The sequence below is a fragment of the Actinokineospora cianjurensis genome (assembly GCF_003663795.1).
Lineage (GTDB): Bacteria > Actinomycetota > Actinomycetes > Mycobacteriales > Pseudonocardiaceae > Actinokineospora > Actinokineospora terrae.
This window is the reverse complement of sequence record NZ_RCDD01000002.1, coordinates 57216-287901: the sequence shown is the minus strand read 5'-3', so window position 1 is coordinate 287901 and position 230686 is coordinate 57216. Positions and strand designations below refer to the sequence as shown.

Sequence of the window (230686 nt, the reverse complement as noted above, 5' to 3'; positions counted from 1 at the left end):
AGCAGACGCACCAGGTCCTGTTCCACCCAGGCGGCCGCTACCTCTACACCGCCTCCGGCGGCGCCCTCAAGGTCTTCGACTTCAACGGAGCGTCCACCCCCAGCTTCTCCCACGTCGTACCGGGTCTCCCGCCGGTCGGCCGGATGGCGATCGACACCGCTGGCCGGACGCTGGCGCTGGAGGTCGCGCAGGGACCGGTGTACCTGCTGGACGTGGCCGATCCCGGCACACCGGCGGTGGTGGCCGTCGTACCCTCGGCCGACTGGCTGGAGCCGCACTTCAGCCCCGTTGAGCCGATCCTGGTACTCGTCGAGAGATCGGACATCGTCGACGGCGGCGCGGGCCCGCCGGTCATCAACCACATCGTCCGCGTCCTCGACGTGCGGGACCCCGCTCACCCGGTCGAACGGTCCCACTTCAGTGTCGGGGAGGACGTCGTCGGGTTCGACCGCGCGGGCAACCTCGTCACGCAGGACTCCGGTGCGGGAGTCCACCTGTGGGACCTCACCGACGCTGTCCACCCGTCACAGCGATTCGTGGCCGCTGGCCCCTCGCTCGACAAGTACGCCGCGCTCTCGCCCTCCGCACCGATCGTCGCCTCGATCGAGGACGGCTACGCGAGGCTCGCGGTCGGCACGGGCGGTTCCACCCGCCTCTGGGACACCACCGATCCCCTCCACCCGCGCGCGGGTGGCCGCATACCCGGTCTGGTCGCGCTGGCACTGGCCCCCGACAACCGGTCCCTCGCCCTGGCCAACCGCGAAACCGTCCAGGTCTGGGACATCAGCGACCTCGACAACCCCCGCCAACACGCGATCCACCCCGCCTCGAACCTCAACCTCGGCAGCGCGACCTTCGCCCCGGACAGCAAGTCCCTCACCATCCTCCCCGACACCGGCCCCGGCCTCCTGTGGCCGACCGACACCCCCACAGCAGCAGGCTGGGTCTGCCAACGCGCCCTACGCCCCATCACCCCGGCCGAGTGGACCCACTACTTCCCCGACACCGACTACACCGCCCCCTGCGCGGTCCCGTAGTCGCCTCCTACAACCACCCGGGCGACGAGTCCGGCCCCGGTGGACGCGAACACCCACAGGGGCCGGAAGCCGTGCCGCGAGGGCTAGGCCAGGCAGGTCGCGGTGGCGTAGCCGTTGGCGCCGCCGCCTTGGTCCCAGTACTTGACCACGCCGTTGAGCACCGTGCCCGGGACGCACGACCGGACGCCGGTCGACTGCCGGGCGCGGGGGTAGCTGCTCGGGACGCCGTTGATGTACCAGGTGACGGTGCCCAGTTCGTCGTCCCAGCTCTGGATGTCGGAGTTGCAGAGGAAGGTGGCACCTGGGTAGACCCAGCACGTCGCCGTCGCGCCGGAGGCGGCGCTCGCGGTGGGGGCGGTGAAGAGGGTGACCGCGGCGGCGGCGGTGACGAGCGCCAGCGCGCGGGCTAACGGGGTGCGGCTCATTCTGACCATCCTGTGAGGTGCGAGTGTGCCGGGGAGTCCCGAACGCTACCGACGCCACGAGCCCCGGCCATCAGCTGATCGGGCGATCTGATCACCCCACCTCTCGGCCATCCATCCGAGGCCGAGTGCCGTGGGTGACCACGTGCGGGCCGCCGACAACGCACGGTTGACGACCGCGTCCACATCCCGTTCGCCCAAGGCATCGCCCCCTGAACACGCGACATCGCGAGCGCCCGCGACCACTCGCCCGCCCGCGTCGCCGAGGCGACCTCGTCAACTGTCCTCGACGACTTCCTCGGAGAAGTTCGGGCCAGGTGTCCATCCGGCGGGGTCCCGTGCGTAGTGGTGTCGTCCGGCGATACTGCCGGGCGGGACATGACGGTCGGATGAGGAGTGCCCTGGTGAAGTACATGCTGCTGATCAACGCGGGTTCGGTCGACGTGAGCGGTGGGGCCGCGGAGTGCACGGTCGAGGACTGGGTGGTCTACGACAAGGCGGTCAAGGACGCCGGGATCTTCGTGTCGGGGGAGTCGCTGGCCGACCTGGTCACCGCGACCGCCGTGCGGGTCGCCGCGGACGGGACGCGGGTGGTGACCGACGGGCCGTTCGCCGAGACGCGGGAGGTGCTGGGCGGGTTCTACGTCATCGACGTGCCCGACCTGGACGTGGCGTTGGACTGGGCCGCGCGCTGCCCCGGGGCGCTCGGCAGCGGTTCGGTGGTGGTCCGGCCGATCGCCGAGTTCTGAGGTGGCCGACGAACGGGCCACCGTGGCGGCCGTGTTCCGCGAGGAGCACGGCCGCCTGCTCGCCGCGCTCGCCCGCCGGTTCGGTGACCTGGACCTGGCCGAGGAAGCCGCGTCCGACGCCGTCGAGGCCGCGCTCGCGCACTGGCCCGCGCACGGGGTGCCGCCCAACCCGGGCGCGTGGCTGATGACCACGGCCAGGCGCAAGGCGGTCGACCGGCTGCGGCGCGACCAGACCCGCACCGCCCGGCTCGCGCGGTTGCGGGTCGAGGCCGAGCGCGCCGAGCCGCCCGCGCCCGAGGGCGGGCTGCCCGACGACCGGCTCCAGCTGTTCTTCACCTGCGCGCACCCGGCGCTGGCCGAGCAGGACCGGGGCGCGTTGACGCTGCGCTGCCTGGCCGGGCTGACGACGCCCGAGGTGGCGCGCGCGTACCTGGTGCCGGTGGAGACGATGGCGAAGCGGATCACCCGGGCCAAGCGCAAGATCCGCGATGCCCGCATCCCGTTCCGGGTGCCCGACGCGGACGAGCTGCCCGCGCGGCTGCCCGGGGTCCTGCAGGTGCTGTACTCGATCTTCACCGAGGGCTACGCCGCCAGCTCCGGCCCGCACCTGCAACGCCTCGACCTCGCCGAGGAGGCCATCCGGCTGATCACCGTGCTGGCCCGCCTGCTCCCCGACCGGGAGGTCATCGGTCTGCGCGCGCTGATGCTGCTGGTCCACGCCAGGCGAGCCGCCCGGACCACCCCCGATGGCGTGCCGGTGCTGCTCGAACACCAAGACCGCGGCACCTGGGACCGCACCATGATCGAGGAAGGACTCGCGCTGCTGCCCCAGGCCCTGGCAGGCCCACCAGGCCGCTACGGCGTCCAAGCCGCCATCGCCGCCCTGCACGACGAGGCGGCCGACATCACCACCACCGACTGGCCCCAGGTGGTCGCCCTCTACGACGTCCTCCACGTCCTCGTCCCGTCCCCGGTCATCGCCATGAACCGCGCCGCCGCCATAGCCATGCGCGACGGCCCCGCCGCGGGCCTCACCCTCCTCGACGACCTCGCCGACGACCCGCGCCTACGCCACCACCACCCCTACCTGGCCGCCCGAGCCGACCTCCTGGCCCGCCTCGGCCGCACCCCTGAGGCCATCGCCGCCTACCGGCTCGCTCTCGACCACGCGGCCACCGAGCCCGACCGCGCGCTGTTCCGAGCGCGCCTGGATTCCCTCGAGGACTGACATGCCCACCACCCCCGACAGCACGGTCCTGTCCTGGACCGCCGCCGAACGCCTCAGCCTCGCCGACCTGCTCGACGACCTGTCCGACGCCGAGTGGCGAGCCCCGTCGCTGTGCGCGGGCTGGACCGTGCACGACCTGGCCGCCCACCTCACCCTGTCCACGCGAACCACGCTTCCCCTGTTCCTCGGGGGAATCATCCGCGCCAGGGGCGACTTCGACCGGATGGAGGCCGACACCGCCCGCGCCCGCGCCGCCCGCTTCACCCCGGCGGAGCTCGTCGCCCAACTCCGCGAGACCGCCCACTCGCCGCGCCGCGCACCCCTGTCCGCGCTCCACGACCCCCTCGTGGACGCCTTGGTCCACGGCCAGGACATCGCCCGCCCCTTGGACCGCGCCCGCCCGATGGCAGGCCCCCAGACCGAGGCCGCCCTGACCCACGTCCTCGCCAGCCCCTTCTACGGCGTTCGGCGCCGCCTCAACGGCGCCACCCTCACCGCCACCGACCGGGACTGGACCTCGGCCACCACCGCCGACCACCCCGCCCGGATCCACGGCCCCATCGCCGACCTCCTCCTGGTCGCCACCGGCCGTCCCGCTGGCCTGCCCGCCCTCTCCGGCCCGGGGCTGACGCGCCTGCGTGGGCTGTCGGGCAGCTAGCGGGTGCAGGCGCCGACCTGGCGAACGGATTCGACCTGGCGCCACCCCGACGGCCTATTCGGCACCACTGTCCGCGATCACCCGCGGAAGATCTCATCCTTTTTGATGAACATCGACTTGCGATCGAGAAATGGGTGAGGGCTCTGACATAGTTGAATGAGGTATCGAACAGAGTTCTCGGAGGTTTCATGCGCAGCGAGGCAGTCGAGCGGGTCGAGCTCATCTTCCGGCTCTTCGACGCGAACGGCAGCGGCCAACTCGACTCCGGGGACTTCGACCTCATGGCGCGGCGGGTGGTCGCGGCGGCGAGCGGGTCGGCGGAGGCCGACAAGGAGCGGATGGCGGGTGCATTCCGGAAGTACTGGGAAACGTTGGAGGCGGAGCTGGACGCCGACCGCGACGGGCTGGTCTCGCTCGAGGAGTTCTCCGCGTGCACGCTGTCGCCGGAGCGGTTCGACGCGACGGTGGCGGAGTTCGCCGAGGCGTTGGGGGCCTTGGGCGACCCGGACCGGGACGGTCTGATCGAGCGGCCGGTGTTCGCCGAGCTGATGTCGGCCATCGGGTTCCGCGGCGAGAACATCCACGCGCTGTTCGACGCGTTCGGACCGTCGGAGGCCGATCAGGTCCGGGTGGCCACCTGGGTCGAGGGCATCAAGGACTACTACCAGCCGGAGAAGGCGGGCATCGCGGGCGACCGGCTGGTCTCGCCGTCCGCCTGACCAGCCCCCGGCCCGCCGTCCGATGCTGATCGATGCGAGTCGATGTGGGGGAGTGTCGATGTGGGGAGTGTCGATGTGGGGAGTGCGGTGAAATCGGTTGTCGGACTCGCCGTGGGCCGGGGTACCGGTCTGGAGTTGGCGCGGGTGTTCGAGCGGACGCTCGACACACTGGGAGAGGTGTGGGGAACCCGGTTCTCCGTGGTCCGTTCGCCCCGGATCTACCATTCCTATTTCTCGCTCAAGGAATTGAGTCCTGAGCAGATTCGGGAGTTGACCGAGGGCGACGCCGCCCATTACGAGCAGTTCTGCCGGACCCAGGCGGCTGCCGGGATCCAGGCGGTTTTCCGGACCGCCATCAACGCCCAGTCGCTGTACCTGGTCCGGCAGCGGCTGCGGGCCGTGAAAGTCGACGTCATCGAGTCGACCGGTGCGGCGCTGCTGCTGGTGCGGGACGAGGCGCAGGGGTTCTACACGGGGGAGAACACGCACTCACCCGGCGCGGTGTCCCGCACGACGCAGTTCAGCCGGGAGATCACCGACGAGGTCATCGCCTTCGCCGTCGAGCGGGCGCGGCGGCAGTGGCCGGACACCGGGGCCGACCAGATCGTCATGGCCTACAAGTTCCACCTGCTCGACGGCGCCCTCGGCGAGTGGGTGGCCGAGAGCGCGGCCCGCCTCGGCGTGGACATCGTCCTCGCGCAGCCGGACACGGTCAACCGCAACCTGATCGAACACGGCCTCTCCCCGCGGATGATGATCATCGGCGGCAACGAGTGGGCCGATGTCATGCACCCGTTCCTGCTCGACCGCTTCGGCCGTGAACGGCAGGAGAACCGCTTCACCGAGAACGCGCACCTCGACCCCGGCGCGCGCGGATTGCTCGAATACCAGACCGTCCACGGCTCAGCCGACGACATCGAGGGCCGCGACATCGTCAACCCCGTGGCCACAGTGCGCGCGACAGCGGCGATCGCGGAACGGCACGGCGGCTGCGCGGGCGCGATCGAGGCCATGGAGTACGCGATCACCGCCACCGTGGCGCACGGAGTGTCCACGCCGGACCTCGGCGGTGCCGACTCGACCACGTCGATGCTGGACGCGCTGCTCAAGTGCGTCGAGTCCGCCCGATGAGCACGGCGCTGGTGGTGATCGACGTGCAGAACGACTTCTGCACCGGTCCGGCGGTCGCGGCGAAGTTCAACGGCGACACCGCGGCGGTGGAGTCGGCTGCGGCGGGCGCGGCGCGGGCCGTCGACGCGGCGCGGGCCCATGGCGTCGAGGTCGTCTTCGTCCGGTTCGAGGGCGATGCCGCGTACCAGGGCCCGAGCTGGCGGCAGCGCGACGCCGCCCTGGGCAAGCAGCCCAAGTGCCGCACCGGTTCGTGGGGCGCGGAGTTCCACAACCTCACCCCCGCCCCAGACGAACGCGTCTTCACCAAGCGGGCCTGCTTCGACGCGTTCCTCACCCCGGGGTTCGCGGCCTACACCGACCCGTTCGACCACCTCGTCTTCGCCGGCCTCTACACCGACGTCTGCGTCGACTCCACCGCGCGAACGGCGTTCCAGAAGGGCTTCCACATCACAGTCCTGGCGGACTGCGTCACCGCCCTGCGCCTTCCGAACGACACGATCCTGGGATTCATGGCCGCCCTGTACGGCGCGCGTATCACCACCCTGACCGAGGAGGAGGAGCTGTGGCAGGCGTCGAACACGGTGTCGGCCTGACCGCCCTGATGGTCGCGGCGGGCCGCGCCATCGAGACCCGCCGCCCCGACTCCCTCGCCCGCGACGAGTACGCCGAGCGCTTCGTCCGCGCCGCCCGCGCGTCAGCGGAGTGGCCGACCAGCATCGACGACGTCCCCGACGGCGACGCGAACCCGCTGTGGGGCCGCCTGTGCCGCTACTTCGGTTTGCGCACCAGGGTTTTCGACGACTTCCTGCTCGAGTCCACCCGCGCGGGCAGCCGCCAGGTCGTGCTGCTGGGCGCCGGCCTGGACTCCCGCGCCCTGCGCCTGGACTGGCCCCAGGGCTGCGTCGTGTACGAGGTCGACCGCGCGGAAGTGCTCGCCTTCAAGGACACCGTCCTCGCCAAGGCCCCCGCCACCCGCCGATCCGTCTCCACCGACCTGCGCGGCGACTGGGCCTCCGCCCTGCTGGCCAGCGGCTACTCGCCCACCGCCCCGAGCACCTGGCTGGCCGAGGGCATCCTGCTCTACCTCCCGGCGGCCGCAGAACGACACCTGATGTCCACAGTGGACTCGCTCACCGCGCCGGGCAGCGACCTCGCCTACGAGATCAAGCTGGGCCTCGGTTCACCGCAAGCCCGCGCCAACCCGGTCTACACCGCCACCCGCGACCACACCGGCATCGACCTGCTCGCCCTCTTCAACCCCGACCCCCGCCCCGACTCCGCCGCTCACCTCCACACCCGCGGCTGGTCCACCACCACCCACACCCCCTTCGACTTCACCCTCCACCACGGCCGCGGCCCCCACCCCGAACCCAACGACGCCCTAGCGGGCAACCGCTGGGTGTTCGCGACCAAACCCAGCACCACCTGACTCCCGACAGGTCTCGACTCACCTGTCGGCTCGGCGTCGGCCACCACCATGGTGCGATCGAGGGGCCCAGGGGCTGAGCGGGTCGTCGGCCTTCCGCCACGGGGGTGGCGCCCGAACCCGCGCGCCCGGAGCAGACGAGCAGGTCCGCCCACGCTCGGACGCACGCGTGGGCGGACCTGCTCGTGTCTCAGGCGACGGCGGAGAAGTGTGCCGGACGGGTGGCAGTCACGGATGACTCCGAACCGGACGGGGCCGTTCTCGGGTTCACGGGTGCTGGGCGCGAACGGTTCCCCGGTCGGGGCTCATCGTCGTGGTCGCCGACGGCGCGGTGCGGGGCCAGGTCCAGGCGCACCGCAGGACGAAGGCGAGAACGACCAGTTCCAGCGCGAAGCCGAGGCCGTAGAAGAACGTCCAGGACTCGCCCGCCAGGTTGAACGCCGCGAAGGGGATCTGTACCGAGGCCACGATGAGGTTCGTGCGGCGGTTCGCCTTGGCAGGCAGCGCCATCGACAGCACGACCATGAGGATCGGGATGGCCATGAGGGCCAGCGCGGTGGTCGAGAAGGTCTGGGAGATGTCGAACTCGAAGATCTTGCCAGCGAGGATCTCCGGGATGACGCCGGGGGTGTAGAAGTTGAGGATGTCCACGTAGACGTACAGGAACATGAAGCTCGTCCACGCGGCGGCGAGCTTGGCCCGCACCGGGATCCGCGGGTCGTCCAGAGTGGTGGGATGGGGTGTGCTCATCATGGGCTCCGTAGTCGTGGTGCGGATCGGTGGGTCAACGATCGCCGAGCCCGGCCGCGGGCACATCGACGTCGAGGTCGGACCGGCCTCGACCGTGGGGAGGACGGGCGTCTCGTTCTTTCGGTCGGTACCAGGCGCCCCGGCGGTCCCTAGGCTGGGTGCGTGATGACCAACGCCCTGAGGTCGCTGTGGGCCGAACCCCGCGCCACGAGCGCTCCCGAACGGGTGTCGCGCGACTGGGTGCTGGTCGGGGTGCTGGTGGTGGCGGCGCTGCTCGAGGGAGTCCTCCGGGACGACGTCGCCTGGCGGCCGTTCGCGACGATCGTGGCGGTCGGGATCGCGCCGGTCATGCTGTGGCGGCGCACCCACCCGTTGGCCTGTGTCGCGGTGGGTTTCGGCACCGCGTTGGCGCTGGGACTGGCGGACCTGCTGGGCGGGGTCCCGAGCCTGGGCCTCGACACGATGGTCTACGTCCTGGTGCTCGTCTACGCGCTGGTCCGCTGGGGCTCCGGGCGCGAGATCGTCTTCGGGCTGGCGGTGGTGGCGGTCGCCGCGGGGATCGGCATGGTCCCCGACCACGTCGGGCCCGCCGAGGTCTACGGCGGGTTCGCCGTCCTGGCCGCGGCGGCGGCGTGCGGGGCGGCGTCGCGCTACCGCGCCGAGAGCAGGCGCCGGGCGTCGGACCAGGTCCGCGGTCAGGAGCGGGTCGGCCTCGCGCGCGAGCTGCACGACATCGTCGCCCACCACGTCTCGGCGATCGCCGTGCAGGCGCAGGCGGGCCAGGCGATGGCCGGGCAGCGACCCGAGGCGGCGCTCGAGGCGCTGGCGGCCATCGAGGGGGAGGCGTCGCGGACGCTCGCGGAGATGCGGGCGATGGTCCGGGTGCTGCGCGACGGGGCACCCGCGGCGTTCGGCCCCCAGCCCGGCGTCGCCGACCTGGTGTCGCTCGCTCGCCGCGCCCCGGCCCCGGTCGTCGACGTAGAGTTGCCGGACGACCTGGACGAACTCCCACCCCAGGTCGACGCGGCGGTCTACCGGCTGGCGCAAGAGGCGCTGACCAACGCCCTGCGGCACGCCCGCGACGCCTCGCTGGTGCGGATCCGGGTCGTGGCGGCCGAGGGAAGGCTGCGACTGCGCGTGACCGACGACGGACAGATCACCCCAGGGCGGTCGGTGAACCACGGCTTCGGGCTGCTGGGGATGACCGAGCGCGTGCAGATGCTCGGCGGCACGCTGCGGGCCGGTCCCGCTCCCGGGGGCGGGTGGGCGGTCGACGCCGAACTGCCCGTGAAGGTGCGCCGATGACGGTCCGCGTGCTGGTGGCCGACGACCAGGACCTGGTGCGCACCGGCCTGTCGATGATCCTCGACGCGCGGCCCGACATCGAGGTCGTCGGCCAGGCCGCCGACGGCCACGCCGCCGTCGAGCTGGCGCACCGGCTCCGCCCCGACGTGTGCCTGGTCGACATCCAGATGCCCGGGCTCGACGGCATCGAGGTGACCAGGCTCCTCGCCGGTCGGGGCGTCCCCGACCCGATCGCGGTGGTGGTGATCACGACGTTCGACCTCGACGAGTACGTCCACGGCGCGCTGCGCGCGGGCGCCCGGGGCTTCCTCCTCAAGGACGCCGGTCAGGACCTGCTCGTCCAGGCCGTCCACGCCGCCGCCGCGGGCGACGCCCTCATCGCACCGAACATCACCCGCCGACTGCTCGCCACCCTCGCCGCCAGGGACCCGTCGACCCGACGGACCCAACCGATCGAGCCGCTCACCGAACGCGAGGAGCAGGTGCTGGCCCTGGTCGCCGGTGGCCGCACCAACGCCGAGATCGCCGCGGAGCTGTTCATCGGCCTGACCACCGCCAAGACCCACGTCGCCAGCCTGCTGACCAAGATCGGCGCCAGGAACCGGGTCGAGATCGCGATGTGGGCGTACGACACCGGCCGAGCAGGAACCTGACCCAACCCCGACGCCTGCCCGCACGTACTCCTCCCCAGTGCGCCCGGGGGTACCCCAGTGCGGTTGTCAGGAGGTCTAGGTGAGTGTCCACTATGGCCTCCATCACCGTCGCGATACCTCGACCCAGCCCGGACTCCCCGCGACCAGCACCACCGCGAGACAGAGGAATCGGCACCGTCGCGGTTGTCCGCGCCTGCACCGGCCTCTGCGGAGAAGCTCTATAGGTGGAGCAGGTGTAGTGGTCGAGCCAGGAGCCAAGACTGCCAACGGTGCTGGCGACCTGGTGCACCGCGGCGGACCACCCGCGGCGATGCTCCACAGTGGACGATCAGCGCTGGTCCGACCGGCGCCTGGGGCGCTCCGCGGTGGTCTCCGCGCTGGGGTTCACCAGGTTGAGCAGCATCATCGAGTCGTGGTCGACCGTGCCTACGGGGGCCTGGTAGATGACCAGGCGCTGGTGGTCGTTGGTGATGTCGAGGACCTCGTAGGTCAGGGCCATCCGGCCGACGTTGGGGTGGTTGAGCAGTTTGCGGCCGGTGGACAGGCTGCGGACGTCGTGCTGCTGCCAGAGGGCGCGGAACTCCTGGCTCTGCTCGCTGAGCTCGTCGACGAGGGTCTGCAGCGCGGGGGCGCCCGGCAGCAGGCCCTCCATCGCGTGCAGGTGCGCCACGGCGTTGTGGGCGATCGAGCCCCAGTCCTCGAACAGGGTCGGCGCCGTCGGGTGCAGGAAGATGTAGCGGACCGTGTTGCGGCGCGCGGGCGGCCACTCGTCCAGGCCCGCCAGCAGCGCCAGCCCGGCCGGGTTGGCGGCGAGCATGTCGTTCCACCGGTTCAGCACGTACGCCGGGGACGGGGTCACGGTGTCGAGCAGCCTGCGGACGGCGGGCCGCACGGCGCGCGGGGCGGGCGGCGTGGCCTGGGCGCGGTTGCCCGTGTGCGCGGCCAGCCGGAACAGGTGGTCGCGTTCCTCGCCCTCCAGCAGCAGGGTCGTGGCCAGCGACTCCAGCACCGCGATGCTCGGGTTGCGCTCGCGCCCCTGCTCCAGCCGCGTGTAGTAGTCCACGCTGACCCCGGCGGACGCGGCGACCTCCTCGCGCCGCAGGCCCTGCGTGCGGCGGACGGTGTGCCCGTTGGTCAACCCGATGTCGGCGGGCCGGACCTTCGCCCGGCGCGACCGCAGGAAGGTGCTGAGGTCCGTCTGCTGCGCCATGGACCCATGCTGCCACGGGCGCCCGGCCGCTGCCTGGGTGTGCGGCACCCAGGCAGCGCACTCCTAGTGACGGCGCACCCGGGTAGCCGACTCCCAGGGTGGATCGCGTCCTGCCGCCGCGCCGCGCGGGCCAGCAGGGTTGGCGGCATGAGCGAGACAGCACAACCCCCAGAGGCCGGGCGGACCAGGATCCTCGGAGGGGACCCGGTCGGCCTGTTCGGCCTCGGTTGCATGGGCATGAGCGAGTTCTACGGCGCGCACGACGACGCGCGGTCGACCGAGGTGCTGCACGCCGCCATCGACGCGGGCGTGACCCTGCTCGACACCGCCGACATGTACGGCGGCGGGCACAACGAGCGGCTCGTCGGCGCGGTCCTGCGCACCCGCAGCGCGTTCGTGGCCACCAAGTTCGGCATCCGCCGCGACGGTGAGCGCCGGTGGAACGACTCCAGCCCCGGCTACCTGCGCACCGCCTGCGACGCCAGCCTGGGCAGGCTCGGCGTCGACACCATCGACCTGTACTACGCGCACCGCCTCGACGGCACCACGCCGGTGGAGGACACCGTGGGCGCGCTCGCCGAGCTCGTCCAGGCGGGCAAGGTGCGCCACATCGGCTTGTCCGAGGTCGACGCCGCCACGCTGCGCCGCGCGCACGCCGTGCACCCCATCGCCGCGGTGCAGAGCGAGTTGTCGCTGTGGACCCGGGACGTGGTGACCGACGGTGTCCTCGCCGCCGCCCGTGAGCTGGGCACCGCGCTGGTCGCGTACTCCCCGCTGGGCCGCGGTTTCCTCACCGGCGCACTGCGCGACCGCGACGGCCTCGCCGAGGACGACTTCCGCTTCACCAACCCGCGCTTCACCGAGACCAACCTGGCCGCGAACCTGCCGTTGCTGGGCGCGATCGACCAGGTCGTCGAGCGCCACGGCGCGAGCCACGCGCAGATCGCCCTCGCCTGGGTGCTGGCGCAGGGCGTGGACGTCATCCCGATCCCGGGCACCCGCCGCCTCGACCACCTGCGGGAGAACCTGGCCGCCGCCGCGATCACCCTCACAGACGCCGAGGTGGCCGCGCTCGACGCCGCCTTCGCCCCCGACAAGGTGCACGGGCAGCGCTACCCGGCCGCCACCTTGCCGGTCACCGGCCCGGCAAGCACCGAGCAGGCCCGGGCATGAGCGAGCGCGAGCAGGTCGGCCGGGAGGTCATGCTGGGCCTGGGCATCGACCCGGACGCGGTGATCGCGTCGGTGGCCCCGCTCGACGACCGCTTCGGCACCACGATCGTCGAGTACGCCTTCGGCGACATCGTCAGCAGGCCCGGCCTCGACCTGCGCACCCGCCAGCTCGTCACCCTGGCGCTGCTGGCCGCGCAGGGCGGCTGCGGGCCGCAGCTGGACACGCACATCCCCGCCACGCTGCGGGCGGGCGCCACCCGCGCGGAGATCGTCGCGCTGTTCGTCCACCTCACCCCGTACGTCGGGATCCCCCGCTCGCTCAACGCGCTGTACCAGGCGAAGGAGCTGTTCGCGGCGGCCGACTCCCAGGAGGCAACACCATGACCGCCCAACCCGACACGACCCGCCCGCCCGCCGCGGTCGAGGACACCGACCCCCGCTCCTGGCCCGCGGTCTGGGTCCTGGGCCTCGGCACGTTCCTGTTCGTCACCACCGAACTGCTCCCCGTCGGCCTGCTGCCGTCCATCGGCGCGGGCGTGGGTGTGCCCGTCGGCATCGCCGGGCTCGTCGTGTCCGTCTACGGCGGTATCGCGGCGCTGACCGCGGCGCCGCTGACCTCGTGGGTGCGGCGGATGGACCGGCGCACGCTGCTGGTGTCGCTGCTGGGGCTGCTGGTCCTGGGCAACGTCATCTCCGCGGTCGCGCCGAACTACCTGGTGCTGATGCTCGGCCGGGTCGTGATCGCCTTCGCGCACGGCGTGTTCTGGTCCACCACACCGGCGGTCGGCACCCGCCTGGTCGAGCCGAGGAACGCGGTGCGCGCCCTGTCCGTGGTGCTGGGCGGGATCTCGGTCGCCTCGGTGGTCGGGGTGCCGTTGGGCACGGCCATCGGTCAGGCGACGAACTGGCGGGTCGCGTTCCTGGCGGCCGCCGGGGCCGGGTTGCTCGTCCTGGTGGCGGTGCTGGTCCTGCTGCCGTCCATGCAGGCCCGCAACAGCGGCGGTCTGGCCGCGATCCCGCAACTGCTGCGCAACGGCCCGTTCCTGGTGGCCATCGCGGTGGCGGCACTTACCATGATCGGCCACTACCTCGCCTACACCTACGTCACGCCCTACCTCGAGGACGTGGTGGGCATCTCGCCCGGCATGGTCAGCGTGCTGCTGCTGGTGTTCGGCGCGGCGGGCATCGCGGGCAACTTCCTCGGCGGTGGCGCCATCGCGAAGGGGCTGCGCCGGGCCCTGGTGAGCTCGGTGGCCCTGCTGGCCGCGTCGCTGCTGGTGATCTCGCTGACCGGTGGCTCCTCGACCATCGCGGCGGTCGTGCTGCTGGTGACCTGGGGCCTGTCGTACGCGGCGCTGCCGGTGTGCCTGCAGACCTGGGTGCTGCGGTCGGCGCCGGAGGCCACCGACGCGGCGTCCTCGGTCTACGTCGCGGTGTTCAACGCCTCGATCGCCCTCGGCGCGCTCGGCGGCGGTATCGCCGTGGAGTCCGCCGGAGTCGGTTCCGTCACGGCGGTCGGCGCGGTTCTCGTCGCCGCCGCGCTGATTGTCCTGCTGGTCTCCCGGAAAGCCCGGCACAACGAAGGCTGAGCCGAGGCGGCAACTGGCAGCATCCTGACGCACTTCACAACTCGTGTCACGAAGTACGTGTTACGTTCGAACTCGTAGGGGATGCGTTGGCGCGTCCCACGGGGAATTGTTCCAGCGTCGGACGGATCTGTTCCGGCGCGGGTATCGAAATCATCGACGAAAACGCACGTGATACCTGAGGGGGTATTTGTCATGTCCAGCGCGAGCAGCGGGATCGACTTAGCCAGCCGTGAGGACCAGGTCGGCGCCACGGTGGTCTGCCTGGTGGGGGACCGGTTCGCCGGGATGCGGGCGGTGCCGGGGGTGCACACCCTGAGCCAGCTCGTCGCCGACCTGCGCCGCGGCGAGCCGGTGCCGGAGGCGATCGTGGTCGGCCAGGGCGTCGGCGAGTACGAGCTCGACTACCTGCACAGCGTGCTCGCCAAGCGGGGCAACGCCAACGAGACCGTGGTGCTCGGCATCGACGGCGCGCCGGTGGCCAGGTCGCTGGTGCACAAGCACCGCGAGCAGAACGTGCTGCTCTCGGACCTGCGCCCGGTCGCGGCCGGGCACTGGGTGGCCGGGTTGGTGGTGCACGGGGAGAACGAGCTGCTGCTCGACCACCAGACCGGCCAGCACGTGCAGGGCATGGTCGTCACCGAGGCGATGCGGCAGATGTTCATCGCCGTGTTCGAGGCCGAGCACGGCGTGCGCCACCCCGAGCGGCACTACTACGTGGTGTGGAACTCGATCGACCTGACCTTCGAGTCGTTCCTGTTCCCGCTGCCCGCGCGGCTCACCTGCGAGATCGTCGAGTCCGCTGTGCAGGACCCGGAGCGGATGACATTCCGGGTGCGGATGGAACTGGCCCAGTCCGGCGCGGTGGCCGCGCACGCCGATATCCGTTTCGCCGCTTTCGAAGATCGCCGGATCAAGCGCTCGGAACTGCGCCGCGCGACGAGCGCGGTCGAATCACTGGTCGGTCGCACCACCGCGAAGGAGTGCTGAACCGATGAGAGTCGCCGCCTTCTTCGACATAGACGAAACGCTGATCACCGGCAAGAGCATGTTCGACTTCCTGCGATTCCACCTCGCCGACGACCGCAGCCCCCGGCTCGGTCAGGCCGAGCGGTTCGCCGCGTTCGAGCAGGCCGCGGCCGGGGGCGGGCTGCCCCGCGCCGAGGCCAACCGCGAGTACTACCGGATCTACCGCGGCGTGCCCGCCGACCTGGTGGACCTGCAGGGCCGGGAGTGGTTCGAGCAGCGCCGCCGCACACCGGGGTTCATCAACCCCCGGGTGGTCGGCGCGCTGGTCCGGCACCGGCTCGCGGGCCACCGGGTGGTGCTGGTGAGCGGGTCGTTCCCGGCCTGCCTGCGGCCGCTCGCCGACGCGCTCGGCGCGCACCACCTGCTGTGCACCCGGCCCGAGGTCGGCGCGGACGGCCTGCTCACCGGTGCGGTCGACCGGTCGGTGATCGGCGCGGTCAAGGCGGTCGCGATGCGCGAGGTGGCCGAGCGGTTCGACCTCTCGCTGCCGCTGAGCTTCGGCTACGGCGACCACGTCAGCGACCTGCCGCTGCTGCGCGAGGTCGGCCACCCGGTCGTGGTGGGTGCCGACCCGGAACTGGGCAGGCACGCCGAGAGCAACCGGTGGTTGCGGCTCGCGGGGGTGGCGGCGTGAGCCAGGACTGCTTCTGCGGGTGCGCGCTGGCGGAGGCGACCGACGGCCCCGCCGTGCACCAGACGCCCATGCCCACCTCGGGCATCGGCATCCTCGGCTGCGGCGCCTACCTGCCCGAGGAGGAGGTCGGCAACGACGTCGTCGCCGCCGAGGTCGGCGTGGAGACGTCGTGGATCGAGCGCAAGACCGGTATCCTGGCCCGGCGCCGGGCCGCGTCGTGGCAGGCGGCCTCGGACCTGGCGGTGCCCGCCGCCGAGGAGGCGCTCGAGCGGGCCGGGCTGGCCGCCACCGACCTGTCGGTGATCATCATCGCCACGTCCACACCGGACTCGCCGCAACCGGCCACGGCGTGCGTGGTGCAGGACAAGCTGGGCGCGGTCAACGCGGCCGCGTTCGACGTCAACGCCGTGTGCAGCGGTTTCGTGTACGCCCTGGAGACCGCGCGCAGGCTCGTCGCCGACGGCGGGCACGCGCTCGTGGTCGGGGTGGACGTGTACTCGCGGATCCTCGACCCCACCGACCGGCGCACCGCCGTGCTCTTCGGCGACGGCGCGGGCGCGGTGGTGGTCGGCCCGACCCGGCCCGGCCGCGGCATCGTCGCCTCGTCGCTGTCGAGCTACGGGCAGCACGCGGGCCTGATCGAGGTGGCCGGTGGCGGAAGCCGCGTCCCGCCGACCAAGGAGTCGCTGGCCGCGGGGGCGCACTACTTCACGATGAACGGCCGCGCCGTGCGCGAGTTCGTCGACCGCGAGGTCCCCGGCGCGGTGCGCGGGTTCCTCGCCAGCACCGGGTACGCCGACGACACCGTCGCGCACTTCGTCCCGCACCAGGCCAACGGCCACATGCTGGCCGACCTGGAGCGCACCCTGGCCTTCCCGACCGCCCGCACCCACGTCACCTTCGAGCGCTACGGCAACACCGGCGCCGCCTCGGTGCCCATCACGCTGGCCGCCGCCCAGCACGAGATCGCCGAGGGCGACCTGGTCCTGCTCACCGCCTTCGGCGGCGGCATGGCCATGGGCATGTCCCTCATCCGCTGGTGAACCCCCTCCGACGAAAGGAAAGTCCCATGGCCGCGACCACGCTGTTGGTCACCGAGGTCACCACCGCCGCCGACGCGCTCGACGCCGCCGCGAAGCAGTGGGCCGAGATCCGCCCCGAGGGCCACCTGTTCCGCTCGCTGGAGGGCTCGACGCTGCTGCGGCTCACCCCGCTCTCCGGGGTCGAGGCGCTGGCGGGCGAGACCGAGCTGTTCGAGCGCGAGTTCGCCGAGCTGGCCCCGTACGTCGCCGGTGACTTCCGCCGCCAGGTGTTGACCTTCGTCGAGGCCGCCAAGTCCACCGCGGACGCGGTGCCGCTGACCAGGTACGTGCAGCTGCGGCACATCGAGGTGCCGCCCGGCGTGTTCGCCGACTACCGGAAGTGGCGGGAGGGCACCATCTTCGACGTGGTGCGCCGCGCCGAGGAGGTCGAGGTGTTCCTGGCATACCACTCGCTGCTGAGCACCGAGCCCGGCGTCATGTTCGTCTCCGGCTTCGACACCACCCCCGAGCGGTACGGGGCCGTGTTCACCAGCGCCGAGTACCAGGAGATCGTCCGGCAGGCCGGGTCGGCCTACATCGCCGGTGGCGAGCGCGGGCTGTTCACCACCATCTACGAGCGTGTCACGGGCTGATGGTCGCCTTAACACCCACCACCCAGGGGCCGCTGTACCCGCCCAGCGAGATCATGAACGCCGACGGCGACTTCGTCGTGGTGGGACGGGTCAACCGGCCAGCACCCGACGGCGGCGTGGTCGCCCCGTGGGAGTCGGCCATCGTCAGCGCGAAGAGCCCGGTGCCCGAGTTCGGCGGGCACCTGCCGCACGACGTCCTGCGCGAGATCACCCCGGCCGACGACGACATGGTGCTGTACACGCTGCCCACCCCGCTGCCGTGCAACAACTACGACATGACCTTCGCGCCGGACCAGCCACCCGCGGCCCGGGTCCTGCCCAGCTACCCGCTGCACCAGGTGCCCATCCCGGACCTGCGCGCCGAGGACGGCCGCAAGGTCACCGAACCGATCACCCTCGGCCGCTGGCTGCGGGCCAAGGGCGAGGTGTCGGTGCGGGTCTGCCCGGACGGCCACCACGCCGACTTCGACTTCGAGTTCGCCGACCTCATCCCGAACAGCCTCTACACGGTGATGTCGCTGCGCGAACTCGACCTCGACCCGGTCGCCGGGCCGACCAGGCCGGGACCGCTCGGCATCCCCAACGTGTTCGTCACCGACCGCTGCGGCGCGGCCCGGTACTCGGCCACCCTGCCCGACCCGTTCCCGACCACCGACCGCCCGGGCCGCAACCGGATCATCAACGTCATCGTGCTGTGGATGAGCTACCAGCGCAGCTACGGCGGCGCCATCGGCCAGTACGGCCTGGGCGGCGACATCCACGCCCAGCTCAAGCTGACCGTCCCGTCCTTCCACGAGTACGCCACCACCCAGGAGCCCTGATGCCCATCCTGTCCGTCACCACCTGGCCGACCCCGGACGACAAGATCCGCGAACTCGTGGAAGCCCTCACCACCACCATGCACCGCGTCACCGGCGCCCCCCTGGACAAGATCACCGTCCACGTCCAGGAAATCGCCCCCGACCGCTGGGCCGAGGGCGGCGTCCTGGGCACCAACCCCGACTTCGCCACCCTCAGCCGCCGCCAGTAGAAGACTGTGGCCCCCGCCCCTTGTCCGGGGGGCGGGGGCCACTCCACTGTGCTCCCGCCCGCTGCCGACCAGCCGCGGCGTGAGCCCACCACGGGCAGGCGCTGGTGTTGTGCGACGCCACTGGTCAGACCGAGCAGTACAGGATGCCCTCGATGGCGGTCTTGTCCACACGGAACACACCATCCTGATCCGCCACCGCCTTGAGCGTCTCCCACGCCTCGACCTGTGTCGTACCGATCGTGGCGAACAGGTCCCCACCGCCGCCACCGCGCGGGGTGCTGCTCCCACTGGTCCGCCGCCAACACGCGCTCGGCAGCCGGTGGATCTTCTCGAAGATGTACTTCTCGAACGCGACCAGTGCGTCCGGCGTGGCCACGTTGGTGGCGAGGAAGAGTTCGACCCTCTCCCCGTCCTCGAAGAACCAGCGGTACCACTTGGTGGAGCAGCCTGTCCTCGGTCCACAGCTTGTGGTCGCTGATCCGGAACGCGTGCATGACCGACTTCACCAGCAGGTAGCCCGCGAGGTACCCGTCACTCGCGCCTGTGTCGAGCGGTTGCGCCAGCAGGTTCTCCTTGCGCCTGCGGACGTCGTCGCCGGTGCGGTGCCCGGCGAGCTCGGTCCACGGCATCCTCCGGTCCTGGGCGCCCAGGAACCGCGCGGCCCACTTCAACGGCGGCGGGTGGAACGGTCGGCTGGCGGGCGGCGAGACGTCGAACTCGGCGAACAGCGCCAACCCTTCGGCCAACGGGCGCAACAGTTCCATGGCCACCAGTGACCGCGACAGGTCGTCGGTGGCGCGCGCTTCCCACTTCGCCACCTCGACCGGGTCGGTGGCCTCGACGGCCAGCATCAGTTCGACCCGGGCGCGCATGTTGAGCAGGACGAGCGCCGTGTAGACGGGGGCGAGAAACACCAGTGGTGGGTCGACTCGTGCAGGAACGGTGGCAGGAACTCGATGGGCGGGACGTTGTCGTCGTCCAACAGCCTCGGCAACCGCTCGATGGAGAGCACGACGTGGTTGGCGGGCGCCTCGGTGAAGTCGCGCACCTCAGACCGTCCCGGCACCCGGGTCATCGGCGGGCAGCACTGGGGGAGTGAACGCCCGCAGTTGCCGCAGCACAGCGGCCTCCGGCGCCTCCTCGGCGGACGTGGTGATCTTGATGGTCTGGCGTTCCCAGCCGGACCCGTCGCGTTCGATCTCGACCTCCACGCTGGTACCCGACCGGCGTTTGAGCAGCCACGCCCCGAGCACCGTGACGTTCGCCGAGCCGAGGGTGACGATGATCGCCCAGGTCGCCGTGCTGGCCACCCGAGCGCGGTTGCTCCTGCTCGGCGGCGATGTCGGGGCACAGCCAGGCCCCGTCCGACGATACTGGCGGGCGCGGGCACCGGACGCGCTTTCAGGAACCCTTGTCGAACCGGTCGTTGATCAGTGGCGCGGTCTCGCCGTCCAGTCCGCCCGAGGGGTATCCCAGCGCGGTTGTCAGCAGGTCCAGGTGAGTGTCCACTGTGGCCTCCATCAACGTCGCGATGGCGTTGGTGGTGAACCGGGTCCGGCGCCACCCGATCAGCGCCGCGCACGCACCCGCGAGCGCCGCCGGGTACCACCACACCCCCAGCACCAGGTAAAGCAGCCCCCACCCGGTAAGGGTCACGGCGGCGCGGAATTGGGTCTCGACGAGCTGAACCGGTGCGCGCACCTGTTCCGGGAGCAGCAGCCACAACCGCGGCCACAGCAGTCCTAGCCGAACGCCGTGGTACTGCGCCGCGATCCGGACCTCCAGCAGCCGGAACCGGTCGCTGATCCACGTGGCCCGCTGCGGCAGGTACGCCGGAACCGGCTCCACGCCTGCCCGGCGGGCGGTGCGCGTGGCGGCGCGGACGCGGAGTGCGACAACCGGTCGCGCCAGCACCGCCGCGGGCCCGGACCACCGCGACGTCCACACGGTCTCGATCAACCGGCCCGTGCCCTGGGCGACGAAGGCGGCGGCAGCGGCACCGAGCACCAACCCGACTGCCGCCAACGCGACCGGCACCCGGGGGAACGCCGTGGTCAACTCGGTCACCACCCGCGCGAGGTCCCAGGCGTCGCGGTGCCCGAGCCGGACCGCGCACACGACCGCGGCCACGAACAGCGCGCCGGGCAACAGCAGCGCGCTCACCCACCGCTCGGCCAGTTTGCCGCCCAGCGCGGACAGGAACGGGTTCACCGGGGACGCATCGGTTCGTCGTCGAACAACGCGCACACCGGCGGGCGGCCCTCGTCGTCGCGGCGGTCCTGGCGGGAGCACAGCCGACGGGGGCAGCGGTAGTCGCCGCGACCGGTCATCGGGGGCCGCCCGCTGTGCGGATCCGGGTAGCCGCGCGTCACCCCGGCGTCCCCGGGACCCCGGATCGGCGTTGGCTGGCCACCGGCGTCCACGAGGCCGAACTTCACGCAGGCGTCGAGAGCCCGCCCGTGCTCGCGCACCCGGGCCACCGTGCGTTCGAGTCGGTCGGTCCACCGGCCCGCCGCGGCCTGGGCCCGCAGGTCGGGCAGCCGGGCGCACCACAGCACGAGGGCCGCGGCCTCGTCGAGCCCCTCGAAGTCTCCCAAAGCCACCCTCCGCTCACGTCATCGCTCGTACGGTAACGAGTGCGGTGCCCCGACCGACAGCGTGGTGAGAGGGAGGTCGTCATCTCCAGCGGTGTCGTCGAGCGGGTCGACCGGTGGCAGACCGCGGGCGACCGGGACGCGGTCCTGGGCGCGGGTGCTCTCGTCGACGCCGCCCGGCTCGTCCTGCCGACGGCCGCGGCCGAGCCGCCGCCCCTGGTGGTGCTCGAACTGACCTGGTTGCACTGGTCGCGGTACCAAGCCCTCCCGGAGCCCGACGACCGGGCCGAACTGGAGATCTGCCTGGCCCTCGCGGGCGCCGTGGTCGCGGACGCGCCGGAGCGGCTCCCGGCCCCGGTCCGCGAGTGGTACGCCACGACCGGCACGGCACGGCTGGTGGACTCGGTCAGCGGGTACTACGCCGCGGTCCTGTGCGAGGTGGCGCTGGCCGCCAGGGACGTCGACCTGGTCGACCACGCCGTCCAGGTGGCCCGAGCAGGCGGCGTCGACCGGGTCGAGCACGCCAACAACGTCGCCCTGCTGCTGTGGGAGAGGTTCACCCTCGCCGCGGACCCGGCAGACCTCGACCAGATCATCGACGTCGCCGAGGCAACCCTGCGCGGGGGTGGCGACCACCCCCTGCACCGGCAGATCCACCTCAACCTGGGCCGCGCCCACACCTCCCGCGCCGAACTCTCCGACGACCCGCGTCCCGGTCTCGCCACCGCCCTACCGCACCTGCGTGCCGCCCTGGCCTCGGTCGCCCCCGGAGCCGTCGAACGAGCCGACTACCTGTGCGCCCTCGCCTACGCGCTCCTCGCCGGTGTCACGCTCGGCTCCACCGACGCCGACCTCGACGAGTGCGAGCGGTCCGCCAGGGAGGCGTTGGACGCGGCACCGGACGAGGTGACCGTCCTGCGCTCGACGCTCATCCTCTGCGACCTCCTGCACTGGCGATCGGTGCTGCACGACGACATGGCGGACACCGACGAGGCGATCCGGCTGGCCAGGGCCGCGCTGCCCGTGGTCGAGCACGACCCGCACGCCGCCGAGCTCGTGCGCGGGGCGCTGGCGATCGCGCTGACCTCACGGGCTTCCCGCTCGGGCGGCGACCGGGCGGATGCCGACCTGCTCGCCGAGATCCGCGAGCTGGGCGTCGAGGAGGACCTGTGGGACGACGTCGCGGCCGACGAGTGGCGGGTGCTGGTCCGGACCCGGGCCGAGGCGGTGCGCCGGGCGCGGGAGGTGCCGCGGGACACGGTCCGGCTCGGCGTCGCGCTGTACGAACTGGCCGTCGCGTCGGGAGATCTCGAGCCGCTGACCGAGGCCGCGCGGGTGCTCCGCTCGGCTGCGGCCGGGGACGACCCGTCGGCGGCACGCGAACACCTCGCCCGGGTCTGCGTCACCGCGTACGAGGTCGATGAGTCCGACGCCAGGCTCGACGACGCAATAGCCGCTGTGCGCGCCGCGGTCCCGGTCTTGCACGACGATCAGATCCGACTCCAGTTCCTCTGGAGGCTGGGACTGCTGCTCGGGCAGCGCTTCACGAGGACCGCGAAACCCGGCGACGTCGACGAACAGGTGGCGGTGCTGCGTGCGGCCGTCCCGTTGGCCGGTGCTCCGGGGCCGAGGGCCATGGCCCTGTCCGGTCTGGCGGAGGCGCTGCGCGCCAAGGCGATCGAGACGCAGACCGCGGACAGCGTCAACGACTGTGTCGAAGCGGCCGTTCAGGCGGTGGAGGCCACACCGCCGGGCGACGAGTTCTTGGCGCCCCGGCAGGGCATCGCCGGGCGGGCCTTGTCCGACCGCTTCGGGATCAGCGCGGATCCGGCGGACGCGGCCCGGGCCACCCGGATGCTGCGCGCGGCCGCGAGCGGCGTCCCGGAGGGGCACCCGCACCGCCACGCGGTGCTGGTGGACCTCGCCACAGCGCTGTTCGACGAGAGCCAGGCGGCGGGCACCGGGGCGCCGGACGAGTCGATCGAGCTCTGCCGAGCGGTGCTCTCGGCGGGTGCGGACGGCGACTGGCGGGCCGCGCTGGTGCTGGCGGACGTCCTCGTCCACCGGTTCGGGCGGAGCGGGGTCGAGCGCGACCTCGACGACGCCGTCACCGCGTTGCGGGCCGCGGCCGCCCTGTTCGGTGCCGACGAGCGCGTCGCCGTGGTCGCCAAGACGGTCCGCGTGCTCGCCCGCTACGAGTCCCTGGACCGGGTGACCGAGGCCGTGGACCTTGGACAGTCCACTGTGGACTTGGTATTGCCGGAGCACCGCAGGCGGCCGGAGCTCGCCGCCGCCATCGCCTTCGCGCTGGCCAAGCGGCACGACCTGACCGGCGACCGCGCCGACCTGGACTCCGCCATCGACCAGGCGCGGTGGGCGGTCGACCGGTGCCCGCCGCACCTGCCCAGCAGGACCAAGCACATCCGCCTGCTGACCATGCTGCTGCGCTCCAGGTCGACGGCGACCGGTGACCTGTCCGATGTGGACGAGATCATCACGGTGGCGCGGTCGGCGACCGTCGCCCCCGGGCACCCGGTGGCCGCGGCCCTCGGTTCGGCCCTGGCGGCCCGCACCCCGTCGCGCGCCGACGCCTACCTGGCCGAGGCGATCGACCTGCTCACCGCGGGTGTCGAGCGCGTACCGGCCGGGCACCCGGACCGGTACGCGCTCGTGCTCGACCTGGCCTCCGCGCTCTCGCGTGGCGTCCTCGAGACCGGTGACCTGGATCGGCTCACCCGCGGCGTCGGCGTGGTGACCCGGGCGTTCGGCGAACTGCCCGCGGTCGACGGCACGGCCCTGGCCGTGCTCGGCAGCCTCCTGTTCACGTGGTACCAGCGCACGAGCGACCTGGGGGGCCTCTCCGACGGGCTGACCGCCCTGCGCGCCGCCACGGGACACGACCTGCCCGAGGCCGCCGGGGCGCTGGTCCGCGCCACCCTCGCGTCGGCGCTGCTGGCCCGCCACCAGCGCCTCGGCGACAGCGCGGACCTGACCGAGGCCGTGACCCACGCACGCTCGGCCGTCCACACCGCGCGGGAGCCCGACAGCCTGGCCATCCTCGCCAACTGCCTGACCACCACCAGCCAGCGCCACGGCGATCCCGACTCCCTGGAGGAGGCCATGCGGTGCGCGAGGCTGGCCCTGGTACTCCCCGCGAAGGTGCCGATGGCTCGGAGCACGCACCTGGAGTCGCTGGCGATGGCGCTGATGGTCAGGTTCACCCGCACCGCCTCGCGCCACGACCTGAACGAGGCCGTCGAGACCTTCCGCGCGGCCGCGGCGGTGATCCCCGACGGTTTCGTGGCGAGGTCGGCCCTCGTCATGGCCCTCTCCAGCGCCCTGACCGTGCGCGCTGACCTGCACGGCGCGTCGGCCGACGTCGACGAGGCCATCGCCACCGCCCGGCTGGCCGTCGAGTCGGCCGCCACCGGCACGGTGCAGCGGAGATCGGCGCTGGAGAACCTCAGCAACGCGCTGCTGTTCCGCCGCGACCGGGCGCGCCCCGGTGAGATCGCCGAGGCGGTCGACGTGGCGGAGCGGGGGCTGGCGGAGTGCCCGGTGGACCACCCGGACCGCTTCCGGCACCTGGCCAACCTCGCGCGAGCGACCCGCGCGCGGGCCGAACACCACACCGGGACCGGGGTGGTCGACTTCGACCGGGCCATCGCGTTGCACCACGAGACCGCCGGTGCCATGGGCGATGACCACCCCCTCGCGCCGGTGTTCTGGCTCGACCTCGCGAACGCCCTGCAGGGTCGCTACGCCCGGTCCGGTGATGACCAGGACGCCGTGGCGGCGGCGTCCTGGGCCGCCCGAGCAGCCGAGGCGCTGCCGCCGGAGAGCCCCGACAGCGCCGCCGCATACCTGCTGCTGGGCAACGTCCTGCGGATCAGGAGCAGGCGCCACGGCACCGCGCGGGACTTCGCCACCGCCGTCGACGCCCTGCGCTCAGCCGCCGAGACCCGATCCGGGACGGTCGCCATCCGCTTGGCGGCCGCCTGGTCCTGGGCGATGTTGGCGGCCGACCGGGAGGACTGGGACACGGCGCTGGAGGGCTTCACCACGGCGGTGGCCCTGCTGTCGCGGGTGGTGTCGCCCGGCGTCGACCACCGCGGTGGCGAGCGCAGGCTCACCAGGTGGGACGGTCTTGTCGCGGGCGCGGCGGCGGTCGCGCTGTGGGCGGGAGACCCGGGGCGGGCGGTGGAACTGCTCGAACAGGGCCGCTCGGTGCTCTGGTCGCGCGAACTGCGCACCCGCGACGAGTTCACCGACCTGCGGGACCGGGACCCCGGGCTGCACTCCCGCCTGCGTGAGGTGGCGACCGCGCTGGCCATGGCGGAGGCGGATCCCGCGACGCCGGTGCCGGGCATCCCGAACGTGGCCGACGGCCGCATCCGGCTCGCCGAGGAGTGGGACCGCTTGGTGGCCGAGGCCCGTGCGCTGCCCGGGATGGCGGGGTTCCTGCACACCCCGTCCCTGGCGGAGATCCGCGCGGGCCTGCCTGCGGGACCGGTCGTGCTGATCACCCTCGACGCGACCCGCTGCGACGCGCTCATCGTGTCGCGCGACCACGACGTCGACCACGTGCCCTTGCCCGACCTGACCCGCTCGGAGGCGAAGGCGCAGACCAGGGCGTACCTCGCGGCGCTCGAGTCCCGGTCCCCTGGCGCGGTGCAGACCGTGCACGCGACCCTGGAGTGGTTGTGGGACAGGGTGGCCGAGCCGGTACTGGCACGTCTCGGTGCCGACGGCAACGGTCCACTGCCCCGGGTGTGGTGGTGCCCGACCGGCCCCCTCGCCATGCTGCCGCTGCACGCCGCCGGCTACCACGACCCCGACGACACCCCAGCGGGCCGAACCGTGCTGGACCGCGTCGTCTCCTCCTACACCCCGACCCTGCGGGCACTGGCCAGAGCCGTGAGCGCTCCGTCCCATGTGGACGACCCGCGGCTCCTGGTGGTCAGCATGCCGGAAAGCCCGCCCGGGGTCCCCACCCTCAGCCCACTACCCGGAGCGCGTGCGGAAGCCGAGTTCCTCACCAGAACCCTGCCCCACACCTACCGCACCGCCGCGACCGCCACCCGATCCGCGGTCCTGGCCGACCTGCGCACCCACCCCCACGCCCACTTCGCCTGCCACGGCGGCCACAACCCCGAACACCCCTCCACCGCCGCCCTCTACCTCCACGACGGCCCCCTCACCGTCCTGGACATCGCCGCCCAGGACCTGACCCACGCCCAACTGGCCTACCTCTCCGCCTGCCACACCGCCACCGCCGCCACCACCCTCCCCGACGAATCCATCCACCTAGCCGCCGCCCTCCAACTAGCCGGCTACCGCCACGTCGTCGCCACCCTCTGGACCATCCCCGACACCACAGCCACCCACCTCGCGACGACCGTGTACTCAGCCCTGACCACCAACAACACCCTCGACCTGACCGACACCGCCCGCACCCTCCACCACGCCACCCGCACCCTGAGGGACGCCACACCCCTGGACCCGGCCCACTGGGTCCCGTTCATCCACATAGGACCGTAGCCGCTCGGCCGCCGGGGCAGTACTTTGCGTGAGTCGGCCCAGAGGGCGAAGGCGGCGGCCAGGAACTCGGCACGTTCGGGTGAGACCGGCACTGTCCGCGACGCTTCGAGCGTGGCCGTGGTGCGTGCGCACCACCGTGCTGTCGCGGCGCACCCCGTAGGAGATCGTCGGGGCCAAGGGGTTCGCCAGCAGCGTCACCACCCCGTCGACAGACCCGAGGACCGCCTCACCCCGCCCGTCCGGCGCGACACCGTGAAGGACGCGACCGTGCGATCCGACAACTCGCCGATCGCGTTTCATCAAGAGTTCGGTGACGGGACTCTCCTGGTCGAGCTGGGCACCGTGGCCCGCCACCGCTTGGCCCCGGTACGCAGGTCGTAGGCGGTCGCCGAGTCCCCGGGACCATCCTCGTCCTGGCCGATCACCAGCAGATCGGCCACGACGCCCGCGTCACTAAACAGCACGCGCGGCACGCTCCACCACGGCGTGCCCGTGGCCGGGTCGAGCACCGACCAGGTCTGCGGCAGGGCAGAGATCTTTCACCACGAGCACCTCGCCGATCAGGTGCCCGTCGGCGGCGTCGAGGAAGCCGTGCCGGTGTCGCTCCCGCGCTCGCTGCTGTAGTCCGCGACCACACCGTCGGAGATCTCCACATAGAACGGCGCACGCACCCCGGCAGGCATCACCGTCCAGACCGCCTTCCCCGCCGCCGGACCGTGCCCCCATCGAGCACAACGATCAGATCACCATCCACCACGAACCGGCTCGGCTCGGCCTGGATGCGCCAGCGCTCCTTCGGTTCGCCCACCGACACCGGAGCCAGGGTCCGCCAACCTGCCTACCGGTTCCACAGTTCGGTACGGGCAAGATTCGACGAAGCCTCACCGGTCGACGGAGACGCGGTGCCCGCTGCCGCAGGTGCGGTCGCTGGGACGCCCCCGCCGGGATTGGGCGACGTTGTGCACGCAGCAAGGCAGCAGAGAAACGCGGCGAGTGCAGCAAATCGAATCACGGCCGTGCGACGTGACCGACTTCAACCCCGTTCCGAGCGCCGGACAGTTCCCCCCGACTGGCCGAGCACCCAGGCGCCCAGACGTTGCGGCCCTTGCGGAGCGGGGCCGCAGGTGTGCTAGATCCGTGGTCATACCTGCTTCGAGATGGAGAGAGGTCGCTGGCTTTGTCCGTTGTCGCTGCGCATGACGCCACGTTGGAGCCCTTGCTCGTCGGGGAGATCTCCGGCACGTTCCACGTCCCGGCTTACCAGCGCGGGTACCGGTGGGGCGCGGTCGAGGTGCGTAGACTCCTCGACGACATCTGGGAGAGCAAGGACGAGCCCTACTACCTGCAGCCCGTGGTCGTGAAACTCCGCGGCGACGAGTGGGAGCTGGTCGACGGGCAGCAGCGGCTCACCACGCTGTTTCTCGCGTCACCGTCCAAGACCTGCTCGACAGTCACGCGCAGCGCGCAGTGCCGACGTTCGCCGAGTACATCCCGGTGGTCGCCGAGGCCACTACTGCGGGCGCGCGGTTGGTGTACTCGACCTACTGGAAGAAGGTGGAGCAGCAGTGGGGTGACCGCCGACTGGATGAGGTGTCGGTGACAGATGTAGCCCGGTTGGTGCTGTGGGTGCAGGACAACGCTGTGCGACGGCGCAACTCCCATGGCGGGAAGGGCACGGCTGAGACCACAGTGGTCGCACTGCGATGCCTATACCGGGTCGCGGTGGCCGACGAGCAGGTCAGCGACGAGCGCATTCGGCGGCGAAGGTCGTCAAGCCGCGACGGGTGCCCTCGCCCAGCACGCGTCGGCGCATGAGCAGTTGGCCGAGCTCGACGAGATCGCCACGACCACGGGCAACGACCCGGAGTTGGGCGGGTTGATCGTGCGGATCGAGACCGAGACCGCCTGCCACACTGGCGGCCTACTAGCGATACGACCGAGGGACTTGACGTGCAGCAGTGTCGCGGGATTAGGGCGGCACCGAGCGTTGGCAGCCGGTGTCCCCGACCCGCTTGGTCGCCGTGGGCGACCAAGCCACGCAGCGACACGCCCCACACGACAGCCAGCTGTTGCGCTACCGCGACGGTGAACCGATCTCACACCGACGGCTGGACTACCTCTACGGGCGCGTCCGCAAGCACCACCTCTGGGCGGACAGCACCGGCGTCAGCGCGCACTAGCTGCGCCACAGCGTCATGACCTGGGTCGAACGCATCTTCGGCCCCGCTGTCGCCAATGCCTACGCGGCCCACACCGACGGCCAATCCGGCAAGGACACCTCCGTTAGCACCTACTCCAAAGCCAGCCTTCCGGAGATCGCCGCAGCCCTCGCGGCACTCACTGGCGAACCACACCCAGTCGCAACCGGGTAGCCCGTCCGTTGCCTGCGAAGTATCTGCTGCTGTTCATGTGAGGGACAGTCCCGCTCACGCGGGGAGGACACCGCCTACAACCCCAACGACAGTTGCGACGAGGGAACAGCCCCGCTCGCGCGGGGAGGACGTCGGCATCGACCTCGCGCCGGTGGACCTCGCGGGAACAGCCCGCTCGCGCGGGGAGGACACAGCCTCGACTCGGATCAGGGGACCGAGTTGGGGAACAGCCCCGCTCGCGGGGAGGACTTCAGCACGAGCCGGTCAACGCGCGGATTCGACGGAACAGCCCCGCTCGCGCGGGGAGGACTGGCGGAGATGCTGCGCGTCAGCACGCAGACGGGGAACAGCCCCGCTCGCGCGGGGAGGACACGGGGGCGGCGGCGCGCGAGCTCGTCGACGAGGGAACAGCCCCGCTCGCGCGGGGAGGACGCACTGCGGATGTCGCCCGAGCAGGCGGAGCAGGGAACAGCCCCGCTTGCGCGGGGAGGACCACACCCCAAGTCGGGGGCCGGGTGCCGCGTAGGGAACAGCCCCGCTCGCGCGGGGAGGACTCGGCGTGAAGCTCGGAAATGATGGCTCCGTCGGGAACAGCCCCGCTCGCGCGGGGAGGACTGAGTTGAGCCAGGCGAGGGCGTCGTTGGCGGGGGAACAGCCCCGCTCGCGCGGGGAGGACCCGGACGTGCAGGCCAGGACGAAGTCGGGCGAGGGAACAGCCCCGCTCGCGCGGGGAGGACAGCCCCCCGACCAGGTTGTGGCGCTTGCGCCGGGGAACAGCCCCGCTCGCGCGGGGAGGACGTGGTGCCGGTTCAGATCCAGCACATCAAGCAGGGAACAGCCCCGCTCGCGCGGGGAGGACGCACGGGTACACGCTATGAGGCACCTGCACCCGGAACAGCCCCGCTCGCGCGGGGAGGACACCGGCGGACTCACCGTGCCGTTCACCGCGCCGGGAACAGCCCCGCTCGCGCGGGGAGGACGTGGTGCCGGTTCAGATCCAGCACATCAAGCAGGGAACAGCCCCGCTCGCGCGGGGAGGACGCACGGGTACACGCTATGAGGCACCTGCACCCGGAACAGCCCCGCTCGCGCGGGGAGGACACCGGCGGACTCACCGTGCCGTTCACCGCGCCGGGAACAGCCCCGCTCGCGCGGGGAGGACGCCGTCCCATGCCCTGACCGGGTGGTTGAGCAGGGAACAGCCCCGCTCGCGCGGGGAGGACCACGGCGACCACGACCGGGTGGCGATGCTGTCGGGAACAGCCCCGCTCGCGCGGGGAGGACATCACCGTCGACCAGCGCAACGGCCTGTACCAGGGAACAGCCCCGCTCGCGCGGGGAGGACTTGAACGCCTGCCCGAGGTCGCGGGTGAGGTCGGGAACAGCCCCGCTCGCGCGGGGAGGACCATCGTGATGTCGGAAGTACAGCTCGACCGTGGGGAACAGCCCCGCTCGCGCGGGGAGGACGGCCTGACGAAGTTCGTCGGCGGCGTCGCGTCGGGAACAGCCCCGCTCGCGCGGGGAGGACATGATCATGGGCGACCTGCCGGTCGCTCGACAGGGAACAGCCCCGCTCGCGCGGGGAGGACTTGGTGGTGCGGTTGGTCGACGCCGATGGGGCGGGAACAGCCCCGCTCGCGCGGGGAGGACCCGCAGGATGCTGCCCGGTTCCCGGGACGGGTGGGAACAGCCCCGCTCGCGCGGGGAGGACCGGGCCTGCTTGCTCAAGGTGTTGCCCGGCTGGGGAACAGCCCCGCTCGCGCGGGGAGGACGCCGAGGGCGGGATGGCCGCGGTGATCGCCATGGGAACAGCCCCGCTCGCGCGGGGAGGACCCAGGCGAGGTCGACCTCACCGGGCTCTTCGGGGGAACAGCCCCGCTCGCGCGGGGAGGACAACTCGTCGCGGGCGGTGAACCGGATCGCGCGGGGAACAGCCCCGCTCGCGCGGGGAGGACACCTTGCGGTGGAACGCAAGACCGTCATCGACGGGAACAGCCCCGCTCGCGCGGGGAGGACTCGACCAGCCGCAGCACGGCCGGGCACGCCGGGGAACAGCCCCGCTCGCGCGGGGAGGACACCCACCGCCCGGACAACCCGTTCATGCCGGGGGGAACAGCCCCGCTCGCGCGGGGAGGACGAACTGGGTGCACCGGGCGGACTTGATCCGGCGGGAACAGCCCCGCTCGCGCGGGGAGGACCAGCTGGCCGAGCTCGACGGGGTCCTCGTCGAGGGAACAGCCCCGCTCGCGCGGGGAGGACTCCATCGCCAACGCCACCGACACCACCGCGCAGGGAACAGCCCCGCTCGCGCGGGGAGGACCACCCCGGGCCGAGCCGCGAGGTCGTGGACGAGGGAACAGCCCCGCTCGCGCGGGGAGGACTGGTCGAGCATCCACTGCGCGGTGGCGTGCTCGGGAACAGCCCCGCTCGCGCGGGGAGGACGACACCGACGTCGCGGCTGACGCCATCAAGGAGGGAACAGCCCCGCTCGCGCGGGGAGGACACTTCTTGACGTGCGGTTTTAGAGCCAGGGAGACGCTTCTAGCATCACTTTCGCTCAGGAGGTGCGCTCCGGTAGTCCTGTGGTCACTCTGCGTCTCCGTCGTGATATTGGTGTGGACGATTGCCATCGTCTTCACGGCGCCCATTGTCAGCGTTGCCCATAACGCCTGCGTCTGCCTGCTGTGCTCCAGCCCTTGTTCCCGCTTGATTGGTGTTCTTGTCCTTCGACGGAGGGGCGGAGCATCAAGGTGACTCCTTCGAAGTCGACGGGGATCCATTCCGCGGCGTGGACGGCGAAGGTCAGACCTTGTTCGTTGTCGGCGTGGTGCACCATGATTGCTCGTCCGGTGTTGACCATCTCGGTCACCCGCTGCCACATGAGTCCGCGTACTCGAGTGCTGATGCGACCGACGAAGACGCCGGGTGAGATTTCCAGGAGCCAGCGGGTGAGGTGGCCGCGTAGGCCGACCGGGCAGGCGGCGACGACGATGACGGTCACAGGTCGTCCTCGTCGTAGGCGACGCCGGAGGCGACGTTGCGGCCGTTGTTGTCCCAGAGCATCACGATGTCGGGGTCGTCGAACGCCTCCGGGCCGTATTCGATCGTGTCGTCTTCCTTGGCGGTGAGGAGGGCTTTGATGTCGCGGACGCAGGTTTCGAGGAACTTGCCGTCCTTCATGCGGTCGCGGACGGCTCGGCGTGTTTCCGAGCCGATGTCGCCGACTTCGCGGGCTGTGATGTCGAAGGCGATGGGGATGGTGATCTCGGTTTTGTAGAGGTCGGCGATGTCGAACACGAACGAGCGGGTGTGGCCGGTGTGGACGAACCCGAGGCCGGGGGCGCAGCCCAGCGCCACCGTGACGGCGTGCACGACGCCGTAGAGGCTGGTGTTGGCGGCGGAGAGAGCTTGGTTGATCGGCGTGCCGGAGTCGAAGTCGGCGGCGTCGTAGTCGCGGCGCTCCCACTGCACGCCGGTTCGTTTCGCGTGGGCGCGGTAGATGGCGCGGACTCGTGCACCCTCCCGGCCGCGCAGTTGTTGCATGGTCAGGCCCGAGGTGTCCTCGTCGGGGAAGCGGATCGCGTACATCGCGCGGGCGACGCGCAGCCGCTCGGAGCGGTTGGAGACCAGTTCGGCTTGTCGTTCCAGCAGGCGCGAAGAGCGGGTCAGGGTGCGTCCGTGGGCGTAGTACCGAACACCGTGCTCGCCGACCCACACCGCGGTCGATCCGCTCTCGGCCAGCAGCACCATGGCTTGCTGGCTGACGTTCGTGCCTGGGCCGAGCAGCAGCGCGCCCAGCGTGGCCGCAGGGATGTGGACGGTCCCGCGGGCGTCCCTGGCGGTGATGGCGTTCGCGTCGCGGTGCACGACGCAGTGTTCGAGGTAGAGGAACGTCAGCCGGTCCTGGGCTCTGCTGAGTTGGGAGATGGGGACCGGTCGAGCACCGGGTATCTCCTTCACCGGGCAGGGGCCAGTGTGAGCAGGCCGCAGCCGTAGCCCTTGGCCGGGCCGATGCCACTGACCAGCGCCGCGCGCAGCGCCGCCGGGTCGGTGACTTCCAGTCGTCCCTCGAAGGCGGCGGTGGCCAGGGTGACGGTGTTGCCCGCGCGGGGGAACCGCCAGGTGCGACGGTCGCGCACAGCGAGGTCGGGTTCCTTGTCGAACCCGTCGCAGATGGTGGCGCCGTGACCGGCGACCCGGTCGAGCAGCCATTGGGTTTGCTGGGCGGCCGTGACGTGGGCGTAGCGCTGCGATCGGGTGTCGGTGGGCTTCCTGCGTTGGCTGCGGGCGGGGTTGGCGGTGAGCCGGAAGGCGTAGCGGGCACCGGCCCTGAGACGGTCGAGCAGGGGGGTGTAGTCGCGGGTGTCCCATCCGTGGGTGGTGGGCCACCCCGCCTGCTCGACGAGGTGGGTCAGGTCAGGTGCGCTGGGGCTGACCAGGTAGAGCACGGTGCGGTGCTCGTCCTGGTCGAGCCGCCACAGCACTCGACCCGCCGCGGTGGGGGAGCGGTGCGCGTCCGGGAATGCGGCGAGTACGGCGGCGTGCAGCCGGTGGGGTGAGCCGAGCAGGTTGCGGGCCTGGCGGCGGGCGGGATTGATCTCGAAGCGGGTCAGGAACGCGGTCATAGTGGGTGTCCCAGCAGAGCCATGGGGTTGTGGTCGGAAGGCCGAGCGCTCTGACCGGACCACGAGGGGTTCGGGACCGTGACCCGGGTGTGGGTCACCGACCGCCACCCGTAGGAGCGGTGGCGCGGGTCGAAGCTGATCGGCTGGTCTCGCACCAGGTCCGCGCCGGGGGTGTCCGGGGCGCAGTCGGCGACGAGGTGCAGGTCCACCGTCGGAGTTCTCGTGGTGTCCATGGTGCGCTGGGAGGCCATCCACGGCGTCGCTGCCAGGACCGTGGCGGCGTCGCCGGGGTGCAGGCCGTGTTCGAGTTTGCCCACCGGGGGACAGGAGCGCCTGCCCAGCGCCAAGGGGTACGCGGGCCTGCGGACTGCGTCGCGCAGGCCCGCGAGCAGGTTGTCCTCACCTTCGACCGCGACCAGGAACACCGCGTCGGAGAGGTAGAACCGGTAGGACAGCGGCATCGCCTCGGCACCCGTCCGCGACCTCGCGGTCTGGAAGTCGCGTTCGATCCTGCCCGGCTGCTCGATCCGCACCCCGACGCGCAGGTCCACCAGGTCCTCGATCGGGTCGACCCGGCGTCGCCCCTGGGCGGCGGCGAGCAGACCGATCACCCCGCTCTTGCTCGGCACCCGGCCGGTCTCACGGCGGGCGAAGCGGCTGCTGGTGCCCCAGGACTGCAACGGACCGGCCAGCCGCAACAGCAGCGCCGTCACGGCTGCCCCACGCGCTGCTCGACCAGTTCGGCGACCGCGCGCACGGTCGCGTCGAGACTGGAGCGCGTGCCCAGTTCGTGCAGCGGCTCCATCCGCTCGCCCACCCCGAACGCCCAGCACGCGACCGGGGTCTCATCGAACGCGGCGTGCAGGTCGGCGGCCTGCTTGGCCAGGCGGGCGACGGAGGCAGCGACCCGACCGCCCTTCTCCCCGTCCACGACGGCTTCCTCGAACGCGCCCGCGAGGTTGATCGGCTGGGTCTCGCGGGCCACGACCAGCACCGCGTCGGGCAGGGTCCGGTTGGCGAAGGTGTTCTGCTTTCCGGTGGGCATGCTCGCCACGAACGCCCGCACGAACGCGGCCACCGCCCGCGTGGTGGCCGCGGTGTCGCCGAGGTTGCCGTGCAGCTGGTCGACGTCGACGTTGGCGTAGCGGTAGAGGGTGGAGGAGTTGAACTCCACCGTGCCGATCATCCCGGCACCCGCGTCCTCCTCCTCGTCGGCGTTCTTGTGGTCGTCCACGGCCGTGAAGTAGTCATACTCGTTGGCCACCGCGTGCACGCTGATGGCGTGCGCGACCTGGGCGGCGGCCTCGACGTTGAGGGAAGCGTCGTCCGCGACCATCCGGCCGAACAGCGAGACGTCCACCGAGTGGTCCTGGTCCGCGCGCGCCTTGGCCAGCTTCTTGTCGATCGCGACCTTGCCGCCGCCCGCGGCGCGCGCGGCCTCCACGGCCAGCGCCGCCAGGTTCTCGACCTGGCGGTGGCTCAGGAAGAACAGGTAACCGGCCTCGTCGGGTTCGTCCTTCTTCTTCGCCGCGACGGTCTTGATACCGGCGGCGGTGAGCACGTCCTTGGCCAGGGCGGGCGCCGAACCTGCCAGGGACCCGTCCTGACGGGTGATCTCCTCGGTCAGCAGTTCGACCACGCGCTTGGTGCGCACGCCGAGCTCGGCACGGTCGAGCAGGGTGCCGAAGGCGTCGCGGGTGGCGCGTTTCCACGCCTGGCTGGAGACCCGCGCCCGGCGGACCCCGCCGTAGACGGCGCTCTTGGGGCTGCCTGTTTCGTCGCGGTTGAGGTTACTCGGCGGGACGGTCTGGATGACGTGGATGTCGATGATCGTGCGCGGCACTGTGCCGTTCCTCCGATGTGGTCAGGCTTGTTCGATTACGGGGGTTGCGGCGGTTGCCGGTCCGGTGGCGAAGTGGAACGCGCGCCCCCAGGCGAGGATGACCCTTGTGCGCGGGTCACCGCCTCGTTGCCAGTTCGACAGGTCTTGGGCCAACCAGCCGTAGTCCAGCGGGGTCCCGGCGCCGCGCAGCAACTGCACGACGCCGCGCAGGTGGTGGACGAGTTCGTCGAGGGAGTCCGCGGTGCTGAGCATCGCGAACCGGCGGGTGACGGGATTGTCCGGTCGGCTGTCGGTGGGGACCAGGCGCCGGATCGCCGTGCCGAGTCGAATCCCGGGCCGGTGCATCCGTTGCGCCTGGGATTGCTGGTGCAGGGCGAACATCGTCAGGCAGTGGTGGGCGGCGATCTCGTCGCGGGTGGGCTCGTCGTCACGGCTACCGCAGGCGAACACGGGGTGCAACGTGTGTTCGAGGATGTCGACGACGCTGCCGGGCGATTTGCCCGCGCCGCGGCGCAGCCGAGCCAGCGCCGCCACACCGGCCGAGACCTTGCGCAGGTACGCGTCCTGCAGGGAACCCGCCCGGTCGGCGACGATGCCGCGCAGGGGGCCGGAGTCCTGAATGGACTTCTCGGGTGTCGGGGTGGTCATGGCCTCTCTCGTCGTCATGCGGTCGGGCAGGTGGGACATCGGGAGGGCCTTGCGCAGCGCGGAGTCGAACCACTCATCGGCGTGCACGGCGCTGACCGGACGGCCCGTGCGCACTCGACCCGCCCAGCTCACCTTTGGTGCCTGCGCGACAAGCTCCAGACCGAGACGGCGGACCGCGCGATCCGCCGTCTCGTGCCAATGCTGCTGGCAGGTGGTCGGATCAGACGCGGGCCCCAGTTCACGGACCCACGCGCGAAACAGCGGGTCCAACTCGTCGTAGGCGGACTCAATCGCCCGGCTGCGCGGTCCGGCATGCTCCCCACCGCCCGCTTCGACCAGGTTCGCGGCCAGTGCTCCCAACGCTTTGGCGGCATCCTCCGCCGCGGCCACACAGGACACGACCACTTCGGTGAGGTCGGCCGCGCCTTGGGCCAGCAACACCGCCGCCAGCGACATCCGGTCCTCGACGATCTCGTCCACGACGGAGTTCTGACTGCCGTAGACCACACCTGTGCTGTGCAGGCCGACGGTGAAGTCCGCCGGCAGCGCGTCTTCCCACCGCAGGTGACCCACCCAGCGGATCACCTGCGGGGAGAGCCTGGCTGCGGGTTCGGCACCACTGGTGGACACAGCGGCGGTCGGGAGCATGGCCTGCAGGCCGCGCCAGATCGCCCGAGAAGGGTCGTGCTCGAGTGGCATGTAGACCGGGGTGCTCGACTTGAGCTTCGTCTGCTGGGCCTTGCTGCGCCGCCACGCGGTGTGGGGCTCGACAGCGAACAGGTTCTGCGGGGTGAGCTTGTCACCGTTGCAGACCAGCACACCGGTGACCTCGTCCGCGGCGACCGCGAGGCGGATGCGCCGACTCTGCCAGGTGAACAGCTCCAGCGGCCCCGCAGGGGCACGTCCACCCGGCACTTCCTCGGCTGCCCCCGGTGCGACCCGCTCCCACACCGGCAGGTCGTCGCGCGCACCGTCCGCGGGCTCGAAGTCAGCGGCGATCAGGTTCAACAGCAGCGTCTCCCGCAGGTTGTGGCCCTCGACGAGCATCCCACCGAGGTGCCCGGACCACCCCTGCCCGATGGGATAACCCTTGCCACCCGTGACGCGGTCGTCGCCGACCGCACCGGACTTGATGCCGGAGATGTCGAACGCCTGGCAGTGCACCACCCAGCGGGCCGCTTCCGCCAAGGACAACCGCAGCGGGGCACCGACCCGGGTGCTGAAGAACGGGCGACCGTTGGGCACGTCGGCGATGAGCTTGCTCAGCTCCGACACCTCGCCCTTGCTCGTGCGCAGACCGGCGACCTGGAAGAACGGGGTGACCGGGTGCAGCAGGTCGAACCGGTCCCGGTGCCGGTCGAGGTAGGTCTCGACCGTGCCGACCGGAAACCCGTCCGCCCACAACCGCTCCCACGCGTCGACATCGGCAGGGCCGTCCACGGCGCGGTGCAGGATCGCCAACAGCAGGCGCGTCAGGGCGAACACCTGAGTGGGGACGTCGCCGAGCAGACAAGCGATCTCCCGTGCACGACGGAAAGTGTCCAGCAACGACAGCTCGATCACCCGGCCGTCGTTCATCCTGACCATGACCCAGGGCTGGTCGACGAGATCGAAGGACGGGTCAGGCTCGCTCATGCAGCAGTCCTCTGCACTGTTCGGGGGACGGGGACTTGCGGAGATGGCTCGACGGGGTGTCGATCACCCGGCGGCGGACCGCGCCGCGCTGAGGCTTCGTCGACGCGAGTTGCCGAGCCCTGACGAAACTCGAGGATGTCACCTGTGCCGAGAAGTTGTCAACACGGCGTGGCGTTTAAGCGATGATTTCAGGCAAGTTTGCGCTTGCGACGCACGCACGGCACCATCCCCGCCGTGTGTCCCTGGACGGGGGCGCACGTCCCGCCAATGCGGGCTGACCCAACGGCATGGCGCTTGAGCGCTTGCTCCCCGCCCGTGCGGGGCTGCCGTCGGTCACGGGAGGGGCGCGGCTCGTTCGACAGGGCCGCCCTCTCCTGGTGCGTCGAGTGCGACAGCGGCGACCAGTTGATCATTGGAACTCGGACAGTCCGGGTTCCTCGTATCGACGGGGCGCACCCGTCACCCATCGGGAGCGCAGCGGTCTCCCGAAGCGGCATGATCGTCGATTCTTCTGTCATTGGTCCGGCTCGTGCAGCAGTCCTCTGCGCGGGTCGTAGGTGAGGCGGTAGCCGTGCAGGACGGCCTGGCGGTTGCGGTCGAGCACCAGAACTAGCTGCCCGGTGAGCAGAGGGGTGAGGTCGAAACTGGTGATCCGGGTTCGCTCCAACTCGGCGATGACGGCGTCGACGACCCCGCCGTGGCTCAAGGCCATCGGCAGGCGCAGCGAACACGCGGAGATGACCTTCGCCTGTGCCCACGAGACCGTGTCGTACAACGGAATCTGCTGACCACCGCCGTCGATCCAGTCCGGCAGCAGCAACCCGCCGTCCGCATCGCGCTGCACGACGAGGACCTCCAACGATTCCTCACCGTCACGCACCTGCGCGGTGCCCCGTGCTTCGTCCCTGGCGTCGCCCGCGCTCGCGACCAGCCATCCCACCAGGGTGCCGGGGTTGACCGCCCGGCCAAGCAGGAAATGACCAGCGGAGTCGGTTCGCTGCCGCGCCGATGCCTCCGCTGCCGCCGCGGCGGTGTGCATCGCGGGCTGCCAGGAGGCCGGTCCCAGGGCGGCGGAACCATAGGCGGCCTGTACGAGCGGGGCGATGTCATCGGGGAGCATGATCGTGTCCCGGTCGATCAGGAGGGCGGCGGACCGCAGCAGCATGTGGTCGCCGTAGACACGGCGCGACCCCGAGACCGGGACCACCGGCGCCGCACCCCAGTCCTCGACACCGACCACGGCGCACCGCGGGGTCCGCACCCTCGTGGGGCGGGCGCGGTCGTGCCGCTGCAACCTGCCCAACCGTTGCAGGACAAGGTCGACGGGCGCGAGGTCGGTGACCATGAGGTCGAAGTCGATGTCCAGGGACTGCTCCACGACCTGAGAGGCCACCACGATGTGCGATGCCGGACGATCGGCGCCGGGTGGACCGAACCGCCGGACCAGCGACCGGTCGATCGCCGCCCGGTCACAGGCCAGGAACCGCGAATGCGCGATGGTCACCGCGTCCGCGCCGAACTCCTCCGCCAGCCGTCGCGCCGTGTCCTGCACGCGGGTGACCGTGTTGCGCACCACCACAGCGCAGCCGCCGTCGGCAAGACAGGTCTTGAGGTATCGGACGAGGGTGTCGAGATCATCGGCCAAGCGGTCCACTCTGACCACCGTCGGCTCGCCAACCGACTCGATCACCGTCGAACCAGACAACGATGTGACGGCCGGATAGCCGGGGTGTCCCTCGTCGACGGTCGGCGTGACGCCTCTGCCCTCGGCGTAGGCGCGCACCAACTCCACCCGGCGGGCGTCGGGCAACGTCGCCGACAACAGCACCACGGGCACGCCATAGGCCCCGAGCCAGTGCAGAACTCGATGCAGATAACGCGACATGTACACGTCGTAGGCGTGCACCTCGTCGATGATGACGACCTTGCCCGCGAGCGCGAGGTGGCGCAGCATCAGGTGCCTGCTCCGCAACCCGGCGAACAGGACCTGGTCGATGGTGCCGACCACGAAAGAGGCCAACCCGGACTTCTTGCGTCCGCTCAGCCACTGGTGCGCGATCGCGGCACCGTCGTCTCCGACCTCCCCGACGCCGGAGTACCGGCCGCGGTGGACCAGTCCGGAGTACTCGTCGTTGAGGTGCGCCTTGCCGTGCGCGAGCGTGACCGACACGGTTCCTTGCCCCGGCAACCGGTCGAGCCAGTGGCGCACCCGCGTGAACATCGCATCGCTGGTGGCCTGGGTGGGCAACGCGACGAAACACCCGTCCGCCCCGCTGCGGTGGGCCAACACCTCGGCCGCCAGCAACGCGGCCTCCGTCTTGCCCGACCCCATCGGCGCCTCGATCACCACGATCCAGGGCTCGGCCTGCCTGATGGCCTCGCTCACCGCGGCGCGCTGCACCGGCCTCATCGACGGCTTGCCGAACCGGGCGCGGAACACCGCGTCGAGATCCCCGGCCACAGCGGGTGGACGCCAACCACGCGGCAGCGCCAACCGATCCCACCCCTCCGCCACCCGCGCCGCGGTGACCTCGTCGTTCGGCGCACCGGGAAGGCGGTGCACCGGCCACAGCGGGAACAAGTCCGGATTCGACGCGATCCAGTCGGCGACGATCACCACACCGGTCAGCAGCACCTGCGTCGGAAGACTGAGATCCAGCGCGGCATAGTCATCGAACCGGGAAATCCGTTCAGCGGCACGGGAAAGCAACGCGTTGCGGGCATCGACCCAGACGTCCCCGCCCGCCAGGTCGGTCCGCTTGTCCACCACGAGAAGCTTGTCGACCTCGGGGGTGGCGCCGTGGTGACTGCCGACGATCGACCCGAGCTGGTCCGACACCCGACGCCCGAATCCACGCGACCTCAACCACGCGCGTACAGCCACGTGCCCGACCAGGGCATGGCTGACCGCGCCACGCGCGGGATCGGAACGCAGACGGAGGTCCACGACCAACCCGGCCGGTCGCATCCGATCGGTCAACTCGGGAGCCTGCACGGCGAACGCGGGACTCGCCTTGCCCACGTCATGCACCCCCGCCAACCACTGCGCGAGCCCCACAACGCGATCCACCCCGCCACCCACCTCGCGCCCCACCCGCGCGATCACCAGCGGCGACAACCACTCCCGAACCAACAGGCTGGCTATCCCCGCGGTGTCATCCAAGTGCTGCCACAGAGGCAACCACTCCCCACTGGACTCCCCCCGATCAAACCCCGACTTGGCCCACACCGTCGCCCAACCGGCCACGCCCCCCACCGATGTTCACCCCACAGCCGTCGACACACTTCCCCCTCACATCACAAGCGACGTCGCCCACGTTTCACGCCGCACCAGAATACGCCCGAACGGCCTAGTCCTTACCTGCCGCAGGACGCTCTGGTCCGATCTCCGCCAGAGACCTTCGGGCACGGCACGATCTGACCATCAACCGGCAGTCGCAAGTCGCGATCATGCCGACCAGGATCCGGGGAACCGCGACCGGTCCGTCGATCCGCGGAGGTGCCTCGTGCACGCTGCTGTACTCCGACTTCGCGTCACTGTCCTCGGTGCGGAGTCTGCAGACCCCCTACTCTGAGAACCGGGTGATCGACAATGACCCGTTCTACATCGCAGCCGACTAGCCGGCCGCTTCATGGGGCGCATCGGCGGGTCGTCCGGTGGTGGTCATCGTGACCTGCCGGACCGTGGTGATCGACCGCGTCTCGCTGGTCGACGGAACCGTCGTGATCAAATTGGCCGCATTCGGCCACGACCAGGTCGCCCACTGGCTGGGGCGCTGGCGGTCGGCCAATGCCGCCGGGATCGCTCCGGCGCGGTCCGTGCGTTGTCCTTCGACGAAGCCATGCACCAGGCCCATCTCGCCATCCAACCCCTGCTGCTGCTCATACTCGCCCTCTACGCCGCCGACCCGACCTCGCCGCCGCTGGACACCGGGCCATGCGGAACTTCTGACAGTTGGCAAGTGGCGGACACCCATGGCGAACAGGAACGGATCGCGACCCCACCTAGGGCGTGTTCCGAACCCACGGCCTCGCCAGGAGCCGACCCCGCCGCCCCTCGTCGACGCACTCAACCGCACACAAGCCGAACGCGACGCCGCCCACACAGAGCTGGACGCCCTCCCGACCGGCCGGCCGCGAGATCAGTCCGGCAGGGTCGACGCCATGATCAACTACCTCGATACCATCGGCCGCCAGGTCAACGACGCCAGCCTCGCCAAGCTGCAACAGCTCGACACCGCCCTTGACCTGGAACTGCTCTACAACGCAGAAGACCGGATGCTCAACGTCAGCATCCGGTCCGGTAGGGGTAGTAAGCGTGTCCGAGGAGCGAGGGACACGCTACTCACCCGCAAGCGGTGGCCGCCGCATAGCTGACTAGCTGCAGTCTAGCGGTCATAGCCACACAGGGCGGCCAACGCCTAGCGTGCTGCAGGGTACTGACCAGCGCCGCTGGCACCATGGAACGATGCTAGAGGAAACCGTGGACAGCGTCATGGGACTATCACTGAGGCAACGTGGCGCGGTGACGGGATGTGCCCGGGGTTGGTTGCGGCGTCGCGGTCACGTGTCGGTGGTGTCGGTGCGCCATCCCCGCACGGTCAGAGTGATCACACGGCAGTGGTGGGCCATCCTCGAAGACAGCCACCTGACTACTGGACTCCAGGATCTGGATACCGCAGTCGTAGAGCTCATCGGCGCAGCGACATCCTCAGACATGGCTGACCTGGGTCGCCGCGTCTTTGGCGCATTGGATCAAGTGGCAGAGGTCTGTCGCCTGGTCGCGACAACGTTCGAGGTGGTGGGGTGGTTTGCCCCGCCCGAACACTTAGCGGGTACGGCGGCGACCGTCGATCGACTAGAAGAGACGATGTATGGATTCGTGCGCGATGTTGTGGATGTGGTGGCGGAGGGGCTGCCGGAACAGCGTTGGCGCGAAGTCCTGAGTTACACAGCGACACGGGACGCTCTGATCGATGAATTGCGGTCGGCGGCCGCCAATATGCCTCAGGAACAGGAACTGCTGCTGGAGACGGCGTTAGGGCTGCCTGGTTCGGTGAGCGATGCCGGTGACGGTCTGACTTCAGCGGCCAGGGTATCTGCTGCTTGGACGCGACAATCCGACGTTCTTGACGGTCGTCTGCGAGTGATGCTGCCGCACCTGCTGGCTTACTCGATGCCACTAACGTTTGAGGTCCGGCTGCACCTGACCGGGCTGCTACTGCGGGAACACCCGTTCCGGGCTCACGTCGCCGCAGTCGCGGCTCGTGATCTGGTCTTGGCTGCATTGGCCGCCGACGCCGACCGCTGTCTAGACGTGATCACCGAGTCTGTTGAACGGCAGAGCGAAATGCACTTCACCCATACTCGGGTCATCAAGGCTATCGCTGCGGTGAATGCGGCTCAATACCTCGAAGACGCCGCTGATCCAGCGGCCAATGTCTACCTAGCGATGATGGAGGGCGATGTTCGACGGGCGGCAGTGACAGTGTTGGCTCTGCTTGGGGAAGAGGTTCCCGAGAAAGCGACGCTACATCCGCTGCGTATCCGGCTAGCTGCCCATCGCGGCAGCATGGCGTGCGCGGTGCTCGTATCGTGCATCGATACCCATCTACGCAATGCTGTCGCCCACTCCCGCATGGAGTGGGATGCCGAGCACCAGTGCATGGTGCTTGATGGCAGGGCGGTCACACCACAAGACTTGATTTATATGACCTTGCAGGCACATAGCACTTGCACTGGGCTGCACGCCGGGATATCGGTAGCGCTCAATCAGGCGGGCAACCCGCACCACTACCGACCGCCACTTAACGACCACTCGGTGTGGGATGGCCGCCTGCTTGAGATCCTTGGCTCGCATGGTATCGAGGCGACCCGCGCGCGCCGGCATGGCCGCACTATCTACATCGACGTACCCCACCTGACCGCTGCCACTCTGCGTGATTACCTCGTCGGAGTATATGAAGCCGACTGGGTTGTGCCGCACATCGACGACTGGGTACTCACCTCACCTGACCGGTTTGATCTGCTGCTCGACGCCACCACTCTCGCCACCGCCCGCAGCCTGGCTGAGTCCGAACACGACGCAAGCCCGTCAGGACATGTGTATGCCATCGAGCCGGTTCTGTACGCGGGCGCCCTGTTCAATCACGGGCTCGCACCTGACAGGATCGTCAGGTCGGTGATCGGGCTGGCTTCGTCCCAGGCGATCGGCGAGCGAGATCGACTGCTGCCGCGGGGGTCTGCCGAGCCTGCGGCCCTAGCCGAGCTTTCTGCGGCGTTACGACACCTTGCCCGTGGCGCCATGGCTGCCGCCTCGCTGCTGCCGGAGCAGGTCCGGGTTTACCTGGATAGCTTCGCCGCCACGCTCTCAGTGTGCCGCGAACGGCTATCTGCCATTCGTGCCGAGCACGAAGTCAGGGAGGCATCGATCCAACTCGACTGGGCTTGGCGATCAAATACTCCGATCGAGAATCCGTGGTTACGGGAATCGTCACAACCGCAATAGTTGGCCAGGCTTGTCAGCGCGTGGCCGATGGTGGTGTGGACATCAGGCGGGGATGCGTTCGTGGACGGCGATAAGGCGGTTGAGGATGGGGGTTGGGCCGGTGGTGTTGTGGAGTAGATGGGTCGTGATGGCGTCGTAGGCGCGGAGGGTGGCGGGGTGCTCGGTGTAGAGACTTGAGGTGTGTAGGGGTAGGTGTAGGACCTTTCCGCAGACGTGGGTGTGCAGGAGGGTGAACGGGCCGGTGGACAGGTCTGTGGTTAGTCGGAGGCTGATGTGCGGGCGGCGGCCTGTAGCGGCGAGGTGGCGGAGCCGGTCGGGGTTGGCGGCTAGGGCGTGGAGGGCAGGGGTGCCCAGGATGATGGTGATCTTGGGTGGGTTGGGGCGGGTGAGGATGGTCTGGGTGGGGACCAGAGGTGACGCGGTGAGGTGGGCGTGGTGGTGTTCGGGGGTGTGGAGGATGTCGGGGAGTGCGGTGGGGGCGTAGTAGGTGATGGCGATGGAGTCGTGTTCTAGGTCGGTCTGGGTGGTGGCGTAGAGGTCGGTGTTGAGGTGGTTTTGCCAGTGGTGAGGGACGCGGTGATGGGTGGCGAGGGCTAGGAGCTGGTCGCGGTCGGCTTTGGATGTGTGGCCGCAGGTGACGAGTAGGTGGACCAGGTCGGGAAGTGGGACGCGGCGTTGGCCGCCGGTGAGGCGGGAGAGTTTGGAGCGGTCCCAGCCGAGGGTGGCGGCGAGGGTGGTGTTGGTGTGGTTGGCGGCTTGCATGATTCGGTGGATTTCACGGCCGAGGATCCAGGTGCGGAGTGTGTTGGCGGGGCTGGGGCCGCGGGGGTTGGTGGGCATGGGGTGGCCTTTGTGGATGGGCGATGGGGCGACGTGGGGTGAGTAGTTGGTCCAGGCGTAGGACGAGGGTGGCGAGGATCTGTTCTACGGCGTCGAGGCGTTCGCCGAGGGTGTTGTCGGGGTCGGTTAGGGGTTCGATGGTGGGGAGTGGGCCGCCGGTGAGGACGGTGGCTAGGTAGATCGGTGGCAGTTCGAGGGCGATGGAGAGGGCTTCTAGGGTTCTGGCGCTGCGGCGGCGTTGGATGGTGTTGTGTTGGATCTCGCGGACGATGGCTTTGGAGACGCAGGCTCGTTTGGCGAGTTCGGCTTGGGTGATGCGCAGGTCACGAAGGCGTTTGGTGATGACCGCGCCTACGGCCTGCCAGTTCCGGTTCACGAGGCGACCGCATGGGGGCGGGGCAACATGTCCTGTAGTTCCGCTGTGATGACGGCGAGGGCTGCGGCGGTGTTGTGTCGGTAAGTGATGGTCAGGGCGTGGGAGGTGGTGGCGCTGGCCATGACGATGCAGTCGGTGGTGTGGGTGACGGTGAGGGACGTACTCGCGCTGGTGAATGCCGCGGTACTGGGTGTTCGGCAGACGGTGGCGAGGCGGGCTATGTCCGTGGGGATGAGAGTGAGGCTGTAGGTGGGGATGGCGGCGGGGTGGATTCGCGCGGTGTGTCGGTCCGGGGCGAGGTCGATGATCGTGGTCGCCTGGGTGCCGTCGAGGAGTTCGCCTTTGAGGCACCAGCGGTGGGCGAAGTGGTCGTAGACCGGCCCGTGCCGCACGATCAACGTCTCGCGTCCGCGCGGGGGCATGGCTAGTCCACGATCACGCAGGCGCGGAGTTCGCGGGCGAGGTCGTGGGCCAGGGTCCACGGGATGAGCGGATCGCCGTAGGGCACCAGGACTAGACCGTCTTCGACCACGCCGCGTTTGCCTGGTCGGTATCGAGGCCCACGGACACCCGCGATCTCGTGGACGTGGGAGCGGAACAGGACGTGACTGCGCCGCAACGCCGGACACAGCCGGGTGGACACGTCTACGCAGGGGCGGCAGATGGGCGGTTCGGTGGCGAACATGTCTTCCGGCCATCCGGACCAGTCGTCGCGGTGGTCGGGGAGTAGCCACAGCACGCCGTCGTCCGTGCGGTCGGCAAGCCCGCCACACACCTGGCACAGCAGGCGACGCATCGCGCGGCGCTGGCGTAGCGGGTGGACCTGCCCGAACAACGGGCGGCCGACCTGCGGGGCCAAGTTGGCCCGAGCCCACAGGACGCCCTGGCTGTCGCGGTCGCCAATGGTCTCGTCTACGTAGGCGATGCCGCGGCCGGAGCGATGACGGGTCACCTTGGACAGAGGTGTGTGCTCGGTGCTCCACTTGGTGACGTGCGGGACGACAAGGTCAGGCATCGAAGCTCCCGAGTTCGTGGAGCGCAAGCCCGCCGTGGAGCAGTAGGGCATGCACCGCCTGGTGGGAGGGGTCCGGCAGGTGGCCGTTCGCACGGTGGACGCGGTCTGCGACGGCGACCAGGAGTGCGGCCGGTTGCGTGGCGAGGGTGGGAGCGAGGGCCAGGATCCGAGAGAGGCCCGGGTGGTGCGTGCCCTTCTCGTAGGCGCGCAAGGTCTGCTCGGGTATCCGTGAGATCTCGGAAAGCTCGCGGAAAGTGGCCCCAGCCGCAGTTCGATACTCCGTTAGAGTGAGTGCAAACGCGAGGCGATAGTCGCGTAGCGCGTTGTTGTGGTGTCGCATCAGGACCTGTTCGGGGGTTGTCAACGGGAACTGATGTGAAGGTATGAACCGGCCGACTTGGTTGCTGCACCCCGATGGCATGATCTTTATGCGCGCCACGCATATAACGGATGTGCCCGGTCTAGAGTGGCGTTGAGTTCACCGCAGTGGGTTGGGAGAGTCGATGTCTGGCCGGTACTGCATGAGGTGCGGCGGCAGGCTGGCGCGGGACACCCGCGTGAGCATGTGCGCGCCTTGTCGGCAGGTCAGCGGCATCGGGACCGACCACGCGCCGGACCTGGGCATGGAGTTCTGGACCACTGACCAGATGCGCGACGCGTTCGCGACGCGGGACATGGGCGTGGTGGTGCGCACCTACCGCTACCACCCGGCGCATGGCCACAAGGCGTTGCCGCAGGAGACGGTGAGTCGGTGGCTTGGCACGGTGACTCAATCGCAGCTCAGTCGCATTGAGTCTGGGCGTAACAAAGTGGACACCTTGGAGAAGTTGGTTCACTACGCTCGGGCGCTCAAGATGCCGTCGGATCTTCTGTGGTTCTCGTTGCCCGAAGAACCCGATGCGATTCCCCTTCCGCGCGCGGATGAGGTGCTGGCGCTGCCAGGTGGGCCGTTGGTCCCGGCCGCGAGTATCAACACTGGTTCGGCGATCGCGGATTCGTTGTTGAAGACGTTGGACCACTACGCCAGCACGGACAATCTTGCGGGGCCGCATTCTCTGATTCAGGTTGCGCCACAGCAGTTGAGGTTCATCGAGGAGCTGTTGCGTAAGGCGCGTGGCAAGGATCGCGTGCAGTTGCTGCGGGTGGGTGCCCGGTACGCGGAGTTCGCGGGGTGGATCTATCAGGACACCGGGACGCTGGCCACGGCGATGCAGGTGTCAGGCGAGGCGTTGGACTTCGCGCAGGAGGCCGAGGACGACGAGTTGGCCTCTTACATCCTCATGCGGCGGAGCAACATCGCGACGGACGCGGGCAGGCATGACCTGGCGTTGAAGTTGGCCAACGCGGCATTGTCGCAGTCCAACCGGCTGTCTGCGCGGTTGCGGGCGCTAGCGCTGCGGCAGCAGGCGCACGTGTACGCGCAGAAGGGCGACGCCGCGGCGTGCGCGCGGGTGTTGGAGGCGGCGTTTCGGCTGGCTGAGCGGCCGGGTGACTCGGAGATGGATCTAGGGCACTACTGCACGCCGGAGTACCTGGAGATGGAAGCGGCCCAGTGCTGGGTGGAGTTGGGGCGTCCGCACGAGGCGATCGACTCGCTCCGGCAGGGGTTGGCTGGGTGGCAGGCGGAGTTTCGGCGTGACCTGGGGCTGTGTCTGGCGCGGTTGGCGATGGCGCACGCGGTCGAGGCCCAGGCCGACCACGCTGTGCAGGTGGCGCGCAGCTCGACCGGGATCGCGATGGAGACACGTTCGCACCGGATCGTGACGCAGTTGCGGCGGATTCCGGCGGCGTTGGAGTCGGCTGGCGCGGACGAAGAGGCGTACCAAGTTCGGCGGCTGGTAAAGTCGTTGGGGTCTTAGAGTCTGCGATTGAGGGTGCGCATGATTACCGCGGCAACGTCCACCGAAGAGGCGCAGCGGGACGCGCGGGTGGCGATTCTCGCGGTGGGGAGTTTCGAGCAGCATGGCGGGCATTTGCCGCTGGCCACGGACACGGTTGTAGCCGAGGTGATAGCGGCGCGACTCGCTGAAGCCTACGACCTGTTCAGGTTGCCGCCAATCACGATGTCCTGTTCTCATGAGCACACGGGATTCGCTGGAACTGTGAGCATCAGGGCCAGCACGTTGATCGCGGTCATCGACGACGTGCGGGCGTCACTCGCCGGACTGGGGATCACTCGGCTGGTGCTGGTGAACGGGCATGGCGGCAACTACGTGCTGTCGAACATCGCCCAGGAGGCGAACGTGGGCGGTCCGTCGGTGGCGCTGTTCCCCGGCAAGCACGATGTCTCCGCTGCTCGGACGGCTGCGAGGATGGAGAGCAGCGCGGAGAAGGACATGCACGGCGGCGAGTGGGAGACGTCGATCCTGCTTCACGCCCACCCCGAGCTGGTGCGCGAGGGCTACGCCGATGCGGACCACGACGCCCCGGTTCGTCCGCACCTGCACCTGACCGGCATGGCGGGCTACACGAAGTCCGGGATCATCGGCTACCCGTCCCGGGCGACAGCCGCAAAGGGTGCCCTGGTGCTCGACTCGTTGACGGAGTCTTTTCGTGAACTCTTGGATGCGTTGAACGATTGAATGCGCGTCGCGCATAGGTCGTATGCGCGATAAGGGAGACCTCGCGCGCATACACATAATGCGCGACATAAGTCCTGCTGTGGTTGGTGGCGCCGTTTACTCGGTTCTACGGGCTGGCGAATACGCCGGTTCGAAACCGAGTAGATGGGCCTTGAACCATGGGACGCTGGGAAGATCTTCAGTGCCGACTCTTCCACCTGGGTTACCTGGGTGAGGAGTTGGAGTATTTCGCGGGCACCAGTCGCGGTGCCTGGCTGTACCGGCAGATCGCGCAGGAAACGGCCCGGGTTGCCGAGATCGCCCGGGCGAATGCGGGCGAGGTTGAGCAGGCGTCGACCTACTACGCGGACAGTGGCCTATGAAGGCCGGGCGCAAGTAGGTGGCGTACTGGCCGTCTCTGGCTTATCCGGCCATCGTGGGCCGCGCCGTGCTGTCGTGGGCTCGGGATGCCCGGGGCTGGGTGCTGCATGTGGCACCGCGCTTGCTGTGGCGCGGGTCGGTGCGGGGCTTGCGGCGGTTGGTCGTGCGCGGGGTGCCGTGGTTGCTGCGGGTGCTGTGGCTCGCGGTGGTCGGCGGCCTGTGGTTGGCCGGGTGCGTGGGGCGCTACCTGCTGGCCTATCGGGAGTACGGGCCGCTGGTGCGGGAGTTGGAGGTTGAAGGGGCTCGTGCGCACCGGGTCAAGCGGGCTCGGGATGCCTGGCGGCGCGCCGCTTACCGCCGGTTGTGGCTGGTCACGGGCTTGATCGCTGGGCTGACAGGTGGCGTGGCCGTGCTGGCGAGGCAGTACGGGACGTGGGCGTCCTGGTCGGCCGGACTGGTGGTGGTCACCGTGCTGGCGCTGGTCGGACGCACGCGGGTGCCAGCGCGGGCAGGCGCTGAGGCTGGGCCGGAACGGGGACCGTTGGAGCCGTTCCCGATCGCGGACGCCCACACCAGAGGCCAGGCGGCGGACTGTGTTGCGCGGGCGGTGGCGGCTGAGGGGATCGAGCTGCGTGGGGTGGAGAGCACCAGGCGGACACCGTGGGGCTGGGAAGCGGCGGTGGTGCTCAAGCGCGGGACTCCGGCTGGTCTGGTGGCCAAGGTGGCGGAGTTGGAAACCACGCTGGACCTGCCGTCGGGTGGGGTTCTAGCCGCGCCGGATCGAGGGCGTCGGGCGCGGGTGGTGTTGCGGTTGGCGGAGCGGGACCCGTTCGCTGGCGTGCCCGTTGCGCCGGATCATGCGCCCGGGTCGTTGTCGATCAAGGACGCGCACGTGGTCGGGTCGCGGATGAGTGGCGATGACCTGCGGTTGTCGCTCTACGGCGTGCACGCGGTGGTGATCGGTGGGCCGGGTGCGGGCAAGTCGCAGACTCTGCGGACGCTGGCCGACGCTGTGTCGGCCTGTGCGGATGCGGTGGTGTGGGACTTGGACCCGGCGGGGAACGGGCTGGAGGTGCTTGGGGGCGGGGTCGCACGCACCGAGCGGGACCAGGCCGGGATAGAGCGGGCGTTGTCCGACGCGGTGGCGATGGCGCAGGTCCGGCCGAAGCTGCTCACGCGGTTGGGCATGGGTGACGCGTGGGACGCCTCTCCGGAGCGTCCGGCGGTGGTGGTGTTCTGCGACGAGTACCCGCGCTTGTCGGATCAGGCGAAAGCACTGGCCATCGACCTGATCCGGATCGGCCGCAAGGCGCGGGTGACGTTGGTGTTGGCGGCGAGTGAGGCCACGTCGGACGCGCTCGGGGCCGCGGTGGCGGAGATCGCGGCGCTGAAGATCATGCACGCGTGCCGTCACGCGGATGTGCGGCTGGTGCTCGGGGCGAACATGATCGCGGAGGGGTGGCGGCCGGACCGGCTCAACCCCGCGACCGGTGAGGCTCCCGAGGATGCCGGGGTCTGCTACGTCCACGCTGCCGGGGCACGAGACCCGATCCTGAACAAGATCCGGCCTGTCCCGGCCGCGCGGGCTCGGCTGAACGGCTCGCACCGTGCTGCTCGGGGGTTGCCGCGCGTCGACGTGGACAGCCTGCCTGTGCCGTTGGTCGAGGTGGACACAGTGGACCGTGCGGCTGTGGTGGATGTGTTGACCGCGTTCGGCACAGATGATCGCTTGTGGACCGACACGCTGTTGTCTCGGCTGGGGACGCTGGATGAGCGGTACCGGGTGTGGACTGCTGAGGATCTGGCGGCGGTGTTGGTGCCGTTGGAGGTGCGGCCAGGTCAGGTGAAGATCGGGAGCCGCAACCGCAACGGGTACCGCCGCACCGCGCTGCGGGACGCGTGGGAGCAGTACAGGGGCGGCCGGTGAGGTCTACCCGGGTAGAGGCAGGTAGACCCCGCCATGGTGGCGCTGACCTGGGCGGTAGGCAGGTAGAGCCCCGAATGCTGACTGTGTCCCGATACGGGCTCACGGTGCGTCGTCCGGGTGAACCTCCTGTGCTCAACGGGAGGGCCTACCGGATTCTGCTTGCGATTCTCGTCGACTACACCAGCATGGGAGATCCGGAGAGGGGGGCCAGCATGAGTGCTAGCCCGTGGTCACGGTTCGACGAGCTGTTCGGGGTCGAGGTCGACGCCGGACCTGTGGACGACGGTGTTGGGGACTTGGCCTTCTATGGCCGGTGCTCCACCGAAGACAACCAGGACCCCGATACCTCCCACGGCTGGCAACGCGGCAACGCCGAGAAGTTCGTCGGACCGCTCGGTGGGCGGCTGGTGGCGGGCTTCTTCGACATCGGCCAGTCCCGATCGGTGCCCTGGGAGCGCAGGGACGAGGCATCGCGATTGCTGGCGGCGTTGAAGGACCCGCGCCGCACCTGGACCGGTGTGGTGGTTGGTGAGGGCACCCGGTGCTGGTTCGGCAACCAGTTCTCGCTGATCGCACCTCGGTTCGAGGCGTACGGGGTGGACCTGTGGGTGCCGGAGCTTGGGGGCAAGTATGACTCGCGGAACCCGTCGCACAAGATGCTGATGAGCGTGTTGGGCGGGATGAGCGAGTCCGAGCGGCAGCACGTCCAGGCGCGGGTCCGAGCGGCGATGGACGCGCAGGTGGTCAACGAGGGCCGCCACCAAGGCGGCCGGGCGCCCTACGGGTATCGGGTGGTGGACGCGGGTCCTCACCCGAACCCGAGGAAGGCAGCCGAGGGGTTCCGGCTGCGGGTGCTGGCGCTGGATGAGTCGGCGGCTGAGGTGGTGGAACGGATCTTCGCCGACTACCTCAACGGCAAGGGCGACCGGGCCATCGCCAACGCCCTCAACCGGGAAGCCATCCCGTGCCCGTCGGCAGCGCGGCCAGAGCAGAACCGGCACCGGATCGCCGATGGCTGGCAGGCGACAACGGTCCGGTCGATTCTGGAGAATCCGCGCTACACCGGTTATGCGTTCTTCGGTCGGTGGACTCGGCGGGAGATGCTGCTCGACCCCGACGATGTGGGTGCTGGGCATGTGGTGCGGTTCAAGCGCGCGGACGCGGACAAGGTGGTGCGCTCTCGGGAGCAGGCGCACCCGGTGATCGTGCCCGTGGAGGTGTTTACCGAGGTGCAGTTGCGCAGGCGCGGCAAGGGCGCAGGCGGACTACGGGCCACCGCTAGGAATGAACGCGCCGAACGCCCGACGAAGCGGACCTACCTGTTCCGGGGGCATCTTCGCTGTGCGGTGTGCACGCGGAAGATGGAAGGCAGCCCGCGCAAGCACGGCATGTACTACCGCTGCCCGGCCCGCACCCTGGCGCCCGGCTCACCGGCGTTGGCCAGTCATCCGCCCACGGTGTACCTGCGTGAGGAGCCGTTGCAGAAGATCGTCAACGAGTGGCTGATGGAAGTCCTGCACCCCGCGCGGGTCGACGCCACCGTACAAGCCCTCCTGGAAGCGCAAGGCACGGCAACCGGTGCGGCCGATCACGAGGCCGCGCGGAAGCGGCTCAGGGACGCCGAGGGGCGGTTGCGGCGCTACCAGGAGGCCATCGGCGCCGGGATCGACCCCGCCGCGCTGGTCGACGCGATGAACCAGGCTCAAGCCGAGAAGTTCGCCGCACAGGCGGAGCTAGGGGAAGCACCAGAGCCGGGCACGGTCAGCGCGGCGGAGATCTACGCCATGATCGACTCACTCGGCGACGTCCAAGCCATGGTGGACAACGCCGACCCGGCCAACCTGGCCGCCCTGTACGACGCGATGGGCCTGGAGATCAGGTACTTCAACGACGAAGCGGCCGTCGAGATGACGGCCGCTCTGCGGGTGAATAGTGTGCGTGTCCGAGGGGGGACTTGAACCCCCACGCCCGTTAAGGGCACTAGCACCTCAAGCTAGCGCGTCTGCCATTCCGCCACCCGGACTCGCGGGGGCTGGCCCCGCGTGGTGTGGGCATACCTTATCCGATGCTGTGGGATGGTCCCAAACCGGGGCTGTCACCGGTGGCGGGGAGTGGTAGGAAGGCGGGGTGAGTGAGCAGAAGAGCGCGTTGGCCGAGTCCCATGACACGTTGGTGGCTGAGGAGGAGGCGGTCGCGCTTACCAGTGAGTTGATTCGGATCGATACGACCAACACCGGGGATCCGGCGACCGTGGTGGGGGAGCGGGCGGCGGCGGAGTACGTGGCCGAGAAGCTCGCTGAGGTGGGGTACGAGACCACCTACGTGGAGTCGGGGGGCAAGGGGCGGGGCAACGTCATCGCGCGGTTGGCGGGGGCGGATCCGTCGCGGGGGGCGTTGTTGGTGCACGGGCACTTGGACGTGGTGCCCGCTGATCCGGCGGAGTGGTCGGTGCACCCGTTCTCGGGGGCGGTGCAGGACGACTACGTGTGGGGTCGTGGCGCGGTCGACATGAAGGACATGCTGGGGATGACCCTGGCGACCGCGCGGCGGTTCAAGCGGGACGGGATCGTGCCGCCGCGGGACCTGATCTTCGCGTTCCTGGCCGACGAGGAGGCCGGGGGCGAGTACGGGGCGCAGTGGCTGGTGGAGAACCGGGCCGACCTGTTCGAGGGGGCGACCGAGGCCATCAGCGAGGTGGGCGGGTTCTCGATCACCGTCAAGGACGGGGTCCGGGCGTACATGATCGAGACCGCCGAGAAGGGCATCGCCTGGCTGCGGCTGCGGGCCAGGGGGCGGGCCGGGCACGGGTCGATGGTGCACGAGGACAACGCCGTCACCAAGCTCACCCAGGCCGTCGCCCGGTTGGGGACGCACAAGTTCCCGGTCGTGCTGACCGACTCGGTGAAGGAGTTCTTCGCCGCGGTCACCGAGCTCACCGGCATGGAGTTCGACGAGGCCGACCTGGACGGGTCGGTGGCCAAGCTCGGCGCCGTCGCGCGCATGGTCGGCGCCACGCTGCGGGACACGGCCAACCCGACCATGCTCAACGCCGGGTACAAGGCCAACGTGATCCCGTCGGTCGCCGAGGCCGTGGTCGACTGCAGGGTGCTGCCGGGGCGGCGGGAGGCGTTCGAGCGGGAACTCGACGAGATCCTCGGCCCGGACATCGAGCGCGAGTACGTCACCAACCTGCCCTCGGTCGAGACCACCTTCGACGGCGCCCTGGTCGACGCCATGACCGCGTCCATCATCGCCGAGGACCCGGGCGCGGTGACGCTGCCGTACATGCTCTCCGGCGGCACCGATGCCAAGTCCTTCCAGTCACTGGGCATCCGCTGCTTCGGCTTCGCACCGTTGCGCCTGCCCGCGGACCTGGACTTCTCGGCGCTGTTCCACGGGGTGGACGAGCGGGTGCCGGTGGACGCGCTGAAGTTCGGCACCCGGGTGCTGGACCGGTTCCTGCGCAGCAGTTGACCCGTGGCCGCGGCGGGTGGCGGTCAGAAGGTCGGGGTGGTGTGCCTGCCCTCCGCCGCCCACCAGGCGCGGAAGTGCGCGTTGCGGGCGCCGTGGTCGTGGTACAGGGTGATGACCTCGGCGGTGATCTCCTCGATGTGCGCGCCCACCAGGGTGTCGGGGCGGTAGACGACCCGCAGGCGCTGGCGGAGGGGGTTGTCGGTCAGCGGGCGCAGGGTGATGCTGCCCGCGACGTCGCGGCCGGTGATGAGGGCGGGGGCGAGGGCGGCCCTGGTGGCCACCAGGTCGTGGGCGGTGGGGGCGAAGAGGACCTCGTGCTGCTGGTCCATGCTCACCCCGAAGCGGTGGCTGGTCTGGCTGAGGTACACCGGCCACTGGCTCATCTGCGGCGGTTCGTCGACCCACGGGTACTCGGCGAGGGTGTCCAGGCGCAGGGTGTGCTCGGCGGCCAGGGGGTGGGTGGGGGAGAGCATGACCAGGACCGGTTCGTCGCGGACGACGACCTGGGCGCGGACGCTGTCGTCGAGGCGGTGGCTGAAGCCGGGCCACTCGTAGACGACCGCCAGGTCCAGCGCGCCGTTGGTGACCATCTCGATGCTGGCGCGCGGGTCGGTCTCCTCGGTGAGCCGCACGCCGGGCACCCACGCCCGGCCCACCAGCCAGCGGCTCAGCGCCAGGTGCACGAACCCGGCGTTGCCGCCCACCCTGGTCGGCGGCGCGGTGCGGTGCCTGGCCTGGGACTCGGCCCGGCTGCGGATGCCCTGCAGGCCGCGCAGCACGGCGCGGGCCTCGGTGAGCACGTTGTGGCCGAACGGGGTGGGGCTCGAGCCCCCCTCGGCGCGGAAGAACAGCTGTCCGCCCAGGCTGTGCTCTATCCGCTGCAACTGGCTGGTCAGCCCGGGTTGGGACAGCCCGAGGACCTTCGAGGCGCGGTTGAGGCTGCCGGACTCGGCGATGGCCACGATCACGCGCAGGTGGCGGATCTCGACCTCCATGTGTTGTCTCCGTCCGCAGGGCAGGGACGCCACCCGCCGAGGTCCGGTCGGCACGGCGCACCCCTGGCAGGAACGGCCGCCTCCGCCAGCGCGCACCCCGCCGCAGGCGCGGGGCGGCGGATTCACCGCTCACCGAAGAAATAGCGGTCGGTCGGACCGCCGGTCCACTATAGGGCCGGTCGCCGCACAATGGTCTATCCCACTTTTACATAGCCGCCTGCTATAGCGGCAGCGGGTCGGTGGCGCGGTATTGCGGTGGCGTGAATGTCAGCCTTGGGTCTGTTTGCACGAAACTTCCCAATAGCTGATCGATCTGGCCGAGCACGTCGAGGTCGAGCGCCACCCCGGCGGCGCCCGCGTTCTCCCGCACCTGCTCCGGCCGCGACGCCCCCACCACCACGGTGGCCACCAGCGGGTTCTGCAGCACCCACGCCAGCGCGAGCTGCGCCATGGTCAGCCCGCACGCGGCGGCGATCCCGCGCAGCGGCTCGATCCGGGTGAGCAGGTCGTGGTGCAGCAGCGGCCAGACCAGCGCGCGCGACAGTTCCCCGCCCGCGGCACGGGAACCGGCCGGGAACACCCCGTCGGCGTAGCGGCCCGCGAGCACGCCCTGGGCCAGCGACACCGCCGCCAACTGCCCGATCCCCAGCCGTTCGCAGGCCGGGATCACCTGCGATTCCGGGACCCGCCACAGCATCGAGTACTGCGGCTGGTTGCCCACCAGCGGGACCCGGTGCCGCTCGGCCAACCCGGCCGCTTCCTGGATCTGGGCCGCGGTCCACTCAGAGGTCGCGACGTAGTGCACCTTCCCCTGCCGCACCAGGTCCGACAGCGCGACGAACGTCTCCTCCAGCGGGGTCTGGTAGTCGAAACGCAGCAGGTGGAACAGGTCGACGTGGTCGGTGTCGAGCCTGCGCAACGACCCGTGCAGGGACGCGAAGAGGCTCTTGCGGCTCAACCCGCCCGGTGCCTGGCCGTTCTCCCGCGGCCAGTGGACCCCCGTGCTGATCACCACGTCGTCGCGTGGCGTTCCCACCAGCCCGCGAGCCAGCGACTCCTCCGCGGCGCCACGCCCCCAGGCCGCGGCCGTGTTGAACAGCGTCACCCCCTCCCGCACCGCGGTGCGCACGCACTCCTGCGCGACGTCGCGGGTGTCGTGGGTGAGCCAGTTGCCGAACCCGATCTCGCTCACCACCAGGCCGCTGGCCCCCAGGTTCCGGTACCGCACGGCGTCATCGCCCCCCGTTCGGCGCGGCGGAACGCACCGATGGCAACCCCGCCACCGTCTCGCGCAGCCATCCGTCGGGGTCCGCCGCCTTGCGCGCGTACGCGTCGCCCGCGTCGGCGTGCGGCAGGATCAGCAACGCCTCCTCGGCCATCGCCGCGACCACCGCCTCGGCCACCTCGTCCGGTTCGATCAACGGACCCATGGCCACCACCGCGTTCGCCGCCGGGTGGTTCGCGCGCACACCGTCGACCAGGAATGGCGTGCGCACACCGAGTGGGCACAACGCGCTGACCCGGATCCCGCGCGTGCGGTAGGTCACCGCCAGCCACTCCGCCAGCGCCACCGCCGCGTGCTTGGTGACCGAGTAGGGCGCGTCACCCGGCAGGGTCAGCAAACCCGCGCTGGATGCCGTGATCACCAGGTAGCCGTCGCGGGCGGCCAGCATCGTCGGCAACGCGGCCTGCGCGGCGTAGACGTGCTGCAGGACGTTGAGGTCGAACGAACGCCGCCAGTGCTCGTCGGAGGCGTGCACGCCGGTGCCGAACGCCACACCCGCGTTGCTGCAGAACACATCCAGCCGTCCGTACTCGGTCAGCGCCACCTCGACCAGTGCGCGCAGGTCGGAGCGCGACGCGGCGTCGGCGCGTCTGGCGACCGCCCGCCCACCCGCGGCGGTGATCGCCGCGGCCACGGCGTTCGCGGCCCGGCCGTCGACGTCGGACACCACGATCCCGCGCGCGCCCGCCGCGGCGAACCGGGCGGCCATCGCCGCGCCCATCCCGTGGCCCGCACCGGTGAGCACGGCCACCCGGCCGGTCAACTCCATGGTTGTCCCCCCTCGCGCCGCACCTGCGGCGATGTCGGGTCCGCCGGGCGCGAAAGCCGCCGCGGAATGCGTTCCGATCGATCGACGCTAACACGGTCCCGAGGGCCGGGTCGGGCCGCTGAAATCTCGCTCAAGCGGCACTCAAACCCATTCTTGGAATCTGGCGGCCCCGGCCGGGCGCGGGCATTGTCGGCCGAGGAGCCGAGGGAGCGTTCACATTTCCCGAATTGGCAACGGGTCGGGTCGTGCCCGACCGGAGAATCAGGAGGAACGATGTCCCAGGCGCAGGTCGGTGCCCGGTGGCGCGTGCTGGGCCGCGGCCCGCTCGGCCTGCCCGACCCCAGGCTGGCCGCCGCGGTGAGCCGTGGCGGTGGGCTGGGGGTCCTCGAACTCGGTGCCGACGCGGCCGCCGTCCTGGCCCGCGCGGGGGCGCTGACCGACCGGGTCGGCGCCTGGGTGGGCGCCGACTGCCCGTTGACCCCGGCCGACCTGGCCGCGCACGGCGTGGAACTGGCCCTGCTCGGGCCGGACGCGCCGATCCGCGGGACCGCCGCACACCTGCCGTGCCTGGTCGAGGTCACCGGGGTCGAGCAGGCCCGGGCCGCCCTCGACGCGGGCGCGCTGGGGGTCGTCGCCGTCGGCAGCGAGGCAGCGGGGGCGGTCGGCGAGCTGTCCTCGTTCGTGCTGCTGCAACGGCTCCTGCGGCTCGGCGCCCCGGTCTGGGTGCGCGGCGGCATCGGCCCGCACACCGCGCTCGGCGCCGTCGCCGCGGGCGCGGCCGGTGTCGTGCTCGACAGCCAACTCGGCCTGTTCCCCGAGTCCGACCTGCCCGCCGCGCTGCGGTCCCGGCTGGCCGCCGCCGACGGCACCGACACCGGGCCCCACGCGGGGCGGCGACTCCTGCGCGGCACGGACCTGCCGCTCGGCGAGGACGCGCACCTGGCCGCGACGGTGGCACGGCGCTACCCGTCCGCGACAGCGCTGGTCCGGGCCATGGTCGACGCCGAGGCGGGTGCCGATCCCCGACCCCAGGGCGCGCCGGTGCGCCGCACCCTCGGCGTGCGGCACGCCATCGCCCAGGGCCCGATGACCCGGGTCAGCGACCAGCCGGGTTTCGCGCTGGCCGTGGCCGAGCAGGGTGCCATGCCGTACGTGGCGGTGGCCCTCGCGGACGGCCCCCGCACCGAGGACATGCTGCGCCGCACCGCCGACCTGCTCGGTGACCGCCCGTGGGGCGCGGGCATCCTCGGCTTCGTCCCCGACGACCTGCGCGCCGCGCAACTGGCGGCGATCCGCGCCGTGCGCCCCCGCAGCGTCCTCATCGCGGGCGGGACCCCGGCGCAGGCCGCCGCCCTGGAGGCCGAGGGCGTGGCGACCTACCTGCACGTGCCGTCGCCGACCCTGCTCGCCCAGTACCTCGACCAGGGTGCCCGCCGGTTCGTCTTCGAGGGCGCCGAGTGCGGCGGCCACATCGGTCCGCGCACCAGCTTCTCCCTGTGGGAGGCCCAGTTGGGCGTGCTCGCCGAGCGGCCCGACGTCGACGGCGTGCAGGTCCTGTTCGCCGGCGGCGTGCACGACGAGGTGTCCGCGGCGGCCGTCGCGGCGATGGCGGCACCGCAAGCCGGGCGCGGCGTCGGGGTCGGGGTGGTGATGGGCACGGCGTACCTGTTCACCGAGGAGGCCGTGCGGCACGGTGCGATCACCGACCGGTACCAGCGCGAGGTCATGTCCGCCGTGCGCACCGTCACCGTCCGCACCGCGCCCGGCCACGAGACCCGGTGCCTGCCCACGCCGTTCGTCACCCAGTTCGAGGCCGCCGCCGAGGACCTCACCGCGCGCGGCGTCGTGGCCCGCGACCGCTGGCGGGCGTTGGAGGCGCTCAACGTCGGCAGGCTGCGGGTGGCCAGCAAGGGGCTGCGCCGCGAGGGCCCCGACCTGGTGGCCGTCGACGAGGACGGTCAGTTCGCCGACGGCATGTACATGGTCGGCCAGGCCGCCGTGCTGCGCGGCGAGCGCACCGACATCGCGACCCTGCACCACGCGGTCACCGACGGCGCCGCGGCGTTGTCGCGCGGCCGCCGCCCGGCTGGCACCGCGCCCCGGGTCCGGCCCGCACCGGTCGACGTGGCGATCGTGGGCATGGCCTGCGTGTTCCCCGGCTCCGCCGACCTCGACGGGTTCTGGTCCGGCATCCTGCGCGGCCGCGACGAGGTCACCGAGGTGCCCCCGGGGCGTTGGGACCCGTCGGTGTTCTTCCGCGCGGGCGGTGGCGGAGCGGGCACCACACCGTCGAAGTGGGGCGGGTTCCTGCCCGAGGTCGGGTTCGACCCGGTGTCCTTCGGCATCCCGCCCGCGTCGATGGGCAGCATCGACCCGGCGCAGTTGCTCTCGCTGGAGGTGGCCAGGCGGGCGCTGGCCGACGCGGGCTACCTCGACCGGGGGTTCGACCGCGAGCGGACCGGGGTGATCTTCGGCGCCGAGGCGGGCGGTGACCTGGCGAACGCGACCGTCGTGCGCTCGCTGCTGCCGTCGTGGCTCGGTGAGGTGCCCGAGGAGTTGCTGGACCTGTTGCCGAGCCTGACCGAGGACTCGTTCCCCGGCACCCTCACCAACGTCATCTCCGGTCGGGTCGCCAACCGGCTCGACCTCGGCGGCGCCAACTTCACCGTCGACGCCGCCTGCGCGTCGTCGCTGGCCGCGCTGGACCTGGCCTGCCGCGACCTCGCGCACGGCGGCGCCGACATGGTGTTGTGCGGCGCGGTCGACCTGCACAACGGCATCAACGACTACCTGATGTTCGCCTCGGCGGGCGCGCTCTCGCCGACCGGCCGGTGCAGGCCCTTCGCCCGCGACGGCGACGGGATCGCCCTCGGCGAGGGGGTGGCCTGCGTGGCCCTCAAACGCCTCGCCGACGCCGAACGCGACGGTGACCGGGTGTACGCGGTGGTGCGCGGCGTCGGCGCCTCCAGCGACGGCCGGTCGCTCGGCCTCACCGCCCCCCGCCCCGAGGGCCAGCGGCGCGCGCTCGAGCGCGCCTACGCGGCCGCCGGGATCTCCCCGTCCGCCGTGGGGATGGTCGAGGCGCACGGCACCGGGACGGTCGTCGGCGACAGCACCGAACTGGCCAGCCTCACCGAGTTCTTCACCGCGGCGGGCGCCCGAGCGGGCAGTTGCGCGCTCGGGTCGGTCAAGAGCCAGGTCGGGCACACCAAGTGCGCCGCCGGTCTCGCGGGGGTGATCAAGGCCGCGTTGTCGCTGTGGCACGGCGTCCTGCCGCCCACGCTGCACCTGTCCGAGCCGATCGCCGCGTGGGGCCCGGGGAGCCCCTTCACCTTCGGCACCACCGCGCGGCCGTGGCTCACGCCCCGCGGCGAGCGGGTGGCCGGGGTCAGCGCGTTCGGGTTCGGCGGCACGAACTTCCACGCCGTGCTGACCACCGGCCCCGGCGCGCCCCTGGGACGGCACACGCTGCGCGACTGGGACGCCGAGCTGTTCCTGCTGCGCTCCACCGACGCGGTCCGGGACCTGCTCGCGGCCGCCCACGGCGGGGACACGCTGGTCGCCCTCGCTGCCGACGTCTCGGGTTGGCCCGACGCGGGTCCTGTCCGGCACGCCGTCGTCGCGCGCGATCACGACGAACTCGCCGACGCGCTGCGCGCGGCCCTCGACGGCACGGCACACCGGGCGCTGTTCACCGCCGATCCGGACGTGGACCCCGGCAAGATCGCGTTCCTCGTCCCCGGCCAGGGCAGCCAGCGCACCGGCATGCTCGCCGACCTGTTCGTCACCTTCCCCGACCTGCGCTCTGGCCTGGACTCCGCGGTCGCCGCCGCGGTGTTCCCACCCGCCGCGTTCCACCCCGACACGGTGGTGGCCGACGATGCGGCGTTGCGCGACACCCGGGTGGCGCAACCGGCCCTGGGCATGGCGGCCGTCGCCGTGGCGGACCTGCTCGACCGCGTCGGCGTGCGGCCGGACCTGTTGGGCGGCCACAGCTACGGCGAACTGCCCGCACTGGCACTGGCCGGGGCGTTCGACCGCGTGACGCTGGCGCGGCTCAGCGCCTGCCGGGCCGACGCGATCATGACCGCGGCCGGGGATGATCCCGGCGCGATGGCGGCGGTGCGCGCGGACGCCGACCGGGTCGCGGGTCTGCTCGGCGACACCGACGTGGTCGTCGCCAACCACAACGCGCCCGAGCAGGTCGTGCTCTCCGGGCCGACCGACCAGGTGCTCGCCGCGGTGGACCGGCTGCGCGCCGCCGGGGTGTCGGCCAAGCGCGTCCCGGTCGCCTGCGCCTTCCACAGCGCCGTCGTCGCACCCGCGGCCCAACTGTTCGCCACCGCACTGGCGGCGGAGGACATCCGGCCACCCCGGCTCCCGGTGTACGCCAACCGGACCGCCACCGCCTACACGTCCACATCGGACGTCCGGGCGGAACTGGCCGCCCAGGTCGCCGCCCCGGTCCGCTTCGTCGACCAGATCCGCGCCATGTACGCCGCGGGTGCCAGGACCTTCGTCGAGATCGGCCCCGGATCGGTCCTCACCGGCCTCGTCGACGCGATCCTCGGCCCCGACCCCGCGGGCGCCGGTGGGCGGTCGCACACCGCTGTGGCGTGCGACCCCGGGGCGCCAGGGGTGCGCGGCGTGCTCACCGCCCTCGCGCGACTGGCCGTCGTCGGGGTGCCGGTCGACACCGACTGGCTGGTGCGCGGGCGGGCCGGGACCCGGTCGGCTGCCGCGCCGTGGACGGTCGACGGGCAGTTGGTCCGGCTGGCCGACGGCACCATCCCCCGCGGGGCGCTGGTCCCCGCCAGACGAATCACGAGGTCCTCCATGTCACCGCACCCGTCGGGCCCGCCGCAGACCGCGCGCGACGAGGTCGTCTCCGCGTTCCTGCGGACCAACCGCGAGATCGTCGCCGCCCAGCGCGACGTGCTGCTCGGCTACCTCGGGCACGCCGCAGCGGCGCCCGTCCCGGTCGTCGCCCCCGCCGCCCCCGAGCCGGTCGTGGTGCTGATGCCGGTGGTCGACGAACCGGAACCCCCGGCCGAGGTGCCGGTCGACCAGCCGACCGACGTGCTGGCCGCCGTGGTCGAGGTGATCAGCACCCGCACCGGCTACCCGCCGGAGATGATCGACGGCGACCTCGACCTGGAGGCCGACCTGTCCATCGACTCCATCAAGCGCACCGAGATCGCCGGGACCCTGATCGCGCGGCTCGGGGTCAGCGCCGAGGGCACCGTCCACGACGAACTGCACCGCAGGCGCAGCGCCCGGGGCATGGCCGACTGGTTGCGGGAACGCCTGGGCGTCGGCACCGGTCCCGAGCCGGTCCCGACCGGCGGTGTCGCGGGCACGCGGCCGCGGCGGTTCCTGGCGCGGACCGTCCCCGCGGCACCGGTCGGCGGGGTCCCGGACCTCACCGGCAGGCTGGTCCGCGTGGCGCACGACCCGGCGGGCACCGCGCACGCGGACGCCGTGCTGGCCATGGTGACCGGCCACGGCGCCGACGGTGCCGGAGCGGGCGAACCCGCCGACACCCTGGTCCTGCTCACCCCGCTCACCCCCGCCGAGGAACCGGTCGCGCCCCAGGTGTTCTCCGCCGTGCGCGACGCGGTGGCCACCGGGGTGAGCACCGTCCTGGTCGTGTCCCCGCACGAGGACGGCCAGGCACCCGCGCACGCGGCCGGGCTGCGCGGCCTGGTCCGCGCGGTGTGCCAGGAACACCCGGAGCGGCTGGTCCGGCTGGTCGAGATCGCGCCGGACACCACACCCGCCGCGCTCGCGGACGCCCTCGCCGTCGAACTGTCCGATGACGCCGAACTGCCCGTCGTCCGGTACGCCCGCGGTGACCGGCTCGGCTTCGACGTCGTGCCCGCGGAACTGACCGGGGGCGGCGCGCTCGGCTTCGACCGGGACTCTGTCGTCCTGGTCATCGGCGGCGCCAGGGGGATCACCGCCTGGTGCAGCGCGGCGCTGGCCGCCGCCTCGGGGTGCCACCTGGAACTCGCGGGTCGCACACCGTGGCCCCCGGAGTCGGCGCCGCCGCCGGAGTTCGCGAACCTGGACGAGACAGGGCTCAGGGCCGCGCTCGCCGCCGACGGCCGGTCACTCGCCGACGTCGACCGCACAGCCCGGCTCCTGCTGGCACAGCGGGAGATCTCCTCGACCGTCGCCCAGGTCCGCGCGGCGGGCGGCCGGGTGGAGTACCGGCAGGTCGACGTGCGCGACGGCGCGGCGGTGCGCAGCCTGGTCAAGGATGTCCACACCAGGCACGGCAGGCTCGACGGCGTCGTCCACGCCGCCGGGGTCCTCGACGACCGGCTCATGCTCGAGAAGGACGACGCCTCGTTCCAGCGCGTGTTCGCCACCAAGGTCGACGGGGCGCGGGCCCTGCTCGACGGGCTGGCCGGGGCCGGGATCCGACCGGCGGTCACCGTGTTGTTCGGCAGCGTGGCAGGCGTGTTCGGCAACCGCGGCCAGGTCGACTACGCCGCCGCCAACGACGCGCTGGAGACCCTCGGCACCGCGTTCGCCACCGACACCGGGTGCCGGGTCCTGACCGTCCACTGGGGACCGTGGGCGCCGGTCGGCGAGCACGGCGGCATGGTGTCGGGCGAACTGGCCCGCGACCTCGACCGGCGCGGCATCGGCCTGATCGACCCGGACGCGGCCACCGACTGCCTGCTGCGCGAACTCGCCGACGGCGGCTCCCGCGCGGTCGTGTACACGGCGTGGGTGTGACCGGGATGCCTGTCACCGAGGCAGAACGCGAGCCGGTCGCGGTCGTCGGGATGGCGGTGATGCTGCCCGGCGCCCCCGACCTCGACACCTACTGGCACAACCTGCGCACCGGGTACGACGCCATCACCGACGTCCCGGCCGATCGCCGCGACCCCCACTTCCACGCGGGCGTGCCCGACCCCACCGCGACACCGCCGCCGGACCGGACCTACTGCCACCGCGGCGGGTTCCTCGCCCCGTTCACCATCGACGCCGCCGGGCTGGGCATCGTGCCCAACGCGGTCGACACCGTGGAACCCGACCAGTTGCTGTCGCTGCGGGTCGCGGCCGCGGCGGTGGCCGACGCGGGCGGCGCGCGAGCACTGGGCGACCGCAACCGCGTCGGGGTCATCCTGGGCCGTGGCGGCTACATCGGGCCGCGCATGGTCGGTCTCGAGCACCGCGTCCGCACCGTCCGCACGGTACTGCGGGTGCTCGCCGAACTCAGCCCCGGCCTTGGTGCGGCGGAACTCGAGGTGGTGCGCGCGGCGCTGCTGGAGCCGCTCGGACCGGTGCGGCCGGAGTCCATGATCAACCTGGTGCCCAACCTGGCCGCGTCCCGCATCGCCAACCGGCTCGACCTGCGCGGCCCCGCCTACACCGTCGACGCCGCGTGCGCGTCCTCGCTGCTGGCCGTGGACCAGGCGGTGGGGGAGTTGGCCGCGAACCGCTGCGACGCGGTCCTCGCGGGCGGGGTCTACCACGGCCACGACGACACCTTCTGGGCCGTGTTCAGCCAACTGCGGGCGCTGTCGCCGTCCCAGCGGATCCGGCCGCTGTCGGCCACCGCCGACGGACTGCTGATCGGCGAGGGCGCCGGTGTCGTCGTCCTGCGCAGGCTCGCCGACGCCCAACGCGACGGCAACCGCGTCTACGCCGTCATCCGCGGCGTCGGCTCGGCCAGCGACGGCCGCACCCAGAGCCTGTTCAACCCCGACACCGCGGGCCAGCGGACCGCGCTGCTGCGGGCCTGGTCCGCCGCGGGCCTGGACCCCGCGGCGCCGGACGCGGTCGGCATGGTCGAGGCGCACAGCACCGGCACCCCCGTCGGCGACGTGGCCGAACTGACCGCGCTCGCCGAGGTGTTCGGCGCACCCCCTGGCGCTTCCGCCGTGATCGGCTCGGTCAAGTCGATGATCGGCCACACCATGCCCGCGGCGGGCATCGCGGGCCTGGTGAAGGCGGTTCTCGCGATCCACCACGGCGTCCTGCTCCCCACCCTGCACTGCGCCGACCCCAACCCCCTGCTGGAGCGCACCCGCTTCCACACCATCGACACCGCGAAACCCTGGGAGGGCGTCGAGCCCCGCCGCGCGGCGGTCAACGCCTTCGGCTTCGGCGGCATCAACGCCCACGTCGTGCTCGAGCAGCACGTCCCACCCCGTCGAGCGGCCCCGGCCCGGGTGGCCGGGGCCGTGCGGGTGGACACCTCGGAGCCGGTGCTGCGGCTCGCCGCCGACGATCCGACCGGGCTCACCCGGCTCCTCGACGCGGTCGAGCGCGGCGAACGGGTCGCGCCGACCGGGGGCCGCTTCCGGCTGGGGCTCGTCGGGCCGACCGAGCGGCGGCTCTCGTTGGCCAGGCGGTTGCTGACCCGCGCGGGCCGACCGGGGTGGAGTTGGGGAACCGGCGACGTCTGGTTCACCGGGACACCGCTGCTGCGGGAGCCGGGCGCCAAGACCGCGTTCGTGTACCCGGGGCTGGAGGCCGGGTTCGCGCCGAAGGTCGACGACATCGCGGCGCTGCTCGGCGAGACGGCCCCGTCGACCGACACCGGGACCGTCGCCCGGCACGTCGCCGCGGTGGCTGACGTCGGGATGCTGCTGCACCGCGCGCTGACCGCGCTGGGGGTGCGACCGGACGGCGTCGCCGGGCACAGCATCGGCGAGTGGACCGCGGCCGTCGCCGCCGACACCCGAGCCGGTGCGCGGCCGGTGATCGGCCTGGACGGCTTCCCCATGCCCGAGGTGGACTACCTCGCGCTGGGGTGCTCGGTCGACGACGCCACCGCCGGGATCGCCGACGAGCCGAACGTCGTCGTCTCGCACGACAACGCACCCCGCCAGACCGTGCTGTGCGGGCCCCGGGCCGCGATCGGCCGACTCGCCACCAGGTTCCGCGCCGCCGGGGTCATCGCCCGTCCGCTGCCGTTCGCGACCGGGTTCCACACCCCGATGATGCGGCCCTACCTGGCGCCGTACCTGACCGCCATCGCCGAGGCGGGGACCCGCCCCGGCGCGCTGCCGGTGTGGTCGGCCACCACGGTCGACCGCTACCCGGACGACCCCGCCGCGCTGCTCGCGCTGGCCGAGGACTTCCTGGTGCGCCCGGTCCGCTTCCGGGAACTCGTCGAGCGGATGTACGCCGAGGGCTACCGGGTGTTCGTCCACATGGGAGCGGGTCAGCTCGGGTCCTTCGTCGCCGACACCCTGGGCGATCGGCCGCACCTGGTGGTCAACGCCGCGTCGGCAACCCGCCCCGGCATCGCCCAGCTGCGCAGGCTGACCACGGCGTTGTGGGTCCACGGCGCGCAACCGGACGAGTCCGTTGTGGACGTCGCGCCCGCTCGGGCCCCGGTCCGCGTCCCGGTTCGGGTGAGCGCGCCGGTGCTGACGGTGGCGGAGTCCGCGCGGGGTCTGCTCGACCGGCGTGCCGTTCCGGCAGCGCCCGGGGGAGTCGCCGCCGAACTGGCGGCTCTGGTCGCCGAGACCGAGGACACCGTGCGCGCGGTGGTCGCCGCCACGACCGCGCCGCCCGCCGTTGACGCGGTCACCGACACCGGCGCACGGGCCGAGACTGGTCCTGACGCGCGAGTGGGCCGGACGCGGGTGTCGGTCCGGGACATGCCGTACCTGCGCGGCCACCGGTTCTTCCGGCAGCGCCCCGACTGGCCGGACGAGAGCGACTACCGGCCGGTGGTGCCCGCGACGACGTTGGTCGAGTGGGCGCGGCAGGCGGCCGAGCGGGAGTGGCCCGCGGAGGTCGTGATCGCGGTGCGCGACATCAGGTTCACCCGGTGGCTGGTCGCCGCCCCCGCGCGGGACGTGGAGATCCGGTTGGAGCGGGCGGTCGCCGGGGGGTCGATCTCGGTGCGCATCGGCGAGTTCGCCACGATGTCGGTCGAGGTGGCCGCGAGCTACCCGCGCGCCACCGGGTCACCGCTGGAGCCGGGGCCCGTTGTGGGGCAGGTGCTGACCCCGTCGACGATCTACGGCGGTAGGCAGATGTTCCACGGTCCGCGCTTCCAGGGTTTGACGGGGGTCGCCTCGCACGGCGGTGGGCTCGCCAGCGGTCGTGTCACCGTCCTCCCGGCACCGGGAGCCGTCCTGGACAACGTCGGCCAACTGCTGGGGTGCTGGTTGCAGACCCGCGCCGACCGCCGGGTGCTCGCGTTCCCGGTGCGCGTCGCGGCGATCACCTTCCACGGCCCGCCCCCGCCGGTGGGCGCCGAGGTGGACTGCGTGGTGCGACCGCGCGTCCCCGACGACACCGCCGTCGAGATGGACGCCGAGGTCCGCCACGGCGACCGGGTGTGGGCGCGGATCACCGGCTGGCACGACATCCGGCTCGACTGCGACCACGCCGACCACGCCGTGTACGCCTTCCCCAGGGACAACGCGTTGTCGCGGCCGCTCGCCGACGGCTGGTGGTCGGCCGAGGACCGGTGGACGACGGTCGCCTCCCGCGACGTCTTCGCCGGTGTGTACCTGAACGCGCCGGAACGCGCCGAGTACGCGGAGGTACCGCCACGGGAACGGCGGACCTGGCTGCTCGGGCGGATCGCGGCCAAGGACGCGGTGCGCGACCGGCTGCCCGACCGGCTCTTCCCCGCCCAGATCCGGGTGACCGGGGACGGCGACCGACTTCTGGTTCGCGGCCACCACACCCCGTCGTTGCCGCCGCTGCGGGTCGAGCTCGCGCGCGGCGCGGCAGCGGTGTCCGCCCGAGTGGAGAGGACCACTGGAGATGCCTGACACGACCACCGCACCGGAAAGCGTCTTCGACGAGGTCGTCGACCTCATCGGCGCCCTGGTCGGCGACGACCTGGACCTGCTCGGTGTCGAGGTGCGCCGCGACACCGCCTTCCACGAGGACCTCGGCCTGGAGAGCGTCGACCTGGTGACCCTCGGCGGGCTGCTTGCCGACCGGTACGGCCCGCGGGTCAACCTCGCCGAGCACCTCGCCGAGTTCGAGCTCGACGACGTGATCGGCCTGACCGTCGGCCGGATCGCCGACTACGTCGCCGCCGCCCTCGGGGAGCGGTGACGTGCCGGAACTGAAGGTCAACGGCCTGCGCACCAACTACCAGCTGCTGCCCGGCGCGGTCGGCCCGGACCCGTGGCGGGCCAACGAGACGGTCGTGTTCATCCACGGCATGGGCACCGACAGCCTCGCCAGCTTCTACCTGACCCTGGCACCGCCGGTCGCCGCCGCCGGCATCGATGTGATCAGCTACGACCTGCGCGGCCACGGCCGGTCCGAGCGCCCGGTGAGCGGCTACGCACTGGCCGACTTCGTCGCGGACCTGGACGAACTGCTGTGCGCGCTGACCGTCACCCACCCGGTGCACCTTGTCGGCAACAGCTTCGGCGGCACCATCGCCTACGCGTACGCCGCCGCCCACCCCTACCGCGTCCGCAGCGTCGTGGCCATCGAGTCCGAACCCCCGACCGAGATCTGGGCGGCGAAGATGGCGGGCATCCTCGCCGCCACCACCCGGATGCTGGGTGTCGAGGAGAACTACGAGTGGATCGAGGCCACCTTCGGTGCCCACCACCGCCGCCTCGCCCGCCTCGCCGCCGCCCGCTTCACCGCCACCACCATGGCGGACGAGGTCGCCACCGGCCCGATGATGACCGCCCCCGAGGTGGCCGCCATCACCTGCCCGGTCCTGTCCATCCTCGGCCGCCACGGCTACCAGGCCGACGACCTGGACGCGGTCACGGCGTCGTTGCCGGGTGGGGAGGCGTTCGTGTTCGAGGACCAGGGGCACTCGGTGCTGGTGGAGCGGCACCGGGCGGTGCGGGGGCTGCTGGTCGAGTGGGTTCGGCGGCATGGGGGTGGGTGACGGTGGCGGGGCGTGTTCGAGGTCGAACGCCGGGGGCGAACGGTGGGGGGTGTCGAGGACGGGTGGGTGGGACGGGATGAGCGGGGTGGGTGGGTGGGACGGGGTGAGCGGGGTGGGTGGGCTGTGGCGATGAGGACGGGTGGTCGGGTGCGATGAGCAGGGTGTTGTTCGTGGTGCCGCCGTTGGCGGGGCATGTGCACCCGTTGGTGGGGGTCGCCGCCGTGGCGGGGGAGCGGGGGCACGAGGTGGCCTGGGTCGGGCCGTGCCCGGTGGTGCGGGACCTGGTGGGGGGCAGGGTGTACCCAGCCGGGTCCACCGTGTGGCGCAGGCCGGGTGGGTTGCGGGCGTTCGCGGCGTTGCGGTTCCTGTGGGCGGGTTTCCTGGTGCCGTTGGCGGACGCGATGGTGCCGGGGGTTCGGGCGGCGGTGGCGGACTTCGACCCGGATGTGGTGGTCGTCGACCAGCAGGCGTTCGCGGGGGCGTTGGTGGCGCAGGAAGTGGGGCTGCCGTGGGTGACGTCGGCGAGCACGTCGGCGGAGTTGGCCGATCCGTTGGCGGGGATGCCGCGGGTGGCGGCGTGGGTGCGGGAGCAGCAGCGCGGGTTGCGGGTGCGCCACGGCGTCGAGGGAGATGACGACCTGCGGTTCTCGCCCTACTCGGTGGTGGTGTTCAGCACCGTGGAGTTGGCGGGTGAGCCGGTGGTCGCGGTGGCGGACCCGCGGTACGTGGGACCGTCGTTGGCGGCGCGGCGCCCGGTGGAGTTCCCGTGGGCGCGGTTGCGGCCGGACACACCGGTCGTGCTGGTCACGTTGGGCACCACCAACTCCGAGGAGGGCGGGCGGTTCCTCGCCGAGTGCGCGCTGGCCCTCGGGGACCTCCCCGCGGTGCAGGGGGTGGTCGTCGATCCCGGGGGATGCCTGGCGGCCTCGGGAGATGTCGTGGTGGTGGCCTCCGCGCCCGTGCTCGACCTGCTCCCGCTGACCGCCGCGGTGATCTGCCACGGCGGGCACAACACGGTGTGCGAGACCCTGGCCCACGGCGTCCCCCTCGTGGTCGCCCCGATCCGCGACGACCAACCCGCCCTGGCCGACCAGGTGGTCGCCGCGGGCGCGGGCATCCGCCTGCGCTTCGACCACGCCCGCGCCGAGGACATCACCGCCGCCCTGCGCACCGTCCTCACCGACCCGACCTTCACCGAGGGCGCGACCCGAGTGCGAACCTCCTTCCACCGGGCGGGTGGCGCCCACGCCGTCGTCTCCCGCCTGGAAGACCTGATCGACCCACCCCGCTAGCCCGCACCACGCCCACGTGCTCGACCAGCGGGCGGCGCCCGCCACCGGTGCCGCTCGCCCGCCCGCGCCGAGGACCTCACCGCCACCCCAGCGCTCGCCCACCCCAACTTCGCCGAGGACGCGGCCCCGAGCACGCGGGTGGCGCACGACTGGCGAGCGTCCACGAGGGCGCGACCCGGACCGCCGAGCGAGCCGCCGGGTGATCCACCTAGGTGGACACGGCTCTGCGGGGGTGGGGTTCGGTGGCGTGCCAGCCGAGGGTGGGGCGGGGTCTGGCGACGAGTGCGCGGACCGCGCGCAGGTACAGCGGGGCGACGCGGTAGCGCGGTGGGGTGCCTTGGCGGATTCGGGGGGCGGGTTCGGCCAGGCGCAGGGTGGTGAGGCGCCAGAGGAAGGACTCGGCGCGGGGCAGGGAGAGGGTCCGGGTCGTCCACTCGGCCGTGAGGATGTCCGGGCGGTCGTCGCGGTGGGCCAGGCCCACCAAGGCGGCCCACTGCACCGGATCCAGTCCGGCCGCGGCGCGGGAGACGCTCTGCGCGAGGTCGAGTCCGCCCGCCGCCATGGGCAGGTCCGTGCCCAACCGGGCGGCCAGGCGGCCGAGGGACCAGTGGGGGCGCAGCCGGACCAGTTCCGACAGGATCGCCGCGACCAGGGGCAGTCCCGCGCAGCGCGCCATCAGCGCGTCCGCCGCCCGGGGTTCGCGATCCACCCGGGTCTGGCCGACGCGCGCGGCGAGCAGCGCCACCAGGTCCTCCGTCGCCAGCCCCGGCAGCGACACCGCCGCGACCGGGGTCGTGAGCCGCTCCGCGCAACCGAGCAGCGTCGCGCTCCCCGTCGAGACGGGGGACAACGCCGCCAGGTCCGTCGCGCTGGTCACGTTGTCCAGCACCACCAGCAGCCGCGCGGCACCGGTGTGCCGGTGCCACAACCGCGCCCGTTCGGCCAGCCCGTCCGGCACCGCCGCACCCGGGCGCACCGCACGCAGGAAACCGGCCAACGCCTCGGCGGTGTCCACCTGCGCCAGGTCGGCCAGCACCCGCCCGTCGGGGTACGCGGCCCGGGTCTCGTCGGCCAGCCGGGCGCAGAACGTGGTGGTGCCCGCGCCGGGTGCCCCGACGACGGCGAGCACGGCGGGTGTCGCGCGGGGCCGCCGCGTGAGCTCGACCCGCGCGAACTCCGCCTGCGGGCCGTACCCGACGACGGTGCCGACCGGCAGGACCTGCTCCGGCCGCTGGTGCCCCCGCAACCGCCGCACGGCCGCCACCGGTGCCCGCCCGGCGGTGGGGTCGTCGCTCAGCGCCCGTTCGAACGCCGACCGCAGGGCCAGCCCGGGTTCCAGCCCGGACTCCGTGGCCAGCCTGGCGCGCACGTCGTGGAACAGGTCCGTGGCCCGCGCGCGCTGCCCCGCGACCGCGAAACCCAGCAGCAGCGACGCGTAGAGCTGCTCGTGCCGGGGGTCCTCGCGCACGACGCGGTCGACCTGCGCGAGCACCGCGTCCGGGCGACCGAGGTCGAGCTGCACCCGCAGGTACCGCTCCAGCACCCCCACCCGCACCAGGTCCAGGCGGGCCTTCGCCAAGCGCAGCACCGTGCCGAGCGACACGTCCGAGAGGACCTCGCCGCGGCACAGGTCCACCGCGGCGCCCAGCACCTCGGCTGCGGTGGCCGGGTCTCCGGCGCGCAGGTGCGCCTCGGCGGTGTCGCGAAGGCGCAGCAGGTGCGCGGTGTCGAGGTAGTCGGCCGCGCCGAGGTCGAGCCGGTAGCCGACCTTGGGGGTGTGCGCGCACACCCCCGCGGCGCCGAGCAGCTTGCGCAGCTGCGAGACGTAGGTCTGCACGATCCGGGCGCGCTTGGTCGACGGCGGCTCCGACCACAGCTCCTCGGCGATCGTCTCGTGCCGCACCACCGCGTCCGGGGTGGCCGCCAGCAGCGCGAGCAGGGCGCGCAGCTTGGGCTGCGACGGGGTGACCGGGGTGCCGTGCAGGTGGGCGCGCAGCGCGCCGACGATCTCGATCCGGATGGTCATGGTGTTCCCCGTTCAGGCCGACCGGCGGAAGTTGCGGGCGGCGACGGCACTCCCGACGAGCGCGGCGACCCCGGCGAGCAGGACCGCGCACGGCAGCGCCCACCCGGGTGACCTGCCCAGCGCGAGCGCGCGGGTGGCGTCGATGGCGTAGGTGAGCGGGTTGGCGGCGGCCACCGCCCGCACCCACAGCGGCATGTGCTCCAGCGGCATGTAGGCGCTGCTGGTGAACATCAGCGGGTACACGGCGATGAACGACACCGCCTGCATGAGCTCGATGTCGCGGCCCCACGTGGCGATGGCGACGAACACCCAGCTCAACCCCCAGCCCACCACCAGGGTCAGCGCGACGGCCGCGGTCAACCCGACCACGCCGCCGTCCGGGTCGAACCCCAGCACCAGCACCGCGGCCACCACGATCGCGACCAGTTGCACCGCCAACCGCGCGGTGTCGGCGAGGGTCCGCGCCACCAGCACCGACACCGGGCTGATCGGCAGGGTCCGCAACCGCCCCACCACCCCGGTGTAGGTCTCGGCGAGCAACCCGGCACCCGCCCCCATCGCCGTGATCATGGCAATGTTCACCAGCGTGGCGGGCATCAGGTAGTTGACGTACCCGTCGTAGCCGACCATCCCGGGCAGCGCGCCGACGCCCGCGAACACCTGGCTGAACAGCACCAGCAGCACCACCGGCTGCAGCAGTCCGAGGCAGACGAGCCGGTAGTCGCCGAACGCGGCCCGCAACGACCGGGTGGTCAACACCCAGACCTGGGTGCGCAGCGGGCTCCCCGACCACCGGGCCCGCTCCTCATCCGAGGCGCGGTGACTCATCGCGCCACTCCCGCCATCGGTGGGTGGTTCGGGGGGAGGGTCATCGGGGGGTCCAGCCGGTGTCGTGCAGGGCGAGGTAGACCTCGTCGAGGGTGGGTTCGGTGACTGTGAGGTCCACTATGGACAGTCCGTGGCGGTCGATGGCGCGCACCAGGTCGACCACCAGCGCCGCGTTCGGCAGCGGCGCGGTCACGGTGCGCGCGTCGGCGGTCAGCGTGGGGGGCAGGCCGATCCGGTGGAACTGCCCGACGGCCCAGTGGGCGGACCAGGTGTCCGGGAAGGTGATGGTGGCGGTGCGGGCGCCGACCTGGGCCTTGAGGTCGCGCGGGGTGCCGTCGGCCACGACGGTGCCGCCCGCCAGGACGACCACCCGGTCGGCGAGGTGGTCGGCCTCCGCCAGGTACTGGGTGGTCAGCACGACGGTGGTCCCGGTGCTCGCCAGGTACCGGATGGTGTCCCACAGGCCGGTGCGGCTGACCGGGTCCAGGCCGGTGGTCGGTTCGTCGAGGAAGAGCACCTGGGGTGCCCCGACCAGGCAGGCGGCCAGGTCGAGCCTGCGCCGCATGCCGCCGGAGTAGGTCATCGCGGGGCGGTCCGCGGCGTCGGTGAGGCCGAAGGCGGCGAGCAGTTCCTCGGCCCTGGCCCGAGCCGCGCGCGCCGGGGCGCCGAGCAGCCGGGCGACCAGCATGAGGTTGCCGCGCGCGGACAGCGTCTCGTCGACGGACGCGGACTGGCCGGTGAGCGCGATCCGCCTGCGCACCTCGTGCCCGTCGGCGCGCACGTCGAACCCGCACACCGCCGCGGTCCCGGTGGTCGGCCTGGTGCGGGTGGCGAGGATGTCGACCAGCGTCGTCTTCCCCGCCCCGTTGTGCCCGAGCACCGCCACCACCGTCCCCGCGGCCACCCGCAGGTTCACCCCGGCCAGCGCGGTCACCGGCCCGTAGCTCTTCCCGAGGTCCACGACCTCGACGCGCGCCGACCCCGGCGGCGCGCCTGGGCCGGACGGCGAGCGGTCCGGCGCGGTCGGGCGTGGTGTCGGCACGGGTCCTCCTTCGCGGTGGGCCGGGGTCACGGGACGGGGTAGTCCCATCCGCTGGTGATGTCGGCCTCCACGACCGAGCCCACGCCCACCGAGCCCGCCCTCACCGCGTCTGGCCCGACCGGGTCCACCCCCGGCATGGTCACTCGCGTACCGGCCGACCCGGTACCCGCCACCTCGACACCGGCCGGGACGTCGAGGTGGCAGGCGAGGGCGGCCGGGCTGGGGTGGTCGAACACGAGGGTGGGCGGCAGCGCCCGACCGGTGGCCGCGCCGAGTCGGTTGCGCAGTTCCACCGCGGCCAGCGAGTCGAAACCGAGTTCCCGGAACGGGCGGGTCGGGTCGACCGCGCCCGCGTCGCGGTGCCCGAGCACCGTGGCGACCTCCCGGCACACCAGGGCGAGCACCCCGTGCGGCGCCGATGGGGGCTCGACGACGGGACCGGGGTCGGTGCCGCGCCGCAACGGGACCAGCACCGGCGCCGGATCGCCGAGCGCCAGGTCGAACAACGCCAGCGCGTCCACAGTGGACAGCGGCAGTACGCCGGAGCGGGCGATCCTGGCCAGGTCGGCGGCGCCGAGGTCGGCGGTCATCGCGCCGCGCCGCTCCCACACGCCCCACGCGAGGGCCGTCGCGGGCAGACCCAACGCCGCGCGGTGTCGGGCCAGGGCGTCGAGGTACGCGTTCGCCGCGGCGTAGTTGCCCTGACCCGCCGCGCCCAGCACCCCGGCCGCGGAGGAGAACAGCACGAACCGGTCCAGGTCGCCGGTCAGTTCGTGCAGGTTCCACGCCCCGGTCACCTTGGGCCGCAGCACCCGCTCGACCTGCTCGTCGGTGAGGGAGTCGACCACGCCGTCGGCGCGCACCCCGGCCGCGTGCACCACACCGACGAGCGGGTGCGCGGTGTCGATGTCGTCGAGCACGGTGGCCAGCGCGGCCCGGTCGGCGACGTCGCACGCGCGCACCAGCACCGATTCGGCGCCGTCCGCGCGGAGTTCGCCGACCAGCGGGTCGTCCTCGCGGGCGTGCCTGCCGAGCAACACCAGGTGCCGCACCCCGTGTGCGCGGACGAGGTGCCGCGCCAGGACCCGGCCCAACGCCCCCAGCCCGCCGGTGATCAGCCACGTGCCCGGTCTGGACCCGGGCAGCGACACGACGAGCCTGCCCGTGTGCGCGCCCGCCCGCATGCGGCGCAGCGGTTCGGCGATCTCGCGGATGTCCCACACCCGCGGCGGCAGCGGGTCGAGCAGCGCGGCGTCGGCGAGCATCTCGGCGATCCGGTCGGGCCCGGCCGAGTCGAGCAGGTCGAACGCCCGGTAGGTGACGCCGCGCTCGGCCGCCACCCTCTCGGGGTCGCGCACGTCCAGTTTGCCGAGGTCGATGAGCCTGCCGCCGGGTGCGAGCAGGTCGAGCGAGGCGTCGAGCAGGGGACCGGTCAGCGAGTTGAACACCAGGTCGGCGCCGCGGAAGCGGTCGGCGAACCCGGTGTCGCGCGACGAGGCGACCGCGTCGACGCCGAGGGACCGCACGAACCCGTGCTTGTCCGGTGCCGCCGTGGCCAGCACGCGGGCGCCCGCGCGCAGCGCCAACCGCACCGCGGCCGAACCCACACCGCCCGCCGCCGCGTGCACGACGACGGTCTCCCCGGCGCGCAACCCACCGAGGTCGAACAGGCCGTGCCGGGCGGTCAGGTACGCGACCGGGACCGACGCGGCGGTGGCGAACGACCAGCCGCGGGGCATCGGCGCCAGGAGTCGCCGGTCGGTCACCGCGTGCCCGCCGAACGCGCCGGGGACCAGGCCGAAGACCCGGTCGCCCGGCGCGTACCCGGACACGCCCTGCCCGATCCGGCTGACCACCCCGGCCGCCTCGGCGCCCAGCAACCCCGGTCCCGGGTACTCGCCCAGGGCGAGCAACACGTCGCGGAAGTTGATCCCGGCCGCGCGGACCAGGACCTCCACCTGGCCGGGGCCCGGCGCGGGACGCTCGACCGGCCTGGGCGCGACGTCGTCGACCGACCCGAGCACGCCGGGCGCCAGTCGCCACGGTCCGTCCGGCAGGGTGAACCCGCCCGCCGTGTGCGGTCGCGTCGTCGGTACCAGGACCGTGTCCCCACTCGACCTCGACTCACCGACAGCGGCGGCCGCCACCACCGGGACGTCGAGCGGGCCGTCGCGCTGCACGAGGGCGAAGCGGCCGGGGTGCTCGGCCCGCGCGGAGCGGACCAACCCGGCCACCGCGGCACCGGCCAGGTCGTCCCGCCCGGTGACCACGACGAGGGTGCTGGACCGCCATCGCGGGTCCGCGAGCCACGAGCGGATCGACTCCAGTGCCCGGAGCACGGCCGTGGTCGCGGTGGACCCGTGGCAGCCGACGAGCACGAGGTCCGGCACCGGGTCGCCCGCGTCGACGGCGCGCGCCAAGGCGGCCAGGTCCTGGTGCGTCGGGCCACCGACCCAGGCGGAGCCGCCCAGTGCCGCGACCCGGCCCGGTGCCGTCAGCGGCACCGCGGGTGTCCATCCGGGACGGAACAGGCCCGCGACCCCGTTGTCCACCGGGCGAAGGCCGAGTGACCCGATGACCAGCACGGTTCGCCCCCCGCTGTCAGCCGCCTCGACGGCGACCGCGGCGTCCGAGCGCGGCGTGATCCGGACCCGGAGTGCCCGCGCGCCGGGGAGTGGACACCGGACGTCGGCGAAGGTGTGCGGCAGGCCCCCGTGCAGATCGCTGTCGCCCAGTACGTGCAGCGCCGCGTCGAGCAGGGCCGGGTGCACGCAGAAGTCCGTGTCCGTCCTGTGGACGGGGGTCTCGTCCGCGGAGGTCTCGGCGTAGAGGCACCCATCGGCTCCGCGCCACGCGCGCCGAAGAGCGCGGAAAGCCGGTCCGTGGTGGTAACCGCGGTCCTCCAGCGCCCGGTAGAGCTCGCCGAGGTCGATCGACCTGCCGCGCGGTGGCCACGCGGTGGCCCACGGCGACTCACCCGGCTCCTCCTCGTCGGCACGGAGCACGCCGGTGGCCCGGAGACTCCACTGTGAACTGTCGTCCTGGGACTCGACCCGCAGTTCGCGCGCGCCGCCGACCGGCCGCCCAGCGGTGAGCCGGACCTGGTCGCCCACCGCGATGGGCCTGTGCAGCACCAGTTCCGCGACGACCGGGTGACCGGTGTGCCTGCCAACGCGCAGCGCGCACTCCACCAGCGCCGCCGCGGGCAGGATCGCGATCCCCGCGACCCGGTGCTCCGCCAGCCACGGGTGGGCGTCGAGGGCGGCGGTGAACTCCGCGCCGTCGCCGGTCACCAAGGGATGAGTCCCGGTGCTCAGCGGCGCGTGGTCGGGCAGCCAGTACCGGGTCCGGCGGCCCGGCGGGATCGAGGGCTCCGCGGGCCAGGACGCGTCGCCCTGCTCCAGCAGCACGTGCGCGTTGGTGCCGCTGATGCCGAACGCCGACACCCCGGCCCGGCGCGGGCGGCCGCGATCCGGCCACGGCACGTTCTCCCGCAACACCTCCACGCGGCCCGCCGACCAGTCGACCCCGTCGCACACCGCACTGACGTGCAGCGTGCGCGGCAGGACGCCGTGCGCCATCGCGGCGACCACCTTGATCACCCCGGCCGCGCCCGCCGCGGCGCCGGAGTGGCCGATGTTCGACTTGACCGACCCCAGCCACAACGGCGCGGTCCGGTCCCGCCCGTAGGCCGACACCACGGCCCGGCCCTCGATCCGGTCGCCGACCGGGGTCCCGGTGCCGTGCGCCTCCACCAGGTCGACCTCGTCCGGGGTGAGCCCGGCGGCGGCGAGGGCACGGCCGATCACCCGTTCCTGCGCGGGACCACTGGGCGTGCGCAGGCCCTCGGTGGCGCCGTCGGAGTTCACCGCGCTGCCGCGCACGACCGCGAGCACCCGTTCGCCGCGCGCGCGGGCGTCGGTCAACCGCCGCAGCACCAGCACCCCGGCGCCCTCCGCCCACACCGTGCCGTCCGCGCGGCTGTCGAACGCCTTGCAGCGGCCGTCCGGGGCCAGGCCGCGCAACTGGGCGAAGTCGACGATCGCGCCGGGCGTGCACATGGCGCTCACCCCGCACGCCAGCGCCAACTCCGACTCCCCGGTCCGCAGTGACTGGCAGGCCAGGTGCAGGGCCACCAGTGACGACGAACAGGCGGTGTCGACGGTGATGGCCGGACCGGCGAGGTCGAGCACGTGCGCGACGCGCCCGGACAGCACGCTGGCGGCGCCGCCGGTGATGCGCCTGCCGCTCACCGCGGGCGGGCTCAGGTGCAGCGGCATCCCGTAGTCCTGGTAGGCGACTCCCGCGAACACCCCGGTCTCGCTGCCGGACAACGACATCGCGTCGATACCGGCGTGCGCCAGCGCCGACCGGGTCACCTCCAGCAACAGCCGCTGCTGCGGCTCCATCGCCAGTGCCTCGCGGGGGTTGATGCCGAACAGGTCCGCGTCGAACAGCGGCAGGTCGTGGAGGAAACCGGCCTCGCGCGTGTAGGTCTTCCCGGGGCGGCGCGGTCGCGGGTCGTGCAACCCCGCGAGGTCCCACCCGCGATCGGCGGGGAAGGGGCCGATGCCGTCGGCGCCGGCGACCACCGCGGTCCACAGGTCCGTCGCCGAGCTGATGCCGCCGGGGTAGCGGCACCCGATGCCGATCACCGCGACCGGGTCGAACCGCGTTCCGTAGTCCACCGCCCGACCATAAGCCGCACGTCGCACAAATGGCCACACCGCACCCCGGATGACGTTATAAGAAATCGCTATAACGTCGGTTGGTAATGAACTCCGGGAATGTCCCAACCTTGGCCCCGGTCGCGGCATGTGCGACCCTGACTGGGATTCCGTCCCCACCGGTGGCGCCTTCGGCAGCCACCCCCGGCCGTATGGATGTCGGAATGACCATGTTGCCTGAATTTGTCAGTGACGTGACGCGTGTACAGTCGAAGCGTCCTTCCCGCATTGTTTTCCTGGCTATTGCTTTCGTTTTATCCGGTATCCCGGTACCGGTGGCGACCGCCGCCCCGGCAGCCCCGGTGCGCTACCTGTCGCGCCCGGACCTGGTGCCGCCCGCGATCACCGTCGACCTCGCCGCGGCGCCCACCTCGCCCGGCCGGATCCTGCTGACCCCCAAGGACACCACCGACGAGCAGATCGGCCCGCTGCTGGTCGACGACACCGGCAGCCCGGTGTGGTTCGCCCCGCGCGGCGACAAGCTGCGGCTGGTGATGAACGCCCAGGTCCAGACCTACCGGGACCGCCCGGTGCTGGTCTGGTGGGAGGGCGCGTTCGTGCCGCTGGGGTGGGGCCAGGGCACCGTGACCATCGCCGACCAGGGCTACCGCACCATCGCCCAGGTCGGCCTCGACCGCGGCGTCGACCTGCACGCCATCCGGATCACCCCGCAGAACACCATCATCGTCGTCTCCTACCGCACCACCACCGCGGTCCCCGGCCAGGTCACGCTGCGCCCGGTGGTGGAGAACGTGCTGCGGGAGATCGACATCGGCACCGGCCGGGTGCTGATGACCTGGTCGAGCCTCGAGCACATCCCGGTGTCGGAGTCCTACCTGCGCTCCAACGACATCGTCGCCTGGGACTACCTGCACGTGAACGCCGTCGACCTCGACCAGGCGGGCAACATCGTGGTCAGCGGCCGCAACACCCACACCGTCTACACCCTCGAACGCGGCACCGGCCGGGTCCTGTCGCGGCTGGGCGGCAAGCGCTCCGACTACACCCTGCCCCCGGCGGCGGTGTTCGCCTGGCAGCACAACGTCCGCGTGCTCCCCAACGGCGACATCAGCATGTTCGACAACGAACAGGGCGCCACCTTCCCGCCGACCCCACCCACCCGCCCCGCGTCCCGCGCGATCGTGCTGCACCCCGACGCCGCCACCCGCACCGCGACCATGACCCGCTCGCTGAGCACCCCCGACGGCCTCGGCACCGGCGCCCAGGGCAGCAACCAGACCCTGCCCGACGGGCACGCCTTCGTCAGCTGGGGCGACCGCGGCCGCTTCAGCGAGTTCGACGCCGACGGCACGATGATCTACGACGCGCACTTCACCAGCCCCACCGTCGACACCTACGTCGCCAACCGGGTCGACTGGCACGCCACCCCCACCGAACCGCCCGCCCTCCTCGCCCGCCGCACGAGCGGCGGCGTCACCGCCTACGCGAGTTGGAACGGTGCCACCGAGGTCAGCCGCTGGCAACTGCTCACCGGCCCCGACCGCACCCACCTCGCGGTGGCCGCCGACACGGCCCGCGGCGGGTTCGAGACCGTGCTGACCGCTCCCGGCGACGCGGGGTACGCGGCCGTGCGGGCGGTGTCGTCGACCGGCGCCGTGCTGGGCACCTCGCCCGTCACCCAGGTGCGTGCCGGGTGAGCGCCCCCGGAACCGTCATCTGGCTCACCGGCCTGTCCGGGGTCGGGAAGTCGACCATCGCCCGGCTGCTCGCCGCCGAACTCGACCGCCAGGGCGTCCCCACCGAGGTGCTCGACGGCGACGAGGTCCGCGCCGCGCTCTCGACCGAACTCGGCTTCGCCAAACGCGACCGCGACACCCAGGTGCGCCGCGTCGGCTACCTCGCCGGACTGCTCGCCCGCCACGGCGTCACCGTCGTCGTCGCCCTGATCTCCCCGTACCGGGAGGCGCGCGACGCCATGCGCGCCCGGCTCGCGCCGTTCCTGGAGGTCCACGTCCGCGCCCCGCTGGAGGACCTGATCGACCGCGACCCCAAGGGGCTCTACCGGCGGGCGCTCGCGGGCGAGATCAGCGGGTTCACCGGCATCAGTGACCCCTACGAGGCGCCGCTGCACCCCGACCTCGTCATCGACACCGACCGGTGCACCCCCGACGCCGCCGTGGCCAGGCTCCTCGCGCTGCTGCGCGCGCCCGCCGACACCGACAGCGACCACATCCTCGCCGGTGACCTCGCCGCCGCCGCGGGCAGGCGACTGCTCGACCTGCGCGCCGAACACGGGTTCGCCGCGCCCGACGCGCTGCGCGCGGCCGGGGACGTGCGGGCGCACCGCTTCCTGGCCGACCGCATCGCCGAACACCGCCCCGGTGACGCGCTGCGCTCCGAGGAGGCCCCCGGCGACGGGACCGGCGCGCGGCTGTGGATCGTCGACCCGCTCGACGGCACCCGCGAGTTCGGCGAGCCCGACCGCGTCGACTGGGCCGTGCACGTGGCGCTGTGGCGCGAGGGCAGGCTCGCCGCGGGCGCGGTGGCGGTACCCGGACGCGACCTGCTGCTGACCACCCGCGACGCGGTAGCGCGCCCGCGCGAACCCGGCCGGTTCCGGATCGCGGTCAGCCGAACCCGGCCGCCCGCGCTGGCCGGGGCACTCGCCGGGGAACTCGACGCCGACCTGGTGCCGATGGGCTCGGCCGGGGTCAAGATCGTCTCGGTGCTGCTCGGCGCGACCGACCTGTACGTGCACGGCGGCGGGCAGCACGAGTGGGACTCCGCCGCCCCGGTCGCGGTCGCGCTCGCCGCGGGCCTGCACGCCAGCAGGCTCGACGGCACCCCGCTGGTCTACGGCCGCCCCGACGCCTGGCTACCGGACCTGCTGGTGTGCAGGCCCGACGACGCCGACCGGGTGCTCGCCGCCGTCCGCGCGGTCTCGGTCACCCACACCAGAACCAGGGAAGGACGGGTATGAGGCTCATCGGCGCCGGACTCGGTCGCACCGGGACCGCCTCGGTCAAGGCCGCGGTGCAGCAGCTGGGCTTCGGCCCCTGCTACCACATGTTCGAGGTCACCGCCCAGCCCGAGCACGGCGAGCGCTGGCTGGCCGCGTTCGCGGGCGACCCGGTCGACTGGGACCGGTTGTTCGCGGGCTTCGACTCCACGATGGACTGGCCTGCCTGCTCGTTCTGGCCGGAGCTGGTCGAGCGGTACCCGGCGGCCAAGGTCGTGCTGACCGTGCGCGACCCGCAGAGCTGGTACGCCAGCATGGCGCGCACCCTGCTGCCGGTGTGGCGGATGGCCGCGGCGTCCACCCGACCCGGCTTCGAGTGGTACGGGCGCCTGGTCGCCGCCATCGCCCAGCACACCTTCGACGGCCGCATCGATGACCGCGACCACGTGCTCGCCGCGTTCGAGGCGCACAACGCGGTCGTGCGCGCCGCCGTCCCGGCCGACCGGCTGCTGGTCTACCAGGTCGGCCAGGGCTGGGAACCGCTGTGCGAGTTCCTCGACGTGCCCGTGCCGGACGACCCGTTCCCGCACCTCAACGACACCGCCTCGTTCCAGTCGGTTGTCGAGCGGATGCTGTCGGCCTGACCGTGGGGGAAACCGTGCACGATCCGATCGCGGTGGTGGGAACCGGGTGCCGGTTCGCAGGCGGCGTGGCCTCGGCCGACGACCTGTGGGACGTCGTGGCCGCCGGGCACGACCTCGTCACCGGCCCGCCGACCGACCGTGGCTGGGACCTGGCCGGGGTCACCGGCGGCGGGTTCCTGCGCCACGCGCTGGAGTTCGACGCCGCGGTGTTCGGGGTGAGCCCGCGCGCGGCGCTGGGCATGGACCCGCAGCAGCGGGTGCTGCTGGAGGTGTGCTGGTCGGCGTTCGAGGACGCCGGGATCGCGCCGGGCGGGTCGGTCGGGGTGTTCGTCGGCGTGGCGCACCACGACCACGCCACCCGGCTGCGCACCGTGCCGCCGGACCTCGCGGGCCACCTCGGCCTCGGCAGCGCCACCAGCGTCGTGTCGGGTCGGGTCGCGCACACCTTCGGGCTCTCCGGACCGGCGCTGACCGTGGACACGGCCTGTTCGTCGTCGCTGGTGGCGCTGCACCTGGCCGCGCAGTCGGTGCTGCGGGGGGAGTCGGAGCTCGCCCTGGCCTGCGGGGTGACGGTGATGTCCACGCCGACCACGTTCACCGAGTTCGCCCGTCTCGGCGCGCTGTCGGCGGATGGCCGGTGCCGCGCGTTCGGCGCGGGCGCCGACGGGTTCGGCCCGTCGGAGGGCGTGGGCGCGCTGGTGCTGGAGCGGCTGTCGCGGGCCAGGCGGCTCGGGCACCGCGTGCTGGCGCTGGTGCGCGGCAGCGCGGTGAACTCGGACGGGGCGTCGGGCTGGCTCACCGCCCCGGACGCGGGCGCGCAGGCCGCGGTGATCGCCGCCGCGCTCGCCGACGCGGGCCTCGCACCGTCCGATGTGGACGCCGTGGAGGCGCACGGGACCGGGACGCCGTTGGGTGACCCGGTGGAGGTGCGGGCGCTGGCCGCCGCGTACGGCCCCGGCAGGGACCGGCCGCTGTGGGTCGGGTCGGTCAAGTCGGGCATCGGCCACACCCAGGCCGCCGCCGGGGTGGCAGGCGTGATCAAGGCCATCGGCTGCCTGCGGCGGGGCGTGCTCGCGCGCACGCTGCACGTCGACGAGTTGTGCGCGGGCGTCGAGTGGGGACCGGTGGCGGTGCTGCGGGAGCCGGTGCCGTGGCCGCGGACCGGTGGACCGCGGCGCATCGGGGTGTCGGCGTTCGGGATCAGCGGCACCAACGCGCACGTGGTGCTCGAACAGGCACCACCACCCGCGCCGTGCCCCGCTCCGGTCGACCCCGGGCTGGGTCTGGTGGGTAGGACGGTGCCACTGCTGCTGTCGGCCGCGTCAGCCCGTTCCCTGCGCGCGCAGGCGGATCTGCTCCGTGAGCGCTTATCCGACGGCATCGGCGGATGTGCGGTGTCGTTGTCACGCCGGTCGGTCCTGGGGCACCGCGCGGTAGTGCTCGCGGACTCCCCGGAGTCCGCACTGGACGGGTTGGACACCCTCGACGGCCCGGCGGTGGTCCGCGGTCCCGGAGATGTCGGTCGCGGCGGCACGGGCGTGGTGCTCGTGTTCGGCGGCCAGGGCTCGGAGTGGGTCGGCATGGGGGAGCGGTTGCTCGGCGCGTCCCGGGTGTTCGCCGACCGGATGGCCGAGTGCGCCGGGGAACTGTCCGGGCTCGTGGGCTGGGACGTGCGCGCGGCGTTGTCCGACCCGGTCGCGCTGCGCCGCGTCGACGTGCTCCAACCCGCCCTGTTCGCGGTGATGGTCTCGCTGGCCGCGCTGTGGCAGGCGTGCGGGGTGCGGGTGGACGCGGTCGCCGGGCAGTCCCAGGGCGAGGTGGCGGCCGCGGTCGTCGCCGGGGCACTGTCCCTGGCGGACGCGACGCGGGTCGTGGTGACCCGCTCCCGCCTCGTCGCGGGGCTGACCGGCGGCGCCATGGCGTGGGTGCACGCGTCGTGGGGATGGGTGCACGCGGCGGTGCACGGCGCCGGGTCGGACTGCGCGCCGGACGGGTGCGCGGGGGTGTGGCTGGCCGCGGTCAACGCGCCGGAGTCTGTGGTCGTCTCGGGCACGCCCGAAGTGGTAGACGGCCTGCTGGCGCACTGCGAAGCCCAAGGCGTCCGCGCGGGTCGAACCCCCATCGGGTACGCCTCGCACAGCCCGCACGTCGCCGCCGTCGAGAACGACCTGCTCGACGCCCTGCGCGACATCACCCCGCTGCCGCCCCGCACACCCATGGTCTCCACGGTCACCGGGAACGAGATCGACCTGCTCGACGCCGCGTACTGGTACCGCAACCTGCGCGCACCGGTCCGGCTCGACCGCGCCGTCACCACGCTGCTCGGCCTCGGGCACACCACCTTCGTCGACTGCAGCCCGCACCCCATCCTGACCTCGGCCCTGCACCAGAACCTGCACGGCGCCGCCGGGCGCTCGGCGGTGATCCCCAGCATCCAGCGCGACGACGGTTCGCCGACGCGTCTGCTCACCAACCTCGCGACCGCGCACGCGCACGGCGTCGGCGTCGACTGGCCCGCCCTGCTCGCCCACCTGCCCGACGACCCGGTGCCGGTGCCCGGCTACCCGTTCGACCGCGCGCGGTACTGGATCCCCGCCGAGCGCGCGACCCGCGGCCGGCTGTGGTGTCCACAGTGGAAGGAGCTGGCCCCGGTCCCGGCCGACCTGCGGCTGCTCGACGACCTGGCACCAGGCGAGACCCCGACCGGGCCGCTCGCCCTGCCGGTGACCGGGCGCGACACGGTGGCCGCGTTGCGCGAGGTCTCGGCGCTGCTGTCGCGGTGGCGCACCGATCCCGACTGGGCGAACGCCTGCCCGGTGGTCGTCACCCGCGGCGCCTCGCCGTCGGACCCCGCCTGCGCCGCCGTCTGGGGTTACGTGCGCTCGGCGCAACTCGCGCACCCGGACCGGATCCGCATCGTCCACATCGGACCTGACGAGCCCATCGCGACCGTGGCCGCCGTCGTCGGCGCCGGACACCAACTGGTGGTCGGCCAGGACGGCCTGTTCGAGCCGAGGCTCGTGCCCGCCACGGGTGCGAGCCCCGCGCCCGACCTGGCGGCGGGCACCGTCCTGGTCGCGGGCGGCACCGACGCCGACCGGGCGCTGTTCGCCCACGCCGTGCTCGACCTCGGCGCGAAGGCCGTCCTCGTCCTCGGCGCCCCGCTGCCGGACCTCGCCGACGTCCCCGCGGTGCGCTTCGCCGACCTGGACCTGCCCGGCGCGGTCGCCGAGGCGCACCCGCTGGCCGGGGTCGTCTACGCCGGAGACCGCTACGACGAGGCGCTGGCGCTGCACGACCTCACCGCCGACCTCGGCCTGTTCGTGCTCTCCGGCTCCGCCACCGGGGTCCTGGGCGGCCCGGGCGCCGTGCCCGCCGCCGCGTTCGACGCCCTCGCCCGCCGACGCGCCGACCTCGGCCTGCCCGCCCTCTCGATCGCGTGGGGACCGGACGAGGACGGCCACCTCGGCATCACCCGACTGTCCACGGAGGACAAGCGGGCGCTGGTGGTCGCCGCCGCGCGGATCCCCGAGCCGGTCCAAGTCGCCGTCGAGTGGGACACCGCCGCGCTGCGCGTGTGGCCCACCGTGCCTGCCCCGCTGCGGCACCTGCTGCCCCACGTCGCGCCGGTCGAGGTCCGCGCGGAGAACCTGCTCGACCTGGTGCGCGCGCACGTCGCCGCGGTACTGGGCCACCGAGGCGACATCGCCCCCGGCACCCCGCTGCGCGACCTCGGGTTCGACTCGCTGACCGCCGTCGAACTGCGCAACCGGCTCAGCGTCGCCACCGGCGTCGCCCTGCCACCCACCCTCGTGTTCGACCACCCCACCCCCGCCGCCGTGGCCGAGTGCCTCCGCGCGGAACTCGCGTAGGAGGAACAATGCGGACAACCCCGTGGCGCAGCGCCACCACCGCCGCCGCCGTGCTCGGCGTCGTGCTCAGCGGCACGCACCTGACCACCGCGGCCGCCACCCCCGTGCCGCCCGGCTCCCGCACGGTCGTCCTGCTCACCGGCGACCGGGTCGAGGTCGACACCCTCGGGCACCGCACCATCCACCCGGGACCAGACCGCGAGCGCACCGCGTTCTCCTACTACGAACGCGACGGCCACCACTTCGTCGTCCCGGTCGACGCGCTGCGCCCACTGGCCGACGACCGCCTCGACGAGCGGCTCTTCGACGTCGACGCGCTGCTCGCCGCGGCCCACGACGGCGCCACCGTACCGGTGATCGTCACCCGCCAACCCGGCCTGGCCACCGTCGAGCCCGCGGGCGCGGCCAGCCTGCCCGCCGTCAACGGTTACGCGACCGCGGTCCGCGGCGACGGCATGCGCGCCCTGGCCGACCCCGGCGTCCGCAAGATCTGGCTCGACGGCGTCCGCAAGCCCCAACTCGACAAGAGCACCGCGCAGATCGGCGCCCCCGCCGCCTGGAAGGCCGGGTACACCGGCACCGGCGTGACCGTCGCCGTCCTCGACACCGGCATCGACCGCACCCACCCCGACCTGGTGTCGCGGGTGGCCGAGGCGCGCACCTTCTCCGACGCCCCGGACGGCCTGGACCGGATCGGGCACGGCACCCACATCGCGTCGATCATCGCGGGCAACGGCGAGCGGTACCGCGGCGTCGCACCCGGCGCGCGGCTGCTCGACGGCAAGGTGTTCGACGACAGCGGGTCGGCCCGCGACTCGTGGATCATCGCGGGCATGCAGTGGGCGGCCGGGGCGGGCGCCGCGGTGGTGAACCTGAGCCTGGCCCGACCCGACCTGCCGGGCAGCGACCCGCTGGAGCAGGCCGTCGACACCCTCTCCGCCCAGCACGGCACCCTGTTCGTGGTCGCCGCGGGCAACGACGGCCCGACCGGCGGCACCGTGGGCTCGCCCGGCAGCGCCGACACGGCCCTCACCGTCGGCGCGGTGGACCGCGCCGACAAGATCCTGCCGTTCTCCGGGCACGGCCCCCGCGTCGGTGACGGCGCCGTCAAGCCGGACATCACCGCCCCGGGCATGGCGATCGTCGCCGCCCGCTCGTCCACCTCGCCCGGCGAGGGTCCGTACGTCGCCGACTTCGGCACCTCGATGGCCGCCGCGCACGTGACCGGGGCCGCCGCGCTGCTGGCCCAGCAGCACCCGGACTGGCCGGGGGAGCGGCTCAAGGACGTGCTGGTGGCCAGCGCCCACCCCGGCACCGGCCAGACCATCTTCGAGGAGGGCACCGGCCGGGTCGACGTCGCCGCCGCGATGACCCAGACCCTGTCCACCGAACCCGCGTCCGTGCACCTGGGCACCCAGCGGCTCCCCGACCCCGGCCGCACCCTCACCCGTGACGTCACCTACCGCAACACCGGGACCACCGAGGCGACCGTCGAACCCAAGGCGGTGCTCTACGGCCCGGACGGCAAGCAGGCGAACCTGGTCACCGTGTCCCCGGCTCGGTTGACCGTCCCGGCGGGCGGCACCGCCGTCGCCACCTACTCCGTGGCCGCCCCGGCGACCGGGCCGCAGGGTCTGTACGCGGGGATGGTCGTCGCGGGTGGGGTGCGCACGCCGATCGTGTTCGCCCGGTCCGAGCCGACCTTCGAGATCACCGTCAGCCAACTCGGCCTCGACGGCACCCCCGCGATCGGCGGGTACGCCCGGATCGTGTCGCGGGCGGCGGGCGCGCGGCAGTACCAGGTGCCGAGCACGGGACGGCTCCGGTTGCCGAAGGGCGAGTACTCGGTCGACTCGTTGTTGGTCGGGGACAACCTGAACTGGCTGTTCCAACCGTCGTTCACGGTCAGCGGGGACTCCGAGCTCGTTATCGACTACCGGCGCACCAAGCCGTTGAGCATCACCCCGCCAGTGCGGGCTACCAGCCGCTTCGCGGACGTTGCCCTGTCCTACGGCGATTACTCCACCGGCATCGCCGGCACTGACATCACGCGGACCGCGACCGGCACAGCAGGCGCCCGTGTGCCGGGTACGGCGTTGACCACAAAGGTCCATACCCAGTGGTTGGCCGAGAACGGCGCCTTCTACGGACTGGCCTACTTCGGGCACGGCGGCCTACCGGACGGGCTCACCAAGCGGCCCAGCGTCCGCGACCTCGCGCACGTCCGGGCAGACCTCCGTGCCACCGGCCCTGACCGCCTCGGCTCGCGCGCCGCCGTGCCGTTCCCGACAACCGGCGGCGTGCTCGACTCCAGCCCCGGCTACGACACCGCGGTCCTGCCGCGGGTACGCGACGAGTACTACACAACGGAAGCCGACGGCGCCTTGTGGACGTCCCTCTTGGTACAACGTTCTGCGACAGGACAACCGGACGGCACCGCGCTGAGCCCGGTCCGCCACTACCGCCCCGGTCGGGACTACACCGAGACGTACAACCGCGGCGTCTTCGGCCCTGCCTTCCCGTCACTGCCCAAGGGCCAGTCGTTCGTCAGCCGCACCAAGGACACCCTGAGCGCGGCACTACCCCTGTTCGGCGACGCGGACGGCAACGCGGGCGACGTCCCCCTGTCGAGCCGCGTCACCACCCTCTACCGCGATGACGTGAAGGTGGGTGAGTCGACCGACCCCACCGCCACCTTCACCATCCCCGCCGGGCGGTCCACCTACCGGCTGGTCGCCGACGCGGTCCGCACCCCCGATGCCACGCTCTCCACCCACGTCACCGCGTCTTGGACCTTCACCTCGACCCACCCGGACTCGACCCAGCCGATCCCCTTGCCGACCATCCGATTCACCCCCCGCCTGGCGGGCGACAACACAGCCCCCCGCGGCCGCGTCTTCCCGGTCCCGATCACCGGGGCGAACAGGTCGACGACGGTCGAGGTCTCCTACGACAGCGGCAAGACCTGGAGCCGAGCTCTGGTACTGGCGGGCACCGCCCTGCTCTGCCACCCCGACACCCCCGGCACGGTCTCCCTGCGCGCCAAGACAACCGACCCCGCAGGCCACCCGCTTGACCTGACCACCATCGACGCCTACACCCTCCGCTGATCCGCCACGGCACGGCCAGCGCTGGTGCTCACCCCGGATGCGAAGAAGGGCGGCGCGGGAGCGAGGCCCCGCGCCGCCCTTGGTTCAACCAGTGGGGCAGGTCAGGTCCGGTTTGCCGTAGTCGAAGCCGATCGAGTAGGACAAGGGGTCGAAGGGGCTGAAGTGCAGGCCCAGGATCACGCCCGGCATGTCCGGGCGTTCGAAGCACACGTGGACGCTGGTTGTGTAGGGCTTGGAGACGTCGAGGGGTTCCAGGGGGGCCTCGTAGCGCTGCTGCCAGCCGTGATCGGTGAAGGCTGTCTTGTAGTAGGCCCGGATCTCGTCGTTCTGGCCCTTGGTGGCGAAGCCCCGGGAGACGGTGCCGATCCCGGCCTCGTCCTCGCAGGGCTGTTTGCTGGCCTTCTCCTCGGGTTCGACGTCGGGCGGGGCCAGGTCGAGCTCCTCCCGCGCCAACAGTCGCTCGGCCGTACGCCCGCCGTCGTCCTGGCAGGCACCGTACAGTCCCGCCGCGAGCGGGGTGGGGTCGCACGCCGTGACACACGACCCCACCCCAGCGGCGGTCATCACCAACACGGCGAGAACCCGCCGTCCCGCCTGGATCACGTCGTGAGCCTACCGCTCACGAGCAGTCCGAGGGCGCGGACCATGATTGCCCCGCCAGCGCGCCCAGCTTGTAGGTCAACATGGCCTGCTACATCGTGTGCCGGAACGCGTTCAGAGGCGAAGTGTGGTCCGCAAGGTTCGGGTGGGGTCCGATGGGGTTGGAGCGATCTCGATGAAGCCGAGTTTGGCCAGGACGCGGCGGGAGGCTGTGTTCCAGGGCCAGACTGTGGCTCGGAGGCTCTGGTGGCCGGAGGATCTGGCCCAGTCGAGGACCGCTCGGGCGGCTTCGGTGGCGTAGCCCTGGTTCCAGGTCCGGCGCAGGAGTTCGAAGGCGAGTTCGGGGTCCTCTGTGGATCCACTGCCGACCAGGCCGCAGTAGCCGATGACGTCGGCGGTGGCTTTTCGTTCGATGGCCAGCAAGTCGGTGGACGAGGCGCGGATCGCGTCCTCGAGCTCGGCGATCGTGGGGTGTCCGTCGGCGTCGATCCGGCGGTGCGGCGGGACTCGGGGGTCGCGTTCGGTCCACAGTTCGCGTTGGATGGCGGCCTCGGATACCCGCCACGGCCTGAGCAGCAAGCGGCTGGTTTCGAGGACTGTCATGGCACCGAGTCTCCCACAGGGGCGCGACGCTATTGAGTGGCAGACGCGGGGGAGCGGGGGCATGGTGTTGGCGTGGACCACCTCCTCTACGGGCTTGCCGTCAACCCTGCCCTGCCTGCCGCGCTGGTCGAGCGGCTGATCGATGTCGCGGACGCCGAGATGGCTGGAGCGCTGGCGGAGCGCGGGGACCTGAGTGCGGGGCAGGCGCTGAAGTTGGTCAAGAGGCAGCCGGAGACCGCGGTCGAGCTCGCCGAGGCTGGAGTGCTCACTGTGGACAGTGTCGATCCGTTGGTGGCGCCCGTGGTCGCTCTTGCCCTGCTCGGGCGGGGAGCGGGCGATCCCGAGTGGACGCGGCGGTTCGCGGTCGACCCGGCGGTCGAGCACAGGGTGAGGCTGGCGGCCTGTCCGGGACTTCCCGAGGATGTCGTGGAGGTGCTCGCGGGCGACGTCGAGGCTGTGGTCGTGGCGGGCCTGGCGGAGGCGACGACCTCGGTGGAGGTGGTGGCGCGGCTCGCTGGGCATCCGCATGCCGAGGTGCGCAAAGCGTTGGCAGGCAACGAGGTGGCGCCTCCAGCGGTGTTGGCGTCGTTGATCACGGGCGAGGGTCTCCCGCCGTTGACGGGATGCCTGGTGTGCGATCGCGAGACGGTGCCGTTCGTGCACGACCGGGAGTGCCCGCGCGCCGATTGCGATCTGCGAACGGGCGCCTCCTGCGACGGCTCGCACGAGTCCACGGTCTGGGAGACGCACCTGCTCGCACTCGGCAACCCGACTACCCCGCTCGACGCTGTCATCGGTTTCCTCGACCATCCCATGTGGCTGTTCCGCGAACGCCTCGCCGCCCGACCCGACCTGCCACCCGAGGCGTACCGGCGCCTCGCCGCCGACCCCGTCCCTGGCGTCCGGTGGGCGCTCGCCGAGAACCCCGCGATCGGCGACGCCGTGATCCGGGAACTCGCCCGGGAGGACACCCACGTCCGGCGCCAGGTCGCCCTCAACCCCCGTGTCCCGCTCGACGTGCTCGCCGACCTGGCCGTGACCACCAAGATCGGTCCGACCCTGGTGCCCCGGATAGCCACCGCGACGCAGGCCGAGGTCCAGAACCTGGCCTTGTCCCCGACCGCGGCGCTGCGGATGCTGCTGGCTCACCGACGTGATCTGCCCGCGCGGGTGCGGGACGTCCTCGCCGCCGACCACGACGCGAAGGTGGTCAAGGCCATCGCACCGGACCCGGGCCTGTCCGAGACCCAGCTCCGCGCGATGATCGACCGCCATGGCACGCAGGTCCTCGGCGCCGTGGCGCGCAACCCGGCTGCCTCCTCGGCCTTGCTGGAGGACGTGGTCCGGCACCTACCCCCATCGCACAAGGCGTTCCGCGCGATCGCCGAACACCCCAACGCCACCGCGCCCGCACTGCTGGCGTGCCTGGACGACGACAGAGCAAGGCCGCTTGCCGCCGCCCACCCCGCCCTGCCACCCGAGACCATCTCCGAACTCCTCACCGACGACGACGGGTGGACGGCCCAGGCAGCGGCCGCCAACCCGTCGTTGCCGCCCGAGGTCATGGCGTCCCTGGTGGGGGAGTCGCGCCGGCGTCTGGATGGGAGCTAGGCGGGGCTCTGCGGTGAAGAGCCAGGGGTTGATATGTCCGTTGTTGAGGGTCAGCGCGCGGTGATGGCGTCGACTTCCTCGACGATCAGGAGGTCGGGGTTGAGGTTCATGCCCGCGAAGTGGCCCGCGAGGTCGAGGGAGAGGATGCCGTGCAGGCGGGTCCAGAACAGCAGGGCCCGGCGCATGGTGTCGGCGGTGGCGGGGTGGTCGCCGACCCAGTCGCGGTGGATGTCGAGGTGGATGTCGAGCGGGGTGCGCTTGGTGGTGGCCGCGCGGTTGTGGGTTGTGGCCGCGTCCAGGAGGACGGTCATGACCTCGGCGGAGATCGCGGTGATGTCGTCGGGGGCGTGGTAGCCGGGGACGGGGGTGCCGAAGATGAGGAAGTACCGCTGGGGGTCGGCGCGGGCCCAGTCGCGGATGGTCCAGGCCAGCCGGGACAGGTCGGCGCCGTCGGTCGCGGCTTCGTGGACGGTGTCGGCGAGGCTGCGGTAGGCGTCGCGGATGAGCTCGGTGATCAGGTCGTCGCGGCTGGCGAAGTAGCGGTAGAGGGCGGGTCCGCTCATGCCGACCTGCTTGGCGATCGCGTTGAGCGACAGCGCCGGTACGCCAGCGGTGGCGATCTGCTCCCAGGCGTGGCGCTTGACCTCTTCGCGCACCTGGACGCGGTAGCGCTCGCGTGGGCTCTGCCCGCTTGGGTCGGTCATCGGCTGCTCCTTCCGCTCAACGTGGTTAGAGGCTATCACTCTCGTTATTGACTCTCTCGCGATCGGCGTTATAGGTTCTAACTACAGCAACAACGCCTAGCGATCAGGAGAAGTCATGACCCCGTCGAACCAGGTCAGCACCGCCCGCCGTCCGGCCCGGCTGCGCTCCGCCCTGCTCACCATCCCGCTGGCCGCGGCGCTGCTCGCGCTCTCCGCGCCCGCCCAGGCCGCCGCCGCCGCGCCCGCGCCGCTGACCTGCCAGGGCAAGGGCATCAACCCCGCCGCGCAGATCCACCACCAGACCGAGACCTTCATCGAGGCGCCGCTGAGCACGGTGTGGCGGCTGCACACCGACGTCGAGCACTGGCCGTCGTGGCAGCGGGCGGTCACCAGCCTCAAGCGGCTCGACCCCGGCCCGCTGCGGCCGGGCTCGCGATTCCGCTGGACCACCCCGGCCCCGCCCACCCTCACCACCCCGGCGACCACCCTGGTGATCACCTCCACCGTCGGGCAGATCAAGCCCGGCACGTGCGTCCGCTGGACCGGCCCCGCCATCGGCGACGGCCTCCGCATCGACGAGGGCGTCCACGTCTGGACCTTCACCGAGGCCAACGGCGGCGTCATCGTCCGCACCGAGGAGAGCTGGCGCGGCCCCCAGATCGACGCCGACCCGGCCACCGCCATCCAGTACCTCGCCCCCGGCCTCGACTACTGGCTCGCCGACCTCAAGACCGCCGCCGAATCCCGCCACTGCCACCACTGACCCACCCCGACCAGAGGAGCAAGACGATGACCACCCACCGCCCCTCCCTGCCCGTTCTCGTCGCCGCCTGGGCCGTTCCGGTGTTCGTGCTCGGCCAGTTCGCTTTCGTGGCGATCATCCCCATCGCCATCACCCTTGTCGCCGCACTGCGAGACCCGGCCCAGCAAGCCCTCCGCTGGTCCACCGGCGCCCTGACCGCCGTCTACGCCGTGCTGGTGACCGCGTGGTTGGCAGGCCCCAGCACCGCCCCAAGCCTGTCCAAGTTCCTGAGCCCCACCGCTACCGCGCTATTCGCCGCCACCGCCACCGCCGTGGCCATCACCCACCACACCCTCCACCGACGCCCGCGAGTTGCCTGACCCGTCCGGTCAGTGGTCACGAATGGAGAAGCGCAGGTCAGCGGGGCGGCCTTAGCGTTGTCGGCATGACCTCACTGGACAGCATCACTCTTGAGGTGGCCGACCTCGCGGCCGCCGAGCGCTTCTACTCCGCTGCTTTCGGGCTGGGCGACCGGGTGCGGTTGCGGGCCTCGCAGGAGCCGACGGACGGGTTTCGCGGGTTCACGTTGTCGCTCACGGTGGCGCAGCCTGCTGATGTTCATGCGCTCGTCGACGCTGCTGTCGATGCCGGGGCGACGGTGGTGAAGGCTGCCGCGAAGTCGATGTGGGGGTATGGCGGGGTGGTGCGGGCGCCGGACGGGACGATCTGGAAGGTCGCGACGGCGGCGAAGAAGGACACCGGGCCTGCCACGCGCGAGGTCTCCGATGTCGTGCTGCTCCTCGGAGTCGCCGACGTGGCCGCGAGCAGGCGGTTCTACCTGGAGCAGGGCCTCGTTGTGGGTAAGAGCTTCGCCCGCATGTACGTCGAGTTCGCCGGTGGAGCCGTCAAGCTGGCCCTGTACCGACGCCGAGCGCTCGCCAAGGACGCGGGCGTGCCCGAAGAGGGCACTGGCTCACACCGGATCGCCCTCAACGCCCCCACCACACCCTTCACCGACCCCGACGGCTTCCCCTGGGAGTCCACCTCCATGGCCACCCAGTCCTGATGTGCCTCTCACCCATTCCCGCCGTCGCGGCCGCCCTCAGCACGCACGGGAACCCCGACGAACCCCCTGAGCAGGAACCCGTTGGCTGTGAGTTGGGCGCGTCGCGCGTGGCCGAGGTGGCGCAGGCGCGGTTGACTGAACCGGTCAGGGATGTGGCGCGTACCTGTTGTATCGCCTAGTCGGAGGTGGGTATGCCGGAGTTCATCAATGGGTTGCCGGTGCACGCGTTGGTCGTGCACGCGGTCGTGGTGCTCGTGCCCCTGGCGGTGCTGGGGGCCATCGTGATCGCGGTGTGGCCCGCGGCGCGGGCGCGGTTCGGGTGGCTGGTCGTGGGGTTCGCGGCGGTGGGGGCGGTGTTGACGCCGATCGCGACCTCCAGCGGGGAGGACCTGGAGAAGCGGCTGCCGGAGAACGACCTGATCAAGGCGCACGAGGAGCTCGGGGACACGCTGATCTGGTTCGTGCTCGGCCTGCTCGTGGTGGTCACCGCCCTGATGGTCGTGAGCACGCGGACCGCCCAGTCGTGGACCAAGCCCGCGGTGATCGTGCTGGCAGTGCTGTGCGTCGGAGTTGGCGCTGCCGCTGGCGTACACACCTACCGCGTCGGTGACGCGGGTGCGCGCGCCGTGTGGGACGGGATCGACCAGCAGCCCGCCCGATAAACTCGGTGGACAGGTCACCGGGTGATCGGTTGGTATGGAGAGATCCAACCGATCGGGAGGCGACTTGCCCGCAGGTGACACCGCGCTGACCATCCCGTCCACGCTCGTCCGGGACCTCGTCGCGGCGCAGTTCCCGCACTGGGCCGACCTGCCCGTCGAGCCCGTGGCCACGCAAGGCGTCGACAACGCGACCTACCACCTCGGCGCGGACATGTCCGTGCGCCTGCCCCGGTTCGCCCGTTGGGAAGGTCAGGTGGACCGCGAGCAGACCTGGCTGCCCCGACTCGCCCCGCACCTCCCGCTGACCGTGTCGCAGCCGATCGCACGCGGCGCGCCGGGGCAGGGGTATCCGCTGCAGTGGTCGGTGTACCGCTGGCTCGACGGCGAGCGGGTCGACCCCGACCGGCTCGACGAGACCCGCGCGGCCGCCGACCTCGCCGACTTCCTGGGCGCGCTCTGGTCCATCGACACCACTGGCGGTCCACCGCCGGAGTGGAGCAACGGGTTCCGCGGGGTCGACCTCGACGACGTCAGCTACTCGCCGGTCGTCGCGTGGGTGCTCCAGCAGAAGATCGACGCACTCGCCGGGGTGGTCGACACCGACGCCATCGCCGCGATCTGGGAGCTGGGACTGGCCGCGCCCAAGTGGGGTGGGCCGGGTGTGTGGATCCACGGCGACCCCGCGCCGAGCAACCTGCTGGGCGACGGTGCGCGGATCACCGCCGTCATCGACTTCGGCACGCTCGCCGTGGGCGACCCCGCCTGCGACCTCATCGCCGCCTGGACCGTGCTGACCCCGCACGGCCGCGACCTGTTCCGCACGGCCCTGGACATCGACGACGCCACCTGGGCCCGCGGCCGCGTCTGGGGCCTATCCGGCCTACTCCCCGCCCCCGGCGGCCCCCTCGACCGCCCGCGCCTAGCGGCTCTCCTCGCCGACCGCGACTAGAGCAGGTCCACACCCCTCACCGACATACCAAGGCGACCGCCGAGGCCGCCAAGTCGGAACCGCCACCAGGCGAGCACGAGACCGAGCGGTGACGATGCCGAGTCGGGTACGAGGCCGGGCGATAACGTGCCAGGCCGGGGACGATGCCGGGTGGGGACGAGGGGGCGGGTGGCGGGAGGAAGTGTCACAGCGCTACTTTGGGAAGTCCTGCTTTGCGGATCTTGCGCCGGAGCAGCACCTTGCGGGTGCCGTCGGCGTAGAGGCGGACGCGGGACAGTTCCCAGCCGTTGAACTCGGCCTGGATGGCCAGCTGCGTGGCTGCCGTGAGTCGGGAGACCCCGGGTGGCAGGCGCAGCGGTAGGTATTCCCAGTCGCCCTCGATCTGGCTCTCGCTCATGGTCGCACCACCTGCACACCACCTCCGTTCGCGGACGCGACCACCACGCGCCCGGTCTCTGGATCGACCGCGACCGAGTTGGGCTGAGCGACGGTCGGGTACCGGTGCCGTTCGACCGGTTCCTCGCCGCCGACCTGGTAGCCGACCACCTCGTTGGTCTCGGTCAACGTCACCCACGCCAGGTCGCGCTTGGCGTCATAAGCGATCCCGTAGGGCGAACCCGCCACCGGGTAGCGCTGACGCATGAGGAGTGGGTCTAGCGAGAACGCCAACAGCGCGCCGCCGCGGGTGTCGGTGACCAGAACGCGCCCCCATCGGTCCACTACGCCGTTGGTGGAGCCTTGTCCGGCACGCAGTCCTTGCCCGAAGGTGCCCTGCTCGACGTCCAGTTGGAACACCGCGTTGCGCAGCCGGTCGAGCACTAGAGCGCCGGGACCGGTGCTGAACACCTGGTCGGCACTGAGCAGGCTGCCCGAGATCACGCGCCGCACCTGCCCGTCGTCGAGGACGGCCACCTGCTTGCGGTCACGAACCGCGACGAGAGTGTCGCCACCGAACATCGCGGTGGCCACCGGCGATCCCTCCACAGCAGACTCGTCCAGCGCGCCACCGGGTAGCGCTACCCGAACCACGCGGCCAGGAACCGCGGCGAGCACGGCGCCACCATCGCCCGCCAGCGTCAATGACTCGGCCGCGCCGGGCAGGGTAAGAGCACGAGGTGCCTTGTCGAGTGCGTCGAGGTCGTAGAGCCGTAGTTCGGTCCCCGAGGCCACGGTCAAGGTCCGGGTCGTCGGGTCTGTGGCGACAGCCGTGACCGGTGTCGCCAACGGCAGCACGGTGCCTGCGGGGGTGGCGGTCGGCACGGGGGAGTGGGCGGGGGTCGCGGCGACCGGGTTGTCGGTGACCATCAACTCGTCCCTCGGCTGGTCATCCGACGAACAGCCCGCGGTGAACGCGGCGCAGAGCGCGGTGGCGGCGACCAGGACGACGACGCGGGGCAAGCAGACCTCCGGACGGCGGGGACGGGGCGTCCCCCCAGCATCCCGCACCGAGCACGCCATGGCCACGTCCGGTGGGGTGTGTCCGCCCACGATCCCGCAGGCCGCAAGCCGCTTGCTCAGGCCGCCAGTTCCGCCTCGGCGCGCGCGGTCACCTCCGCCAGCACCCGCCCCGCGATCGCCTTGTCCTCGGCGGACAGGTCCCCGTAGAGCTTCTGCGCGATCCGGTCGACGCCGTCGCCGATGCGCTGGAACCTGGCCCGGCCCGCGTCGGTGAGAGTCACTCCCGCGCTGGTCAGGCCATTCGCGGCCAGTGCGGCGACGGCGTGCCCGGCCTCCGCGTCACCGAGGCGCGCGGTCAGGTGCCCGACCAGGTCATCCTCGGCGATGTCGCCGTCGGACAGCAGCACCAGCGCGACCCACTCGGGGAAGGTCGTGGCGGCGTCGGCGAGCAGCCGGTCGAGCAGGGCGCGGGTGGCCCGGCCCGCCTGGCCGATGACGAGTCCGTTGAACGGGTGGCTCATGTCTTCTCCTCCTCGAGCAGGGCGCGCAACGCCTCGACGAGCGCCCGCGTGCGCGGGCTGTCGACTCCGCCGAGGGGCGCGGTCAGGTCGTGCTGGAGTGCGTGGACCGCGGCGACGGCCCGCTCGGTGCGGTCGCGGCCGTGGTCGGTGGGGTCGAGCAGCATCGCCCGGCTGTCGTCGGGGTCGGGTGTCCTGGTCAGCAGCCCGGCCTGCTCCAGCGACCGGACGAGCTTGGACACGTACAGCGGCTCCAGCCCGGTGAAGTCCGCCAGGCGTCGCTGACTCGGCCGAGTGCCGGAACGGCGCAGGGTGAGTAGCGGGGCCATGACCGAGTACTGGGCGTGGGTCAGCCCGAACGGGGTCACCGCCCGGTCGATCGCCGCCCGCCACCGGGTCGACACCCGCCAGACCAGCCCCGACACCGGGGTCTCCGCGTCACGCACACCAACTACAGTACATGGATACTATCGCCATGGACAGTATTCGGCGCACTACGAAACAAGCTGGTCAGGTTCACCGGATCCGGGAAACTGTTGCGCCGGGAGGGTGATGTCGAAACCAAGTTGTAACACCGACTGTGGTGGCGCCGACGTTGCAGGCACCAGCGCAGGGAGGTAGCCATGGCAATCGACCCCGCTCACCTGCCGATCTTCGGCGATCCCGAACCCACCGACGCGCCCGCCCCGGTGCGCGCCGCCAGCGTCCTGCTGCTGCTCAACGTCGGCGTGACCGCCGCCCACCTCGCCGTCGTCTCCGCCCGCTCCGACCACGACGTCTCGCTCTCGGTCGTGCCGATCTGCCTGGCCATGGGGTTCGCGCTGGCCCTGCGCGGCGGCCGCGACTGGGCCCGCGTGGCGTCACTGCTGGTCGCGGGACTCGCGCTGCTGCTGATGCTGGGCATCGCCGAGGGCGTGCTCGGGACCGCCGCCCTGGTGCTCTCGACCCTGCTGGTGATCTCCGCGGCGCACCTGATGTACCGCTCGGACGTGCGGGACTACTTCGTCATGGCCGACAGCGAGTTGGCAGACAACGAGGTGGCCGACAACGAGGTGGCCGACAACGAGAGCGACCTCGACTCCGAGACCGACGACGTACCCGGCGACGCGGCTAGTGCAGACGCCGTTCGGGGTAGCCGAACTCCACCGCGCTGACGTCGTCGAGCGCGGACCTGATCGCCGCGGGCAGCGTCAACTCCTCCGCGATGAGGGACCCCTTCAACTGCGTCGTGTCCCGCGCCCCCACCACGGGCGCCACCACGCCAGGACGGTCCCGAACCCACGCCAGCGCTACCGCCAACGGTGACGTCCCCAGCCCGTCAGCGGCGGTAACCACTGCCTGAACGATCCGCGCCGCCCGTTCCGTGCGATGCCGCTCGACATACCGCGCGAACACCGGCGACGCCCCACGCGAGTCCGCGGGCGTGTTGGTGCGGTACTTGCCGGTCAACACACCCCGCCCCAACGGCGCCCACGGCAGCACTCCCAGCCCGTGGTGCACGGACGCCGGGATGACCTCCCGCTCTACCCCGCGCTCCAGCAGCGAGTACTCCACCTGCGTGCTCACCAGCGGTAGCCCTGTCGACGCCTGATGGGCCGCGGCTGTCGCGGTCTGCCAACCCGAGTAGTTCGAGATCCCCGCGTACCGCACCTTGCCCGCGCGCACGGCCCCCTCCACCGCCGCCAGCGTCTCCTCCAGCGGCACGGCCTCGTCCCACGCGTGCAACTGCCACAGGTCGATGTGGTCGGTTCGCAGCCGCCGCAGCGACTCCTCCAGCGCCGTCAGCAACGCCCCGCGCGACGCGCCCCCGCCGAACGGCCCGTCGTGCCTGCGCGCGACGGCCTTGGTCGCCAACACCACCCGCTCCCGCGGCACGAGGTCACCCAGCAGCGTGCCCAGCAGGCGCTCCGCCTCGCCGTCGGCGTAGATGTCCGCGGTGTCGACCAGGGTGCCGCCCGCCTCGGTGAACGCCGCCAGCTGCGCGGCCGCCTCGTCGGCGCCGGTGTCCCCGCCCCAGGTCAGCGTGCCCAGGCCCAACCGGGAAACCCGCAGCCCGCTGCGCCCGAGGTGTCGTTGCTCCACGATCACCGAGCCTAGGCGGCCACCCGGGTACCGCCACCGGAGGCCCACTGGCCAACCGGTGCTACCGATGAGTAACCTGCCGTCATGCGACTCGGACTGAACATGGGCTACTGGGGTGCGGGCAACGACGCCGCGAACCTGGAGTTGGCGCGCGAGGCCGACCGGCTCGGCTACTCGGTGGCCTGGGTCGCCGAGGCGTACGGCTCCGACGCCCCGTCGGTGCTGGCCTGGGTGGCCGCGCAGACCGAGCGCATCGACGTCGGCAGCGCCATCCTGCAGATCCCCGCGCGCCGCCCGACCATGGCCGCGATGACCGCCGCCACCCTCGACACCCTCTCCGGCGGCCGGTTCCGGCTCGGCCTCGGCGTGTCCGGACCGCAGGTCTCCGAGGGCTGGTACGGGGTCAAGTTCGACAAGCCGCTGGCCCGCACCCGCGAGTACGTCGACATCGTGCGCTCGGCGCTGCGCCGCGAACGGGTCGACTACCAGGGCGCGCACTTCGTGCAGCCGCTGCCGGACGGGCCGGGCAAGGCGCTCAAGCTCACCGTCCACCCGGTGCGCGACCAGATCCCGATCTACCTCGCCTCCATCGGTCCGAAGAACCTCGAACTCACCGGCGAGATCGCGGACGGCTGGCTGGCCATCTTCTACTCCCCGGAACACGGCCGTGAGTCGCTAGAGCTCATCGCCAAGGGCCGCGCGAAGTCGGGTAAGACCCTGGAAGGCTTCGACGTAGTGCCTACGACCCCACTCGTGGTCGAAGACGACTGGCGCGTCGCAGCCGACACCGTCCGCCCCTACGCCGCCCTCTACGTCGGTGGCATGGGTAGCCGCGAGCAGAACTTCTACAACAACCTGGCCTGCCGCATGGGCTACGAGGCCGAGGCCGCCGAGTGCCAGGACCGCTACCTCGCCAGGGACTACGCGGGCGCGGCCGCCGCGGTGCCGCTCGGGTTCATCGACTCCACCTCGCTGCTCGGCCCCAAGGAGCGCATCGCCGAGAAGATGCAGGCGCTCGCGGAGTCGGGGGTCACCACGCTGACCGTTTCCCCCATCCTGCAAGATTCGGAGCGCAGCAAGGCGGCCCTCAGGGTGGCCGTGGACGCTCTGGATCTCGCGGGAGTCGGTAGTTGACCTGGTTGCAAGCAATCGTCCTCGGCATCGTGCAGGGGCTCACCGAGTTCCTGCCGATCTCGTCCTCGGCGCACATCCGGATCGTCTCGGAGCTGTGGTTCGGCGGTGACGCGGGCGCCTCGTTCACCGCCGTCATCCAGCTGGGCACCGAGACCGCGGTCATCATCTACTTCGCCAAGGACATCTGGCGGCTGCTGCGCGCCTGGTTCGTCGGCTTGTTCACCTCGGCCGCCCGCAGCGACCCGGACTACAAGCTGGCCTGGTACGTGATCATCGGCTCCGCGCCGATCGCGCTGCTGGGCGTGGTGTTCAAGGACCTCATCCGCTCCGGCCTGCGCAACCTGTGGATCACCGCCGTCGTGCTCATGGTGTTCGCGGTCATCCTGGCCATCGCCGACGAGCTCGGCAAGCAGCGCCGCGACCAGCTGACCATGCGCGACAGCATCGTCATGGGCTTCGCCCAGGCCATGGCGCTGGTGCCCGGCGTGTCCCGTTCGGGTGGGACGCTCACCGCGGGCATGTTCCTCGGCCTCAAGCGCGAGGCGGCCACCCGGTACTCGTTCCTGCTGGCCATCCCGGCGGTGTTCGGCGCGGGCATCTTCAGCATCCCGGACGTGATGGACCGCGGTGGACCCGGCGTGCAGGCCAGCATCCCGCAGACCGTCGTGGCCACCGCGGTGTCCTTCGTCGTGGGCTACGCCTGCGTCGCGTGGCTGCTGCGCTACGTGTCCAAGAACAACTTCATGGTGTTCGTCTGGTACCGCATCGCCCTCGGCGCGGTCCTGTGCGGACTGCTCGCCACCGGGGTCGTCGCACCGACGTGATCACCCACTGCCTAGGCTGATCGCCCATGGCAACACTCGTCCTCCTCCGCCATGCCCGCTCCACCGCCAACGGCTCCGGTGTGCTCGCGGGTCGCAGCGAAGGCGTCACCCTCGACCCGACCGGGCAGCGGCAGGCCGCCGACCTGGTCGACCGGCTCGCCGAGGTGACCCTGCACGGGATCGTCCGGTCCCCGCTGCCGCGCTGCGAGCAGACCGTCACCGCGCTCGCCGCCGCCCGCGGCATCACCCCCGTCGTCGACGACGCCTTCGCCGAGGTCGACTACGGGGCCTGGACCGGCAAGGCCATCAAGGACCTGCTCGCGGAACCGCTGTGGAAGGTCGTGCAGCAGCACCCGTCCGCCGCGGTGTTCCCCGACGGGGAAGGTCTCGCCGACGTCCAGGCCCGTGCCGTCCGCGCGGTCAGGGCGCACGACGCGCGGATCACGGCCGAGCACGGTGAGCGCGCTGTCTGGCTGCTGTGCAGCCACGGCGACGTCATCAAGGCGATCCTGTCCGACGCTCTTGGCCAGCACCTCGACACGTTCCAGCGCATCGTCGTGGACCCGGCGTCGGTCAGCGTCATCCGCTACACCGAGACCCGCCCGTTCGTGCTGCGCATGAACGACGCGGGCAAGGAGTTCGCGAGCGTGGTGCCGCCCGAGCCCAAGCCGGACGAGGCCCCCAGCGGAGACGCCACCGTGGGTGGCACTACCGGGCGCTAGAACCCGAACACGTCGTTGCTGCTGACAATGGCGACGCACTGGTTCGAGAACTGCTCCCGGTAGGTGACGTACTCGCCGTACCAATCGCCCTTGACCGTGACGACCACCGGGTCGTAGTTGTACGTGCAGGGGCGGTTGGTGTCGGGCAACGCCGCGAAGTCGGCGTTGACACCCTTGAGCGCGTCGCACGCCGCCTGCGGGTCCGCGTGGGTGCTGCCGTTGGTGGGGTCGCAGTTGAGGATCGCGGCCTTCGTGTTGCCGTTGCTGAGCCACTGCGTCGTCAACACCAACGACGCCCCTGGCCCCACCGCCACCCTCGGTGCCTCGTCCCGCACCGCCGTCGTCGCGGTGGCGGCCGCGGCGCTACCCACGACCATCCCGGCCAAGAGCACGCTGGTGAGCACGGTGCTGCGCATGGACAACCACATCCCGGGGTCTCGGACTTTCACCTTCCGCGTTCCTGCGTACCCGCCCCGTTGTGCCGCCGGTCGCACCGACCCGGCCAACCACACGATCGTGCGGATATCCCACCCGGCCGAGGATCTGCCCACCGTCGCACCGATGACCAATGAACAAATTATCAACTATTGACTATCAAGATAACCGATGGCTGGCAGGCAGGGGTGGCTCCGGGAACAGCGGAACGCCACGGGCCAACAGCAGCGGCGGACGCTGGGGGGCTTGGTGTCGCGCTGGGGAGGTCAAGGGCATTGGTGGTGCGCTGGGGAGACGGCTACGGATTCGGAGGGCCTGGCTGCGTTTGGGGACGGCTTGAGGGGCAGCAGGCTTGGTTGCGTGGGAGGGCAGTCAGTCCCTGCGGACCGAGACGATGTGGGTGAGGGCGGCGGCGAGGGCCAGGACTGCCAGGCCGATGGGGAGCATCGCGGCGGCCGTGGGGAGGACGTCGGCGGCGTGGCTGGTGTTGGCCATGCGCTTGAAGAGGGTGTTGGGCGGTGACCCCGTGGTCAGCAGCGCGGCGGTCACCAGGACCAGTGCGGCGAGGAGGGCGTGGCCCTGGCGGCGGATCACCAGGCGGGAGCACAGCAGGCCGAACGCGAGCCCGAGCGCCGCGCACAGCAGGTGCGCCATCGCTCCGGCAGGGAGGTCGGCCGCTGTCACCGGACGTGGGTGCATGGCCAGGGGGAGGCCAAGACCGACGATGGTCAGCCCCACCGCGATCAACGCGCTGACCACGACCGCGGCCGCTAGGACCTTGACCGGACCGCGGGCGGCCACGACCGTGATAGCGCGGTGGGTCGGGTCCTCGACGCTGATGACAGCCATCGTCACCCAGGTCGCGCAGACCAACAGGATGCCCGAGTTGAGTGCGTAAACGCCGGGCAGCGGCCCTGAGTCGCTGCCCGCGGAGATACCGACACCGGCGAAGAACAGCAGGACCGGCGCCAGGTAGCGCTGACCGTGGATGGTCGTGGCCAGCGTGTAGCGGACGAGCGCGATCATGGGGCCGCCTTCTCCGGGGTCACGCTGTCGACCGACCAGCCGTGGCGCAACGCGATGGTGAGCAGGGCGTCGGAGTGGTCGCGGTCGACGCGCACGAACAACTGGCCCTGGTGGGTGACGGCGGTGAGGACCCCGCCCACCTCGTCCCAGCCGGGGTCCTCGGTGTCCTCGGCGGACCGGGTCAGCGCCACCTCGACCACGGCGCGCCCCGGCGGGGTGGCCTCGGCGATCCTGCCGTCGTGGATGCGGTGGATCCGGGTGGCGTTCGCCCTGGTCACTGACTCGCGGTGATCGGTGAACACGACCGCGCCGCCCGCGGCCGCCACCTCCGCGATGATCGTGGCCAGCACCCCGTGCGCGTCGGAGTCCAGCCCGGACCACGGCTCGTCGAGCACCAGCAACCCGGGCGGCACCAGCAGCGCCTGCGCCAGCGCCACCTTCTGCGCGTTGCCCTTCGACAGCGTCCGCACCTGGGCGTCGAACCCGCCCTGCAGGTCGAGCCGCTCCAGCAACTCCTCCGCCCGGTCCGCGGCCTCGACCGTGGTCATGCCCCGGATGCGCCCGAGGTGCCCCAGGTAGGCGACCGCGGAGAGGCGTTCGTTGGGCGGGAACCGCTCCGGGACATACCCGACGACGTCCGGGCGCCCGGTGATCGCGCCGACCGTCGGCCGGGACACCCCGACCATCAACCGCAGCAGCGTCGACTTCCCCGACCCGTTGCCGCCGACGACCGCGACCACCGCGCCTGGCTCGACAGTCAGGTCTACCTCGCGCAGCACCCAGTTGCCGCCGCCGTAGCGCTTGCTCACTGCCTCCACGCTCAGCATGAGGCCACCTCAGCTCGTGCCGGGGTCCTCGTGGTCGGCCAGCAGTTGGACCTGGGCGAGCCGGGTAGGACCGTCGAACACGAGACGGTAATGCCGGTGGTGTTCGGGTGTTGTTACCTGGAACGGGCGAGTCTGCCGCCGCCACCGGAAAACCTGGTCCACCCGCCGGTCCAGCTCGCGCCAGTCACGTCCGTCGGAGGACCCCAGCAGGGTCCAGGCGGTCGGATCGGGACCGGTCGACGCCGAGGTCAGCGTGTAGAGCACGACCCGGCCGGCGACGTCCACGGTCACCGGACCGTCCACGGTGGTCTCGGTGCGGGCGGTGTCGTCGAACAGTTGGCCGGGCAGGCTCGCGGTGAGGTCCCGCAGCGGTAGCCCCGTTCCCAACGGCTCCGGTAGCCGGTCGGCACCCCACAGCGACGGCGTCGGCCCCATCGTGAACTCCAGCCGCGCGCCCGCCGCGATGACGTCGTGGTCGATCCACGCGTGCTCGTGGGGCTCGCCGTTGACCAGGAGCCTCTGGACGTAGACGTTGTCGTGGCTGTTGTCGTGGGCGACGATCTCGAGGTCCCCGCCGTCGAGGTGCACTACGGCACGGCGGAACAGGGGAGAGCCGATGGCGTACACGGGCGATCCGACGCGCAGGGGATAGAGGCCCAGCGCGCTGAAGAGGTACCAGGCCGACATCTCGCCGTTGTCCTCATCGCCGCAGTAGCCCTGGCCGATCTCGCTGCCCTGGTAGAGCCGCGCGAGCACGTCCCGCACGATCTCCTGGGTGCGCCAGGGCCTGCCTAGCTGCGTGTAGAGGTAGGCGATGTGGTGCGCGGGCTGGTTGCTGTGTCCGTACTGCCCCAGTCGGACGTCTCGCGCCTCGATCATCTCGTGGATCGCACGCCCGTAAGAGCCGGGGTATGCGGCGGTCTCAGGGGTCGCGAAGTACTCGTCGAGCTTGTCGGCCAAGGCAGCGGGGCCGCCATGGAGCGCGGCAAGACCCAGCGGATCGTGAGGTACGCCGAACGCGGCGGTCCAGGCGTTGGTCTCGGTGTAGTCGTAACCCCACACCCGGGGGTCGAATTGCTGAGGGGACCACCGCCATGTCTTGTCCCTGCCCTGGAAGAACCCGACGGCGGGGTCGAAGTGGTGGACGTAGTGACGGGCGCGGTCCAGGAAGTAGGCGTGGTTGTCAGCGTCACCGAGTGCGGCCGCCATGTTGGCGATACCGGCGTCGTTGACACAACCTTCCAGCGCCCACGACATGCCCTCGTTGACCGTCATCGGCGTGTAGTGCAGGAAGATCGACCGATCGAGCCCCTTGCGGCCGACACTCTCGTCCGGCGGCACCACCGTCGCGTGGCGCAGAGCCGCGTCGTAGGCGTCCCGCACATCGAACCCGGGCACTCCCTTGCCGTGGGCGTCCGCGAACGCGACATCGGAACTCGTGCCGGTCATGAGGTTCGCGTAACCGGGGGAGGACCACCGTGACACCCAGCCACCGTCGCGGTACTGCTGCACGAAACCGTCGATGAGCTCCCCGCAGCGGGCAGGGTCGAGCAGCGCGTAGGCGGGCCAACAGGTGCGGTAGGTGTCCCAGAACCCGTTGTTGACATAGATCTGCCCGTCCTCGACCGCAGGCGGGCTTACCGGGCTCGCATAGCGCGGACCGGCCTCGGTGATCTCGAAGCCGGAGTTCGGGTAGAGGAACAGCCGGTACAGGCACGAGTACAGCGACGTGAGTTGGTCCTCGGTGGCGCCCTCGACCTCGACACGGTTGGTGATCGCCGCCCACTGGGCCTTCGCGTCGTCCCGCACGGCGTCGAAGTCGCGCTCGTCGAGGTTGCGGGCGGCCTGCTCCGGGCTGATCAACGAGGTCGCGACCCGGAGCGTCACCTGCCGCGTGCCCTCCGGGAACCGCACGAGCATCGTGCTGCTGCGGGTAAGACCACGCCACCGGTGATCCGCGCGCGTGATCGGTACGTCCACCTTCGCGTGGATATACATCCGACCCGCGCCCACAGACAGTCCACTGCGGACGTCCGTGTAGCCGGTGATCGTGTCCCCGTTGACGCTGACCTTGCCGCCTAAACCGACGTTGTCCAGCACCAGATGCGCCGGACCCGGGGGATAGGTGAACTGGAGCACGGCAGCGTGATCCGCTGGCGCTACCTCGGCCCGCACGCCGTTATCGAACTCGACGAGGTAGTGATACGGGTGGGCGTGCTCGTTGGCGTGGTCGAACGTGAGCGCGCGCGCCTGCCTGCCGACCTGCGTCCCGGTTGTAGGCATGAAGTGGAACGTGTGCCGATCGCCCATCCACGGGCTGGGCATGTGACTCAGGCCGATCGCCTGCAACGCGGGCCGGTTCGAGTCGGTGTTGCCCCGGTGGTACTCGTAGGACCAGTTCGTGACCGCCGCGTTCGTGACCGGGATCCAGAAGTTGAACCCGTGCGGCACCGCGGTCGCCGGGATGGTGTTGCCGCGCGAGAACGCGCCGCTGGAGTGCGTGCCCCTGGTCGTGACGATCCGCTCGACCGCGCTCGCGGGCGGCGCCGGGACCGGGCCGATGGCCAGGTCGTCGACCCACCCCGCGAACGACGCCGGGGCGTGCGGGATGTCGACCGCGAGCAGCACGCGCGCGATCGTCTTGCCCGCGGCCGGGTCGAGTCGCACCGCGCGCCGATTCCACTGGCTGGGGAACAGCGCCTTCGACTCGCCCTGCGCGCGGGCGGTCACCGCGTACCCGAGCTGGTCGACCACGCCGAGGTCGGAGAGCCGCGAGCCGTCGGTGAACGCGAGGTCCAGGGCGACGTGCGTGCCCAGGTAGCGGTCGTCGAACTCGGGGAACACGACGTAGGACAGGACATCGCCGCTGATCACCTGCTGGTCGGACCAGAACAGCCGGTTCACCGCCGCGCCCGGTTCGCCCGCCTCGCCCTCGTACCGCAGCGCGCGCAGGCCGGTGAACCCGACACCCGCCTTGGCCGCGGGCGCCGCACGGGGGCCGGGACCGAGGTGCGTGCGCAGGGCGACGACGGGGGAGCGGGCACCGAGTTCCGGGGTGTCGGTCCAGGTCGGGACCGGATCGGCCGCCTCGAAGCAGGTGCGGAACCCGTGCATGCGGCTCACGCTACGCCCGGGCACCCGCAGGCAAGTGATCTTCTGCCCGGATGGCCGATCGTGACGGTGGTCATTTCCCCCGATCCGCCGACTGCCGCGCCAGTAGGGTGCCCGGTCAGGGCGAGGAGGAGGGGCTGGTGCCACCGGGAGTCGGGGAGCTGTTCATCGCGGAGGTCGACCACGACGCCTGGCGCCGCCCGCTGGTGCCGTGGCTGGTCGGTGGCGCCGTCGTCACCGCGACCGGCCTGGCGCTGCTGTTCGTGGGCTGGTTCGGGCTGGTGGTCGCGCTCGCGGGCCTGGCGGCGCTCGCGGCGAAGGTGGGCGGGTACGTGGCCCGCCGCAAACGCCGCTCCAGCCCGCTGATGATCGACCTGGCCGGGGTCACGCTGCCGACCGCCCAAGGTCCCGCCCTGCTGCCCTGGGACACCCTGCGCGCCGTCGTCGTCGACGGCCCCACCCTCCGCTTCCGCGTCCGCCCCAGCGTCACCCCCACCACCCCGGGCGTCACCGGCCTGCACCGCCGCGACGCCTGGCCCGTCGCCTCCGGCCCCGGCCTCCCCCTCGACACCCGCCTGTTCACCCGCGACCGCGACGACATCATCACCGCCCTCCGCGCCTACTCCCACGACTCGATCCGCATCACCGGCTGAGGGCTCGATCGCCCTGGCCAGGTGCTCGCGCCGCAGCACGGCGGCGGCCGGTTGCTTCAGGTGATCTATGCGCCGATCGAGGGTCACCCGTGGTGGGAATCCGACCCCGGTCGTGATCACGCAGCGTGGATGTGACCGTCACTCGGTTGGCGTGCACGTGAATCTGCACGGGCGGGATACAGTCGGCACTCGGGTGTCACTCGATCGTGCACTGGCGAGGGTGGTTCGGCCGTGATCTCTGAGGTGCGTGGGCGGGTTCGGTCGCCGTTGTTGGACCTGGTGCGGTTGACCCGGGTCGTGCGGTGGGGGAGCGGGGCCGAGCCGGTCGAGGTGATCGCGACGGAGGCGGACACGCCGTTCCTCAGCGGGGTGGGGGGTGAGGGCGGGTTGGCGATCAACCCGATGTCGCCGGTCGTGACGCGGGCGGTGGGGCAGGCGCGGCCGCCGGAGGAGTTAGCCGAGGTGTTGCGGGCCGTGACGGCCAGGATCGCGTTGGTGAGCCTGGCGGTCGGCGAGGGTGACGAGCACCCGTTGCGCGCGGCACTCGACGACACCGCCACCCGTGACATCCTCGTGGTCACCGCCGGGGACACCGCCGTCGCGGATCACCCCTGGACCATCCCCGTCCTGTCCTGCACCTCGTCCGGCCGCCCGAGTTGGTTCGTGGACCCGGACCCGGACGCACGCGGCCTCTTCGCGCCAGGCGAAGAGGTGCCAGGACCACAAGGACCCACTACGGGCAACGGAGTCGCCGCGGCCGTCGTCGCCGCCACTGCCGCGTTGCTCTGGTCGATGTTCCCCACCGCGACCGCGCCGCAGGTCCGGTCAGCGCTTCTCATCGGCACCAGCCACCGACCGAGCGGCCCGCCGCTGCTCGACGCCGAACGTGCCCACGAGCAACTCGCGCACTACGCCACCTAAGCGCACACCCAGGACCACACGCCTCTGCCAGCCGCGCACCAGGGCAAGGTCACCCGGAGAGCAGTTGGTCCAGGACCTCCACGCCGAACCGCAGCCCCGCTACCGGCACGCGTTCGTCCACCCCGTGCGCCATCGCCCGGTAGTCGAACCCCTCCGGCAGCAGCAACGGCGCGAACCCGAAGCACTCGATGCCCAACTTGTTGAACGCCTTCGCGTCGGTGCCGCCGCCCATGCAGTACGGCACGACCACACCGTCGGGGTCCTGCGAGTGGATCGCCGCCGCCAGTGTGTCGAACCACGGCGAGTCCACCCGCGACTGCACCGGCGGCTGGTTGGCGATGAACTCCCGCCGCACGCCCGGCCCGAGCAGGTTGTCGATGTCCGACAGCATCCACTCCTCGGTGCCCGGCAGCACCCGCGTGTCCACCTGGGCCTGGGCCACACCCGGCACCACGTTCACCTTGTAGCCCGCTGACAACACCGTCGGGCGCGTGCTGTTGCGGACGGTGTTCTCGACCAGCTTCACCGCCGGGCCGAACCGGGAGATCGTGCCGTCCACATCGTCCCAGTCGACCGGAACGTCCACAGCGGCCGCGGTCTGCTCGATGAACGCGCGCACAGCCGGAGTCAGCACCACCGGCCACTGATGGGCCGCCAAGCGGTGCAGCGAGTCCACAAGCTTCACGACCGCGTTGTCGTCGTTGCGCCTAGAGCCGTGCCCAGACCTACCGGTGGCCGTCAACAGCAGGTGGGCGGTGCCGCGCTCGGCCGTCCCCACCGGGTAGAGCCGCACCAGCTCCCCGTCCGCACGGCGCACCGGCACGGTGTACCCGCCGGACTCGCCGATCCCGACAACGCAACCCTCGAACAGCTCCGGGTGATCCTTGACCAGCCAGTGAGCGCCATAGTCGCTGGTGTCCTCCTCGTCGGCCACGAACGCCACGACGATGTCGCGCTGAGGGACTCGCCCCTCCTCCGACCACCTACCGAGCACAGTCAGCACCGACGCGCACATGTCCTTCATGTCCACCGCGCCCCGACCCCAGACGAAACCGTCGCGAATCTCACCCGCGAACGGGTCCACCGACCACTCGGCGGGATCGGCGGGCACCACGTCGAGGTGCATCTGCACTAGCAGCGCGGGCAGGTCCGACCGCGCCCCGGCCACCCGCGCCACCACGTTCGACCGCCGCGCCGCGCGCTCGAGCAGCACCGGTTTCTGGCCCGCGTCCGTCAGCAGGTCCGCGACCAGTTCCGCCAGGTCGCGCTCACCCCGACCCTGCCCATGGCCGCGGTTGGTGGTGTCGAAGCGGATCAACCGCGCGCACAGGTCCTCGACCGGCTCGGTCATGGGGCGGGTTCTCCTCGTTGGTCGGGGTGCGCCAGGGCCGTTCGGCTCCACCCTGGTCGCTGTCGACGGGGGCGCGCAACGCGAACAGCGCACCCGGTGGGCCGATCGGCGGCAACCAGGTGTGACCATCCGCACGCGGCTGGTACGACCGTCAACGGCCATCGCGCGGATGCGGCCACGCGCGCCTGTGTAATCTCATCTCCCGATGGCCACCAGCACAGAACCGTCCCCACACGTGGATCACCCCTTGGGCGCTGACGACGCGAGCACCGCGAACACCCGGTCCGACCAGGCCGAGACCGTCTCCGACGGTCGCGACGACCAGGTCGACCGGCGGCCGAACCCGCTGCCAGTGCGCACGATCGCGCTCGGCACCGCGGGCAGCCTGATGATCCTGCTCAGCGCGTTCGGCGCCGCCGGGGTCCTCATCAGCGACCCCGTGCTCGGGCACGGTCCCCTGTCCTGGATCCGCTACGGCCACGGCAAGATGCTGGCCACCGCGACCCTCTACATCGGGTTCGCGCTGGTGGTCTGGGCGTGGGTGCGCCTCGGCAGGCACGTGCTGGCCGGTCGGGTCGGATCGCGGCCGGTGCTCGTCGGCGCCGCCTGCTGGATCGCCCCGTTGCTGCTGGCGCCGCCGATCTTCACCCGCGACGTCTTCTCCTACATCGCGCAGGGAGCCCTGCCGCTCTACGGCCAGGACCCGTACGCGGTCGGCCCCATCGTGCTCGGCCTGCAGGAAGTCGTGCAGAACGTCCACCCGTTCTGGCAGACCACCCCGGCCCCGTACGGCCCCATGTTCATCCTGCTGGCCAAGGGCGTCGCCTGGATCACCGGCACCAACATGATCCTCGGCGTCATCCTGATGCGCCTGGTCCTGCTCGGCGGCCTGGCGATGCTGCTGTGGTCGCTGCCCGGCCTGGTCCGCCACCTCGGCGGCCACCTGCCGACCGCGCTGTGGCTGGCCGTCGCGGGCCCGATGACCGTCGTGCACCTGGTCGGCGGCCCGCACAACGACCTGCTGATGGTCGGCTTCCTCGCCGCGGGCACCCTCTGCGTGCTCGACCGCAAGCACGTGCTCGGCATCGCCCTGGTCACCCTCGGCGCCGCCGTGAAGGCCACCGCCGCGCTCGCGCTGCCGTTCCTGGTGTGGGTGTGGGCCGGGCACCTGAAGTCGACGTTCTGGAAGAACTTCACCCGCGCCGTGGCCGCCGCCGTCGCCACCACCGCCGTCGTGTTCACCGCGGTCACGCTGATCGCCGGGGTCAACCTCGGCTGGTTCAACGCGCTGCAGGCCCCCACGATGATCGTCAACTGGCTGTCGATCCCGACCGCCGTCGGCGAGGTCGCGCACTCGATCGTCGACATCTTCTTCGACGCGAACAAGAGCTGGTTCGTCAACACGACCCGGGTCATCGGCGGCCTGCTGTTCTTCGCCATCGCGATCCGCCAGTGGTGGCTCTCGCGCGAGGGCGGCGCCGACGCGGTGCGCCGCATGTCCTACGTGCTCTTCGCCGTCGCCGTGCTCTCGCCCGCGACCCTGCCGTGGTACCTGACCTGGGGCTTCGTCATCGCCGCCGCCCTGCCCTGGCAGCGCAGGCAACTCGCCATCCTGGTCGGCGCCGCGGTGTTCCTGGTCCTCACGTACTCCCCGGCGGGCGAGGACCTCCTCTACAACTGGCCCTTCATCCTCTGCGCCGTCGCCGTCTCGATCCTGTCCGGCGTCTCCCTGGTCCGCAACGACCCCCTGCACCTGTTCACCAAGCACGACGAACTCATCACGGTGGACACCCCGGCGAAGGTCTGAAACCTTCGCTCTGGGCGGACCCGCTCAGAGCGAACATAGAGTCCAACCGCGGCTGCGTGGTCCTAGCGTCGGCGGTATGCGGATCTCTGAGCGTCTGACCATGCTGACCTTCCCCGTTGGACAGGGCTACCTGTGGCGGGATGGCTCGTCACTGACTCTTATCGACACCGGGATCGCGGGTTCCGGGGAGCAGATCGCCCAAGCCGTCGCCGGGCTCGGGCTGGATCCGGCTGACATCGAGCGGGTCGTCATCACCCACGCGCACAACGACCACATGGGCAGTGCCGCCGAGGTCCGGGGATGGCACGGTGCCCAGGTGCTCGCCCACCGCGCCGAGGCCGATGTCGTGCGGGGGATCGCGCCGCCGGGGATTCCGGTCATGGCGGACTGGGAGGTGGAGATCTTCGTCGCGACCCTGCCGCACGTGCCGCCCGCGCCGCCGTGTCCGGTTGATGTGGAGTTGGTGGGTGGAGAGGTGCTCGACTTCGGGGGTGGCGCGCACGTCGTGCCGGTGCCGGGGCATACCGACGGCAGTGTCGCGGTGTTCCTGCCCGCGCACGGTGTCCTGTTCACCGGGGACACCATCGCCTTCCACGAGGGCCGGACGATCCTCGGCGTGCTCAACACCGATCCGGAGCGGGCGGTCGCGTCCATGCGGGTGCAGGCCGACCTCGGCGCCGAGACGGTGTGTTTCGGACACGGGGAACCCCTGGTGACCGGCGGGGCGTCCGCTCTGCGGGCGGCGGTGTCCCGTTTGGAGTGAGTGTGGCGGAGAACGCTCCCAAAACGGCTCGCGCTGACCCCCACCCGGCGGTGAGGATGATCGCGTGACTGGTGTGGCTACTCCCTCCGCCCCTGTCCGCACCCCGTCCCTCGCCCCGCTGGCCACCACCGCCGCCGCCGTGGGGGTCGCGGGCGCCCTCGGTGTCCCGTTCTTGCCGCTGTTCCTCACCGAGGAGGTCACCGCCGACCCGGTCGCCCTCGGCGGGTTCCTCCTCGCTGGCCCCATCGCCAGCGTCCTGACCAGCAGCCTGCTCGGGCGACTGTCCGACAGCAGGGCCATCCGCCGCCTGCTGATGATCGGCGCGGGCCTCGCGGGAGCCGTCGGCTACGGCCTCTACACCGTCACCCGCGACTACTGGCTGCTCCTCGCCGTGTCCATCACCCTGGTCGCCGCCAGCACCTCGCTGATGTCCCAGGTCTTCGCCTACGCGGGCCTGGTCCTGGAGCGGTCCGGCTCCACCAGGGCCCCGCTCGTCATCAGCACCCTGCGGATGCTGGTCTCGGTATCCTGGGTCGCGGGCCCGCCACTGGCCGCGCTGCTGGTCTCGGTCACCGGGTTCACCGGCCTGTTCGCCGCGGTGGCCACCTGCTACGCCCTCGTCGCCGTCGTCACCTGGTTCCTGCCCGAACCCGCCGCCGACCACCGCGAGCACGGCACCGACCGCCCCGCACCCGCACCCCGGCGCAAACTGCTCCTCGCCGTCCCCGCCTTCGCCCTCATCCAGGCCGCGGGCGCGCTCGGCATCATGGCGCTACCGCTGTTCGTCGCCGCCGAGCTGGGCGGCACCGCGGCCGACGCGGGCCTGGTGATGGGCCTGTGCGCGGCACTGGAGATCCCGCTGATGATCGGGTTCGGCGCGCTCGCGGTCCGCACCAGCCAACACCGGCTCGTCCTGGTCGGCATGGTCGTCGCCGTCGCCTACCACGCCGTCATGGCCGCGACCGGCGCCATCTGGCAGGTCGCCGTCGCGCAGCTGCTCAACGCCGTGGTGATCGCCGCGGTCATGGGCGTCGGGATCTCCTACTTCCAGTCCCTCGACCCCGGCAGGCCCGGCGCCGTCACCGCCCTGTTCGGCAACACCACCGTCGCCGGGACCATGGTCGCCGGACCGCTGCTCGGCCTGGCCCAGCAGATCGGCTACCGCGACGCCTACCTCATGTGCATGATCATGGCCGCGCTCGGCGCCGTGCTGCTCGCCCTGGCCCGCCCGTCAGGCCAGCGCGGCCTCGTCCACGGTCAGGGTGCCGTCGTCGGCGTCCAGGACGGCCTCGACCCCGAGCGGGACGGTGAGCTGGCCGGGGCAGTGCCCGAACCCCAGCTCCCACACCATCGGCAACCCGAGGCCACCGAGTAGGTCCTCGGTCACCGTGTAGACCTCCTCCAGCTGCCCGCACCCGGCCCACGAGCCCAGCGCGATGCCCGACACCCCGGTGAACCACCCGGCCCGCAGCAGCTGCGTGAGCATCCGGTCGATCCGGTACGGCGCCTCGTTGACGTCCTCCAGCAGCAGGATCGCCCCGTCCGGCGGCGGGAAGTAGTCCGCGGCACCCAACCCGGCGGTGATCAGCGACAGGTTCCCGCCCACCGTGATCCCCCGCGCCACACCGTGACCCGCGGTGGCCGTGGTCGGACCGATCAGCCGCCGCGCGCTCTCCGGGTAGAACAGGGTGTCCTGCAGGTGCCGCTGCGCGTCGACGTCGAACAACGCGCCCGCGATCATCGGCCCGAACAACGTCACCAGGTCCAGCCGGGCGCCGATGGCGTCGTGCAGGCAGGTCGCGTCGCTCGACCCCACGAACACCTTCGGACCGGCCGCCGCCAACTCCGACCAGTCCAGCAGGTCCAACACGCGTTGGCCGCCGTAGCCGCCGCGCGCGCAGATGACCGCCTCCACCGCCGGGTCGCACCAGGCGCGCTGGAAGTCCCTGGCCCGGTCGGCGTCGCTCCCGGCAAGGTAGGGCAGCTTCGGGTGGTGGCCCAGCACGTGGTCACCGACGCGCACGGTCAGGTCCCAGGACTCCAGCACCGCGATGCCCTCGGCGAGCAGCCGCGGGTCGACCGGCCCAGCCGGGGCCACCACGGCGACGGTGGAACCACGGCGCAGCCGCGGTGGGTGGACACGTCTCATCGGTGCAGCCCCACCTCTGGCGCGTCGGTCTCGATCCCGAAGACCTGCCCGTAGAACGACAACTCGGCCTCGGCCGCCGCCGCGATCGTCGCCGCGGCCCGGAACCCGTGCTGTTCACCGGGGAAGGTCAGATAGGCGTGGGGGACACCGGTGCCATCGAGCGCGGCCACGAACCGGTCGGCCTGCGCGGGCGGGCACACCCTGTCCTCCAGCCCTTGCAGCAACAGCACCGGACCGGCCAAGTGGTCGATGTGCGAGATGGGGGAGCGCTCCAGGTAGCGGTCACGGTGCTCGGGCAGCGACCCGACCAGGCCCTCCACGTACCGGGACTCGAAGTCGTGGCTCTCCACGCCCCCGTCCGCCCACGGCGTCAGGTCCAGGATCGGATACCGCAGCGTCGCGCACCGGAACGTGTCGACGCTCGTGATCGCCGCCGCCGCGGTCCACCCACCGGCGCTGCCACCGCGGATCGCGATCCGACCAGGGTCGGCCAACCCCTCCTTGACCAACGCGGTGGCGACCGTCGCGCAGTCACGCACGTCCGCCACACCCCACTGCTCCTTGAGCAGCTCCCGGAAGGCCCGACCGTGACCGGTAGAGCCCGCGTAGTCGACCGTGACGACCGCGAAACCGCGGCTGGTGAAGTAAGCGATGTCCACGTCCAACGCGGGCACGTAGTGCGAGGTAGGCCCACCGTGCGCGCACACCAGCAACGGCGGCAGCTCCCCGGCAGGCCCCTCGAAGTCCGGGTTCGTCGGCGGGTAGAAGTGCGCCGGGATCCGGTGCCCCTCCGGCGCGTCGAACATCCCCGACCGCGGCTCCGGCAGGTACTCCACCGACGGCAGCTCCCCGGGCGTCCCCAGCACCTCCAGCTCCCCGGTCGACAGGTCCAACCGCACCGCCGTCCAGTCCGACCGAGGACCCGCGGCCGTGGCCACCACGACGCCGTCGGTGTCCGCGTCCAGGTTCGACCACACCGGCAGGTCGGACTCGACCTCGGTCACCGTCCCGGACCGCTCGTCGAGCACCGTCAGCCGGTTGGTCCGCAGCACCGCGAACCGCCCGCGCCCCAGCTGCGCGAACCACTGGTGGCCCGGCTGCCACAGGGCCCCGCCCAGCTCGTGCTCGCCCGGCGCCAGGTTGACCACCGAGCCGTCCAACCCGATCCGGTGCAGGTTCCACCAACCATCCGGGTCGGTCATCACCAGCAGCGAGTCCGCTGCCTCCCACCGCACCTGGCACACCGACTCGCGCGGACCACCCGCGACGACCCGGTGCGGACCCAGCGTCCCGTCCTCGGTGATCGCCGCGACGCACAGCTCGCTGCTGTCCCACGGCATGTTCGGGTGCTCCCACCCGATCCACGCCGCGTGACGCCCATCGGGACTCGGTTGCGGAGACGTCATGAAGTGGTGAGTACGGCCCAACACCCGGGCAGGACCACCGCCGAGAGGTAGCGCCACCAACTCCCGATAGTCCGAGCTGTCCTCGCGCACACACCACACCTCGGCGTCGCCAGGCCCGGCGACCAGGTCCACGTACCGCCAGCCCTGCGGCGTCGACGGCTCAGCGGAGATCGGCGTGGGGTCGGTGCCGTCCCGGTCGGTCAGGTAGACGCGCTGGTCATCCCAGTTCGTGAACACCACCCGCTCGCCCAGCACGAGGTAGGGCAACCCGCCGTACTCGTGGACCCGGCTGCGCACGTTCCACGGCGCCTCCAGCACGCGCCGCACCCGCGCGCCGTCGTGCCGGAACAGCGCCGACCGGCCGCCCTCCAGGGGCTGGCCCTCGGTCCAGAACACCTCGGCGCCGAACCGGCGGACCCACGACGGGGCCGTGCCCGCCCTGGCCACGTCGGCCGCGCCGAGCGGGGACACCCACGTACCGTATGGAGCGATCTTCACCACAGGCAGGACCCTACAGACCCCGCTGTGGTGGCCCGATACGGTGGACCGGTGCGGGGACAGCGGTGGGTACGGCCTGCTCGCCGCCGGGATGTCCCATAAAGTCGGAGGTGCCATGGCCCGTGTCATCCACGTCTTCCGCCAACCCGACCGGTTCGTCGCCGGGACCGTCGGGCAACCCGGTGACCGCACGTTCTACCTGCAGGCCGTCGAGAGCGCCCGCACCGTCAGCGTGACCATCGAGAAGCAGCAGGTCGCCGTGCTCGCCGAGCGCATCGGCTCGCTGCTCGAGGAGGTCCACCGCCGCTTCGGCGCCGAGGTCCCCGACGGGGTGCCCGACACCGACGTCGACGCCGAACCGCTGGTCGTCCCGGTCGAGGAGGAGTTCCGCGTCGGCACCATGGGCCTGGGCTGGGACGCCGAGACCCGCGCCGTCGTCATCGAGCTGCTCGCCGCCACCGAGGGCGAGGTCGACGAGTCGGTCGTGCTCGACGACACCGAGGAGGGCCCCGACGCGGTCCGGGTGTTCCTCAGCCCGACCGAGGCCAGGGCCTTCGCCGAGCGCGCCGACCGGGTGGTCAACGCCGGGCGCAAGCCGTGCCCGCTGTGCGCCGAGCCGCTCGACGCCGGTAACCACGTGTGCCCGCGGCAGAACGGGTACCGCCGCAGCGACGAGGACTGAGGCGCCCGTGCTGCCCACCGACGCCGGCGTCGGCGAGTTCCTGCTGCGCGGCTCCCTGGAGATCGAGGGCAGGCTGGTCGACGCCTCCAACGCCACCCTGCTCTGCGCCATCGAGGCCGACGGGGTCGCCGCCCAGTGCGTCTACAAGCCGGTGCGCGGTGAACGCCCGCTGTGGGACTTCCCCGACGGCACCCTGGCGGGCCGCGAGGTCGCCGCGTACCTCGTCGCCGCCGCGGCAGGTCTGCCTCTTATCCCGCCCACGGTGCTGCGCGAGGGGCCGTTCGGGCCGGGGATGGCGCAGCTCTGGATCGACACCAAGGAGGGCGACGACCTGGTCGACGTCCTGCCCCCCGACGAGGTCCCGCAGGGGTGGCGGCCGATCCTGCACGCCCACGACCGCTTCGGCGACCCCGCGGTCCTGGCCCACTCCGACGCCGCGCCGGTCGCGCTGATGTCCGCGCTGGACGTGGTGCTCAACAACGCCGACCGCAAGGGCGGCCACGTCCTGCACGGCACCGACGGCGGCGTCTACGGCGTCGACCACGGCATCTGCCTGCACCAGGAGAACAAGCTCCGCACCGTCCTGTGGGGCTGGGCGGGGGAGGCCCTGCCGGACGAGGCCGTCGAGGCGCTGCACACGCTGAACGCCGCACTGCGCGGGCCGCTGCCGGGGGAGCTGTCCGCCCACATCACCCGCGCCGAGATCGCGGCGTTGACGACCCGGGTGAAGGCCGTGCTGGCCGCCCCGGTGTACCCGGTCCCGGACGAGGACGGCCGCCCGATCCCGTGGCCCGCCTTCTAGCCCACTCGGGCTAGACACCCATCCCACCTGGCACTTCCCTTGCCGCTCCCCCCATGAACTAGTTATTCACTATCGACTATCAAGATTACCAGTAGCGGGTCTAGATCGGCGCCAGCTCGTAGGGCAGAAGAGCAGCCGGGACGAGAGGGGGCTCAGTTGGTGAGGGTCGCGTGGCGTTCCAGGAACCTCGCCACGTCGTCGGGGTCTTCGAGGGGGAGCGGGTACAGGGCGAGCCGGGTGACGCCGAGTTCCGCGTAGCGGTGGGCGGCGGCCGCGGTCACCTCGACCGGGTCGACCTGCATGAAGTTGATCTCCAGGGCGCCGAGCGCGGCGGGGCGTTCGACCCGGCCCGCGGCCTCGGCCAGGCCGCGCAGGTGTCCGGCGAGGTCGTCGGGGGAGGAGCCGGTGCCGAACCAGCCGTGGCCGCGGGCGACGGCCCGGCGGAACGCGGCGGGGCTGTGCCCGCCGACGACGACGCGGGGGCCGCCTGCGGTGATCGGCCGGGGGTTGGCGTCGACGTCCTGGAAGGACACGTGCCTGCCGGTGAAGGCGACCGGCGCCGGGTCGTTCCACAGGGCGCGCATGGCGTCGATGTACTCGTCGGTGCGGCTGCCGCGTTCCGACAGCGGCACACCGAGCGCGGACAGCTCCGGCTCCAGGTAGCCGCCCGCGACACCGAGGAGCAGCCTGCCGCCGGAGAGCACGTCCAGGCTGGCCGCCTGCTTGGCCAGGACCAGCGGGTTGCGCTGCGGCAGGATGACGATGCCGGTGGCCAGCTCGATCCGCTCGGTCACCGCCGCCACGTAGCTCAGGTGGACCAGCGGGTCGAGCATCGGGTCCTCCGGCGCCATCGGCGAGTCGGGCACCCGCGGGCTGGGCAGCACCACGTGGTCACCGCACCACCAGGACCGGTAGCCGAGGTCCTCGGCCAGTGTGGCCAGTCGCGCCGTCTCGACCGGCCCCAACGTCGCCTTCGCGCTCAACCCGAACGCGCCTTGCTCCACGAGCGGACACCTCCGATTGATCTCCCGAGTACCCGGCAAGGGGAACCAGTCGCGGCTCCCTGTTCTTCCCGGACCCGTCCGTGGGGTTGACGCGCGGTCGTGTCGACACAGCCCGGCGGGTGTTCCATCGTGGAACCGTGGTTGGCCCTACCTGACCGCGTCGCCCGATCCCGGAGGAGCCACGGTGTCCACTTCCGTCACGATCATCGGCGCGGGCCTCGGCGGTCTCGTCCTGGCCCGCGTCCTGCACGTCCACGGCATCCCGGTCACCGTCTACGAGGCGGAGGCATCGCCGACCGCGCGCACCCAGGGCGGCATGCTGGACATCCACGAGGGCAACGGCCAGCCCGCCTTGGCGGCGGCGGGCCTGACCGAGGAGTTCCGCGGCCTCATCCACCACGGCGCCGAGGCGATCCGGATCCTCGACCGGGATGGCAAGGTCCTCTACGAGGAGCCCGACGACGGCACCGGCGGTCGCCCCGAGGTGCACCGCGGGGCGCTGCGCCAGGTACTGCTCGACTCACTCCCGGCGGGCACCGTGGTGTGGGGGCACAAGGTCACCGACGTCCAGAGCCTCGGTGACACCCGGCACGAGGTGAGCTTCGCCAACGGGACCAGCGTGACCACGACCCTGCTCGTCGGCGCGGACGGCGCGTGGTCGCGGGTCCGCCCGCTGCTGTCGGACGCGAAACCGGAGTACGCGGGCGTCTCGTTCGTCGAGACGTACCTGTACGAAAGCGACACACGCCACCCCGCGAGTGCCGAGGCCGTGGGTGGGGGATCGCTGTTCGCGCTCGCGCCGGGGAAGGGGATCGCGGCCCACCGGGAGAGCGGCGGGACCTTGCACACCTACACGCAGCTCATCAAGCCGCGGGACTGGCTCGACGCCATCGACTTCACCGACACCGTTAGCGCTACCGAGCAGGTCGCGCGAGAGTTCGACGGCTGGGCTCCCGAGCTCACCGCGCTGATCACCGACACCGACACCCCGCCGGTCCCGCGCCCCATCAACACCCTGCCGATCGGCCACCGCTGGGACCGGGTGCCGGGGGTGACCCTGCTCGGCGACGCCGCCCACCTCATGGTCCCCAACGGCGACGGCGCCAACGTGGCGATGTACGACGGCTCGGAGCTCGGCCTGGCCCTCGCGGCGCACCCGGATGACGTGGAGGCCGCGCTCGCCGAGTACGAGCAGGCGCTGTTCCCGCGGGCGGCAGAGGCAGCCGCGGACGACATCCTCGGCCTGTACCTCAACGACGACGCGCCCTACAGCCTGGTCGGCTTCTTCGCAGGCGAGGGCCAGGCCCGCTGAGCCACCCGTCAGTCCTCGAAGCCTCTCCCCTGTGTCTCACTATCCGCTATTGACTATCAAGATTACCGATGATGACCCCTCTGGGGCTAGCCGGATTACGGAGCAGCAGAGCATCAAAAGCAGCTGCACACGACAGGGCTGGCCCTTGCCGAGGCGGCGGCGCCGAGTGAGCCGCCGAGGATGCCGATGGGGCCGTGGTCTCGGCGTGCCTCAAGCCGGGGGAGGGGCTGGGTCGCTAGCGTGGCGGTGTGCGCTCTCAGGATTACGGCGACATCCTGTCCGGTAAGCCGCGTCGGCAGATCCCGGAAGTGGTGGCCGAGAACGGTCTCGTGGTGGAAGACGCGGCTACCGGGTTCTGCGGTGCCGTCGTGCGGTTCGAGTACGGCAACGTCGTGCTGGAGGACCGGCACGGCAAGCACCGCCTGTTCCCGTTGACCCCGGCGGGGTTCACCGTGGAAGGACGGACGGTGACGCTCGTGCGTCCCGCGCCTACGCCTGTAGTGACAACGCCGTCACGGTCGGCGTCGGGGTCCACGGCGGTGCAGGGGTTGCGGGCCCGTACCGCGCGGGCGAGCCGGATCTGGGTCGAGGGGATCCACGACGCGGAGCTGGTGGAGTTGGTGTGGGGCCACGACCTGCGGGTCGAGGGTGTGGTGGTCGAACCGCTCGACGGTGTGGACAACCTGGTGGAGCTGGTCGCGGAGTTCGGCACCGGCCCGGACCGGCGGCTGGGCGTGCTGGTGGACCACCTGGTGGCGGGCAGCAAGGAGTCGCGGATCGTCGACGGCGTGCGCGACGAGCACGTGCTGGTGACCGGACACCCCTATGTGGACATCTGGCAGGCGGTGAAGCCGTCGGTGCTGGGGATCGCGGCGTGGCCGGTGGTGCCGCGCGGCGTGCCGTGGAAGGACGGGGTGTGCGCGGCGCTGGGCTGGGGTGAGCCTGCGGACGGGTGGCGGCGGGTGCGGGGGTCGGTGCGCGGGTTCCGCGATCTGGAGGCGCCGCTGGTCGGCGCGGTGGAGCGGCTGATCGACTTCGTGACCGACCCCGGTTCCGGGTGATCGTGCCCGGTGGGCGCCGCGATCTGGGAGGATGATCGCATGGCGGCACTGATCTGGCTCGTGGGCGGACTGCTGCTGATCGCCGCCGAGGTGCTCTCGGGTGACTTCGTGCTGGTGATGCTGGGCGTCGCCGGGTTGTTCGGCGCGGGTACCGAGGCGCTGTTCGGTGAGCCGGTGCTCAGCTTCGTGGTGTTCACCGTCGTCTCGTTGGGGTTGACGACGGTGGCGCGGCCGGTGTTGCGGCGCCGGTTGGGTGGGGCGCACGTGCGGGACAATGTGGCCGCGTTGGTCGGTGAGCGCGCGGTTGTGGTGGCGCGGGTCGACGAGCACGGTGGGCGGGTGAAGCTGCGCGGCCAGGAGTGGTCGGCGCGCACGCTGGACGCCACTCAGGTGTTGGAGCCCGGGTCGTCGGTGACGGTCATGGAGATCGCCGGGGCGACCGCGGTGGTGTGGGCCGACCAGTAGGCCCGCGAGAGGTTGGAGGGTGTTGTGAGTGTGCCGCTGATCGTGGGCATCGTGGTGGTGTTCTTCGTCCTGGTCGTGATGGCCAAGTCGATCAAGGTGATCCCGCAGGCGCAGTCGGCGGTGATCGAGCGGTTGGGCCGGTTCCGGACGGTGGCCGAGCCGGGGCTCAACGTGCTGGTGCCGTTCTTCGACCGGATCCGGGCGCGGATCGATCTGCGCGAGCAGGTGGTGTCGTTCCCGCCGCAGCCGGTGATCACCCAGGACAACCTGACGGTGTCGATCGACACGGTCGTGTACTTCCAGGTGACCGATTCCCGGGCCGCGGTGTACGAGATCGCGAACTACATCATCGCGGTGGAGCAGTTGACCACGACGACGCTGCGCAACGTGGTGGGTGGGATGAGCCTGGAGGAGACGTTGACCTCCCGCGACCACATCAACGGGCAGTTGCGCGGGGTGTTGGACGAGGAGACCGGTCGCTGGGGCATCCGGGTGGCGCGGGTGGAGCTCAAGGCGATCGACCCGCCGCCGTCCATCCAGGACTCGATGGAGAAGCAGATGCGCGCGGACCGGGAGAAGCGCGCGATCATCCTGACCGCGGAGGGCCAGCGGGAGGCGGCGATCAAGACCGCGGAGGGGTCGAAGCAGAGCCAGATCCTGGCGGCCGAGGGCGCGAAGCAGGCGACGATCATGGCGGCCGAGGCGGAGCGGCAGTCGCGGATCCTGCGGGCGCAGGGTGAGCGGGCGGCGCGGTACCTGCAGGCGCAGGGTCAGGCGAAGGCGATCGAGAAGGTGTTCGCGGCGATCAAGGCGGGTCGGCCGACGCCGGAGGTGTTGGCGTACCAGTACCTGCAGACGTTGCCGGAGATGGCCAAGGGCGACGCGAACAAGGTGTGGATGATCCCGACCGACTTCAGCCGGGCGTTGGAGGGTTTCGCGCGCCAGTTCGGCATCAAGTCCGACGACGGGGTGTTCCGGTACGAGCCGTCGGAGGAGCCAGCGTCGTCGGTGTCGCAGGTGGACGACGAGGAGGTGTCGGACTGGTTCGACACCTCGACCGACCCGGAGGTCGCGCGGGCGGTGCGGGCGGCGGAGGCGGTGGCGCAGAAGCCGGTCGACCCGCTGTTGCCGCCTCAGGTCTGAGTGTGTCGGTGGGTGCTGCTGTACTGGCGGCATGGGTTTGCTGACGGAGTACTTCAGGGCGCCGGGTGCCGGGGTCGTGGTGTCTTGCCTGGAACGGTCGGATGCCGCGTCCCCGGTGGGCGAGTTCGACGGTGTGCGGGCCAAGGGCCTTGAGGTGTTGGTCGTGTTGGGACGGTTGGTGGCGGCGGCGTCGGGTGTGTCGTACCGCAGTGGTGAGCACGAGGCGGTGTGGCCGACGACGGCGGAGCCGACGGAGTTCCCCGGGGATGGGGATCCGTGGGCGGAGGGGCCGTGGGTGTACGAGGTGGGCCTGGAGGCGCACGACGCCCTGGCCGGGATCACGGACCCGGGGGCGGTGGCGGCGCGGTTGGTGCTCGCGGAGGAGTTGGCGGGTTCGTCGGCCGGGGAGTGGGAGCCGGTGGTGGCCGAGTTGGCGGGGTTGGCGCGTCGGGCTCGGGCGGCGAGTGAGCGGTTGTACTGCTGGATGTGTGTGTAGTGGAGTTGTCGTACTTCCGGGCGCCTGGGGACGCGGCGGTGCTGCGGGGGTTGGCTGATCTGGCGACATTCCCGGATTTCGACGGGGTGGACGCGAAGTGGGTGGGTGTCGACGCGGCCCTGGACCGGTTGGTGGCGCTGGCGTCGGGGGTCGCGGAGCACGTGATCGAGGAGCGCCAGGTGTGGCCCGCGACCGCGGAGCCGGACGGCCCGGTGTCGGCTGGTGATCCGTGGATGACGGGGCCTTTCGTGTCCGAGTGGGACGTTCGTACTCGGGACGCGTTGGCTGGTGTGTCCGATGAGGACTTGCCGTCGGTGGCGGCGGCGTGGATGCGCGGCGAGGAGCTGGATGGCCCGGCGGATGCCGGGGTGTGGCAGCGGTGGGTGGCGGCTCTGGTGGGCGTTGCTCGTGCTGCTCGGGACTCGGGGGAGTCCTTGTACTGCTCGATCGCCTGACCTGGCGCGTCTCGGTCGGAGCCCGTTCCTTCACCGGGTTCGTCGACAGACGACAGAAGTCATCCATATTGGGATCTTGTGCCACCTGGTGGTGGTGCCGGTGGTTTGTTGGTGTGGCGGGGAGTTCCGGCGAGACAGTAGTTGGACATGCCGCAGTTCTGCGGTCTCGCCGTGCGTACGGGCTGCCACGATCAGGTGGGAGTTTGGTGCGCGGAGGGGGCGGTCATGACATCGGGTGTTCGGGCTGATCAGGTGGTCGCAGTGGTCGCCGGGCACGTGCTCCGGGTCGCTGGTGGTGAGCCGTGGCCCCCGGGGAGTGCGGCGGAGCGGCTGTACGGGCTGGTCGTGGCGCGGGCGCGGGAGGTACCCGCGTGGTCGGTGGCGGTGCGGCGGTTGGTGGACGCGCCGGACGACGAGGCCGCGCGGGAGTCGGTGGTCGACGTGGTTGTGGCGATGTGCGCTGGTGACGCGGGTTTCGCGGCCGCGGTGGGGGCCGCGTTGGTCGAGGTGGGGCGGTCGTCGCACGGGGTGGACGTGGTGATCCGCAACGCCATCCAGGACGCGGTGATCGGTGGTCCGGCGATCCAGGCAGGAATGTTCAGCATGACCGGCGGCGCCATCGCCTCCGGCGACGTCGACCAGTCCCGGCACCGCACCGTGCGGGTGGGCATGGGCGGCCTGCTGGCCTTGGTCGTGGCAGGCCCTCTGCTGGGTGGCGCCGCCGGGTACTGGACAGCGGTGGAGCAGATCGCGGATCCCGGCTCGGCCGCGTCGCAGGAGAGTCCGTTCGTACTCGTGGGGGTAGGCGGATCGCCGAGTCAGTCCCGGGTGGTGGCCGAGCGGGACGCGGCCGTGAGGATCCTGCCGGACCTGGACAGCGTGCCCAGCGGCTGGCGACTGGTGCAGGGCACGCCGAAGGACGTCTCCTGCCCACCCGGGTGCCGGGACGCGCTGGTGTCGGTGACCACCGAGTACAACCCGGACGCGCTGACCGACTGGGTGGGGATGACTGTGCACACCTTCGGCAGTGTCGAGGATGCCAAGTCGGGCTATTCCGCGGTGAAGGACCAGTTGGGCAGCAGGACCGAGACCTGGGCGGCTCGCATAGCGGACGAGCAGCCTTCGTTGTCGGAGGTTTCCGCCTCCGACCACTCACGCACGACGCTGCAGGGAACCGGTGGCGACGAGTACGAGGCGATCACCTGGTACCTCGAGCTGGGCAGGGGATTGTCGTCGGAAGAGTTCCGGGGGATCAGCGTCGTGCTGCGCGTTGGCACCGTTGTGGCCACTGTGGACTCCCTTGACAGCTTCAGTACAGCCGATGCCGACGTGGTGCGGGCCCTGGCGCGGGCGGTGGTGGACAGGGCCCAGCAGGCTCAGCGGGGTGAGATGCCCTCAGCTCTTGTGGCGGGGCGCTAGGCGAGGTGGCGGCGGAACCAGGTGGTGAGGTGGGTGTCGACCTCGCGGGCCTGGGGGAGTTGGGGTGCGGGGACGATGCCGGGTTCCTCGGCGAGGGGGTGGGTGAGGTCGGGGATGGTGTGGAGTTCGGCGCGGTCGCCCAGGGTGGTGGCGAGGTGGTGGGCGTCGGCGTGGAGGGCTGGGTGGTCGTGGGCGCCGGTGATGATCAGCAGGGGGGTGGTGATGGTGTCGGTCTTGGTGGTGAAGTCGAGGTCGTCGACGATGGCGGTGGTGTGGGTGTCGTAGGGGTAGTCGCCGGGGAAGAGGGCGACGACGGAGCGCATGCGGATGGCGCCGTTGACGATGGCGGCGGCGCGGACCGGGGTGTCGGTGCCGGTGAGGACGCGGAGTGCGACGGCGGCGCCGAGTGAGGCGCCGAGGATGCCGATGGGGCCGTCGTCGGTGGTGAGGTGGGTGCGCAGGGCGGCCAGCGCGGCGGGGAACTCGTCGGTGGCCTGTTCGACGAAGGGGTGCAGGAAGGACATCAGGGGGTCTTGGCTGGCGAGGTCGACGATGGCGTCGGTGGTGCCGTTGACCATGCGGGCCCCGCACAGGGGCATGGCGAGGTGCACGCGCCAGGCGGGGACGTCGGTCATGGGCAGTGCGGCGGCGAAGGCGGCGTCGGAGCGCGGTGGGTCCATCATGTGCCAGGTGACGATCAGCGGTGCGGGGCCGTCGTGTGGGGGTGGCAGGGCGGTGAAGGGGACGTTCCCGGCGGTTCCGGTGATCGGTGGGCGCATACGGCCACGGTAGGTGCGGGGGCTCGCGCGGGGTGGTGGTTATGCCGCGGGCGGACGTGGGCGCTTGGAGTTGCCGGCGGTGCCAGGTCTTACGTGTGCTCGGTTGGGTCCCGGTTCACCCGTGGTCGTGTGGCTACTTGTGCGGTGACCCGGGTCAAGCCTGGACTACCCGCACGTCGCGCATCCCCCTGGCGGCGGCGACGCGGTGGGCCTCGGCCTCGATCTGTTCGCCGACGGTGAGTGTGGTGAACGGGTCGATGGTGAGGGTGAGGGTCTTGCCGGAGGTCTTGGTGCGCCAGGTGCCGACGATCTCGCCGTTGGCCAGGACGGCGCCGGGGTTGCCGATCATGCGCCACAGCTGTTTGCGGTGGGTCTCGTCGGGGACGATCAGGGCGCGGTCGCGGGTTTGCAGCCACGGGTCCAGGGGTGGCAGGAGCCGCACGAGGTCGGCGGTGGGGGCGGTGCGCAGGGCGTCGAGGTGGGCCTCGGGGAACCAGCGGCCGTCGCCGATCTCGACCAGGTCGTCGGGCCAGACGGGTGCGACGTGGGTCTGGGTGGTGTCGAGGAACGCGGCGACCTCGGCGCGGGTGGCGGGTCCGTGCAGCCGCAGGTAGGCGTCGATGACGGGGCCCGCGCCGGTGGGCTCGGTGGGGATGGGGTGCCGGTGGGGCAGGGGGCGTAGTCGGGTGGGGCGGGACTCGGCGTGCACGGTGACCCCGGCGAACAGGCCGATGGTCTGGAAGAGGCTGCCGTAGATGTGGGTGGCGGCGCAGACGGTGCAGTCGTAGCCGTAGGGGGCGGGTAGGCGGGCGGTGATCTCGGTGCTGACCTGGCCGCGGGGTTTCTCGGTGTCGACGACCTCGCGCATCGCGGTGGCGGCGGCGGTGTAGGCGGTGAGTCCGGGGATCCCGGCGCGGCGCAGGGCGGTTCCGCAGGCGTTGAGGCGGGCGGTGGCGTCGGCGTCGGTGCGGGGCCACAGGGCGGCGGCGAGGGCGGGGATGTCGGTGGCGCGCAGCAGGTGGGGTGCGCCGCGGTGGGCCCAGAGGGTGGTGAACCCGTCGAGCGGGGTGTCGGTGGGCAGGCGGGCGGCGAGGGCGACCTGGGGTGAGCGGCTGCCCGCGTCCTGGACGCCGAGGTCGAACACGGCCAGGCGCGCGGGGTCGGGTTGGTCGCGGTGCAGGCCGTGGGTGGCGGCGCGGTAGGCGAGGACCTGGGCGCGGGTGATGTCCACGGTCAGTCGATCCGGAGGACGTCGTGGGTGGTGACGGGCCCGGGGTTGGCGCCGCAGCTGGCGGGGCGGTCGGGTCCGGTGGCGCGTTCGGCGACGGTGACCCGCCAGCCGCGGCCGTCGACGTGGCGGACGCCGATGCGCCAGTGGCCGTCGTCGTCGAGTTCGGGGTCGCGCACGCGCAGCACGTCGGGGTGGGTGGTGTTGGTGAGGTCGCGAACGGCGAGTTCGGCGGCCTGCCCGGCGGGGGCCCAGGTGGAGCGGCCTCGGCAGCGGTCGGTGGTGACGGTGGTGGTGGTCAGCAGGGCGCGGGCCCGGTCGGTGTCGAGGTCGCCGTAGGTGTAGCCGGTGGGCAGCAGGAGCCCGGTGGGGGCGAAGCGGTGTCCGCCGATGTGGGTGCACTCCCACACGGCGTCACCGTGGGTGGCGGCGAGGTCGGCGGCGACGGGTCGGCCGAGGACGGCGCAGCACAGGTCGCGGCGGCCGTTGGTGCACACCAGCAGCACCGGCCAGGTGACCGGGTCGCCGAACCCGCCGACCTCCCCGGCGCCCGCGGCGGCGAAGTCCAGGTCGAGCAGCAGTTTGGGGTCGGCGAAGGTGTCGCGGCGCAGGAACGCGCGGCCGGGGGCGGTGTGGGCGAGGTAGACGCGGCGCGGGGTGGGGCGGTGCCGGTCGGGGTGCGGCCCGGGGCGGCGGATCAGCACGACCCGCACCCCGGTGCCCTTGGCGCGCGCGGCGAGCTCGGCGGCCAGGCCGGTGTCGAGGTGGCTCTGGGTGAGCGCGTCACGGCCCCACGGCCCCGGCTGCTCGACGCACAACCAGGTGGTGGCCGTCGCGGCACTGCCCGCGAAGGGTTCGTCGAGCGCGCGCGACACCGCGGAACACGCGGCGGCGGGCAACGCCGGGGGAGAGGTGGCCATCGGCACAAGGCTCTCACGGCGGATACCGCCGTTCGAGTGCACCAGCCCTATCCGCCGGGTGAAGGCGTGTCGGCGCCGCTGGTTCGGCCCTTCCGAACTTCACCCGTCCCAGCGACAGAAGTTATCCACATGTGGATCTTCGGCGGCCTGTTTGAAGATCCACTGTCGGTGCCCCCCGATAGACTGGCACTGGGACGCCCCCCGGTGTGGGTGGGGGCTGGGCAGGGTCGGGACCGCGTGCGCGCGAAGCGGCGTTGGTGGGGGCTAGAGGCTGGTCGCGGCCTGTTCGGCGGTGGCGGGGATCGCCGGGTCCTGCAGGTTCCTGTGCCAGACGACGGAGTTCCGCTCGCCCCCGTCGCGGTCGATGGACGTGCGCCAGGCCCGGTCACGGCGGGGAGGCCACGACCACGGTGACCAGCAGGGTGATCGCGACGCTGGGCTGCGCTACCCAGTGTCGATCAGTGTCGTTGGCGGATCACCGGGGCTAGTCGGGGGTGGGGGAGTTGTGGGCTGCTCGGGTGAGGCGGGCGGCGACTGTGGCGAGGCGGGTGGTGAGTTCGGGTGGGGAGTGGACCTCGAACTCGCAGCCGATGAGGGAGATCCAGATGGCGAGGCCGTCGAGGGAGTTGGAGCCCGCGCGCAGGGTGCAGGAGTGGGCGTCGAGGGGTTCGAGGACGCCGGAGGTGGGGCCGATCTGTTCGGCGGCGGCGTCGAGGGGCATGTGGAGGGTGAACACGCCCTGGTAGCGGTAGGCGGAGTTGGACAGTTTGTACGAGGTGTAGGCGGCCAGGTCCTGGTCGGGGGGATCGCGGGGGGTGAAGCGGGGGCCGGTGGGGGTGCGGGCGGTGAGGCGGTCGACGCGGAAGGTGCGCCAGTCGTCGCGGTCGGTGTCGAAGGCGACGAGGTACCAGCGGCGGCCGGTGTTGACCAGGCGCAGGGGTTCGACCTCGCGCAGGGTCTCGGAGCCGTCGCGGTCGCGGTAGTCGAAGCGCAGGCGGTGGTGGTCGCGGCAGGCGGAGGCGATGACCGACAGGGTGTCGGGGTCGACGGTGGGGCCGCGGCCGGGCAGGGGCAGCATCGCCGAGTGCAGCGCGTTGACCCGGCCGCGCAGCCGCGCGGGCAGCACCTGCTCGAGCTTCGCCAGGGCCCGCACCGAGGTCTCCTCGATCCCGGCGACCGTGCCACCGGAGGCGGTGCGCAGCCCGATGGCGACCGCGACGGCCTCCTCGTCGTCGAGCAGCAGCGGCGGCAGCGCGGCCCCGGCGCCGAGCCGGTAGCCGCCGGTGGTGCCGGTGGAGGCGTGCACCGGGTAGCCGAGCGAGCGGAGTTTGTCGACGTCGCGGCGCACGGTGCGGCCGGTGACGCCGAGCCGCTCGGCCAGGTCGGCGCCGGACCAGTCACGGCGGGTCTGCAGCAGCGAGAGCAGTCGCAGCAGCCGCGCGGAGGTCTCCAACATAGCCCCAGTCTGGCACCCGTTGCGGACCACACCGGTCCGCAATGGTGGGTAGGTTCTGGCCCGTGACGACCCCGGTGCTCACCCGCCGCGCCCTCAACCGCGCCCTGCTCGCCCGCCAGCACCTCCTGGAACGGGCCCCGCTGTCGCCCCTGGCGGCGATCACCCACCTGATCGGCCTCCAGGCCCAAGCCCCCAACCCGCCCTACATCGGGCTGTGGTCGCGGTTGGCCGACTTCGCCCTCGCCGACCTGGCCGAGTTGCTCAGCGGCCGCCAGGTCGTGCGGCTGGCGTTGATGCGCTCCACCATCCACCTCGTCGCCGCCACCGACGCCGACCCCCTGCGCGCGGTACTGCAACCCGCCCTGGAGCGCGGTGTGGGCCGAGAGTTCACCGACGCCGACGAGATCACCGCGACCGGCGCGGCCATCCTCGCCGAGGAGCCTCTTACCGCCTCCGAGCTCGGTAGGCGTCTGTCCGCGCGGTGGCCCGACCACGAACCCGACCGGCTCGCCGCCGTGGTCCGCGCGCGTGCGGGGCTGGTGCAGGTACCGCCACGCGGGCTGTGGGGGTCATCCGGGCAGGCAAGGCACACGACCCTGTCCGCCTGGCTGGGAGAACCGGTCGCCGCGCCGATGAGCGTCGACACGCTGGTCCGCCGCTACCTGGCCGCGTTCGGGCCCGCGAGTCCCGCCGACGCGCAGGCGTGGTCCGGTCTGACGGGGCTGCGGGAGGTGTTCGAGCGCCAACCCGACCTGCTCGCCTTCCGCGACGAGTCCGGCCGCGCCCTCTACGACCTGCCCGAGGCGCCCCGCCCGGACGAGGACACCCCGGCGCCGGTGCGGCTGGTGGCGGCGTTCGACAACCTGGTCCTGTCGCACGCCGACCGGTCCCGGGTGATCGACGACGAGCACCGCACACCGGTGATCATGGGCACCGGCAACGGCAACGTCCGCCCCACCGTCCTGGTCGACGGGCGGGTGGTCGGCATGTGGGGCACACAGCGGACCAAGGGGACGGCCGTGCTGGAGGTCATCCCGTTCGGCACCCTCACCGCCCGAAGCCGCCGCGCGGTGGAGGCCGAGGCGCGGCGGCTGCTCGCGGTCACCGACCCGGACGCCGAGGCCGTCGAGGTCCGCTACGCCTCCCGGTAGACGAGGGTGAACCCGTCGTGGCCCTTCTCGCCGACGGTCTGCACCGCCGTGGCCGCCACCCGGGACTCGGCCCTGATCAGCTCGTGCATGCGGCGGGTGCCGACGACGGCGGGGGAGGTGTCGTCGGGGTCGGCGACCCGGCCGCCGCGCACCACGTTGTCGATGATGATCACCGAGCCCGGCGCGGTCAGCCGCATCGCCCACTCGAAGTAGGCCGGGTTGTTGTCCTTGTCGGCGTCGACGAACACCACGTCGAACGGCCCGGTCAGCGTCGGCAGCGTCTCCAGGGCCGGGCCGACGAGGACCTCGACCACCCCGGCGAGCCCGGCGGCGGCGATGTTCTCCCTGGCGACCGCGGCGTGGCGCGGGTCGAACTCCAGGGTCACCACCCGCCCGTCCTGCGGCAGCGCCCGCGCCAGCCAGATCGTGCTGTACCCGCCGAGGGTGCCGATCTCCAGGACCCGGCGGGCGCCGCGCACCCGGGCGATCAGGTTGAGCAGGCGGCCCTGATTCGGCGCCACCGCGATCTCGGGCAGCCCGGCGTCGGTGGCGCGGCGCAGGGCGTCGTCGAGGGCCGGGTCGGGCGGCAGCAGGGCCGAGACCAGGTAGTCGTCGACGGCGGTCCACAGCTGTTGATCAGACATGGCACCACCCTAGCCATCGCGCTCGCGGCGACTCTCGACCTCGACTTGAGGTTTATGGTTGGCTGGTGAACCCTCGACCTCACGGTTATCCGGAGCGGATGCCCTAGGGTCGGGTACATGTCGGATCGTGCCTGGCCCCGCACCGACGCCACCGACGAGCTGCGCCTGCAGTGGGAGTTCCTCGCCTTCCTGCGCGCCACCGCGCTCATCAAGGCCACCGGACTCACCCCCGCGCAGGCCACCGAGACCCCACTGCCCGGCTCCCCGACGATGAGCGTCCTGGGCCTGCTCAAACACCTCACCGCCGTCGAGCGCTACTGGCTCACCCGCGTCGCGGGCGGCTCCGACGCCCCCCTGCTGTGGGACCCCGACGACGTCCACGCCGAATGGCGCCCGACCCCCACCGACACCCTCACCACGGTCACCACCGCCTACCGCGCCGAGTGGACCACCGCCGAGACCGCCATGTCCGGCCTCACCCCCGACGACCCGGCCCGCGCCGACCCCACGCGCACGGTCCGCTGGACCCTCACCCACGTCATCCAGGAAACCGCCCGCCACATCGGCCACCTCGACCTCCTCCGCGAACACCTCGACGGCACCACCGGCGAATAGCCCGCCGGTCCGCTCGGTGGATCACGACGGCCGCCAGGGGCCTGCTCCTCAGGGCGAGGCCGGTGGTCAGCGCTCGACCATGGGCCGGGCGTCGGGGGTCCTAGGCCGGGTTCATCCGGCCCAACACCCGCAACCCCGCCTCGGTCACCCGCACCGCCACGTCCCTGGTGCCCAACACCACCCGGAACACCACCAACTCACGCCGCTCCAGCACCGTCAACGCCTCCGCAACCCACTGCGGCACCCGACCAGCCGGACCACCATCCGAGCCCGCCCACAGGAACCCCATCGGCACACCCCACAGACCGGAGTGGAACAACACCGCGCCCTCCGCGGCGTGCCGCAACGCGCGTGTCTCGTCCTCTGTCATCCCAGACCTCCCCAGATCCCCGCGGGCCGCGTGGTACCGATCACCGGCCTTATCGGCAGGTTCGCGCGGCGGCCAAGCAATCACCACCCCTGGCCCGCCCCCGACTCACCCCAGCCACCGACCCGCACCACGCGTCAACCCGTCCCGCACCACCCCGGGCGCGAACGACGCCCCCGCCGCCGCGACCGCCAACCCGGCCACCTCCGCGTCCGACAACCCGAACGCCGACCGCACCACCGCGTACTCCGCCGCCAAACCCCGACCCGTCACATCCGGCACATCGGTGTTCACCGTCACCACCAGACCCGCCGCCACCAACCCCGGCAACGGGTGCCGCTCGACCGACGCCACCAACCCCAGCGCCACGTTCGACGACACGCACACCTCCACCGCCACCCCCCGCTCCCGCAGCAACGCCACCACCGACGGGTCCTCCAACGCCCGGAACCCGTGCCCCACCCGCTCCGCGCCCCCGACCTCCACCGCCTCCCGCACACTCGCCGCCTCCGCCGACTCACCGGCGTGGTGCACCAACCGCAACCCCGCCGCCCGCGCCTCCCGCAACACCCCCGCGAACGGCGCCAACGGATACGCCTCGTCCCCGGCCAACCCGACCCCCACCACCTCCTCGTGGGCCAACGCCAACTCCACGGTCCGCTCCAACCGCGCCACCGACTGCCGCCGCGAGTGGTCCAACAACACCCGCACCACGATCCCGTGCGCCCGCTGCCCCTCCCGCAGACCCGCGATCACCGCCGCCAGCGGCATACCGAGGTCGCCCAGCCGCTCACCGTGCGACGCCGCCGTGAACGTCACCTCCGCGTACCGCGTCCCCTGCGCCGCCTCATCCGCGCAGAACTCCACCGCCAACCGGCGGAAGTCCTCCGGCGACCGCAAACACCCGCGCAGCACCGAGTTGCGGTCCGCGAACTCCCGGAAACCCCGAAACGGCCCCCGCGACGGCACCGCCACCCCCTCGCGCCCAGCCAACTCCGCCACCAGCCCCGGCCGCGCCGTGCTCTCCAGGTGGACGTGCAAGTGCGCTTTGGGCAACCCGACCAGATCCCGCACCCGTCCAGGTTAAAAGGCCCCCACCCGAGACCGCTCCCGGTTTTCCCACCCACCCGGCAACCTTTCCCCCACCACCGCGATCAAGGGGGGAGTAAGGCACCACCCCACCCACCGGAAGGCGCGGAACCCACCGTGGCACTGACGTTCGCCAAGCCCGACCGCAGACTCGACATCACCGTCGACCGCACCGGCCGCCACGTCACCGTCGCCGCCGCCGGGCGCATCGACCTCGCCACCGAGACCCCCTGGCACGACCAGGTCATGCACGCCTGCACCGCCACCGACGACACCACCCGCGTCACCGTCGACCTCACCGAGGTCACCTTCCTCAGCTGGGCCAGCACCGCCGTCCTGCTCCGCGCCCACCGCGCCTGCCAACGCCGCGGCCGCGCCCTGCGCGTGCTCGCCTGCGGACCCGTCCTCACCGGCCTGCACCTGACCCGCCTGCACGAGGACATCACCGTCACCCCCACCCTGCGGCCCGTCCAGAGCACCCGCCCCCGCGCCTGCTCCGGCTGGCTCATCGCCTGACCGGGTGAACCCCGACTGGCAGCCCGCCGCCGACCACCGCAGGGTGGATCGGTGGACTTCCCCCAGTTGGACGCCCTGAGCGGCCAGTACGAGAGCCCCTTCGCGACCTTCCTCGCCCACACCGACCAGAAGCGCAAGGCCAACCGCTACCTCGACGACCTCACCGCGCGCCTCCCGCGCCGCGGCACGTTCATCGACGCGGGCGCGGGCACCGGCGACACCGTCGCCCACCTCGCGGGGAAGTTCGACCACACCATCGCCATCGAACCCAACCCCGCCCTGCGCGCCCACCTCGCGGGCAACGCCCCCACCGCCACCATCGTCGACGTCCCCATCCTCGCCGCCGACCCCGGCCACCAAGCCGACCTCGTCTACTGCGGCCACGTCCTCTACTACATCGACCCCGACCTCTGGCAGGACCACATCGACACCCTCAGGTCCTGGACCGCCCCCGACGGCGAGTGCGTCATCGCCCTGCAGAACCCCAACAGCGACTGCATGGTCATGCTCCGCGAGTTCGGCGGCCCCCACTACCCCCTCCCCAAGACCACCAAGGCCGACACCACCACCGTCCCCGCCTTCGTCCAGACCGACGACCTCACCACCGCCCTCGACATCGCCGCCTTCATCCTCGGCCTCGCCCCCCTCCCCGTCACCCGAGACCTCGTCGAGGACTACCTCACCCACCGCTTCCGCTCCGCCAACGGCTACCTGTTCTCCTGCACCCAGGACTTCCACCACATCCACCCCTGAGCACCACGCCCTGCCCCCGGCTGGTCACCGTGCCCGGTGGACCACGGTGGCGATGCGATGGCCTGGGCGCCGGTGGGGGAGCACCTGGGGTCGGCAGTGCCGTGGATTGTCACGGTGGGGGAGCCGAGACCGGCAAGGTAGCGAGAACCGGATGGCCGACCGCCGGTCGTGGGCATCAGCGAGGTCAGGGATCGGCGGTCGGCCCGGGTGCTCGATCGCGGTGGTCTTGGCGATCATCGACGCGCCGAGCAGGTGCGCGCCCCGACACCGAGGACTCCGCGTAGATCAACATCGCGGGGGAGTGCCGAGCCGGTCCTGGATGGTGTCGAAGAACGCGGTCTTGGCCACGGTGTAGGCGTCGTTGCCCGAGTCGCCCGCGTGTGCGGCGGCCAGGTCGCGCTTGATGGCCTCGTAGTCCCGCCGCAACCGCGGGTCGGCGCGCAGCAGGTCCCGGAACGACCTCGTGTAGTGCCACCACGGCGACCCGATCTCACGCACGTGCAAGATCGCCCGCTGACCCGGGTCAGCCGACGCGAACAGCCGCTTGTCCCACCGTGCCCCCGCGCCGACCCGACCCCGGGGCGCGTCACGCAGCACGCCAGGCGACCCCGGTACATGCGGCGCCACGTCCACGAACCCGGCACCAGCCAACGCCTCCGCCAACCCCGGCAACTCCGCCAGCGACGGCACCCCCAGTTGCAGGTCGACCACCGGCTTCGCCGCCAACCCCGGCACCGACGTCGACCCGATGTGATCCCACACCACCCCCGCCACACCCACCCGCCGACCCAACCTGCCCAGCAACCGACCCGCGACCACCGCCCACCCTGGATCCCACGCACTCAACCTCGGCGGGCCCACCGCCGCCGCGAACCGCCCCGCCGCCACGTTCCGCGCGAACGGCTCCACCCGACCCACCCACAACGCCTCAAGCTCCTCCACCGACGACACCACCGCGTCGACATCCGGCGACCCACGCCCACCGATCACGAACGCCGCACCCTCCACCGACCCCAGACGCGTCAGGCCCGCGCGGTCCAACTCGACCAACCTGGCACCGTCCACAGCGCCCACGACAGCGATCTCCACGGCCACACCAGCCAGGATGCCCGGGGGAGCCGCACCACGGCGCACCCGGTCCCGGCCCGCCGCAGGGCGTAGGGGGCGCCACATGACCGATACGCCAGCCGCCAGGCCCGCAGGGGTCGATCCCTCCGCCCGCGGACAACGCCACACCACCACCCGCCGCGGACCCACTACGCCGCTCGCACACGAGCGCCCTGTGGATCGCCATCGTCCTCGTGCTGCTGCTGATCTTCGTCCTGCGGAACACCCAACCGGTGACCTAACGTCGACATCGCCACCATCAACGTCATCTACCCCTTCACCGAACCGGTTTTCGCCGCCCAGGCGCGAACCAGGGGACCGGTGGGCAAGACCAGGGTCCTTGTTCGCGGGCAGGCTCAGCCCCGAGAAGGGCGTCCACACCCTGCTGGAGACCCTGCACATCGACATCATCGAGCAGGACGCCGACCTCACCTTCACCGCGACCACCGCGGGCGCCGACAGACCGCAGGGCAGGATCATCGAGCGGCTCCTGGGCCACCACCCGGAGGCTCGGCACGCGGGCTGCTGGGTCATCGCCTCCGACGACCGCGGCCTCCCGGAGACCGACTGCGGCGGCGTCGTCCTCATCGCCCCGGACAACGCCGAGGCGCTCGCGTTGGGCATCCGCGAGGTCATCGCGGGCAGACCGTTCACCGCGGCGAGCCGACAGGACGCGGGGACCAGGTTCACCGTGGCGCAGTCGGTCGACAGCCTGCTCGCCGTCCTGGCCCGACCCCAGGCCATCCCGCCCGCGGTCAACATCAAGCAACTCGAGGAACTCGTCCGCGCCCCGTCGGCCGAGCGGCCCCACGCCATCAAGCCGATCGCGGCCGTCCAGGAGAGGGCCGGATCAGCGCTACTTGACATAATGTAGATTATCAACCAAACGCCGACCTGGGATTCCGGGCGCCGAGAGGGCCTGGACACCGCCTGCATACGTCACAGTGACGATTCGCCGGTGATCAAGCCGCGGGCATCGAGTTGCCCGCTGGGCGACCCCTAGAGCGCCCGCCGAAGACCCGAGCCGAGGCCAGGCGGCTCCAGGGGTTCGGGCGTGCGGGACGAGCGCGTGTCGACTCTGCTCCCCAGGGTTCGCCGCTTCCCCGGGCTCTCGAACACCTGTTTGATGGATAACCGCGATTATCCATGCGATGTCGGGACTGTCGGAGTGATCCGGTAAGCACACGGGGTGATGTTGATCGAGGCGCAGGACGCCTTCTTCCTCGCTCGCCGGTCCAGGAAGGACTCGCCGCACACCACTGTGGCCTACCAGCGGGACCTGGCCGGGGTCAGCGCCCTGGTGGCCGAGGCCGTGGGCAAGGACGTGCCGCAGGTGGCGCTCGACGAGGTGAACGCGAAGGTGCTGCGGGAGGCGTTCGGCAAGTTCGCCGACACCCACGCCAAGAGCTCGGTGGCGCGCGCCTGGTCGACGTGGAACCAGTTCTTCCAGTTCTGCGTGGCCGACGAGGTGGTGTTCGGCAACCCGATGGGCGCGATCGGCCGCCCGCGACCCGCTCCCCTCTCCCCCAAGCCGCTGCGCGGTGAACAGACCCCGGAGCAGCTGCTGCAAGCCGTGGCCGGTGGCGCGCGGCGGGCTCGGGCGCCGTGGCCGGAGCGGGACCTGCTGGTGCTGGCGTTGGGTCTGGTGGCGGGGCTGCGGGCCTCGGAGATGCGGGCGTTGAAGCGGTCGTCGGTGGTGGGGCGGCCCGGTGAGCGGCGGTTGTTCGTGCACGGGAAGGCGAACCGGGAGCGGTCGATCCCGATCGAGGTGCCGTTGGAGCGGGTGATCGAGGCGTACCTGGTGTCGGTCGACCTGCGGTTCCCGGTGGCGCGCTTCGGTGACGAGTCGCCGTTGGTGTTGGGCTCCGACGGCGGCGGTATCGGTCGGGGCGCGCTGGATTACCTGGTGAAGGCGTGTTTCCGGGCGGCGGGCATGCGGGACCGGGTCCCGGCGGGGGCGAACCTGCACGCGTTGCGGCACACGTTCGCGACGCGGTTGGCCGAGGACGGGGCGAACGCGGTGGAGATCATGGTGTTGTTGGGGCACGCGAGCCTGAACACCAGCCAGAACTACATCGACGCGACCGGGGCGCAGCGGCGGGCGGCGGCGGCGAGCAACCGCACGTACCAGGTGTTGGCCGGGTTGACGACGCCGGACGACGATGGCTCAGCTCCCCCGGTGCCCGGCCGATGAGGTGATCACCTGCGTCCGCGGGTCGGTGGAGATGGGGCTGGGTCATGGGGTTTCTCGACGACCGTTCGGTTCGGGTGAAGGTCCTGGCCGTGGTGGCGGTCGCGTCGGTGGGGATCGTGGCGGCCGCGGTGGCCGCGCAGGGGTCCATGGGCACGATGGACGAGAGCGTGGTGGCGCTGGCCGAGCACGGCACGGCGGCCGGTCAGCAGTTGGCGCTGGTGCGCGGGTTCGAGACCGAGGTCCGGATGGACCTGGTGGCGTTGGTGTCCGCTCCCCCGGCCCAGCGGGCGGTGTGGGAGAGGTCCGTGACCGACGACGAGGCCGGGGTGGATGCCGCGGTCGCCCGGTACGGGTCGTTGGTGGGTGGTTCGTCGGACCTGGCGCCTTTCGTGGCCGCGTGGGGTCGGGTTCGGTCGCAGTACGCGCAGGTGTTGCTGCCCGCGGCGCGTGCGGGTGACGCTGCGGCGTGGTGGTCGGCGTATGACGGTCAGGTGGCGTCGTCGGTGGAGCAGGCGTCGAAGGCGTTGGACCAGTTGGAGGCGCGTCGGGGCGCGGACAACGCGGCGTGGCGGGTGGCGTCGGAGGAGGCGTACTCGTCGGGTCGGTTGGTGACGGTGCTGGTGGCGGTGTTGGCGTTGATCGCGGCGTTGGGGCTGGGGTTGGTGGTGACGCGGCGGATCGTGGGGTCTTTGGGGCGGGTGTCGGAGGTGTTGCGGTCGTTCGCGCGGGGTGATCTGTCGGCGCGGGTGGTGGTGTCGGGTCGTGACGAGTTGGGGGTGGTGGCGGAGACGGTGAACGAGGCGGTGGGGGCCGTCGGGGAGACGTTGGGTGAGATCGAGCGGTCGGCGTCGGAGCTGCGGGGCGCGTCGGGTCGGGTGGCGGCGGCGAGTGGTCGGATGGCGAAGGACGCGGAGAGCGGTCGGGTCCGGTCGGGTGAGGTGACCGGGTCGGCGGCGTCGGTGACGCGCAACGTGCAGTCGGTGGCGGCGGGGTCGGAGCAGATGAGCTCGGCGGTGGGGGCGATCGCGCAGAGCGCGGGGCACGCGGTGCGGGTGGTGGAGCGCGCGGTGGTGGCGGCGCGGGGGACGTCGGAGACGATCAGTCGGTTGGGTGCGTCGAGTGAGGAGATCGGGGCGGTGGTGAAGGCGATCTCGACGATCGCTGGTCAGACGAACCTGTTGGCGTTGAACGCGACGATCGAGGCGGCGCGTGCTGGGGAGGCCGGTAAGGGGTTCGCTGTGGTGGCGGGTGAGGTGAAGGACTTGGCGCAGGCCACGGCGCGGGCGACGGAGGACATCTCGCGGCGGGTTGAGGCGATCCAGGCGGACACGGGCGCGGCGGTGGCGGCGATCACGGAGATCAACGGGATCATCGCCGAGGTCAACGACCACCAGCTGACGATCGCGGCGGCGGTGGAGCAGCAGGAGGCCACGACGGGTGAGATGAACCGGAGTCTGGCCGCGGCGGCGGAGGGGTCGTCGGAGATCTCGGTGCACATCCGGGAGGTGGCGGCGGTCGCGGAGTCGGTGGCGGAGGGTGCCGGGGAGACGAAGGGGGCGGCTCGGGAGCTGTCGTTGTTGTCGGCGCGGTTGAACGGGTTGGTGTCGCGGTTCCGGGCCGAGTAGTGGGGTGTGCCGCTCGGGTGGGTTTCTGTCCGCTCTCAAGCGGACGGCCTGGCCAGGGGTGACGCGCTGCGGGGACCTGCTGGGCGGCTCGCGCGGGCGGTTGCTGTTGCGCGACGGGGTCGATGGCGTTGTCGAGCGGGGCGGGTGGGTCGTCGTTGCGACCTGCGCCGCGTTGTTGCCGCTGGTGAAACGGGATGTGGTTTCGGAGGCAGGCACGGGCGCGGCGGGCCGCTTGAGTGGGCGCATTGCGAGGGCCCGAGAGCTTCCGATGGGTCGATGCTGAGGGCGAGCGTCGGCGACTGTGGCTGGGCTGTCCGAGGCTGTGTTCGGGAGCCGCCTGGCCGTGGGTGTCGACACTGTCTTCGCGTGGCCCGACGCTTGTGGTTGACCGTGTCCGAGGTGGGTGGATGGCCGCGGACACGGTCGGCTTCGACAGCACAGTGGCTTGCTGAGCCCTGATACAGGCGTGCTGGTGGGGCGGGGGTAGCCGTTGCGCGTCGGGCGGCGGACGCTTGGGTCGGTGTGCGCGGGTAACGGCGGTCGACCGGTTGGCGAGTGTGCGGGTGGAGCCGGGAGGTGGGGTTGTTGGGCGTCGACGACCAGTCTGGGGCTGGGCGTGGGGTGTTGGAGGGTGGGTTTCGGCTGCTTGATCTCCTCTCCCGCGCGGGGGACGGGATGGGGTTGTCCCAGTTGGCTCGGGAGTCGGGTTTGCCCAAGGCGACCGTGTACCGGTTGGTGGAGCAGTTGGTGGGGTTGGGGGCGGTGCAGCGGTTCCGGGGGCGGTACTTCGTCGGGCCTCTGCTGTCTCGGTTGGGTGCTTGCTGGCAGCCGATCCCCGGGCTTCAGGGTGCCGCGCGGGAGCCGGTGCGGGTGTTGTCGGCGCTGACGTCGGCCGCTGTCGTGGTGACTGTGCTGCATGGGGATCGGGTGCGGGTTGTGTTCGGTACGCGTGGGGTGGTGACGGAGTTGCCGCGGATCCATCCGGCTGACGAGTTCCCCATCTCGACGGCGACGGGCAGGGTGCTCCGGTTGGCTGGGGCCGCTCCGGACGGGGTCACCTCGGGTGAGTGGCGTCGGGCGGGTGTGGAGTTCCGGCGGGGTGGGTCGGTGGTTGTCGATCGGCATGAGGTGATCGCGGGGTTGTGCTGTGTGGCGGCGCCGGTCCTGGGGGCGGATGGCGCGCTCGTCGCCGCGGTCGGGGTGATGGTGGTGGGCGAGCGGGTGCCGCAGGGGGTGGACCAGGTGGTGCGGCGGGCGTCTTCGGAGATCACGCGCAACCTGTCGGTGGGGTGACCCGGTTCGGTGAGCGGACCGTTCGGTTGTCCTGGTGCGCGGCCGCGGTGGACGCTTCCGGTCCGATCTGGGAGGAGGGGGTATCGCATGGCTGATCTTCCGGACGTGGTCGACACGAGGGTGCCCGCGATGGCGTGGTGCAGGCACGAGAACGGCGACGATCACGTGTACTGGTCCCCCAGTGAGCGGGTGGTCGGCCCCGACGTGCGGTGGCCCGCTCCGCAGGTGCTGTTCGACCGGCGTACCAGCGGCACGCCGTCGATCTCCGGTGCCGGGCCGGGGGCGTGTATGGCGTGGAAGGGCAGCGGTGGTGACACCCACATCTGGTACTCGCTGTGGGACGCGGCCGCCGGTGGCTGGGGGCCGCAGGTCGGGTCGGGGTTCGAGACGGACACCTTTCCGACCGTGGTCCGGTTCCGCGGGCACACCCTGATGTTCTGGAAGAACTCCCGTGACGACGGTGGCCTGGGTCGGATCGTGTGGTCGGAGTTGGTCGGCGGTGACTGGGTGAACCCGCTGGGTGGTCCGCGGGTGGCCAACAAGGCCGTGTTGGGGATCAGGACCGATGGTGTCGCCGCTACCTGGAACACCCATGAGGACGCGCTGTACATAGCGTGGCGGGGACCGGGCACCAACACCGATGTGTCCTGGTGGGAGTTGGACGACCGCACCGCGAGTGGTTCCTACCTGTGGCAGGAGAGCGGGACGGTGCCGCACGCGCAGGCGAGTGCTCCCCCGACGCTGGTGTCGGACGGCAACGCGATGTACCTGGCGTGGCGCAACGCCCAGGACGACCACATCTCCTGGTCGATGTCGGTGAGCGGGAACTGGTTCGAGCCCCGGGTGTTGACTGATCGGCGGACCTCGGCCGGTCCCGCGTTGGGTGTGGTGGGCACGAGTGACCTGGTGATGGTGTGGAAGGGCGCGGGTGCCGACCCCGTCCTGTGGTGGTCGCGGTTGCGGGACGGGTGGTTCGGTCAGCCGGGGCCGCAGCAGGCTTTCCCTGACCGGAAGGTGTTCGCCGACCTCCGTGCCTCGCTCTCCTGATCCCTTGCCGCTGTCGCCTCCGTGCGCGCGGAGTGGAGCAGGGGCGCCTGGCCCCGGCGCGGGGTGGGGCCAGGCGGAGGGGGTGAGGCTGTGGACCTGCCGTGCGCCGGGGCCTGGTGGGCTGGTTGACCTCGCCGGGCGGTGGGGGCCAGGTCGGCGGGGTGGGGTCTGGTGGGTGGGGGCGGTTTAGGCTGCGGGGGTGGTCAGGCGCAAGCTCGTGTCCCCCCTCCCCCAGCGGCATGGTCTTGACGCGGCCAAGGTGCGGTTCCCGCTGGTGGGGTCGTGGGGGACGGCGCTGGAGCATCTGGTGGAGCGGTTGCCGCGGGTGGAGCCGGGGCGGATCGAGGGGATGTTGCGGGAGGGGCGGATCGTCGGGGTCGACGGGCCGTTGGGGGTTGGGTCGCCGTTCGTGCCGGGGGCGGTGGTGTGGTTTCACCGGGATCTGCCGGTGGAGGTGCCGGTGCCGTTCGAGGTGGCGGTGGTGCACCGCGACGAGGACATCGTGGTGGTGGACAAGCCGCACTTCCTGGCGTCGATCCCGCGGGGCAAGCACATCGTGGAGACGGCGTTGGTGCGGTTGCGGCGGCAGTTGGGGATCCCGACCCTGTCCCCCGCGCACCGGCTGGACCGGGTGACGGCGGGGTTGTTGCTGTTCGTGGTGCGGCCGGAGGCGCGGGGCCGGTACCAGACGTTGTTCCGGGACCGGCTGGTGTCGAAGGAGTACGAGGCGGTCGCGCCGGTGGGGGCCGGGTTCCCGGTGACGGTGCGGTCGCGGATCGTGAAGGAGCGCGGGGTGATCCGGGCGTTCGAGGTGGACGGTGAGCCGAACGCCGAGACGTGGGTCGAGCTGCTGGAGCGGCGTGGCGAGGTGGGGCGGTACCGGTTGGTGCCGGTCACGGGTCGGACGCACCAGCTGCGGCTGCACATGGCGGGGTTGGGGGTGCCGATCCTGGGTGACGACTTCTACCCGGAGCTGCGGGACAAGGCGCTCGACGACTTCACGCGGCCGTTGCAGCTGCTGGCGCGGGTGCTGGAGTTCCCCGACCCGGTGACGGGCGTGCGGCGGCGGTTCGAGAGCGGGCTGCGGCTGGCGGCGTGGGAGTCGCCGGGGTCCTGGTAGAACCGGTCGCATGCTGGTGTGGGTGAACGGACCGTTCGGGGTGGGCAAGACGCAGACGGCGTGGGAGTTGACGCGCCGGGTGCCGGGCAGTGTGCTGTGCGACCCGGAGGTGGTGGGGTTCGGGCTGCACCGGACGATGCCGCCGTGGTTGCGGGAGGACTTCCAGGACCTGCGGTCGTGGCGGGCGGGCGTCGTGGAGGTGCTGGACCTGGTGCTGCGGCGGCACGAGGGGCTCGTGGTGGCGCCGATGACGCTGGTGGAGCCCGCGTACTTCGACGAGGTCGTGGGCGGGCTGCGTGAGTTGGGGCACGACGTGCGGCACTTCGCGTTGCTGGCTGCCCGGGAGACGATCGTGGACCGGCTCGTGGAGCGCGGGTTCGGGCACGCGGTGGCGTGGGTGGCCGGGCGTGGGGCGGCGTTGCGGCGGGAGAGTTTCGCGTTGTCGAACCTGGACCGGTGCCTGGAGCGGCTGCGGGAGCCGCGGTTCGCGACGCAGGTGTGGACTGACTCGTTGTCGTTGCGGGAGGTGGTGGAGTTGATCGCGGCGGAGGTGGGGGTGGCGGTGCGGCCGGACACGGACTCGGCGCTGAGGGGTTGGGTGCGGCGGGCGGCGGTGGGGGCTCGGCACATCCGGTTCTGAGGGGGCGGCTCTCGTGCTCGGCTGCGCCGTCGACGATCAACGGCTCGCCTTCGGCATTGCGGTGGGGCGCGAGTTTCGAGCTTTGCTCGATGCGGTGGACTCGTTTTGCGCGGGGCCCCTGAACAGACCGTGGCAGGACCGCAAAGCAGGGGCCGAAAAGCATGGCCCTGTCCGCGAACGACGCTACGGCCAGTCCTCCCCCACACAAAACAAGTCCACCGCATCGAGCAGTTGGCACCAGCGACTCCGAGGAGCGCGGTTCGGCCAACGCCTGTGAGGGGCACGTGGGGACAAACGCCGGTGAGGGCCGGGTGGAGACCACCGTCTGAGAGGGACGCGCTGGGACCAACGACCGTGGCGGGGGCGCAGGGACCGGCGACCGCGAAGGCCGGGCGGAGGCATCCGTTGTGGTGTGCGTGGCGTTCTGGCAAGTGGGGATGGCGTTCACATAGGGAGCTCACAGCTCGCGCACACCGCGTTCCCAGGGTGCGCTCCTAGCTTGCTCACCGCTGGTATCCGAACTGACACAGTGAGTGAGGAGCTTTCACCATGCACGATGACGACGAGCCAGTCGGTCGCGTTTTGGGTAGGCGGCAGGCGTTGGCGCTGTTGGGCATCGCGGGGGCGGCGTTGACGGCGGTCGGGTCGGGGGTTGCCGTGGCGGCGACCTCGGGGTCGGACGGGGTCGCGGTCGGGGACTGCGGTGTGGACTGCGTGGCGCGGCCCGAGCAGGTCGAGGGGCCGTACTTCGTCGACGAGAACCTCAACCGGTCCGACATCCGGACCGATCCGGCGACGGGGGTGGCCTCCCCCGGTATCCCGCTGGTGCTGGGGTTGTCGGTGCTGTCGATCCGGGGTGAGCGGTGTGTGCCGCTCAAGGACGCGGTGGTCGACGTCTGGCACTGCGACGCGACCGGGGTGTACTCCGACATCGCGAGTGAGGGGTCGGCGGGGAAGAAGTTCCTGCGGGGGCTGCAGGTCAGCGACCGGGGTGGCCGGGTGCGGTTCACCACGGTGCTGCCCGGCTGGTACCGGGGTCGGACGGTGCACATCCACATCAAGGTGCGCACGATCGGCACCGACGGCAAGCCCTACGAGTTCACCTCGCAGCTGTACTTCACCGACGCGTTCAACACCGCGTACCTGGCGCAGCCGCCGTACAAGGCGAAGGGCACGCCGGACACCACGAACGCGACCGACTTCATCTTCCGGCAGGGCGGCGACCAGCTGACCCTGCGCCCGCACCGGGCCCGCCACGGCTACACCGCCGACTTCACCATCGCCCTGGACCTGTCCGACCCCACCGTCGGCGACGACGACAGCCAGGGCCCCGGTCCTGGACCCGGCCCGGGGCCTGGCCCTGGCCCGACCCCGCCCTCCGGCACCCCGCCGACGGGCATCCCCCCGACCCGGCCCCCGTCAACCACTCCCCCCGCGACCACCACGGCCCCACCCACCACCACCTAGACCGACAGCGGCCCTGCTGACTCCCCCGTCGAGTCCCCGAGCGATCGTCCGCCCGGGGACTCGACGGCCTCGCGGGGGTGGGGCGGCCCAAGTGTGCTCTGACCTCGGGGTCGGTGGACGCCTCGACGAGTGCGTCCCGGTCGGTGGCGTGGGCCTTGCGGAGCACCACCCGGTCGGCGTGGATGAGTGTCGCGGACAGGGTGGCTGGTGCTGCCACAGCGTGATCGCCGCGCCACCGATCGCGTTGGCGGGGCGGGCGTGGGTGGGGTTTGTGTGTTCGGGGCGTCGGCCGGGTATGTCAGGGGCATGGGTCGGTCCCGGTGCGGGGTGGCGGCGGGCCGCGGTGATGAGGGAGGTTCGGGATGAATCCACGGGAGCTCAGTGGTCATGAGCGGCGGGCGCTCGAGGAGATCGCGGGCAGGCTCAGTGCGGACTCGCCGCGGTTGGCGTCGTTGCTCGGGGAGCGGGAGCAGGTGATGGCGCCGACGTTGGCGTCGTTGGGGTTGGCGGTGGCCGCGGGTGGGGTGTGCGCGGTGGTGGGGTTCGTGCTGGGGGCGCCGTTGTTGGTGTTCGTGGGGATGGTCGCGGCGGTGGCGGTGTTGTTGGTGCCGTCCAGGCGGGCGGAGAGCGGGGAATCCGAGCGGTAGGGTCGGGTGTGGCTCGGTTGCTGGGGGATCAGGCGCTGGCTCGGTCGGCGGTGGTGGCCAACCGGGACATGAACCGGGAGCGGGGGCTCGCCGGGTACGCGCGGGAGCTGGGCGTCGACGTCGGTGCGTTGGCGCGGCCGGGGTTGGCGTGGTTGGACCTGTGTTGTGGCAGTGGCGCGGCGTTGTTGGAGTGCGCGGCGTGGGTGCCGGGGGTGCGGATCACGGGGGTGGATCTGGTCGACTTCTATGCCGGGCCCGCGCGGGACGGTGTGGAGTTCGTGACGGCGCCGGTGGGTGAGTGGGTGCCGGGGCGGGCGTTCGACCTGATCACGTGCGTGCACGGGTTGCACTATGTGGGCGACAAGCTGGGGTTGCTGGCGAAGGTCGCGTCGTGGCTCACCGAGGACGGCCTGTTCGTGGCCAACCTCGACTGGCGGACAGTCCTCACCGAACAAGGCAGGGTCACCGACGCACTACGGGCGGCGGGGTTCGACTACGACACGCGGCGGCATCGGATCCGGTTGGCCGGGCGTCGTGAGGTGCGGTGGCCGTACCGGTATCTGGGCGCAGACGATCAGGCCGGTCCGAACTACACCGGGCAGCCGGGCGTCAACTCGCACTACGGTGGCCGATAGGGTGCTGGGTGTGAGCACGCGGTACATCACCTGGGACGAGGCCACCGAGCTGTTCGAGCGGCGCGGTCTGCCGGAGTCCATCTGGGAGAACCTCTACGAGGGCGGGTACGCCCTGCACACCGGCGACGCGGTCGTGGACGGCAACTTCCCGCTCAACAGCGACGAACCGGCCCCGTGGGACGACGTCGCCGACTGGGACATCGGCTACATCGTCGACGGCGACCTGACCATCACCGGCGCCCTCTACGACGTCGACGACGGTGCCGCCGCCCTCGTGGTCCTCGGCGACCTCAAGATGGCGGGCCTGCACACCACCTGCGACCCGAAGATCATCGTCACCGGCAACACCACCGCCGAGGTCCTCTACGGCGAGTACTCCGACAAGTACCTCGTCTTCCGCGGCGACCTACGCGCCGCCGTGCAGGTGTGGCGCTCCGAGAGCGAACCCGACGAAATCGGCGGCACCGCCTCCGGCAGCCTCACCCCGGCCACCCTCAACGCCGCCCGGGTCGACAACACCGCCACTCCCCTGCCCGCCCTGCTCACCCCCGAACTCCTCACCCCCACCGGCACCCTCGACGCCGACGCCCTGCATACCCGCCTGCTCGCCGGTGAGCCACTGCTGCTGCCCTGACACTGTCGTCGAGCCCATGTGATTTCGGCAGCGGTCCGACCGTGAGATGCTGCGCCGGATCAGCGCCTCGTGGAGAAGAGCCTGAAGTCAGCTGCTCGGGTGGACAGGCACAAGTCGCGTGGCGGATGAACAGGTAGTTACTCGTCCGCCGGAGTCCGAACCCTTTCGACATGCCAGCGCAGGTTGGACGACTGGGTTTCGTGCCGGACAAGGGTGTCGGCGGCGCCTGGCCTGGGTCGAGTAGCCCTACACCGATCCGGTGCACCAGCGCTGTGGTCTGGCCAGCGCCGGGCTCGCCACCTCGCGAATAGGACACCCCGGCCTCAGCTGGCACACCCTCGGCGACCACCTCGCAGAGTTGCGCGCCTTCTGGCCGGCGGTCGGCGTCGACGTACGCGGATTGGCGCAGATGAAGTCCAGCCGCGCCTGCGCGGAGTCGGCGGCCACGAACACCGGCTCGTAGCCTGCGTCGTAGTAGCCCTGCACCACCAGCTCGTGTACCCGGCGGATCTCCCGGTCCTTGGCTCACATGATGTCGTCGGGGTCCTCGAAGGTGTCCAGCGGATCCAGCACGAAGATCGCGTCGTCACGGTAGCGGTTGGTGGCGTCCTCCAGCTCTGGGGTGGGCTTGAGGCCGAAGAAGCCTTCCCAGCCGTAGCCGTCCGGGATGCCCCGGTTGTAGAAGCGGATCCCGTGGACGTGCGCGGTGTACTCGGCGACGAACGCCTCCAGCACTTCGAGGGAGTACTCGCGCCGGTCCTCGCGGAGCAGGTGGCGGCCGAGACGTTCGCGGTGCTTGCGGTAGATCTCGCGGCCGGGCTCGCCGTGCAGGTGCGCGACGAACTCCTCGCGGCTCGCGCCACCGGCGGCGGCCTCGGTCAGCCGCGATGCCTGCGCGGGGGTCAGCGCCGGGGTCCACCCGGCCAGCGCCACCAGCTCGTCGACGGCGAGGTCCTGGGCGAACGCCGTGGTGTAACTGATCGCCTCCGCGCGGGCGCCTGCCCAGCGCCAAGCAGCGGTCACCGCCGCGCGGCTGACGTCAACGCGTTCCGCGCGCAGGCTGATCAGCCGTTCCACCGCGAGCAGTTCGGCGCGGGCGGCGTAGACCGCCGACCACAACAGGCTGAGTTGTTCTTCCTGCTCGGCGACTTCCCAGGCGAACGGGTCGGCGAGCACCGGCTGTCGGGCCATGACGGGCGCGAGCCGGGGCGCGATCAGCGGCGAGCGGGTGAACCGGTCCGCGTCGGCCATCAGTTCCGCGGTCAGCGTCGTGAGCAGCTTGGGCTCGACCCGCTTGCGGAAGTGGTGCACCTCGTGCCCGGCCTGCTCGGCCGCCAGCGCTCGTCACCCGTCCGCGCCGAGTCCTCGGCGTGCGCCGCCACCCGGCCGCAAGCCACGATCGACACGGCAGTCAGCCGCGCGCGGGGAGGTATCAGTGGCCGGAGTCGTACGCCTCATCGCCGCCGGCGGGCGGTGCTGGATCTGCGGCATGACCTCCGTCAGCGGCGAGAAGCTCCCCGGCCGCCGCCACAAGATCCGCCTGCTGTGCAGACGCCACGACGAGCTCGTCTTCGGCACACCACCCCAGCCGGATCCGGCAGGCGGCGAGCAGCAGCCCGATCACGGCTGATGCGGAGTCCGCAGGTCAGGCATATCCGCCTGATCTCGACGGATGCCATGACGCCTCTGTCCAGTGTCAACCAGACAGCATTGCGGCGGGCGCTAGCTTGTCTGGTTGACACTGGACAAGCCGGAAGGCAGGTACCGATGTCCAGCGGACAGCGAACCGTCGCGGAGGACTTCGTCGCCATCGGCGAAGACCACGACCGGCAGATCGCCGCGCTCAACGAGGAGAAGGCCAATCAGCGCGGTTTGCGGCTGCTCTACATAAGGCGCCTACGGCGATGTCTTCCACCGCTGACCGCACCCAAGAACACGATCAACTCGTCTCCGGCACGTCGCCGCCGATTTCGGTTGCTTCTCGTCAAGCGCCCTGGGCGAAGGGGATGTTCTCCGAGAGCAGGTGGCGTAGGGAGGCGATCGAGTGCTGGGTGACCACCGGATCCAGGTTCTCGCGGCGCCAGATGTAGAGCGGCAGTGGCTCCAGCGGCGGGAGGTCGCTGCGGGGGATCAAGCCCTGGGGGGTGGTGCCGAAGGTGGCCAGGACGGCGACGCCTTGGCCTGCGGCGGTGGCGGCGTGGACGCCTGCTAGTTGGTTGGCTTCGGCGCCGATCTCGGCGGGGATGTGGTGGGTGGTGAGGGTGTTGAGGGCGGCGGTGCGTAGGGCGCAGGGGTTGTCGAAGGCGACCAGGGGCACCGGGCCCGCAGGGCGGATCCAGCCGGGGGCGGAGTACCAGGTCAGTTCGAGTTCGCCGACGAGGGCGGCGCGGGGGTTGTCGGTGGCGCCCAGTAGCAGCGCGAGGTCCAGGCGGCCGGCACCCAGAGCCTCGCGCAGGGCGGTGCCGCGGTCGAGGCGGTAGCGGACCCGGTGCTCCGGCAGGGACTTCTCCAACGTCGCGGTGAGCCGGGGCAGTAGCTGCGCGGCGGCGTGCTCGGTGGAGCCGATGAGGACCGCGGCCTCGCTCTCCACGCCCAGGCCGCGCAGCGACTCGTCGTGCAGGGCCAGGATGCGGCGGGCGTAGCCGAGCAGGTGGTCGCCGTCAGTGGTGAACCGCGACCCGCGGCCGTCCCGCTCGACCAGTCGCTTGCCGGTGGCGGCCTCCAGGCGGCGCACGTGCTGGCTGACCGCGGCCTGGCTCAGGTGGAGATGGGTGGCGGCCCGCTGGAAACCGCCGCGGTCGGCGACCGCGACGAGGCTGCGCAACGGCACGATGTCGAGAACCTTCGCCATGGTTGGCGAAGCTACCCGAGCAACCATCGCGAACCGTGATGTATCCGCATCATGAAACGTCGTTGGACACCGCGGGTCGCAGCGGTCATGCTCGAAACCATGGACCACGCCGCTGACGCGCTGAGCACGCTGCTCACCTGTCGTCGCTGGCTGGACAACGCCCGCTGCGGCACCGCGATCTGTTCGCCCCGCCCCCGGTAGTTCGGTAGAGCCGCCGCCCGCTCAGGGCCGCGTGCCCCCTCCCCTCGACACCCCTGGCTTCCGCGCGGGGGTGTTCGTCTCCGCGCGCCAGAAAAGAGTGGATCCCCCATGTCCCGTCGCACCCTCAAGCTGGGCGCCGTACTCCTCGGGGTCGGCGGACCCGGCCAGCACAACACCTGGCTCGACCCCGAGATCCCGTCGAACGCCAGCGTCGACATCGGCTGGTACATCGCCCGCGCCAAGGAGGCCGAGGCCGCGAAGTTCGACCTGGTGTTCATCGTGGACAGCCAGTTCATCACCGAGAACTCCCCCCACCACTACCTGAGCCGGTTGGAGCCGCTGACACTGCTGTCCGCGGTGGCCACCCACACCACGCACATCGGGCTCGTCGGCACACTCACCACCTCCTACAACGAGCCGTTCAACCTCGCGCGGCGCCTCTACTCCCTAGACCACATCAGCGGCGGACGCGCCGGGTGGAACGTGGTCACCAGCGGCGACGCGGGCACGGCGGGCAACTACAGCCGCGACGAGCACTACGACTACGCCACCCGCTACGGCCGCGCCCTCGAACACATCCGCGTCGCCCAGGGCCTGTGGGACTCCTACGAGGCCGACGCGTTCCCCCGCGACCGCGACACCCGCGTGTTCTTCGACCCGAGCAAGCAGCACACCCTCGACCACAAGGGCGAGCACTTCTCCGTGGTCGGCCCGCTCAACCTGGAGCGCTCGCCGCAGGGCCAGCCGGTCATCTTCCAGGCCGGTGACTCCGAGGAGGGCCGCGACCTCGGTGCCGCCGTCGCCGAGGTGATCTTCACCCACGCCCCCACCCTGGACCGGGCCAAGGCGTTCCGCACCGAACTGCGCGAACGCGCCACCGCCAAGGGCCGCAACCCCGACGAGGTCCTGATCCTGCCCGGCATCTCCCTGGTCATCGCCGACACCGACGAGGCGGCCCGCGCCAAGGAAGACGCCAAGCTCGGCGGCAAGAGCTTCGAGCGGGCACTCAAGGAACTCGGCCGCCCGTTCGGCTGGCACGACTTCACCCAGTACGACCTCGACGCCCCCTTCCCCGACGTCGCCGAGCTCGGGCAGCGCAGCTTCCGCACCCAGGCCGACGGCATCACCAAGCTCGCCAAGGACAACGGCTACACCCTGCGCCAGGTCGTCGAGCACCTCAGCGCCGCCGCCCGCTCCCCCTTCGTCGGATCCCCGCGGACCGTCGCCGACACCATCGAGCACTGGTTCGAGGAAGGCGGCTTCGACGGCATCAACGTCACCGTCAACGCCCCCAGCGAGTTCGCCCTGTTCACCGAGCACGTGCTGCCCATCCTGCGCGAACGCGGCGTCGTGCGTGACGAGTACGACGCGACCACCCTGCGCGGCAACCTCGGCCTGCCCATCCCCGAGAACCGCCACACCGCCGCCCGCACCCAGACCGCGACCGAACAGCAGGCAGGACAGCAGGCAGGACAGCCGACCGAGCAGCAGGCCGACGAGCCCGCCCCGACCGCCGCCCTCGTCCCATGACCCCCGCCCAGCCCACCCCGGCCCCCACGACCACCCCCGCCACCACGGCGGGCGCGTCACCGCGCTCCCCGAGATCCCCCCGAAGAGAAAGACAGCACATGTCCGCACGCACCACCGCCCGCCGTCTGCGCGGCGCCGTCATCGGGATCGCCGTCGCGGCGACACTGGCGTCCACCGTCTCCGCGTGCGGCAACGGTGGCGCCTCCGCCGCCGCAGGCGGCCCGACCACCCTCAAGTGGGCCTCCTCCTACTTCCCCACCCACTGGGACCCGGTCGTCAGCGGCAGCGGCGCCCAGTTCCGGCTGCTGTCGCTGGTGCACGCCTCGCTGACCCGCACCGACGAGACCGGCAAGGCCGTGCCGGACCTGGCCAAGGACTGGGAGTACAACACCGCGGGCGACCAGGTGACCTTCCACCTGCGGCCCGGGCTGAAGTTCACCGACGGCGAGCCGGTCGACGCCGCCGCGATCAAGTTCGCCATCGAGCGCGCCAAGACCCAGAAGAACTCGGCGCTGTTCGGTGACCTCACCTCCATCAAGGAGGTCGCCGCGTCCGGGCTCGACGTCGTGGTCACGCTCGCCCAGGTCGACCACCAGATCCCGCAGCTGCTCGGGCAGCGCGTGCTGCAGGTCAGCAGCCCCAAGGCCGCCCAGGACCCGGCCAAGCTCGACCAGAACCCGGTCGGCGCCGGCCCGTTCGTGGTCACCCAGCTGGTGCCGGGCACCAAGGCGGTGCTGAAGAAGAACCCGGACTACTGGGACGCGGCCAACATCCACATCGACACCGTGGAGCTGACCTCCGCGCCGGACGCCTCCACCGTCGTGTCCGGCCTGCAGACCGGGGTCTACAACTTCGCCGACCTCACCCCCAGCCAGGCCGACGCGGCGAGGAAGGCCGGGCTGGGGGTGTTCGTGCAGCCCGGTTTCAACGCCTCCAACATCAGCATCAACGTCAACAAGGCGCCCTTCGACAACCCCAAGGTCGTCGACGCGGTGCGTCACGCCATCAACCGCAAGGAGTTCGTCGACAAGCTGACCTTCGGTCTCGGCGAGCCGACCGACCAGCCGTTCCCCGAGGGCTACATCGCCTACGACCCCGAGTCGAAGAACCGCTGGGCCTATGACCCGGCCAAGTCCAAGGCGCTGCTGGCCGAGGCCGGGTTCAAGCCCGGTGACATCAAGCTCGACCTGGTGATCCCCGACGCGCAGCCCGCCGCCGAGATCGTGCAGTCGCAGCTCGCGGCGGTCGGCATCACGCTGACCATCAAGGTCGACAAGAACTGGTCCAAGCCGTTCTTCGCCAAGGAACTCGCGCTGTCGATCTACGGCACCACCGGCCGCGACTCCGCGGTGCAGACCCTGACCGCGCATTTCGGCCCCAACGGCCCGCTCAACCTGAGCACCCCGTACGAGCCCGCCGGGTTCGAGGCCGCCGTGGCCAAGGTCCGCCAGACCCCGCTCGACTCCCCCGACTACCCCGCGGCGCTGCGCGCGGCGACCCGCGCGGGGCTCGACAGCAAGGCGCTGGTGTTCACCTACTCCGCGCCGAACCTGTTCGTGAAGAACAAGTCCGTGTCCAACCTGCCCAAGAACCCGGCGCACATCGACTGGACCGGGGTGAGGATCAGTGGCCGCTGACCCGCTCGCGGGCCGGACGGTCACGGCGGTGCGGGCTCGCCAGGCAGGGTGGCGGGTCCTCACCACCCTGGGCAGATCGGTCGCGATCTTCGTGCCGGTGTTCTTCGTCGCCACCTTTGTGACCTTCGCGCTGCGCTCGCTCAGCGGCCTGTCCCCCGCCCGGCTGCAACTCGGTGAGAGCGCCACCCCCGAGGCGATCCACAACATCGAGAGCCAGTGGGGCCTGGACCGGCCGTTCCTGGTCCAGTACTGGGACTGGTTCACCGACGTGCTGCACGGCCAGTTCGGCACCAGCTGGGTCAACGGCGCCGACGTGGCCACCCTGATCGGCCTCGGTCTCGGGGTGAGTCTGTCGGTGGCGCTGCTGGCGCTGGTGCTCGGCGGGGTGCTCGGGTTCGCGCTGGGCACCCTGGCCGCGCTGCGCCGCTCCACCTGGGTGGACCGGGCGATCACCGGGTTCGTCACCGTGGTGTCGGTGATGCCCGCGTTCGTGGTCGGCATCGTGCTCGTCGAGATCTTCGCCGTCGGCCTGGACCTGCTGCCCTCCGGCGGGTACATCCCGATCACCGAGGGCGTCGACCTGTGGCTGGCGCACGTCATCCTGCCCGCGCTCGCGCTGAGCTTCGACATCGTCGCCGACGTCGCCCGCCAGTTGCGGACCGGGCTGGTGTCGGCCTACCGGGAGAACTACGTCCTCGGCGCCGTAGTGCGCGGCCTGAGCCCGCGGCGGGTGTTCTTCCGGCACGTGCTGCGCAACGGCATCGGACCGGCGCTGGCGACCCTCGGCATCAAGTTCCCGACCCTGGTCGGCGCGTCGGTGGTCACCGAGTGGATCTTCGGGCTGCAGGGCTTCGGCCGCTTCGCCAACGACTCGGCGCAAGCCGGTGACGTCCCGGCCGTGCAGGGGGTGCTGGTGGTGTCGGTGGTGATGGTCGTGACCTTCAACCTGGTCATCAACATCGTGCTCGGCAAGGTGGCGCCCGCGGCGCTGCGGGGGGTGTGAACCGTGGTCCGCCGTGTCCTGTCCCTCACCGCCGGTCGCGTCAGCGCCGCGATCCTGCTCGGCATCGCCCTGCTCGCCGCCCTCGGTCCGCTGCTGGCCCCGCTCGACCCGTTGGCGGTCAGCGACGACACCCTCGCCGGGATCTCCGGCAGCCACTGGCTCGGCACCGACTACCTCGGCCGTGACGTGTTCTCCCGGCTGCTCGACGGGTCCCGCGCCAGCGTCGTCGGCGCGCTGGAGGTCACGCTGATGGCGCTGGTCGTCGGCGCGATCCCCGGCATCCTGTCGGTCTACCTCGGGCGGGTGTTCGAGTGGGTGACCCTGCGGGTCGCCGACACCCTCATCGCCCTGCCGTTCCTGCTGTTCGCGGTCGCGATCACCGCGCTGCTGGGCAACGGCATCACCCAGGCCATGCTGGTCACCGGGGTGCTGGTGTCGCCGCTGTTCTTCCGGGTGTCGCGGGCCGCGACGCTGGCGGTGGCCCGCTCGCAGTACGTCGAGGCCGCGTTGATCTCCGGGGCGTCGCTGCGGTGGATCATCCGCCGCCACGTGTGGGCGAAGGTGCTGCCGCCGATCGCGGTCGCCCTCGCCCAGACCCTCGGGGTCGGGTTCATCATCGTCTCCAGCCTGTCGTTCCTCGGCATCGGCGTGCAGCCGCCCGAGCCGACCTGGGGTGGGCTGCTGGCCTCCGACCTGGGCTACCTCGACTACCGGCCGTGGGCGCCGTTCGCCCCGGCACTGCTGATCATGGCGACGGTGTGGGCGAGCAACCTGCTCGCCGACGCGATCCGCGACGTCTCCGGCGAGGCGGGCCGCGCCCTGCTCAACAGCCGCAAGGTCCGCGCCAACCAGGCCGCCGCAGCAGGAGGTACGGCATGACCACCACCCTCACCGAGACCCCCGCGAACCTGACCGCGCTGGACCCGGTGCTGTCCGTGCGCGACGTGCGGGTGCGCGGGCAGGTCGACGACCGCGAGTTCGTCAAGGGCGTCAGCTTCGAGCTGACCCCGGGCAAGGCGGTCGGCATCGTCGGCGAGTCCGGCAGCGGCAAGACGCTGACCTGCCGGGCCGTGCTGGGGGTGCTGCCCGAGCACTTCGAGGTCTCCGCCGGGCAGATCCACGTCGCCGGACTCGACATCGCCTCGGCGACCCGTGAGCAGTTGACCGACCTGCGCGGGTCGACCATCAGCGCGGTGTTCCAGGACCCGGCGTCCTACCTGAACCCGTCGATCCAGGTCGGGCCGCAGATCGCCGAGGTCGTGCGCGTGAAGAAGGGCCTCAAGCGGCGCGCGGCACGGCGCCGCGCGGTCGAGCTGCTCGCCGCGGCCCACCTGCGCGACCCGGAGTTGGTGTACTCGCAGTACGCCTACGAGCTCTCCGGCGGCATGTTGCAGCGAGTACTCATCGCGGCCGCGATCGCCGCCGACCCGAGGATCCTCATCGCCGACGAGGCCACCACCGCGCTCGATGTCACCGTGCAGGCCGAGATCCTCGACCTGCTGGCCGACCTGCGCGAGACCGCGGGCCTGGCGCTGGTGGTGGTCTCGCACGACCTGGCCGTGGTCGCGCAGCTGTGCGACGAGGTGCTGGTCATGCGCGAGGGCGAGGTCGTCGAGCAGGGCCCGACGACCCGCGTGCTCTACGAACCCCGGCACGAGTACACCCGGCTGCTCATCACCGAGCACGAGCAGTACGGCCTGGAGAAGTTCCTCACCCGGGAGGGGCCATGACGGTACTGCGGATCACCGACCTCGACGTCCACTACGGACTCGGGCGTCGCCGCCGCCAAGCACTCAAGGGCGCGTCGCTGGCGGTGGAGCCGGGCGAGGTCCTCGGGCTCATCGGCGAGACCGGGTCGGGCAAGTCGACCCTGGCCCGCGCCGTCCTCGGCCTGGTCCCGGCCTCCGGTGGGCGGATCGTCATCGACGGCGAGGACGTCAGCGGCTACCGCAACCGGCAGTGGCGGTCGCTGCGGCGCCGGGGCGTGGTGCAGTACGTGTTCCAGGACCCGTTGCGCAGTCTCGACCCCGACCTGCCCGTCGTCGACTCGCTCATCGAGCCGCTGTTGATCCAGGGCGTCGCGCGTGAGGAGGCCGTCGCGAAGGCGCGCACGTTCCTGCCGAAGGTGCGGCTCGACACCGAACTCCTGGACCGGTTGCCCGCGCAGCTCTCCGGTGGGCAGCGGCAGCGCGTCGCCGTTGCCCGCGCGTTGATCACCGAACCCAAGCTGGTGATCCTCGACGAGCCGGTCAGCGCGCTGGACGCCGCCAACCGGGTCGGCGTCCTGGAGATCCTCAAGGACCTGCGCGCCACCGGCATCGCGCTGGTGTTCATCTCCCACGACCTCGGCTCCGTCGCCGGGATCGCCGACCGGGTCGCCGTGCTCTACCAGGGCGAACTCGTCGAGGTCGGCACCGCGCGCGAGGTCGTCGCCACCCCGCGGCACCCCTATACCCGCCTGCTCATCAGCTCCGCGCCGACGCTGCGCACCGCCGCCGCGGACCGCGCCGAACGCGACGCGCTGCGAGCGCTGCTCACCGCGTGAAGGGACACACCCCATGACCCGCAAACTGCGTCTCGCCCTGCACCCGTACGGGGTGGGCGGCCCCGGCCAGCACGGCCTGTGGAAGGACCCCGGCGTCGCCAAGAACGCCAGCATCGACATCAACTACTACATCGCCCAGGCCCAGGCCGCGGAGCACGCGCTGTTCGACGCGTTGTTCATCGTCGACAGCCAGTTCATCAACGCCACCTACCCCGCGCATTACCTCAACCGGTTGGAGCCGCTGACGCTGCTGTCGGCGGTGGCCACCCACACCAAGCACATCGGGCTGGTCGGGACCGCGAGCTCCACCTACAACTCGCCGTTCAACCTCGCCCGCCGCTTCGCCTCCCTCGACCACATCAGCGGCGGCCGCGCCGGGTGGAACGTCGTCACCAGCTTCGACACCGGCACCAGCCGCAACTACGGCCTCGACGAACACCTCGACTACGCCACCCGCTACGGCCGCGCACTCGAAGCGGTCCGCGTCATCCGCGGGCTGTGGGACTCCTACGAGGACGACGCGTTCCCCGCCGACGTCGACACCGGGGTGTTCCTCGACCCCAGCAAGCTGCACGCCCTCAACCACGTCGGCGAACACTTCCGCGTCGACGGCCCGCTCAACCTGTCCCGCTCGCCGCAGGGCCAGCCGGTGATCTTCCAGGCCGGGGTGTCCGAGGAAGGCCGCAACCTCGCCGCGCAGGTCGCCGAGGGCATCTACGCACCCGGCGGCTCGTTCGATGACGCGCGCGCCTACTACGCCGACATCAAGCGCCGCACCGCCGAGGCCGGTCGCGACCCCGACCACATCAAGATCTTCATCCACGGCGGCCCCGTCGTCGCGGGCACCGACGAGGCCGCCCAGCGCCGCGCCAAGGACATCTTCGCCGAGGACGACGACTTCGACCGCAACGTCGGCCTGCTCGGCCGGGCGTTCGGCGCGCACGACTTCAGCCAGTACGACCCCGACGCCCCCTTCCCCGACGTCGCGCACCTGGCCGAGAAGGGCGGCCGCACCGGCGCCGCGCGGATCATCGGCCGCGCCACCGAGCAGGGCCTCACCCTGCGGCAAGTCGTCGAGACGGTCAACGAGCACAAGGTCTCCCCGTTCGTCGGCGCCCCCGGCACCGTCGCCGACACCATCGAGCGCTGGTTCGCCGCGGGCACCTTCGACGGCATCAACCTCGCCTTCCGCAACAACGACGACCTCGCCCGCTTCGTCGACGGCGTCATCCCGCTGCTGCAACAGCGCGGCCTGTTCCGCACCGAGTACGAGGCCGACACCCTGCGCGGCAACCTCGGCCTGCCCATCCCCGCCAACAACAACACCATCCCCGCCAACAACAACACCATCCCCGCCAACAACAACACCATCCCCGCCAACAACAACACCGTCGTGGCCGACAGCAACACCGTCGTGGCCGACACTGACAGCCCCGCCGACGGCCTGGTGGCCGCGCGATGACCGGCGGACGCGACGTCCACACCGTCCGGTTCCCCGAGACCACCCCACCTGAGCGGGTCGACGTGCTCGTCGTCGGCGCCGGACCCGTCGGGCTCTCCGCCGCGCTCGAACTCAGCGCCCGCGGTGTCGAGGTGGCCGTGGTCGACCAGGCGCCCGGCGCCACCCTGGTGCGTGCCGGGGCCATGGGCCACACACCCCGCGTGGTGGAGCACTTCCGCCGCTGGGGCGTGTTGCAGTCGGTCCGCGACGAGTGGACGTTCCCGCCCGAGTGGAACCAGGGGATCCGGCTGATCACCTCGCTGGTCGGCCACGAACTCGTGCCCAACCGGCGCCCCGCGTTCACCGGCACCGCCCGACACTCCGCCGAGGAAGCGCTGCGCAGGCCGCAAAGCGCGCTGCAACAGGTGTTCCTGCGCCACCTCGCGCTGCGCGGGGTGCCCGTGGCGGGCGGGTGGCGGCTCACCGAACTGCGCCAGGACGCCGACGTCGTCGAGGCGGTGGTCGGCGAGGGGCGGGTGATCCGCGCGCGCTACGTCATCGGCGCCGACGGCGGCAACAGCACCGTCCGCCGCCTGGCCGGGATCACCCGCGAGGGCGAGCACGCCACGGAGAAGCGGCTGCGGCTGATCGTGCGCACCGGCGACATCTCCGACCGCGTCGGCCCCGCCCCCAGCGGCACCAACATCGTGTTCAACCACCGCGCCGACGGGTTCCTCGCCGCCGTCAGCACCCGCGACTGGCGCGTCTACGCCGGACCGTTCCCCCTCGACCACGAACCGTCCGAAGAGGAACTGCTCACCACCGCCCAGGCCGCGTTCGGGTTCGACCTCGACCTGGAACTCATCTCCGCCACCACCTTCTACCACGCCACCCGCATCGCCGAGACCTTCCGCGCGGGCCGCGTGCTACTCGCCGGCGACGCCGCGCACGTGCGGACCCCGGGCGGCAACCTCGGCGAGGGCTTCGGCGACGTGGTCAACCTCGGGTGGAAACTCGCCGCCGTCCTCGCCGGACACGCCTCCGACACCCTCCTGGACAGCTACGACCAGGAACGCCGCAGGCACAACTGGCGCATCGGCGACCACGCCCTCGACCGCTCCCACCGATCCCAGGCCACCCTCGCCAAGATCCGGGAGATCGGCGTCCCCGACGACACCGACCTCGGCCCCGAAGCCCAAGCCCGGCGCGCCGCCATCGGTGAACTCATCGCCTCCGGGCGGGTCGGCGCCGACGGGGTCACCTTCGACGAGCGCTACGACGACTCCACCGCCATCTGGTACGAGGACGGGCAACTCGACACCGAACCCGAGTGGCGCTCGGATGTGTACGTCGACGACCCGCGGCCCGGGCACCGCGCGCCCAACGGGCTGGTCGACCCCTACGGCGGCACCCTCTACGACCGCATCGGCAACGACTGGGCGCTGGTGGTGCTCGCCGAGGACCGGGCCGTGGAGCAGGCGTTCGCCGCCGAGGCGTCCGCGCGGTCGCTGCCGTTCACCGTCGTGCACCTGGGCGAGGCGGCGGCGCGGGAACTCTACGGCGACGGCAACGTCCTCGTCCGCCCCGACCAGCACGTCGCCTGGCGCGGCACCGCCCTGCCCGACGGCGGCGCGGCCGCGGTCCTCGACCGGGTACTCGGCGTGCCGCAACCCGCCGAACTCGTCGGGAGCCGGGCATGAGCATCCGGCTCGGGTTCCTCACCCACGTCCAAGGCCGCGGCGGCGACCTCGCCCAGACCTACCGCGACGCCCAGGACCTGTTCGTCGTCGCCGACGAGCTCGGCTTCGACGTCGGCTGGGTCGCCCAGCACCACGTCCCGCTCGGCGGCGGCGGACTGCCCTCGCCGTGGACGTTCCTCGCCCACGCCGCCGCCCGCACCAAACGGATCCGGCTCGGCACGGCCATCACGATCCTGCCGCTGGAAGACCCCATCCGGCTCGCGGAGGACATCTCCGTGGTCGACACCCTCAGCGGCGGCCGGGTCGAGGTCGGGGTGGGAAGTGGCGGCAGCGACGCCGAGTACGCCGCGTTCGGCCGCGACGTCACCCGCAGGCGCGAGCTGACCACCGAGGGGCTGGCGGTGCTGCGCGCGGCACTGTCCAACGAGGAGGTCGGCACCAGCGGGTTCACCATCCAACCGCCCGCCGGGGACTTCACCTCGCGGATCTGGCAGGGGATCTTCAGCGGCGCAGGGGCCGAACACGCGGCGCGGGCCGGGTCCAACCTGCTGATCAACCGCGCCGCCTACGGCTACGAGGAACCCACCGACGAGGTCCAACGCCCGTGGGCCGACGCGTACCTCGCGGCCTGGGACTCGCCCCGGACACCGCGCATCGGGCTGTCGCGGTTCGTCTACCCCGCCAAGGACCGGCGCACGGCGCTCGCGCAGATCGGGGAGGACTTGCACCAAGCGGCACTGCGGTTCCCGGGCTTTCCCGCCGGGCTCGACGTCGACGAGGCACTGCGGCGGTTCCACTCGTTCTACGGCCACCCCGACGAGATCGTCGCCGAGCTGCGGCGCGAACTCGTCCTGCCCGTCGCCACCGACCTGATCACCCAGTTCAACCCGGCCGTCCCGGATCACGACGCCACGATCCGCGCGCTGGAACTCATCGCGACCGAGGTCGCCCCCGCCCTGGGCTGGAAGCCCTCATCGGAAGGAGCGTGAGGTGAGTCGCTACACCGACTTCCCCGAACCCGTCGGCCTGCGCGTGCGCGGCACCGTCATCGTCGTGCCCGGCCGCGGCGAGACCCAGGCCACCTACACCCGCCTCGGCACCCGCCTGGCCGCCGACGCCTACCGTGTCCGCGTCCTCGACGCACCCGACGTCACCTCGTTGACCCGGTTGGCGGACGAGTTGACCGAGGCCGTCGACGGGGCCGACCGGCCGCTGGTGCTCATCGGCGCCGACTCCGGGGCCGCCGCCATCGCCGCGCTCCTGTCCCACGAGACGTCCGCCGCCCCGTGGTGGCCCGACGCCGTCGTCCTCGCGGGCCTGCCCGGCCACACCGCCGCCGCCGTCGACTGGGCCGAGGAACTGGAGATCAGAACCTCCTGCCCCGCCCACCGCGAAGTCCTCACCAACGACCCCGCCGTCTCCCGCGGCGCCCTCCACACCCCCCTACCCCCAGACCTCACCGCCGCCGCCTACAACGACACCACCGACCTCCCCCACCTATTCCTCATCGGCGACGAAGACCCCCTCGCCGACCGCACCGCCCTGACCCTCGCGGTCAAGGCATCCCCCAAGTCCCGCCTCTCGGTCGTGCGCGGCGCCCACCACGACGTCCTCAACGACCGCCAACACCGCTCCGTCGCCGCCGAGATCATCACCTTCCTCGAAACCCTCGGCAACGGCCTCGTCCCCGTCATCGCCGTCGAATCCAGCGCCTGGTAACGGCCGTGTCGTGGCGTCGATCCCCCGGCGCCACGACACGACTCGCCAGGGTCCCTGGTCGGACGGTGCTTTGGTCCCTGTTCCGGTGCCGCCCCGGGGTCCACAGTCGAGGGGTCGGCGAAGGAGAGGCGGCTCGATGAGCGCGGTCACGAGCAGGGGCGTCATCCCACGACAGCGCGTCACCCGGCGGCACGGCCAGCTGACCCCGCGCGACACCCCCGTGCTCGTCCGCGACGTCATGGACACCCAGGTCACCCCCGTCCACCCCGACACGCCCCTGCCCGAGGTCCGCGCCGCCGTCCTCGCCACCTGGCACCGAGTCGTCCCCGTCGTCGACAACGGCAGGCTCGTCGGCGTCGTCTCAGCCACCGACCTGCTCCGCGAGCGCGTCCGGTCCGCCACCGTCGCCGAGACCGCCGCCGATCTGATGAACCCGCCCACCGCCCTCACCCCGCACACCACCTGCGTCGAGGCCGCCAGGCTCATGCTCAGTGCCACCGAGACCGCGCTGCCCGTGGTCCACGAAGGCGGCACCCTCGCCGCCATGGTCAGCGTCGAAGACCTGCTGCAAGCCCTGTAGCCATCGGTACTGTGCCCCGGTGGCCAGGTCGAGCACCGACGCCGGGCTGACCCGACACCACCCAGCCCCGCTCGAACGTGCGTCCCACCAGCCCGGCCAGCCGCGCGCCGTGGACGCCGAGGTGCTCATCCAGCAAGCCCGATACCCCTCGATCCCGAAGTCGTCATCCGCCGGCCTCCATGAGCACCCGACGCAACGGGTCCTCGAAGGTGGCGCGCACCGGCCGGGTCGGGGACACCAGTGCTTGGTGGAGCAAGCCGTCGAACATCGCCGTCAAAGCGGTCGCAACGGTGCTGTCGACATGCGCGGAGAACACCTCGGTCAGCATCGCGTCCCACGCCGTGCTGGCCGCGCGCAAACCCGGGCGGCGCAGAGCAGCGCTGTAAAGCTCGTAGGCGACGACGCTGGATGTGCGGTGCTTGGTGGCGAGGTCGACCAGGAAAGTCGGCCAACTCGACAGCGAGGTCGGCGCCGGGGGTCAGTGAAGCGGCCCAGTGGCGCAGCCGGGCGACGTTGCGGTCGGCGACGGCGTGCAGGGCGGCCTCCAGCAGCTCGTCGAGGTCGGCGAAGTGGTACGTCGTCGACCCCAGCGGCACGTCGGCCCGCAGCGCGGCGGCGCGGTGGGTGAGTGCCTGCGGGCCGGACTCCGCGATCACCTCGACCGCCGCGGCCACGATCCTGGCGCGGCGGTCCGGGTCGCGCCTGCGCGGTGATGCCATGAAATCTCCTCCCGCGCAAGGGGTTCGCCCATGATCGTCCAACGTGCGGAACGGGCCAGGAGCGCCGAGTGTACCTCTGTACATTCCTCGCCGAGATCGCTTTCCCCGCTGGCACACGGAGTTCCCCATGGTCGAGTCCCGCACGCGAGCGCGTCCGCTATCCGGGACGCACGCCGTCGCGGTGCAGTTCGCCGCGGTAGCCGTGCTGATCGCGATCTGGGAATTGTTGGTACTGGCCGAGTTCTGGCCACCTGCCGTCCTACCGGGACCCGCCCAGGTGTGGGACCAACTGCTCGCCACCTCCAACGCGTCCAACGGGCAAGGCGGCTACGCCGGGTCCACTTTGGTCGAACGGCTGGGTGTCAGCCTCCGCCGCGTCGGCTACGGCTCCGCCTACGGGATCCTGCTCGGCGTCGGCCTCGGGCTGCTGATGGGCTTGGTGCCGGTGATCCGGGCGATCACCGAGCCGTTCGTCACGTTCCTGCGCGCGCTGCCGCCGCTGGCCTACCTGAGCCTGCTGGTCATCTGGTTCGGCATCGACGAGGAACCCAAGGTGTACCTGCTGATGGTCGCCGCCTTCCCGCCCGTCGCGGTGGCCACGGCAGCGGCGGTCACCGGGGTCAACAAGCAGTACGTGGAAGCGGCCGCCGCGCTCGGCGCCAATCGGGCCAGGGTGGTCGCGACCGTGGTGCTGCCCGCCTCCGCGCCGGAGATCCTCACCGGCATCAGGCTCGCGGTGGGCATCGCCTACAGCTCGGTGGTGGCCGCCGAGACCGTCAACGGCGCCGACGGCATCGGGGGCATGGTCCTCAACGCCCAGCGCTACAACCAGACCGCGGTGGTCATGCTCGGGCTCGTCGTCATCGGCGTCACCGGGCTGATCATCGACTCCGCCATCCTCGCCGGGCAACGCGCGCTCTCGCCGTGGCGGGGACTGGCATGAACAACCGGGAGAACCGCATGTCCGTCAGCCGCAGGTCCGTGCTGTCCCTGTTCGCCGCCGCGCCACTGCTGGCCGCGTGCGGGGTGGGCGGCGGCTCGTCGTCCGGGTCCGGTGAGCGCACCAAGGTCCGCGTCGCCTACCAGGGCTTCGCCGACAGCACGCTGCTGCTCAAGGACCAGCGCACGCTGGAGAACGCGCTGCCCGACCACGAGATCAGCTGGACCTCGTTCGACTCCGGCGCGAGCATCAACACCGCGTTCCTCGGCGGCGCCATCGACATCGCGGTGATCGGCAGCAGCCCGGCCGCCGCCGCGCTGTGCCCGCCGCTGAGCATCCCGTACCAGGTGATCGAGCTGCTCAACGTGATCGGCGACAGCGAGGCGCTGGTGGTGCGCGAGGCCAGCGGCGTCACCGACATCAAGGGCCTGGCCGGTCGCAAGGTCGCCGCGCCGTTCAGCTCGACCGCGCACTACAGCCTGCTCGCAGCGCTGGAGCAGGGCGGTGTCCACCCCGCGTCGGTGACGCTGGTGGACCTGGAGCCGCAGAACATCCAGGCGGCGTGGCAGCGCGGCGACATCGACGGCGCGTACGTGTGGACGCCGGTGCTCAGCGTGCTGCAGAAGGACGGCCTGACGCTGACCGACAGCGCGAAGCTGGCGAAGGCGGGCAAGCCGACCCTGACCTTCACCGTCGCGCGCAGGGAGTTCATCGACCGCAACGGTGTCGTGATCGACAAGTGGTTGGCCGCGACCGACGCCGCGCTCAAGCAGATCAACGCCGACCCGAAGCCGGTCGCCGAGGCCGTGGCCCGCCAGATCGGTGCCAGCGTCGAGGACGCGCTCTCGCAGCTCAAGCAGAACATCTACCTCGACCACGCCCAGCAGCGCACCCCCGAGTACTTCGGCACGCCGGAGGCGCCGGGCCAGCTCGCCGAGCAGCTGCGGTCGGCGGCGGAGTTCCTCAAGGCGCAGAAGAAGGTCGACACTGTCCCGGACCTGGCGACGTTCCAGGCGGCGCTGCGGGTGCCCCGTGGGTGAGGCGCTGGTCGAGCTGATCGGCGTCGAGCACAGCTACCGCACCAAGGGCGGCGCGGTCCCGGCGCTCGGGCCGCTGGACCTGCGGGTCGAGTCGGGCGAGTTCGTGGTCGTCGTCGGGCCGTCGGGGTCGGGCAAGAGCACGTTCCTGCGCGTGGTGTCGGGGTTCGAGCACCCCAGCGGCGGCGCGGTGCGGCTGCTGGGCCGCGCGCCGGTGCCCGGTCGTGACGTCGGTGTGGTGTTCCAGCAGCCCAGGCTGTTCCCGTGGCAGACCGTGGGCGGCAACATCGGCACCGCGTTGCGGTGGGCCGGTGTCGCGCGCGCGGATCGTCCACAGAGGACAGTGGAGTTGCTCGACCAGGTCGGCCTCGGCTCGTTGGGGCCGCGGCGGACGTGGGAGATCTCGGGTGGTCAGCAGCAACGGGTCGCGATAGCGCGGGCTCTAGCGGCCCAGCCCCGGCTGCTGCTCATGGACGAGCCGTTCGCCGCGCTCGACGCGATGACCAGGGAGCGGTTGCAGGAGGACGTACGGTCGTTGACCGACGACGCCACCCGTGGTGTCGTGTTCGTGACCCACAGCGTGGACGAGGCGGTGTTCCTGGCCAGTCGCATCGTTGTGCTCACCGACCGGCCCGGTCGCATCGCGCTCGACCTGCCCGTGCCGTTGCCGCGCACCGGGGTGTCGGCCGACGAGTTGCGTGGCTCGGCCGAGTACGCCGCGCTGCGCGGCGAGGTGGCGACCGCCGTGCGTTCCGTCGCAGCCTGAAAGGACCAGGGCATGACCGTGCTGGAGCAGTTGACCCCCACCATCGGCGCCAGGGTGAGCGGCATCGACCTCAACGATGTCCGCACCAGGGCCGACGGCGCACCGTTGCGCGCCGCGCTGGCCGAGCACAAGGTCCTGGTGTTCGACGGCCAGGACCTGACCCCGACCGCGCACCGCGACTTCGCGGCCGCGCTCGGTGAGACCACCCGCGCCCACCCGGTCGTGCCCGGCCTGGACGCCGAGCACCCCGAGATCTACGTGCTCGACGCGGGCGACGGCGGCAAGGCCCCGGTCTGGCACACCGACGTCACCTTCATGACCCACCCCCCGCTCGGATCGGTCCTGCGCGCGGTAGCCCTACCTCCGACCGGCGGTGACACCTGCTGGACAGACCTGGAGGCCGCGTACCGGTCGCTGTCGCCGTTCGTGCAAGAGCTGGCGGACAAGCTGACCGCGCTGCACGACGGCCGCAAGGACTTCGAGGAGTACCTGCGCGACCGACTCGGCGGCGAGGGCAACACCTGGGAAGGTGAACGGATCCGCTCGCTGGAGCCCGTGGAGCACCCTGTCGTGCGCGTGCACCCGGAGACGGGTCGACACAGCCTGTTCGTCAACCCCGGCTTCACCACGCAACTGCTCGGGGTGACCGAGGTGGAGAGCCGGGCGCTGCTGGACGTGTTCTTCGCCGCGATCGGCCGCCCCGAGTTCACCGTGCGACACCGGTGGTCCCCGGGTGACGTGGTGGTGTGGGACAACCGCAGCACGGCGCACTACGCGGTCGACGACTACGGCGACCAGCACCGGGTCATGCACCGGATCACCCTGCGGGGGGACAAGCCCGTCGGCGTCTGAGTGCCGCTTGTGCCTCCCCCTGGGGGAGCGGGAATGCTCACCCGCATGCCCGGCACGATCCCCATCGGCGAGTTCGCCAAGATGACGCACCTGACGGTGAAGGCGCTGCGCCACTACCACCGGCTAGGTCTGCTCGAACCCACCCGCGTCGACCCTTACACCGGGCTGCGCTTCTACGAACCGGGCCAGGTAGTCCCCGCGCGCACCATCCGGCGCCTACGCGAGCTGGACATGCCGCTCGCCGACATCAAGGCACTGCTGACCGCCCCGCGACCCGCCGACCGCGACCGGGTCCTGCTCTCGCACCTGGACCGGCTGGAGAGCGAGCTCGACCGCACCCGGGTCGCCATCGACGGGCTGCGCAGGCTGCTGGAGGAACCTGCGGCCGAGGCGGTCGTGCGCTACCGGACCGTCCCCGCGACCCCCGCGGTCGGCATGACCAGGCACGTCGTGCGCACCGAGGTCGGGGCGTTCTGCCAAGAGGCGTTCGTGACCCTGCCCGATGACGGCACCGGGCCGCTCACCGCGCTGTTCCCGGAGGAGCTGTTCACCGAGGGCGAGGGCGAGGTGACGGTGTTCCGGCCCGTCACCAGGCTCACCGCGACCCTCGTCGTGCCCGCCGCCGAGCTGGCCGTCGCCGTGCACCGCGGTCGGTACGAGGACCTGGACGAGACCTACGGCCCGCTCGGCGCGCACGTCGCCGACCTCGGGCTCGCCGTCCCCGGGCCGCTGCGCGAGATCTACCTCGACCCCCACCTCGACGTCGCCGAACGGCGCACCGAGGTCTGCTGGCCGCTGTCCCGTCACCCCCACTAGGAGAACCCCGTGCTGTCCGCCGCCCGCGACGAGTTCCACCGCCGCCTCGTCCACCTCTCCCCCGCGTCCCTCGATGCGCCCACCCCCTGTCCGGACTGGACCGCCCGCGACCTGGTCAACCACGTCGTCGCCGGTGACCGGATGACCGCGCTGCTGCTCGACGGCGGGACCGGCGCGGACGCTATCGCCGCCATGGGAACCGACTGGCTGGGCGACGACCCGCTGGCCGCGTTCACCGCCGCGGGCGAGGCCCTCGACCAGGCGATCACCATCCCGGGCGCCCTCGACCGCGTCGTCCCCCACCCGGTCGGCGCCGTGCCCGGCAAGCAGGCTTTGGAGTTCCGCGTCGCCGAGCACCTCGTCCACGCCTGGGACCTCGCCCGCGCCGTGGACGTCGACGACAAGCTCGACCCGGTGCTCGTCGAGCGGACCTGGGCGGCGATGCGCGACCTGGCCCCGGTCATCGGCACCCTCGGCATCTTCGGCTCCGGCCCCAGCGGCGCGCTCACCGAGGACAGCCCGCTGCAGGACCGCCTGCTCGACCTGTCCGGACGCCGCCCGTGAGGGCTTGCGCCTGACGCGACGTCAGGTCGTAGCGTGGCAGGCATGACGGAACGGACCTGGCGGGTGGGTGAACTCGCCGAGGCCACGGGGCTCAGCGTGCGGGCGTTGCACCACTACGACCAGCTCGGGCTGCTGACCCCGTCGCGCCGCACCACCGCCGGACACCGCCTGTATATCGACGCGGACGTCCGCCGGTTGCACCAGATCGTGGCCCTGCGCGGCTTCGGTCTGACGCTGACCGAGGTGGCGCGGCTGCTGGCGGGTGACCTGGCCGACCCGCGCGAACTCATCCGGCAGCAACTCGAGCAGGTGGAAGCCACGATCACCGCCGCCGAGCAGGTGCGCCGCAAGCTGGTCGACGTGCTCGACGGCCTGTCCGAACCGTCCGCCCAGACCTTGCTCGACCTAGTGGAAAGGATGACCACCATGGACCGCCGCCTCACCCACGAGGAGTTCGACGCCCTCAACCGGGAACGCCAGGCGTGGCGCGAGAGCCTGTCGCCCGAGCAGTTCGCCGAGCACGCGGAACGCCGACGCCAGGCGACCGCGGCGATGACCGACGAGCAGCTGCGGGAGATGCGGGAACGCCGCGCCGCCCTGGTCCCGCAGGACTAGCGGTCGCCGAACCACCTGGCCAGGTGGGTGTCGAGGTCCTGCTGGTCCTCACCGAGCCAGGCGACGTGGCCGTCGGGGCGCACGAGGATCGCGGGGGCGTCGAGCTCTTCGGTGATGGTGATGTGGTCGACGCGGTCGGACCAGCCGCCGACCGTGAGCGTGCCGGTCCGGTCGAGGAGCACGCCGCGGCCGCCGCGCAGCAGCTCGAAGAGGCGGCCCTGCTTGAGGGTGACGTCCCGCAGGCGCCTGCCGAGCAGGTCGGGGCCGTCGCCGAGGTCGTAGCGGATGTCCACGGCGATGATCTTCTCCAGCAGGTACCGGTTGACCTCCTCGAAGTCCATCAGCTCCGCGACCAGCTTGCGCACCGCCTGCGCGCCCGCGTCCAGGGACGTCAGCACGACCTGGGCGCGGGTGTTGTCCAGCACGGCGGCGGCCACCGGATGGCGTTCGGCGTGGTAGCTGTCCAGCAGGCCCTCCGGCGCGCGTCCGTCGACCTCGGCGGCGAGCTTCCAACCCAGGTTGAACGCGTCCTGCAGGCCCAGGTTGAGGCCCTGGCCGCCCTGCGGCGGGTGGATGTGCGCCGCGTCGCCCGCCAGCAGCACCCGGTCGACCCGGTAGCGCTCGGCCAGCCGGGTCGCGTCGCCGAACCGCGAGAGCCACCGCGGCGAGTGCGCGCCGAAGTCGGTGCCCGCCAGCTCCCGGACCTGCTTCCTCAGCTCGTCCAGGGTCGGCGGCACGGTCGGGTCCTCGGCGACACCGTCGGCGGGCGCGCCCAGCCGGTACACCCCGTCGCCGAGCGGCACGACCCCGAACCGCAGCTGCGTCTTGCGGACCTCCTCGACGATGGCGACGATCGTCGGCCAGTCCTCGGTCAGCTCCACCTCGCCCAGCAGCGTCTCGACCCTGGTGGGCTCGCCGGGGAAGTCGACGCCGAGCAGCTTGCGGACCTTGCTGCGGCCCCCGTCGCAACCCACGGCATACCGCGACCGCAGCCGGGTGCCGTCGGCGAACTCCAGGTTGACGCCGTCGCCGTCCTGGTCGAGGCCGGTCAGTTCCAGTCCACGCCGGATCTCGACACCGATCTCGTCGGCGTACTCCAGCAACACGCGCTCGACGACGGGTTGCGGAATGCCGAGGACGTACGGGTAGGTCGTGTTCACCCCCTCGGGCGACGGCTTGCGGATGCCTGCGAAGAAACCGCCCAACGGGTAGGTCGTGCCCAGCGGCAGGATCCGCTCCAGCAGGCCGCGCTGGTCCATGACCTCGATGCTGCGCGCGTGCAACCCCATGCCGCGGACCACTTTGGTCGGCTCGGTGTCGCGTTCGACCACGAGCACGTCCACGCCGCGCAGCCGCAGTTCGGTGGCCAGCATGACGCCGGTGGGTCCGGCCCCGACAACGATCACGTCACTCAACGGTTCCCCCGATTGTTTGTGCAGGTCCTGGCTTCGGCGGGAGATTGTGCAGCACCACCCCGGCCTTGCCGCAAGACCCCCTGTGCGCTATATGTTGGAGGGGGCGGGGGACATCGCGCGCGCTGATGCCACGATGGGGTGCATGTCCGACTACGACGGCTTCGCCGAGGCATACGCGGCAGGCAACGAGACCAGCCTCGAGAACGCCTACTACGAACGCCCCGCGACCCTGGCCCTCGCCGGAGACGTGACAGGCAGGCGAATCCTCGACGCCGGGTGCGGCGCGGGCCCACTGTCGGCGGAGCTGATCTCCCGAGGCGCCGATGTGTCCGGATTCGACCAAAGCGCCGAGATGCTGGCACTGGCCCGCCGCCGCCTCGGGTCCGATGTGGACCTCCGAGTCGCCGACCTCGCCTCACCATTGCCCTACCCCGACAACATCTTCGACGATGTGGTTGCTTCCCTAGTGCTGCACTATCTCCAAGACTGGGCCCCACCCCTGGCCGAACTCCACCGCATCCTCAAACCCGGCGGCCGCCTCATCGCCTCGGTAAACCACCCCACCGCCGACTACTGCCTCGAACGCCTCTCCGGCCGCAGACCCGACTACTTCACCACCTACCCCTCCCCCGCCGAATGGACCACCGGCGGCCAGACCATCAAAGTCACCTTCTGGAACCGCCCCCTCCACGCCATGACCGACGCCTTCACCACCGCACACTTCCGCCTCACCACCATCGCCGAACCCCAACCCCTCCCCACCGCCGCCCCCCTCTACCCCGACGGCTACCCCTTGCTCACCACCGCCCCCAGCTTCCTCTTCTTCGTCCTCCACGCCGAATAACCGCCCCCTCGGAGCATCAGCCTTTGACACCACAAGACAACGGGGCCGCGCGCAGCGAAGTCAGCTTCCGGGTCTTCGACGCCCAAGCCACCTCACCGACCGGCTGACCTCGTTGGCCCACAAGCGATCCTGGCCAACCTCCGCCGACAACGGTGTGCTGGTCGTGGAACTCGGCTCGACGGGCGACGCCCCGGCCGCGCTGCTCGGCCAGGCGATCACCCACCTGACCGCAGAGATCGACACCTTCCCGACGCGGACCTATTCCTCGGCCTGTTCTCCCCCGACACCCGCGAAGCCCAATCGTTCCCATTGCCCACCGACCTGCTGTCCCGGTGCGCCGAGCTGAACCTCCCGCTCGTACTCGACGCCTACCCACCCGCGACCGATGAGGCCCCTGAACGCGAGAACCCGACCAAGTGGCTGCGCCTGTCCACCGAAACGGACATCGCAGCCTCCCGATCTCAGAGGTCGAGGACGACACCTCGGAGTCGACCTCCGAGTTCATCCTCACCCGACTCCCGTGCCGTCCCCGACGCACTCGGCTACTACCGCGCTGCACTCGCCTACCGCGACGAGCAGCCCGACCCTGTTGCTGTCTCAGCATTGGAGTCGATGGTGCGCTCCCACAGCGAGCACTACGACCTACTCCTGCGCACCACCCTCGACCCGGACCTGCCGCTGGGCCGCAACAAGCACCGCGACCCGAACCTGGACTTCCGCGCACTCGCCGACCGGCACGTCCACCAAGTCCTGCTCGACCTGGAACTCCCGCACGAGCAACTGCACTCCGACGGCCACCAGGCTGCACTGGATCGCACGGTGGCATTCGCCAACGCGCGGCTGGCCGGGGCGGGGGTCGGGTCATGAACCTGGGACGAGACATCGTGGCCACCGTCGCCGCCGCCGACAGCCCGCTGGGTCAGGTGGCCCGTGCTGTGGATGTCTTGAGTTCTCACCTGCCCACATCACGTCAGCCGAGGGCATGTCCCTTCTGCCTGGCGGCGGGGTGGCCCTGCCGCCCGTTCCTCGACGCCGCTGAACACATCACCGACCACGGCGTGCACGTGGCCAGCCTGGTACCGCGCGATCTGCACCAGGTGTTGTGGCCCGCCAACAAGTCCACCACCCGAGCCTCCTGAACTGGTCCTCGTATGACACCAACTCAGAGCCTGCGTGGCCTGGCCATGGGCAAGCTCATCCAGAACCACATCATCGACACCGGACGCAGCCAACGAGAAGTATCCGACGCAGGCGGAATCGACCCGGCCAGCCTGTCCCGCTTCCTCAACGGCACCAGGAAACTCCCCGATGGCGATCTCTCGGTGCTGGCATGGGCTGTCGGCCTCACCTCCCGGGAGACGAGGCGTGCCCTCGTCGACATCAACCACGACCACGACGAACCCGAGTGGTGGATCAGCGACACCACCACACCACTGGCCGACGCGATCACCACGGTGATCCGCAGCCTCACCACGACAACCACATCTTTCTCGCCACACACCATCCCCACCGACCTGACACCACACCGACGCCCCGCAAAGCCCATCGCCGGTCAATACCTCATCGGCCGAGCAGCACTCGATCGCCTCAGGCACGGCAACCAAGCAGCCCATGACCAAGCCCAGTGCCTCTACCGCCACGCGGCATCCGACCGCATCACCATCCGCCTGGTGGACGAACACGACCACATCCACCCGTTCCAGCTACTCGTCCTCAACGGCGGCTACAAAACAGTCAAGGTCGACATCCTCGACACCACCCTCTACCTCGACGACATCAACAGGTTCCAGGCCGTGATCGAGACACTCAAGCAGCGCGCCGTCAACGTGACCGACTCCCTCGCCGTGCTCGGAAACCTGGCTACCTACTTCGCCGACAAGGTCTCCGCATGACCCGGCCCACACGCGGTGTGCGCGTCATCGGTGGCGACCTCCACACCGCGGTGCAGACCTGGACCCGTGCCGACAGCCACTCCATCATCCTTATCGGACTGTGCCACGTCGGTGAAACCGACTACTACGCCGCTGTAGAAGGAATCCTGGACACGCATCTCGACGCGGAAGTCCTCTGCGAAGGCGTGATCCGCGAGCAGCCACCACCCGCATTGACAGTGCGGGAACAGACCCGGCTCGCGCACCTCGACGGCTGGGGCCTGCGCCGCCTGCTGGAATGGGCCGCCGCGGCCACCGGTCTGCAACTGCAGAGTCGCGGACTCACCCGCAGGGAATACTGGCGCAACGCCGACGTCACGGCGGTGGACCTGCTGCGCGTGTCAGGACACCTACGCCGAATCGACCTACCCGACCCCGACGACATGAGTTGGCCGGACGGGCTTCAGGCCAGACGAGCGGCACGAATGCTGCGACGGCTGCTGATCCACAGCTCCCGCTGGTCGCACCTGACCGCCAGCCGCTCCACACGACTGGGGATCGTCGACTTGCGCAACATCAACGCCATCGTCGCAGCCCTGCGCATCGTCCACGACTCGCCGGTCCTGCTCCCCTGGGGCGCGGGTCACCTATCCGGATGAGCAGACTCCTGGCGCTCAACGACTTCGCAGATGCACGCGGTCCGGATCCACGGCATGCCCGACCTGATCCTGGACAGACCCGAACCCGACGAAGTCATCCACTGGGCGTCCATCACGCCCTCCGTCTCCAGCGCACACACCTGACACGGCCACCACCACCGGCCCGACGGCTGGACAGACCTCCTCGTCATCGACCACCTCACCGCACTGCCTGACCCTAACGATCCGTTGGCACCAAGGCTGGTCCTCGGCCGTGCGTCCACACTCTGGACACCATGACCACGCCGCAGACCCACACCGGTCCGACCGGGTTTCGCGCGCGACCTCGCATACCGACGCAACTTCAGTTCGAAGCGGACGCCGAATGAGTCAACCACCCCAGGACTGGGAAGCAGTCGGGCGCTGCATCGACCAACGCCTCTCCGAACTCGCCTTGACCCAAAGCGAGATGGCCGACGCCCTCGACAGGTTTCGAGTCGACCTGGCCATGATCCTCCACAACACCCGTCGCGACTGGCAGACTTCACTGTTGACGCACGACGAGGGTTAGGGAGAACGCGGTGCCCCAGGGCCGCAAGGTGCGATCACACCCGATGCTGTCCTAGGTTTGACCAGCCCTGCGGCTCTGGCCTCTAGGGCTTGCGCAATGGCCAGCAAGCGGGCAGCGAGCTGTCGTTCGGCCTCGGCCACCGTGTCGCTGCACTCGGTCCGTTCGCCGTCGAGGTCCAGCATCCTCCCGATGTAGACGGCCGTGGCATGGTTGGTCGCGGAGTTCGTCACTGCGCACCCGCACCTTCATCATCTCCTGAACCGGCCGGGTGGTGCCGTGCGCGGCACCACCCGGGGCTCGGGGTCGGGATCAGGGGCAGGTGGCCAGGACGAAGGAGATCACCGTGCAGGTGGCCGTGTCCCGGTCGTTGGCCGGGTTCGGGTCGGCGGGTGCGGAGGCCGTTCGCACGCCGGTTACCGAGACGTGGCCGAGTGAGAACAGGTGCAGCGGGACGCGGAAGGACTTGGCGGTGGCCGCGCCGTTGGCGATGGGGTCGTAGGCGCAGGTGACGGTGCCGGTCGTGGTGGTGCAGCCCGCGGAGAGGTTCGTGGCGTGGGTGCCCGGCGGGAGGGTGGCGGTCAGGGTGGCCGAGGTGACCGCGTCGGGGCCGGTGTTGTGGGCGGTCAGGGTGTAGGTGAGGTAGGGCACCAGGATGCCCAGGTGCGGCTTCGCGGTGACGTCGACGTCGATGTCGGCGGCCGGGGGGATGTAGGTGAACCGGCCGGCGACGGTGGTGCCGCCGGGGGTGGTCAGCTGGACGTCGACCGTGCCGGTCCCGGGCGGTGCGGTGGCGGCGCAGGTGGTCGCGGTGCAGGACACGCCGATAGCCGGGTTGCCAGGGCCGAAGGTGATGGCGGTGGTGCCCGCGAGGTTCGCGCCGGTGATGGTGACCGCGGTGCCACCCGCCTCAGGGCCGCTGGTGGGGGTGATCGAGGTGACCGTCGGCGGGTCCAGGGTGAAGACGAAGACGACCAGGCCGTCGCCCGCGTTGGCACCGTCGGTCACCGTGGCCGTCAGACCGGGGACGGTGGACGAGACGAAACTGGACCCGCCGCCGCCCGCACCGCCCGCACCCGCGGTGCCGGTGCCCGAGGCGGCGCCCGAGCCGCCCCGACCACCGCCGCCGTAGCCCGCGCCCCCGCGCCCACCAGCGCCCGCCCGCACCGGCACGGGATACACCGCGGTACCACCCAGTGCGTTGGGGAAACCGCCTGCGGCGCCGGATGATCCCGGGCGGGTGCCGACTCCCCCGCTGCCGCCGGGTCCACCCGCCGTGGCGGTTCCCTGGCCGCCACCGCCGCCGCCCTGGGCCACGTCCGCCAGGCCCGCGCCGTCGGCGCCCGGACTGCCGCTGTCGGCGCCCGGGGAGCCCGGGTAGCCGGGTGTGCCGACACCCGGACCACCCGCGCCGCCACCGGAGCCCGCGGTCAGCAGCGCGGTGCCGTCCGCGGTGGTGACCGCCACCAGCCCGCCGCCACCGCCGCCGATCCCGTTGTTGGGGTTCGCTTGGCCGTTGTTCCCCCGGATGCCGACCGCGACCTGGAACACCTCTCCCGGCGTGGTGGGCAGCGCCGCCACGATGTGTGCTCCCTTGCCGCCGGGGGTGCCGTCGGCGGCGTTCCCGCCCCCGGCGCCGTCGAGGGTTACCGCGGCACTGCTCACCCCGGTGGGCACGGTGACGCTGCCGGTTCCACCCGCCGCACAGGTGATCGTGATGGTGGTGCCGACCACGACCGGGTCGGCGCACGCCCCGTCGGCGTAGGCCGGGGCGGCCAGCGCCACGAGTCCGCCGGTGGCGAGGGCGGACGTCGCCGCCACCGCCAGCAGCCGGTGCCGAGCACGCGCGAATGAGGACATCGACGTATCCCTTTCTCGGTGCCGCGCGACGGTGGGAGACCGAGTGCTTCCGCTGAACCGGGTCCGCGCGGTCTTCGAGGAGCCCGGCAAGCCTGCTCCGCGGGCGACACCGCGACCACACCCCGAACGAGTGGCCGGGACACCCCGCTCGCCACCACCTCGCCGACCATCGCGGACAGTGTCGGAGACGACTGTCGACATGATCTTGAAGCGCACGATCGGCGGCAGACCGCCCGGGCACGACCACACCCGCGCGCTATTCCGACCCACGCGTCCCGACAACACCACCCGTACGGCACGCGCCGCTTGGCGGTCCGCGGAACACCCACGCCCGCAGACGTCGTTCCCACACCACAAACGGCCCAGTCACCACACCCGGTCGGTCCAGCCCGGCAGCTAGAGGGTGCGGCCGAAGGGGTCACCGCGATGTCAGTGAGCACACAGGCGGGGACCTCGTCGCTGAGCACCGCGATCGGGTCCGGGTCGTCTGGCAGCCGGAGGCGGACCCCGGTGGCGCGGGCCAGGCAGTGTTTGAAGGACGCGCTGAAGGCGGTGTCGCGATCCGCGACCTTGCCTGCCTTCATGAAATCGTTCATGAAGGCAGCGACAATAGCCGCCTCTATCGTCCTCGCCACGAGCCTTCCAGAAATAGCAGGCTCTCCAAGGATGGCGCCCGCCTATGACACGAAGGTCATCCGGTAGTACTGTGAGGCGTATTCAGGACGTCGTCCACCGGCGACTGGATGATCGCCAGGGTAGGGGTAGATGAAATCAGGTGGCGGTCCGTTTGAGAGAATCTGGTTACCACGCCGAAGGAACTCACCAGACGGACCGCCTTCATGTACCGTGCCACCGGGTTGACGCGCGATTCCGTCGAGAACCTCTTCGCCGCGATTCACCATCAGGTCGGCGATGGTCGGCCCGCACACTCGACGGCGCCCTTGCCTGGGTATCGAAACCTGTCGAAGGTCGTCACCATGACTTTCAAAGAACACAACTTCCGCCACAACAAGATCCGCGTCGCAGTCGAACGAGCCATCGCCCAACTCAAGACATGGCCAATACCGCACACCGACTACCGACGGCCATACAACACCTTTGCCGCCACCATCACCACAGTCACCGGTCCTTGACCGGGTCGCCGTCGAGGCAGGCGCACGGGCGGTAGCCGACCGGCAAGCCGAGTTCCACCTTGTCCGAGTGCAGGTCGATGGCCTGCACTCGTGGCCAGAATCCCTAGGTCTACTTCTTCGTCGGTCAACACCGATCACCTTCCGCAGGCTGGTTCTTGGTGAACTGCCCGTCCTTGTAGTGGCTCTGGCCCCGTCGGCCCCACTCTGTCATCCGGGTACCGGTGGCGCTTCTCGGCACCTGGTGCCGAGCGATCAACCGCGCCAGCGCGGGCGGCTTGGGCCTGTGCAGGAGTTCGCCAAGAACGGTCATGAGTGTCCTCTCGTAGCAACTCGGCAAGCGCCAGGGCAGGCGCTTGGAAAGCCTTCGTTGTACCGCTTGTCGCGAACACCGAGCAGTTCCGGGGACAGCAGCACGACGTCGCCGTTCCAACTGATCGTCGGGATCAGGTCGTGACGGCCGTCCGCCTTGCAGATCTCGGCGTCGTACGACAGGAACTTGGCCATGTTGTCGATCTCCCGGATGGTCATGTCCGGGTGCTCCGCGGCCCACTCGAACGTGTCCCGCCAGAAGCGCTGGGCCTGGTCGACCTCCGGTGTGATGCCGTTGACGTTGGCCGCTTCCTTCGCCTCAACGTTGAGCCCGACCCAGTGGCAGCCGAGATCGGCGAGCAAGCCAGGTCCGGCCAACTTCCGGTAGTCGGTCATACCGGAACCTAGGCAGTACCGATCGGTAATCCGGTCTCTCAGACCGAGTTGTCCCTCAGACCGGGATGCCGAGCTATTCGGCGAGCGCAGCCCCTTGACGGGCGGCGTTCGCGCGGTCTTGTCGCACGATGGCGTGCAGAACCGCGTGCGCTGCCGGGCGGTGCAGCACGTCTTCCGGTGCGGCGCCGTTCGCGGTGTGCACCGCGATCAGGGCAATGCGGGGGATGCCGAGTTCACGCGACTTCGCTCCGTGGTGAAACCGCTGTGGATGCCGGGCTCCAGCACAGCTACACAGCCCGCTGTCTCGGCCCCGAACCACCGGGGTTCGACGCCGGCCTTGTGCCAGTCCACGGTGGCGATCCCCAGGGTGGAGACCTGAATCTTCTCGCCCCAGTCGATGTCGTCGACTCGGACTGTCATGCCAGGAGCTGTGAGCCGTCGGCGGTCAGGACGTGGGTGGCAATGGCCAGGAACTCGTCGCGAGCCTGGAGCTGGTTGACGCTGCGGCCGCCGAGCAGCCGTGCCGCGAACTCGTCGGCGGGCCAAGTGGGCACAAGGCCATGGCGTGCCAAGTACAAGCCCACAGCGCGAATGCGCCACCGATCGTGGACATCGAGCCAGGCGTACCCGAGCAGCTGCCACAGCCAGCGGCAGGCGCGTTCGAGATCGTCGGTGCGGATGACGGTCTTGACATCGAGCAGGGTGTCACCGATCACCAGGTCACCATCGGCCCAGTGGTGTGCGAACACCGGCCCGGCCCAACCGAGCGCGTGCTCTTGGCCCGAGCCGCCCGCGAGGCCACGCAACCGGTCCAGGCTGCCACTCTCGTGCAGCAGCCGGGCAAGGTCGACCAACTCCTCCACCCCGGCCGCAGGCGCGACCGAGCGCAGAGCGTCCACCGACGAAGACGCACCGACCACGTCACCAAGAGAACCCGGATCACCGCTGCTGTATGCGTCTTCGAATGCCGAGACCAGCCAGAACACACGCGCCAGTCCGGCCTCGGCTCCAGGCGTGCCCAGCCGGCCCGGCGGGGCGTGCTCGGCGAGATAGCGCCGAGCACGGGCGAACCACTCTCCCAGCAGGGGTTCAGCGTGGCCACGGGCAACCTTGGTGCCAGTGGGCCCGCCGAGGTCCCGCCACCCGGTCGGACTCGGACGCTGTTCCAGAGCCCGCCGCAGCTCCTGCGGTCGCAAGCCGCTGTGCGTCGCCACTTCCCGGCCTGCGCGTCGGCCCACGCCCGCGACACCAGACCAGCGTTGACCAGCCCATAAAGGGCGTAGTACGGGGGGGCGGTTCAACCAAGGCGGCCAGGCGCGCCCCGAACGCGCCCCCGATCTCGGCCCACCACCGGCGCCCGACCCGTCGGCTCGCGGGGCGCAACCGGTTGCCGTTGTCGAGCGGCGGCGCTGATCTCAGCGGCTAGAGTCGCGGTCCCGGGCAGCCGGGACGCGCACCACGCTTCCAACGCACCACTGGGCGGTCAGGGACACAGTCGTCACCTCTCTCCCGTGGCTTGACCCTGTACTTGTAGCGCCCGTTACTCCCAACACAAGGTGATTCCCACGTTTCTCGGCGCGTTCTCGCCAGCGGCGGCTTGATGCCCGAAGACCTGGATTCGTCGACCATCCGGGCGCCCACGTCGTCGACGAACGGGTCCGCTGCCCGGCTCGGCGATTGTGGTCGCCACGCTCGGCGCGGTAGTCGGCGCGTCGGGATCCGGTGTTGGTGCGAGGTGGGTGAGCGGCAACCGCTTCGCGCCTGTGGTGATCGCTGTGCGTCACCCGCTTGCCCGAGCTGGGCGCGGCGTGCCTGCCGTCGTGTTGTCAGAGGCGGGTGAACTGCCAGGTCGACGCGCCGTCGAGTTGGGTGAGGCCGCCGGGTTGGGTGCAGGCGTCGAGGGTGTTGGCGGTGACGACGAGTTCCTGGGTGACGGTCGCGCCCGCGAGGGTTCCGGAGGTGATGAGGCCGGTGGTCGCCACGACCAGTGCGCTGCCCGTCTGGGTGGGGTGACTGGTCCACTCCCAGTGGCTGGTGGTGCTGTTGTCCCACAACAGGGTCTCGTCCCCGGTGCCCTCGGCGAGCAGGGCGAGGCAGGAGCGTTCGGTGCTGCCGGAGAACGGCGCGGAGAAGGAACGCAGGTTCGGGTGGGTCAGGCTGGTGCAGGTCGTGGCGTTCTCACTACCGCTGACGGCGACGGTTTGCGTGGTGTAGGTCAGGCCGGGGGTGAAGTTCACCTCGACGTCCCCGACGCAGGCCACGAGCGCGGGAGTCGCCTGGGCGGGGGTCGGGGTGAGGAGACCGAGCAGGCAGAGTGCCGTCGTGGCGGTCAAGGCGCGCAGCGGTTGGGCGCGAAAGGACATGGGTCAAGCCTTTCCGGCAGGAGGCAATGGATCCACTACGGACTTCGCGTGGGCGGCGCCGACGGCGGTCGCCGAGGTCGTGCGGTGGGTGGCGTCCACTTCCCCGGGAGGACTGGGTCGCTGCCCAGCCGACCCGCGATCTCGCACCGGGCGGGTACCGCGCGGTCCGGACCGAGAAGTCCGCCGTGGCCGTGTCGGTGCGCTCAGCAGGTGATGAGCAGGCTGGTGAGCGCGGTGCAGGTGGCCGTGCGGGAATCGTTGGTGGGGTTGGGGTCCGCCGGGGTGCTGCTGGTGCGGGTGGCGGTGGCGGCGAGTGCGAGGTTGAGCGTGAGCAGGCCGAAGGTGGCCCGGAGGCCGTGGGTGACCTGGGTGCCCGCGGCGACTGCGGTGATCGGGCAGGTCGCGGTGCGGGTGGCGTGGGTGTAGGCGCAGGATGTCGAGGTGGCGCCGGTGGCGGCGGGCGGGAGGGTGACGGTGATGGTGCCACCCGCGGTGGCGGGGCCGGTGTTGGTGACGGTCAGGGTGTAGTCGATGGCCGCGCCCAGCGGCGGCGCGGTGGCGCGCAGGTCCACGGCGAGGTCGGCGGCGGGTGGGGCGACGATGGCGAAGGTCGTGGCGTCGCCCGCGTCGATCGCGGTGACCCCGGACAGGAACGTCGTGCAGGGCGCCGTGGTCCCGGTCGCGCATACCCGCACCGGCACGGCGCTGTCGACGGTGGTGCCGGTGCCGAGTTGGCCCGAGCCGTTCGCGCCCCACGTGCTGACCCCACCGCTGATGAGCGCGGCGGAGTGGTCTCCGCGTTCCCCGGCCGCGATGGCGATGACCCCGGACAGGTACGACGTGCACGGCGCCGTCGCCCCCACGGCGCACACCCTGGTCGGCGTGACCCGGTCCGCGCCGCCCCCGTTGCCGATCTGGCCGCGGTTGTTGTCGCCCCAGGCGTGCACGACACCGCCCACGAGAGCGAGCGAGTGCTCTTGCCCCGCCGCGATCGCGGTCACCCCGGACAGGAACGAGGCGCACGGCGCCGTGGTGTCCTCGGCGCACACCCGGACCGGTACGGCGCTGTCGGTGGGTTTCGCTCCGTTGCCGAGCTCACCCTGGTCGTTGTCGCCCCAGGCGTGCACGACACCGCCTGCGAGGGCCAGCATGTGATCCTCTCCCGCCGCGATGGCGGTGACCCCGGACAGGAACGACGTGCAGGGCGCCGTGGCCCCGACCGCGCACACCCGCACCGGTACGGCGCTGTCGGTGGGCGCCGCGCCGTTGCCGAGGTGCCCGTCGCCGTTGTCGCCCCACGTGTGCGCGACACCTCCGCTGACCGCCACGGAGTCGAACCCCCCGGCGGCGATCGCGGTGACACCGGTCAAGAACGACGCACACGGCACCACCGCACCGACCGCGCACACCCGCACGGGAACGGCGCTGTCCGTGGGCACGGCACCGTTGCCGAGCTGCCCCTGGTTGTTGTTGCCCCACGCCACCACCGAACCATCCGAGAGCAGTGCCAGCGAGTGGTTCTCCCCCGCGGCGATCGCGGCGACGCCGGACAGGAACGACGTGCACGGCACTGCCGCGCCAACCGCGCACACCCGCACAGGGACGTCCCGCTGAGTGGTGGTGCCGTCGCCCAGTTGGGACTGGTCGTTGAGACCGGCCGCGACGACCGTGCCGTCGGCCAGCAGCCACAAGGTGTGCAGCGCACCCGCCGCGACCGCGGTCGCGTTGTCCAGTGCCGGTGCGCAAGGAGGGGCGGCGCCGACCGCGCACGCACTCGCCGGGACCTGGCTGTTGACCACCGTGCCCTGCCCGAGCTGCCCCTGGCCGTTGCGCCCCCACCCCACGGCCGGACCAGGCGGCACGGCCTCGGCCATCGGCGCGACAACACCGGCGGCGACCACGCCGAGCACCGTGAGGAGAACGAGCAGGCGGCTCCGACGAACACCCACGGCCACACGACCTTTCGCGAGATGACGACGCCAGGACCCCGCTACACCAGGAGGCCAGGTACCGAACATATCCGCGATCGACAAGCTATCCGGGTGAACATCGCGCCCATCGGGGTGATCCCACAGGACGCGTTCGTCCGGCCCGCGCACCGCTAGACGCGGACCAGGACCTGGTCGAGGTCTTTGCGGACGAGGTCCGGCACCACGGCGTCGTCGGCGGGGTAGCCGATGGGGATGACGGCGAATGCCTTCTCGTTGCGGGGGCGGTGGAGTGCCTCGGCGAGGAAGCGCATGGGGCTGGGTGTGTGGGTGAGCGCGGCGAGGCCGGACAGGTGCAGGGCGGTCAGGAGCATGCCGACCGCGATGCCGACGGACTCTCCGACGTAGTAGTGCTTGTGCTGGGTCTCGCTGTCGAGGTAGTACCGCTGTTCGAAGACCACGAGGAGGTGTGGCGCGTCGGTGATGTGGGGTTTGTCGCTGTCGGTTCCCAGTGGCAGCAGGGCGGAGAGCCACTCGTCGCCGAGGCGCCCGGCGTAGGCGGCGCGCTCCTCCGCCTCGGCGGCTTCGCGGATCCGGGCGCGGACGCCCGGGTCGGTGACGAGGACGAACGTCCACGGCTGCTGGTGGGCACCGGAGGGGGCGGTGGCCGCGACGGCGACGGCGTCGCGGACGAGCTGTTCCGGCACGGGGTCCGGGGAGAACGACCGCACCGTGCGGCGTTCACGCATCCGCGCGAGCAGGGCCGCGGCGACGTGCGTCGACCGCAGCAGCGGCATCCTGGGCGGCCGGTAGGGCACTGGGGTGTAGGGCTGGGAGTGGATCGGCGACCAGGGGCGCGTCGTGTTCGTCAACGGTGGCTCTTCCGTGTTCGTTCGCGGTCACAGGGATCCCCACGCTAGAGGTGGGTACCGGCTCGGGATGTGGGGAAATCCCTATGCCTGCCCGCTGAGGTGCCGGACGAGTTGAGCCCGGGACCTCAGACCGAGTTTGCGGTACACGCGGGTGAGTGTCGCCTCCACGGCTTTCGTGCTGACGTAGAGGCGCAGTGCGATCTCGCGATTGGACGCGCCCTGGACGACCAGGTCGGCGACGCGCTGTTCGGTCGCGGTGAGTTCCCTGCTGGTGGTGCCGACACCGGCGATGGCCGCGGCGGCGACGCGGGCGTGGGTTGCCCACGGTCGCGCGCTGATCCCCGTGAACAGGTCCAGTGCCGCGTCTGCCGCGCCAGCGGCGGCGGTGTAGTGCCGTCGACGGCGTTCGATGGTGGACTCCACGAGCAGGCACCGGCCCTGCTCGACCGGTTGCCCGAGCGAGGCGAACACGGCGGCTCCTCGCCTGGTGAGCGCCAGCGCCGTCTCGGTGTCGCCTGCCGCGGCGGCGGCGAACGCGAGCGCGCGGTCCAGTCCCGCTCCGGCACCGCGCTCTCCCGATCCGCCCAGGCGGTCTCGAGCGGTGCGCGCCAAGCGCTCGGCCTCGGCGTGCTCGCCGGTGCGGACCAGGCATACCACCAACTCCGGTTGCCAGCGCAGCGAGGTGGGATCAGCGTGGCCGAGGGTGGACTCCACGTGTTGGATCTCGCGCAGGGCCGCGATCGCCGCACTCGTCTCGCCGAGTCGGGTGAGCGCCTGTCCCAGGGCGTGCAGGTGTCGCATCCGGAAGACGACGTTTCCCTCTTGGACGCAGGAGCGCACCCCGTGCTCGGCGTAGGACCTGGCCCGGGTGAGATCGCCCCCGACCAACTCGGCGGTGGCCATCGCGTACCACCCGGGCCCAGGACTCAGCGCGGCACGCGCCGCGACGTGCACGGCACGGCGGGCGTAGGCCATCGCCTCCACGCACCGCCCCTGCCTGGTCGCCACGTCCGACAGACTGCACAGCGGACCCATCAGGTCCTCGACCGGTCCTGCCTCGGCGGCACCGAGCATGCCGAGCAGTGCCGTGCGCGCGTCCTCGAGCCGGTCGTCGTACGCCGCGAACCGGGCCGCGAGGTAGGCGGGAGTCAGGTGGAGCATCCCCGCGGTGTCCGGCACGGGTGCCGCGAGCGCCGCGTCCAGGTACGCACCCCAGTCGCCGCGTCCGAGCAACCGCGACGCGCGCGCACGCAGCGTGAGCCCGAGCACCTCCGTGCGCCTGTCCCCCGCGGACCGGGCGTGGTCCACCGCGTCGACCGCGTGCTCGTCCGCGCCGCGCGCGTCCCCCGCCAACGTCGCCGAGTAGGAACACCACAGGTGCACCGCTGCCAGGGCACTCGCGTTCCCGCTCGCGTCGGACTCGGCGGCGGCGAGCACGTCGGCCATCAACGGCGCGCTCTGGCCCGCGTGGCGGACCAGGGCCGTGCGTACCCGCACGCGGTGCGCCTGTGTGGGCGACTCGGCCATGACCGCGCCCGCCGCGCGTTCGACCAGCTCGGGGACACCGGCGCCGACACCCGCCTCGACCGCCGCGACCAGGGACTCGGCCCGTTCGGCCACCGCGTGCGGCGGATACCTGTCCGCGGCGAGCAGGTAGAGCTCCGCCGCGAGATCCGGCAGGCGCGGGGTGGCACGGGCGGTGGTGGTCAGCGCCCTGGCCACGGCGAGGTCCGGCTCCGGCCGGGCCAGCGCCCGGTGGCGCACCGCCTCGGCCGCGGAGGTGACCACGGCGGACAGCCGCCGGTGGATCCGCCGCTGGGCCGCGGGCCCCGACTTGAGCGCGAGCGCGGCGGACGCGGCGGTCGGCGTGAACCGGATCGTGTCCCCGTCGACGACGAGCATGCCCCAGCGCACCGCCTCCGCGATGTCCGCGGCCGCGTTCGACCGCCCGGACCGCGACAGCAGGGACACCGTCGGCCTGGCGGCCGACGCGCACACCAGTACCGTTTCCCTGGCGGGAGCCGACAGCCTGGACCAGGCGAGGTCGACCAGCTCACCAACCCGGCCGGTGCAGACGGCGAGGGCGACGGCCGGGTTTCCCGCGGACTCGCTGTGGATCCGGGTCGCGGCGCGTTCGGCCACCCCGTGCGGCTCCAGCAGGTCGACCACCTCCGGTGCCGTCATCGGCGGCACCGCGAGCCGAGCCGCTCGTTCACCGGGGATCGCCTCCGCCGCGCCGGAGAACAGGAACCGGACCCGACCACCGGCTCGGCGAGCGGCGTGGGCGATGGCGTCCGCCGACGCGGCGTCGATCCACTGCAGGTCGTCGACCACCACCAGCACCGGTCGCGTGTCGGCCCACCGCCGCAGCACCGCGAGGAACCGGGTGCCGCGAGCCGCGCGCACCCGGGCGCCGCGGCGCGCCAACCGCGCCAGCGATCGCACCTCGCCGTCGGCCTGTTCGCCGGCCAGGAGATCCGCGAGTGCCTGGCCCGCCAGCCACCGCTCGGCGCGGTGGCCACGTGCCGTGAGCACCTTGTCGCCCCGGGTGCGCGCGGCCGCCGCGACGGACTCCAACAAGGTCGACTTGCCGATGCCGCACGGGCCGTCGACCAGCACGACCCCGTCGACCAGCGCCGCGTGCACCCGGGCGAGGAGTTCCGGTCGCGCTGTCATCCTCGGCCACCCGCCCGCCCGACCGCACCCGGATGGTGAACGGTTGCTCGCACTCGCATGCAGCAGACCGTAGGAGCCGTCCCGGGGAACCGCCACCCTCTCGACCGTCGAGACACGCGCCCGCGCGGAGCGGGCACCCGATCCAGCGGCGGTGGGGGTTTCCCCACATCGTCGAGCGCGGGAGCGACTGTACGGTTCGTGGCCCTGCGCGGCATTCGTCCGGATGGCGCCGCGGGCGGCCGGTTCCCGGGGGCGACGGGGTCGACCGGACGGGTGTCCACCCGCGCGAGGCGCGGGCGGACACCACGACCTGGCTGCCCCCTGCCCTGTTGACAACCAGTTCGTCCCGGATCCGGACGTCGCCGCCAGGCGGTGACCAGCGGCCGCGCCAACTGTAGATCGGGGACCGGGGGTGTGGTTGGCGGTCACTCGACAATGTCGGCCGCGCGCCCGCGGCGGATGTCGATCCACAGTGGAGTATCCATGGCGTACTTGCTAGAAGCGGTGGGAATCCGCGAGTCCGACAACGACGTGTACATCGCGCTCCTCGGGGTGGGCGAAGCGCCGGTCGACGAGATCGCGGACCGGGTGGCGATGCCCATCGCGACCCTCCGGCGAACGATGACGCGGCTGGCGCGCGCGGGCTTGGTCACCAGGACCGCGTCGCGGCCAACGCTGTTCACCGCTGTGCCGCCCGATATCGCGGTCGCGGCGCTCGTCGGGGCGCGACGACGCGAACTGCGGGACCTGCGAGCCGCCGCCGCGGCGTTCGACCGGCGCCTGGCCGCGCTCGCGGTGACCGGGCCCGCGGGCGTGGTCGAGGTCATCGAGGGCGACGAGGCGATCATCGACCACCTCGCCCGGGCGCAACTCGAGGCACACGAGGAGGTGTTGATCGTCGACGCGCCGCCCTACCTGTCGGGGGCGCCGCAACGGAATGCGGAGGAGTTGGCGATGTTGGCCCGCGGGGTCCGCTACCGCTGCGTCTACCACCGGCCCGCGCTGTCGACGCCCGGGCACTTCGACCAGGTCAGCGAATGCGTGAGCGCCGGTGAACAGGCGAGGGCACTCCCGTCGGTGTCGATGAAGATGCAGGTCGTCGACCGCCGTACCGCGATGGTCCCGATCTCCTTCGACGCCGCCGAGACGCACAGCAGGCTCCTCGTGCACCCGTCACCCGCGCTCGACGCGCTCGTCCTGTGCTTCGAGTCCCTGTGGCACAGGGCCACCCCGATCGGACCGACCCGCGGTGGCGGTGCACCGGGCGAGCAAGCCCTGCGCGACCTGCTCGCCACGGGGATGGACGATCGGGCGATCGCGCGGACCCTTGGCATCACCGGTCGGACGCTCAGCCGACGGGTGCGCGGGCTGATGTCCGGGCTCGGCGCGGACACCCGGTTCTAGGCGGGCGTCGAGGCCGCCCGCCGCGGGCGGCCCGCGGCCCGATGACGGCGGCCGATGCCGTGGCGAGTACCGGTCAATGACCGGTCCCGCCCCTTCTTCTCGACGATCAAGCACTTCTACGGTCACGACATCGTGCCGACGCGAGCCGCGACGCGGCCACCCGGCACACCCTGCGAAGAAGTGGATCTCCCATGGACACGAAGAAGACGGTGGGCCGGGCATCCCGGTTCACCGCCGCGTTCGGGGTCGCGGTGTGCACAGCCGCCCTGGGCGCCGTCGCACTCGCCCAACAAGCCCCGCCGGGGCCGGTCGACACGCCGGAGGAGGTCGCGATCGCCGCGGCCGACCGCGCTCTCGGCGGGCGAGCGGGCCTGGCGGGCATCAGCGGAGACGACCGATTCGTCCGCGCCGATGTCGAGGCGACCCGACAGGGGCTGACCTACGTCAGCTACACCCGCGAGTTCCAGGGCCTACCGGTGTTCAACGGCGGCGACGTCGTCGTCGTGGTCGACGCCACCGGTTCCGTGCGCGACGTCGGCGGCGACAACCGCCGCGCGGCGCCCCGGTCGACCCGTCCCGGGGTCACCGCGCGCACCGCGGAGGCCGTCGCACGCGCTCACTTCACCGCGGCGGTGCGCTCGATCTCCGCACCCCGCCTGGGTGTCGACCTCTCGGCCGAGCCGCGGTTGACGTGGGAGGTGGTTGTCACGGGCGAGCGGCACGACAGCACCCGCGGTGCCGCGGACCTGGCGCCCAGCGCGTTGCACGTCTTCGTCGACGCGAACACCGGAGTGGTCACCGGGTCCTGGGACGCGGTCGCGCACGCCGAGGGCAAGGGCCACCACAACGGCACCGTCCAGATCGGCACCCAGCAATCCGGGTCCGGCTACCAGCTGAAAGACCCGGACCGCGGCGGTCAGTCCGTCGCGAACGACGGCAGCAAGGTGATCTACACCGACTCCGACGACATGTGGGGCAACGGCGGGGCCAACGACCTGCCCTCGGCGGCGGTCGACGTGCAGTACGCCCAGAACAAGATGTGGGACATGCTGGAGGAGAGGTACGGCCGCGACGGGCACGACGGCAGCGGCCAGTGGCCCGAGGCGCACGTCGGCATGAACGAGGGCAACGCGTACTCCTTCTGCACCAACAGCGCCGCCACCGACTACACCCGCTTCGGCCGCAACTCCAGGAGCACCCTGCAGCTCACGGCGATGGACGTCGTCGGCCACGAGAACGGGCACAGCGTCGACTGCCGCACACCCGGTGGCATGAGCAGGCAGGGTGAGGCGTACGGCATCGGCGAGTCGATGGGCGACATCTTCGGGGCGCTGCTTGAGCACTACGCGAACAACCCCGACGACGCGCCGGACTACCTCGTCGGCGAGAAGGTCGACTTCTCCGGGAACGGCAGCGCGCTGCGCAACATGTACGACCCCGCCAAGCTCGGCGACCCGAGCTGCTGGAAGTCAGGACTGCCCGCCGAGCACGGTTCCGGTGGCCCGCAGAACCACTGGTTCTACCTGCTCGCCGAGGGATCGTCCCCCGGCGGCGGCAAGCCGAACAGCCCGACCTGCAACAGCTCGTCGGTGACCGGGATCGGGGTGTGGAAGGCGGGCGACATCTTCTACCACTCCCTGCTGCGCAAGACCTCGAACTGGTCCTACGCCAAGGCTCGGACCGCGACGCTGCAGGCCGCCAAGGACCTGTACCCGAACAGTTGCGCCGAGTTCGACACGGCCAAGGCGGCGTGGACGGCGGTGAGCGTGCCCGCGCAGTCCGGTGAGCCGACCTGCACCGCGACACCGCCGACCACGACGACACGACCCACCACGACCACGACCACCACCATGACAACCCCGCCCACCGCCACCACGACCAAGCCGCCGACCACGACCGTCCCGGACATCGACGTGGCCAGGGTGCGGGCGCACATCGACCAGTTCCAGGCGATCGCCGAGCAGAACTCGGGCAACCGGTCGGGCGGCTCGGCGGGCCACCAGGCATCGCTGCGGTACGTGCAGGGCGAACTGGACAAGGCCGGGTACACCACCCGTGTGCACGAGTTCAGCTACCAGGGCCGGACCGGCCGCAACCTCGTCGCCGACCTGCCCGGGCGCGGGGACCCGGACCAGGTCGTCATGCTCGGGTCGCACCTCGACGGCGTGTCCGCCGGACCGGGCATCAACGACAACGCCTCCGGTTCGAGCGTGACGCTGGAGGTCGCGCTCACCTACGCCGCGAGCGGCGCCAAGGGCGACAAGGCCATTCGCTTCGGCTGGTGGGACTTCGAGGAGGCCGGGCTGGTCGGCTCGGCCCAGTACGTCCGGTCGTTGTCCGGCGCGGATCGGGCGAAGATCAAGAACTACCTGAACTTCGACATGGTCGGCTCGCCCAACGGTGGCTACTTCATCAACAACATCACCACCGAGTCCGGCAAGGCGCTCAAGGCGCACTACGACGCCATCGGCGTCCAGACCGAGGAGAACACCGAGGGGGCCGGGCGCTCGGACGACAAGTCCTTCAAGGACGCGGGCATCGCGACCAGCGGTGTCGCGGCTGGTGCGAGCAACCGGATGACCGCGGCCCAGGCGGGCAAGTGGGGTGGCCAGTCCGGCGTCGCCTTCGACAAGTGCTACCACCAGGCGTGCGACACCAAGGCCAACATCAACCCGACCGTGCTCGACCGCGGTGCCGACGCCGCGGCGCACGGGGCCTGGCTGCTCACCGGCGCGGCTGACGGCGGCCCGACGACGACACCGACCACGACTCGACCGACCACGACGAACACCACGACCCCGCCCCCCACCTGCTCCCTGCCCCCGTGGACCTCGGGCGAGTTGTACTGGGCGGGCAGCCAGGTCAGCCACAACGGTCGCAAGTGGACCGCGATGATGTTCTCCTACGACGACGAGCCCGGGGTCCCCGGCCCGTGGGGCAACCCCTGGCAGGACAACGGAACCTGCTGAGCCCAGCCGGGTGCGCCGGACCGCTGTCATCGGTCCGGCGCACCCGGCGCCACACCCCCCGCGCACAACGGATCACGAGGGTGGAGGACATCGATGACCCACTTGCTCGCGAGTATCGGGCTGGCTGACACCGACAGCGCGGTCTACCTCGCGGTCCTGGGCACGCAGCAGAGCACGCAGGCCAGGGTGGCCGTGCTGGCCGGTCTGGCCCCGGCCTCCGCGCGCCGCAGTCTGGCCAGGCTCGTCGAAGTGGGCCTGCTGACCCGGTTGCGCACCCGGCCCGCCCAGTTCGCGCCCGTACCCCCGGGGATCGCCGTCGACGCGATCGCCAGTCGACGTGAACAGGACCTGGACAGGGTGCTCGCGCGGGCAGGAGAGCTGACCCGGGCGCTGGAGGCGACCCCGCGCCAGGACATCGTCGAGGTCGTCGACGGACGCGAACCGACCAGCAGGTACCTCGCCCGGGCACAACTCGGCGCGACCGAGGAGGTGCTCTTCGTCGACGCGCCGCCCTACCTCGACCGCGCTCCCGCCCAGAACGTCGAGGAGTTGACCGCGCTGCGGCGGGGAGTCAGGTACCGCACCATCTACGACCGCGCCTCGTTGGACCTGCCCCACCGCTGGGACTACATGGCCGAATGCGTGCGGGCGGGCGAGCAGGCACGCACCCTGACCCCGGCCACCATGAAGATGGTGGTCGTCGACCGGCGCACCGCGTTCGTCCCCACGGCGTTCGGCACCACTCCGGTGCGGTCCGCGCTGGTGGTGCGTGCGTCCCCACTGCTCGACGCGCTGGTGGAGTCCTTCGAGTGGCTGTGGTCACTGGCCGTTCCCGCCTGCGTCGCCACCCAGGTCCCGGTGGGACCGACCGCGCGCCAGCGGCGACTGCTGGCGATGATGGCGGCGGGCATGAAGGACCGCGCCATCGCCCGCTCACTGGGCGTCACTGAGCGAACGGTCAGCAGGCACGTCCACGAACTGCTGACCGCGCTGGGGGCGGACTCCCGGTTCCAGGCAGGCACGCACGCGTACCAGCGCGAATGGCTGCGTGGCTCGACCGGATCACGGTGATCCCGCCCGTCTGCGGAGTTCCCCCACATCCTCACCCTGTGCATCGCCACGACGCGGGAGCCCCTGCTGCTCCCCGGAACGGGAGTGTCCATGAAGAAACTGCTGGCGGTGGGAGCCGCCTTGATCACCCTGTGCTCCGGCTCGATGGTCGTCCGGGCGGCGCAGAGCGCACCGGTCCCCAGCGGGTCAGGGGGCCGCCTGGTCAGCGGCGTTCCCACGACCGGCCAGGTCGAGTGGAACACCCGGGAGCGGTGGACCGTCGAGGTCCCGATGAACACGGCGAACCTCGCGGTCACCGTGGACGGTGCCGGTGCGCACCTCGACCTGATCGGGCGAGCCGGGGCCGCGCCCACGGTGTTCACCCACGACCTCAAGGCCGATACCGCGGACGGGACGGCCGATGTCTCGGTCCCCCTGCCCCGGGCCGGGCTGTGGTACCTGGAGGTCTCGGGCCGGTTCCTGTTCGAACCGCACACCTACACGATCACGGCGACCGCAGGCGGCACGCCACCGACCACCACCGCACCGTCCACAACAACACCGACCACGACCGCACCGACCAGCACGACGCGACCGACCTCGACCACATCGTCGCCGCCGACGACCACCCCACCCGGCACACCCGTTGTCGTGGACCGCAACTGCGCCGACGGGAAGTTCGTGCTGACCGTCGAGGACTTCCGCGAACCCGACCGGTTGCCGAGCATCCAGGACCTCGTCAACGGCTACAACTCGGCCGACTACATGGGTTTCATCAACGGAGTCCTCTCCCGAAGGTATCCCACCGGCAAGCGCGTCATCGACATCGCGGGCGGCAAGCAGGCGGTGGACCGCTGGCTCTGGCGCAAGGACACGGCGGCGCAGGTCCTCGGTCAGCTGAGCATGGTGGTCCACGAGGTCGGGCACGGGATCGACAAGAGCACACCGGAGAACCGGTACTTCGTCGCCCGCGGCAGCAACGGCGCCGACGTGACCTTCACCGCGCCGGGAATGCACGGCAAGGGCACGACCTCGTCGAGCCCGATGTTCTCGATGGCACGATCCCTGCTGCTCGCCGACGCCGAGAACAAGAAGCGGCCGCCCGCCGTCAAGGGCACCATCACCACCAGCCGCGAGTACGGCTCCGGATCCCACGGCAGCGACCCGACCTACGCCGAGACCTACCTCAACGGCGATCCGACCAACACCACGTTCGACTCCGGCGACCAGGGTTTCAACATGCTGGTCGAGGAGTGGAACCAGTACATCAACTCGATGGCCGTCACCTACTCCCTGCAGACCGGCGGCGGTTCCCGGACCAGCGACCGGCACGCCCTGCTGACCTACCTGTGGTGGGTCGAGCGCTACCTCGCCAAGATCAGGGTCGAACACCCGGAGCAACACGACTACCTGGTCACCAGCCCCGCCTGGCGCGAGACCGTGCTGGCGCTGTGGGGCCGGTCGTGGCGCTACCTCAACACCGACACCGGCGGGATGGAACCCGACAGCGGCCAGGTCACCGAACTGGTCCGCCAACCCCACCTGCTCACCGAGATCCACCGCCTGCGCACCGCCAACGGCTGTACCAACCCCGTCGAACTCTTCCCCTGACGGACCTCGAGCCCGCGGTCAGCGGTACCGGGACGGTGAACGGGCACGCGTCGCGTCGCGCCCCCGTTCACCCGGTCCCGATCTCCGTTCCGCTCGACCGCTCCCCGGCGGCCCGATGGTGCCCTCGCCCATCGGGCCGCCGCCCCTTCGCCACCACCCGGCGCCGCACCCAACGCCGCCGAACAGGGTGACGTCGACCTGCGGTATCGACCTCGGGGTGTACTCCATCGAGTGGTGTCCTTGACGCTGTGTTGCCGCTCGGAGTGGTGGTGAGCAGGCTGGGCCGGTCACCGGCGGATGCCCTTCTCAGGGGTCGCACTGTCGCAGAGGGACGATCCACTGTCCCCACGCGTGGATGCTGTCGCGCCGGAATGTCACCGGATAGCCGAGGAGTCGTGCCATGCGACCACTGTGGAGCCACCGCCTGCGTCGGATCGGGCTGGTGACCGCCTGCACGGCGGTGTTGCCCGGGGTGCTCACGCCCGTCAGTGCGGCGAGCACCGTCGAGGGGTGCATCACCCGCGCGGCGTACCCCGTGGAGCGGCCCGCGCGGGACGACGGTCCGCCGTCGGCCGCCGAGGCCGCCGCGAACGAGCGGGACTTCCACACGCGACTGGCGGCACGGGGCGCCATCGCCACCCTGGCGCCGGAAGCCACCAAGGTCTACGTCCACGTCATCGCCAAGGACGAGACACCGGAGGGCGGCAACGTCCCCGACTCGGTGATCGACAAACAGCTCGAAGTCCTGAACGCCGACTTCGGCTCGACGGGGTTCAGCTTCGCGGTGCAGGAGATCACCCGCACCGTCAACGAGGCGTGGTCCAGCGACGCCAGCGGCACCAACCGGCAGGAGTTGACCCGAGACCTGCGCACAGGCGGAGCGGCCGACCTCAACCTGTACATCGTCGGCGGTATCGCGGGCGGGAACCTGGGTTGGTCGACGATGCCAGCCGAGTACAAGGCGGACCGGTCTGGCGACGGGGTCGGGGTGCTGTTCTCCGCCCTGCCTGGCGGCTCGACAGGCCCCTTCGGCGAGGGCAGGAGCGCGACCCACGGGGTCGGTGGCTGGATGGGGCTGTACAACACCTTCCTGAACGGGTGCACCTCTCCGGGGGACTACGTCGACGACACCCCGTACGAGGCGTCACCCGCCTTCGGCTGCCCGAACGACCGTGACACGTGCCCGCAGCCGGGCTTGGACCCGATCCACAACTTCATGGACTACAGCGACGACGCCTGCATGACCGAGTTCACCCGCGGCCAGATCGACCGGATGCGGCAACAGATGGCGACCTACCGCGACTTCGCCTGACGACAACACCGTAATGGCACCACCGTAATGGCACCAACGACAGGGCTATCGGTGACCACGCGCGTCGCCGGCACAGGGCAGGGTGCGTGGTCACCGTCGAGGCCCTCCACCGCGTCGGTAGCCGGGTGGGAGTGGTGGTCGGCGCGGGGCTCGGTGTCAGTGGGTCAGCAGGAAGCTGTCCACCAGTCCGGTGGTGTCGGAGATGGGCGTGCCGAGCAGGCAGCCGACGACGCTGCCGAGGTAGCTGGTGCCGGAGGTCACCTTGGTGGCGGTGTCACCCGCGTGGCGGCCCGCGGTGACGGTGCCGGTGTAGACGACGGTTTGGCCTGCGATGGTGGGTGCGGCCCAGTCGATCGTGCTGGTTCCCCCGGTGGCGTCATGCCAGGTGACGGTCTCGGTGAACGCCGGGCCCGCGGTGACCGGAACGCACCCCAGTGACAGCGTCACGCTCTCGCTACCGGTCGCGGTGGCACCGACGAGGCAGGTGCCGTAGTCGTAGGTCCCGCTCACCGTGACCGTCTGCGGAGTCACCGTGATGGCCGGGGAGAAGTTCCGCGAGAAGCCTCCCAGGCAGTGCGCGTCGACGGTGACGGCGCCCGCGGGAGCGCCGGGGAAGACCATCATCGCCACGGCGGTGAGAGCCGCGAGGACGATCGCCATGGGTCGTCGGACATGAGCGCGGGTGGACCGTGTCATGAGCGTTCCCCTTTCGGGCCGAGTTTCCGGGGGTGTCGCCCGGCCGAGCGCGTGACGGCGTGGCAGTCGCACGAACCGCATCGCGGATGGCCTGGGAGCGTTTCCACGCAGGCCCATCTCGGCGTATTCCCGCCGAGATCTCCAGGCCGCGGCAGCCCGGCGTTCACCCGGACAGCTTGTCGACGGTGGAGTCGGTCGGTGCCTAGGCTCTGGTCGTGGTGGCCACCGGCCCGATCGTCTCGGGCACCCGTGTTCCAGGAACCTCGCCGACACCCGCGACGCCTGCCCCGGCCCACCCGCGCGTCCATCCAGCCGTATCTCCACTGAGGACAAAGGAACGCTGATGCGTGACCGACTCCGCGCGGTTCTGAAGGGCAGCGGCACCGTGGCCGCCGCCGTTGTGGTGGTCTTCTCCTCGCTCCAGCGGCCCGCGCTGGCCGACACCCTGGTCGCGAGCAGTGAGCACGTCACGGTGGAGGCGTCCACGACCTCGGCCCGCCCGGGCGACCAGGTCACGTTCACCGTGACCGTCACCAACGACTCGGGTTCGGGGTCGACCGCGTTCGCGGGGGTGTTCGCGGACACGACCCTCTTCGACAGTCCCGGCACGTGCACCGTGATCACCGGGCCCACGCCGACCTCGTGCCAGATCGGTTCCAGCGGTCGGGCCGCGGTGGTGGAATGCGCCCCGGGGTGCGTCATCCCCGCGGGCACCGCGCTGCGCGCGCGGATCACCACCACCGTCGCCGCCATCGCCGCGCCCGGCGTCCACACGGTCACCCCGAGCGGCGGCCTGCACGACTTCGAACCGTGGACCCCGGCCACTTTCCCGTTCACGGTCCTCAGCGAAGCCGACATCGCGGTCGGCCTGACGGCGGTCCCGGGCCCGGCCTTGTCGGGCACGATCACCTACACCCAGACCGCGACCAACAACGGACCCGCGACCACGACCGCGGGCACCGTCATCACCACCCTGCCCGCCCAGGCCACCGGCGTCACCGGCCTTCCCGCCCACTGCGGCTACACCGCGGCCACAAAGAAGGTGGCCTGCGACCTCACCGCGCTGGCCAACGGCGCGACCACCACCAACACCTTCGCCGCCCAGTTGAGCCCCGTGGCCCTCGGCACCCAGTCCGCGACAGCCACCCGCACCACCAGCACCCCCACCGACCCGGCCCCCGGCAACGACACCGCCACGGCGACCTGTTCGGCGACCACCAGCCTGCTCATCTCCTGCTGACCCTCGTCTTTCGTGCCCGCGAAGGGCCTTCCCCCGGATCATCCGGAGAAAGGCCCCGTGAGCGTGCGGTCAGCAGACGATGACGAGGCTGGTGATCGCGGTGCACGCGGCGGTGGCGGTGTCGTTGCCGGGTGCGGGGTCGGTCGGTGTGCTGGTGGTGCGGGTGGCTGTGGCGGTGAGCGGTCCGGTGGTGAGGACGCCGAAGGACGCTCGGACGGTGTAGGTCGCGCTCGCACCGGGTTGCAGGGCGCCGATCGGGCAGGCAGCGGACTTGGTGGCCGGGTTGTAGGCGCAGGTGGCCGAGGCTGCGTTGGTGGTGGCGGCGGGCAGGGTGAGGACAACGGTGCCGCTGGTGGTGGCGTCGGGGCCGTTGTTGGTGATGGTCGTGGCGTAGTTGATCGTCGTACCCAGCAGTGGTGCGGTGGCGGTCAGCGTCACGCCGAGGTCAGCGGACGGAGGACCCGCGATGACGGCCGCACTGCTGGTGTTACCGGCGTCGATGGCAGCGACGCCGGTGAGATACGAGGTACACGGGCCCGTCGTGCCCACCCCGCAGACGCGCACGGGGATGGTGCGGTTGGTGGTGGTGCCGTCGCCGAGTTGGCCGCGGGTGTTGGAGCCCCAGGCGACCGCGTCCCCGCCGATCAGGGCCAGGCCGTGGCTGTCGCCGTCGATGGCGGTGACCCCGGACAGGAACGACGCGCACGGGGCCGTCGCGCCGACAGCGCAGACGCGCACGGGGGTGGCGCGGTTGGTGGCGGTGCCGTCGCCGAGCAGGCCCCGGAAGTTGGACCCCCACGAGTGCGCGACGCCGTTGACCACGGCGAAGGACGCGCCGTCGGCGGCAGCGCTGATGGCGGTGACCCCGGACAGGAACGAGCCGCAGGGCACGGTGGTGCCGGGCGCGCAGACCCGGACCGGGGTGGCGCTGTCGGCGTTCGCGCCGTCGCCCAACTCCCCGGTCAGCCCGTTGCCCCAGGCATGGGCGACGCCGCCCGCGACCGCGACCGAGTGGTTGCCCGCGTCGATGGCGGTGACCCCGGACAGGAACGAGGTACACGGAGCGGCCGCGCCGACGGCACAGACCCTGGTTGGCGAAGGGCGGTCGGTGGTGGTTCCGTCGCCCAGCCTGCCCCGGTAGTTCGATCCCCACGCGAGGACACCGCCGCCTGCCGCGGCCAGCGCGTGGGTGGATCCCGCGGCGATGGCGGTGACCCCGGTCAACGGCGCGACGCACGGCGCGACACCGTTGACCGCGCACACCGGGCCGGGGACCAAGCGGCTGGTGGTGGTTCCGTCGCCCAGGTAGCCGCCGCTGTTCTCGCCCCAGGACACGACCGACCCGGTGGACAGCAGGGCCAGGGAGAACCGGTTGCCTGCCGCGACCGCGGTCACCCCGGACAGGAACGACGCGCACGGGGCCACGGCGCCGACGGCGCACACGCGGACCGGGGTGGTGCGGTTGGTCTGGGTCCCGTCGCCGAGCGTGCCGTTGGTGTTGTACCCGGCGGCGGCGACAGTGCCGTCGGCGAGCAGCCACAGCGTGTGCCGCTCCCCTGCCGAGACCGACTTCGCGTTGGTCAGCTCCGCCGCGCACGGTGCGCTCGCGCCGATAGCGCAGACCGCCACCGGGTTCGACCGGTGCGTGGTGGTGCCCTCGCCGAGGTTGCCGTAGAAGTTGGCCCCCCAGGTCAGCGCCGGACCGGGCGCCACCGCGGCGGCTCGCGCGGCACCGGTGATCGCGGTCAGCCCCGCCGCCGCCAAGCCCAGGGCGACCAGCGCCGCAGTCCTGCCAAGCCTTCCTCGTACCACTTGTCCCACATCCCCTGACGGTGTCCTGTGTGGACGCCCGCGGATCGCGGGCCCCGGCCAACCGTTCCAAGGGAATCCGGACGGCGACAGCGCCCGAACCGGTCGAACCGCCGCCCGCGCCGCTACCCACGCGAGCAGTTCCGGCCCTCCTGCCGTCGGCAATCCCCCGACGAGGTGGCCTGGTAACACGATGGTGGCGGCTGATCGAGTGGCACCGGTACCACGAGGGTGATCTTTCTGATGTGATCGTGGCGCAGCCGACCGTGGGAGGAACGTCGCCATGTCCACCACCGCGCCCGGGTTCCGCAACTACGTCGAGGACATCCTCGACGGGCTTTCCGGCCCCGAGGTGGTGGTGAGCGGTGACCGCCGCCTGTCGGCGGAGGAGTTCCGCTCGTTGGTGTACCGCCTGGCGAGAGCACTGCGGGAGCGTGGCGTGGGCCGTGGGAAGACGGTGACGCTGCTGTGCGGCAACCTGCCGGAGACCATGGCGGCCCGGTACGCGGTCAACCTGCTCGGCGCGCACTTCAACCACCTCTACAACCGCCTCGGACCCGACGTCCAGGCCAAGATGATCGCCGATGTCGAGACCTACGCGCTCATCGTCGACCCCAGCCTGGCCGACCGCGCCGCGATCCTGGTGGCGGCGGTGCCGGTGACCCACGTGCTGGTACTCGGCCCCACCGGCGGCGTTGACGGCGAGGACCTCCTCGCCGCCGCCGCGCCGCACTCCGACCTACCGGTGGAAAGCACCGCACGCCCCGGCGACCTGTGCTTCATCCGCCACTCCGGCGGCACCACCGGCCACCCCAAGGGCATCCGCAGCACCTTCGGCCGAATGCGGAACTTCCACCGCGTCCGCGCGACGAACGACGTCGACGAACCCCGTGACCTGGTCTGCACCCCGCTCTCGCACGCGGGCGGATTCCTCGCCGACGCGACGCTCGCCGCGGGCGGCACCGTCGTGCTGCACTACGCCTTCGATCCCGGCGAGGTCCTGGCGACGATCGAGCGGGAACGGATCACGCACGTGTTCCTGCTGCCCCCGCTGCTGTACCGGGTACTCGACCACCCCGGCGATCACGACACCAGCAGCCTGTCGCGGATCACCTACGGCGGCACGCCCTCCGCACCGGTCCGCATCGCCCAGGCGGTCCGCCGGTTCGGCCGGGTCCTGCAACAGGGCTACGGCCAGTTCGAGGCGGGTGCCATCACCATCCTCCCCGCCGCCGAACACGACCCCGACCGCCTCGACCTGCTGCGCACCGCGGGCCGTGTCGTCCCCGGCGTCGAGGTCGAGATCCGCGACCCCGATGGCACAGCACTACCGCCCGGTCGGGTCGGCGAGATCTGCGTGCGCGCGGGCGAGGTCATGGAGGGCTACTGGAAGAACCCCGAACTCACCGCCCAGGTAGTCCGCGACGGCTGGGTGCACACCGGCGACCTCGGCCGATTCGACGACCACGGCTACCTCACCGTCGTCGACCGCCTCAAAGACATGATCGTCGTGGTCGGCGGCCACGTCTACACAACCGAACTGGAGGACTTCCTCACCACCCACCCCGACGTCCGCGCCGCCGCCGTCTACGGCGTCCCCGACGACGGCGGCGTCGAACGGATCCACGCCACCGTCGTCCTCGCACCCGACACCACGACCACCCCGGAGACCTTGCGCACGATGGTCCGCGACGGCCGGGGCGATATGTACGTCCCCGACCACATCCACCTCGTCGACTCGCTCCCCCTCACCGACGTCGGCAAACCCGACAAGAGGACACTCCGCCGCCAGGCCACTTCCACCCCCTGAACACCACCCGGCTGGACCGGGTGCCAGACCCGTTGGACACCAGGCAGGTCACCTCGCCGGTCCGACCTTCGCCGCGGTCAGCGGGAGAGCAAGGTCTGGGCGATGGCGGCTTGGACCGGGTCGAGGGTGGTGTCGCCGTCGTGGAGGGACCAGAGGGTGTTCTGGAGGGTTCTGGCCAGGGTCCAGGCGGCGGCGGTGGGGCGGTCCAGGGAGAGGGACTCGGTGAGGTGGTCGAAGCGGTGCAGCAGGTCTGTGGGGGTGTGGAAGTTGTTGTCCAGGGCGGGCATCAGGTCGAAGGCGGGGTGGCCGGAGATGGGTTTGGGGTCGATGGCCAGCCAAGGGGTGCGGGAACTGGCGAGGACGTTGTCGTAGTGGAGATCCCAGTGCAGTAGGCGGTTGCCGGGTTCGCTGATGGCTGCGGCGGTTGCGTCGGCGCAGGTGATGGCCAGGGTGCGTTCGGAGGGGTTGGTCAGGCGGTTCAATAGGGGCCGCTCGGCGAGCATCGCGGTGGCGATGTCGGTTAGGGTGCGGATCCCTGGTGGGGCGGGGACGTGCAGGTGGGACAACAGGTCTGCGATGACGGCGATGCCCTCTGACGCTGGGAGGGCGCTCAGGGGGCGTGAGGCGATGAGGCGCTCCAGGAGCATGGAGCCGGTTGGTTCGTCGTGGTCGAGTAGGTGGACCGCCGCGTTGCCTGCCCAGTGGCGCAATGCAAGCGGCTCGCCGTCGTTCTCCTCGTCGCGCGGCTGGAGCTTCAGGACTGCGGGTGTCCTGTCGGGACGGACGACGGGGATCACCAATGCGACCATGCCGTGGCGTGCGGGGCCGTCCACCTTCAGGGACCACCGGTCGAGCATCGTGTCGGCCAGTGTGGGCAGGGCGCGCAACCACGGCAGGTGTTCAGGACTCTGCTTCGCGTAGTACGCGGCAAGGGCGTCAGGCACAGGGATGGGCACGGCTGGATCCTCCTTCGCGTGAGTGGACAAGGCGAAGGAGGCAGCGGCGGTGCGCGAGGTCAATGGCCCATGGAACCCACTTTAGCCACCGAGTCGGGGATGCGGAGGGACTCGACCAGGTCGCGGTACAACGAGTCCGTGGCCAGGAGTTCGGCGTGGGTGCCGCGGGCGCGGATCCGGCCCTCGGCCATGACGATGATCGTGTCGGCGTCGACGACCGTGGAGAGCCGGTGGGCGATGGTGACCACGGCGGCGCGGGAGGCGTGGGCGCGGATGACGTCGTGCAGGGCGGCCTCGGTCAAGCCGTCGACCTGGGCGGTGGCCTCGTCGAGCAAGAGCACGTCGGGGTTGGTCAGGACCGCGCGGGCCAGAGCGATGCGTTGGCGTTGACCGCCCGAGACAGACGTGCCTGACAGCGGAGTATCCAGACCTTCAGGCAGCGTGTCCGCGAGGGTGTCGAGCCGGACGGCGGCCAGCGCGCTCTGGAGTTGGTCGTCGGTGGCGTCGGGGTGGGAGAACAGCAGGTTGTCGCGGATCGTGCCGGGGACAACCGGTGTCTCTTGCTCTACGTAGGCGAGGTGGGCTCGGATGTCGGCGTGGGTGAGGTCCCGATAAGGAACACCGTTGACGAGCAGCGAGCCTTCCTGGGGCTCTAGGAACCGCAGGATCAGGGAGAACAACGTGGTCTTACCCGCGCCGGACGGCCCAACGATCGCGGCATGGCCCACGCGCGGCACGTCCAGGTCGATCCCGCGCACGGCTGGCGGGGAGTCGGGCCCGTAGGCGGCGGTGATGCCCCGTAGTTCCAACACCGGCCCGGTAATGCGCGCGGCGGCGTTGGTGCTGACGCCCGAGGTCTCGACCGGTAGGTCGTCGACCTCCCGGATGCGCCCCGCGGCGGCGATGCCGTTCTGCAGCGCGGTGACGTTCTGGCTCAGCGTGGTCACCGGCCCCATCAGGCCGAACGAGTAGAGCAGGAACGCGATCAGCGTCGACACCGCCATGTCCCCGTCGGACACCCGCCACGCGCCGATCCCGAGGATCAGGATGATCGCGAGCTGGATGCCGCTCCACGAGATGGCCCAGGCGATCGCCTCCCGCCGGATCGCGCGGATACCCTGCTCGGCCGCGCCGCGGGCGTCGGTGATGATCGCTGCGCTCTGCCGCTCCTCGGCGCGGCTGGCCTTGACTGTGCGCACTGCTCGCAGCGCGCCTTCGAGGGTCCCGCCGAGCGCGCCGACGTGCGCCTGCGCCTTCTCCTTGGCGACCGCGATCGCGGGCATGAGCAGCCCGAACAGGATGGCGATGGCGATCACCGAGGCGACCGTGGTCAGGAACAGGACCAGGTCGAGCGCCGCCATCAGCACGAGCGTGCCGACCAGCATCACGACCCCGTTGATCAGGCCGATGACGCTGGACGCGGCCGCGTCGCGCAGCAGCAGGGTGTCGGAGGTGACCCGGGTGACGAGCTCGCCGGGCGCCCTGGAGCTGATGGCGGGGACGGTGGCGCGGAAGAACCGGTCGACCATGCCCTGGCGGGCGGCGAGGACGACGCGCTCGCCGAGGGTGCCCAGCACGATCGACTGCCAGGTCCACATCACGGCGCCGACCACGAGCAGCACGGCCATCAGCACGATGGGGCCGCGCAGGCCGCCGTCGGCGCCCAGGGAGTCGAGGACCCACTTGGTGGCCAGCGGGGTGGCCAGGCCGACGCCGGACCCGGCAAGGGCGAGCACCAGCCCGAGAGCGAGTCGGGCGCGGTGGGGACGGGCGAAGGACCAGAGGACGCGAAGCCGCCCACTTTTCGGAACGCTCATGCTCGATAGTGGAACATCCATGTTCCACCACGGTCAAGTGGAATACCGCTGTGGGCCGAGGGGACCTAGGCTGGGCCGGTGGATCTCCGCACCGCAGCAGCCGACACCGGGACCAAGGCCCGCACCCGCCGCGCGATCCTCGACGCCGCGGTCACCGTGCTCACCGCCGACCCGGCCGCGAGCCTGGCCGACATCGCCGCCGCGGCCGGGGTCGGGCGCACCACTGTGCACCGGTACTTCCCCGAGCGCGCCGACCTGACCACCGCGCTGCAGCAGATGGGCTGGGAGCACGTGGTCCAGGCGACCCGGCGGGCACGGCTCACCGAGGGAACCGGCGCGGACGGGCTGGACCGGCTCTGCCAGGAGTACTTCGACCTCGGCAACGTGCTGATGCTGGTGTTCAACTACTCCGACCCCGACGGCGACGTCACCTGGGACTGCGACCCCGACAACCAGTCCGTACTCGACCTCATCACCCGGGGCCACCACGACGGCAGCATCGACCCCACCCTGACCGGCCCCTGGATCCGCGACGTCCTCTGGGCACTGCTCTACGTCGCCTGGCAGCAGTCCCGGACAGGTGTCGCGTCCCGCCACCAAGCCCTCGACTCGTGCCTGCGCGCACTGCACAAGGTCGTGGCTCCCTGACGCCGGACCCGGTCTTCGTCGACCCGCGCCTGGTGGCCGTCTACGACACCTTCGACGCCCCGCGCGACGACCTCGACGCATACGTGGCCCTCGTCGGCGAGCTCGGCGCGCGGCGGGTGCTCGACCTGGGCTGCGGCACCGGCAACCTGGGCGTTCGGCTCGCGGAACGCGGCGTCGAGGTGATCGGCGTCGACCCCGCGGAGGCGTCGCTGGCGGTGGCGCGCGGCCGGGAGGAGCGGGTGCGATGGGTGCACGGGGACGTCGAGTCGGCGGCGGGTTCGGACGTTGACCTGGTCGTGATGACGGGCAACGTCGCGCAGGTCTTCCTGACCGACGCGCAGTGGGCTGGGGTGCTCGCGGGCTGTCGGGCGGCGACGCGGCCGGGTGGGTACCTGGTGTTCGAGACCCGGCGACCGCAGCGGCGGGCGTGGGAGGAGTGGGACGGCCAGGTGGTGCTGGACGTGCCGGGGATCGGGGCGGTCTCGCAGCGGCGGGAGGTCACCGAGGTGCGACTGCCGCTGGTGTCCTTCCGCTCGACCTACCGGTTCCCGGACGGCGCGGTGATCCCCTCGGACTCGACCCTGCGCTTCCGTGACCTGGACGAGGTCTCGCGTGATCTCGCCGCGCACGGGTACCGCGTGCTGGACGTCCGCGAGGCTCCGGACCGGCTGGGCAAGGAGTTCGTGTTCATCGCTCAGGCCAGCTCTTTGGTCATGAACACGCTGTTGGGGTCCTCGACGTAGGGCGGGAACGGGTCGCAGAAGGTGAACCCGTACTTCGCGTAGAGGGTCCGCGCCGGGGCGAAGAACTCGAACGACCCCGTCTCCAAGCTCAGCCGCTCATACCCGCGCCCGGTCGCGACCTCGACGATGTGCCGCAACACCAACGACGCCACCCCGCGCTTGCGGTACTCCCCCGCCGTCCGCATCGACTTGACCTCCCCGTGCCCCGGCGCCAACTCCTTGAGCGCACCGCACCCGGCGAGCACATCCCCGTCGCGGACAGCCCAGAACGTCACCTCGGGCTTCCGCAACCCCTCAAGATCCAGAGCATGCGAACTCCCCGGCGGCGTCACGGCCCGCAGTTGCTCGACGTGCTCCTCCAGGAACCGCGCCACCTCCGCACCTGACAGGTCGTCCACCACCACACGCAACTCACCCATGCGGGAAGCATCGCACCTACGGTTCCGCTGCGTGTCAGTTGAGAGGGGCGCCCTGCCAGTGCCAGGCGGTTTGGCGGGGTTTGCCTGGTAGGTCTATCCGGTTGGTCGCCCACAACAGGGCTGTCCACGGGTCTAGGTCTCTTACGTCTACGTGCGGGAACAGTCGCAAGAGGACACGGGTGCACAAGTCGCCGGGTGGGGTTATCGAGGTTCCCAGGCCGCGGGCGATGTCTGTGCCGTGGATCAGGATCTCGACGCACGCCATGGCGGCGAAGCCTTCGGGGTCGGAGAGGCCGGAGGGGTGGTAGGCGCGGGCGGTCGGGGTGGTGGCGCGGAGGGCGGCGGAGAGGATGCCCGCGCCTGCGGTGGCGAACTCCAGCAGGTCGGCGGGGGTGGCGTCCTCGTCGGCCTTGGCGAGGAAGCGGACGTAGTGGGTGGTGGGTTGGGCGACCACCTGGGCGGCGTAGGACAGCAGGCAGTCGCCGATGTGTTCGGCTGTGTGCCAGGCGGTCCACTCCCCTGTGCCGGGCGCTTCGGACCAGTTCCGGCTGGTCATGGGGGTCAGCGCGGTCGTGACGCAGGTGATGGCGGTGTCGAGGTCGGCGGGGTTCACGGGGTCTGCTCCAGGTGGCGGGTGATGGTGTCGCCGACGTGGGTGGCGGCGGTGCGGGAAGGGTCACGGGTGGCGTGGTTGTAAACGCGTTGGGTGGTGTCGACGCGGGCGTGGCCGACGTCGGATTGAACGTCGGTGATGTGGGCGCCCTGTTCCATCGCGGTGGTGACGTAGAAGTGGCGCAGGGCGTGGGGGTGCATCGCGCCCGCGAGTTCGTACAGGTCGGCGGCGGTGGCGAGGCGGCGCAAGAGGCTCCAGATGTCGCGGCGGTCGCAGCGGGTGCCGGTTCGGGTGATCAGGAGCGGGGCGCGGCCGGACGCGGTTGCCCTGGTGACCGTGGTGGTCGGGGCGGTGGGCAGGGCGTCGAAGTAGTCGGTGAGGGCAGACTCGGCGAGGTCGGTGAGGTAGACGGTGCGGATCTTGCCGCCCTTGCCGGTGACGCGCAGGGCGCGGCGGCCGCGGGTGGTGTGCAGGTCGGGGTGGTCGAGGTCGCACAGCTCGGACACGCGCAGGCCGAGGGTGAACAGGGCGACGACGGCGCGGGCGCGGAGGCGGTCTCGGGGGGATGCGCCGGGGCGGGGTCTGGCGGCGGCGTTGAGCAGGGCCGCGACCTCCGCGGGGGTGAGGGTGAGGATCGTCTTGGCCGGTTGGGGGTCGCGCAGGCCGAGGCGGCGGCGGTCGAGGTCGGCGGGGTTGGCGGTGACGAGGCCCGCGGCGGCGAGGTGTTGGTAGAGGGTGCGGACGGTGGCGAGCATGCGGGTGCGGGTCGCGGGGGCGGCACCGGCGGCGCGGAGGGCGTCTTGCCAGGTCAGGACGTCGATGGAGCCTGCCGTGACGGGGTCGAGGCCGGTTGAGGCGCACCAGCGGAGCCAGTGCAGGGGGCGGAAGCGGCCGGGGCGGGTCGGGGGGCGGTTTCGCTCGGGGTCGGTGATGTCGGCGTGGAGGGCGGCCGTGAGGTCGAGGGTGTCGGCGTAGGCGCGGAGGACGTGGACCCAGGTGTGGTCGGCGCGGCTGAGCCAGTCGCGCAGGTCGGTGACGCTCGTGGGCAGGCCCAGGCCCTCGGCGTACGTGCGGCGGGTGGAGGTCGCGCCGTACGACCGGAGCCAGGCGGTGATCTCGGTGAGCAGCCGGATCGGATCTCCCACCCCAGGCCAGAGGGTGCCCTCGGCGAGGTCCGTGGTGCGGGCGGGAAGTGTCCTTTGGTCCATGCGGTTAGGTTACCGACAAAAGGAGTGTTCTGTCGGCTACCTCTAACGTAATCATGTTTGGACTGCATGCTAATCTGAACATGTTAGGTTCGGTTCAGGCGAAAAGAGGCAGGATGAGCGCGGACGAACGACTATGTGCCCTGACGGGGTGCGAGAACCGGTTCTCACCACGCAGCAACCGGCAGCGCTACTGCTCTCCCGAACACGCGGCCGACGCGCGGACCCGACGGCGGGCCGTGGAAGACCTGGGGGTGGACGACTACCTGGGCGCGCTCCGGCAGTTGGGCCAGGACACCCTCACGGCGCTCCAACCCCGTGCCACCGAACTCACCACCGCGGCCGCCGAACTGACCACGGCGCTCAACACCGTCGTCGCCGGGTTCACCGACCTGGACGCCGCCGCCACCGCCCGCATCGCCGACGCCGAGGCCCGCGCCCGCCAGGCTGTGGCTGAGGCGGCGGAGGCCAAGGACCACTCCACCCGGATGGCCGCCGAGCGCGACACCGCCGTGACCCGCGCCAACACCGCCAACCAGGCCGCCGCCGAAGCCCACTCGGCCCGCCGCGCCGCTGAGTCGGACGCCACCACCGCCCGCCGAGACTTGGCCGCAGCCGTCGAGGCCCGCGCCCTCGAGTCCTCCCGCGCCGACCGCGCCGAGTCAGCCGCCGCCGAAGACCGGTCCCGCGCCGAATCCGCAGATCAGCGCGCCGCCCGCCTCGCCACCCGCGTCCGAACCCTCACCACCGAACGCCGCGACCTCTGGCACCGCCTCACCACCGAGACAACCCGCGCCGAGTCAGCAGCAGCCGAGGCCCACTCCGCCCGCCAAGCCGCCGAGTCCGACGCCACCACCGCCAAGCGCGACCTCACCGCCGCGACCGAAGCCCACTCCGCCACCCAGCAGGACCTCGCCACCGCCACCGCCCACCTGGCGGCCACCCGCACCGAACTCGACACCCTCCGCGCCGACCTCACCACCACCCGAACCGCCCTGGCCGACGCCCACACCCAGGCCACCCAGGCTCAGTCCCAAGCCCAACACGCCGCCGACGCCCGCATCGAGGCCCTGCACCGCGACCACACCCAGGCCCTCGAACGCCACCTCACCACAGCCCTCACCGCGACCGCCGCCCGCAACCGCGTCCAAGCAGAACTCGCCTACCTCCTCGACTCCCCCACCGACTCCCTCCCCACCCACCTACGCCGCCTCCACGACTCGGTGTTCGAGGACAACGTCAACCAGCCTTGACCCCTGTCGGCCTGCATCGGGCGCCGGACATGCCCGCTTGGTGGCTGATGGGGCGGACGCGGCCAGGGTTGACCAGAGGGCAGCGCTTCTGGCGAGGTTCGGTCTTCAGTTGCCGCTGGTGGCGTGCACTCTCTGCGCGAATCCGGCCAGACCGGGCATCGCTGCCTGCTGTCGAACTCCCATCAGTTCGGTGACCAGTGTGCGCACGGTGCTGCGGGTGTGGACCTCGTCCGGTGCGAGGCGTTCCGCCTCCAGCAGGGTTCGATAAGCGTCAGCGGGCTTGTCCCATTGCGCGGCGGCGAGCGCGGTGTCCACGAGCAAGCGCGCCCGGCGTTCGACGCTGGGGATCTGCGCGATGGGCACGCTCGCAGCGTGGCGCAGCGCGGTCCCGGCGTCGCCAAGCAGGTAGCTGGTGGATACCCGGTGGCTCACGATGTTCGCTGTCAAAGCCCTGTGCCGCAACGGATCGTCGACCAGCCGTCGAGCGGTCGCGGCGGCGTCGTCAAGCAGTTCGGTCGCCCGGTCGCGGTCGCCTGCCCGTGCCGCAGCGTAGGAGGCGGAACAATACAACATGCCGTGCATCGCCACATGCGCTGGCGAAGGGTCCGGTCCTGCGGTGGTGAGGTGGTCGGCGGCGGCGAGGGTGAGCGTCTGGGCACGGTCGTGGTGGCCCGCGCGGCGGGCGGCGGAGGCCACCATGCGCTGGGCTTCAGCGGAGATCAGCGGATCCTCGGCACCGGCGGCGGCGCGCATGGCCCGATCGGACGCGATCCACTCCAGCCCGGAGGAAGGGTCCAGTTTGGTCAGTACCCGACTGGCGAGGGTGTACGCGGTGGCCAGGAGTCCATGCGCGGCTGGAGTGTCGGACTCGCGGCTGGTGGCCTCGCCCGCCGCGATCACCAGCGGCAAGCGTCGCGCGAGGTCGAGATAGCGGCAGGCGAGGAAGTCCTCCTGGACGGTGCGCAGACTCCGGTGGACCTCGATCAGCGGCGCGGGCTCGCCCGGCGCGATCGGCCCGAGCAAGACGTCGCCGAGGCGCTCGGTGAGCACGGTCGCGGGGTCCGCGGAGGCGAACGCGTCCGCTCGGCGTGGCAGGGCGAAGGCGGCCCCGGCCATACCCGCGACCGCAAGGAACGCCCTTCGCCGCATCGCGTCTCCTTCGTCAGCCGGTGTCGCCGTCCCGACCCTAGCCACCGGCGTCGCCGTCGAGGTGGTGCCGGGCCGGTGCTCGACCAACCCGAACAGGAACGCGGGCACTCCGAGGGCGTCCACCATCCTGCGCAAGATCTCGACGTCGCGCAGTGGTTGCCGTCCGGTCTCCATCCGCGACAGCGCCGAGATCGAGTACCCGCACCGGCCTGCCAGGTCGGCCAGGGTCAGTCTGTTGGCTTGGCGTAGTGCGCGCACGATGGTCCCGGCGGCGCCCGTGGCCACCGCGGTGGCCACGCCTTCGGTTCGCCAGATGCCCCTGGTGGTCGAGGCGGGGGCGCGGATCAGCCGGTTGGCGGTGTTCGTACCGGTCGACGCCACCGGGCAGGCGCGGCCGGTGGTCGTGGGGGCGGACGCGGTGATCGGCGCGTTCGCGGTCGTGCACGGCGGGACGACCCTGGAACAGCAGGCGCGCGTGGAGGAGCACGCGATCGTCGGACAGCCCGAACTCGGCTACGCCGTCGGCGCTACCTACCCCGGCGCAGGGGCGGACACGATCGTCGGGGAGAGCGCGGTGATCAGAGCGGGCGCGATCCTCTACGCCGACGTCCGCGTCGGAAGCGGCGCGGTGATCGGCCACCGCACCCTGCTGCGTAGCAAGGTGCGCGTCGGGCAAGAAAGCCAATTGGGGCACAACCTGACCGTGGAGCGCGCGAGTGTTATCGGCAGTTCGGTTCGGTGCTCGCCAGGCTCGCACATCACCGGGTCCACCGTGATCGCCGACCGGGTGTTCCTCGGAGCCGGGGTGCGCACGGTCAACGACAAGACCTTGACCTGGCGAGACGCCCACCGGGAGCCGGTGCTGGCCCCGCCGCGGTTCGACTTCGGCGCCAAGGTCGGCTCTGGGTCCACGATCCTGGCAGGCGTCGTAATCGGTGAGCACGCCCTGGTCGGCGCCGGGTCAACGGTCACCTGCGATGTCGCGCCCGGCGTGGTGGTCTACGGCAACCCGGCCAGGGTTCACAGGCAGGTGACGCGATGAGCGGCGCGGCGATCGAAAGTTGGCTGGAACCGCTGCGTGCGGTGCTCGACCCGGCGGACGAGGTCTGCTGGCCGCGGCTGCGGGATTTCGCGGACTGCCTGGACAGCGCGCTCGGCCGCTACCCGGTGGGGGCCGACCTGCCCGCGGGACCGCCACGCAGTGGGCGACTGCTGGAGGTGCGCGCCGTACTCGCGGCCGCGGGGTTCGCCGACAACTCGCCGGCGTTCCAGCTTCTCGCGCAGTTCGTGGCCGGGTACCGCGACATCGACCTGCGTGACGCGACCGGTCTGGGGCACGGTGACCTGATCAGGCGCCATGGCACCGAGCGCACCCGGCGACGGTGGCTCCCGAGGTTGCGCGCGGGCGCGTTGGCAGGGATCGCGATCACCGAACCGCACGGCGGTTCCCAGGTCGCCCGCACGAGCACCCGTGCCATGGCAGACCAAGCGGGGACGTGGCTGCTCACCGGCCGCAAGACCTGGATCAGCAGGCTGACCGAGGCTGAGTTGTTCGTGGTGTTCTTCCGTGCGCCGCATGGCCGCTTGGCCGCCGCGGTGGTGGACGCGGCCGATCCCGGGCTGCACCGCCGGACGCTGTCCCCGGCAGGGTTGGCGGGGTGGACGTGGGGTGTGCTCGACCTCGACCAGGTGCCCGTCCACCCGCACGACGTGCTCTCCCAGGACGGCATGGCGATGTTGCGCGGCCACTTCGCGGTCTACCGGTCGTTGGTGACCGCGACAGCCCTAGGAGCCGCGGCCGCCGTGTTCGACACGGTGACCACGAACTTGGCCGACCGCCGCGCGGATGGCCGGATAGCGCGGATCCGGGACTCCAGCCTGGTCAGTCTCGGCCGCGGCCATGCCCGACTGGTCACCGCGCTACTGGGCACCGCGACGGCCTCGCGGCTCGCGGTCGCCGGGGACGAACGCGCCGAACTGTGGGGGTGTGCGATGAAGGCGCACGGCGTGGACACCGCGCACCGGGTCGTGGCAGAACTCGCGGTCCTGTTGGGCGCGGCGGGTTTCCAGGTCTCGTGCCAGGCTGTGAAGACCAGCCGAGATCTCAGCGGGCTGCTCTACGCCGATGGCATCCACGACACCCTCTACCGCACCGCGGGCAAGCAGCACATCCGTCCCGCAACGAGAGAGAGTGAGGGTGCCTTGGCAGCAGGTGCGTGACCTCGGCACTGGGCAGGGCCGTCGTCATCAGCCGATCGGACGGCCCTGTTCGCACAACACGGTCCTATTCGTCTTCACCGCGCGCAACGCCGAGGCGATCCGGTCAGCCAGCAGCGGTTTGACCAACGCGCGAGCCTCGTCCTCGGTGCACAGGTCGGCGGCGAGGATCTCCCCGTCGATGAAGGACAACCCGACCAGGTCCGCCTCGTCGAGCAGGCCACCGTCGAAGACGAACACCACGCCTTCGTCACGGCCGTCCTGGGGCCGCACGTAGTCCACGACCAGCAGCGCGCCCACCGGTCGATCGGTGATGCCCAGTTCCTCGGCGACTTCCCTGGCCGCGGTGTCCCAGGGGGACTCGTCGGCCTCACCAGCGCCGCCGGGGATCTCCCAGTTGGGCTTGTAGGAGGGTTGCAGCAGCAGAACCTTGTCTCGGGCGTCCCGGAACAGCACACCAGCGGCCGTGCGCTTGCGGTTGAGGCTCGCTACGTACTGCTCGACCGGCACCACGGCTGGGGTAGTCATCCGAGCGACCTTATCCACGCCCCGGATGGCTTCGAGATCCGGGCCGGGCGATCGGGGTGGGTCAGTCGAGGGGGAAGCAGCCGCTGGTGCCGGTGTAGGTGAGTTGGGTGGGGTTGAGGCCGCCCCAGATGTCGGTGCGGGTGTTGGTGCCGTAGTAGCGGGTGTCCTTCTCGGTGACGTTGATCAGGTCGTAACGGGCGGCGTGGTCGAGGAGTTGGCCGCTGCGGGAGTAGGTGTCGGCGCCAGCCGGGTCGGTCACCTGGTAGACCCAGGTCCACCGGCAGGCGGACGGGGTGGTGGTGCTCGCCTGGGCGGGGGTGACCACGAGCGCCATCGCTGCCGCGACCAGCACCGCACCTGTCATACGTCGGGACATCCGTCTCAACTCCTGTCTCGATGTGCCGAGCCGATCCTCACCGACCGCCCCTCCCCCGTGTACCGCCTGTTGCGGGAGGCCGATCGGGCTGCGCCAACCGGCTCAGGCCGGGCGGTTGAAGAGGCGCTTGGACCAGAGGTAGCCGCCGAGGGCGATGAGGGCGCACCAGGTCAGGGCGATCCAGGCGTTGGAGCCGAGGGGCTTGGCCATCAGGAGGGCGCGGAGGGTCTCGATGATGGGGGTGAAGGGCTGGTACTCGGCGAACCAGCGCAGGACGGTCGGCATGGAGTCGGTGGGGACGAAACCGCTGCCGAGGAAGGGAAGCAGCACCAGGGGCATCGGCAGGTTGCTCGCGGTCTCGACGCTCTTGCTCACCTGGCCCAGGGCGACGGCGAGCCACACCAGGGCGAAAGTGACCGCGGCGAGGAAGCCAGCCGTGGCCAGCCAGCCGCCGAGGCCCGCGGTGGGGCGGAAGCCGACCAGCAGGGCGACCGCGGTGACGACGGTCAGGCTGATCGCGGCTTGGACCATGCTGCCCAGGACGTGGCCGGTCAGCACTGACACGCGGGCGATGTGCATGGTTCGGAAGCGGGCGATGATGCCCTCGGCCATGTCCATGGCGATCGAGATGGCGGTGCCCTGGATGGTGGCTGTGACGGTCATCAGGATGATCGCGGGGGCCACGTAGTTGGCGTACTCGGCGCGCCCGCCCGAGCCGCCCAGGCCCGCGCCCAACGTCCCGCCGAAGACGTAGACGAACAGCAGCAGGAAGACCACGGGCATCGCGATGAGCGTGACGGTCATCGACGGGTACCGCACCATGCGCTTGAGGTTGCGGCGGAGCATTGTCGCGGAGTCGCGCAGCGGGTGGAAGCGCAGCGCCTGGCTGGGGGTGGTCACGGTGCGGCCACCTTCCTGGTGTCGGTGAGGGCGAGGAAGACGTCGTCGAGGTCGGGGGTGTGCACGGACAGCTCGTCGACCTCGATGGCGCGGTCGTCGAGCAGGCCGATCAGGGTCTTGAGCGAGTGCAGGCTGCCGTCGCTGGGCACCCGCAGCGCGAGCGTGTCGTTCTCCCGGGATGCCTGACCCAGCACGCGCTGGGCGGCGTCGAGGCCGTCGGTGTCGGCGAACCGCAGGCGGACGTGCCCGCCGGGGATGCGGCGCTTGAGCTCCTCCGCCGTGCCCTCGGCGACGATCCGGCCCTTGTCCAGTACCGCGATCCGGTCGGCCAGTTCGTCGGCCTCCTCCAGGTACTGCGTGGTGAGGAAGATCGTCACGCCGCCCGCCACGAGATCGCGCACGATCTGCCACATGTCCCGGCGGCTGCGCGGGTCCAGGCCGGTGGTCGGCTCGTCGAGGAAGATCACCCGCGGGCTGCCGACCAGGGTCATCGCCAGGTCGAGCCGCCGCCGCATACCGCCGGAGTAGCTGGAGGCGGGCTTGTCGGCCGCGTTGACGAGGTCGAACTGGTCGAGCAGGCCGGTGGCGCGCCGCTTGCCGTCAGCCCGGGAGAGGTGGTGCAGGTCGGCCACCAACCGCAGGTTGTCGCGGCCGGTGAGCAGGTTGTCCACAGCGGAGAACTGGCCGGTGACACCGATCGCGGCGCGCACGGCGTCCGCTTCCCGCACCACGTCGTGCCCGGCGACGCGGACGTCACCGGCGTCGGGACCGATCAAAGTGGACAGGATCTTGACCGCCGTCGTCTTGCCCGCGCCGTTCGCGCCGAGCAGGGCGAAGACTGTCCCTTGTGGAACGGTCAGGTCGATGCCGTCGAGCACGACGTGGTCGCCGAAGGACTTGCGCAGGCCGGTCGCCGCGATCGCGGGCCGGGGGTGGGTGGTCATGGTCGGACTCCTCGGGGATCAGGAACGTCGGATGGTGATGGCGCCGAACGAGGTGTGCGCGTGCACCTCGGCGGTCTCGTCGGACTCCTCGGGCCGGGTGGCGTCGGTGAGCAGGTTGCGCACCTGGCCGAACCCGGTGCTCACGTCGAGCCAGGCGGCGGTGCCCTCGGCGATGCCGATCTCCAGGTCGCCCATCGCCGTGCCCAGCTCGATCGAGCCGCGGGCGATCCGGCCGACCCGGATGGCACCGAGCGACGACTTCGCCTCGACGCCGGCGCCCGCCTGCTCGACGGTGATGTCGCCGTTGGCCGAGCGCACCCGGACGTCGCCGGTGACCGAGCCGATCTCGGTGCCGCCGTTGGAGTTCTTCACCACCAGCGAGCCGTCGACGCTGCCCAGGTGGACCCGCCCGGTGCCGGTGTGGACCTCGGCGTCGCCCGCGATGCCGTCGGCGGTGACGTGACCGGCGGAGGTGTCGACCCGCAGCGGTCCGGTGCGCTCGAGCTGGACGTTGCCCACCGAGGTCTTGTAGCGGAACTCGCCGAGCACGCCGGTGGTGGTCAGGTCGCCCATCCGGACGTCGCCGGAGAGCCGGGACCCGGTGGGGACCTCGATGGTGACGTCGACCGACCTGGTCTTGCGGGAGAAGTCGAAAACGCGGGCTTTCGGGCCGACGACCTGGAGCACGCCGTTGGCGTAGTCGACCCGGACCCGCTCGGCGGCCTGCACGTCGGACTCGTCGTTGGGGTCGGTGGGGCGGACGTCGACGGTGGTGTCGGCGCGGTCGCCTGCGGTGATCCGGACGGTTCCGGTGCCGAGCTCGAGGGTGATGGCGATGGGCTCGGGTGTGTCGAATGTGGGCATGGCTGTCCCCTAGTCGGGTGTCGGTGGCGCGTTACCGCAGGTCAGTGGGGGTGAGTGGAAAGCGGTGTGGTCAGCGGACCCAGCCGGTGATGCGCTGCTGGGTGCGTTTGCCGGTGCGGGGCTCCGGTCGCTGCTCGGAGCGCTGCAGGGCGGTCGAGGCGGCGCGGACCAGCCAGGCGTTGACCGAGCGGCCCTCCTTGGCCGCGGCCTCCTCGACGGCGGTCTTGAGCAGCTCGGGCAGGCGCACGTTGATCCGCGAGCTTGGGCCGTCCTCGGCGATCAGCGGACCGTCGACAGTGTCGTCCTCGGTGGTGTCCTGGGCCGGACCGACGGGTGGCGCGGTCACGACGAAGTTCGGGTCGCGGCCACGCAGGCGCAGCTCCACGGACCCGGGAGCCAGGTCGCGGGTGATCTCGTCCGTGGCGGCCGAGAGCGCGTCGAGCAGCGTCATCCTGATCGCCGACTCCAGCGCCCCGGTCAGCTGCTCGACCAGCGCGCGGGCCTCGTCGCCACCCGCTTCGGCGAGGGTGGCGAACTCACGGCCGAGGTTGCTCACGTACGGGGTCAGATCCATGGCACCACTGTGGCACACGCGTGGCACCAGTGCAAGCCATCGTGGCTCAAGGCTGGTTTCGCGGGCTGGCGAACGGGCCACTCCAGAGCGCCCGGGCGGGGTGAACGCGTGGTATGACGACCTCTCGGCGGCACGGATTGGCATGCGGCAGCGCGGCGTCGTGTTACGGGTACCGGGCCGTAATCACCGTGGTGGTCCAGTCCTTTAGGGGTCGGCGGCCGCGGCGGGCGTTTTGCTTTGCAGGCAACGGTTTGAGCGGTCGCGGTGTGCGACGGCGTTGCGCCGTCAGGGGTGTCCTGCCGCCGGTGGTGTGAGTCGGATGGGCGCTATGGAAGTGGTCCCCGACTGATGCAGGCTCGGTGCCCGGACCGCCCCGAGGCCGGGTGGTCGGTGACCCAGGCACAGGAGGAAGTGTTGTCAGCACAACGGATCGGGCGTCGGCGTGGCGGGTTCTTGTGGCGGGCGGTGGGAACCGCGGCCGTCGTGACGGCGGCGTTGGCCGTCGGGCCGGTGAGCGCGAACGCGGCCGAGGCCACCGTGGCCCGTGCCGCGGAGGCAGTGCCGGACCAGTACGTGGTCGTGCTCAAGGACACCGGGGCCGTGTCCGCCGCGCAGACCGCGTCGAGCCTCGCCGCCCGCTACGGCGGTAGCGTCACCCAGACCTGGCAGCACGCGCTGCGCGGGTTCGCCGTCACCACCAACGCGGCGAACGCGCGCAGGCTGGCGGCCGACCCGGCGGTGGCGTCGGTGAGCGAGAACGGCGTGGTCCGGGCGTCCGACATCCAGCCGAACCCGCCGTCGTGGGGGCTGGACCGGATCGACCAGCGCAACCTGCCGCTGTCCGGCACCTACGAGTACACCGGCACCGGCGCGGGTGTGACCGCGTACGTCCTCGACACAGGTATCCGCACCACACATACGACCTTCGGCGGCCGCGCGAGCTGGGGCTTCAACGCGGTCGACACCAACAACACCGACTGCAACGGGCACGGCACGCACGTCGCGGGCACCATCGGCGGCGCCCAGTACGGCGTGGCCAAGGGCGTGCGGCTGGTCGCGGTCAAGGTCCTCAACTGCGCGGGCTCCGGCTCCTACGCGGCCATCATCAGCGGCGTCGACTGGGTCACCGCGAACGCCACGCGCCCGGCCGTGGCGAACATGAGCCTGGGTGGCACCGCGTCGGCGGCCAGCGTGCCGCTGGAGAACGCGATCCGGAACTCGATCAACTCCGGCATCACCTACGCGGTCGCCTCCGGCAACTCCGCCGCCGACGCCTGCGGCTTCAGCCCGGCCCGGGTCGCCGAGGCCATCACCGTCAACGCCTCCGACACCGCCGACCGGCGCGCGAGCTTCTCCAACTTCGGCACCTGCACCGACATCTACGCACCCGGCGCGGGCATCACCTCGTCCTGGTACACCTCGGACACCGACGCCACGTCCCTCGACGGCACCTCGATGGCGTCACCGCACGTCGCGGGGGCCGCGGCCCTGTACGTCGCGGCCAACCCCGGCGCCACCCCGGCCGCCGTGCAGGCCGGTCTCCTCGCCGCCGCCACCCCGGAGAAGATCACCGACGGCGGAGCGGTCTCCGGGCTGCTCTACACCGGCACCGCGCCGCCCACCGCCACGATCAAGTCCCTCGGCCGCTACTGGAACGGCAAGGACCACGTCACCGCCACCACCGCCCAGGGCGCGGGCTACCGCTACGAAGGCCCCCTCGGCGGCGTCTACGTCACCCCGCAGCCCGGCACGCACGCGCTGTACCGCTGCCAGGTCAACTGGAGCTACATCGACTACTTCACCTCCCTCGACCCCCTCTGCGAAGGCCGCGGCCGCCTCGGCGTCCTGGGCTACGTCCACTCGGCACCCACCGGCACCTTCACCATCGGCCTCTACCGCTGCCTCGTCCGCGCCAACGGCGACCACATGGAGTCCAACCAGAGCGACTGCGAGGGCCAGACCTCGGAGGGCCTGCTCGGCTACACCAGCTCCTGACCTGTGACCCGTGCACGCGTCCTCGGGTGAGGGCGCGTGCACGGCCTCATCGGAGTCGTGCGGTGTCGGGGGTGGTGGGTAGCGTTCGGGGCGTGGACGTTGAGGGACGGATTCGGGAGCTCGCCGACCAGGTCGTGGTGCTGCGGGACGCCTACTACCGGGGGTCGCCGCTGGTGGCCGACGCCGAGTACGACGGCATCGAGGACGAGCTGCGCGGGCTGATCGAGGCCAACCCGGAGCTGACACCGGACCCGAACCCGCTGGACCAGGTGGGCGCGCCCGCGGTGCTGCACGCGCCGGTGCGGCACTCGCGGCCGATGCTGTCGCTGGAGAAGGCGACCAAGGCCGAGCAGGTCGCGGCGTTCTTCGCGCGGTTCCCCGGTCAGCCGGTGGTCGTGATGCCGAAGCTGGACGGGCTGTCGCTGGCGCTGGTCTACCGCGACGGCGGGCTGCTGCGGGCGGTCACCCGGGGTGACGGGACGACCGGCGACGACGTGACGCCGCTGGTCAGGGCGCTGGTCGCCGGGGTGCCGTCGCGGATCGACGCGCCCGGGGTGGTGGAGGTGCGCGGCGAGGCGGTCATGCTGCGGTCGACGTTCACCGCCTACAACGCCGCGCACCCGGACAAGCCGCTGATCAACCCGCGCAACGCCGCCGCGGGCACCCTGCGGGCGAAGGACCCGGCCACGGTCGCGGGCCGAAACCTGACCTTCTTCGCGTTCGACCTGGACGCCTCCGCCGCCGAAGCGGACCTGGAGCTGGGGCTGACCACACTCGGGTTCGCCGCGGCCGACATGCGCCACTGCGACGAGGCCGAGGCCGCGCAGGCGGTGATCACCGGGATCGAGCAGCACCGCAACGACCTGGACTACGACCTCGACGGGGCGGTACTGCGGCTCGCCGACCGTGGCGCCTACGCCGCGGCGGGGACGCGGTCGAACTCGCCGCGAGGGGCCTTGGCGTTCAAGTTCGCCGCCGAGGAGAAGTCCACTGTGCTCTCCGACGTGCTGTGGGACGTCGGCAAGACCGGCAAGATCGCCCCGGTCGCCCAACTGGAACCGGTGTTCGTCGGCGGGACGACGGTCACCCGCGCGACCCTGGCGAACCAGGAGGTGATCAAGGCGCGCGGCATCCGCATCGGCGACACGGTGCTGGTCCGCCGGGCCGGGGACGTGATCCCGTTCGTCGCCGGGGTGCTCGACGAGTCCCGGCGCACGGGCGCGGAGCGGGAGATCGTGCCGCCGTCGGAGTGTCCGTCGTGCGGGCAGGGGCTGATCGAGCAGGGCAACAGCCGGGAACTGTTCTGCACCAACGTCGCCTGCCCCGCGCAGACCGTCCGCAGGCTCGTGCACTGGGCGTCCCGCGCGGCGGCGGACATCGAGGCGGTCGGTCCGGTGTGGATCGAACGGCTCGCCGAGGCCGGGATCCTGGAGCACCCCTCGGACTTCTACACCCTGACCAGGGAACAACTCCTGGAGTTCGACCGCGTCGGCGAGGTCTCCGCCACCCGCATGATCGACTCGATCACCGCCAGCCGCCCGGTCGGCCTCCGCCGAGCCCTGATCGGCCTGGCCATCCCCATGGCATCCGAGGGCACCGCGACCCGCCTGTGCCGCGCCGGTTTTGGCTCCCTGGAAGAAGTAGCCGACGCCGACGTGGAGCGCCTGGTGTCCGTCGAAGACATCGGCCCCCGCGTCGCCGCCTCCCTGACCGAGCACCTGACAAGACTCCGCCCCGAGCTTGAGCGCCTGCGCGACCTGGGCGTCTCCCTGGACGTCCGCGACGAGGACCTACCCCCCGTCATCTCCTCGGACGCCCCGCTGGCGGGCAAGACAGTGGTCGTCACGGGCGCCATCAACGACCCGCGCACCGGCGAGAAGGTGCCCCGCCCAACATTCCAGCGCCTGTGCGAGAAGGCGGGCGCCACCACCGCGTCCTCTGTGTCCGCCAGCACCGACATGCTGATCACCGGCGCGGACGTGGGCGCGAGCAAGCTGACCAAGGCGGAGAAGCACGAGGTGGCGGTCGTGGACCAAGGCGAGATCTGGCAACTACTCATCGCCGCCGGAATCGTCTAGTCCCAGTCGCCCGGATTCGTGATCCGCGTGGTTGCCGGTCGTGACTCGGTTCACGGGAGCGTCGCACCGGTCGTGACCTCGGTGAATGGCTAGGTCACCGGGGACCAGCCGGACCACGGTCGTGGACCGTGTTTGCCTTGTAGGCACTCGATTCGGTGGTTGGCCTGCTGTTCGATGTCGGGGTGGTTGGCGGCTACTTGTGCGGCCATGGTGGTCATGCGGAGTTCGCGGATGTCTCGCAAGAGGGGGTACCCGGCCCATTCGGTGACGTCTCGGCCGTACGTTTCACAGAAGGTGGTGTAGTCGGAGGCTGGGATCTTGCCGAGCGAGTGGCGCTGAAGAGCGGTGTGGACGAGGTCCCACTCGGGTGGTCCGAGGGCGGTGCGTTCGAGGTCGAGGAACAGGACGTGGGAGTCGGTGGCGACGACGTTGCCGCTCCAGGCGTCGCCGTGCACGACACAGAGCGGGTCCCCGGCGGGGCGCTTGGCCCAGCGACGGGTGAGTTCGTCGAGCCGCGTGTCGAGCCAGGCGCGGTCGTCGGGGGTCAGGGTGATGGCGGCCTGGATGCGCTCCGGCAGTCGGACGAAGGGGTCGATCTCGCCGAGCCGTGGTTCCTCGGGTGGCTTGGCGTTGTGGAGTCGTTGGAGCGCTTGGGCGATTTCGGCTGGTTGTCCGTGGCGGTGTGGCGGGAGTTCGTGCCAGAAGGTGACCGCGCGATCGCCTACCACCACGGGGTGATCGAGGTCTTCCAGCGGGCGGACCGCTGGTATCGCCGCTTCCAGCATCCACTGCGCGACCGCGACTTCCCTGCGGGCTGCCGCTACCTGACCGGGCCGCGAGACGCGAGCGATAACCCGCGACGGGAGCGCGAAGATCGTGTTCTCGCCCGAGTGCACCAAGGTCGCACCCACGGCGTCCAGTGTGAGGTGTGCGCAGGCGCGTTGTAGTGCCGCCCGGATGACCTCGCTGTCCCCGGTCACCGGGTGATCATCAGCCGTTCGTTGATGGCGTGCCGAAGTCCGTCCACGTCGGTGCGGTGGGCGTGAGTGATCGCGAAGTCGCGCAGTTCCAGGAGATCGTCGGAGGCGCGGCGTGACGTGATGGCGCCCATCGCGCCGAGAGCACGTGACCCGATCCGAACGGCCTCGTCCGGGTCACCGACGCGGATGGTCAGCGAGGCGAGTTTGATGCCGGAGATGGCCCGTGATCGGGCGTAGGCATCGGAGTGCCCGTGCACTGCCGCACCCAGCCGGGTGGTCGCTTCCTGTCCGAACCGGCCGTGGATGGCGAGGTCGAACAGGGCGTGTCCAGTGTCTCCGGCGTGCTGAGCCGCGTCGTAGTACGCCATCCACGCCGGGCCGTTGTGGGGCGTCGAGTTGGCGAACTGCTCATCGGCGAGCCCGATCGTCCTGATCGTGTCGGGCACCTGCTTGAGCTTGGCCAGTGCGCGGGCGCGGGCGGTCAACAGCATACCGCCACGCTTGCGGTCGCACGAAGGAAGTCACTGCGCTTCACACCTTCGGGGCTAGCCTTCTTGAGCTGGTTTCGGCTGAAGCCCATCTCCGCGTCCGTCCGAACGCCGAGAATCGCTCGCAATGCCTTCCGGTAGGCCAGTTGTGGCCAACGAATGTGACCGCGTTCGAGCTTGCCGACGCAGCGGCCTTCACATGCCCTCTGCAACGTTGGCCAACCACGCGCCCATCGCAGGCATTGGTCCCAACACGCCCCTCCCAGACGTTGGCCTACAACCGCCTCCTCTACAACGTTGGCCACCACGCGCTCCTCGGATCCGCTGGTGCCAACCCGGCTCGATGGGGCGGACTTGTTTTGTGTGGGGGAGGACTGCCCGTAGCGTCGTTCGCGGACAGGGCCATAGCTCTTCGGCCCCTGCTTTGCGGTCCTGCCACGGGTAGTTCAGGGGCCCCGCGCAAAACAAGTTCGCCGCATCGAGCAAAGTTCGAAACTCGCGCCAGGCCAATGCCGCAGGCGAGGCGTTTTCGTCGACGCCGCAGGCGAGCACGAGAGCCACCACATGAGTAGTTCCACGGATGCCCGAGCAAGGTGCACATGCGACAGTCACCGCGTGAACGGGGCTGGGGAGTCTGTCAAGCGGTCGCTGGCGCGGGTCGGGTTGGCGGGGCTGGCGGGTGCCTTCCTGGCGCCGCTCGCCGTCAGCTTCGGGGTTGTCGCGATGTTCGGTGGTGGCTCCGCGCTGCTCATCGCAGGCCCAGCACTGTTCGCGGTGTTCGTGGTGGTCCTGATGGCGGTGACGCGCGTGGCACCCGAGGCGTCGTGGTTGCCGTCGAGTCGGGGTGGACGGTTTGTATGGGCTGCTCTCGTGGGCGGCATCGGGTTCGGGCTGTGGCTGCTCGCGTGGGACATCACCGACGAGGTGCACCTCGGTATCAGTCAGTCTCAGCCGCTGTGGTTGTTGCTTGGGGTCGTCCCGTTCGCGCTGGTGGCGGGGGTGTTGTTGCGGCGCTGGTACCTGGCGCTTGGGTCGTTGGTGGTGTTCGTGGCAGTCAGTCTGGTGCTACTGCACGCGCTCGCCGGGGCCGTGCCCTCCGATGTGGACCAGCGCATCGCCGCGGCGCAAGTGGACCGGTCGTCGCTCATGGTGACTGCGGTGCCCGGTTACGAACCTGTGCCCCAGCAGAGGACCTGGTACCTCTCGTCGAGGTCGGGCTCCAGCTACATCGCCGTCGGCCCGCCGCTGGGAACCACCCCGGGTCAGTGCACCTACGGGGCGCTGACCTGTGAGACCGAGTCACCCACGCTCCGCTACGAGCTCTTCGACGACACCCAGCAGTACATCCGGGTCATCGGCACCCAGGAGACTCAGATCAGCGCCTCCCGCACCGTGGACCGTGACACCCTTCGCACCGCCGCCCAGTCCGCCCATCCCGCCTCCGACGACGACATCCGCTTCATGCTGCCACTCCCCCGCCCCAAGCAAGACCGCTCCGTGATGGCCTCGGTGCGTGACCTGGCAGAAGCGATGTTCGGCCGCTAGACCAGGCCGCGGCGGTTGGCCTGGATGCCTGCTTGGAAGCGGGTGGCGGCGCCGAGTTCGTCGAGGAGTTCGGTCATGCGGCGGGTCATGGTGCGTTGGGTGATGTCGAGCGAGCGCATGATCGCGGCGTCCTTCATCCCGGAGGCGAGTAGGGCCAGCATCTCCTTGTCGCGGCGGGTGCCGCGCAGGGCGGTGCCGATGGGGGTGGCGCGGTCCCACAGCAGGTCGAAGCAGGCGACCAGCGCGGTCAGCAGCGGGGAGCGGTGCACGACGATGCGGGCGCCGGTGTCGGGTTCGTCCGAGCTCAGCGGCAGCAGGGCCACCCGGCGGTCGGCGATCATCATCTTCATCCGGACATCGACCAGGGCGCGGGCCTGCTCGCCCGCCTCGGTGTAGGTGGCGACCTGCGCCAGGCGGGCCGGGTCGTCGAGCAGTGGCATGTGGTAGATCGAGCGGTAGGCGACGCCGCGCTGGAGGGCTTGGAGCTCGGTGACGTTGAACTCCGGGGTGCCGCCCAGGTACGGCGGGCAGTCGATGATCAGCACCTCCTCCTGCGCGGCGAGTTGCAGCTGCGCGATGTGGTGGCGCACCGCCGATCCACCCTCGATCAGCTCGATCAGGTCCGCCGCGTGCCCCCGCGGCGCTTCTTCGTACGCCGCCGCGAGATCCCGGGCCGTCGCTCGCAGCCGGTCCAGTTCCTCCGCCCTGCGCAACGCCAACGCGTCAATGGCCACCTGCGGCGGCGCAGGCACGTACCGCACCGGGCGCACCGCCAGCTTCGCGACCAACCCAGCGGCGACCAGGTTCCCGATCGCCTTCCCCAACCGACTCCCGGACACGTCCAGGTCGGCGGCGAGCTCACTGGCATCAGCCCTCGGCGACCGAAGAAGCCGCAGGTAGACGGCCCCTTCGACCCGCCCGAGCCCGATCGGCTCCAGGAACCCGACGTCGAACGTGTCCATCACGGCAGTGTAGGCGAATGGCCACCTCTGGCCCATGGCTAGCCGTCAGCCTGCCTCAGGGTGTGCACGACCGGCAACGACCCGAGCAGCCCGGTGATCTCCAACGTCCGCTGGACGGTGCTGCGCGCCGCGATGACGAACGTGATCGCCACCCCGTCCCGCTGCGCGTGGTCGTACGCCTCGATCAACGCGGTCATCCCCACCGACCCCAGGAACCGCACCCCCGTGAGATCCACGACCAACCGCTCCGCCCGCGCCGCCGCGGTAGCCAGCGCCACCCGGAAATCCGGCGCCGTGGCCATGTCGATCTCACCGACCGCACTCAACACGACGTGGGTGCCTTGGTCCTCGATCCTGGCACTGAACAACTCCACACGAACCCCCGATGGCTGGCCACGCTACGCAGGCTGTGTGCTCAACCCACCGGTCGGACAAAGACTACCCAACACCCGGCGGCTCCCGAATACCGAGACGCCTCACACACGAGCAGAACAGGCCCCGACCTGACTGACCAGTCTCGCCTGCTGCTCGACGATCGCCCGCTGTCGGTGGATCCGAAGGCGTGTTCCGCAGCAGAAGGCGAGGGCGGTGAACGGGCATCTGACCCAGGTCGGGTCACGAAGGCCGGCTGACGCGAAGGCGTCGTGGCTGAACACGCCACCGCCAAGGCTTGTCCGGGTCGATCGGATGGTTCAGTGGCGAGCACTCAGACATGGTCGCCGGTGTCCTCCGGTGCCTGCGCTGAACGAACTCGCGATAGGAGCAACCGTCAGCCTTGACGCAGGCTCCACCGTTCAGGCCGACGACGCCTAGGAATCGCGATGCCTGGTTCCGCTCCGGGAGTCGGGCGGAACCAGGCATCGGGGAGCGAGTGTGCTATCAGCAGGCGAGGGTGGGTGCGCCGTTCGTGGAGCCTGTCGAGGTCAGGGTGGCGAAGGGGGCGCCGCGCAGGGCGAGGGTGGCTTGGGCGGTCGCTCGGGTGACGGTGCTGGGGTTGAGGCCGGTGGAGTCGTAGGCGATGGCGCCGCGGTCGGGGACGGGGGCGGTGCAGTTTGCCTGGAGGGAGAGGACGTACTGGCGGGACTTGAGGGCGGCGGGGAGGCGGCCGCCCGCGCGGAACGCCTGGCCTGCGAGGCCGGTGGTGTTGGTGTTGGGGGTGCCGGAGCCGTCGCCGTAGGCGAGGCCGCCGTTGGCTTGCTGCTTGGACTTGAGCCAGGTCAGGCCCTGCTGGGCGGCGGCGGTGCGGCCGGTGGCGAGCAGCGCCTGGACGACGACGGCGGTGGCGTCGGTGTCGCTGGCGCAGGTGGGGGCGCCGAAGACGATCGGGAAGCCGCCGTCGGGGCACTGGGTGCCTGCGGTGAAGTTCACGGCCGAGACGGGGGCGCCTGCCGCGGTGCGGTCGAGGGCGATCACGGCGAGGGACTGGGTGAACGCGTTGCTGTAGTCGCCGTAGATCGACTGGTCGGAGAACCGGCCGGACGGGGTGAGCAGCGAGTTCAGCCGGGTGATGAGGTTGACGCCGCCGAAGCTGGTGGGGTTGCCGCCGCGGACCTGCACCGCGAGCGCGGTCTTCGCGGTGGCGCCCGCGTATGCCTCGGTGCCGTCGCCGATGTAGCCCGACAGCACGGTGGGCTGCGCGAGCCAGGTCAGCGCCGCGGCACCGTAGTCGTTGGCGGTGCCCGAGGAGGCGAACGCGAACACGGCGTCGATCGTCAGACCCGCGTCGGGGTAGCTGGTGCCGCCGAAGTCGGTCTCCAGGTGGTCGCCGTTGACGAACTGGCGGGCGAGCCAGCCGGACGCGGCGTCGGCGCGGTTGTGGGTGGTGGTTGCCTGCGCGGTGGGCGCGGCGACCACCGCACCGGCGGCACAAGCGAGGGCGAGCACGGCGGAACGGAGTCTCATGTGGACCTTTCCGGGCAGCGCGGACCGGAACAGGCGCCACCGGCGCCGGTTCCCCGGACCGCGAACCACGACGGGTGAGGGAGTTCTGACGCTCGGGACGGGTAGTCGGACTCGCCACCTGTGCGGTGGCTCACCGTTGCGGGTCAGTGCCGGATTCCCACCGGACTTCCCCCGCCGCCGAGCGCTGTTCGGTTGTGCGGTCAGTCTCGCAGTCCCACCGCCACGGTCAATCGGCCATCCGGTGGCGTCGCTCACCCTCCGGCAGGAACGGCGTGCCGAAAGTCGGCGCCACACCGTAAGAAGCCTTGCGCGCGGCCCGCCGCAACGTCGCCAGGACCGCCGGGCCGACGACGAGGATCGCGACCGTGTTGGTGATCGCCCGCCCGGTGTCCCAGCCCGCCGTGGAGGTCAGGAGGGTGAACACCGCGAACCGGTGCAGGTTCTCCCACACGGGATCGCCTGGTACGTAGGAGATGTGGCCGTCGTGGTACGGCACCTCGGCGCCGGTGATGAACGGCCAGAACCACAGGTTCATCAGGAACCCGAACACGTAGGCGACCACGATTCCGTACCCGACGAGCATCGCGATCTCGGCCTTGCCGGTGACCCTGCGCGGCAACAACCCCGCGCCCATCCCGATCCACGCCGAGCACAGCATCTGGAACGGCAACCACGGCCCCACCCCAGCGGTGAGCAACGCGGAGGCGAACAGCGACGTACACCCGAGCACGAACCCGAACCCGGCGCCGAAAACCCGCCCCGAGAGCACCAGCATGAAGAACACCGTCTCGATGCCCGCCGTCCCCGCGCCGAGCGGGCGCAGTGCCGCGTTGATCGCGGACAGCACCCCCAGCATGGCCAGCGCCTTGGAGTCCATCCCGCCCTCGGACAGCTCCGCCAGCACGACCACGATCAGCACCGGCAGGATCCCGATGAAGAGGAACGGCGCGTCGGGCCCGTGCTGCATGCTCTGCGGCTCGACCCGCACCAGCAGCGGCCACACGAACATCATCAACCCGGCGAGCGACGCCAAGCCCAGCACCAGCGCCGACCGCGGCCCGACCCGCACAACCTGGTCGGAACGCCCCCACTGCCGGATGGCGGTCATCGGAGCACCTGCGGCAACGCCGCGGCGACCTCGGACACCGTCAACCAGCCGTGGCCGAGGATCTTCGCGACCTGGGTGGCGAAGGCGGGCGAGCCGGTGAGCACCTCGGCTGTCGAGCCGTCGGACACGATCTCCCCCTCGGCCATCACGATCACGCGGTGCGCCACGGTGGCGACGAACTCGACGTCATGCGTGGCGATGGTGACCGCGTGCCCCTCAGCGGCCAGCGAGGTCACGATCCGCGCAAGAGAAGCCTTCGCGGTGTAGTCCAGACCGCGCGTCGGTTCGTCCAGCAGCATGACCCGTGGCGCCGCCGACAGCTGCACCGCGAGCACCAAGGCCAACCGTTGGCCCTCGGACAAGTCGCGGGGATGCCGATCAGCGGCGATCCCCGGGGCGAGCCGCGACAGCAGGGCCTGGCAGGAGCCCGCTTCAGCACCGGCTTCCAGGTCAGCCGCGGCGCATTCATCAGCCACGGTCTCCAGGTACAGCAGATCACTCGCGGTCTGGGGCACAAGCCCGACCAGCTTGCGAGCCCGAGCGCTCGGCAACGCCTTCGGGTCCGAGCCGTCCACATGAACCGCGCCGCCCTGCCTGGGGCCAGAGCCCTGCAAGGCCCATAGCAGCGACGACTTGCCCGATCCGTTGCGGCCCATGATGGCCAGGACCTCCCCCGCGCGCAGATCGAGGTCCACACCCCGCACGGCCACGGTCTGTCCATATCGGACCACGACACCGGTGCTGCTCAGCAACGGTTCGCCGACCACCACCGAGCCCTGGGCAGGAGTCTCGGGCAGGCGCGACCGCAGCGAACCGGCCTGCTTGCGCGCGTCCCGTACCGTCATCGGCAGCGGATCCCAGCCCGCCAGTCGCCCGAGCTCCACGATCGGCGGGGCGACCGGCGTCTCCCGCAGCACCTCGGCGGGCGTGCCGTCCCGCACAGTGCCATCCCCAGGGATGTAGAGCATCCGGTCGGCGAACGGGATGACCCGCTCCATCCGGTGCTCGGCAAGCACAACCGTCGTACCGAGGTCGTGCACAAGCCGCGACAGGGTGGCCAGCACGTCTTCTGCCGCCGTCGGGTCCAACGCCGAGGTGGGCTCATCCAGCACCAACACCCTGGGGTGCATGGTCAGCACCGAGCCGATCGCCACCCGCTGCTGCTGACCACCCGACAACGTTCGCAACGCCCGCCGCCGGAGCTCGGCGATGCCAAGCAGGTCGAGCGTCTCCTCGACCCGGCGACGCATCACCGGCGGCGTGACCCCCAACTGCTCCATGCCGTAGGCCAACTCCTCCTCGACCGTGTCGGTCACGAACCCGGCCAACGGGTCCTGACCGACCATGCCGACGAGGTGGGCGAACTCACGCGGCGGCCCCGACCGCGTGGACACACCCGCCACCGACACCGCCCCCTCGAGGTGACCGCCGGTGAAGTGCGGGACGAGTCCGTTGATGGTCCCCAGCAGCGTCGACTTGCCCGCCCCGGTCTGCCCGGCCAGCAGCACCAGCTCGCTCTCCCCGATCGACAGGGTGATGTCGAACAGCACCGGCTCGGGTTGGCCGTGGTACCAGAAGGAGACACCGTCCAGGTCGATCACGCGGGGATACCCTCCAGCTCGGGCCGCGGCAGCGGGCTCAGGAAGGCGGGTGCCAGTCCCAGTAGGACGCCACCGAGCGGCAACCAGGACAGCATCGGCCACGACAACGTCACCAGCGACGGGTTCAGGTTCGTCGGGTCGACGCTCGACGTGGCGAACAGGGCGACGGCGACCCCGATACCGCTGGCCGCCACGACGACCTCCGCTAGCTGCCAACGCTCCGGCCGGTACCGGCTGCGCTTGACCCTCGCCCCCGCCGTCCGGAACCCGATCAACGCGACAACAACACCGCTGAACAACACAGGAGCGGCGAGGTAGCGCGGCGTCGAACCGTCCAAAGTGGCGTAAACACCGACGCACACCCCGATGAGCCCCACGATCATCAACGTCCCGGTGACCAGCCGGGTCCGTGCCGCCACCACACCCGCCCGACCGTATCCGCGGGAGTCCATCGACGCGGCCAACCGCAGCGACCGGTCCAAGGCGTCAGCCAGCACCGGGATGGCCACCGCCCGGAGCGCCTGGAACCGCTTGCCGCCGTGACCACCGCGCAACTTCCTGGCCTGCCGAACCCGCACCACGCTCTCGGCCAACTGCGGGAACACCGACATCGCCACGATCACCGCCGTTCCGACCTCGTACAACGCGGGCGGCATGGCCTTCAGCAGCCGCTTCGGGTTCGCCAACGCGTTCGCCGCGCCGAGGCAGATCACCATGGTGGCCAACCTGAGCCCGTCGTAGAGCCCACCCAGCACCGACTCCGCCGAGACGTCACCGAGCAGGCGGATCCCCGCCGCCCACGCGGGCAACGGGATCTCCGGCAACCGCAGGATGATCGTCGACCCCTCGGCGCCGCCGAACACGATCCGGAACAGCACCCGGAAGGTCACGATGAACGCGCCGAGGTAGAGGTACATCCGGAACGCCATGGCCCACGGCGCGTCGGTCCGCCGCGCCACCACGACGTAGCTCGCGACGGCCAGGATCGTCAGCAGCAGCCACGGGTTCGTGGTGCGGCCGGCCGCCACCGCCAGGCCGAGCGCCCACAGCCACCACGCACCGGGGTGCAGGTCGCGGGGCAGGAA

207 protein-coding genes, 1 tRNA gene, 4 pseudogenes, 1 CRISPR repeat array and 1 riboswitch (2 of these 214 only partly in view) are annotated in these 230686 nt (G+C 71.5%); of the genes and pseudogenes, 124 read left to right on the top strand and 88 right to left on the bottom strand.

The window, feature by feature from the left end; all coding sequences use genetic code 11:
* A protein-coding gene (locus CLV68_RS15985) for an nSTAND1 domain-containing NTPase (RefSeq protein ID WP_147460015.1) crosses the window boundary here: on the top strand, positions 1-1037 show its 3' end. It extends 1768 nt beyond the left edge of the window; 1037 of the gene's 2805 nt are visible here — the last part of the coding sequence; its start codon lies beyond the left edge, outside the window; its stop codon occupies positions 1035-1037.
* Positions 1038-1120: 83 nt separating this feature from the next.
* On the opposite strand, the gene CLV68_RS15980 is transcribed toward CLV68_RS15985, so the two are convergent.
* Positions 1121-1462, bottom strand: coding sequence for a hypothetical protein (locus CLV68_RS15980; RefSeq protein ID WP_121391500.1), 342 nt, complete (start codon positions 1460-1462; stop codon positions 1121-1123).
* A gap of 401 nt (positions 1463-1863) precedes the next feature.
* Here CLV68_RS15980 and CLV68_RS15975 point away from each other — a divergent pair, with 401 nt between their 5' ends.
* The 7 genes from CLV68_RS15975 to CLV68_RS15945 all read left to right on the top strand — a co-directional run bounded on the left by CLV68_RS15975 (position 1864) and on the right by CLV68_RS15945 (position 7373).
* Complete coding sequence (locus CLV68_RS15975) at positions 1864-2208, top strand: YciI family protein (protein ID WP_121391498.1); 345 nt, start codon at positions 1864-1866, stop codon at positions 2206-2208.
* 1 nt (position 2209) lies between these two features.
* Positions 2210-3436: an RNA polymerase sigma factor gene (locus tag CLV68_RS15970; protein ID WP_121391496.1), complete on the top strand. Its 1227-nt coding sequence runs from the start codon at positions 2210-2212 to the stop codon at positions 3434-3436.
* 1 nt (position 3437) lies between these two features.
* Positions 3438-4094, top strand: a complete 657-nt coding sequence (locus tag CLV68_RS15965) for a maleylpyruvate isomerase family mycothiol-dependent enzyme (RefSeq protein WP_121391495.1) — start codon at positions 3438-3440, stop codon at positions 4092-4094.
* A 188-nt stretch (positions 4095-4282) separates the two neighbouring features.
* The gene (locus CLV68_RS15960; RefSeq protein WP_121391493.1) at positions 4283-4813 is read left to right on the top strand and encodes an EF-hand domain-containing protein; all 531 of its coding nucleotides are present in this window, start codon (positions 4283-4285) and stop codon (positions 4811-4813) included.
* Between the two features lie 87 nt (positions 4814-4900).
* Complete coding sequence (locus CLV68_RS15955) at positions 4901-5944, top strand: isocitrate/isopropylmalate family dehydrogenase (protein WP_246009901.1); 1044 nt, start codon at positions 4901-4903, stop codon at positions 5942-5944.
* Entirely contained in the window at positions 5941-6537 is a 597-nt protein-coding gene (locus tag CLV68_RS15950; protein WP_121391490.1) for a cysteine hydrolase family protein, read from the top strand. Before CLV68_RS15955 ends, CLV68_RS15950 begins: the two co-directional genes overlap by 4 nt.
* Positions 6507-7373 (top strand): SAM-dependent methyltransferase, encoded by an 867-nt coding sequence (locus tag CLV68_RS15945; protein WP_246009900.1) that lies wholly within the window; start codon positions 6507-6509, stop codon positions 7371-7373. Before CLV68_RS15950 ends, CLV68_RS15945 begins: the two co-directional genes overlap by 31 nt.
* Positions 7374-7637: 264 nt before the next feature.
* Here the strand turns inward: CLV68_RS15945 and CLV68_RS15940 are convergent, their stop codons facing one another.
* Positions 7638-8120: a DUF6326 family protein gene (locus tag CLV68_RS15940; protein ID WP_121391488.1), complete on the bottom strand. Its 483-nt coding sequence runs from the start codon at positions 8118-8120 to the stop codon at positions 7638-7640.
* 165 nt (positions 8121-8285) lie between these two features.
* On the opposite strand from CLV68_RS15940, the gene CLV68_RS15935 reads away from it, so the two are divergent.
* Positions 8286-9425, top strand: coding sequence for a sensor histidine kinase (locus CLV68_RS15935; RefSeq protein ID WP_425454852.1), 1140 nt, complete (start codon positions 8286-8288; stop codon positions 9423-9425).
* On the top strand, positions 9422-10078 hold the full coding sequence (locus CLV68_RS15930) for a response regulator (RefSeq protein WP_121391484.1): 657 nt from the start codon (positions 9422-9424) through the stop codon (positions 10076-10078). Before CLV68_RS15935 ends, CLV68_RS15930 begins: the two co-directional genes overlap by 4 nt.
* A gap of 328 nt (positions 10079-10406) precedes the next feature.
* On the opposite strand, the gene CLV68_RS15925 is transcribed toward CLV68_RS15930, so the two are convergent.
* Positions 10407-11288, bottom strand: a complete 882-nt coding sequence (locus tag CLV68_RS15925; RefSeq protein ID WP_121391482.1) for a helix-turn-helix transcriptional regulator — start codon at positions 11286-11288, stop codon at positions 10407-10409.
* A gap of 147 nt (positions 11289-11435) precedes the next feature.
* Between CLV68_RS15925 and CLV68_RS15920 the strand changes: the two genes are divergently transcribed.
* From CLV68_RS15920 to CLV68_RS15880, 9 genes are all read left to right on the top strand, one after another.
* A complete protein-coding gene (locus tag CLV68_RS15920; protein WP_121391480.1) occupies positions 11436-12461 on the top strand; it encodes an aldo/keto reductase in 1026 nt (341 codons plus the stop codon).
* Positions 12458-12844 carry a carboxymuconolactone decarboxylase family protein gene (locus tag CLV68_RS15915; protein ID WP_121391478.1) on the top strand — a complete coding sequence of 129 codons (387 nt, stop codon included), beginning with the start codon at positions 12458-12460 and terminating at the stop codon, positions 12842-12844. The genes CLV68_RS15920 and CLV68_RS15915 overlap by 4 nt, the downstream gene beginning before the upstream one ends.
* A complete protein-coding gene (locus CLV68_RS15910) occupies positions 12841-14049 on the top strand; it encodes an MFS transporter (RefSeq protein ID WP_121391476.1) in 1209 nt (402 codons plus the stop codon). The genes CLV68_RS15915 and CLV68_RS15910 overlap by 4 nt, the downstream gene beginning before the upstream one ends.
* Positions 14050-14241: 192 nt before the next feature.
* The gene (locus CLV68_RS15905; RefSeq protein WP_170224392.1) at positions 14242-15036 is read left to right on the top strand and encodes an AfsA-related hotdog domain-containing protein; all 795 of its coding nucleotides are present in this window, start codon (positions 14242-14244) and stop codon (positions 15034-15036) included.
* Between the two features lie 4 nt (positions 15037-15040).
* On the top strand, positions 15041-15709 hold the full coding sequence (locus tag CLV68_RS15900) for an HAD family hydrolase (RefSeq protein WP_121391473.1): 669 nt from the start codon (positions 15041-15043) through the stop codon (positions 15707-15709).
* The gene (locus CLV68_RS15895) at positions 15706-16752 is read left to right on the top strand and encodes a 3-oxoacyl-ACP synthase III family protein (protein ID WP_246009899.1); all 1047 of its coding nucleotides are present in this window, start codon (positions 15706-15708) and stop codon (positions 16750-16752) included. The genes CLV68_RS15900 and CLV68_RS15895 overlap by 4 nt, the downstream gene beginning before the upstream one ends.
* A 26-nt stretch (positions 16753-16778) precedes the next feature.
* Complete coding sequence (locus tag CLV68_RS15890; RefSeq protein WP_121391471.1) at positions 16779-17384, top strand: hypothetical protein; 606 nt, start codon at positions 16779-16781, stop codon at positions 17382-17384.
* A complete protein-coding gene (locus CLV68_RS15885) occupies positions 17384-18205 on the top strand; it encodes a hypothetical protein (protein WP_121391469.1) in 822 nt (273 codons plus the stop codon). The genes CLV68_RS15890 and CLV68_RS15885 overlap by 1 nt, the downstream gene beginning before the upstream one ends.
* Positions 18205-18414 carry a tautomerase family protein gene (locus tag CLV68_RS15880; protein ID WP_121391467.1) on the top strand — a complete coding sequence of 70 codons (210 nt, stop codon included), beginning with the start codon at positions 18205-18207 and terminating at the stop codon, positions 18412-18414. The genes CLV68_RS15885 and CLV68_RS15880 overlap by 1 nt, the downstream gene beginning before the upstream one ends.
* 124 nt (positions 18415-18538) lie before the next feature.
* Here the strand turns inward: CLV68_RS15880 and CLV68_RS15875 are convergent, their stop codons facing one another.
* From CLV68_RS15875 to CLV68_RS15855, 5 genes are all read right to left on the bottom strand, one after another.
* Entirely contained in the window at positions 18539-18790 is a 252-nt protein-coding gene (locus CLV68_RS15875) for a hypothetical protein (protein WP_121391466.1), read from the bottom strand.
* A gap of 474 nt (positions 18791-19264) precedes the next feature.
* Positions 19265-19480 carry a hypothetical protein gene (locus tag CLV68_RS33380; protein WP_147460014.1) on the bottom strand — a complete coding sequence of 72 codons (216 nt, stop codon included), beginning with the start codon at positions 19478-19480 and terminating at the stop codon, positions 19265-19267.
* The gene (locus tag CLV68_RS15865; protein ID WP_121391462.1) at positions 19464-19724 is read right to left on the bottom strand and encodes a hypothetical protein; all 261 of its coding nucleotides are present in this window, start codon (positions 19722-19724) and stop codon (positions 19464-19466) included. Before CLV68_RS15865 ends, CLV68_RS33380 begins: the two co-directional genes overlap by 17 nt.
* A 91-nt stretch (positions 19725-19815) precedes the next feature.
* Positions 19816-20625 carry a hypothetical protein gene (locus CLV68_RS15860; protein WP_121391460.1) on the bottom strand — a complete coding sequence of 270 codons (810 nt, stop codon included), beginning with the start codon at positions 20623-20625 and terminating at the stop codon, positions 19816-19818.
* Complete coding sequence (locus tag CLV68_RS15855) at positions 20622-21011, bottom strand: hypothetical protein (protein WP_121391459.1); 390 nt, start codon at positions 21009-21011, stop codon at positions 20622-20624. Before CLV68_RS15855 ends, CLV68_RS15860 begins: the two co-directional genes overlap by 4 nt.
* A 39-nt stretch (positions 21012-21050) precedes the next feature.
* On the opposite strand from CLV68_RS15855, the gene CLV68_RS35660 reads away from it, so the two are divergent.
* Positions 21051-26549, top strand: a complete 5499-nt coding sequence (locus CLV68_RS35660) for a CHAT domain-containing protein (protein WP_121391457.1) — start codon at positions 21051-21053, stop codon at positions 26547-26549.
* 299 nt (positions 26550-26848) lie between these two features.
* Here CLV68_RS35660 and CLV68_RS33955 read toward each other — a convergent pair whose 3' ends face one another.
* The gene (locus tag CLV68_RS33955; RefSeq protein ID WP_170224391.1) at positions 26849-27013 is read right to left on the bottom strand and encodes a hypothetical protein; all 165 of its coding nucleotides are present in this window, start codon (positions 27011-27013) and stop codon (positions 26849-26851) included.
* 28 nt (positions 27014-27041) lie between these two features.
* Here CLV68_RS33955 and CLV68_RS35655 point away from each other — a divergent pair, with 28 nt between their 5' ends.
* The 3 genes from CLV68_RS35655 (at position 27042) to CLV68_RS35160 (ending at position 28729) form a co-directional block, all read left to right on the top strand.
* A complete protein-coding gene (locus tag CLV68_RS35655; protein ID WP_281274668.1) occupies positions 27042-27173 on the top strand; it encodes a hypothetical protein in 132 nt (43 codons plus the stop codon).
* Between the two features lie 553 nt (positions 27174-27726).
* The gene (locus tag CLV68_RS35165) at positions 27727-28149 is read left to right on the top strand and encodes a DUF262 domain-containing protein (protein WP_246009897.1); all 423 of its coding nucleotides are present in this window, start codon (positions 27727-27729) and stop codon (positions 28147-28149) included.
* Between the two features lie 397 nt (positions 28150-28546).
* The gene (locus CLV68_RS35160; protein ID WP_246009896.1) at positions 28547-28729 is read left to right on the top strand and encodes a hypothetical protein; all 183 of its coding nucleotides are present in this window, start codon (positions 28547-28549) and stop codon (positions 28727-28729) included.
* 472 nt (positions 28730-29201) lie between these two features.
* A CRISPR array of direct repeats spans positions 29202-31424; the repeat unit is 29 nt; unit sequence GGGAACAGCCCCGCTCGCGCGGGGAGGAC.
* Positions 31425-31571: 147 nt separating this feature from the next.
* On the opposite strand, the gene cas2e is transcribed toward CLV68_RS35160, so the two are convergent.
* The 8 genes from cas2e to CLV68_RS15800 all read right to left on the bottom strand — a co-directional run bounded on the left by cas2e (position 31572) and on the right by CLV68_RS15800 (position 41529).
* Positions 31572-31922: a type I-E CRISPR-associated endoribonuclease Cas2e gene (gene cas2e, locus CLV68_RS15835; protein ID WP_121391455.1), complete on the bottom strand. Its 351-nt coding sequence runs from the start codon at positions 31920-31922 to the stop codon at positions 31572-31574.
* Positions 31919-32881: a type I-E CRISPR-associated endonuclease Cas1e gene (gene cas1e, locus CLV68_RS15830; protein ID WP_121391453.1), complete on the bottom strand. Its 963-nt coding sequence runs from the start codon at positions 32879-32881 to the stop codon at positions 31919-31921. The genes cas2e and cas1e overlap by 4 nt, the downstream gene beginning before the upstream one ends.
* The gene (cas6e, locus tag CLV68_RS15825; RefSeq protein WP_121391451.1) at positions 32878-33546 is read right to left on the bottom strand and encodes a type I-E CRISPR-associated protein Cas6/Cse3/CasE; all 669 of its coding nucleotides are present in this window, start codon (positions 33544-33546) and stop codon (positions 32878-32880) included. Before cas6e ends, cas1e begins: the two co-directional genes overlap by 4 nt.
* On the bottom strand, positions 33543-34259 hold the full coding sequence (gene cas5e, locus CLV68_RS15820) for a type I-E CRISPR-associated protein Cas5/CasD (RefSeq protein ID WP_121391449.1): 717 nt from the start codon (positions 34257-34259) through the stop codon (positions 33543-33545). The genes cas6e and cas5e overlap by 4 nt, the downstream gene beginning before the upstream one ends.
* Positions 34256-35389 (bottom strand): type I-E CRISPR-associated protein Cas7/Cse4/CasC, encoded by a 1134-nt coding sequence (gene cas7e, locus CLV68_RS15815; protein ID WP_121391447.1) that lies wholly within the window; start codon positions 35387-35389, stop codon positions 34256-34258. The genes cas5e and cas7e overlap by 4 nt, the downstream gene beginning before the upstream one ends.
* Positions 35390-35410: 21 nt before the next feature.
* Positions 35411-37672: a type I-E CRISPR-associated protein Cse1/CasA gene (casA, locus tag CLV68_RS15810; RefSeq protein WP_246009895.1), complete on the bottom strand. Its 2262-nt coding sequence runs from the start codon at positions 37670-37672 to the stop codon at positions 35411-35413.
* Positions 37673-38186: 514 nt separating this feature from the next.
* On the bottom strand, positions 38187-40901 hold the full coding sequence (gene cas3, locus CLV68_RS15805) for a CRISPR-associated helicase Cas3' (protein WP_246009992.1): 2715 nt from the start codon (positions 40899-40901) through the stop codon (positions 38187-38189).
* 388 nt (positions 40902-41289) lie between these two features.
* Complete coding sequence (locus CLV68_RS15800; RefSeq protein ID WP_121391443.1) at positions 41290-41529, bottom strand: hypothetical protein; 240 nt, start codon at positions 41527-41529, stop codon at positions 41290-41292.
* Between the two features lie 307 nt (positions 41530-41836).
* Between CLV68_RS15800 and CLV68_RS15795 the strand changes: the two genes are divergently transcribed.
* Together CLV68_RS15795 and CLV68_RS15790 are read left to right on the top strand one after the other, a co-directional pair.
* The gene (locus CLV68_RS15795) at positions 41837-42049 is read left to right on the top strand and encodes a hypothetical protein (protein WP_121391442.1); all 213 of its coding nucleotides are present in this window, start codon (positions 41837-41839) and stop codon (positions 42047-42049) included.
* 91 nt (positions 42050-42140) lie between these two features.
* A complete protein-coding gene (locus CLV68_RS15790) occupies positions 42141-44180 on the top strand; it encodes a hypothetical protein (protein ID WP_147460013.1) in 2040 nt (679 codons plus the stop codon).
* Positions 44181-44222: 42 nt separating this feature from the next.
* On the opposite strand, the gene CLV68_RS15785 is transcribed toward CLV68_RS15790, so the two are convergent.
* From CLV68_RS15785 to CLV68_RS15765, 5 genes are read right to left on the bottom strand one after another with little or no spacing between them, the layout of a single operon-like run.
* Positions 44223-44942, bottom strand: coding sequence for a Scr1 family TA system antitoxin-like transcriptional regulator (locus tag CLV68_RS15785; RefSeq protein ID WP_121391438.1), 720 nt, complete (start codon positions 44940-44942; stop codon positions 44223-44225).
* Between the two features lie 13 nt (positions 44943-44955).
* A complete protein-coding gene (locus CLV68_RS15780; RefSeq protein WP_211346563.1) occupies positions 44956-45396 on the bottom strand; it encodes a helix-turn-helix domain-containing protein in 441 nt (146 codons plus the stop codon).
* Positions 45393-45818 (bottom strand): hypothetical protein, encoded by a 426-nt coding sequence (locus CLV68_RS15775; protein ID WP_121391436.1) that lies wholly within the window; start codon positions 45816-45818, stop codon positions 45393-45395. The genes CLV68_RS15780 and CLV68_RS15775 overlap by 4 nt, the downstream gene beginning before the upstream one ends.
* Positions 45819-45820: 2 nt before the next feature.
* Positions 45821-46411, bottom strand: a complete 591-nt coding sequence (locus CLV68_RS15770; protein ID WP_121391434.1) for a hypothetical protein — start codon at positions 46409-46411, stop codon at positions 45821-45823.
* A complete protein-coding gene (locus tag CLV68_RS15765; RefSeq protein WP_121391432.1) occupies positions 46404-46850 on the bottom strand; it encodes a helix-turn-helix domain-containing protein in 447 nt (148 codons plus the stop codon). Before CLV68_RS15765 ends, CLV68_RS15770 begins: the two co-directional genes overlap by 8 nt.
* Positions 46851-46974: 124 nt before the next feature.
* On the opposite strand from CLV68_RS15765, the gene CLV68_RS15760 reads away from it, so the two are divergent.
* From CLV68_RS15760 to CLV68_RS15740, 5 genes are all read left to right on the top strand, one after another.
* Positions 46975-48270: a helix-turn-helix domain-containing protein gene (locus CLV68_RS15760; protein ID WP_483902890.1), complete on the top strand. Its 1296-nt coding sequence runs from the start codon at positions 46975-46977 to the stop codon at positions 48268-48270.
* A 15-nt stretch (positions 48271-48285) separates the two neighbouring features.
* Positions 48286-48993, top strand: a complete 708-nt coding sequence (locus tag CLV68_RS15755) for a creatininase family protein (protein WP_121391428.1) — start codon at positions 48286-48288, stop codon at positions 48991-48993.
* 158 nt (positions 48994-49151) lie between these two features.
* A complete protein-coding gene (locus CLV68_RS15750) occupies positions 49152-49355 on the top strand; it encodes a hypothetical protein (protein ID WP_121391427.1) in 204 nt (67 codons plus the stop codon).
* A 107-nt stretch (positions 49356-49462) separates the two neighbouring features.
* The gene (locus CLV68_RS15745; protein ID WP_121391424.1) at positions 49463-51280 is read left to right on the top strand and encodes a DUF3631 domain-containing protein; all 1818 of its coding nucleotides are present in this window, start codon (positions 49463-49465) and stop codon (positions 51278-51280) included.
* Positions 51281-51492: 212 nt separating this feature from the next.
* A complete protein-coding gene (locus tag CLV68_RS15740) occupies positions 51493-53238 on the top strand; it encodes a recombinase family protein (protein ID WP_246009894.1) in 1746 nt (581 codons plus the stop codon).
* Here CLV68_RS15740 and CLV68_RS15735 read toward each other — a convergent pair.
* Positions 53220-53303: transfer RNA gene (locus tag CLV68_RS15735), tRNA-Leu, on the bottom strand. The two genes, CLV68_RS15740 and CLV68_RS15735, sit on opposite strands and share 19 nt — an antisense overlap.
* 104 nt (positions 53304-53407) lie before the next feature.
* Between CLV68_RS15735 and CLV68_RS15730 the strand changes: the two genes are divergently transcribed.
* Positions 53408-54754 carry a M20/M25/M40 family metallo-hydrolase gene (locus tag CLV68_RS15730; protein WP_246009893.1) on the top strand — a complete coding sequence of 449 codons (1347 nt, stop codon included), beginning with the start codon at positions 53408-53410 and terminating at the stop codon, positions 54752-54754.
* A 23-nt stretch (positions 54755-54777) separates the two neighbouring features.
* On the opposite strand, the gene CLV68_RS15725 is transcribed toward CLV68_RS15730, so the two are convergent.
* The 3 genes from CLV68_RS15725 to CLV68_RS15715 form a co-directional block, all read right to left on the bottom strand.
* On the bottom strand, positions 54778-55749 hold the full coding sequence (locus CLV68_RS15725; protein ID WP_121391423.1) for a LysR family transcriptional regulator: 972 nt from the start codon (positions 55747-55749) through the stop codon (positions 54778-54780).
* Between the two features lie 220 nt (positions 55750-55969).
* Complete coding sequence (locus tag CLV68_RS15720; RefSeq protein ID WP_121391421.1) at positions 55970-56977, bottom strand: aldo/keto reductase; 1008 nt, start codon at positions 56975-56977, stop codon at positions 55970-55972.
* A gap of 4 nt (positions 56978-56981) precedes the next feature.
* Positions 56982-57803: an SDR family oxidoreductase gene (locus CLV68_RS15715; RefSeq protein ID WP_121391419.1), complete on the bottom strand. Its 822-nt coding sequence runs from the start codon at positions 57801-57803 to the stop codon at positions 56982-56984.
* A gap of 273 nt (positions 57804-58076) precedes the next feature.
* Between CLV68_RS15715 and CLV68_RS15710 the strand changes: the two genes are divergently transcribed.
* The 5 genes from CLV68_RS15710 to CLV68_RS15690 all read left to right on the top strand — a co-directional run bounded on the left by CLV68_RS15710 (position 58077) and on the right by CLV68_RS15690 (position 70949).
* Entirely contained in the window at positions 58077-64550 is a 6474-nt protein-coding gene (locus tag CLV68_RS15710; protein WP_121391417.1) for a type I polyketide synthase, read from the top strand.
* 5 nt (positions 64551-64555) lie between these two features.
* Positions 64556-68563: a beta-ketoacyl synthase N-terminal-like domain-containing protein gene (locus tag CLV68_RS15705; RefSeq protein ID WP_121392312.1), complete on the top strand. Its 4008-nt coding sequence runs from the start codon at positions 64556-64558 to the stop codon at positions 68561-68563.
* On the top strand, positions 68556-68855 hold the full coding sequence (locus tag CLV68_RS15700) for an acyl carrier protein (protein WP_121391415.1): 300 nt from the start codon (positions 68556-68558) through the stop codon (positions 68853-68855). Before CLV68_RS15705 ends, CLV68_RS15700 begins: the two co-directional genes overlap by 8 nt.
* A 1-nt stretch (position 68856) precedes the next feature.
* Positions 68857-69657, top strand: a complete 801-nt coding sequence (locus CLV68_RS15695) for an alpha/beta fold hydrolase (RefSeq protein WP_121391413.1) — start codon at positions 68857-68859, stop codon at positions 69655-69657.
* Positions 69658-69809: 152 nt separating this feature from the next.
* Entirely contained in the window at positions 69810-70949 is a 1140-nt protein-coding gene (locus CLV68_RS15690; RefSeq protein ID WP_121391412.1) for a glycosyltransferase, read from the top strand.
* 208 nt (positions 70950-71157) lie between these two features.
* Here CLV68_RS15690 and CLV68_RS15685 read toward each other — a convergent pair whose 3' ends face one another.
* From CLV68_RS15685 to CLV68_RS35155, 4 genes and pseudogenes are all read right to left on the bottom strand, one after another.
* A complete protein-coding gene (locus tag CLV68_RS15685) occupies positions 71158-72975 on the bottom strand; it encodes an AfsR/SARP family transcriptional regulator (protein WP_121391410.1) in 1818 nt (605 codons plus the stop codon).
* A gap of 12 nt (positions 72976-72987) precedes the next feature.
* Positions 72988-73803 carry an ABC transporter permease gene (locus CLV68_RS15680; protein ID WP_121391408.1) on the bottom strand — a complete coding sequence of 272 codons (816 nt, stop codon included), beginning with the start codon at positions 73801-73803 and terminating at the stop codon, positions 72988-72990.
* A gap of 40 nt (positions 73804-73843) precedes the next feature.
* Positions 73844-74764: an ATP-binding cassette domain-containing protein gene (locus CLV68_RS15675; RefSeq protein WP_246009991.1), complete on the bottom strand. Its 921-nt coding sequence runs from the start codon at positions 74762-74764 to the stop codon at positions 73844-73846.
* 107 nt (positions 74765-74871) lie between these two features.
* Positions 74872-79512 (bottom strand): annotated as a pseudogene (locus CLV68_RS35155) (SDR family NAD(P)-dependent oxidoreductase); the annotation flags it as partial.
* A 335-nt stretch (positions 79513-79847) separates the two neighbouring features.
* Here CLV68_RS35155 and CLV68_RS15665 point away from each other — a divergent pair.
* From CLV68_RS15665 to CLV68_RS15645, 5 genes and pseudogenes are all read left to right on the top strand, one after another.
* Entirely contained in the window at positions 79848-81230 is a 1383-nt protein-coding gene (locus tag CLV68_RS15665) for an arylsulfotransferase family protein (RefSeq protein ID WP_170224390.1), read from the top strand.
* The gene (gene cysC / locus CLV68_RS35880) at positions 81227-82513 is read left to right on the top strand and encodes an adenylyl-sulfate kinase (RefSeq protein ID WP_170224389.1); all 1287 of its coding nucleotides are present in this window, start codon (positions 81227-81229) and stop codon (positions 82511-82513) included. Before CLV68_RS15665 ends, cysC begins: the two co-directional genes overlap by 4 nt.
* A complete protein-coding gene (locus tag CLV68_RS15655; protein WP_121391403.1) occupies positions 82510-83136 on the top strand; it encodes a sulfotransferase family protein in 627 nt (208 codons plus the stop codon). Before cysC ends, CLV68_RS15655 begins: the two co-directional genes overlap by 4 nt.
* Positions 83137-83156: 20 nt before the next feature.
* Positions 83157-87008 (top strand): annotated as a pseudogene (locus tag CLV68_RS15650) (type I polyketide synthase); the annotation flags it as partial.
* An 8-nt stretch (positions 87009-87016) separates the two neighbouring features.
* Entirely contained in the window at positions 87017-90118 is a 3102-nt protein-coding gene (locus tag CLV68_RS15645) for a S8 family serine peptidase (protein WP_121391399.1), read from the top strand.
* An 84-nt stretch (positions 90119-90202) separates the two neighbouring features.
* On the opposite strand, the gene CLV68_RS15640 is transcribed toward CLV68_RS15645, so the two are convergent.
* Both CLV68_RS15640 and CLV68_RS15635 read right to left on the bottom strand, forming a co-directional pair.
* On the bottom strand, positions 90203-90721 hold the full coding sequence (locus CLV68_RS15640) for a hypothetical protein (protein WP_121391397.1): 519 nt from the start codon (positions 90719-90721) through the stop codon (positions 90203-90205).
* 111 nt (positions 90722-90832) lie between these two features.
* A complete protein-coding gene (locus CLV68_RS15635; protein ID WP_121391395.1) occupies positions 90833-91321 on the bottom strand; it encodes a GNAT family N-acetyltransferase in 489 nt (162 codons plus the stop codon).
* 72 nt (positions 91322-91393) lie between these two features.
* Here CLV68_RS15635 and CLV68_RS15630 point away from each other — a divergent pair, with 72 nt between their 5' ends.
* Positions 91394-92932, top strand: a complete 1539-nt coding sequence (locus CLV68_RS15630) for a hypothetical protein (RefSeq protein WP_121391393.1) — start codon at positions 91394-91396, stop codon at positions 92930-92932.
* A 50-nt stretch (positions 92933-92982) separates the two neighbouring features.
* Here the strand turns inward: CLV68_RS15630 and CLV68_RS15625 are convergent, their stop codons facing one another.
* Entirely contained in the window at positions 92983-93636 is a 654-nt protein-coding gene (locus CLV68_RS15625) for a TetR/AcrR family transcriptional regulator (RefSeq protein WP_121391392.1), read from the bottom strand.
* Between the two features lie 115 nt (positions 93637-93751).
* On the opposite strand from CLV68_RS15625, the gene CLV68_RS15620 reads away from it, so the two are divergent.
* The 5 genes from CLV68_RS15620 to CLV68_RS15600 all read left to right on the top strand — a co-directional run bounded on the left by CLV68_RS15620 (position 93752) and on the right by CLV68_RS15600 (position 97055).
* Complete coding sequence (locus CLV68_RS15620; RefSeq protein WP_121391390.1) at positions 93752-94399, top strand: SRPBCC family protein; 648 nt, start codon at positions 93752-93754, stop codon at positions 94397-94399.
* 26 nt (positions 94400-94425) lie between these two features.
* Positions 94426-94758 (top strand): hypothetical protein, encoded by a 333-nt coding sequence (locus CLV68_RS15615; RefSeq protein ID WP_121391388.1) that lies wholly within the window; start codon positions 94426-94428, stop codon positions 94756-94758.
* A 65-nt stretch (positions 94759-94823) separates the two neighbouring features.
* Positions 94824-95444, top strand: coding sequence for a VOC family protein (locus CLV68_RS15610; RefSeq protein WP_121391386.1), 621 nt, complete (start codon positions 94824-94826; stop codon positions 95442-95444).
* A gap of 191 nt (positions 95445-95635) precedes the next feature.
* A complete protein-coding gene (locus CLV68_RS15605; protein ID WP_121391385.1) occupies positions 95636-96106 on the top strand; it encodes a DUF2231 domain-containing protein in 471 nt (156 codons plus the stop codon).
* 64 nt (positions 96107-96170) lie between these two features.
* The gene (locus CLV68_RS15600; protein ID WP_211346562.1) at positions 96171-97055 is read left to right on the top strand and encodes an aminoglycoside phosphotransferase family protein; all 885 of its coding nucleotides are present in this window, start codon (positions 96171-96173) and stop codon (positions 97053-97055) included.
* A gap of 184 nt (positions 97056-97239) precedes the next feature.
* On the opposite strand, the gene CLV68_RS15595 is transcribed toward CLV68_RS15600, so the two are convergent.
* The 4 genes from CLV68_RS15595 to CLV68_RS15580 form a co-directional block, all read right to left on the bottom strand.
* The gene (locus CLV68_RS15595) at positions 97240-97452 is read right to left on the bottom strand and encodes a DUF5703 family protein (RefSeq protein WP_121391383.1); all 213 of its coding nucleotides are present in this window, start codon (positions 97450-97452) and stop codon (positions 97240-97242) included.
* A complete protein-coding gene (locus CLV68_RS15590; RefSeq protein ID WP_121391381.1) occupies positions 97449-98453 on the bottom strand; it encodes a YncE family protein in 1005 nt (334 codons plus the stop codon). The genes CLV68_RS15595 and CLV68_RS15590 overlap by 4 nt, the downstream gene beginning before the upstream one ends.
* Before the next feature lie 116 nt (positions 98454-98569).
* Positions 98570-98974, bottom strand: a complete 405-nt coding sequence (locus CLV68_RS15585; protein WP_121391378.1) for a hypothetical protein — start codon at positions 98972-98974, stop codon at positions 98570-98572.
* A complete protein-coding gene (locus tag CLV68_RS15580) occupies positions 98971-99417 on the bottom strand; it encodes a MarR family winged helix-turn-helix transcriptional regulator (RefSeq protein ID WP_121391376.1) in 447 nt (148 codons plus the stop codon). Before CLV68_RS15580 ends, CLV68_RS15585 begins: the two co-directional genes overlap by 4 nt.
* Positions 99418-99594: 177 nt before the next feature.
* Here CLV68_RS15580 and CLV68_RS15575 point away from each other — a divergent pair, with 177 nt between their 5' ends.
* Positions 99595-100125: a hypothetical protein gene (locus CLV68_RS15575; RefSeq protein WP_121391375.1), complete on the top strand. Its 531-nt coding sequence runs from the start codon at positions 99595-99597 to the stop codon at positions 100123-100125.
* Here the strand turns inward: CLV68_RS15575 and CLV68_RS15570 are convergent.
* Complete coding sequence (locus CLV68_RS15570) at positions 100082-101053, bottom strand: aldo/keto reductase (RefSeq protein ID WP_121392308.1); 972 nt, start codon at positions 101051-101053, stop codon at positions 100082-100084. The genes CLV68_RS15575 and CLV68_RS15570 overlap by 44 nt on opposite strands.
* A gap of 84 nt (positions 101054-101137) precedes the next feature.
* Between CLV68_RS15570 and CLV68_RS15565 the strand changes: the two genes are divergently transcribed.
* Genes CLV68_RS15565 through CLV68_RS15555 form a run of 3 tightly spaced genes read left to right on the top strand, consistent with a single transcriptional unit; the run spans position 101138 to position 103733 of the window.
* Positions 101138-102187, top strand: a complete 1050-nt coding sequence (locus CLV68_RS15565) for an LLM class F420-dependent oxidoreductase (RefSeq protein WP_121391373.1) — start codon at positions 101138-101140, stop codon at positions 102185-102187.
* The gene (locus CLV68_RS15560; protein WP_121391371.1) at positions 102184-103011 is read left to right on the top strand and encodes an undecaprenyl-diphosphate phosphatase; all 828 of its coding nucleotides are present in this window, start codon (positions 102184-102186) and stop codon (positions 103009-103011) included. Before CLV68_RS15565 ends, CLV68_RS15560 begins: the two co-directional genes overlap by 4 nt.
* Before the next feature lie 26 nt (positions 103012-103037).
* Positions 103038-103733, top strand: a complete 696-nt coding sequence (locus tag CLV68_RS15555; RefSeq protein ID WP_121391369.1) for a histidine phosphatase family protein — start codon at positions 103038-103040, stop codon at positions 103731-103733.
* Here CLV68_RS15555 and CLV68_RS15550 read toward each other — a convergent pair.
* Entirely contained in the window at positions 103730-104149 is a 420-nt protein-coding gene (locus CLV68_RS15550; RefSeq protein ID WP_170224388.1) for an SSI family serine proteinase inhibitor, read from the bottom strand. The two genes, CLV68_RS15555 and CLV68_RS15550, sit on opposite strands and share 4 nt — an antisense overlap.
* On the opposite strand from CLV68_RS15550, the gene CLV68_RS33930 reads away from it, so the two are divergent.
* Positions 104148-104324 carry a hypothetical protein gene (locus CLV68_RS33930; RefSeq protein WP_170224387.1) on the top strand — a complete coding sequence of 59 codons (177 nt, stop codon included), beginning with the start codon at positions 104148-104150 and terminating at the stop codon, positions 104322-104324. The two genes, CLV68_RS15550 and CLV68_RS33930, sit on opposite strands and share 2 nt — an antisense overlap.
* Positions 104325-104540: 216 nt before the next feature.
* On the opposite strand, the gene CLV68_RS33925 is transcribed toward CLV68_RS33930, so the two are convergent.
* The 3 genes from CLV68_RS33925 to CLV68_RS15535 are packed head-to-tail and all read right to left on the bottom strand — an operon-like array spanning position 104541 to position 109135.
* Positions 104541-105194 (bottom strand): hypothetical protein, encoded by a 654-nt coding sequence (locus CLV68_RS33925; protein ID WP_170224386.1) that lies wholly within the window; start codon positions 105192-105194, stop codon positions 104541-104543.
* On the bottom strand, positions 105191-106021 hold the full coding sequence (locus CLV68_RS15540; RefSeq protein ID WP_170224385.1) for an ATP-binding cassette domain-containing protein: 831 nt from the start codon (positions 106019-106021) through the stop codon (positions 105191-105193). Before CLV68_RS15540 ends, CLV68_RS33925 begins: the two co-directional genes overlap by 4 nt.
* A gap of 9 nt (positions 106022-106030) precedes the next feature.
* Positions 106031-109135 (bottom strand): GH92 family glycosyl hydrolase, encoded by a 3105-nt coding sequence (locus tag CLV68_RS15535; protein WP_211346561.1) that lies wholly within the window; start codon positions 109133-109135, stop codon positions 106031-106033.
* Positions 109136-109272: 137 nt separating this feature from the next.
* On the opposite strand from CLV68_RS15535, the gene CLV68_RS15530 reads away from it, so the two are divergent.
* Together CLV68_RS15530 and CLV68_RS15525 are read left to right on the top strand one after the other, a co-directional pair.
* The gene (locus CLV68_RS15530; protein WP_147460009.1) at positions 109273-109785 is read left to right on the top strand and encodes a hypothetical protein; all 513 of its coding nucleotides are present in this window, start codon (positions 109273-109275) and stop codon (positions 109783-109785) included.
* A gap of 231 nt (positions 109786-110016) precedes the next feature.
* Complete coding sequence (locus tag CLV68_RS15525) at positions 110017-110706, top strand: S8/S53 family peptidase (protein ID WP_121391364.1); 690 nt, start codon at positions 110017-110019, stop codon at positions 110704-110706.
* Between the two features lie 49 nt (positions 110707-110755).
* Here the strand turns inward: CLV68_RS15525 and CLV68_RS15520 are convergent, their stop codons facing one another.
* Positions 110756-112057 (bottom strand): M20/M25/M40 family metallo-hydrolase, encoded by a 1302-nt coding sequence (locus CLV68_RS15520; protein WP_121391362.1) that lies wholly within the window; start codon positions 112055-112057, stop codon positions 110756-110758.
* Positions 112058-112304: 247 nt separating this feature from the next.
* On the opposite strand from CLV68_RS15520, the gene mptB reads away from it, so the two are divergent.
* The 3 genes and pseudogenes from mptB to CLV68_RS34725 form a co-directional block, all read left to right on the top strand.
* On the top strand, positions 112305-113864 hold the full coding sequence (gene mptB / locus CLV68_RS15515) for a polyprenol phosphomannose-dependent alpha 1,6 mannosyltransferase MptB (protein ID WP_246009891.1): 1560 nt from the start codon (positions 112305-112307) through the stop codon (positions 113862-113864).
* A gap of 76 nt (positions 113865-113940) precedes the next feature.
* Positions 113941-114627: an MBL fold metallo-hydrolase gene (locus CLV68_RS15510; protein WP_211346560.1), complete on the top strand. Its 687-nt coding sequence runs from the start codon at positions 113941-113943 to the stop codon at positions 114625-114627.
* A gap of 64 nt (positions 114628-114691) precedes the next feature.
* Positions 114692-115555 (top strand): annotated as a pseudogene (locus CLV68_RS34725) (MFS transporter); the annotation flags it as partial.
* 303 nt (positions 115556-115858) lie between these two features.
* Here the strand turns inward: CLV68_RS34725 and CLV68_RS15500 are convergent.
* A complete protein-coding gene (locus CLV68_RS15500) occupies positions 115859-116776 on the bottom strand; it encodes a S66 peptidase family protein (RefSeq protein ID WP_121391357.1) in 918 nt (305 codons plus the stop codon).
* Positions 116773-118683 (bottom strand): alpha/beta hydrolase family protein, encoded by a 1911-nt coding sequence (locus CLV68_RS15495; RefSeq protein WP_121391355.1) that lies wholly within the window; start codon positions 118681-118683, stop codon positions 116773-116775. The genes CLV68_RS15500 and CLV68_RS15495 overlap by 4 nt, the downstream gene beginning before the upstream one ends.
* Before the next feature lie 112 nt (positions 118684-118795).
* Between CLV68_RS15495 and CLV68_RS15490 the strand changes: the two genes are divergently transcribed.
* Complete coding sequence (locus tag CLV68_RS15490) at positions 118796-119362, top strand: DUF3090 domain-containing protein (RefSeq protein ID WP_121391353.1); 567 nt, start codon at positions 118796-118798, stop codon at positions 119360-119362.
* Between the two features lie 7 nt (positions 119363-119369).
* Positions 119370-120164, top strand: coding sequence for an SCO1664 family protein (locus CLV68_RS15485; RefSeq protein WP_121391352.1), 795 nt, complete (start codon positions 119370-119372; stop codon positions 120162-120164).
* A gap of 152 nt (positions 120165-120316) precedes the next feature.
* Here CLV68_RS15485 and CLV68_RS15480 read toward each other — a convergent pair whose 3' ends face one another.
* Positions 120317-121168, bottom strand: coding sequence for an LLM class F420-dependent oxidoreductase (locus CLV68_RS15480; protein ID WP_121391350.1), 852 nt, complete (start codon positions 121166-121168; stop codon positions 120317-120319).
* A 184-nt stretch (positions 121169-121352) separates the two neighbouring features.
* Here CLV68_RS15480 and CLV68_RS15475 point away from each other — a divergent pair, with 184 nt between their 5' ends.
* The 7 genes and pseudogenes from CLV68_RS15475 (at position 121353) to CLV68_RS15445 (ending at position 127519) form a co-directional block, all read left to right on the top strand.
* Positions 121353-122480 carry an FAD-dependent oxidoreductase gene (locus tag CLV68_RS15475; RefSeq protein ID WP_121391348.1) on the top strand — a complete coding sequence of 376 codons (1128 nt, stop codon included), beginning with the start codon at positions 121353-121355 and terminating at the stop codon, positions 122478-122480.
* A 248-nt stretch (positions 122481-122728) separates the two neighbouring features.
* Positions 122729-123541, top strand: a complete 813-nt coding sequence (locus CLV68_RS15470) for a DUF3097 domain-containing protein (RefSeq protein ID WP_121391346.1) — start codon at positions 122729-122731, stop codon at positions 123539-123541.
* Between the two features lie 39 nt (positions 123542-123580).
* Positions 123581-124006: an NfeD family protein gene (locus tag CLV68_RS15465; protein ID WP_121392303.1), complete on the top strand. Its 426-nt coding sequence runs from the start codon at positions 123581-123583 to the stop codon at positions 124004-124006.
* A gap of 78 nt (positions 124007-124084) precedes the next feature.
* Positions 124085-125131, top strand: a pseudogene (locus tag CLV68_RS15460) (SPFH domain-containing protein); the annotation flags it as partial.
* A gap of 49 nt (positions 125132-125180) precedes the next feature.
* Entirely contained in the window at positions 125181-125645 is a 465-nt protein-coding gene (locus CLV68_RS15455; protein ID WP_121391344.1) for a hypothetical protein, read from the top strand.
* Positions 125645-126100, top strand: a complete 456-nt coding sequence (locus CLV68_RS15450; RefSeq protein WP_121391342.1) for a hypothetical protein — start codon at positions 125645-125647, stop codon at positions 126098-126100. The genes CLV68_RS15455 and CLV68_RS15450 overlap by 1 nt, the downstream gene beginning before the upstream one ends.
* Before the next feature lie 225 nt (positions 126101-126325).
* Positions 126326-127519, top strand: a complete 1194-nt coding sequence (locus tag CLV68_RS15445; protein WP_147460008.1) for a hypothetical protein — start codon at positions 126326-126328, stop codon at positions 127517-127519.
* Here the strand turns inward: CLV68_RS15445 and CLV68_RS15440 are convergent.
* The 4 genes from CLV68_RS15440 to CLV68_RS15425 all read right to left on the bottom strand — a co-directional run bounded on the left by CLV68_RS15440 (position 127516) and on the right by CLV68_RS15425 (position 131902).
* Complete coding sequence (locus tag CLV68_RS15440; protein WP_121391337.1) at positions 127516-128298, bottom strand: alpha/beta hydrolase; 783 nt, start codon at positions 128296-128298, stop codon at positions 127516-127518. The two genes, CLV68_RS15445 and CLV68_RS15440, sit on opposite strands and share 4 nt — an antisense overlap.
* Positions 128299-128452: 154 nt before the next feature.
* Positions 128453-129529, bottom strand: a complete 1077-nt coding sequence (locus CLV68_RS15435; protein ID WP_170224384.1) for a DNA glycosylase AlkZ-like family protein — start codon at positions 129527-129529, stop codon at positions 128453-128455.
* 2 nt (positions 129530-129531) lie between these two features.
* Positions 129532-130446: a ferredoxin family protein gene (locus tag CLV68_RS15430; protein WP_121392301.1), complete on the bottom strand. Its 915-nt coding sequence runs from the start codon at positions 130444-130446 to the stop codon at positions 129532-129534.
* Positions 130447-130930: 484 nt separating this feature from the next.
* Positions 130931-131902, bottom strand: a complete 972-nt coding sequence (locus CLV68_RS15425) for a helix-turn-helix transcriptional regulator (protein ID WP_121391335.1) — start codon at positions 131900-131902, stop codon at positions 130931-130933.
* Positions 131903-131964: 62 nt separating this feature from the next.
* Here CLV68_RS15425 and CLV68_RS15420 point away from each other — a divergent pair, with 62 nt between their 5' ends.
* Positions 131965-133053 (top strand): winged helix DNA-binding domain-containing protein, encoded by a 1089-nt coding sequence (locus tag CLV68_RS15420; RefSeq protein WP_121392300.1) that lies wholly within the window; start codon positions 131965-131967, stop codon positions 133051-133053.
* Here CLV68_RS15420 and CLV68_RS15415 read toward each other — a convergent pair.
* Positions 133038-133697, bottom strand: a complete 660-nt coding sequence (locus tag CLV68_RS15415; RefSeq protein ID WP_121391333.1) for an O-methyltransferase — start codon at positions 133695-133697, stop codon at positions 133038-133040. The genes CLV68_RS15420 and CLV68_RS15415 overlap by 16 nt on opposite strands.
* A 117-nt stretch (positions 133698-133814) precedes the next feature.
* Between CLV68_RS15415 and CLV68_RS15410 the strand changes: the two genes are divergently transcribed.
* Positions 133815-134312, top strand: a complete 498-nt coding sequence (locus CLV68_RS15410; protein ID WP_121391331.1) for a mycothiol transferase — start codon at positions 133815-133817, stop codon at positions 134310-134312.
* A 100-nt stretch (positions 134313-134412) separates the two neighbouring features.
* Here the strand turns inward: CLV68_RS15410 and CLV68_RS15405 are convergent, their stop codons facing one another.
* Together CLV68_RS15405 and add are read right to left on the bottom strand one after the other, a co-directional pair.
* Complete coding sequence (locus tag CLV68_RS15405) at positions 134413-134682, bottom strand: hypothetical protein (protein ID WP_121391330.1); 270 nt, start codon at positions 134680-134682, stop codon at positions 134413-134415.
* Between the two features lie 105 nt (positions 134683-134787).
* Positions 134788-135753, bottom strand: coding sequence for an adenosine deaminase (gene add / locus CLV68_RS15400; protein ID WP_121391328.1), 966 nt, complete (start codon positions 135751-135753; stop codon positions 134788-134790).
* A 132-nt stretch (positions 135754-135885) separates the two neighbouring features.
* On the opposite strand from add, the gene CLV68_RS15395 reads away from it, so the two are divergent.
* Together CLV68_RS15395 and CLV68_RS35650 are read left to right on the top strand one after the other, a co-directional pair.
* Positions 135886-136284, top strand: a complete 399-nt coding sequence (locus CLV68_RS15395) for an STAS domain-containing protein (RefSeq protein ID WP_170224383.1) — start codon at positions 135886-135888, stop codon at positions 136282-136284.
* Between the two features lie 51 nt (positions 136285-136335).
* Complete coding sequence (locus CLV68_RS35650) at positions 136336-137037, top strand: class I SAM-dependent methyltransferase (protein WP_121391326.1); 702 nt, start codon at positions 136336-136338, stop codon at positions 137035-137037.
* Positions 137038-137322: 285 nt separating this feature from the next.
* Here CLV68_RS35650 and CLV68_RS15385 read toward each other — a convergent pair whose 3' ends face one another.
* Positions 137323-138132, bottom strand: a complete 810-nt coding sequence (locus CLV68_RS15385; RefSeq protein WP_170224382.1) for a GrpB family protein — start codon at positions 138130-138132, stop codon at positions 137323-137325.
* Between the two features lie 352 nt (positions 138133-138484).
* On the opposite strand from CLV68_RS15385, the gene CLV68_RS15380 reads away from it, so the two are divergent.
* The 12 genes from CLV68_RS15380 to CLV68_RS33920 all read left to right on the top strand — a co-directional run bounded on the left by CLV68_RS15380 (position 138485) and on the right by CLV68_RS33920 (position 149909).
* Positions 138485-139018 (top strand): glycosyltransferase, encoded by a 534-nt coding sequence (locus tag CLV68_RS15380; RefSeq protein WP_121391322.1) that lies wholly within the window; start codon positions 138485-138487, stop codon positions 139016-139018.
* 318 nt (positions 139019-139336) lie between these two features.
* Positions 139337-140338 (top strand): tyrosine-type recombinase/integrase, encoded by a 1002-nt coding sequence (locus CLV68_RS15375; RefSeq protein WP_121392298.1) that lies wholly within the window; start codon positions 139337-139339, stop codon positions 140336-140338.
* Between the two features lie 44 nt (positions 140339-140382).
* Positions 140383-141963, top strand: a complete 1581-nt coding sequence (locus CLV68_RS35645; protein ID WP_121391321.1) for a methyl-accepting chemotaxis protein — start codon at positions 140383-140385, stop codon at positions 141961-141963.
* Positions 141964-142518: 555 nt separating this feature from the next.
* Positions 142519-143256 carry a helix-turn-helix domain-containing protein gene (locus tag CLV68_RS15360; RefSeq protein ID WP_342772781.1) on the top strand — a complete coding sequence of 246 codons (738 nt, stop codon included), beginning with the start codon at positions 142519-142521 and terminating at the stop codon, positions 143254-143256.
* 87 nt (positions 143257-143343) lie between these two features.
* The gene (locus tag CLV68_RS15355; protein WP_147460006.1) at positions 143344-144303 is read left to right on the top strand and encodes a hypothetical protein; all 960 of its coding nucleotides are present in this window, start codon (positions 143344-143346) and stop codon (positions 144301-144303) included.
* 199 nt (positions 144304-144502) lie between these two features.
* Positions 144503-145423 carry an RluA family pseudouridine synthase gene (locus tag CLV68_RS15350; protein WP_170224380.1) on the top strand — a complete coding sequence of 307 codons (921 nt, stop codon included), beginning with the start codon at positions 144503-144505 and terminating at the stop codon, positions 145421-145423.
* A 22-nt stretch (positions 145424-145445) separates the two neighbouring features.
* A complete protein-coding gene (locus CLV68_RS35640) occupies positions 145446-146063 on the top strand; it encodes an AAA family ATPase (RefSeq protein ID WP_281274667.1) in 618 nt (205 codons plus the stop codon).
* A gap of 549 nt (positions 146064-146612) precedes the next feature.
* Positions 146613-147530, top strand: a complete 918-nt coding sequence (locus CLV68_RS15340) for a dioxygenase family protein (protein WP_121391316.1) — start codon at positions 146613-146615, stop codon at positions 147528-147530.
* Positions 147531-147892: 362 nt separating this feature from the next.
* Positions 147893-148177, top strand: a complete 285-nt coding sequence (locus CLV68_RS15335) for a DUF3040 domain-containing protein (RefSeq protein WP_121391315.1) — start codon at positions 147893-147895, stop codon at positions 148175-148177.
* 8 nt (positions 148178-148185) lie between these two features.
* On the top strand, positions 148186-148812 hold the full coding sequence (locus CLV68_RS15330; protein WP_246009890.1) for a class I SAM-dependent methyltransferase: 627 nt from the start codon (positions 148186-148188) through the stop codon (positions 148810-148812).
* A gap of 10 nt (positions 148813-148822) precedes the next feature.
* Positions 148823-149446 carry a hypothetical protein gene (locus tag CLV68_RS15325; protein ID WP_147460005.1) on the top strand — a complete coding sequence of 208 codons (624 nt, stop codon included), beginning with the start codon at positions 148823-148825 and terminating at the stop codon, positions 149444-149446.
* A gap of 259 nt (positions 149447-149705) precedes the next feature.
* Positions 149706-149909 (top strand): hypothetical protein, encoded by a 204-nt coding sequence (locus CLV68_RS33920; protein WP_170224371.1) that lies wholly within the window; start codon positions 149706-149708, stop codon positions 149907-149909.
* Positions 149910-149971: 62 nt separating this feature from the next.
* On the opposite strand, the gene CLV68_RS15320 is transcribed toward CLV68_RS33920, so the two are convergent.
* Complete coding sequence (locus CLV68_RS15320; protein ID WP_121391313.1) at positions 149972-150757, bottom strand: AAA family ATPase; 786 nt, start codon at positions 150755-150757, stop codon at positions 149972-149974.
* 178 nt (positions 150758-150935) lie between these two features.
* Here CLV68_RS15320 and CLV68_RS33915 point away from each other — a divergent pair, with 178 nt between their 5' ends.
* Positions 150936-151076, top strand: a complete 141-nt coding sequence (locus tag CLV68_RS33915; protein ID WP_170224379.1) for a hypothetical protein — start codon at positions 150936-150938, stop codon at positions 151074-151076.
* 354 nt (positions 151077-151430) lie between these two features.
* Here CLV68_RS33915 and CLV68_RS15310 read toward each other — a convergent pair whose 3' ends face one another.
* Positions 151431-152297 carry a LysR family transcriptional regulator gene (locus tag CLV68_RS15310; protein WP_121391311.1) on the bottom strand — a complete coding sequence of 289 codons (867 nt, stop codon included), beginning with the start codon at positions 152295-152297 and terminating at the stop codon, positions 151431-151433.
* 309 nt (positions 152298-152606) lie between these two features.
* On the opposite strand from CLV68_RS15310, the gene CLV68_RS15305 reads away from it, so the two are divergent.
* The 11 genes from CLV68_RS15305 to CLV68_RS15255 all read left to right on the top strand — a co-directional run bounded on the left by CLV68_RS15305 (position 152607) and on the right by CLV68_RS15255 (position 164653).
* A complete protein-coding gene (locus tag CLV68_RS15305) occupies positions 152607-154028 on the top strand; it encodes an NtaA/DmoA family FMN-dependent monooxygenase (protein ID WP_121391310.1) in 1422 nt (473 codons plus the stop codon).
* Positions 154029-154126: 98 nt separating this feature from the next.
* Positions 154127-155665, top strand: coding sequence for an ABC transporter substrate-binding protein (locus CLV68_RS15300; RefSeq protein ID WP_121391309.1), 1539 nt, complete (start codon positions 154127-154129; stop codon positions 155663-155665).
* A complete protein-coding gene (locus tag CLV68_RS15295) occupies positions 155655-156668 on the top strand; it encodes an ABC transporter permease (RefSeq protein WP_121391308.1) in 1014 nt (337 codons plus the stop codon). The genes CLV68_RS15300 and CLV68_RS15295 overlap by 11 nt, the downstream gene beginning before the upstream one ends.
* Positions 156669-156671: 3 nt before the next feature.
* Positions 156672-157547 (top strand): ABC transporter permease, encoded by an 876-nt coding sequence (locus CLV68_RS15290; protein WP_121391307.1) that lies wholly within the window; start codon positions 156672-156674, stop codon positions 157545-157547.
* Positions 157544-158398, top strand: coding sequence for an ABC transporter ATP-binding protein (locus CLV68_RS15285; protein WP_121391306.1), 855 nt, complete (start codon positions 157544-157546; stop codon positions 158396-158398). The genes CLV68_RS15290 and CLV68_RS15285 overlap by 4 nt, the downstream gene beginning before the upstream one ends.
* Complete coding sequence (locus tag CLV68_RS15280; RefSeq protein WP_121391305.1) at positions 158395-159213, top strand: ABC transporter ATP-binding protein; 819 nt, start codon at positions 158395-158397, stop codon at positions 159211-159213. The genes CLV68_RS15285 and CLV68_RS15280 overlap by 4 nt, the downstream gene beginning before the upstream one ends.
* A gap of 13 nt (positions 159214-159226) precedes the next feature.
* Positions 159227-160675 (top strand): NtaA/DmoA family FMN-dependent monooxygenase, encoded by a 1449-nt coding sequence (locus CLV68_RS15275; RefSeq protein ID WP_121391304.1) that lies wholly within the window; start codon positions 159227-159229, stop codon positions 160673-160675.
* On the top strand, positions 160672-162354 hold the full coding sequence (locus CLV68_RS15270) for an FAD-dependent oxidoreductase (RefSeq protein WP_121391303.1): 1683 nt from the start codon (positions 160672-160674) through the stop codon (positions 162352-162354). Before CLV68_RS15275 ends, CLV68_RS15270 begins: the two co-directional genes overlap by 4 nt.
* Positions 162351-163343 (top strand): LLM class flavin-dependent oxidoreductase, encoded by a 993-nt coding sequence (locus CLV68_RS15265; RefSeq protein WP_121391302.1) that lies wholly within the window; start codon positions 162351-162353, stop codon positions 163341-163343. The genes CLV68_RS15270 and CLV68_RS15265 overlap by 4 nt, the downstream gene beginning before the upstream one ends.
* Position 163344: 1 nt before the next feature.
* Positions 163345-164073: an alpha/beta hydrolase gene (locus tag CLV68_RS15260; protein ID WP_121391301.1), complete on the top strand. Its 729-nt coding sequence runs from the start codon at positions 163345-163347 to the stop codon at positions 164071-164073.
* A gap of 136 nt (positions 164074-164209) precedes the next feature.
* A complete protein-coding gene (locus CLV68_RS15255) occupies positions 164210-164653 on the top strand; it encodes a CBS domain-containing protein (protein ID WP_121391300.1) in 444 nt (147 codons plus the stop codon).
* Between the two features lie 163 nt (positions 164654-164816).
* Here CLV68_RS15255 and CLV68_RS35125 read toward each other — a convergent pair whose 3' ends face one another.
* Positions 164817-165092 (bottom strand): TetR/AcrR family transcriptional regulator, encoded by a 276-nt coding sequence (locus CLV68_RS35125; RefSeq protein ID WP_246009988.1) that lies wholly within the window; start codon positions 165090-165092, stop codon positions 164817-164819.
* 55 nt (positions 165093-165147) lie between these two features.
* On the opposite strand from CLV68_RS35125, the gene CLV68_RS35875 reads away from it, so the two are divergent.
* From CLV68_RS35875 to CLV68_RS15215, 8 genes are all read left to right on the top strand, one after another.
* Positions 165148-165366 (top strand): hypothetical protein, encoded by a 219-nt coding sequence (locus CLV68_RS35875; RefSeq protein WP_342772779.1) that lies wholly within the window; start codon positions 165148-165150, stop codon positions 165364-165366.
* Between the two features lie 133 nt (positions 165367-165499).
* Positions 165500-166315, top strand: coding sequence for an ABC transporter permease (locus CLV68_RS15245; RefSeq protein ID WP_121391299.1), 816 nt, complete (start codon positions 165500-165502; stop codon positions 166313-166315).
* 17 nt (positions 166316-166332) lie between these two features.
* Positions 166333-167352, top strand: coding sequence for a taurine ABC transporter substrate-binding protein (locus tag CLV68_RS15240; protein ID WP_121392295.1), 1020 nt, complete (start codon positions 166333-166335; stop codon positions 167350-167352).
* On the top strand, positions 167345-168115 hold the full coding sequence (locus CLV68_RS15235; RefSeq protein WP_121391298.1) for an ABC transporter ATP-binding protein: 771 nt from the start codon (positions 167345-167347) through the stop codon (positions 168113-168115). The genes CLV68_RS15240 and CLV68_RS15235 overlap by 8 nt, the downstream gene beginning before the upstream one ends.
* A gap of 12 nt (positions 168116-168127) precedes the next feature.
* Complete coding sequence (locus CLV68_RS15230; protein WP_121391297.1) at positions 168128-168967, top strand: TauD/TfdA dioxygenase family protein; 840 nt, start codon at positions 168128-168130, stop codon at positions 168965-168967.
* Positions 168968-169000: 33 nt separating this feature from the next.
* Entirely contained in the window at positions 169001-169783 is a 783-nt protein-coding gene (locus CLV68_RS15225) for a MerR family transcriptional regulator (protein ID WP_211346557.1), read from the top strand.
* 9 nt (positions 169784-169792) lie between these two features.
* Entirely contained in the window at positions 169793-170347 is a 555-nt protein-coding gene (locus CLV68_RS15220) for a TIGR03086 family metal-binding protein (RefSeq protein ID WP_121391296.1), read from the top strand.
* 42 nt (positions 170348-170389) lie between these two features.
* The gene (locus CLV68_RS15215) at positions 170390-170962 is read left to right on the top strand and encodes a MerR family transcriptional regulator (RefSeq protein WP_121391295.1); all 573 of its coding nucleotides are present in this window, start codon (positions 170390-170392) and stop codon (positions 170960-170962) included.
* Here the strand turns inward: CLV68_RS15215 and rox are convergent.
* Positions 170959-172377 (bottom strand): rifampin monooxygenase, encoded by a 1419-nt coding sequence (gene rox, locus CLV68_RS15210; protein ID WP_121391294.1) that lies wholly within the window; start codon positions 172375-172377, stop codon positions 170959-170961. The two genes, CLV68_RS15215 and rox, sit on opposite strands and share 4 nt — an antisense overlap.
* A gap of 142 nt (positions 172378-172519) precedes the next feature.
* On the opposite strand from rox, the gene CLV68_RS15205 reads away from it, so the two are divergent.
* The 6 genes from CLV68_RS15205 to CLV68_RS15185 all read left to right on the top strand — a co-directional run bounded on the left by CLV68_RS15205 (position 172520) and on the right by CLV68_RS15185 (position 176301).
* Positions 172520-173221, top strand: coding sequence for a class I SAM-dependent methyltransferase (locus tag CLV68_RS15205; protein WP_246009889.1), 702 nt, complete (start codon positions 172520-172522; stop codon positions 173219-173221).
* Between the two features lie 612 nt (positions 173222-173833).
* Positions 173834-174088 carry a hypothetical protein gene (locus tag CLV68_RS15200; RefSeq protein WP_121391292.1) on the top strand — a complete coding sequence of 85 codons (255 nt, stop codon included), beginning with the start codon at positions 173834-173836 and terminating at the stop codon, positions 174086-174088.
* Positions 174085-174360: a hypothetical protein gene (locus tag CLV68_RS33375; RefSeq protein ID WP_147460004.1), complete on the top strand. Its 276-nt coding sequence runs from the start codon at positions 174085-174087 to the stop codon at positions 174358-174360. Before CLV68_RS15200 ends, CLV68_RS33375 begins: the two co-directional genes overlap by 4 nt.
* A gap of 12 nt (positions 174361-174372) precedes the next feature.
* Entirely contained in the window at positions 174373-175113 is a 741-nt protein-coding gene (locus tag CLV68_RS15195) for a Scr1 family TA system antitoxin-like transcriptional regulator (protein ID WP_147460003.1), read from the top strand.
* Complete coding sequence (locus CLV68_RS15190) at positions 175110-175751, top strand: hypothetical protein (RefSeq protein ID WP_121391290.1); 642 nt, start codon at positions 175110-175112, stop codon at positions 175749-175751. Before CLV68_RS15195 ends, CLV68_RS15190 begins: the two co-directional genes overlap by 4 nt.
* A 364-nt stretch (positions 175752-176115) precedes the next feature.
* Positions 176116-176301 (top strand): hypothetical protein, encoded by a 186-nt coding sequence (locus CLV68_RS15185; RefSeq protein ID WP_121391289.1) that lies wholly within the window; start codon positions 176116-176118, stop codon positions 176299-176301.
* Positions 176302-176610: 309 nt separating this feature from the next.
* Here the strand turns inward: CLV68_RS15185 and CLV68_RS33910 are convergent, their stop codons facing one another.
* A complete protein-coding gene (locus CLV68_RS33910) occupies positions 176611-178158 on the bottom strand; it encodes an IPT/TIG domain-containing protein (RefSeq protein WP_170224378.1) in 1548 nt (515 codons plus the stop codon).
* Between the two features lie 839 nt (positions 178159-178997).
* Between CLV68_RS33910 and CLV68_RS33370 the strand changes: the two genes are divergently transcribed.
* Positions 178998-179291 (top strand): hypothetical protein, encoded by a 294-nt coding sequence (locus CLV68_RS33370; RefSeq protein ID WP_147460002.1) that lies wholly within the window; start codon positions 178998-179000, stop codon positions 179289-179291.
* A 124-nt stretch (positions 179292-179415) separates the two neighbouring features.
* Here CLV68_RS33370 and amcA read toward each other — a convergent pair whose 3' ends face one another.
* The 7 genes from amcA to CLV68_RS15145 all read right to left on the bottom strand — a co-directional run bounded on the left by amcA (position 179416) and on the right by CLV68_RS15145 (position 187835).
* Positions 179416-179601, bottom strand: coding sequence for a multiple cyclophane-containing RiPP AmcA (amcA, locus tag CLV68_RS35990; RefSeq protein ID WP_425454851.1), 186 nt, complete (start codon positions 179599-179601; stop codon positions 179416-179418).
* Positions 179598-179996 carry a hypothetical protein gene (locus CLV68_RS15175; RefSeq protein ID WP_121391288.1) on the bottom strand — a complete coding sequence of 133 codons (399 nt, stop codon included), beginning with the start codon at positions 179994-179996 and terminating at the stop codon, positions 179598-179600. The genes amcA and CLV68_RS15175 overlap by 4 nt, the downstream gene beginning before the upstream one ends.
* 416 nt (positions 179997-180412) lie before the next feature.
* Positions 180413-180982 carry a hypothetical protein gene (locus tag CLV68_RS15165; RefSeq protein ID WP_147460001.1) on the bottom strand — a complete coding sequence of 190 codons (570 nt, stop codon included), beginning with the start codon at positions 180980-180982 and terminating at the stop codon, positions 180413-180415.
* Between the two features lie 840 nt (positions 180983-181822).
* Positions 181823-182359, bottom strand: coding sequence for a hypothetical protein (locus tag CLV68_RS15160; RefSeq protein ID WP_121391285.1), 537 nt, complete (start codon positions 182357-182359; stop codon positions 181823-181825).
* A gap of 203 nt (positions 182360-182562) precedes the next feature.
* Positions 182563-184308: a DUF11 domain-containing protein gene (locus tag CLV68_RS15155; protein ID WP_170224377.1), complete on the bottom strand. Its 1746-nt coding sequence runs from the start codon at positions 184306-184308 to the stop codon at positions 182563-182565.
* A gap of 152 nt (positions 184309-184460) precedes the next feature.
* Positions 184461-185084 (bottom strand): nitroreductase family protein, encoded by a 624-nt coding sequence (locus CLV68_RS15150; RefSeq protein ID WP_121392292.1) that lies wholly within the window; start codon positions 185082-185084, stop codon positions 184461-184463.
* A 156-nt stretch (positions 185085-185240) separates the two neighbouring features.
* On the bottom strand, positions 185241-187835 hold the full coding sequence (locus CLV68_RS15145; RefSeq protein WP_121391283.1) for a helix-turn-helix transcriptional regulator: 2595 nt from the start codon (positions 187833-187835) through the stop codon (positions 185241-185243).
* Positions 187836-188318: 483 nt separating this feature from the next.
* Between CLV68_RS15145 and CLV68_RS15140 the strand changes: the two genes are divergently transcribed.
* From CLV68_RS15140 to CLV68_RS15120, 5 genes are all read left to right on the top strand, one after another.
* Entirely contained in the window at positions 188319-189239 is a 921-nt protein-coding gene (locus CLV68_RS15140; protein WP_121391282.1) for a helix-turn-helix domain-containing protein, read from the top strand.
* A gap of 191 nt (positions 189240-189430) precedes the next feature.
* The gene (locus CLV68_RS15135) at positions 189431-192208 is read left to right on the top strand and encodes a M28 family peptidase (RefSeq protein WP_121391281.1); all 2778 of its coding nucleotides are present in this window, start codon (positions 189431-189433) and stop codon (positions 192206-192208) included.
* Positions 192209-192301: 93 nt separating this feature from the next.
* A complete protein-coding gene (locus CLV68_RS15130) occupies positions 192302-193279 on the top strand; it encodes a TrmB family transcriptional regulator (RefSeq protein WP_121391280.1) in 978 nt (325 codons plus the stop codon).
* 90 nt (positions 193280-193369) lie between these two features.
* The gene (locus CLV68_RS34720) at positions 193370-194869 is read left to right on the top strand and encodes a PPC domain-containing protein (protein WP_211346556.1); all 1500 of its coding nucleotides are present in this window, start codon (positions 193370-193372) and stop codon (positions 194867-194869) included.
* A gap of 400 nt (positions 194870-195269) precedes the next feature.
* Positions 195270-196181, top strand: coding sequence for a zinc metalloprotease (locus tag CLV68_RS15120; RefSeq protein WP_121391279.1), 912 nt, complete (start codon positions 195270-195272; stop codon positions 196179-196181).
* 156 nt (positions 196182-196337) lie between these two features.
* Here CLV68_RS15120 and CLV68_RS15115 read toward each other — a convergent pair whose 3' ends face one another.
* A complete protein-coding gene (locus tag CLV68_RS15115) occupies positions 196338-196841 on the bottom strand; it encodes a hypothetical protein (protein ID WP_121391278.1) in 504 nt (167 codons plus the stop codon).
* Between the two features lie 379 nt (positions 196842-197220).
* On the opposite strand from CLV68_RS15115, the gene CLV68_RS15110 reads away from it, so the two are divergent.
* Positions 197221-198117, top strand: a complete 897-nt coding sequence (locus tag CLV68_RS15110; RefSeq protein WP_121391277.1) for a DUF11 domain-containing protein — start codon at positions 197221-197223, stop codon at positions 198115-198117.
* Positions 198118-198186: 69 nt separating this feature from the next.
* On the opposite strand, the gene CLV68_RS15105 is transcribed toward CLV68_RS15110, so the two are convergent.
* Positions 198187-199929, bottom strand: a complete 1743-nt coding sequence (locus CLV68_RS15105; RefSeq protein WP_170224376.1) for a DUF11 domain-containing protein — start codon at positions 199927-199929, stop codon at positions 198187-198189.
* A 280-nt stretch (positions 199930-200209) separates the two neighbouring features.
* Between CLV68_RS15105 and CLV68_RS15100 the strand changes: the two genes are divergently transcribed.
* The gene (locus CLV68_RS15100; RefSeq protein WP_121391275.1) at positions 200210-201736 is read left to right on the top strand and encodes an AMP-binding protein; all 1527 of its coding nucleotides are present in this window, start codon (positions 200210-200212) and stop codon (positions 201734-201736) included.
* Positions 201737-201813: 77 nt separating this feature from the next.
* Here the strand turns inward: CLV68_RS15100 and CLV68_RS15095 are convergent, their stop codons facing one another.
* The gene (locus CLV68_RS15095) at positions 201814-202692 is read right to left on the bottom strand and encodes an aminoglycoside phosphotransferase family protein (RefSeq protein ID WP_121391274.1); all 879 of its coding nucleotides are present in this window, start codon (positions 202690-202692) and stop codon (positions 201814-201816) included.
* A 59-nt stretch (positions 202693-202751) separates the two neighbouring features.
* On the bottom strand, positions 202752-204509 hold the full coding sequence (locus CLV68_RS15090; protein ID WP_121391273.1) for an ABC transporter ATP-binding protein: 1758 nt from the start codon (positions 204507-204509) through the stop codon (positions 202752-202754).
* A gap of 78 nt (positions 204510-204587) precedes the next feature.
* On the opposite strand from CLV68_RS15090, the gene CLV68_RS15085 reads away from it, so the two are divergent.
* Entirely contained in the window at positions 204588-205157 is a 570-nt protein-coding gene (locus tag CLV68_RS15085; RefSeq protein ID WP_121391272.1) for a TetR/AcrR family transcriptional regulator, read from the top strand.
* Positions 205121-205900 carry a class I SAM-dependent DNA methyltransferase gene (locus tag CLV68_RS15080; RefSeq protein WP_246009888.1) on the top strand — a complete coding sequence of 260 codons (780 nt, stop codon included), beginning with the start codon at positions 205121-205123 and terminating at the stop codon, positions 205898-205900. Before CLV68_RS15085 ends, CLV68_RS15080 begins: the two co-directional genes overlap by 37 nt.
* On the opposite strand, the gene CLV68_RS15075 is transcribed toward CLV68_RS15080, so the two are convergent.
* Genes CLV68_RS15075 through CLV68_RS15065 form a run of 3 tightly spaced genes read right to left on the bottom strand, consistent with a single transcriptional unit; the run spans position 205852 to position 208140 of the window.
* Positions 205852-206319, bottom strand: a complete 468-nt coding sequence (locus CLV68_RS15075; RefSeq protein WP_121391271.1) for a GNAT family N-acetyltransferase — start codon at positions 206317-206319, stop codon at positions 205852-205854. The genes CLV68_RS15080 and CLV68_RS15075 overlap by 49 nt on opposite strands.
* A 34-nt stretch (positions 206320-206353) precedes the next feature.
* A complete protein-coding gene (locus CLV68_RS15070; protein ID WP_246009887.1) occupies positions 206354-206932 on the bottom strand; it encodes a DinB family protein in 579 nt (192 codons plus the stop codon).
* Positions 206929-208140 carry a tyrosine-type recombinase/integrase gene (locus CLV68_RS15065; protein ID WP_121391270.1) on the bottom strand — a complete coding sequence of 404 codons (1212 nt, stop codon included), beginning with the start codon at positions 208138-208140 and terminating at the stop codon, positions 206929-206931. The genes CLV68_RS15070 and CLV68_RS15065 overlap by 4 nt, the downstream gene beginning before the upstream one ends.
* Before the next feature lie 251 nt (positions 208141-208391).
* On the opposite strand from CLV68_RS15065, the gene CLV68_RS15060 reads away from it, so the two are divergent.
* Positions 208392-209390 (top strand): coiled-coil domain-containing protein, encoded by a 999-nt coding sequence (locus CLV68_RS15060; protein WP_121391269.1) that lies wholly within the window; start codon positions 208392-208394, stop codon positions 209388-209390.
* Between the two features lie 105 nt (positions 209391-209495).
* On the opposite strand, the gene CLV68_RS15055 is transcribed toward CLV68_RS15060, so the two are convergent.
* Positions 209496-210836 carry a helix-turn-helix domain-containing protein gene (locus CLV68_RS15055; protein WP_170224375.1) on the bottom strand — a complete coding sequence of 447 codons (1341 nt, stop codon included), beginning with the start codon at positions 210834-210836 and terminating at the stop codon, positions 209496-209498.
* 16 nt (positions 210837-210852) lie between these two features.
* On the opposite strand from CLV68_RS15055, the gene CLV68_RS35635 reads away from it, so the two are divergent.
* Both CLV68_RS35635 and CLV68_RS15045 read left to right on the top strand, forming a co-directional pair.
* Entirely contained in the window at positions 210853-211581 is a 729-nt protein-coding gene (locus CLV68_RS35635; protein WP_211346555.1) for a DapH/DapD/GlmU-related protein, read from the top strand.
* Positions 211578-212759 (top strand): acyl-CoA dehydrogenase family protein, encoded by a 1182-nt coding sequence (locus tag CLV68_RS15045; RefSeq protein ID WP_121391266.1) that lies wholly within the window; start codon positions 211578-211580, stop codon positions 212757-212759. Before CLV68_RS35635 ends, CLV68_RS15045 begins: the two co-directional genes overlap by 4 nt.
* Before the next feature lie 27 nt (positions 212760-212786).
* On the opposite strand, the gene CLV68_RS15040 is transcribed toward CLV68_RS15045, so the two are convergent.
* The 6 genes from CLV68_RS15040 to CLV68_RS15015 form a co-directional block, all read right to left on the bottom strand.
* Positions 212787-213284: an NUDIX domain-containing protein gene (locus tag CLV68_RS15040; RefSeq protein ID WP_121391265.1), complete on the bottom strand. Its 498-nt coding sequence runs from the start codon at positions 213282-213284 to the stop codon at positions 212787-212789.
* Positions 213285-213345: 61 nt separating this feature from the next.
* Complete coding sequence (locus CLV68_RS15035; RefSeq protein WP_147459999.1) at positions 213346-213660, bottom strand: hypothetical protein; 315 nt, start codon at positions 213658-213660, stop codon at positions 213346-213348.
* 102 nt (positions 213661-213762) lie between these two features.
* Positions 213763-214506: an ABC transporter permease gene (locus CLV68_RS15030; RefSeq protein WP_121392289.1), complete on the bottom strand. Its 744-nt coding sequence runs from the start codon at positions 214504-214506 to the stop codon at positions 213763-213765.
* 50 nt (positions 214507-214556) lie between these two features.
* A complete protein-coding gene (locus CLV68_RS15025) occupies positions 214557-215504 on the bottom strand; it encodes an ATP-binding cassette domain-containing protein (protein ID WP_121391263.1) in 948 nt (315 codons plus the stop codon).
* A gap of 18 nt (positions 215505-215522) precedes the next feature.
* Positions 215523-216368 (bottom strand): DUF4097 family beta strand repeat-containing protein, encoded by an 846-nt coding sequence (locus CLV68_RS15020; RefSeq protein ID WP_121391262.1) that lies wholly within the window; start codon positions 216366-216368, stop codon positions 215523-215525.
* A gap of 70 nt (positions 216369-216438) precedes the next feature.
* On the bottom strand, positions 216439-216942 hold the full coding sequence (locus tag CLV68_RS15015) for a toxin-antitoxin system HicB family antitoxin (protein WP_121391261.1): 504 nt from the start codon (positions 216940-216942) through the stop codon (positions 216439-216441).
* A 465-nt stretch (positions 216943-217407) separates the two neighbouring features.
* Between CLV68_RS15015 and CLV68_RS15010 the strand changes: the two genes are divergently transcribed.
* Positions 217408-218937 carry a S8 family peptidase gene (locus tag CLV68_RS15010; protein WP_246009886.1) on the top strand — a complete coding sequence of 510 codons (1530 nt, stop codon included), beginning with the start codon at positions 217408-217410 and terminating at the stop codon, positions 218935-218937.
* A gap of 92 nt (positions 218938-219029) precedes the next feature.
* Positions 219030-221015, top strand: coding sequence for an NAD-dependent DNA ligase LigA (ligA, locus tag CLV68_RS15005; protein ID WP_121391259.1), 1986 nt, complete (start codon positions 219030-219032; stop codon positions 221013-221015).
* 89 nt (positions 221016-221104) lie between these two features.
* Here ligA and CLV68_RS15000 read toward each other — a convergent pair whose 3' ends face one another.
* The gene (locus CLV68_RS15000; RefSeq protein ID WP_121391258.1) at positions 221105-221995 is read right to left on the bottom strand and encodes a phosphotransferase family protein; all 891 of its coding nucleotides are present in this window, start codon (positions 221993-221995) and stop codon (positions 221105-221107) included.
* Positions 221992-222486 carry an NsdA family TPR-like regulatory protein gene (locus tag CLV68_RS14995; protein WP_121391257.1) on the bottom strand — a complete coding sequence of 165 codons (495 nt, stop codon included), beginning with the start codon at positions 222484-222486 and terminating at the stop codon, positions 221992-221994. The genes CLV68_RS15000 and CLV68_RS14995 overlap by 4 nt, the downstream gene beginning before the upstream one ends.
* A gap of 612 nt (positions 222487-223098) precedes the next feature.
* On the opposite strand from CLV68_RS14995, the gene CLV68_RS14990 reads away from it, so the two are divergent.
* On the top strand, positions 223099-224028 hold the full coding sequence (locus CLV68_RS14990) for a hypothetical protein (RefSeq protein WP_121391256.1): 930 nt from the start codon (positions 223099-223101) through the stop codon (positions 224026-224028).
* Here CLV68_RS14990 and CLV68_RS14985 read toward each other — a convergent pair.
* From CLV68_RS14985 to CLV68_RS14960, 6 genes are all read right to left on the bottom strand, one after another.
* Complete coding sequence (locus tag CLV68_RS14985) at positions 224025-224990, bottom strand: helix-turn-helix domain-containing protein (RefSeq protein WP_121392288.1); 966 nt, start codon at positions 224988-224990, stop codon at positions 224025-224027. The two genes, CLV68_RS14990 and CLV68_RS14985, sit on opposite strands and share 4 nt — an antisense overlap.
* Positions 224991-225028: 38 nt before the next feature.
* Positions 225029-225364 carry an STAS domain-containing protein gene (locus tag CLV68_RS14980; protein WP_121391255.1) on the bottom strand — a complete coding sequence of 112 codons (336 nt, stop codon included), beginning with the start codon at positions 225362-225364 and terminating at the stop codon, positions 225029-225031.
* 505 nt (positions 225365-225869) lie between these two features.
* The gene (locus tag CLV68_RS14975; protein WP_121392287.1) at positions 225870-226892 is read right to left on the bottom strand and encodes a prenyltransferase/squalene oxidase repeat-containing protein; all 1023 of its coding nucleotides are present in this window, start codon (positions 226890-226892) and stop codon (positions 225870-225872) included.
* 79 nt (positions 226893-226971) lie between these two features.
* Positions 226972-227123: riboswitch (cobalamin riboswitch) on the bottom strand.
* The gene (locus CLV68_RS14970; protein ID WP_121391254.1) at positions 227119-228000 is read right to left on the bottom strand and encodes an ECF transporter S component family protein; all 882 of its coding nucleotides are present in this window, start codon (positions 227998-228000) and stop codon (positions 227119-227121) included. Its footprint overlaps the riboswitch before it by 5 nt.
* Positions 227997-229601 carry an ABC transporter ATP-binding protein gene (locus tag CLV68_RS14965; protein ID WP_121391253.1) on the bottom strand — a complete coding sequence of 535 codons (1605 nt, stop codon included), beginning with the start codon at positions 229599-229601 and terminating at the stop codon, positions 227997-227999. Before CLV68_RS14965 ends, CLV68_RS14970 begins: the two co-directional genes overlap by 4 nt.
* Positions 229598-230686, bottom strand: the 3' portion of a protein-coding gene (locus CLV68_RS14960) for an energy-coupling factor transporter transmembrane component T (protein WP_121391252.1). Its footprint extends 18 nt past the window's final position; 1089 of the gene's 1107 nt are visible here — the last part of the coding sequence; its start codon lies off the right edge, out of view; it ends in the stop codon at positions 229598-229600. The genes CLV68_RS14965 and CLV68_RS14960 overlap by 4 nt, the downstream gene beginning before the upstream one ends.

Excerpts from the sequence above, each read along its gene's own strand:
- CLV68_RS15980 (WP_121391500.1), bottom strand. The coding sequence starts at position 1,462 with ATGAGCCGCACCCCGTTAGCCCGCGCGCTGGCGCTCGTCACCGCCGCC.
- CLV68_RS15965 (WP_121391495.1), top strand. The coding sequence starts at position 3,438 with ATGCCCACCACCCCCGACAGCACGGTCCTGTCCTGGACCGCCGCCGAA.
- CLV68_RS15960 (WP_121391493.1), top strand. The coding sequence starts at position 4,283 with ATGCGCAGCGAGGCAGTCGAGCGGGTCGAGCTCATCTTCCGGCTCTTC.
- CLV68_RS15950 (WP_121391490.1), top strand. The coding sequence starts at position 5,941 with ATGAGCACGGCGCTGGTGGTGATCGACGTGCAGAACGACTTCTGCACC.
- CLV68_RS15940 (WP_121391488.1), bottom strand. The coding sequence starts at position 8,120 with ATGAGCACACCCCATCCCACCACTCTGGACGACCCGCGGATCCCGGTG.
- CLV68_RS15935 (WP_425454852.1), top strand. The coding sequence starts at position 8,286 with ATGACCAACGCCCTGAGGTCGCTGTGGGCCGAACCCCGCGCCACGAGC.
- CLV68_RS15930 (WP_121391484.1), top strand. The coding sequence starts at position 9,422 with ATGACGGTCCGCGTGCTGGTGGCCGACGACCAGGACCTGGTGCGCACC.
- CLV68_RS15925 (WP_121391482.1), bottom strand. The coding sequence starts at position 11,288 with ATGGCGCAGCAGACGGACCTCAGCACCTTCCTGCGGTCGCGCCGGGCG.
- CLV68_RS15920 (WP_121391480.1), top strand. The coding sequence starts at position 11,436 with ATGAGCGAGACAGCACAACCCCCAGAGGCCGGGCGGACCAGGATCCTC.
- CLV68_RS15915 (WP_121391478.1), top strand. The coding sequence starts at position 12,458 with ATGAGCGAGCGCGAGCAGGTCGGCCGGGAGGTCATGCTGGGCCTGGGC.
- CLV68_RS15910 (WP_121391476.1), top strand. The coding sequence starts at position 12,841 with ATGACCGCCCAACCCGACACGACCCGCCCGCCCGCCGCGGTCGAGGAC.
- CLV68_RS15905 (WP_170224392.1), top strand. The coding sequence starts at position 14,242 with ATGTCCAGCGCGAGCAGCGGGATCGACTTAGCCAGCCGTGAGGACCAG.
- CLV68_RS15900 (WP_121391473.1), top strand. The coding sequence starts at position 15,041 with ATGAGAGTCGCCGCCTTCTTCGACATAGACGAAACGCTGATCACCGGC.
- CLV68_RS15890 (WP_121391471.1), top strand. The coding sequence starts at position 16,779 with ATGGCCGCGACCACGCTGTTGGTCACCGAGGTCACCACCGCCGCCGAC.
- CLV68_RS15885 (WP_121391469.1), top strand. The coding sequence starts at position 17,384 with ATGGTCGCCTTAACACCCACCACCCAGGGGCCGCTGTACCCGCCCAGC.
- CLV68_RS15880 (WP_121391467.1), top strand. The coding sequence starts at position 18,205 with ATGCCCATCCTGTCCGTCACCACCTGGCCGACCCCGGACGACAAGATC.
- cas6e (WP_121391451.1), bottom strand. The coding sequence starts at position 33,546 with ATGACCGCGTTCCTGACCCGCTTCGAGATCAATCCCGCCCGCCGCCAG.
- casA (WP_246009895.1), bottom strand. The coding sequence starts at position 37,672 with ATGAGCGAGCCTGACCCGTCCTTCGATCTCGTCGACCAGCCCTGGGTC.
- CLV68_RS15800 (WP_121391443.1), bottom strand. The coding sequence starts at position 41,529 with ATGGGCCTGGTGCATGGCTTCGTCGAAGGACAACGCACGGACCGCGCC.
- CLV68_RS15795 (WP_121391442.1), top strand. The coding sequence starts at position 41,837 with ATGATCAACTACCTCGATACCATCGGCCGCCAGGTCAACGACGCCAGC.
- CLV68_RS15790 (WP_147460013.1), top strand. The coding sequence starts at position 42,141 with ATGCTAGAGGAAACCGTGGACAGCGTCATGGGACTATCACTGAGGCAA.
- CLV68_RS15785 (WP_121391438.1), bottom strand. The coding sequence starts at position 44,942 with ATGCAAGCCGCCAACCACACCAACACCACCCTCGCCGCCACCCTCGGC.
- CLV68_RS15775 (WP_121391436.1), bottom strand. The coding sequence starts at position 45,818 with ATGCCCCCGCGCGGACGCGAGACGTTGATCGTGCGGCACGGGCCGGTC.
- CLV68_RS15770 (WP_121391434.1), bottom strand. The coding sequence starts at position 46,411 with ATGCCTGACCTTGTCGTCCCGCACGTCACCAAGTGGAGCACCGAGCAC.
- CLV68_RS15760 (WP_483902890.1), top strand. The coding sequence starts at position 46,975 with ATGTGCGCGCCTTGTCGGCAGGTCAGCGGCATCGGGACCGACCACGCG.
- CLV68_RS15750 (WP_121391427.1), top strand. The coding sequence starts at position 49,152 with ATGGGACGCTGGGAAGATCTTCAGTGCCGACTCTTCCACCTGGGTTAC.
- CLV68_RS15740 (WP_246009894.1), top strand. The coding sequence starts at position 51,493 with ATGAGTGCTAGCCCGTGGTCACGGTTCGACGAGCTGTTCGGGGTCGAG.
- CLV68_RS15725 (WP_121391423.1), bottom strand. The coding sequence starts at position 55,749 with ATGGAGGTCGAGATCCGCCACCTGCGCGTGATCGTGGCCATCGCCGAG.
- CLV68_RS15715 (WP_121391419.1), bottom strand. The coding sequence starts at position 57,803 with ATGGAGTTGACCGGCCGGGTGGCCGTGCTCACCGGTGCGGGCCACGGG.
- CLV68_RS15710 (WP_121391417.1), top strand. The coding sequence starts at position 58,077 with ATGTCCCAGGCGCAGGTCGGTGCCCGGTGGCGCGTGCTGGGCCGCGGC.
- CLV68_RS15705 (WP_121392312.1), top strand. The coding sequence starts at position 64,556 with ATGCCTGTCACCGAGGCAGAACGCGAGCCGGTCGCGGTCGTCGGGATG.
- CLV68_RS15700 (WP_121391415.1), top strand. The coding sequence starts at position 68,556 with ATGCCTGACACGACCACCGCACCGGAAAGCGTCTTCGACGAGGTCGTC.
- CLV68_RS15690 (WP_121391412.1), top strand. The coding sequence starts at position 69,810 with ATGAGCAGGGTGTTGTTCGTGGTGCCGCCGTTGGCGGGGCATGTGCAC.
- CLV68_RS15685 (WP_121391410.1), bottom strand. The coding sequence starts at position 72,975 with ATGACCATCCGGATCGAGATCGTCGGCGCGCTGCGCGCCCACCTGCAC.
- CLV68_RS15680 (WP_121391408.1), bottom strand. The coding sequence starts at position 73,803 with ATGAGTCACCGCGCCTCGGATGAGGAGCGGGCCCGGTGGTCGGGGAGC.
- CLV68_RS15655 (WP_121391403.1), top strand. The coding sequence starts at position 82,510 with ATGAGGCTCATCGGCGCCGGACTCGGTCGCACCGGGACCGCCTCGGTC.
- CLV68_RS15645 (WP_121391399.1), top strand. The coding sequence starts at position 87,017 with ATGCGGACAACCCCGTGGCGCAGCGCCACCACCGCCGCCGCCGTGCTC.
- CLV68_RS15635 (WP_121391395.1), bottom strand. The coding sequence starts at position 91,321 with ATGACAGTCCTCGAAACCAGCCGCTTGCTGCTCAGGCCGTGGCGGGTA.
- CLV68_RS15625 (WP_121391392.1), bottom strand. The coding sequence starts at position 93,636 with ATGACCGACCCAAGCGGGCAGAGCCCACGCGAGCGCTACCGCGTCCAG.
- CLV68_RS15620 (WP_121391390.1), top strand. The coding sequence starts at position 93,752 with ATGACCCCGTCGAACCAGGTCAGCACCGCCCGCCGTCCGGCCCGGCTG.
- CLV68_RS15615 (WP_121391388.1), top strand. The coding sequence starts at position 94,426 with ATGACCACCCACCGCCCCTCCCTGCCCGTTCTCGTCGCCGCCTGGGCC.
- CLV68_RS15610 (WP_121391386.1), top strand. The coding sequence starts at position 94,824 with ATGACCTCACTGGACAGCATCACTCTTGAGGTGGCCGACCTCGCGGCC.
- CLV68_RS15605 (WP_121391385.1), top strand. The coding sequence starts at position 95,636 with ATGCCGGAGTTCATCAATGGGTTGCCGGTGCACGCGTTGGTCGTGCAC.
- CLV68_RS15595 (WP_121391383.1), bottom strand. The coding sequence starts at position 97,452 with ATGAGCGAGAGCCAGATCGAGGGCGACTGGGAATACCTACCGCTGCGC.
- CLV68_RS15585 (WP_121391378.1), bottom strand. The coding sequence starts at position 98,974 with ATGAGCCACCCGTTCAACGGACTCGTCATCGGCCAGGCGGGCCGGGCC.
- CLV68_RS15575 (WP_121391375.1), top strand. The coding sequence starts at position 99,595 with ATGGCAATCGACCCCGCTCACCTGCCGATCTTCGGCGATCCCGAACCC.
- CLV68_RS15565 (WP_121391373.1), top strand. The coding sequence starts at position 101,138 with ATGCGACTCGGACTGAACATGGGCTACTGGGGTGCGGGCAACGACGCC.
- CLV68_RS15555 (WP_121391369.1), top strand. The coding sequence starts at position 103,038 with ATGGCAACACTCGTCCTCCTCCGCCATGCCCGCTCCACCGCCAACGGC.
- CLV68_RS33930 (WP_170224387.1), top strand. The coding sequence starts at position 104,148 with ATGGACAACCACATCCCGGGGTCTCGGACTTTCACCTTCCGCGTTCCT.
- CLV68_RS15550 (WP_170224388.1), bottom strand. The coding sequence starts at position 104,149 with ATGCGCAGCACCGTGCTCACCAGCGTGCTCTTGGCCGGGATGGTCGTG.
- CLV68_RS33925 (WP_170224386.1), bottom strand. The coding sequence starts at position 105,194 with ATGATCGCGCTCGTCCGCTACACGCTGGCCACGACCATCCACGGTCAG.
- CLV68_RS15540 (WP_170224385.1), bottom strand. The coding sequence starts at position 106,021 with ATGCTGAGCGTGGAGGCAGTGAGCAAGCGCTACGGCGGCGGCAACTGG.
- CLV68_RS15535 (WP_211346561.1), bottom strand. The coding sequence starts at position 109,135 with ATGCACGGGTTCCGCACCTGCTTCGAGGCGGCCGATCCGGTCCCGACC.
- CLV68_RS15520 (WP_121391362.1), bottom strand. The coding sequence starts at position 112,057 with ATGACCGAGCCGGTCGAGGACCTGTGCGCGCGGTTGATCCGCTTCGAC.
- CLV68_RS15510 (WP_211346560.1), top strand. The coding sequence starts at position 113,941 with ATGCGGATCTCTGAGCGTCTGACCATGCTGACCTTCCCCGTTGGACAG.
- CLV68_RS15500 (WP_121391357.1), bottom strand. The coding sequence starts at position 116,776 with ATGAGACGTGTCCACCCACCGCGGCTGCGCCGTGGTTCCACCGTCGCC.
- CLV68_RS15490 (WP_121391353.1), top strand. The coding sequence starts at position 118,796 with ATGGCCCGTGTCATCCACGTCTTCCGCCAACCCGACCGGTTCGTCGCC.
- CLV68_RS15465 (WP_121392303.1), top strand. The coding sequence starts at position 123,581 with ATGGCGGCACTGATCTGGCTCGTGGGCGGACTGCTGCTGATCGCCGCC.
- CLV68_RS15455 (WP_121391344.1), top strand. The coding sequence starts at position 125,181 with ATGGGTTTGCTGACGGAGTACTTCAGGGCGCCGGGTGCCGGGGTCGTG.
- CLV68_RS15445 (WP_147460008.1), top strand. The coding sequence starts at position 126,326 with ATGACATCGGGTGTTCGGGCTGATCAGGTGGTCGCAGTGGTCGCCGGG.
- CLV68_RS15440 (WP_121391337.1), bottom strand. The coding sequence starts at position 128,298 with ATGCGCCCACCGATCACCGGAACCGCCGGGAACGTCCCCTTCACCGCC.
- CLV68_RS15430 (WP_121392301.1), bottom strand. The coding sequence starts at position 130,446 with ATGGCCACCTCTCCCCCGGCGTTGCCCGCCGCCGCGTGTTCCGCGGTG.
- CLV68_RS15425 (WP_121391335.1), bottom strand. The coding sequence starts at position 131,902 with ATGTTGGAGACCTCCGCGCGGCTGCTGCGACTGCTCTCGCTGCTGCAG.
- CLV68_RS15415 (WP_121391333.1), bottom strand. The coding sequence starts at position 133,697 with ATGTCTGATCAACAGCTGTGGACCGCCGTCGACGACTACCTGGTCTCG.
- CLV68_RS15410 (WP_121391331.1), top strand. The coding sequence starts at position 133,815 with ATGTCGGATCGTGCCTGGCCCCGCACCGACGCCACCGACGAGCTGCGC.
- CLV68_RS15405 (WP_121391330.1), bottom strand. The coding sequence starts at position 134,682 with ATGACAGAGGACGAGACACGCGCGTTGCGGCACGCCGCGGAGGGCGCG.
- CLV68_RS15375 (WP_121392298.1), top strand. The coding sequence starts at position 139,337 with ATGTTGATCGAGGCGCAGGACGCCTTCTTCCTCGCTCGCCGGTCCAGG.
- CLV68_RS35645 (WP_121391321.1), top strand. The coding sequence starts at position 140,383 with ATGGGGTTTCTCGACGACCGTTCGGTTCGGGTGAAGGTCCTGGCCGTG.
- CLV68_RS15355 (WP_147460006.1), top strand. The coding sequence starts at position 143,344 with ATGGCTGATCTTCCGGACGTGGTCGACACGAGGGTGCCCGCGATGGCG.
- CLV68_RS15340 (WP_121391316.1), top strand. The coding sequence starts at position 146,613 with ATGCACGATGACGACGAGCCAGTCGGTCGCGTTTTGGGTAGGCGGCAG.
- CLV68_RS15335 (WP_121391315.1), top strand. The coding sequence starts at position 147,893 with ATGAATCCACGGGAGCTCAGTGGTCATGAGCGGCGGGCGCTCGAGGAG.
- CLV68_RS33915 (WP_170224379.1), top strand. The coding sequence starts at position 150,936 with ATGACCTCCGTCAGCGGCGAGAAGCTCCCCGGCCGCCGCCACAAGATC.
- CLV68_RS15310 (WP_121391311.1), bottom strand. The coding sequence starts at position 152,297 with ATGGCGAAGGTTCTCGACATCGTGCCGTTGCGCAGCCTCGTCGCGGTC.
- CLV68_RS15305 (WP_121391310.1), top strand. The coding sequence starts at position 152,607 with ATGTCCCGTCGCACCCTCAAGCTGGGCGCCGTACTCCTCGGGGTCGGC.
- CLV68_RS15300 (WP_121391309.1), top strand. The coding sequence starts at position 154,127 with ATGTCCGCACGCACCACCGCCCGCCGTCTGCGCGGCGCCGTCATCGGG.
- CLV68_RS15285 (WP_121391306.1), top strand. The coding sequence starts at position 157,544 with ATGACCACCACCCTCACCGAGACCCCCGCGAACCTGACCGCGCTGGAC.
- CLV68_RS15280 (WP_121391305.1), top strand. The coding sequence starts at position 158,395 with ATGACGGTACTGCGGATCACCGACCTCGACGTCCACTACGGACTCGGG.
- CLV68_RS15275 (WP_121391304.1), top strand. The coding sequence starts at position 159,227 with ATGACCCGCAAACTGCGTCTCGCCCTGCACCCGTACGGGGTGGGCGGC.
- CLV68_RS15270 (WP_121391303.1), top strand. The coding sequence starts at position 160,672 with ATGACCGGCGGACGCGACGTCCACACCGTCCGGTTCCCCGAGACCACC.
- CLV68_RS15265 (WP_121391302.1), top strand. The coding sequence starts at position 162,351 with ATGAGCATCCGGCTCGGGTTCCTCACCCACGTCCAAGGCCGCGGCGGC.
- CLV68_RS15255 (WP_121391300.1), top strand. The coding sequence starts at position 164,210 with ATGAGCGCGGTCACGAGCAGGGGCGTCATCCCACGACAGCGCGTCACC.
- CLV68_RS15245 (WP_121391299.1), top strand. The coding sequence starts at position 165,500 with ATGGTCGAGTCCCGCACGCGAGCGCGTCCGCTATCCGGGACGCACGCC.
- CLV68_RS15240 (WP_121392295.1), top strand. The coding sequence starts at position 166,333 with ATGTCCGTCAGCCGCAGGTCCGTGCTGTCCCTGTTCGCCGCCGCGCCA.
- CLV68_RS15230 (WP_121391297.1), top strand. The coding sequence starts at position 168,128 with ATGACCGTGCTGGAGCAGTTGACCCCCACCATCGGCGCCAGGGTGAGC.
- CLV68_RS15225 (WP_211346557.1), top strand. The coding sequence starts at position 169,001 with ATGCTCACCCGCATGCCCGGCACGATCCCCATCGGCGAGTTCGCCAAG.
- CLV68_RS15215 (WP_121391295.1), top strand. The coding sequence starts at position 170,390 with ATGACGGAACGGACCTGGCGGGTGGGTGAACTCGCCGAGGCCACGGGG.
- CLV68_RS15205 (WP_246009889.1), top strand. The coding sequence starts at position 172,520 with ATGTCCGACTACGACGGCTTCGCCGAGGCATACGCGGCAGGCAACGAG.
- CLV68_RS15200 (WP_121391292.1), top strand. The coding sequence starts at position 173,834 with ATGGTGCGCTCCCACAGCGAGCACTACGACCTACTCCTGCGCACCACC.
- CLV68_RS33375 (WP_147460004.1), top strand. The coding sequence starts at position 174,085 with ATGAACCTGGGACGAGACATCGTGGCCACCGTCGCCGCCGCCGACAGC.
- CLV68_RS15195 (WP_147460003.1), top strand. The coding sequence starts at position 174,373 with ATGACACCAACTCAGAGCCTGCGTGGCCTGGCCATGGGCAAGCTCATC.
- CLV68_RS15190 (WP_121391290.1), top strand. The coding sequence starts at position 175,110 with ATGACCCGGCCCACACGCGGTGTGCGCGTCATCGGTGGCGACCTCCAC.
- CLV68_RS15185 (WP_121391289.1), top strand. The coding sequence starts at position 176,116 with ATGAGTCAACCACCCCAGGACTGGGAAGCAGTCGGGCGCTGCATCGAC.
- CLV68_RS33910 (WP_170224378.1), bottom strand. The coding sequence starts at position 178,158 with ATGTCCTCATTCGCGCGTGCTCGGCACCGGCTGCTGGCGGTGGCGGCG.
- CLV68_RS33370 (WP_147460002.1), top strand. The coding sequence starts at position 178,998 with ATGTACCGTGCCACCGGGTTGACGCGCGATTCCGTCGAGAACCTCTTC.
- amcA (WP_425454851.1), bottom strand. The coding sequence starts at position 179,601 with ATGACCGTTCTTGGCGAACTCCTGCACAGGCCCAAGCCGCCCGCGCTG.
- CLV68_RS15175 (WP_121391288.1), bottom strand. The coding sequence starts at position 179,996 with ATGACCGACTACCGGAAGTTGGCCGGACCTGGCTTGCTCGCCGATCTC.
- CLV68_RS15160 (WP_121391285.1), bottom strand. The coding sequence starts at position 182,359 with ATGTCCTTTCGCGCCCAACCGCTGCGCGCCTTGACCGCCACGACGGCA.
- CLV68_RS15150 (WP_121392292.1), bottom strand. The coding sequence starts at position 185,084 with ATGCCGCTGCTGCGGTCGACGCACGTCGCCGCGGCCCTGCTCGCGCGG.
- CLV68_RS15145 (WP_121391283.1), bottom strand. The coding sequence starts at position 187,835 with ATGACAGCGCGACCGGAACTCCTCGCCCGGGTGCACGCGGCGCTGGTC.
- CLV68_RS15140 (WP_121391282.1), top strand. The coding sequence starts at position 188,319 with ATGGCGTACTTGCTAGAAGCGGTGGGAATCCGCGAGTCCGACAACGAC.
- CLV68_RS15135 (WP_121391281.1), top strand. The coding sequence starts at position 189,431 with ATGGACACGAAGAAGACGGTGGGCCGGGCATCCCGGTTCACCGCCGCG.
- CLV68_RS15130 (WP_121391280.1), top strand. The coding sequence starts at position 192,302 with ATGACCCACTTGCTCGCGAGTATCGGGCTGGCTGACACCGACAGCGCG.
- CLV68_RS34720 (WP_211346556.1), top strand. The coding sequence starts at position 193,370 with ATGAAGAAACTGCTGGCGGTGGGAGCCGCCTTGATCACCCTGTGCTCC.
- CLV68_RS15120 (WP_121391279.1), top strand. The coding sequence starts at position 195,270 with ATGCGACCACTGTGGAGCCACCGCCTGCGTCGGATCGGGCTGGTGACC.
- CLV68_RS15115 (WP_121391278.1), bottom strand. The coding sequence starts at position 196,841 with ATGGCGATCGTCCTCGCGGCTCTCACCGCCGTGGCGATGATGGTCTTC.
- CLV68_RS15110 (WP_121391277.1), top strand. The coding sequence starts at position 197,221 with ATGCGTGACCGACTCCGCGCGGTTCTGAAGGGCAGCGGCACCGTGGCC.
- CLV68_RS15100 (WP_121391275.1), top strand. The coding sequence starts at position 200,210 with ATGTCCACCACCGCGCCCGGGTTCCGCAACTACGTCGAGGACATCCTC.
- CLV68_RS15090 (WP_121391273.1), bottom strand. The coding sequence starts at position 204,509 with ATGAGCGTTCCGAAAAGTGGGCGGCTTCGCGTCCTCTGGTCCTTCGCC.
- CLV68_RS15075 (WP_121391271.1), bottom strand. The coding sequence starts at position 206,319 with ATGGGTGAGTTGCGTGTGGTGGTGGACGACCTGTCAGGTGCGGAGGTG.
- CLV68_RS15065 (WP_121391270.1), bottom strand. The coding sequence starts at position 208,140 with ATGGACCAAAGGACACTTCCCGCCCGCACCACGGACCTCGCCGAGGGC.
- CLV68_RS35635 (WP_211346555.1), top strand. The coding sequence starts at position 210,853 with ATGCCCCTGGTGGTCGAGGCGGGGGCGCGGATCAGCCGGTTGGCGGTG.
- CLV68_RS15045 (WP_121391266.1), top strand. The coding sequence starts at position 211,578 with ATGAGCGGCGCGGCGATCGAAAGTTGGCTGGAACCGCTGCGTGCGGTG.
- CLV68_RS15040 (WP_121391265.1), bottom strand. The coding sequence starts at position 213,284 with ATGACTACCCCAGCCGTGGTGCCGGTCGAGCAGTACGTAGCGAGCCTC.
- CLV68_RS15035 (WP_147459999.1), bottom strand. The coding sequence starts at position 213,660 with ATGTCCCGACGTATGACAGGTGCGGTGCTGGTCGCGGCAGCGATGGCG.
- CLV68_RS15030 (WP_121392289.1), bottom strand. The coding sequence starts at position 214,506 with ATGCTCCGCCGCAACCTCAAGCGCATGGTGCGGTACCCGTCGATGACC.
- CLV68_RS15025 (WP_121391263.1), bottom strand. The coding sequence starts at position 215,504 with ATGACCACCCACCCCCGGCCCGCGATCGCGGCGACCGGCCTGCGCAAG.
- CLV68_RS15020 (WP_121391262.1), bottom strand. The coding sequence starts at position 216,368 with ATGCCCACATTCGACACACCCGAGCCCATCGCCATCACCCTCGAGCTC.
- CLV68_RS15015 (WP_121391261.1), bottom strand. The coding sequence starts at position 216,942 with ATGGATCTGACCCCGTACGTGAGCAACCTCGGCCGTGAGTTCGCCACC.
- CLV68_RS14995 (WP_121391257.1), bottom strand. The coding sequence starts at position 222,486 with ATGCTGTTGACCGCCCGCGCCCGCGCACTGGCCAAGCTCAAGCAGGTG.
- CLV68_RS14985 (WP_121392288.1), bottom strand. The coding sequence starts at position 224,990 with ATGGACACGTTCGACGTCGGGTTCCTGGAGCCGATCGGGCTCGGGCGG.
- CLV68_RS14975 (WP_121392287.1), bottom strand. The coding sequence starts at position 226,892 with ATGAGACTCCGTTCCGCCGTGCTCGCCCTCGCTTGTGCCGCCGGTGCG.
- CLV68_RS14970 (WP_121391254.1), bottom strand. The coding sequence starts at position 228,000 with ATGACCGCCATCCGGCAGTGGGGGCGTTCCGACCAGGTTGTGCGGGTC.